This window comes from Lysobacter ciconiae (assembly GCF_015209725.1).
Taxonomy (GTDB): domain Bacteria; phylum Pseudomonadota; class Gammaproteobacteria; order Xanthomonadales; family Xanthomonadaceae; genus Novilysobacter; species Novilysobacter ciconiae.
On the sequence record NZ_CP063656.1, the window covers coordinates 171,723 to 398,603 of the forward strand.

Genomic DNA, 226,881 nt, shown 5'->3' on the forward strand with positions numbered 1-226,881 from the left:
GATTCCGAGGACAGCCGCTACGTGGGCCTGACCCTGCCGCGCTTCCTCGGCCGGCTGCCCTACAACCCCAAGGACGGCACCACGGTGGAGGGTTTCAACTATGTCGAGGATGTCGACGGCAACGACCACTCCAGGTACCTGTGGTGCAACACCGCCTATGCCTTCGGCGCGCGGCTGACCAAGGCGTTCGAGGACTTCGGCTGGTGCGCGGCGATCCGCGGCGTGGAAGGCGGCGGCCTGGTCGAGGACCTGCCGACCCACACCTTCCGCACCGACGATGGTGAGGTGGCCCTGAAATGTCCGACCGAGGTGGCGATCACCGACCGCCGCGAGAAGGAGCTCTCCGACCTGGGCTTCATTCCGCTGGTGCACTGCAAGAACACCGATTACGCCGCGTTCTTCGGGGCGCAGTCGGCGCAGAAGCCCAGGAAGTACAACACCGACGCGGCCAATGCGAACGCATCGCTGTCGTCGCAGCTGCAGTACATGTTTGCCGTTTCCCGCGTTGCCCATTACCTCAAGGCAATGATGCGCGAGAAGATCGGCAGTTTTGCCTCGGCCGGTAACGTCGAGGATTTCCTCAACCGGTGGGTTGCGCAGTACGTGTTGTTGGATGACAACGCGACGCAGGAAGCGAAAGCGCAATACCCGCTGCGAGAGGCTTCGGTGCAGGTGTCGGAAGTGCCCGGAAAGCCCGGTGTGTACCGGGCGGTGTCCTTCCTTCGCCCGCATTTCCAGCTCGACGAGCTGTCGGTGTCATTGCGCCTGGTCGCTGAGCTTCCCGCCAGCGCCAAGGGGTAACCGCCACTCGCGTGCTGAAAGGCGGTCGACATCGCGGGGCAGAGATCCCGCCAGGCCGGCCGCCGTTTTGGTTCCATCAAGTTGGCAGCAACTACTGCGCCGGGTTCGTCCCGGTGGCGACTCTCACGGAAGAACGGAACAAAAGGAAACCAGATCATGCAGCATGCATTCCTCAGCATTGACACCATCAAGGGCGAGTCCAAGGACTCCGAGCACAAGGACTGGATCGAGATCGAGTCCTTCAACCAGGACGTCCTGCAGCCGCGTTCGGCGACGGCGTCCAGCGCTGGCGGCACCACCGCGGCACGCGTGGAAATGTCCCCGATCGAGATCAACAAGCGTATCGACCTCGCATCGACGGCCCTGTTCCAGGCGTGCGCCAACGGCACCACGTTCCCCAAGGCCCGCATCGAGTTCATGCGCGCCGACAAGGACGGCAAGGCGATCAACTACTACACGATCGAACTGCTGAACGTCCTGGTGCACCGCGTCACCACCGGCATGGGCCATGACGGCATGCCGTCCGAGCAGGTCCAGCTGAGCTTCGGTGCGATCAAGTGGTCATACACCCAGCAGAAGCAGGGTGGCGGCGTCGGCGGCAAGGCCGTCGCGCAGTGGAGCAACACCGACAACACGCCCAGCTACCGGGTCTGACGGTCGTAAAGCCCTGATGGGTCGGTGCGATGGCGGCCAGCCGGTCGTCATCGCATTGTATTTCCGGGCTGCACTCCGCGTCCGGCCAGTGGCGCGTAGGCAGACAGGGAACCATGAAAGGATTCGAACCCAGCCTTCTGGAAAAGCTGTTTGACGATCAACCGCGCGTCACTGCTGCCAGCGGCATTTTCAAGTCGATCTCGCTGGACCAGTACAAGGAATCGGTCGCCCGGGACCTGGAAGGCCTGCTCAACAGCCGGGCCGCTTTTTCCGAGGACGATCTGAAGGATTTCCCCCATTGCCGCAACTCGCTGATGACCTACGGGTTGCGCGACTTTTCCACCATGAGCCTGGCCAACGGCCACGACCGTGCCGCGATATGCCGCTCCCTGGAGCAGGCGATCGCCCGCCACGAGCCGCGCCTGCACAACGTCCGTGCCACCCTGGAAGGCAACAGCCGCTCGGTGGGTGGCCTGCACTTCTCGATCCACGGTCTGCTGGACGTGCGCCCGGCACGCGAACCGATCAGTTTCGACGCGATGCTGCAGCCCAGCACGCTGCAGTACTCGGTCAGCAGGTTGCGCCGTGCAGCGGCCTGACCGGACGCACAGCTGATGGAAGACCTGCTGCCGTTCTACGAGCGTGAGCTGGGGTACCTGCGCCGCCACGGGCGCGAGTTCGCCGAACGCTATCCGAAGATCGCCGGGCGCCTGCTGCTGTCCGCCGACGGCAGCCAGGACCCGCACGTCGAGCGCCTGATCGAATCGTTCGCCCTGCTCAGTGCGCGCACCAACAAGAAGATCGAGGACGATTACCCGGAGTTCACCGAGGCGCTGCTGGAGGTCATGTACCCCCACTACCTGCGCCCGTTCCCGTCGTGCTCCATCGCCCGCTTCGACATGGGGCCCGCGCTCGCCCAGCTCAGTGCGCCGGTCCACATTCCGCGTGACACCTTGCTGCACTCGCGGGCCGTGCGGGGGGTCAACTGCCGCTTCCGCTCCACCTGCGACGTGGTGCTGGCACCGATCCGCCTGCGCGAAGCCCGTTACCGCGCGATCGCCGAGGTGCCGATGGCGACCAGCCTGCCGGCGGGCTGTGGAGGCCAGATATCGCTGTCCTTCGAGCTGCTCGGCGAGCACCAGCAACTGTCGGCACTGGGTCTGGACACGCTGCGGCTGTTCACCGAAGGCGAGGCCAGCTTCTGCGCTGCATTGCGTGACACCCTGGCTTTTGGCGTGCGCGCCGCCTATCTGGAAGCGGCCGGCAGCGGGCGCTGGAAAGTGCTGGCGAAATCACCGCTAAGCCAGGCCGGATTCGGCGCCGACGAATCGCTGATCGACTACCCCGACCGCTCGCACCCGGCATACCGGCTGTTGACCGAGCTGTTCGGATTCCCGGAGAAGTTCGGCTTCTTCGATCTGGACCTGAAGCCGCTGCACAGGGCCGCGGGCGCCACCTTCACGATCCACCTGGTGCTGGCGGCGCAGGCGGCGGATGCCACCGTGTCGCGCGTGCTGGAATCGCTCTCGGCCGACAACATCCTGCTGGGATGCACGCCGGTGGTGAACCTGTTCGCCCAGCACGGTGAGCCCCTCCGGGTAACCCATCGCAGCACCTCGTATCCGGTGGTGGCGGATGCGCGGCGCGCGTTTGCCTATGAAGTGGTGTCGATCGACTCGGTCAAGCGGATCCGTCAGACCGCCCAGGGCGAGAAGGTGACCGAGTTCCGCCCGTTCTATTCGTTGCAGCACGGCCAGTTGCCTGACGAGTCCGGCCATTACTGGTTCGCCCATCGTGACGAGCAGGTGGCACGCAGCAGCCCCGGGTTCGAGACCGAACTGTCGTTCGTCGACCTGGATTTCAATCCGGTCCAGCCGCAGACCGACGTGGTCAGCCTGGTGCTGACCTGCAGCAACCGTGACCTTCCCAGCTTTCTCGCCTATGGCGTGCAGGGCGGCGACCTGACCGTGGAGGGCGGCGGTCCCGCGCGCTCGATCGCGTTGCTGCGCAAGCCCACCCGACCGATGCGCTTCGAGCGGGGCCGCGGTGCGCAGTGGCGACTGGTCTCGCATCTCTCGCTCAACCATCTGTCGCTGAGCCAGGACGGCCTGCCGGCGTTGAAGGAGATGCTGCGGCTTTACGACATCGTGCGCACAAGCACCTCGGGACGGCAGATCGACGGCATTGTCTCCCTGGAGCACCGCAGCGCCAGTGCGTGGCTGCCCGGAAAGCACTTCGCCAGCGTGGTGCGCGGCATCGAGATCCGCCTTGGCATCGACGAGGCCGCCTTTGTCGGGCATGGCATTGCCGCCTTCGCCCGTGTGCTGGACCACTTCTTTGGGCTGTATGTGCACGCCAACAGCTTCACCCAACTGACCGTGCTGTCTGCCGACAACGGCGAGGAACTGATGCGATGCGAACCGCGAAGCGGCGAATCGATCCTGGGGTAGCCCAGCAGCTGCTCGCCGGACCGCAGCGCTTCGAGTTCTTTCAGGCCCTGCGGATCCTTGAGCGGCTGTTCATCAAGCAGGGCCAGCGGCCTGGCGAGGTGGTGTCGCGCAGCCTGCGTTTTCGCACATCAATGTCACTGGGGTTCCCGGCCAGCCAGATCGAATCGGCCCAGGCCTATGCGAGCGACGGAACCGCCCTGGACCGTGACGCCGCGGTCGAACACGCCATCACCATGGAGGAACTGGGCGAGGTCCATCTGACGCCGGCGTTCATGGGCATGCTGGGCAACCATGGCGTGCTGCCCCTGCACTACACCGAGGCACTCGCCGAGCGCGAAACCTACCAGCGCGACCGTACCGCCCGCGCCTTCCTGGACATTTTCGGCAACCGCGCGGTGGCCCTGCACTACGCCGCGTGGAAGAAGTACCGCCTGGGCCTGCAGTACGAAATGGACGGCGAGGAGCGCTTCCTGCCGCTGGTGCTGGCCCTGGCCGGTATGGGAACGAAGGGTCTGCGCGGGCGCATGCGCGGCGATGACAGCGACGTGTTCGATCATGCCGTCGCCCATTACGCCGGTGCGATCCGCCAGCGTCCGCTGTCGGCGGTGATGCTGCAGCGGATCCTCGCGGACTACTTCAAGGTGCCGCTGCGCGTGGAGCAGTTCGTCGGCGCCTGGTACCGCGTGCCCGAGGCGCAGCAGACGCGGCTGGGCGTGGGGAATGCGGCGCTGGGCAGCACGGCGCTCGCCGGCAACCGCGTCTGGCAGCGCGACCTGAAGATGCGCCTGTGGATCGGACCGCTGGACCGCGCGCAGTTTGACGGCTTCCTGCCCGGACGCAGTGCGGCCAAGGCACTGGCCAAGTGGCTCACCCTGCTGACCGGCAGCACCCTGGAATACGAGGTCCGGCTGAGCCTGAAACCGGCGCACCTGCGCGGCATCGCCCTGCCGGCCGGGGCAGGTTGCGAGCTGGGCTTCGACAGTTACCTGTGCTCACGCCCGCCGCCGGCGCCGCGCTCGGATACCCGCTACGGGATCCACACATTGCAATGACGACGGCGCGACAGCGCCGCCCTGGAGACGACACCGCATGGATCGCAACGCATGAATACCAACCTGAAAACCCTGATCGGCAAGCTCAACGACACCTGCCGCCAATCCGCCGAGCGCGCGGCCAACCTGTGCATGGCGCGCGGCAACTACGAGGTCGACCTGGAGCACCTGTTCCTCGCCTTGCTGGAGCATCCCCAGGGCGATGTCGCCCTGATCGCCCAGCGCAGCGGAATCGGCGTGGACAGCCTGCGCAAGGACCTGGAAGCGGAAGTCGGCCGCTTCAAGGCCGGCAACACGCGTACGCCGGTCTTTTCCCAGCACCTGCCCACGCTCTTCCAGCACGCCTGGCTGCTGGCCTCGCTGGACTCGCATACCACGCGCATCCGCGGTGGTCACCTGCTATTGGCCCTGCTGACCGAGCCGGGCCTGTCGCAGCTGGCGTACCGGGGTTCGGGCGAGTTCGTCCGGATCAAGCGCGACGAGCTCAAGCACAATTTTGCCAAGCTCACCGAAGGCTCGATCGAAGCCGGCGATGTCCGCTTTGTCGATGCGGGGGCGGAGCGCGACGGTGAGGACACCGCAGCCGATGCGGACCCCGGCCTGTCGCGCACACCCGCCCTGGACCAGTACACGACCAACCTGACCCGGCGCGCGCGCGACGGCCACTTGGACCCGGTGATTGGCCGCGATGCCGAGATCCGGCAGATGATCGACATCCTGCTGCGGCGGCGCCAGAACAATCCCATCCTTACCGGCGAGGCGGGGGTCGGCAAGACCGCGGTAGTGGAGGGGCTGGCGCTGCGGATCGCCGCGACGGACGTGCCGGACGTCTTGCAGGCCGTCGAACTGCACACCCTGGACATGGGCCTGTTGCAGGCCGGGGCGAGCGTCAAGGGCGAGTTCGAGAACCGGCTCAAGAACGTCATCGACGAGGTCAAGAAGAGTCCGCATCCGATCGTGCTGTTCATCGACGAGGCGCACACCATGATCGGTGCCGGCGGCCAGGCCGGTCAGAGCGACGCGGCCAACCTTCTCAAACCCGCGCTGGCACGTGGCGAGTTGCGCACCATCGCCGCGACCACCTGGTCGGAGTACAAGAAGTACTTCGAGAAGGATGCGGCGCTGGCCCGCCGCTTCCAGGTGGTCAAGATCGAGGAGCCGTCCGAGGTGCTGTGTGCCGCCATGCTGCGCGGCATGGTGCCGTTGATGGAGAAGCACTTCGGCATCCGCGTGATGGACGAGGCGATCACCGAGGCGGTGCGTCTGTCGCACCGCTACATCAGTGGCCGCCAGTTGCCCGACAAGGCGGTCAGCGTGCTGGATACCGCGTGCGCGAAGGTTGCGCTGGGCCTGAGCGCGACGCCGGCGATCATCGAGGACACCGTCAAGCATCTGGATCGGCTTGACGCGGAACTGGCTGCATTGCGCCGCGAAACCGTCGCCGGTGCACGCCACCAGGAGCGCTTGGCCGAGTTGACCGCGGAGCACTCCGCGGCCACCGAGGTACTGCAGCGCAGCCGCGAGCGCCTGCAGGTCGAAACCGCGCTGGCGCAGCAGATCCAGCAATTGCGCCAGGCACTGGAAGCCGACGCGCAGGCGGCGACAGGCGGCAAGTCGGCACTGGCGTCGGGTGGTGGCGATGATGGCCGTGACGCAGCCGGGGATGATGACGGTGACACCGCAGTCGCGGTCCGCCCCCAGGCGGCAAAAACCAGCAAGACCAAGGCGGCACATAACAATTCGTCCGCTGCCGTCAACCCGAGGCTTGCCGAGCTCGACCTGCTGCTGGCGGAGCTGCGCGCCCTACAGGGCGAGGCCCCGATGGTGCCGCTGCAGGTGGACGGCGGGGTGGTCGCCGAGATCGTCAGCGCCTGGACCGGAGTGCCGTTGGGGCGGATGGTGAAGGACGAGATCCGCACCGTGCGCGCTCTCGGGCCGTTGCTGGGCGAGCGGGTGATCGGCCAGGACCACGCCCTGGACGCAGTCGCCCAACGCGTGCGCACCGCGTCGGCCAAGCTGGAGGACCCCAACAAACCGCGCGGCGTCTTCATGTTCGTGGGCCCCTCCGGTGTCGGCAAGACCGAAACTGCGCTGGCGTTGGCGGACATCCTCTACGGCGGCGAACGCAAGCTGATCACGATCAACATGAGCGAGTACCAGGAGGCGCACAGCGTTTCGGGCCTGAAGGGCTCGCCCCCCGGCTATGTCGGCTACGGTGAGGGCGGCGTGCTGACCGAAGCGGTGCGCCGCAATCCCTATTCGGTGGTCCTGCTGGACGAGGTCGAGAAAGCGCACCCGGACGTGTTGGAGATGTTTTTCCAGGTCTTCGACAAGGGCCAGATGGAGGACGCGGAGGGGCGCGAGATCGACTTCCGCAACACCTTGATCATCCTTACCAGCAACATCGGCTCCAGCCAGATCATGCAGTCCTGCCTGAACGTTCCGGCCGGCGCGCTGCCCTCCTCGGATGACCTGGCCGACGCGCTGCGCCCGGTCCTGATGAAGACCTTCAAGCCGGCGTTCCTGGGGCGGATGAAGGTGGTGCCGTTCTTCCCGATCAGTGACGACGTGCTGGGCCGCATCATCGAACTCAAGCTGGGCCGCATCCGCGACCGCATCGCGGCCAACCACAAGGCGGTCTTCGAGTGGAACCAGGCGCTGGTGGAAGCGGTATTGCAGCGCTGTACCGAGGTCGACTCGGGCGCGCGCAACGTCGACAACATCCTCAACGGGACCCTGCTGCCGGAAATCGCCGAATCGGTATTGGCAAAGATGGCCGAAGGCGAGCAGATCGCCCGGATCAAGGTGTCCGCCGACAGGAAGGGCAGCTTCCGTTACCGGATGCAGTGAGCTTCGGTCGCAGCCGTCAGACCCAACCACGCGCCGCCAGCGACACCGGCGGCCCGTCGGCGATGACGAAGTGGTCCAGCAGGCGCAGGTCGACCAGCGCGAGCGCCTGTTTCAGGCGCGCCGTCACGGCACGATCGGCCGCACTGGGTTCGGGATTTCCGCTGGGATGGTTGTGGCCCACGATCACCGCGGCGGCGTTATGGGCCAGCGCGCGCCGGACGACCTCGCGCGGGTGTACTTCCGCCCCGTCGATGGTGCCGCGGAAGAGTTCCTCAAATGCCAGCGCGCGGTGGCGCGTGTCCAGGAACAGCACGGCGAATACTTCGTGCTCCAGTCCGCGCAGGCGCTGGGCGAAGTAGCGTCCGGCGGCCTGGGGATCGGTCAGGGCCGCACCGCGTTCCAGCTCGGCCGACAGGTGCCGGTGGCCCAGTTCCAGTGCTGCGGCGAGCAGGCAGGCCCGCGCCGGACCCAGGCCGGGCAGCTTGGCCAGTTGCGCCGGTGGACGCTCCAGCAGCGCGCGCAGCGGCCCGTGACCCTGCAGCAGTTCGCGCGCCGTGGTGACCGCGTCGCGGCCGCGCAGGCCGGAGCCCAGGAAGATTGCGAGGAGTTCGGCATCCGACAGCGCGCCCACACCGCGCGCCAGCAACTTCTCCCGCGGGCGTTCGTCGGCCGGCCAATCACGTATGTGCATCGTCTCGATCCCTGTGCTGGTCGCGCGTGCGCGCCTTGCGACGTCCTGTCGCAACCGTGAAGCATCACCCTGGAGATAGCGGGCGGAAAGAAAAACGAAGCGGGGACGGACCGGACTGCCCAGCCAGACGTCGCGATGGGCCGGGGAAGCCGCATCGCCACGCTCCGTCCCCGCTTCAGCCACGGGTCCAGAATGGCTGGGCGCAAGGCTTGGCGGCATCGGCCGACGGCGTGGCATCGGGTAAGCTGGCCATTGCCCAAACCGTAGGGGTTTTCCTCACGTGCCAGTGCTCCACGACCAGAAAATCCTGTTGTGCGTGTGCGGCGGGATCGCTGCCTATAAGGCCGCCGAACTGGTCCGTCGAATGATCCAGGCCGGCGCCCAGGTGCAGGTGGCGATGACGGCCAGCGCCGGGCATTTCGTCTCGGCGACGACTTTCCAGGCGCTGTCAGGAAGGCCGGTCCGCACCACCCTGTGGGACGACGCTGCCGAGGCCGCAATGGGGCACATCGAGCTGGCCCGCTGGCCCGACCGCATTCTGGTCGCACCGGCGAGTGCCAACACCATCGCCAAGCTCGCCCACGGTCTTGCGGACGACCTGGTCAGCACGCTGTGCCTGGCCACGGACGCGCCGCTGGCGGTGGCGCCGGCCATGAACCAGCAGATGTGGGCGCATCCGGCCACCCGGGCCAACATCGATGTGCTGCGCGGTCGCGGGGTCACGATCCTGGGCCCCGGCGTGGGCGATCAGGCCTGCGGTGAAACCGGTGCCGGACGCCTGCTGGAGCCTGACGAGATTGTCGCAGCACTCGCCCAGCGTGCGGCATGAGCAGCGCTCCGTTGGCCGGTCGGCACGTGGTTGTCAGCGCGGGGCCCACCTACGAGGACATTGACCCGGTGCGTTTTCTGGGCAATCGCAGCAGCGGCAAGATGGGCTTTGCGATCGCCGCGGCCGCGGCGGCGCGCGGGGCGCGGGTAAGCCTGATCGCCGGTCCGGTGGCGCTGGCGACTCCCGGCCCCGGCAGCGGCTCGCTGGCTCGGATCGACGTACGCTCGGCGGCGCAGATGCACGCGGCCGTGATCGGCGCGTTGCCGGCGGATGTCTACATCGGCGCCGCCGCCGTGGCCGATTACACACCGGCGCGGGTGGCCGCGGAGAAGATCAAGAAAGGTGCCGGCAGCGACGGCTTGGCGCTGCAGCTGGTGCGCACCCGCGACATCCTCGCCGAACTGGCGATCCATCCCCGCCGTCCGGGACTGGTGGTCGGCTTCGCCGCCGAGACCGGGGACGTGGAGCGCCACGCGCGCGGCAAACTGGCCGCCAAGCAGCTCGACCTGATCGCGGCCAACCGCGTCGGCGTGGCGGGGTCCGGATTCGAGAGCGACGACAACGCGCTGGTCGTCTACGGCCCCGATCTGGCGCTGCCGTGGGGGCCCGCATCCAAACAGGTACTTGCCGGCCAGTTGCTCGACCTGATCTGCCAGCGACTGCCCGCCGCCTCGACCGACAACACCCACTGAAATTCGCCCTGCCGTTGCAGACGTGCGACACGGGAATACCTATGCCACACACGCTTGAAATCAAAGTGCTCGACCCGCGCCTGGGTACGCAATGGCCGCTGCCGGCCTACGCCACCCAGGCCAGCGCCGGCATGGACCTGCGCGCGGCGATCGACGAGCCGCTGCAGCTGGCGGCGGGCGCCTCGGCGCTGGTTCCGTCCGGCGTGGCCATCCACATCGGCGATCCCGGATTGTGCGCGGTGATCCTCCCGCGCTCCGGGCTGGGCCACAAGCACGGCATCGTGCTGGGCAATGGCACCGGGCTGATCGATGCCGACTACCAGGGGCCGCTGATGATCAGCGTCTGGAACCGCAGCGCCGAGCCTTTTACGATGCAACCGGGGGATCGCATCGCCCAGCTGGTCCTGCTGCCGATCGCAAGGGCGCAGCTGCGGGTGGTGGATGCATTTGAAACCAGTGACCGCGGCGCTGGCGGCTTTGGCCATACCGGCGTGCGCTGAGCGCGCTGTCTGCAATCAACAGGGGAATACAACGCCATGCCCGATACCAAGACCAAGCGCGCTTTCGTGGCGCTGGAGCCGCTCAAGCCGCTGCTGCCGGCCCTGGTCGTTGCCTGCGCGCTGCTCGCGCTGTGGTTCGCGTGGAGCGGCTGGCAGCAGCAGCGCGACGGCAGTCGCCGCGCGGCGGTGGAGCAGTCTCGTGACCAGACGGTTCAGGCCATCGCCACGGCGCTGGCCTCCGAGCACACGCGCTTCGCCGATAAACTCGCTGATCCGGCTTTTGTCTCGGCAGTCGCGGATGACGACCACGCGCGCGCAGCCGAGCTGCTCGGCGCGGGTTGGCCCGGCGCCAGCCAGCCGGCGGTGCTGTCACCGCAACTGGACGAGGACTACGCCGCACTGCCCGACGGCAGCTACGGCCGGCTGGCGGCCCTGGAAGCCGCGTTGGTGGAAGGCAAGCCCGTGTCGTGGGTCGTGCGCGACGGTGACGCCTCGCGCCTGGCGCTGGCTGCGCCGGTGGGTGATGAGAAAGCGGTTCGCGCGGTGGCGCTGGTGCTGCTGCCCTTGCAGAGGCTGACGGGCCCGGTGGATGCCGCCGCGCTGCCCGGCGATGGCTATCTCGCGTTGCGCCAGGGCCGCCAGAACCTGGTCGAGCGGGGCGACACCAGCCTGGCCGGTGGCGCGGAAGCGCTTGCCGCAGCGGTGCCGGGCAGCAGCCTGCGGCTCGCGGCCGGGATCCCGTATCCGGCGTTTGCGCCGTTTGGCATGGGTGCGCTCGCCTGCTTCATCGCAGCAGGCGTGTTTGCGCTGCTGGCCCTGCTGGCCTGGCGTGGGCCCGGGTTGCTGGCACGCCGGCGCGACACCGCGCTGGACGAGATCGAGGAAGGGTCCACCCAGACGCTCGGCGAGTCGATGAGCGACGATTCGCTGGCCAGTCCCGCCGTTGCTGCCGCGCCCGTAGCGGCTGCGGCCGCCGCGGTCGCCCCGGTGATCCTGGACCGCGAAATCTTCCGCGCCTATGACATCCGCGGCATCGTCGGCAAGAGCCTCGATGTCGGCGTCGCCGAACGCATCGGCCACGCGATCGGCTCGGTCATGCACGAGGCCGGCCAGCGGGAGATCGTGGTCGGCCGCGATGGCCGGCTGTCCGGGCCGGACATGCTCGACGGGCTGATTGCCGGGCTGCGCAAGGCCGGTCGCGACGTCATCGATATCGGCCTGGCGCCGACCCCGCTGGTGTATTTCGGCGCCTTCCACCTGAAGACCGGGTCCTGCGTGTCGGTCACCGGCAGCCACAACCCGCCGGACTACAACGGCTTCAAGATCGTGATCGATGGCGAGACGCTCTCAGGGGAGGCCATCACCGGGCTGTACGCGCGGATCGCCGAAGGACGGCTGCACGTCGCTGACAGCGAAGGCGCGCTGGAGCAGCGCGATATCAACGATGACTACGTCCAGCGGGTGGCGACCGATATCCAGATCGACCGGCCGCTGAAGGTGGTCGTGGACGCCGGCAACGGCGTGGCCGGCGAGCTGGGCCCGGCGGTGCTGCAGGCGATTGGCGCGGAGGTCGTGCCGCTGTACTGCGAGATCGACGGCAATTTCCCCAACCACCACCCCGACCCGAGCGAGCCGCACAACCTGGCCGACCTGATCCAGATGGTCGACCGTCTGGACGCCGACCTGGGCATCGCCTTCGACGGCGACGGCGACCGCCTGGGCGTGGTCACCCGCGACGGCCACAACATCTTCCCCGACAGGCTGTTGATGCTGTTTGCCGCCGACGTGCTGGAGCGCAACCCCGGCGCGCAGATCATCTTCGACGTGAAGTGCACCGGCCGCCTGCCGGGCTACATCCTGCGCCACGGCGGCAGCCCGCTGATGTGGAAAACCGGGCACTCGCTGGTCAAGGCCAAGATGCGCGAGACCGGTGCGGAGCTGGCCGGTGAGATGAGCGGCCACTTCTTCTTCAAGGAGCGCTGGTACGGCTTCGACGACGGCATCTACTCCGCGGCGCGACTGCTGGAAATCCTCGCCGCCCAGCCCGGGCGCCCCAGCGATGTGCTCGACGCGCTCCCCGACGGTGTGTCGACGCCGGAGATCAAGGTCGACGCACCGGGCGGAGACCCGCACGCGTTCGTGGAGCGCTTCGTGGGCGAGGCGGACTTCGACGGCGCGCGCCTGTCGACCATCGATGGCCTGCGCGTGGATTGGCCGGACGGCTGGGGCCTGGTGCGCGCGTCCAACACCACGCCGGTGCTGGTGATGCGCTTTGACGCGGACAGCAACGAGGCGATGGCGCGCATCACCGGCACGTTCCGCGAGCAGCTGCTGGCGCTGGATCCGGACCTGCAGTTGCCGTTCTGAGGACGCCGGGCCGGCCTGAAGGTCGGCCTCTATCCAGCGGGGCGAGCTCTACCGGAGCGAGCGAGCCTCGGGTGACGGGCCGCAGCCCTCAGCTGCGGCTGGCTGCGCCGCTGGCGGCCTTCAGCTCGCGGTAGCGCTCCAACGCCGACGCCAGTTCCTGGTCGATCGTCTCGCGGGCCTGGACCTGGCGTTCCAGCAATTCCTGGTGGCGCCGCAGCGCGTCGTGCTGGACGTTGATCCGCTCGGCGAGCGTCTTGGCCACCGGCTTGGCTTCCAGTTCCGCCTCACTGGCGCGTTGCAGCAGGTTGAGCAGGCTGCGCCGGGCTCCCTTGATACCCAGCTGCGAGGTCTCGATGCTGGAGTCGATCAGCTCGATCCGGTTGGCGAAGTTGCGCTCCAGATCGGCCTCGCTGGCGAAGGACACGACCATCGCGCGCTCACGCCGGACGCGTTCCTCGTCGGACCACTGCGCGCGTTCGTGACGCTTGGCCTCGATCTCCGCCAGCGCCCGCTCCTCATCGGTCTTGGCGCGCTCGATGCGGGCGGTGGCGACGCCGGTCGGGCTGAACTCGGTGCGCGCGTTGTCCACCGCGTTGGCGGGCAGCGCATCGCTGCACACCCGCTCGCCGTGGTCGTCCCAGCAATAGATCTTCTTGCCGCTCGGGGCCTTCTTCTGTGCGGCTGCCGGGGACACGGCCAGGGCCAGCGCCACCGAGAGCAGCGCGCATGAAAACAGGGATGTGCGGGACGAAGCGGGCATGGCCTTTACCTTGGACGATCACAAGACCACGACGCAAGACCCGGGCCAAGCCCCAAACGCCGCTGCAAGGGCACGGCGCTCAGCGGCTTCCGTACGCCTCGCGGTAGGCGAGCAGGCGCGCGTGCTGGTCGACCAAGGCAGCCGATCCGGCCGCCATCGTCAGCAGATCGTCCAGGCTGGCGACCGCCACCACCGGAAGCGCGTGCTCAGTTGCGACAGTTTGTGCCGCCGAGCGTCGGCTGATGGACGGGTCGACGGCTTCCTGACGATCCAGCGCGATGACGATCCCGCTCACGATCCCACCGGCGTCGCCGATGATCTGCAACGCCTCGCGGATCGCGGTCCCGGCAGTGATCACATCGTCGACGATCAGCACCCGTCGACCTTCCAGCGGCGCGCCGATCAGGCTGCCGCCTTCGCCATGGGCCTTGGCCTCCTTGCGGTTGAAGGTCACCGGCAGGTCGTGGCCGCGGCGCGAGTACTCGCAGGCCAGCGCGGTGGCGAGCGGGATGCCCTTGTAGGCCGGGCCGAACAGGCCGTCGAATTCGCCCAGCGATCCGTCGGCGCGCGCCGAATCGATGGCGTCGGCATAGCAGCTCGCCAGTCCGGCCAGGGACGCGCCGGAATCGAAGCGGCCGGCATTGAAGAAGTACGGGCTGCTGCGCCCGGATTTCAGGGTGAACTCGCCAAAGCGCAGCGCATCGGCGCGCAGCGCAAGGTCCAGGAATCGTCGGCGGTGGTCCTGCATGGGGCATCCAGTCGATCAACCAGCGCCGATGATAACCAGCCACGCCGACCCCGTCGGGCGGCGCCCGGCCCGCGGCGGGCCTGCGCTATCCTTCCGCGTCGGGTCCAGTGCCCGCATTGCCGCCACTTCTGGTACTCCATGCGCATCATCAGCTTCAATGCCAATGGCATCCGCTCCGCCGCCCGCAAAGGATTCTTCGACTGGTTCCGCGACCAGGATGCCGACATCCTCTGCATGCAGGAAACCAAGGCGCAGGAGCACCAGCTGACCGGTCCGGATGGACTGGATCCGGCCTTCCTGCCGGCCGGCTACCACGCGTTCTTCCGCGACGCGAGCACCAGGAAAGGCTACAGCGGCGTGGCGATATACAGCCGCCGCGAGCCTGACGAGGTGCGCACCGCGCTGGGCTGGGACGCATTCGACGAGGAAGGGCGCTACATCGAGGCGCGCTTCGGCAATCTCAGCGTGGTCTCGTTCTATATCCCGTCGGGCTCATCGGGGGAGTTGCGCCAGGGCTACAAGTTCGAGGTCATGGACTGGCTCAAGCCCATCCTGGATGAATGGCTGGCCAGCGGCCGCGACTACGTGCTGTGTGGCGACTGGAACATCGTGCGCACCGCGATGGACATCCGCAACTGGACCTCCAACCAGAAGAACTCCGGCTGCACGCCGCCAGAGCGCGAATGGCTCAATGCCCTGTGCGGCGAGCCGGAAGGCCCCGCCGAGGCGTGGCAGGACGCATACCGGCACCTGCATCCCGACGGCCAGGACTACACCTGGTGGAGCAATCGCGGCGCGGCCTTCGCCAAGAACGTGGGCTGGCGGATCGACTACCAGCTGGTAACTCCGGGCCTCGCGTCGCGGCTGCGCAGCTGCGCGATCGCGCGTGAGCCGCGCTTCTCCGACCATGCACCGTTTACCGTGGACTTCGACATGGGCGAGCGCGGGTGAGTTCGCCGGCCAAGGCGCGCAAGCCGTCGGCGTGGAAGGCGTTTGCCGAGCCGTCGGCGTGGACGATGTTCTTCTTCGGCTTCGCCTCCGGGCTGCCGTTCCTGCTGGTGGCCGGAACGCTGGCTTACTGGTTGCGCGAGGACGGCCTGGAGCTCAAGGACATCACCATGATCGCCAGCGCGGGCATGGCGTACTCCTTCAAGTTCCTTTGGGCGCCGCTGGTGGACCGCTGGCGCCTGCCGCTGTTCGGCCGGCTCGGCCAGCGCCGCGGCTGGCTGCTGCTGGCCCAGTTGGTGGTCATGGGCGGGCTGTTCGCGATGGCGGGGGTGGGCACCGCCACGCTGCCTTTGTTCATCGCTCTGACCCTGAGCGTGGCGGTCGCCGGAGCGACGCTGGACATCGCCGTGGACGCGTACCGGATCGAGATCGCCCCGGTCGAGTCGCAGGGCGCGCTGGTGGCCACCTATTCGCTGGGCTACCGCATGGCCCTGATCGTGACCGGCGCGCTCGCGCTGGTGCTGGCCGACCACGCGGTGTGGCCCAACGTCTACCGGGTGATGGCCTGCGTGATGCTGGTGCCGATCATCGCCAACCTGATGGCCCGCGAACCCGAGGTCATCCGTATCCGCGCGCAGAACTGGGCGGCGGCGATGCGCGAGGGCGTGGTCGAGCCGTTTGCCGACTTCTTCCGCCGCTTTGGCGGCCGCGTGGGCCTGGGCGTGCTGGCCTTCATCCTGCTGTTCAAGATCTCTGACCAAGCGCTGGTGGGCGGGATCATCGGGCCGTTCTACCTCGACCAGGGCTTCACCAAGACCCAGATCGCCGCGGTGTCGAAGATCTACGGCATCTGGGTCGGCATCGGCGGCGCCTTCGTCGGCGGCCTGGCCGTGGCGCGCTGGGGCGTCAACTGGACGCTGCTGACGGCAATCGTGCTGGGCGCGGTCAGCAACCTGCTGTACCTGCTGCTGATCGGCGCCAACGGCGATGTCGGCATGCTGACCCTGGTGATCTCCGGTGAGAACCTGGCGCAGGGTTTCCTGGGCACCGCCTCGGTCGCCTACCTGTCGGCGCTGGTTAACCAGCGCTACACCGCCACCCAGTACGCCCTGTTTTCCTCGATGATCACCCTGCCCGGCAAAGTGCTGGGATTCTATTCCGGGCGCATCGTCGAGGCGGTAGGCTACGCGCCTTATTTCGTGCTGACCGCAGTGCTTGTCGTCCCGGCGGTGTTGCTGTTTTTGTGGCTGCGTCCCAGGGTGCGATTGGGTGACGAGGGCGGGGCTTCGCAGGTGGAGGAGGGGTCATGAGCGAGACGGTGCTGCTGGATCTGGAGCCGGTACTGCTGGAACGGGTGCGACGCTTCGCCGCGACGAAGGGCTGGAGCCAGCCGGCGGCGCTTGTCCATCTGATCGAGCACGGCCTGTTCGCCTGTGAGCCGGATGCGCCGGCGGGATTTGACGACACCGACGCCCACATCCTCCAGGAAGCCATCGCGGCGCTGGAGAAGGTTGAGGACGATCCCGGCTTTTCGCTGATCGGGCGCATCGCGACCGCCGACGACTGAGCGTGCTGCGCGCGCGCACGCGTCGCCTACGCCGGGTAGATCACGCCCAGCGTGCGCGGGCCGCGGGCGCCGGTGACGGCCGGCAGGTTGCCCGGCAGCCCGGCCAGCGTCTGCCGCGCCAGCCACGCGAAGCCCATCGCCTCGACATGGTCCGGGTCCAGTCCATGCACCGCGGTGGACTCGATGGCGACACCCGGCAGCCGGCATTCGAGGCGCCGCAGCAGGACCGGATTGTGCACGCCGCCGCCACAGACCAGCACCCGCGTCGTGTCCGGCTGCAGCGCCAGCAGCGCGTCGGCGATCGTGCTGGCGGTCAGTTCCAGCAGGGTTGCCTGCACGTTCTCGGGCCGCTCATCGCCGCGCAGCCGGGCCTGCAGCCACTTCAGCTGGAACTGCTCGCGCCCGGTGCTCTTGGGCGGTGCTTGGGCGAACCATGGCTCCTGCAGCAAGCGGGCCAGCAGGGCCTGATCGACCGTGCCCCGCGCGGCAAACGCGCCAGCGCGGTCGAACGGCTGGCCGAGGTGGCGCTGGCACCACGCATCCATCAAGGCGTTCGCCGGGCCGGTATCAAAGCCGCGCACGCCCGCGCCTGACACGCCGTCGCAGGACGCCGGCAGCAGCGTCAGGTTGGCGATCCCGCCCAGGTTGAGGACGGCGCGGTTCTCCGATTCGCTGCGAAGAATCGCCGCATGCAGCGCAGGCAGCAGCGGCGCGCCCTGGCCCCCGGCGGCGACATCGCGGCGGCGGAAATCGGCCACTGTCGCGATGCCCGTGCGCTCGGCGATCACGTTGCCATCGCCCAGCTGCATCGTGAAACGGTGGCGGCCGTCGAAGGCCGCCCCGGCGGGGCGGTGGCGGATGGTCTGCCCGTGGGAGCCGATCGCCCGGACCTGCGCGGCATCGACGCCGGCGGCGCGGATCAACTCCAGCGCGGCCTCGGCAAAACACTCGGCGATGTGCACGTCCAGCGTGCCGAGCTCGTCGATGGATTCGATCGGCGCGCCCTGGCCCAACTCGAGCAGTCGGGCCCGCGTGGGCGCGTCCCATGCGCAGGTGTGGCCGTGCACCAGGCGGCAACCGGCACCCGCATCGGCATCGGCATCGAAGCGGACCAGCGCCGCATCGATGCCGTCCGCACTGGTGCCCGACATCAGCCCGATGAACAGCCCGGCGCCGTCGCCGCGGGCGGCAGCGACGCGCAAAGCAGCGGGCCCGGTCGAACTGGAGTCCGCCGGGCCCGTCGTGGTGCCGGAGCTCATCGCGATCAGGCTTGCTGGTCGACGCCCGCGGCGGTATCCGCCTTCGCCGGCGCCTTGCTGGCGACCATCGCGTTGTTGCGCAGCAGGCCCTCGACTTCCTGGATACGTGCCAGGGCCGGCGCGGTTTCCGCGCGGAACGCCACCAGCGCTGCGCCCTTCAGCGGCTCGGCCGGCGGCATGGTCACGTTGAGCGGGTTGCGGTGCACCCCGTTGACGCGGAACTCGTAGTGCAGGTGCGGACCGGTGGCCAAGCCCGTGCTGCCGACATAGCCGATTACCGAGCCCTGCGGGACGCGCTGGCCGACCTTGTATTTGCCGAAGCGCGACATGTGCGCATACAGGGTGGTGTAGCCGCGGCCGTGGTCAAGGATCACGGTACGGCCGTAGCCGCCCTTCCAGCCGGAGAACTGCACCCGCGCGTCACCGGCGGCCATGATCGGCGTGCCGGAGCCGGCGCCGTAGTCAACGCCCTGGTGGGCGCGGGTCTTGCCCAGGATCGGATGCTTGCGGGCGCTGGTGAAGCCGGAGGTGACCCGGGCGTAGGGGATCGGCATGCGGATGAAGGATTTCTTCAGCGGGCGCCCATCGGCGGTGTAATAGCCGACCTTGCCGTCGTGCTCGAAGCGGAAGCCCGAGAACGTCTTGCCGCCGGTGGTGAAGGTGGCGGCGCGGATATCGCCGCTGCCGACCAGCTCGCCCTCGCGCCAGACCTGGTCGTAGACCACGCTGAAGCGGTCGCCTTTCTTGGCGCTGGTGAAGTCGATGTCGTAGTTGAAGATCTCGTCGGTCATCGTCGCGATCGCGTTCGCCGGCAGGCCCGCCTTGCGCGCGGCGACATACAGCGAGCTTTCGATCTCGCCGCTGCTGACGATGCTGCGCAGTTCGGTCGGCCGTTCGATAACCAGCTGCTCGATCGTATCGCCCTTGAGGCTGAGCTCGACGCGATGGGCCGGGTCCCGGTCATAGCGGAAGCGGCGCAGCGAACCATCGACCATGTCGAACGCCAGCTCCGCACCGGTGCCCAGCCGGGTCAGCGCGGGCTTGGCGCCCGGCTGCTCGAGAATGCTGTGCATCGTCGCCGCCGGAATACCCATCTGCTGGAATACCGCGCCCAGCGTCTGGCCGCTTTGCACCCGCACCACCTGCCAATCGTGTTCGGGGCGCGGTGCGGTAGGCTGCAGCGCGACCGGCGGCAGCGGCAGGGCCATCGACTGGCGCGCCAGCGGAGCGCTCCCGGCCTGGAGGTCGCCAAAGCCCGGCACAATGGCCGCCACCAGCGCGCCGATGGTGACAAACAGGCTGGCCTGAACCCACTGTCGGCGCGACCATCGACCGCTGAAACCATCGGAGGGGGGCGGGCCGTCACCGGTCGATGAAGCGCGGCTTCGCGCAGGCTTTTCAAACGGTTACGCCGGCTGGAGCCGGTGTCTCGGGGTGTCATCGGATGGGTCTCCCGCGCACTGGATGTGAAGGCAGCGTCGCGGCGTTACGATAAGCACGTGAGGTGTGTGCGTCAAACCCTTGAGGGCAATGGGAATTTCGGCAGTCTCTCCGACGCCGTGGATTTGCCCTTGTTCCCGGCCACCACCCGCCATCTCGCCCCCTGTTCGAGCCTATAAGAGCCCCTTTCGTGCCTGCCAACCTTCCAACCACCGATGTAGCGTCCGCCCTCGCCCTGATCGGCCGCGGCGCCGATGAGATCCTCAAAACCGACGAACTCGCCACCCGCCTGCAGAGCGGGCGTCCGCTGCGCATCAAGGCCGGATTCGACCCCACCGCGCCCGACCTGCACTTGGGCCACACGGTGCTGTTGAACAAGCTGCGCCAGTTCCAGGACCTCGGCCACCAGGTGATTTTCCTGATCGGCGACTTCACCGGCATGATCGGCGACCCCAGCGGCAAGAATGTCACCCGCAAGCCGCTGACCCGCGAGGACGTGCTCGCCAACGCCGAGACCTATGCCGACCAGGTGTTCAAGGTGCTCGATCGCGAGCGCACCGAGGTGCGCTTCAACTCCGAGTGGTTCGGCCAGATGAGCGCCGCGGACATGATCCGCCTGGCCGGCCAGCACACGGTGGCGCGGATGCTGGAGCGCGACGATTTTGCCAAGCGCTACGCCGCGCAGCAGTCCATCGCCATCCACGAGTTCCTGTATCCATTGGTGCAGGGCTACGACTCGGTGGCCCTGAAGGCCGATGTCGAGCTGGGCGGCACCGACCAGAAGTTCAACCTGCTGATGGGTCGCGGCCTGCAGGAGCAGCACGGCCAGCCACCGCAGATCGTCCTGACCATGCCGCTGCTGGAAGGCCTGGACGGCGTGCAGAAGATGAGCAAGTCGCTGGGCAACTACATCGGCATCAATGAGCCGGCCATCGACATCGTCACCAAGACGATGAAGATCGACGATGTGTTGATGTGGCGCTGGATCGAGCTGCTGAGCTTCGATATCAGCCTGGCGGAGATGGAGACGCTGAAGGGGGAGGTCGCCGAGGGCACGCTTAATCCGCGCGACCTCAAGTTGCGGCTCGCCCGCGAACTGGCCGCGCGCTTCCACGACGCCGCCGCCGCCGAGCTTGCCGTCGCCGGCTGGAACGCCGCCGTGCGTGGGCAGGGCGATACCGCCCAGCTCCCGTTGAACGATCTTGCCGTGCCTGCGGAGGGCTTGCGCATTGCCGCACTGCTGACCGCGGCAGGCCTGACGCCGAGCAACTCCGAAGCCAACCGCAAGCTCAAGGAGAAGGCAGTGCGCATTGACGGTGAGGTGGTAACCGACGCCCAGCAGGTCTTTGTGCCCGGTTTTGAAGGCGTCCTCGCCGTCGGCAAGCGCACCTTTTCCCGGGTCCGCCTGGTGGAAGGCTGACCAGCACAGTCGCTGCGACGATTTATCCTCCCACCCCTTCACAACCCCGTCGCAAGGGTGCATACTTTGCGGCCCGCCCCGGTCTGGACGACGCGGCAGGGTGAAGCGCCCGATTCAGGTTTGGTTGTTGACGAACGGGAAAAAGGCGCTAAGATGGTCGGCTCGCCACAGCGCATAGCGCCGAAGCGGGTGCAGCGGAAAACGGATGTGACGAAGTTGTTGACGTCCCCTTGATCCGCTGTATGATGTGCGGCTCCCTTGGCGGCTTCGGCAGCAAGGTTCGGAACGCGGCGTTGAGGCCGGTTCCACGATCTTTGACAGTGTGCGCAGGTGACTTGTGCGGGCGTCTGGCCGGTGGACGGTTGTCCATTAGCAGATGTTCGACACAGTCCAAATGAAACAGATGCAGGCATCGCAAGATGCGTGTGAATGAGTTATTTGGGTCTGGATAGACACTGCACTCAAAGCATAGGCACGGCCTTCGGGTCGCGTCGCAATACTTAAGTGAAGAGTTTGATCCTGGCTCAGAGTGAACGCTGGCGGCAGGCCTAACACATGCAAGTCGAACGGCAGCACAGTAAGAGCTTGCTCTTATGGGTGGCGAGTGGCGGACGGGTGAGGAATACGTCGGAATCTGCCTTTTTGTGGGGGATAACGTAGGGAAACTTACGCTAATACCGCATACGACCTACGGGTGAAAGCGGAGGACCTTCGGGCTTCGCGCAGAAAGATGAGCCGACGTCGGATTAGCTAGTTGGAGGGGTAATGGCCCACCAAGGCGACGATCCGTAGCTGGTCTGAGAGGATGATCAGCCACACTGGGACTGAGACACGGCCCAGACTCCTACGGGAGGCAGCAGTGGGGAATATTGGACAATGGGCGAAAGCCTGATCCAGCCATGCCGCGTGTGTGAAGAAGGCCTTCGGGTTGTAAAGCACTTTTGTACGGGAAGAAAAGCAACCGGTTAATACCCGGTTGTTCTGACGGTACCGTAAGAATAAGCACCGGCTAACTTCGTGCCAGCAGCCGCGGTAATACGAAGGGTGCAAGCGTTACTCGGAATTACTGGGCGTAAAGCGTGCGTAGGTGGTCTGTTAAGTCTGATGTGAAAGCCCTGGGCTCAACCTGGGAATGGCATTGGATACTGGCAGTCTAGAGTGTGGGAGAGGGTAGTGGAATTCCCGGTGTAGCAGTGAAATGCGTAGATATCGGGAGGAACATCCGTGGCGAAGGCGACTACCTGGACCAACACTGACACTGAGGCACGAAAGCGTGGGGAGCAAACAGGATTAGATACCCTGGTAGTCCACGCCCTAAACGATGCGAACTGGATGTTGGGGACAATTGAGTCTTCAGTATCGAAGCTAACGCGTTAAGTTCGCCGCCTGGGAAGTACGGTCGCAAGACTGAAACTCAAAGGAATTGACGGGGGCCCGCACAAGCGGTGGAGTATGTGGTTTAATTCGATGCAACGCGAAGAACCTTACCTGGCCTTGACATGCACGGAACTTTCCAGAGATGGATTGGTGCCTTCGGGAACCGTGACACAGGTGCTGCATGGCTGTCGTCAGCTCGTGTCGTGAGATGTTGGGTTAAGTCCCGCAACGAGCGCAACCCTTGTCCTTAGTTGCCAGCACGTAATGGTGGGAACTCTAAGGAGACCGCCGGTGACAAACCGGAGGAAGGTGGGGATGACGTCAAGTCATCATGGCCCTTACGGCCAGGGCTACACACGTACTACAATGGTGGGGACAGAGGGCTGCAAACTCGCGAGAGCTAGCCAATCCCAGAAACCCCATCTCAGTCCGGATTGGAGTCTGCAACTCGACTCCATGAAGTCGGAATCGCTAGTAATCGCAGATCAGAATTGCTGCGGTGAATACGTTCCCGGGCCTTGTACACACCGCCCGTCACACCATGGGAGTGGGTTGCTCCAGAAGTAGCTAGTCTAACCCTCGGGAGGACGGTTACCACGGAGTGATTCATGACTGGGGTGAAGTCGTAACAAGGTAGCCGTATCGGAAGGTGCGGCTGGATCACCTCCTTAGAGACATAAAGGCAACACCAAGCCTGTCAGGCGTCCGCACAAGTGACCTGCATTCAGAGTTCCGGTTGATCGCAAGATCAATGCGGGAGCGTCCGTTTTTGCGTTATGGCCTTGGCCGCGACGTGGATTAGCACGGGGCTTTAGCTCAGCTGGGAGAGCACCTGCTTTGCAAGCAGGGGGTCGTCGGTTCGATCCCGACAAGCTCCACCACGTTGATGTCCTGTAGCGCTCGACTTTTGGGTCTGTAGCTCAGGTGGTTAGAGCGCACCCCTGATAAGGGTGAGGCCGGTGGTTCGAGTCCTCCCAGACCCACCAAACCAACGCTTCCTGGACATTCTGAATGAGACTGCGCACACACACATAGATTTGAAGCGGATGGGCATTGTGGCCGATTCGCGTTCTTTGAAAATTGGGACGTAGCGAGCGTTTTGAGACGGAATGTCCATGACGTGTCGTAGAGGCTAAGGCGGGGGACTTGATCCCCTAATATTTGAAGTGAGACGTTGTGTTCGTGCAACGTATGATCCTGAGGCGACTTGGGGTTATATGGTCAAGCGAATAAGCGCACACGGTGGATGCCTTGGCGGTCAGAGGCGATGAAGGACGTGACAGCCTGCGAAAAGCACGGGGGAGCTGGCAATAAGCATTGATCCCGTGATGTCCGAATGGGGAAACCCACTGCGCAAGCAGTATTGCATGGTGAATACATAGCCATGCAAGGCGAACCCGGTGAACTGAAATATCTAAGTAACCGGAGGAAAAGAAATCAACCGAGATTCCCTGAGTAGTGACGAGCGAACGGGGAACAGCCCTTAAGTTGATTGAGTTTTAGCAGAACAACCTGGAAAGGTTGGCCATAGACGGTGACAGCCCGGTACGCGAAAAGGCTCTTTCAATGAAAACGAGTAGGGCGGGGCACGAGAAACCCTGTCTGAACATGGGGGGACCATCCTCCAAGGCTAAATACTACTGACCGACCGATAGTGAACCAGTACCGTGAGGGAAAGGCGAAAAGAACCCTGGTGAAGGGAGTGAAATAGACCCTGAAACCGTGTGCGTACAAGCAGTAGGAGCCCTTCGGGGTGACTGCGTACCTTTTGTATAATGGGTCAGCGACTTACAGTTCGTGGCAAGCTTAACCGTATAGGGGAGGCGAAGGGAAACCGAGTCTGAATAGGGCGCATAGTCGCGGGCTGTAGACCCGAAACCGGGTGATCTAGTCATGCCCAGGGTGAAGGTACCGTAACAGGTACTGGAGGCCCGAACCCACTCCCGTTGCAAAGGTAGGGGATGAGGTGTGATTAGGAGTGAAAAGCTAATCGAACCCGGAGATAGCTGGTTCTCCTCGAAAGCTATTTAGGTAGCGCCTCGGACGAATACTGCTGGGGGTAGAGCACTGTTATGGCTAGGGGGTCATTGCGACTTACCAACCCATGGCAAACTCCGAATACCAGCACGTACTATCCGGGAGACACACGGCGGGTGCTAACGTCCGTCGTGAAAAGGGAAACAACCCAGACCCACAGCTAAGGTCCCCAATCAGTGCTGAGTGGAAAACGATGTGGAAAGGCACAGACAGCCAGGAGGTTGGCTTAGAAGCAGCCATCCTTTAAAGAAAGCGTAATAGCTCACTGGTCGAGTCGGTCTGCGCGGAAGATTTAACGGGGCTAAGCATTGAACCGAAGCTTGGGGTGCATACTTTGTATGCGCGGTAGAGGAGCGTTCCGTAAGCCGTTGAAGGTGGATTGAGAAGTCTGCTGGAGGTATCGGAAGTGCGAATGCTGACATGAGTAACGATAATGCGGGTGAAAAACCCGCACGCCGAAAGCCCAAGGTTTCCTTGCGCAATGTTAATCAACGCAGGGTGAGTCGGCCCCTAAGGCGAGGCAGAAATGCGTAGTCGATGGGAAGCAGGTTAATATTCCTGCACCTCGCGTAAGTGCGATGGAGGGACGGAGAAGGTTAGGTATACCGGGCGTTGGTTGTCCCGGGGAAAGCAGGTAGGCGGATCCCTTAGGCAAATCCGGGGGGTCATTAACGCCGAGCAGCGAGACCAGTCCATTAGGACGAAGTTACCGATACCACGCTTCCAGGAAAAGCTCCTAAGCTTCAGCTTACGCAGACCGTACCGTAAACCGACACAGGTGGGCAGGATGAGAATTCTCAGGCGCTTGAGAGAACTCGGGTGAAGGAACTAGGCAACATGGCACCGTAACTTCGGGAGAAGGTGCACCCCTGATGGTGGCTCATGCGAGCTATAGCTGTCGGGGGTCGCAGTAACCAGGCCGCTGCGACTGTTTATCAAAAACACAGCACTCTGCAAACACGAAAGTGGACGTATAGGGTGTGACGCCTGCCCGGTGCTGGAAGGTTAATTGATGGGGTCAGCCGCAAGGCGAAGCTCTTGATCGAAGCCCCAGTAAACGGCGGCCGTAACTATAACGGTCCTAAGGTAGCGAAATTCCTTGTCGGGTAAGTTCCGACCTGCACGAATGGCGTAACGATGGCGGCGCTGTCTCCACCCGAGACTCAGTGAAATTGAAATCGCTGTGAAGATGCAGCGTTCCCGTGGCAAGACGGAAAGACCCCGTGAACCTTTACTATAGCTTTACACTGAACGTTGAGTTCGTCTGTGTAGGATAGGTGGGAGGCTGTGAAACCAGGACGCTAGTCTTGGTGGAGCCAACCTTGAAATACCACCCTGACGTGCTTGACGTTCTAACCTAGGTCCGTTATCCGGATCGGGGACCGTGTATGGTGGGTAGTTTGACTGGGGCGGTCTCCTCCCAAAGTGTAACGGAGGAGCTCGAAGGTACGCTCAGCGCGGTCGGACATCGCGCACTGTGTGCAAAGGCATAAGCGTGCTTGACTGCAAGATCGACGGATCAAGCAGGTAGGAAACTAGGACTTAGTGATCCGGTGGTTCTGTATGGAAGGGCCATCGCTCAACGGATAAAAGGTACTCCGGGGATAACAGGCTGATACCGCCCAAGAGTTCATATCGACGGCGGTGTTTGGCACCTCGATGTCGGCTCATCACATCCTGGGGCTGTAGTCGGTCCCAAGGGTATGGCTGTTCGCCATTTAAAGTGGTACGCGAGCTGGGTTCAGAACGTCGTGAGACAGTTCGGTCCCTATCTGCCATGGGCGTTGGAGATTTGAGAGGGGCTGCTCCTAGTACGAGAGGACCGGAGTGGACGAACCTCTGGTGTTCCGGTTGTCACGCCAGTGGCATTGCCGGGTAGCTATGTTCGGAAGCGATAACCGCTGAAAGCATCTAAGCGGGAAGCGCGCCTCAAGATGAGATCTCCCGGGAGCTTGACTCCCCTGAAGGAACCATCAAGACCAGGTGGTTGATAGGCAGGGTGTGTAAGTACAGCAATGTATTGAGCTAACCTGTACTAATGATCCGTGTGGCTTGACCATATAACCTCAAGTGGCCTTGGACTCGACGATACGTCGACGACATTCCAGACCAAAACACTCACTCGCTACGTCCCACCCTATGCAAGCTGGCGCACCCGTGCGCTGCTTCACCCCCTTGCCCAGTGACAATAGCTGTGTGGCACCACCCGATCCCATCCCGAACTCGGAAGTGAAACGCACACGCGCCGATGGTAGTGTGGCTTAAGCCATGCAAGAGTAGGTCATCGCTGGGCATTTACACCAAACGCCGGATCCCGCAAGGGTCCGGCGTTTTTCTTTGTGCGCCTAAACGAGGTTGCGCACCAAACGCGTACGGAACTCAGGCGGAACTCGGGCGGGACGCGCGCGCGGGGTTACGCCACCGCCAGTGCCGCCTGCACCAGCAGGGTGATCACGCACGCCAGGCCGACAAACCAGACGATGCTGCGCGGCGTCGCCCGGTCGGCAAGGTAGAACACGCCATGCAGCAGCCGGGCAAGGACGAACGCCAGTGCGAGCAAGGCGATCCTGCCGTGGTCGACGCCGGCCAGTTGGGCTAGCACCACTGCGGCAGCAAATGCGGGGAAGGCTTCGAAGGCGTTCAATTGAGCGGCGTTCGCGCGAGCCGTGCGGCGGCTTTTCTGACGGGCCAGCCAGGCGCGCGGATCATTGTTGTCGAAGCGCTCGCCTCCGGACAGTTTCGCAACCACCGTCCAGACGTAGGGAAGCAGCGCGGCGGCGAGCACGCACCAGTAAGCGGTTGCCAGGGTCATCAGGATCACCTCAGTCGTGGGGGAAGGGTTGTGGAGACAGCGCGGATTTTTTATTGACGATCACAAGCGAAGACGGCACCCGAAATGGTGCCGTCGATGCGGATCAAGGCAACCGTGGCGGACCACGGTGCCGATGAAGCGTCCGGTATTCGGCGCAGGGAGGGGCCACCGACGGGTCTACTGGGCTGAGGTTTTCATCAGCGAATCGCGCGCAGCCCGGAACGCGTTGCCTTCGTACCAGTTGGGCCATTGATCGTTGTCGGCCAGGTCGCGCCCAACGCCATACAGCGCCTCGAGATCCTGGACGACGCCATCGAGGTTCCAGTCCGGGTCGAACTCGTCGGCAGGCTGGTGGTAGCGGTTGCGGCCGTAATCCTCGGCCGCGGCCTTGCCTGCTGACACGCCACCATCGACCAGATCGTCTCCGCCGCTGGCATACAGGGCAGGCACGCCGGCCTTGGCGAAGTTGAAGTGATCGGAGCGGAAGTAGAAGCCGCTCTCCGGCGTCGCCTCGGCGTTCAATGTCCGGCCCTGGGCCTCGGCGTGCCGGGCCAGGATGTCCTCCAACTCGGAACTGCCCTTGCCGACCACCGTCATGTCGCGGGAGGGCCCTGCCACCGACATCGCGTCGATGTTGATCACCGCCACGGTCTTGTCCAGCGGAATGCTCGGATGGGCGACGTAGTACTTGGAGCCCAGCAGACCGGACTCTTCCAGCGTGACGGCCAGGAACAACACGGAGCGTTGCGGGGCCGGCGTCTGGGCGACAAACGCCTGGGCAACGCCCAGGATCCCGGCAACGCCGGTGGCGTTGTCGATCGCTCCGTTGTAGATGGTGTCCTCGGCCGGATCGGTATCGGCTTCGCGGTGATCACCCAGGTGGTCCCAGTGCGCCATGTAGACGATGGCCTCGTCGGGCCGGCTGCTGCCGGGGAGCAGCGCCATGACGTTCGTCGACGATTTCCTGGTCACCGTGCTGGTGAGGTCCACCGACATCGATGCGTCCAGTGGGATCGCCTGGAAACCCGTCTTGTTTGCCGCGGTGTAGAGCTCGTCCAGATGGTGGCCGGTGTCGGCCAACAGGCTGCGCGCGACATCCGCGGTGATCCAGCCCTGTGCCGGCAGGCGCGGCTCTGGGTCGTCCGCCGGTGCCAGGTCGAACTGCGCGCCCGACCACGAATTCTTGACCACGTCCCAGCCATAGGAGGCGCCATCGGTATCGTGGATGATCAGCGCTGCCGACGCACCCTGCCGCGCGGCCTCCTCGAACTTGTAGGTCCAGCGGCCGTAGTAGGTCATCCGTTTGCCTTCGAACAGCTGCGGATCGTCGGTGTGGAATCCGGGATCATTGATGAACATGACCACGGTCTTGCCCTTCACGTCGACGCCGGCGTAATCGTTCCAGCCCAGCTCCGGCGCGTTGACGCCGTAACCGACAAACACCATGTCGCTGTCGTTGATGTCCACCCGGGTCTGGCCGCTGCGCGTGCCGATCACCATGTCGCTGCCGAACGCCAGCTCGCGCGGTTTCCCGGCGACCTTCAGTTTCAGTTTCGTGGATTCGTCGGCGGTGGTCTCCACCATCGGCACTTCCTGGAAGTAGCTCTCGCCATTGCCGGGCTTCAGGCCCAACTCGCGGAACTGCGCTTCCAGCCAGGCGACGGTCTTCTCCTCGCCGGCGCTGCCGGGCGCGCGGCCGCCGAATTCATCCGATGACAACACCTTGACGCGCTCGGCGAAGTCGGCGGCCGAGATGGCGCCGGCATCGGACTGGGTGGCCGCTTGCTCCGCAGCGGCGGGAGTTGGCGTGTCTTCGACTTTGTTGCACGCCGCCAGGACCAGCGCGGCGGCGACCAGCGACATCGCTGGCAGGAGGGGGATACGGGACATGCGAGCTCCGGGGCGGTCGGGACACCCGATACTATCAGCCCGGTTCCGGTCGAAAATGGCGCGTCGATCAGGCCGGAGGTGGCCGCGCCGATCAGTCCTGCGGCGGTGCCTTGTCTCCGGACCAGGTCTTCGCGGTGGCGCCGGTCACCTTGCCGATGCGCGCGCTCTGGTGCACGTAGAGGTCCACGTCGCGCTCAAACACCATGTCGCCGTCCACCTGCGCGCCCGGCCCGACGACGACCCGCGGCAGCTTCTTGCCCAGGCTGAGCCACTGGAAGCCCGGCTTGTCGTAGTGGATCCCGCCGAGCACATGCGAGTTCGCACCCACCGTGAGGTCGCCGTTGACCATCTCGATGTCGCCCTCGACGCGCGTGCCGACCAGCCCGATCGCGCCGTTGACCGTGCTCAGGTCGCCGGCCACGTTGCTGCCGCGATCGATGAAGATCTGCCCGTTGACGGTGGAGACCTCCCCCGTGCGGACGTTGCGACCCGCGCGGACGGAGCCGTTGACTGTGGAAAGCTCGCCTGCGCGTACCGCGTCGGCGAGCTTGATGCTGCCGTTGACGGTCGACACGGCACCGGCCTGGGCATTGGTATCGATCGCGATGCTGCCGTTGACCGTGTCGACGTCGCCCACGCGCGCATCCGCCGCGACATCGACACTGCCGGTCACCTTGCTGATGTCGTCCTGTGCAGCGATCGCCGGAAGCGGCAAGCCACCACCGATGGCGATGCCGGCGGCGAGGGAGACGAGGATCATCAACTGGCGAGATTGCATGGCGGCTTTTCCGATGAGGTGTGTGGGTTCTGGCAAAAGATGGAGTTCCGCGGGCCCGCAAACGGCCCCGCAGGACGGCACTACTGCAAACCAACGCCAGCGCCGAGTCGGGTCGGCCATCGCGGCGCGGCCCCTTCGCTACAATCGCGTACTGCCCATCGTAACCGGATCGAACCCGTGCCCGTAACCGCCCCCGATGCACTCCGCCCCGTCGTCCTGCTGATCCTGGATGGCTGGGGCCACCGCGAGGAGCGCGAAGACAATGCGTTGGCCCAGGCGCACCTCCCCCACTGGCATGCGCTGCTGGCGAGCAGCCCGCACACGCTGATCCATACCGAGGGCCGGCATGTCGGCCTGCCGGACGGGCAGATGGGCAACTCGGAGGTCGGGCACATGAACCTGGGCGCCGGCCGGGTGGTGTACCAGGACCTGACCCGGATTGATGCGGCGATCGGGGAAGGCAGCTTTTTCCGCAACGCCGAGCTGCTGGCCGCCTGCACCGCGGCGCGCGACAATGCGGCGACGCTGCACCTGCTGGGCCTGCTCTCGCCGGGCGGCGTCCACAGCCACGAGGATCACCTGTTTGCCATGATCGACCTGGCCCGTCGCGAAGGTGTCGATCGGGTCGCGGTGCACGCCTTCCTCGACGGACGCGACATGCCGCCGCGCTCTGCCGCGCCGAGTCTCTCCCGGCTGCAAAGCGCCTGCGAGCACGCGGGCAACGCACGCATCGCCACGGTCTCGGGCCGCTACTACGCGATGGACCGGGATCGCCGCTGGGACCGCATGCGCAAGGCATGGGACGCAATCGTCGAAGGTCACGCGACCCAGCATGCCGACGACGCCGAAGCGGCGCTCGTCGCAGCCTACGCGCGCGGCGAGAACGACGAATTTGTCGAGCCGACCGTCATCGGCGCGCCGTCGCCGATCGTGGACGGCGATGCGGTGGTGTTCATGAACTTCCGCGCCGACCGCGCGCGCCAGCTCACGGCGGCATTCGTCGACCCCGATTTCGACGGCTTCCCGGCGCGCCGACCGGCGTTGTCGCGTTTCGTCTGCCTGACCGAGTACGACGCCAATTTGCCGGCGCAGGTGGCCTTCGGGGCGGAGGACCTGCACAACACGCTGGGCGAGGTGCTCGCCCACAACGGCCTGCGCCAGTTGCGGATCGCCGAGACCGAGAAGTACGCGCACGTCACCTTCTTCTTCAGCGGCGGCCGCGAGGCACCCTACGTGGGCGAAAGCCGCATCCTGATCCCCAGCCCGGACGTGGCCACCTACGACCTGCAGCCGGAGATGAGTTGCCCCGAGGTGACCCGCGAATTGGTTGCCGCGATTCGTTCCGGCGAGATCGACGTGGCCATCTGCAATATCGCCAACCCGGACATGGTCGGCCACAGCGGCAACCTGGAGGCGGCGATCAAGGCGGTGGAGGCGGTGGACGTGGCGATCGGTGCGATCGTGGCGGCGGTGCGCGAGGTCGGCGGGGCACTCTTGGTGACGGCCGATCACGGCAACGTGGAGATGATGCGCGACGCGGCCACCGGTCAGCCGCACACCTCGCACACCGTCGGGCCGGTTCCGCTGGTGTATGTCGGACCGCGACCCGCGGGGTTGCGCCCCGGCGGCTCCCTGCGCGACATCGCTCCGACCCTGCTCGACCTGCTGGGCCTGCCACGGCCGGCGGAGATGACCGGTCGCAGCCTGCTGACGGACGGGCGCGCGGACTGATGCGCAACGCGTGCGCCAGCGCCACCTTCGCACTGGCATTGGCGCTGCTGTGCCTGCTGCGGGCGCCGGCGCATGCGCAGGACCGCAACGATGCCGAGCGCAAGCTGCAATCGGCGAAGAAGGAGCTGAAGGCGGTCGCCAGCGAACGCCGGGAAGTCGAAGCCCGGCGGGGCGCCGCGACGCGCGAGCTGCGCCAGGCCGATGAGCGGGTCGCAGCCGCCAACCGGCGCCTGGTGGAAACCCGCCAAGCGCTGCAGGCCAGCAACCAGCGGATGGAGGAACTGCAGACCCGGCGTGCCGGCATGCAGGAGAAGCTGGCCGGCCGAAGGGACGAACTCGCCCGCCTGCTGCGGGCCGCGTACGCGCAGGGCGACGCCGCGCCGCTGAAGGTCCTGCTGGCCCAGGACCGCGTTGCCGATGCCAACCGGCTGCTCGCCTACCACCGCTATCTGCAGGCCGACCGTGCGGCGCGGATCAAGGAACTGGGCGATCAGATGGCCGGGCTGGATGAGGTGGAGCGCGAGATTGTCCAGCGGCGCGCCGAGCTGGATGCGCAGATCGCCCAGCAGGCGCAACAGGTCGCCGAGCTGGAAAAGGAACGCAAGGATCGGGGCACCCTGGTCGCGACCCTGGACAAGACCTACAAGGATCGCCAGAGCCGCGAAAAGGCTCTGGGCCGCGATGTGCAGGGATTGGAGCAGGTGCTCAAGCAACTGCGCGCCGCCGCCGCGCGCGCCGAGGCCCAGCGCAAGGCCGCCGCGGCGAAGGCCGAGCGCGAAGCCCGTGAAGCGCGCGAGCAGGCCAGACGCGCCGGCCAACCGGCACCTCCGCGAGCGCCCACGCGACCGGTCGCCGCCGCCAGCGGTCCCAGCGTGGGCGGCGCGGGATGGCCGCTGAGCGGCAGCCTCCTCGCCGGCTACGGCGGCAAGCTTCCCGACGGCCGCCCCAGCCAGGGCATGCTGATCGGCGCCAACGCCGGTACCTCGGTGCAGGCGGTAGCGGACGGCACCGTGGTGTATGCCGAATGGATGAGCGGCTTTGGCCTGATCCTCATCATCGATCACGGCAACGGTTACATGAGCCTGTACGCGCACAACGATGCGGTGCTCCGCGACGCCGGTGATGCGGTGCGTCGCGGCGACCCGGTGTCCACCGTGGGCACCTCGGGTGGCCACGGCCGGCCGGCGCTGTATTTCGAACTGCGCCGCAATGGCGATCCGGTAAACCCGGATGTCTGGCTGAAGCGCTGAGCACGGCCTGCCACGCTTTACGAAAAATTGGGGCGCCGCGGACTACCGTGGTGTCCATCGGCGCGCCGCACCGCCTGCGCCCAACTCTCTGCCCCTGGAGTTTGTTCATGTCCATGCGCCACCTGAGTCCGCTTGTCCTTGCCATTGCCGTGGCGCTGTTGCACCCCGCAGTCGCGGCGCCGGCCGGTGCGCCCCAGGATCCGGTCCCCGAGCAGGGTCCGCCGGCCGCGGAGCAGACCGTCACGGCGGACGCGCGCACCGACCAGAGCAGCGATTCCAAGGTGCCGCTGGAGGAGATCCGCCGATACGTGGCGGTCTACAAGGCCATCAAGGCCGCCTACGTCGAGCCGGTGGACGACCACGTGCTGATGCAGTCGGCCATCCGAGGCCTGTTGCTGGACCTGGATCCGCACAGCGCCTACCTGGAGGGCGACGCGGCGGAGAACTTCAACGAGCAGTCGCGTGGCAATTACGAGGGGATCGGTGTGGAGATCCAGCGCCAGCCCGACGGCACCCTGCGGGTGATCGCGCCGATCGACGATACGCCGGCCGCTCGCGCCGGCATCAAGTCCGGCGACCTGATCGTGGCCGTGGACGGCGCGCCGCTGACGCCCTCCGACGAGGCGGCCACGTCCCTGCGCGGTGAGGCCGGCACCACCCTGGAGCTGACCGTCATCCGCGACGGCGAGACCGAGCCGCTGACCATCAAGGTCCAGCGCCAGACGATCCGGATTGCCAGCGTGCGCACGCGAATGCTGGAGCCGGGATACGGCTACGTGCGTGTGAGCGCGTTCCAGGCCGACACGGCGGCCGAGTTCGAGCGCCAGCTCGGCGAACTCGCCCAGAAGGCCGGCGGCAAATTGCGCGGCCTGGTCCTGGACCTGCGCAGCAATCCCGGGGGGCTGCTCACCGCCGCGGTGCAGATCGCCGACTCCCTGCTCGAGCAGGGCACGATCGTCAGCACCCGCGGCCGGATCGCGATCAGCGATGCGGTGTTCGGCGCCACACCGGGCGATCGCCTGGCCGGCGCCCCCGTGGTGGTGCTGGTGGATGCGGGCTCGGCCAGCGCGTCGGAGGTACTGGCCGGTGCCCTGGCCGACAACGGCCGCGCGCTGGTCATGGGCAGCCGCACCTTCGGCAAGGGTTCGGTGCAGACCCTGCTGCCGCTGGACAATGGCGACTCGGTCAAGCTCACTACCGCCCGCTACTACACGCCCAGCGGCAAATCCATCCAGGCGCTGGGCATCGTGCCCGACATTGTGCTCAAGCCCGACGCGGACGCCGGCAATGGCGGCCGCAAGGGTTACACGGAGGCCAGCCTGCCGGGCCATCTGGGCATCGAGGGCGGTGGCGCCGATGACGCGATGCAGGGCGAGGTGCTGGAAGGCGACAGCTACATCGACCTGGCGCTGGCAGAACTGAAGAAACTTCCCGCTGGGTCGTTGCCGAAGCCGGCGGTGGAGAACACCAAGGGCGCGAGAGTCCCCGCTCAGTAACCGCGTCGGCGGCGCAGGCGGCGGGCAATCCCGGCCCGCGCAATCAGGGCGAACGCACCGCCGAAGGCAAACCCGGCCACGTGCGCGGACCATGCGACCGCGCCAAATGCCGGGCCGATGTAGGTAAACACCACCTGCAGCAGCGCCCACACGCCGATCAGCAGCGGGGCGGGCATCTTGACGAACTGCAGGAACAGGCCCAGCGGCACCACCACACCCAGGCGAGCGCCCGGAAACAGCGCCAGGTAGGCGCCGATCAGGGCCGACACCGCGCCGCTGGCACCGATGATCAGCCGGTCCGGCGTGGAGATCGCCAGCACCGCGGCCAGGTTGGCCACCGCCCCGCCCAGCAGGAACAGCAGCACGAACCGCCACGGTCCCATCGCCCGTTCGGCAGGCAGGCCGAAGATGAGCAGGAACACCAGGTTGCCCAGCAGATGGGCCCAGTCGGCGTGCAGGAACAGCGCGCTCACCAGCCGCAGCAGATTTCCGTCTGCCAACGAATCGCGCCACGCCATCGGCGTGGTCAGCCCGCCCGAAAGCGCTCCCCACTCCAGCAGCAGCGCGTGTTGCTCGCTCGCCGGCAGCAATGCGCCCCAGGTGAAGCACAGCCACAGCGCGGCGAACAGCAACGGTGTTGCCCATCGCAGTGGCGGCTTCTGGCGCGAGGGAATCGCAATGAACACGTCGGGCACCGGATCCGGGGAACACGATGATACGGGTCGCCGCGCGCAGCCTTGCCGGGCCAGGCCGGGCGGCCGCAGCATACCGTGACGTACGTCATTGTTAGCGCAACGTTAATTGCCGCGTTATAGTGCGGGCGGCGCCCTATGGCGGCAACCCCGGCGCGTGCCGGACACCGGCCCCCGCCGGTGCTCCAGGCAGGCGCGAAAACCCGTTCCGGAGAGAGAATTCCCATGCAGCATGCACACAGCATCACCCGCCTGACGGCACTGGTCATCGGCATCGCCGGAGCGCTGGCGATGGGGCACGCCCACGGCGCCGCCTTCCAGCTCAAGGAAAACAGCGCCAAGGGACTGGGCCGGGCGTTTGCCGGTTCCACCAGCGCCCCCGGCGATGCCTCGGTGGTCGCGACCAACCCGGCCGCGATGCGCCACCTGGACGGCCGCCAGATCCAGGCCGACCTGAGCGCGATCAGCTTCTCGGCGGATTTTGAAGGCAGCGGCCGCCACGTCGGCCCGACCGGCCCGGGCACCGGCATGCCGGTTTCCGGTGGCAACGGCGGCGACGCCGGCATGATCGCGCCCGTCCCGGCGGCGTATTTCCATATGCCGATGGGCGAGAGCGCGCACTTCGGTGTCTCGCTGACCGCGCCGTTCGGCTTCAAGACCGACTACGACCGCAACTGGGTCGGCCGCTACCAGGGCGTCACCACCGACCTGAAGGCCATCGACCTGGGACTGTCGGCGTCCTACGACGTCAACCCCTACCTCTCCTTCGGCGCCTCGGTGTTCGTTGAGCACCTGACCATCGAGTTGAGCAACGCGATCGACTTCGGCACCGCGATCTACGCCCAGGGCGGCGGCGCGGCCGGCTTCGCGCCCGGCAACGCCGATGGCTTCGTCACCATCGAAGGCGACAACAACGCGGTGGGTTACACCATCGGCGGCCTGTTCAGCCCGAGCGAGAACACCCACATCGGCCTGAGCTACCGGTCCAAGGTCAAGCACAAGATCACCGGTGGCGACGCGGACTTCACCGTGCCTGCCAACGCGGCCGCGTTCCTGTCGGTCTACGCCCCGGGCCAGTACGTCGACACCAAGGGCCGTGCCGAGCTGACCCTGCCGGCATCGGCGACGCTCAGCGTCACCCACAACGTCAACGACCGCTGGTCGGTGATGGGCGACGTGTCGCGCACCGCGTGGAAGACCTCGTTTGACTCGGTGACCCTGCAGTTCGATTCGGCCCAGGCCGACAACGTCCTGGCGTTCAAGTACGACGACACCACGTTTATCTCGCTGGGCACCGAGTACCGGATGAGCGACACCGTCACCCTGCGCGGCGGCGTTGCCTACGACGAGACCCCGACCAGCGACGCGCACCGCGACGTGCGCGTGCCGGACGTGACCCGCAAGTGGCTGTCGCTGGGCGTCGGCTGGACTCCGTCGGAGCGCATGGAGTTCAACGTCGGTTACACGCACCTTTTCACCAAGGATCCGACCATCAACAACGTATCGGCCACCGCCAGCACCCTGGTCGGCAGCTACGACGTCGGCGGCGACATCCTGGCGGCCTCGATCAACTACAAGTTCTGATCGATTCCATCTGCTGAAGAAAGCCCCGCTCCGGCGGGGTTTTTTTTCGCCAGGACGTGCAGGATCAAGGAAAGCGCCGTCGCGGGATACCAGATTCCGGTCGGTGTATCCGCATGCGGCGGTGGCGCATCGGCGGCTCTGAGGGTGGCGTCCAGTCCGCTGTCCTGGGCGTAGATCGGCGCGTCCACTGCCAAGGGACGAGCGCGCGGAAGCTCACGATGCAACGTCTGGTAGAGCACCATCGCATTGAGAAGCGTCAGATCGCGTCCCGGATGCATGCCTTCGGTGGCGAACCATTCCAGTTCCGGCTTCGTTGCGATGAGCTCGCGCAGCGTCTCGGATACTTCGGCATAACCCATTCCCGCCGCGTTGCTCGCCGCGGTCTCCGCCGCAACCAGCTGCTTTGAGACCTCGGGCTTTGGCTGGTAGCTGCCCAGCATGACGCCGCTGACGCCGTGTTTTCTGGCGATGCCCGCCAAAGTCATCGTTGCCTCACGCGATTCGACACAGGAGTCGGGGCCGAACGAGCACAGCAGGTCGCCGCCTCGTTCCTGGATCACCAGTGTGTCGTAGCGTCCAGTCTGCAATGCCTGCTCCACCTGGCCGTCTGCGACTCGCTGCGCCAACGTGGCGCCGCCCTCCACGATCATATCGCTCGACGCCGGGTGACCGTTCGCCGTGCTCAGTGCTGCGTACACAGCAGGGGTGTTGCCATAGTAGGTAAGGCTGTTACCGACGAACAGCACCTCGTGTACGCGGGGTTTGGGCTCCGCTGCGGGACATGCCGCGGCGGCGAGAAAGAGCGCCAGCACCAGCCGCAGGCCTGATCGAATAGTCAAATGCTCTTGCTCCTTGGGACGTTCGTGCCGATGCTTCGGCCCTCCAGGCGTCAGCATGCAGTTGCCGACGCGTTGCCGGCAAGCTGGCCGCGCGCTAGGCTGATCGTCAGATTTCATGGAAGAGAAAAGGAATATGCGGATACCAACGGCAGTGCTGGCCATCGCGATGATGTGCCTCGGTCCTGTGGCGGCGAAGGAAAAGCCGGCGCCTGTCTACGAACTGCAGGCGACTGGGACAATCGAGATTGGGCCCGATGGGCAGGTCGCCGACTACCATCTGGACAAGGGGCAGCCGGCGGCGATCGAAAACGCACTGGGCCGCAACATCGCCCAGTGGCGTTTCGAGCCCATCGTGATGGACGGCAAGCCGGTGATTGCTAAAACCCGGATGCGGCTTTCCCTTGAGGCGCTGCCGACGCCGGGGGAGGACTACCAGTTGCGCGTGAGCGGGGTGTCGTTTGGCGAGCCCACCCGCGACCGCCACCATGTGGCTCCCCCGCGATATCCGGAAGGGCTTGCGAGGGCCGGCATCGGAGCCAAGGCGGTACTGGTGTTGAAGCTGAACGCCGACGGCAGCGTGCAGCAGGCCCATGCCCAGCAGGTCAGCCTGAGCCAGAATTCCGGAACCGACTCGCAGGCGGACCGTTGGCGCGACGAGTTTGCAAAGGCGAGCATTGCCGCTGCCAGGAAGTGGAAGTTCGACATCAGCGAGACCGTTGCCGGGGCTCCCATCGGAACCACGATCAAGGTGCCCGTCGAGTACTTTTTGAACGGATCCACCGCGCGGACGACCGAACCTGGCGCCAACGAGTGGCGCCGTTACATTCCCGGACCGGTGATCCGCGCGCCCTGGCTCGATGCGGCGCCTATCGCCGACCACGATGGAGATCAGCTCAAGGATGGCGAGGTGCGATCGCTCGCGTCGCGATTCAAGCTGAGGGACGAGGTGGTCGGAAGTCTTCTCTAGTCGGGCGCCTGAAGTCACACCGGGAGGCACAAGTTCCGGAGCTGCGCATCCGATGCCATTTGCTCACAGAGTCCAATAAAAAACGCCCCGCAATGCGGGGCGTTTCTTATCCGCGACGCGCCTGGGTCAGCGCTTCATCGAGGAGAAGAACTCGTCGTTGGACTTGGAGCTCTTCATCTTGTCGAGCAGGAACTCCATCGCGCCGATCTCGTCCATGCCGTGCAGCAGCTTGCGCAGGATCCAGATCTTCTGCAGCAGCTCGGGCTCGATCAGGTAATCCTCGCGGCGGGTGCCGGAGCGGTTGATGTCGATCGCCGGGTACACGCGCTTCTCGGCGATGCGGCGGCTCAGGTGCACCTCGGAGTTGCCGGTGCCCTTGAATTCCTCGTAGATCACCTCGTCCATCTTGCTGCCGGTATCGACCAGCGCGGTGGCGATGATGGTCAGGCTGCCGCCTTCCTCGACGTTGCGGGCCGCGCCGAAGAACCGCTTGGGGCGGTGCAGCGCGTTGGCGTCGACGCCGCCGGACAGCACCTTGCCCGAGCTGGGCAGGACGTTGTTGTAGGCGCGGGCCAGACGGGTGATGGAGTCGAGCAGGATCACCACGTCCTTCTTGTGCTCGACCAGGCGCTTGGCCCGCTCGATCACCATCTCGGCGACCTGCACATGGCGCGCGGCCGGCTCGTCGAACGTGGAGCTGATCACCTCGCCGCGCACGGTGCGCTGCATCTCGGTGACTTCCTCGGGCCGCTCGTCGATCAGCAGCACGATCATGTGCACGTCCGGATGGTTGTGGCTGATCGCGGTGGCGATCTGCTGCATCATCATCGTCTTGCCGGCCTTGGGCGGGCTGACAATCAGGGCGCGCTGGCCCTTGCCCTGCGGGGCCATCAGGTCGAGGATCCGGCCGGTGATGTCCTCGGTGGAACCGTCGCCGCGCTCAAGGTGGAACTTGCGGCGCGGGAACAGCGCTGTCAGGTTCTCGAACAGGACCTTGTTCTTGGACGCTTCCAGCGGCTCGCCGTTGATCGTATCCACGATCGAGAGGGCGAAATAGCGCTCGCCGTCCTTCGGGAACCGGATCCGGCCCGACAGATGGTCGCCGGTGCGCAGGTTGAAGCGGCGGATCTGGCTGGGCGAGATGTAGGTATCGTCCGGGCCGGCCAGGTAGGAGGCTTCGGCGGCGCGCAGGAAACCGAATCCGTCGGGCAGGATCTCCAGCACGCCATCGGCGGCGACGCCCTCGCCATGGCGGGTGAGCACCTTGAGCACGGCGAAGATGACGTCCTGCTTGCGGGCGCGGGCGACACCTTCGGAGATGTTCAGCTGCTCGGCGATTTCCAGCAGCTTGTGCGCCGGCATGCGCTTGAGGTCGCCCAGCGAATAGGTGGGGAAGCCCTCTGGCACCTGCGGGTTGGAACGCGGAATGAACGGCTCGTTGCCGCCGTCGTCGCTGGGCAGGCCGTCGCGCGGGCCGCCCCGGCCACCGCCACCGCCACCACCGCCGCCGCCGCCGCCACGCTCGCGCTTGCTGCGGAACCGTTCGCGGCGGTTGTTGCTGCGGCCGCCGTCCTGGTCACGGTGCTGGCGGTCGCGGGGTGGACGCGGGTTGCCGTCGCCGCCGGGACCGCCGTTCTCCTGGCCCTTGCCGTGCTGGTCGCCGCTGTCCTGGCGGGCAGCATCGCCGCCGCCGGACGCGGGTGCCGCAGCGGGGGCCGCATCCCTGGGCTTGCTCGCCGGCGCGGTGTCGCCTCCAGCCGCTGCCGATTCCGGCTTCGCCGCAGGCTTGGGAGCCGGTTTGGGTGCCTGCGCGGCGGGCGCGGCGTCGGCCTTCGGTGCAGCCGGCGCGGACGCGGGAGCGGCCGGGGCGGGAGGTGCGGGCTTCGCGACCTCGGGCTTGGCGGCCGGCGTCATCGGCAGTTCGCTCTGCGGCGAATCGGCCTTGGCAGCCGTGGTTTTGCTCACGCGCGTCTTGCGCACGCGCTTTTCGGCGATGTCGCCGGCGTCGGGGGTGTTTTCGGACAAGCGGGTATTCCTCGCTAAGCGGCGAGCGCCCGCGAAAGGCGGGCGAAGCGTCAGGGACGTTGGATTCGGTAAACAGGTGCGGCGGGGAACCGACTTCAGCAGGCCATTATGGCTGGCACGCGGAGGTCGTTCAGGCACCGGGTCCTGCGAAACTAGCACTGCCACGGGCCCGGCTGCAAGCGTTGCAGGCAAATGCCGCGGCCCATCGGTTCAGTTGCGGGCGACCCCGGCCGGAGCCCGCCCGCGCCAAGGCGCTCAGAGCGCCTTGTCGATCATCTGCGCCAGCTGGCCCTTGCCGACTGCACCGATCTGGGTTTCCTGGATCTGGCCGTCCTTGAACAGCAGGAGCATCGGGATCGAGCGCACGTGGTACTTGAGCGCGGTGGCCTGGTTGTGGTCGACGTTGATCTTGGCGATCTTGACGCGGCCGGCGTAGGTCTCGGCCAGCTCGTCCAGGGCGGGCGCGATCATCTTGCACGGACCGCACCACTCGGCCCAGAAGTCGACCAGGACCGGCTCGGTGGATTGCAGCACGACGGATTCGAAGTCGGCGTCGCCGACCTGGATGGTTTTCTCGCTCACGGATGACTCCTGCGTGGGTGGGATGCCGGCGCGTTGGCGGCCGGGCTGGCGATGGCGCGTGATGGAAGCACGTCCGGCAAGCGTAGCGCGGCGTGCGCGACGCTGTTGTCAGCGTGCATGCGTTAAACTGGGGTGTTTGGCGGGCGCTATCAAGCCCGCACGCTGCGGTCAGGGATGAAACTGGCCGACCCCGGCAGTCTGCAAGCCAGCTGCCATCCACGCAAGCGCAGCTCCCTGCGCGCGATCTCCCGGACCCCTATGACCGACCGCCCGAGCGACAAGCCACTTACCGACATCACCTTTGACTCCTTTGACCTGCATCCGCGCCTGCTGGCCGGGCTGGAGCTGGCCGGATTCACCCGCTGCACCCCGATCCAGGCGATGAGCCTGCCCGTCGCGCTCAAGGGCGGCGACGTTGCCGGCCAGGCGCAGACCGGCACCGGCAAGACCCTGGCGTTCCTGGTGGCGACCATCAACCGCCTGCTGACCAAGCCGGCCCTGGCCGATCGCAAGCCCGGCGATCCGCGCGCGCTGATCCTCGCGCCGACCCGCGAGCTGGCGATCCAGATCCACAAAGATGCCGTCAAGCTGGGCCCCGAGGTCGGACTGACCTTCGCCCTGGTCTATGGCGGCGTGGATTACGACAAGCAGCGCGAACTGCTGCAGCAGGGCGTGGACGTGATCATCGCCACTCCGGGCCGGCTGATCGACTACGTCAAGCAGCACAAGGTGGTGAGCCTGCACGCGTGCGAGGTGTGCGTGCTGGACGAGGCCGACCGGATGTTCGACCTGGGCTTCATCAAGGACATCCGCTTCTTGCTGCGGCGGATGCCGGCCTGCACCGAGCGCCAGACCCTGCTGTTCTCGGCCACGCTCAGCCACCGCGTTCTGGAGCTGGCCTACGAGCACATGAACGAGCCGGAAAAGCTGGTGGTGGAGTCGGAATACATCACCGCCTCGCAGGTCCGCCAGCTGCTGTATTTTCCCGCCGACGAGGAGAAGATCCCGCTGCTGCTGGGCTTGCTGTCGCGCAGCGAAGGCGCGCGCACGATGGTGTTCGTCAACACCAAGGTGTGGGTCGAGCGCGTTGCGCGTGCGCTGGAGAAGGGCGGCTACCGGGTCGGCGTGCTCTCGGGCGACGTGCCGCAGAAGAAGCGCGAGTCGCTGCTGGCCAAGTTCCAGAAGGGCCAGCTCGAAGTCCTGGTCGCCACCGACGTGGCCGCGCGTGGCCTGCACATCGACGGCATCAAGTACGTCTACAACTACGACCTGCCCTTCGACGCCGAGGACTACGTCCACCGCATCGGCCGTACCGCACGGCTGGGCGAGGAGGGCGACGCGATCAGCTTCGCCTGCGAGCGCTACGCGATCGGCCTGCCGGATATCGAGGCCTACATCGAACAGAAGATCCCCAGCGCCCGCGTCGAGCCCGAGTTGCTGATACCGCTGCCGCGGCCGGTGCGGGAGAAGGTCGCCGGCGAAGAAGAGGAAAGCGTCGGCGCGATCTTCAAGGAAGCGCGCGAGGCGCGGGCGGCCGAGGAAGAGCGTCGTGGCGGCGGTCGCAGCCGCAGCGGCGAGGGCGGAGGGCGCGGAAGTGCCGGCCGTCGCGATCGGGGGCCGGCGACGCCGCGTCGTCCGCGCAGGGAGCATCCGCAGGACAGCGGTGCGGCGCCGTCTCCAGCCGCCGGCGACAACGCCGCGTCCGCCGCTTCCACCGTGCCGGCACAGGCCGCGACCGTCACCGCCGCTTCGAGCAGCGTGGCGGCAGCGCCGGGCATCGACGCGGGTGCCGGCACCGGCAGCGATCCGGCGCGCGCGCCGCGCAAGCGTCGCCGGCGTCGCGGCGGCCGCAAGACCGAGGGGCAGCCGGCCGAGGCTGGCCAGCAGGCGCAAGGATCGACCGGCCAGGCCAAGGCGCCGCAAGCCCCGTCGCAGCCGTCACACCCATCGCAGCCATCCGTCGCTGCTGCCACTGCCGCCCGGCCGGCTGGCTCGGCCCCGCCGGCACAGCCCAAGCCGGCAGTGCCCAACGGCGAGCGCAAGCTGCACCAGGTGCCGGCCAACAAGGCCGCACCGCGTCCCGCACCCGCGCCGGCCGTGCAGTCCAGGCCCGGACTGCTGGGTCGCATCGGCAAGCGCCTGAAATCGCTGGTCGGCGGCGACTCCTGAGCCGGAACTGATCACAGGCCTGCGCGCGGCGTTTGCACGCGCGTGCAGATCCGGGTGCGGACACCGCGCGGCGCTGGCCATCGCGCGGTGCGGCGTCGATACTTGCCAACGATGAACCGGATGGGGCCGCGATGAGCGTTTTGCGCTTCGACAATGTCAGCAAGCACTACGACGGCGGCCGCAAGGCGCTGGAGGACGTCAGCTTCGAGGTTGCCGCAGGCGAGATGCTGTTCCTCACCGGCCACTCCGGCGCCGGCAAAAGTACCCTGCTGAAACTGATCCATCTGGCCGAGCGGCCCACCCGCGGGACGGTGCTGTTCGGCGAGCGCAACCTGCAGCGCGTGCGCGGCAGCAAGGTCGCGCTGCATCGCCGCGGCGTCGGTGTCGTCTTCCAGGATCACCGGCTGCTCGCCGATCGCAGCGTGGCCGACAACGTCGCCCTGCCGCTGTTGCTGCAGGGCCTGCGCCGGCAGGAAATCGTCAAGCGCGTGCGCGCGGTGCTCGACCGCGTGAGCCTGGGCGCCCGGGCAGAGGCGCTGCCGTCGCAACTCTCCGCCGGAGAGCAGCAGCGCGTCGGCATCGCCCGCGCCATCGTCGGCGAGCCGCCCCTGCTGGTGGCCGACGAGCCGACCGGCAACCTGGATCCGACCCTGTCGGCGGAAATCATGACTTTGTTCGAGTCGCTGCCCGAGCGCGGCACCAGCGTGCTGGTCGCCAGTCACGACCTGGCCCTGGTCAAGCGGATGCGCAAGCGCGTGCTGGTGCTCAACCAGGGCCAGCTGGTGGACGACATCGATCCGGAGGACCTGGCCGAATGAGCACATCGATCGCCAGCCCGGTGCCGGTGCGCCGCAGCGGCCCGGGCGCCTGGTTTGACCATCACGTCTACAGCCTGCTGGCCAGCCTCGGCCGGATGGCGCGCAAGCCATGGTCGACCGCGTTGACCATCGGCGTGATGGCGCTGGCCCTCGCCCTGCCGCTGGGGCTGTGGTCGGCACTGTCCAACGTGGAGCGCTTCGCCGGCGATGTGCAGGAAGCGCGGCAGATCAGCGTTTTCCTCAAGACCGCTACCAGCGAGGTGGATGCCGGCGCGCTGGCCGAATCCCTGCGCTCGCGCGCCGACGTGGCGGCGGTGGACTGGCGCAGCCCCGATCAGGGCCTGACGGAGCTGCGCGGCGTGCCCGGCCTGGGCGAGACCATCGATGCACTGGACGCCAACCCGCTGCCGCACCTGCTGGTGATCACCCCGGCGCATGACGAAGTCGCGCTGGCCGCGGCGCTGGCGCAGATGCCACAAACCGACCTGGTCCAGCACGACGCCGCCTGGCGCGAGCGACTGGACGGCTGGCTGCGCTTTGGCGGGCGGCTGGCGTGGGTGCTGGCGGCCATGCTCGGGCTGGGCGCGCTGCTGGTGGTCGGCAACACCGTGCGACTGGACATCCAGCAGCGCACCAGCGAGATCGGCATCCTGCAACTGCTCGGCGCGACCGATGGGTTCATCCGCCGTCCATTCCTCTACCTGGGCCTGGGCTATGGCTTGCTGGCCGGCGTGTTTGCCCTGGCAATGCTCACCGCCGCCGACGCCGCCCTGCGCCCGCCGCTGGCGGAACTGGCGCGCAGCTACGGCAGCGACTTCGCCCTGCGCGGCTTCCCCGCCCTCGAGGCAGGCGGAGTGCTCGTCTGCGCCGCGATCCTGGGCTGGCTGGGGGCGTGGCTGGTGACCGGTCACTACCTGCGCCAGACCCGGCCGACCGACACATGAGCGTCCCAGGCGCCCCGGCCAATGTGGACAAGCTGCGGCACATGGCGGGAACCGCGCCGCGCGTGATGGTGGTCGACGGCTCGCGGGTCGTGCGCCGCCTGATCGGCGATGTCCTGAGCCGCGAGTTGCCCGATGTCCGCGTGGTGCCGTGCGCGGGTATCGCCGAGGCGACCCGGGCGCTGGCCGAAGGGCCGGTGGACCTGGTCACCACCTCGCTCGCGCTGCCCGACGGCGACGGCATCGACCTGGCGCGCGCGGTCCGCGACGCGGCCGGGCAGAGCTACGTTCCGGTGATCGTGGTGTCCGGCGACGCGCAGTCGCACCTGGAGTCGCGCCAGTTCACCGAGGACGTCACCGACTACTTCGACAAGTCCCTCGGCCACGCCGCGCTGGCGACTTTCATCCGCGGCTACGTGCAGCCCGAACCGGTGCCCGGCGCCCGCGTCCTCTACGTCGAGGACAGCCGCGTGGTCGCGTTGGCAACCAAGCGCATGCTCGAGCGCCAGCAGCTGCAGGTCACCCATTTCACCGGGGTCGAGGAGGCGCTGGAGTATCTGGAGGCGCATCGCGGCCAGGCCGATCCGGGCACCAACCTGGTGCTGACCGACGTCTACCTGAAAGGCGAGCTGGAGGGCAGCGACCTGCTTGACCGGATCCGCAACGACTTCGGCTACGGCAAGCGACGGCTGCCGGTGCTGGTGATGACCGGCGATGCAAACGCCGACAACCAGAGCGCGCTGCTACGCGCGGGTGCGAACGACCTGGTGCTCAAGCCCATCGAGGAGCGCCTGCTGATCACCAAGACCCTGTTCCAGCTGCGGTTGGCGAAACTGGCCTGAAGCTTCGGCTGTGGTTCAGCGAAATCACGATTGACTCATGCCGGCGATGCAAAGATTTCCGGCATGCAGAAAGCCAATTCCGCACAGCCAAGATTCGTCCACCGCGAACGCCTGACGACCCACCAAGCGCACCCGGACTGGGACATCCTCATCGGCGACGGCCCGGTGATTGCCACCGCGATCCATGACGGCCATGCGATGCGTCCCTCGCTGGAGCCGCACCTGGCCCTCGCCGCCGAGGACCGGCGTCGCGAAGAAGACCCGCTTACCGGCGTACTGACCTCGGTCGGCGATGTGCGCATCCGGGTGGACACCTCGCGCTTCCAGGTCGACCTCAACCGCCCGCGCGACAAGGCGGTGTCGAAGGATCCGGCCGATACGTGGGGCCTGCAGGTCTGGCACGCGCCTCTGCCCGAGCACGAGATGCAACGCTCGCTGGCCGGACACGACGATTTCTACGCGACCGTGACCGAGCTGATCGACCGCATGCTGGAGCGCTGGGATGCGCTGCTGCTGATCGACATCCACAGCTACAACCACCGCCGCGACGGCGCCGACGCGCCGCCCGCGCCGCAGGCCGGCAATCCCGACATCGAGCTGGGCGTGACCACCCTGGACCCCGACCGCTGGGGCCACGTGGCCGAACGCTTCGCCGACGTGCTGCGGCGGTACCTGATCGCCGGGCGTGAACCCGACGTGCGCGAGAACGTGCGCTTCCCCACCGGCGGGCATTTCCCCGAATGGGTGTATGCCACCTGGGGCGAACGGGTCTGCACCATCTCGCCGGAGTACAAGAAGCACTACATGGACGAGTGGACCGGCCTGGCCGACATCGCCGTGCTGGAGCAGTGCCGCCGCGGCCTGGCCAAGGCCGTCGCCGCGGTGCGGCCGGAGTTCCTGGCATGCCGGTGAGCGCAGCAGCCAGGCGACCCGAGCCGGTCCCGATGCGGCCGCTGCCGCCGATCGCCGCCCGGGTCGATGCCGCGCTGGCGCGCATGGACGGCGAGGTCGACTGGCTGCTGGCGCTGTCGCCGATCGGCAATGACGCGTTGTGGCAGGCCTTCCAGGACAGCGGCCGCACGCAGATACCCCCGCTGCAGTACATCGATCTGGAAACCGACCTCGCCGCCGCGCGCGCCCGGCTGCAGGCGCTGCCGGTGCACGAGATCGAGTCGCCGCTGCTGTCGGGCCTGCTCGCGGAGAAGCAACGCGAACTGGAGCGCCAGATCGAGCTGGTCCGGTTGCGCGGTACCGACGGCTTCATCAACGCCAGCCTGGACCTGTTCGGCGGCGTGGAACCGCGGCTGCTGAAGCTGGCCAACCAGATCCTCGAGGAGGTCGAGCTGGGCGAGGGCCTGCAGGCGGACGCCGGCATCGACGAGGTCATGGCGGCGGTCGAGGACGAGCTGGCCTGGTATGCCGGACAGTCGCCGGATTTTCACGCCGACGTGGTGGTCGATACCGACCTCAACTCGCTGATGATGGTGTCCCACGGCACGTTCTACATCGACGGCAACCTGCGCATCCCGCGCGCGCGGATCCAGCCGCTGATCCAGCACGAGATCGGCACCCATGTGGTGACCCGACACAACGGCCATCGCCAGCCGCTGAAGCAGCTGGAGGTCGGCCTGGCCCAGTACGACCCGCTGCAGGAAGGCCTGGGCGTGCTGGCCGAATACCTGGCCGGCTACCTGCCCGCCGAGCGCTTGCGGGTGCTCGCCGCGCGCGTGGTCGCCACCGACATGGCGATACGCGGCGAAGGCGTGCCGGCGATTTTCGACCTGCTCCACAACACCCACGGCATGCCGACAGACGACGCCTTCGACGTGGCCGTGCGCGCGCTGCGTGGCGGGGGCCTGACCAAGGACGCGGTGTACCTGGGCGGGCTTCGCGATCTGCTCGATTACCTGCACGACGGCGGCGCCTTCGAGCCCCTTTTCATCGGCAAGTTCGCCCTGTCGCACCGCGTGGTGCTGGACCAGCTGGTCGAGGCGGGATGGGCGTGCGCGCCGGACCTGCTGCCCCGTTACACCACGTGGCCGGACGCCGAAGCGCGCCTGGTGCGTTGCCGACAACTTCCCGTCCACCAGCTATTCCAGAAGGAACCCGCCGCATGACTCCCCCGCTCAACCAGATCAAGCTCGGCTTCGTGGTCAACGACGTGGCCACCGAGCAGAACAACTACACGACCATCCGCCTGGCTCGCACCGCGATCAACCGCGGCCACGAGGTCGCCCTGATCGGGCTGGGCAATTTCATCTACGACGCCAACGGCACCATCCGCGCGATCGCCCACGTGCCGCAGCACAAGCACTACGAAGACGACGACGCGCTGCTGGCCGACCTACAGGGTCCGGACGCGCAGACCGAGCGCATCTCGGTGGAGGAACTCGACGTCCTGCTGCTGCGCAGCGACCCGGCCGAGGAGCTCAGCGACCGCCCGTGGGCGCCAAACAGCGGCCTGCTGTTCGCCCAGCTGGTCACCCTGCGCCACGTGATCGTCCTCAACGACCCGGCCCATTTGACCGATGCGTCCAACAAGACCTATTTCCAGCACTTTCCCGAAGAGGTCCGCCCGGTCACCTGCATCACCTTGGACGCCGACGAGATCAAGGCCTTCATCGCCGCCCACGACGGCTACGGGGTGATCAAGCCGCTGCAGGGCTCCGGTGGCCAGAGCGTGTTCGTGGTGACCCCCGAGAGCGCCGGCAACCTCAACCAGATGATCGATGCGGTGACCCGCGACGGCTACGCGATCGTGCAGGAGTACCTGCCCAAGGCGGTCGACGGCGACCTGCGCCTGCTGACCCTCAACGGCCGGCCGCTGCAGGTTGACGGCCACTACGCCTGCTTCCGCCGCTTCAACGACAGCGGCGACGCGCGCAGCAACATCAGTGCCGGCGGCAAGATCGAGATGGCCGTGCCGGACGCCGATGCCCTGCGCCTGGCCGAGATCGTCGGCCCCAAGCTGATGCGCGACGGCATGTACCTGGCCGGCCTGGACATCGTCGGCGACAAGATGATGGAAGTGAACGTCGACACCCCCGGCGGCATCAACATGGCCGAGGAACTGACCGGCGCGGACTTCAGCGGCTTTATCATCGAGGATCTCGAACGCAAGGTCCGGCTGCGCGACCAGTACAAGCGCACCCTGACCAACACCGAACTGGCGATGATGTAACCCACCCAAGGCATGGCACACGACAATCCGATCCGGCTGGAGGCCTCGTGGCGCGAGCGCGTCGGCCATTACCTGTCACGCGAGGACATGCAGGCGCTGGCGGTCTTCCTGCGCGAGCGGCAGGGCGCGGGGGCACGAATCCGTCCGCCGGCGCGGGAGATGTTCGCCGCCTTTGAGGCCACGCCGTTCGACGACGTGCGCGTGGTTATCCTCGGCCAGGATCCGTACCACGGTCCCGGCCAAGCCCACGGCCTGAGCTTCTCGGTCCGTCCGGGCGTGGCGGTGCCGCCCTCGCTGCGCAACATCTACAAGGAGCTGGAGCGTGACCTCGGGGTGGCGCCGCCTTCGCACGGTTGCCTGTTGCCATGGGCGCACCGCGGTGTGCTGATGCTCAACGCGGTATTGAGCGTGGAGGAGTCAAGCGCCGGGGCGCATGTCGGCAGAGGCTGGGAAGGGTTCACCGATCACGTCGTGGCAACCCTGGACCGCGAGCGCGAGGGCCTGGTGTTCCTGCTCTGGGGCGCCTACGCGCAGAAGAAGGGTACGATCATCGATCGTCAGCGGCACAAGATCCTGCGCGCGCCGCATCCCTCGCCGCTGTCGGCCCATCGTGGATTCATCGGTTGCGGCCACTTCTCGGCGGCCAACCAGTACCTGGTCCGCCGCGGCGGGGCGCCGATCGACTGGTCGCTGCCGGCGATTGCTTCCGCGGCGGCATCAGGAGGTGCGGATTGAACGTACAACCGTGGTTTCGGCCCCGGGCGACCGTCCTGCCAGCAGGACGCTGCGAACTTAACGGCGGTTTAGTTGTCCTACCTTGCAACTGCTAAAATAGGCGCCATGACCCAGATGACCACTGCCAACGCACTTATTCCCAACAGCCTGCCGGTTCCCAGCGCGCTGGGATCGCTTGATGCCTATATCGGGGCGGTCTACCGCATCCCGGTGCTCAGCGTGGAAGACGAGCAGGCATTGGCACGCCGCTTCCTCGCCGAGGAAGACCTCAACGCCGCCCGCGAGCTGGTGCATTCTCACCTGCGCTTCGTGGTGCACGTGGCCCGCGGCTACAACGGTTACGGACTGCCGCTGGGCGACCTGATCCAGGAAGGCAACATCGGCCTGATGAAGGCGGTCAAGCGTTTCGACCCCGACCAGGGCGTGCGCCTGGTCAGCTTCGCCGTGCACTGGATCCGTGCCGAGATGCACGAGTTCATCCTCAAGAACTGGCGCATCGTCAAGGTCGCCACCACCAAGGCCCAGCGCAAGCTGTTCTTCAATCTGCGTCGCAGCAAGAAGCGCCTGGGCTGGATGAACGCCGAGGAGGTCCGCGTGGTCGCCAACGACCTGAACGTGTCCGAGCGCGAGGTGCTGGAGATGGAGTCGCGCCTGTCCGGTCGCGACATCGGCTTCGACGCGCCCGAGGGCGATGACGACGATCGCGCGCCGCCGTCGCCGGTCGCCTACCTGCGCACCCACGACGAGGACCCCTCGCAGATCTACGAGCGCGAGAGCGTGGAAGACCATCAGGTCGGCCTGCTGCACGAAGGTCTGGCCAAGCTGGACGAGCGCTCACGCGACATCGTGGCCCGCCGCTGGCTCGGCAACGAGAACAAGGTGACGCTGCAGGAGCTGGCCAACGAGTACGGCGTGTCCGCCGAGCGGATCCGCCAGATCGAGGCCAACGCGCTGAAGAAGATGCGGGTGCTGTTCGCGGCGTAAGGCCCGCCCAGCTGCCTGCGACACCGCCGCGGCCCGGGAAACCGGGCCGTTCGCGTTTTCGCATTTCGTGGCGGCGTCGCGGCGTGCGGCATGCGGCACGCGGCATGCCGCGTGGCAGCGCCGCCCTGGCGCTTGCCGTCAGTACAGATCCACCGGGTCCACATCCAATGACCAGCGCACCCTGCGCGCCTCCGCGCTGGCACGGATCACCGGCAACGCCTGCTGCAGGACCCGGTGCAGGCGAGCGCGGGCGGTGGCCGACAGCAGCAGCTGGCTGCGCTGGTAGCCCGCACGCCGCGGCATCGGCGCGGGCAAGGGGCCACTGAGCTCCAGTGCCGGTGCCGCCGCCGCGCGCAGGGTGCGGTCGGCATCCTCCAGCGCGCGGCGCACCAGCAACAGAAAGGCATCGGCGAGTTCGACCTGTTTGGCTTCGGCGCGGAACATCGCCAGGTGCGCGAACGGCGGAAACACCGCCGCCTCGCGCTGCTCCAGTTCGATTGACGCGAACGCGCCGTAGCCGCCGTTCAACAGGCTGTCCAGCAGCGGGTGCTCCGGGTGGTGGGTCTGCAGCACGACCTGGCCGGCGCGGTCGGCGCGGCCGGCCCGGCCGGCGACCTGGATCAACAGCTGGGCGAGCTTCTCCGGCGCGCGGAAGTCGGCACTGAACAGGCCCTCGTCGATCCCCACGACCGCGACCAGGGTCAGGTTGGGCAGGTCGTGGCCCTTGGCCAGCATCTGGGTGCCGACCAGGATGCCGCGGGTGTCACCGAAACGGGCCAGGTGCGTCTCCAGTGCGTCGCGCCGGCTCGTCGTGCCGCGGTCGATGCGCAGCACCGGGACGTCGGGGAAGCGCTCGCGCAGGAACTCCTCGATGCGTTCGGTGCCCGCGCCCTGAGACTGCAGGGCCAGCCCGCCGCAGTCCGGGCAGGCGTTGGGCGTGGGCCGGCGCGCGCCGCAGTGGTGGCATTGCAGGCGCCGACCGCCGGCGTGCACGGTCATCGCCGCGTCGCACTGGCGGCATTGCGCGCTCCAGCCGCAGTCGTGGCACAGCAGCACCGGCGCGTACCCGCGACGGTTCTTGAACACCAGCACCTGACCGTCGGCATCCAGCGCCGCGGCCACGGCGTCCAGCAGTTCCGGCGACAGGCCGGCCTGCAGCGGTCGCTTGCGCACGTCGAGCACGCGCACCGCCGGCGGTCGCGCGTTGCCGGCACGGCGCGTCAAACGCAGGTGCGCGTAGCGGCCGCCCACCGCGTTCTGCAGTGACTCCAGTGACGGCGTGGCGCTGCCCAGCAGGATCGGCACGTCCAGCGCCCGGGCGCGCACCAGGGCGAAATCGCGGGCGTGGTAGCGGATGCCGTCCAGCTGCTTGAAGCTGCCGTCGTGTTCCTCGTCGATCACGATCAGGCCGGCGTCGGGCAACGGCAGGAACACCGCCGAGCGCGTCCCGACCACGACGCGCGCCTCGCCGCGCAGGCACGCCGCCCAGGTCCGGGTGCGTTCGCCGTCCGACAGGCCGGAATGCAGCGCGTGCACGGGCACGCCCAAGCGGGCGCGGAAACGCCCGAGCAGCTGCGGCGTCAGGCCGATCTCCGGCACCAGCACGAGCGCCTGCTTGCCACGGGCCAGGCAGTCCCCGATCGCGTGCAGGTAGACCTCGGTCTTGCCGCTGCCGGTCACGCCATTGAGCAGGAAGGGCGCGAAATGGTGCCGCGCGGCGAGGACCGCGTCGACGGCGAGCTGCTGCTCTGCGTGAAGCTGGGGTCCCTGGCGGGGCGCGGGGGCGGCTTGCGATGGCGGCACCGCGATCCGCTCCGCCAGACCCCGCTGGGCGAGGGTTCGCGCCGCCGCGCGCCAGGCGCCGGCGCCCGTGGCGTCGTCCTGGTCTGCCTCGTCCGGACCCAGGTACGCTTCGTTGACCGCGCCGCCCTGCAGGCGTTCGGCCAGCAGGCGCGGCCGGCCAGGGCGCATGTCGGCAAGGCCGGCGTGCCCGGCAGCAGTCATCCGCCACGCCCAGTCGTGGGTATCGGGCAGGGGCTCGCCGCGGCGCAGCGGTCCCGGCAGTGCGGTGGCGAAGATCTCGCCGATCGGGGCGTGGGTGTAGCGGCCCAGCCATTGCAGCGAGTCGAACAGCTCGCCTGCAAACAGCGGCTGATCGTCGAGGATCTCCAGCGCGGGCTTCAGGCTGGCGGTATCCACGTCGGCGATCGCCGGAAGTTCGACCACCACGCCGACCAGCTCGCGTGAGCCGAACGGCACCCTGACCCGGCTTCCCACCTGGACGTGGCCACCGTCGTCGGCCGGCAGATAGTCGAACAGACGCGGCAGCGGCACGGGAACGGCAACGCGCAACAGGCGGTTTTCAGGACGGCGATCGGGCATCCCGCCAGTCTATCGGGCGGTCCCGGACGAGGTGCCGGAGAGAAGGAGGTCAAGTTGCAGGCCATTGCTGCCCGGATAATCACGAAGTGTGCGCAAGTGCCGGTTTTTGCAGGGGATTGACCGTTATCCACATCTCCTGTGGATAAGTCTGTGCATGGACGCTTGGCAAACCTGCGTGAGGCTGACCCTGCAAGCCCTCACCCTGGGTTGGCCAAAAAAACACCAAACAGGAAAAGTCGATACCGATCAACCACTTGCCCGTGAAACATTGCAATTACCCGGCAGCTTGTGGCAGCCGCGGGGCGCGGCGGGGGCGCGATTTCGCTGCTGTGCACAACCGATTCGGCCTCCAACCCGCGTCACGCTTTGTTCACGGGCGGTTTAGCGGATTGTCAAGCGTCCGGAGAGGGCCCCGTGATCGTTATCATGGCGCCATGCCCAGGCCTTTTCGATGACAGATCCGCGCGCCGTTCCCGGCACCCGTTCAGCCGCCGCGGTGACGCCGGGAGCGCGTGCTCCGGCGGCGCTGGCGGCGTTCCTGCGCGGTGTCGAGCGGCGCGGCGCCGTGCTGGCCGAAATGCAATGCGGCGACGCCGCCGCGGGCGATGCCGCGCTGGCCGAGGCGATGCACGAGTTCCGCCAGGAGGCGGGGGCATCCGTGATGGACGATTGGCCGCGCCAGTTCTGGTCGGTGCTGCTCGCCCAGCCAGCGCTGAAACAGCGCACGCCCGTCGCCATCGCGGTGGATGCCACCGATCGCCTGGGCGAACTGGGCAGCGGGCCGCGGGCGGCCTTGCTGTTGCGCCTGGCGGCCGGCCTGGACGAGGCGGGCGCGGCTGCGGTGCTGGGCGTGCGCACGCAGACCTATCGTCTGGCCTTGCAACGCGCACTGCCGCACCAGGCGGACGGGCGCGCGGATCCGCGCGCATGGCAGACGCTGCGCGAGCAGATCCATCGCCGGATCAAGACACTCCCCGAGGCCCGGCTGAAGCGGCTGGCGAGCGCGCGTGAGGCAGCATTGCAAGGGACCCGCATGACCGCATCGGTCGCCGCTCCGCGCGCGCCCGCGTCGGATCCTGCGCGTCACTCCGGGCCTCCGTGGCTGATGGCGTTGCTGTGGACCCTGCTTGCGCTGTGCGTCCTCGCCATGGCGGCCACGTTCCTGCCCCAATTCCGCGGTCAGGCCGGGGGCTGGCGGCTGAGCGACGCCAGCGGAAACCTCCCGGAGCAGCCGCCGGCCTCGCGCTACAGCGAGGAGGCCGCGGCGGTCATGCACCGCGATTTCGAGTTGTTGGCCGACCCGCAGGCCGTCGCGCTCGCCACCGACCTGCCCTTCCATGCGTGGCTGGCGGCGGCCCCGGACCAGATGCCGGCCGCGCCAGTGGCAAGTGCCACTGCGGATGCCGACAGTCTGGAAGTGATCGACTCGCCCGGCGGGGAGACGTCCGATGAACACGACTGACCTGCGGCGCTGGTGGGGCGCGTGCCTGCTGCTTCTCGCCTGCTCCGTGCAGGCGGGCAGGTCCGGCACGGACGAGATTTCGGCGCTGCTGCCCCGACTGCAGCCCGAGGCGCGTGCGGTGCTCGAGGCGCGGGCCGGGCAATGGTCGGCATGGAGTGCGAGCGAGCGCGACGGGTTCCAGCAGCGCATGCGCGCCTGGGACGCGCTGCCCCGGGCCGAGCGAGATGCGATCCGGGAGCGCTATCTGGCGTGGCAGGCCCTGACCGCGGAGGAGCGTGCCAGCGTCGTCGCCGCCGGCGCCCGCTACCAGCGTCTGGACGCGGCGGAACGCGCGACGCTGCGCGAAGCCTTCGATGCACTGGACGGCAGCGAGCGCCGCGGCTGGATGCTCGGACCGGTTCTCGGCCGGGACTACCCCGCGCTGCAGCCGTTGCTGGCCCAGGTGCCGCAGGAGGAGCATGCCGCGCTGCGGACGACCCTGCGCGCGATGACGGCCACGCAGCGGCGCGACCTGGCCGTGCTGGTACAGCGCAGCTCACCGCAGGAGCGCGACCGCCTGCGCAGCGAACTGGCCACCCTGCAACCGGCCGGCATCTCCGCGTGGTTGTGGGAGCGGCTCGACCGCTGAGGCTGCTCCCGGTGTCCTTTCCCTCCGAAGCGGTCCCGGTCGCGGCCCTGCCGTCCTCGCGCCTCCGTACCGAGGTCGGCCGCACCGGCCGGCTGGCCGCCCCGCTGGTGCTGGGTCACGTCTCGACCGGCCTGATTGGTTTTGTCGACAGCGTGATCGCCGGCCACCACGGCACCGCAACGCTCGCAGCGGTGTCGGTCGGCACGGCGCTGTTCTGGCTGCCGATGATGGTGCCGATGGGAACCCTGATGTCGCTGCCACCGGCGGTATCCCAACTGGACGGCAGCGGCCGCCGTGACCAGATCGGTGCGCTGTTCCGGCAGGCCCTGTGGCTGGCCCTGGGTCTGGGCCTGGCGCTGTTCGCCTTCCTCAGCGTGGTCGGCATGGCGCTTGAACCGATGGGGATTGCCCCGGGCATCCGCGACGGCGCGCGCAACTTCCTCCACGGGATCCGCTGGGGCGTGCCCGCACTGACGTTCTACCTGTGCATGCGCTACCTCTGCGACGGGCTGCACTGGACCCTGCCGACGATGCTGTTCGGCTTCGGCGGGCTCGTGCTGCTGGTGCCGCTGGGGTTCGCGCTGACCTATGGCGTGGGCGGCATTCCCGGCCGCGGCGCCGGCGGGCTGGGCGTCGCATCGGCGCTGATGATGTGGATGCAGGCGCTGGCGTTCCTGTTCTACCTGCGTCGCGCGCGCCGGTTCGCTGGATTGCGCCTGTTCGCCCGCTGGGATGCTCCGCAGTGGCCGCCGATCCGCGGCCTGCTGCAGACCGGCCTGCCGATCGGGGTCACGGTGGCCATGGAAGGCGGCCTGTTTATCACCACCGCGCTGCTGATCGGCCGGCTCGGCGAGGTGCCGGTAGCGGCGCACCAGATCGCGATCAACGTCGCCAGCCTCTGCTACATGATCCCGCTGGGCCTGGCCGAGGCGACCACCGTCCGGGTCGGACACGCCGTGGGCCGCGGCGATCCGACCGCCGTGCGCCGCGCGGCCTGGGCGGGATTCATCATCGTGCTAGGCACCCAGGCGCTGTCGGCGCTCGCCCTGTTGCTTGGCAACCACGTGGTGGTGGGTTTCTATACCGGCGATGCGCAGGTCGCGGCGCTGGCGGCCGCGCTGCTGCTGTACGCGGCGGCGTTCCAGTTCCCCGATGGCATCCAGGTCATCGCCGCCGGTGCGCTGCGCGGACTGCGCGACACCCGCGTGCCGATGCTGATCGCCGCGTTTGCGTACTGGGGCGTGGGCATGCCGCTGGGCGCGGTGCTGGGCCTGGGCGTGGGCGGCTTTACGCCGGCAATGGGCCCGCGCGGGATGTGGCTGGGCCTGATCGGCGGGCTGTGCGTGGCCTCGGTGCTGATGGGCTGGCGGTTCTGGCGCTCCAGCCGCGACCGCCATCTGCGCGCGCTGTTGCCGGGCGCAAACCGCCTCCCGGGGTGACCAATGGTGGATGTACAGGACCGCCCCAGCGGTTACCCTCGCAAAATCGTCATGGAGTGTCTGCAATGAACCAGGTCCAGCGCCGCGGCCCGATCGCGCGTTTCTTCATCGGCTTGTGGGACGCGATGAATTTCACCCGCCGGCTGATCTTCAACCTGGTGTTCTTCACCCTGTTGTTCATCATCCTGGCCGCGATCGGCAGCGGTGACCGCAGCGAGCCCCTGCTGGAGCGCACCACGCTGGTGATTGCGCCCGAAGGTCGGCTGGTGGAGCAGTTCAGTGCCGACCAGGCCACCCGCGCCTTGATGAAAGCGATGGGCGCCAAGGGCGGTGAAATCCAGCTGCGCGACGTGGTCCGCACCCTGGACAAGGCCGGCGAGGACAAGCGTATCGAGCGCGTCGTTCTGCAGCTGGACCGGCTGTCCGGTGGCGGCATGGCCTCGCGCCGCGAAATCGCCGCCGCGGTCGCCCGCGTGCGCGCCGGCGGCAAGCAGGTGGTCGCCTTCTCCGAAGGCATGGACCAGTCCAACTACCTGATCGCCGCCGAGGCTGACGAGATCTACCTCGACCCGATGGGCGGCCTGTTGCTGGAAGGGCTGGGGCGCTACCGCCAGTACTACCGCGAAGGGCTGCAGGACAAGCTCGGCGTGGACGTGCACCTGTTCAAGGTCGGCGAGTTCAAGTCGGCCGCCGAGCCGTACGTGCTCGACGCCGCGTCGCCGGAGTCCAAGGAAGCCGACCTGTACTGGATGAACGACCTCTGGCAGCGCTTCCTGGCCGACCTCGGGCGCGCGCGCAAGCAGGACCCGGCCGTGATCGCCGCCGACATCAACCTGCTGCCCGAAGGCATTGCCGCGGTGAACGGCGATCTGGCCGAGTACGCGCTGCAGCACAAGCTGGTCGACGGCCTGAAGACGCGCGAGCAGGTGCAGGACGAACTGGTCGAGCGCGGCGTGGCCGATGCCGATGCCGAGGGCGGGTTCCGCCGTGTCTCGATGGACGGCTACCTGAGCCATCTGGATGCCGCGCGCAAGCTTTCCCCGGACCGGCGGCCGAAGGTCGCCGTCGTGGTGGCGGCCGGTTCGATCACCGGGGGCGACCAGCCGCCGGGCACGATTGGTGGTGATTCAACCTCCGCCCTGCTGCGCCAGGCGCGCGACGACGATGAGGTGAAGTCGGTCGTGCTGCGGGTCAACTCGCCGGGTGGTGAGGTGTTCGCCTCCGAGCAGATCCGCCGCGAGGTCGTGGCCCTGCAGGCCGCCGGCAAGCCGGTGGTGGTCTCGATGGGCGACCTGGCCGCCTCGGGCGGTTACTGGATCAGCATGAACGCCGACCGTATCTACGCCGACGCCTCCACCATCAGCGGCTCGATCGGCATCTTCGGCATGATCCCGACCATCCCGCGCGCGCTGGACAAGATCGGCATCCACACCGACGGCGTGGGAACCACCCCGCTGGCCGGCGCGTTCGACATCAGCCGGCCGCTGGATCCGGAGGTCGGAAAGGTCATCCAGTCGGTCATCGACAAGGGCTACCGCGACTTCATCGGCAAGGTTGCCGACGCGCGCGGCAAGCCGGTCGACGGCGTCGACGAGATCGCCCGTGGCCGCGTCTGGAGCGGTGCCCAGGCCAAGGACCGCGGCCTGGTCGACGAGCTGGGTGATCTGAAGTCGGCGATCGTGGACGCGGCCAAGCGGGTCGAGCTGGACGAGGGCGACTACGCGGTCACCTACGTGGAGAAGACCGGCACCCCGTTTGAACAGTGGTTCGGCGGTTTCGCCGAAACCCGCCTGGCCGGCCTGCTGCTGCGCGATTCCGACCTTGCCCGGGGGCTGGTGGCGCGCGCGCTGCCGGCCACCCGGGCCGACCTGAAGCTGCTGGAAGACGCCATCACCCCGACCGCGGGCGTGCCGGTGAAGGCGCTGGCTTACTGCTTCTGCGCGCTGGATTAATCGATCCAGCGGTCACGACGGCCGTCGGCGGACCGATCGGGTCGTCGACGGCCTGACTGTGACGGGGTTTGAGCGCCGCAGCGCAGACCCGTCAGCCGCCAGCAGCCTCGATCGCCTGACGTTGTGCTTCGGCCGCCTTCAAAGTGGCGTCTTCCACCGCCTTGGCCTTGTCCAGCGGTTCATGCAGCGCGCGGCTGGCCGCGGTGTGGCCCGCGGCCCTGGGCTCCGGCGGCTGTTCCGGTTCTACCGGCGGCCGGTTGCACGCGGCGAGCAGCAACAGCATCGCGCAGCTTGAAAGCAGGATGGTCGGCTTGTCCGGCATCGTCGTGTCCTCCTGGGGCCCGGGGGTTATCCTAGCGCGCCGGGTCGAGCGTCGCCGCTGGCGGCCACAGGAGCACACATGGATCCCAAGCGTTGGCGCCTTGACGGCCAACTGGCCCTGGTCACCGGCGGCAGTGCCGGCATCGGCCGGGCGATCGCCCGCGAGTTGCTGGGTCTGGGCGCGGACGTGCTGCTCGCCGCGCGCGACGGCGGCGCCCTGGACGATGCCCGCAGCGAGTTGCTGGAGGACTTTCCGCAGCGCGACGTGCAGGTATTCGCCGGCGACGTGGGCATCGACGAGGATCGGCGTGAGCTGCTGGAGTGGGTCGAGCAGGAAGGCGATGGCGGCCTGCATATCCTTATCAACAACGCCGGCGCCAACCTCAGCCGCCTGGCCGCGGACTACGACGACGCGGAGTGGCGGGCGATCTTCGAGGTCAACGTGTTCGCCGCCTTCGAGCTCTCGCGCCACCTGCACCCGCTGCTGACCCGGCACGCCGCGTCCAGCATCGTCAACGTGGGCAGCGTGTCGGGACTGACCCACGTGCGCACCGGCGCGCCCTACGGCATGAGCAAGGCCGCGATGCACCAGATGACCCGCAACCTGGCGGTGGAGTGGGCCGAGGACGGCATCCGGGTCAACGCGGTCGCCCCCTGGTACATCCGCACCCGCCGCACCTCCAGCGCGCTGGCCGATGCGGACTACCTGGACGAGGTGCTCGATCGCACGCCGCTGGGCCGGATCGGCGAGCCCGAGGAGGTCGCCGCCGCCGTCGCCTTCCTGTGCCTGCCCGCGGCCAGTTACGTCACCGGCGAGTGCATCGCAGTGGACGGCGGGTTCCTGCGTTACGGGTTCTGAGCCGGGGCACGCGTGGTGGCGATTCAGCCGTCCAGCGGCAGGCTCAGCGTCTCCTTGACCTCCTCCATCACGATGTAGCTCTTGGAGTCGCGCACGTGCGGCATGGTCAGCAGGGTGCTGCCCAGCAGCTTGCGGTACGACGCCATCTCCGAGATGCGCGCCTTGATCAGGTAGTCGAAGTCGCCCGACACCAGGTGGCACTCCAGCACGTTGGGCAGGCGTAGCGCGGCGTTGCGGAACTCCTCGAACACGTCGCCGGACTTGTAGGCCAGGCTGATCTCCACGAACACCAGCAGGTCGGCGCCCACCAGGTGCGGGTCCAGTCGCGCGTGGTAGCCGGTGATGACGCCGTCGCGCTCCAGCCTGCGCACCCGCTCGGTGCAGGGGCTGGTCGACAGGCCGACCCGCTCGCCCAGCTCGGTGAAGGAAATCCGCCCGTCCTGTTGCAGCACGCGCAGGATCTTGCGGTCGATTTTATCCATGGATCGCGGATGGGCAGGCATGGGTTTCCTGTTTGATGCGTGAATGGCGGTGATTCTGCCTGCAGTTGCCTGAAATTACAGGCAACATGCCCGACGCTTCGTTCCTATACTCCCCGCCTGGGTTCCCGCCACCCTGGGCGGATGACGATCAAGTGGGCGGGCGGCTGACATGCGGGTACTGGTACTGGGCAGTGGCGTCATCGGCACATGCAGCGCGTGGTATCTGGCGCAGGCGGGTTTCGAGGTGACGGTGGTGGATCGGGAGCCGGCGCCGGCGCGGGAAGCCAGCTTCGCCAATGCCGGTCAGATCTCGCCGGGCTATGCCTCGCCCTGGGCCGCGCCGGGCATCCCGCTGAAGGCCCTCAAATGGCTGTTCTCACGCCACGCGCCGCTGGCGATCAAGCCCGGCCTGGACCCGCGCCAGTACTTGTGGATGCTGCAGATGCTGCGCAACTGCACCGCCAGTCGCTACGCGGTCAACAAGGCGCGCATGGTCCGCCTGTCGGAGTACAGCCGCGACTGCCTGGACGAGCTGCGCGCCAGTACCGGCATCGCCTACGAAGGTCGCCAGCTCGGCACGGTGCAGCTGTTCCGCACCCAGGCGCAACTGGACGATGCGGCCAAGGACATCGCGGTGCTGGCGGAGTACGGCGTGCCGTACGAGCTGCTCGACCACGCCGGCATCGTGCGCGTGGAGCCGGCGCTGGCGCCGGTGATGGACTCGCTGGTCGGCGCGCTGCGCCTGCCGCATGACGAGACCGGCGATTGTGAACTGTTCACCCGCCGGCTGGCGGCAATGGCGCGCGACGTCGGGGTCGAGTTCCGCTTCGGCGCGACGGTGGACCGGATCGAGGCCTCCGGCGGGACGGTGACGGGGGTCGGCATCGACGGCCGCATCGAGCGCGCCGATCGCTATGTCGTCGCGCTGGGCAGCTACTCGACCCCGCTGCTGGAGCCGCTGGGCATCAAGCTCCCGGTCTACCCCTTGAAGGGCTACTCGCTGACCCTGCCGATCACGGATCCGGCGATGGCACCGACCTCGACGGTGCTCGACGAGAGCTACAAGGTGGCGGTGACCCGCTTTGACGAGCGCATCCGCGTCGGCGGCATGGCGGAGCTGGCCGGGTTCGACCTGGGTCTCAACCCGCGCCGCCGGGAAACGCTGGAGAAGGTCGTCAACGACCTCTACCCGCAGGGCGGCGACCTGGCGCGGGCGGAATTCTGGACCGGCCTGCGCCCGGCGACGCCCGACGGTACCCCGGTGGTCGGTCCCAGCGCCCTGGACAACCTCTACCTCAACACCGGCCACGGCACGCTGGGCTGGACCATGGCCTGCGGGTCGGGGCGCTACCTGGCCGACCTGATCGCCGGCCAGGCACCGCGCATCAGCAGCGAAGGGCTCGACATCTCCCGCTACGGCCGCAGCCGGGTGGTCCGGCCCGGAGGCGCCGCCTGATGCGCCCGGCTCGCGCCTGCATCGACCTGGACGCGCTGCGCCACAATTACCGGCTCGCGCGCGAGCTGGGCGGCCACAAGGCGATCGCGGTGGTCAAGGCCGATGCCTACGGGCACGGCGCGGTGCGTTGCGCGCGCGCGCTGGAACCGGAGGCGGACGGCTTCGGCGTGGCCTGCATTGAGGAGGCGCTGGAGCTGCGCGAGGCCGGCATTCGCGCGCCGATCCTGTTGCTGGAGGGATTCTTCGAAGCCGATGAGCTCGCCCTCATCGACCGTCACGACCTGTGGTGCGTGGTCCAGGCGCAATGGCAGATCGATGCGATCGAGCGCGCACGCCTGGCGCGGCCACTGAACGTCTGGCTGAAGCTGGACACCGGAATGCACCGGCTGGGCCTCGCGCCGGATGAATACCGAGACTGCCTGCGCCGCCTGCAGGCCCTGCCGCAGGTGGCCGAGATCGTGACGATGACCCACTTCGCCCGCGCCGACGAGCTCGACAGCGCGCGTACGGCGGAGCAACTGGCGACCTTCCGGCGCGTCGTTGCCGGCCAGGGCCCGGGCGGCAGCGAACTGACCGCAAGCGTGGCCAACTCGCCGGCCCTGCTCGGCTGGCCGGCGACCCGCGCCCAGTTCGCCCGGCCCGGCCTGATGCTGTACGGCGCCTCGCCTTTCGCCAATCCGCACCCGGAAGCCGACCGGCTGCGACCGGTAATGACGCTGGAGTCGCAGATCATCGCCGTGCGCGACCTGCCGGCGGGGGAGCCCGTGGGTTACGGCGCGCGCTTCGTCACCGAACGCCCGACGCGGGTCGGCGTTGTCGCGATCGGCTATGCCGACGGCTATCCGCAGTTCGCGCCCAACGGCACCCCGGTGTGGATAGATGGCCGGCCCGGGCAGGTGATCGGCCGGGTGTCGATGGACATGTTGACCGTCGACCTGGACGGCCATCCGGGCGCCGGCATGGGCAGCCGGGTTGAGCTGTGGGGCAAGCACGTGCGTGCCAGCGACCTCACCGAGCGCGGCGCGACCAGCGCCTACCGGCTGTTGTGCGGCCTCAAGCGCGTGCCGCGCACCTACCTCGGCGAATAAGGGCCGCGGCCTCAGTCTGCGACGCGGCAGGTGCTGGCGTGGATGAGCGCCTCGATCCGCTTTAGCTCGATGCGGGTCGCCGCCGGATCCTCGGCGCGACCGAACAGCAGCCTGGCGCGGGTGTCATGCGCGTGCCGGTGCCATTGACTGCACAGGGCGGCGTCGGGAACCGGGGCGCAGGTGTCGGTCACGTACTCGCACGCCGACGCCTGGCCAACGCCGGCGCTGCCGTCCAGGCCGGACACGCGCAGTGGCGCGCAGCGACGGGTCGGGACCGGGTCATCGCTGAAGTACTCCTGGCGGTCCCAGGTCCGGCAGCTGAAGAGCGGCGGCGGTGGTTGGGCAGGCGTGGCATCGACAGGCTTGGCAGCGCCGCCGTCGCCAGCGGCGTCGGGCGCGCCGCTGGCGACGGTCGTCTCGCCCGCAGCGGCGGCGGTACCCGCAACCGGCGACGCGCCCTCGGAACCGCTCCCGGCTGGCGCCGGCATGGCCACCAGCGCGGGCAGGGCTGGCTCGGTCGACGTCGGGGCGGGGGTCGCTGATGGCGCCACCGGCATCGCAGCGATGGAGGCCGGCGCGGCGGTCTCCATTACCCGCCGCTGCTGCTGGCTGCCCTTGGGGCACGGGACGTCGTTCTGCACGCTGACCGCGCCGCTGGCATCCGTGCAGCGGTAGATCACCACCGCGTCCTGGGCCAGGGCGGGCGCCGCGGCAAGGTTAAGCACCGCGGCCAGAAGAAGACCGCGGATCACCGCCGGCACCCGCTGTCCAGGCGCTCATCGATGCGGCGCTTCTCGGCGTCGATCTGTCGACGCTCGCTTTGCAGCGCGCTGTTGTAGCGACGAGTCAGCAGGGTCCGGCGGTTGCGCAGGTCGGCACAGACCTCCGATTGCGCGATCTGCACGCAGGAGTCGCGGATCCATGTCCCCGGTCCCTGGATGACGCCGGCCGTGGGCAGGCGGTCCGGCACGCCGGGCTGGCTGCTGGACGGCACGGGGGTGGGCCGGCCGACACTGTCGAACTTGAAGCCGGGCCGGCCCGTGGCGACCGGGCCGCGGTCGGTTCCGTACCCGGTGCCGGCGGCCGGCCGCACCGGCGGTGCCGGGTGATGTCCGGGGTGGTGATCGTAGCCGGGACCGACGATCACCGGATAGCCGAGCGTCCACAGCGGCACCCAGCGCGGATTGCCGTCCGCCGAGTCGCTGGTGTACTCCTCGCCGTCCGGCGTGCTGCAGCGGTAGACCGGAGGCGGCGCGATCCGGACCAGCGCGGGGGCCGGCTCGGGCTCACGGATGACCAGCACCGTCGGCGGGGGCGCCGAGGCTGCGCCGGGAGGCGGTGCGGGCGGGTCCTGCGGGCGTTGCATTCCCCGTGTCTCCTGTTGCTCCCCACGGCGGCAGGGCGAGTCGCGCAGGCTCAGCCGGCCCTCGGCGTCGGTGCAGCGGTAGATCGTGACCTGGTCGCCGTCCGAATGGGCCGCTGCGGGAGCGGGCAGCGCGAAGCCGATCGCCAGTATGAACGTCGCCAGCAGTGGCATCAACGCGTCGCGCGGAAAGGGATTCATGGACGCATCTTGCCCGCACGCCGGCTGCGGCGGAAGCGGCCGGGCTCAGGCGCGCAGCACGGCACCCGTGCGGGCGTCCCGGATCGTGCTGGGCGTGGCGCGACCACCGGGCTCGCCGGCAAGCACCGCGTCGATCCGCGCCAGCAGCTCCGGGTCGAGCTGATCGATCGCGGTCACCGCCGGCTGGCCGGCGAGGTTGGCACTGGTTGAGACCAGCACGCCGCCCCACGCCGCACACAGGGCCACGACCGTCGGATGGGCGCTGACGCGGACCGCGACGCTGTCGTGATCGCCAGTGATCACCCGCGGGACGGCGGCGGTGGCGGGCACCACCCAGGTGTGCGGACCGGGCCAGCTGGCCCGCACCTCAACGCAGCGCTCCGCTGCCAAGCCGGACCAGTCGACCAGTCCGTCCAGCTGCGCCAGTGCGCCGGCAATCAGGATCAGACCCTTCTCCACCGGGCGTTGCTTGACCTCGAGCAGACGCCGTACCGCGGTCTGGTCGAAGGGATCGCAGCCCAGCCCCCACACCGCTTCGGTGGGGTAGGCAATGACACCTCCGCCGCGCAGGACGCGCACGGCGGATGGCAGGTCGCAGGTGGCAGCGGAGGAAGGGACGGGCATGGCGGCCAGCATAACGCTCCCGACGATATCGCCGGGAGCGCTTGAACCGCGGTCAATCGATGCTCAGCTGGTGCTGGCGGCTGGCTTGTCGGCGGGTTTCGCTGCGGCGGTCGTGGCCGATTTGGTGGCGGCTTTCTTGGCGACGGTTTTTTTCGCGGCCTTTTTTACCGTTTTCTTTGTCGCTTTCTTGACGGTTTTTTTCGCGGCCTTCTTCGCCGGGGCCTTGGCGGCCGCCTTCTTGGCCACCTTTTTCGCCGGCGCCTTCTTGGCGGCCTTCTTGCCAAAACCCTTGCGCATCGGCTTGCCGGTTTCCTCCATCAGCTGGATCACCTCCTCCAGCGTCAGCGAGGCCGGCTCGCGGTCCTTGGGGATCTTGCCGTTGAGCTTGCCGTCACTCAGGTACGGGCCGTAGCGGCCGTTGAGCACCTGGATCTCGCTGCCCTCGAACTCCTTGATGATCCGGTTGCGCGCGATCTCTTCCTTCTCCTCGATCAGGAACACCGCGCGCGCCAGGTCGACCTTGTACGGGTCGTCTTCCTTCTTCAGCGATGCGTAGACCGCGCCGCGCTTGGCGAACGGCCCGAAGCGGCCGATGCCGACGCTGACGTCCTCGCCCTTGTCCTGGCCCAGGTGGCGCGGCATCAGGAACAGCTCCAGCGCATCCTCCAGGCTGATGGTGTGCATGCTCTGGCCGGGCCGCAGCGAGGCGAACTTGGGTTTGTCCTCGGCGTCCTCGGCGGTGCTGCCGATGGCGGCGTAGGGCCCGTAGCGGCCCAGTCGCACACTGACCGGCTTCCCGGTCTTGGGATCGGTGCCCAGCTCCCGCGCGCCGGTGGCCTGGCTGCGGTCGACCGACTCCATCTTGTCGTCGACCATTTCCTTGAACGGGGTCCAGAAGCGTTCCATCAACGGAATCCAGTCCTCCTCGCCGCGCGACACCGCATCCAGCTCGTCCTCGAGCTTGGCGGTGAAGTCATAGTCCACGTACTGGCTGAAATGGCCGGAGAGGAAATTGCTGACCGCGCGGCCGACGTCGGTAGGCCGGAAGCGGCGGCTCTCCAGCTCGACATACTGGCGGAACAGCAGGGTCGCGATGATCGATGCATAGGTCGAGGGCCGGCCGATGCCGTATTCCTCCAGGGTCTTCACCAGCGAGGCTTCCGAGAAGCGCGGCGGCGGCTCGGTGAAGTGCTGGTTGGCATTGACCTGCTGCAGCGGGATGCGGTCGCCGGTCTTCATCGGCGGCAGCTTGCGGCCCTCGTCGTCGGCATCCTCGGCCTTGGTGTCCTTGCCCTCCTCATAGACGGCCAGGAAGCCCGGGTCGATCACGGTGGTGCCCGACACCCGGAAGCTGTGCTCGCCGCCCGCGGCCAGGTCGACCGAGACGGTGTTGAGCGTGGCCGGGACCATCTGGCTGGCGACGGCGCGTTTCCAGATCAGTTCGTACAGGCGGCGCGCGTCGTCTTCCAGGAAGCTGGCCATCTGCGCGGGCGTGCGCAGCGCGGAGGTCGGGCGCACCGCCTCATGGGCTTCCTGCGCGTTCTTGGCCTTGGATTTGTAGGTCACCGGCTGGTCGGGCACCGCGCCGATGCCGTAGTCGCGGGCGATCACGTCGCGGATCTCGGCGACCGCATCCTGCGACAGGGCGACCGAGTCGGTACGCATGTAGCTGATCAGGCCGACCGTGCCTTCCTCGCCACCCAGGGCGACGCCCTCGTAGAGCTTCTGCGCGACCTGCATGGTGCGCTTGGTGGTGAAGCCGAGCTTGCGCGCGGCTTCCTGCTGCAGGGTCGAGGTCGTGAAGGGAGCGGCCGGGCGGCGCTTGCGCTCCTTGCTGACCACGTCGGTGACCTGCAGCGCGCCACCGGCGGCGCCGACGATGCGCTGGCGGGCGGCCTCGGCGGTATCGCCGTCGGTGATCGTGAACTGCTCGAACTTCTTGCCGTCCAGCTTGATCAGCCGGGCGTTGAAGGCCTGCGAGGGGTGCAGGCAGTCGGCCACGATCGACCAGTACTCGCGCGCCTTGAACGCCTCGATCTCTTCCTCGCGCTCGACGATCATGCGCAGCGCCGGCGACTGCACCCGGCCGGCGGACAGGCCGCGCTGGACCTTGCGCCACAGCACCGGGGACAGATTGAAGCCGACCAGGTAATCCAGCGCGCGGCGCGCCTGCTGCGCATCGACCAGGTCGCTGGCGATGTCGCGCGGATTGGCCATCGCCTCGTTGATCGCCCGCGGGGTGATCTCGGTGAACACCACCCGCTTCAGCGGCTTGCCCTCCAGCAGGCCGCGCTCGCGCAGGATCTCGGCGATATGCCAGCTGATCGCCTCACCCTCGCGATCCGGATCGGTTGCCAGGAACACGGCCTCGGCCTTCCTGGCTTCCTTGGCGATGGCCTCGACGTGCTTCTGGTTCTTCTCGATCAGGTCGTAGCGCATCGCGAAGTTGGCCTCGGGATCGACCGCGCCTTCCTTCGGGATCAGGTCACGCACGTGACCGTAGGAGGCCAGGACCATGAAGTCCTTGCCGAGGTACTTGTTGATCGTCTTGGCCTTGGCGGGCGATTCGACGATGAGGAGGTTCTTGGCCATCGCGGCAGAGCCTGTAGTGGGGGCGGGTGCGCGCCGTGGAGGCTGCGCGGGAGTAAGCACAAGCAAGCAGACGCCCGCGGCGGGAGCACGGACGTCGAAATGACCTTGCCAGTGGAATCACGCCGCGGGCGCTGCTGTCAAGCCTTGTCCGCGGCAAACGGCCGGAGCAGGTCCGGTCGTGGCGCGCACAGTATTAATGGTCACGCCGCTCAATGCACGGGGTCGGGCTCTTCCTCGAACATCTGGGTTTCCATCCAGGCATACGCCGCCTCGCTTCCGGGCTGGTTGAACAGCACCATCAGGACCACCCATTTCAGGTCATCCAGGTCGATGTCGTGCTGGTCCAGCGCCATTGACCGGTCGATCACCAGCTCGCGCTGGCCCGCGTCGAGCACGCCGTGCTGCTCCAGGAACAGCAGGAAGCCGCGGCAGTCGGTGTCCAACCGGTCCAGCTCGGGCCCCGCGTAGACACGCGTGGGCCGATCGGCGCGCACGGGACTGGGCGCCGGCCGCTGTCGCGCCAGTGCATCCAGCCACTCAAAGGCCTTGTTGATCTCGGCAGCGCTGAAGCCTGCCTGGCCGAGTTCCTCGAACAACGGCCCGCTTTGCAGGTTTTCACGGTCGCGGACGAGGTCCGCATCTTCAGTGAAGTAGTGCTCGAACAGGTACAGCAGGACATCCAGAATGCTTTCTTTCATTTCCCCTCGGCCTGCGCCGCAGGCGGCGCGGTGGGTCAGGAGTTGCTTGGGACCGTCGAACCGTCACGCGACGGATCATCGATGGCGATGGAAGCGGCCGTGTTGCGCGACCACTCGACCCTCCAGCTCCAGCGGCAGCAGCATGGATGACAGGCGTGCAGGCGTCAATCCGGTGCGCTGAACGAGTTGATCCATATCGGTAGGGTCGTGACCGAGGGCCTGCCACAAAATGTGGTGGTCACCGTCGTTTTGGCTAGGTGGTGCGGGGTGGGCGGATTCGCGGCGGGAGGCCGGCGGCGGTGACGGGTCGGGCGGGAGTTGCGTGTCGCGCGAAGGGGCCGACTCCCCTGAACTGGGGGTGGCCAGGCGCTTGCGCAAGTGGCTGGCCTGCGCGCTGATGGCGGGGGCCAGCAGGTCGGCGACATCCGACGGGCTCTCGATCAGGCAGGCGCCGTCGCGGATCAGCCGATGACAGCCGCGCGCCAGCGGGTTGTGGATCGAGCCGGGCACGGCCATCACCTCGCGCCCGCACTCTGCCGACAGGCGCGCGGTGATCAACGCACCGGAGCGGTAGGCCGCCTCGATCACCAGCGTGCCCAGGCACAGGCCGGCGAGGATCCGGTTGCGGCTGGGGAAATGCTCGCGGCGCGCGCCGGTGCCCGGAAGGTGCTCGCTGACCACCGCGCCCCCCGTGGCGATGCGCGCATGCAGCGCGGTGTTCGCCCGCGGGTAGGGAACGTCCGGACCGGTGCCGAGCACGGCCACGGTGTCGCCACCGGCGGCCAGGGTCGACTCGTGGACGGCCGTATCGATGCCGGCGGCCAGCCCACTGGCGATCATCAGGCCCTGGCGGGCGAGTACCCGGGCGAACTCGCGGGCGTTGTCCGCGCCGCCCGGCGTCGGCGAGCGGCTGCCGACGATGGCAACGGCGGGCAGCCACAGCAGGGTGGGATCGCCGGCCACGAACAGGGCCAGGGGCGGGTTCTGCGCGTGCCGCAGCAATGGCGGGTAGTCCGGATCGTCCCAGCCGATCAGGTGGTGATCGGGCGCGGCCAGCCAGTCCAGCGCGCGCTCCACCGCGTCGCCGGGCGGCATCTGCAGCTGCGCCACCTGCCGGGCCTGCAGCCCGATCGCCCGCCACAGCGAGGGCCCGGCGGCCAGTGCGCTCTCCGGCGATGTCCGGGTCAGCAGGTTGCGGCGCGGCGCGGCCGGCCCGGTGCAGTCCAGCAGCCGGAGCAGGGCGTGGTTGCGCGCACCATCGTTGCGGTCGACCGGCGTAGAAGGGGCAGTAGCGGCATCGGAAGCAGCGAAATCGTCCATCCCGCGAGCATCGGACAGAAACGACGACGGCACCCTCGGGTGCCGTCGCTGATCACGGTAGGAAATTCCCTACCGCGCGGGTCGGTGCTGCCGGATCAATACGGCGCGTCGGGGTGCTTGAGCTCGTGCCCGACCTGGATCGGACGGATGCCCTCCATCACCAGTGCGTAGCTGACCTTGTCGAAGGTCCGGAACACCATCAGGTGGCCGGCGAACTCGTCCGGCAGGCGCACGCGATTGGCACGCCCGAAGCTGTCCTCGCTGCGATCCCAGCCGCTGCCGGTGCTCATGCGGTCGACCACCTCGCTGCCCACGCGCCAGCCGGAGAACACGGTGCCGTTGTCCACGCCGTCACGGGCGCCGACCGACAGGGCGACCACGTCGCGGGGCCCACCGGTGCGCAGCATGTCCGCCACCGCCAACACGCGCGCACGGCCGTAATCGAACTGCTGGCGCGGCGGGTGCGGGAAGAACTGCAGGTCATACGGCTGCGCCGCGACCGGGATCAGGCGATCGCCGATGCGCACTTCGCGGCCGCTGTCGTCCAGCACCATGGTGGTGGCTTCGATGCCGCCCACTTCGCCGCGGGTGACCGTGCCGGTCGCCTGCTGCATCAGCTCGTAGCCGAGGATTTCCGATCCGTGGTCGGGCACGACCACGTTGGTCCAGTGGCGCTCGAAATCAATCGTGCGCCGGCCGCGGTTGTCCAGGTCGGCGGCATCGAAGATGTCGCAGCACATGGTCCGGTCCAGGCGGGCGTAGCGCTGGGTCGGACGCACCACCGCATAGCGCTGGCCGGCGACGGCGCCCGGCAGGCCCTTGATGTAGACGACCTGGCCCTTGGCGCTGCGCAGGCGGTCCTCTTCCAGGCCGACCACGTGCGGCAGGCTGTCGATTTCGTCGACGACCCGCAGGTCCTTCAGGAACGGCTCGATCTGCGACAGCGGCACGCCGGTAACCGGAGCCAGCTGGCGCGGGCCGGGCTGGGCGGTGACGCGGTTCAGGTACGCCAGCGACAATACGTCGCCGGGATAGATGAGGTGCGGATTTTCCACCTGCGGATTGGCCTGCCAGATTTCCGGCCACAGCCAGGGTTTCTGGAGGAAGGTTCCGGCGATGTCCCACAAGGTGTCACCCTTCTTGACCACATAGGTGTCGGGGTGATCCCCGCGCAACCCGGCAGCCATGGCAAAGGTGGCAATTGTCAGCAACGCAGCGGTAGCGACCGTGCGGATCGGCTTCAACATAATAGGTATACCTGATTCCCCATGCAGGTGCGCCCGGGCGTCATAAAGCGACGCGGGCGGCTCACTATATCCCAGATGAATGGCGTCATTGCAAGCGAAAGCACCGCCACGGCCGCGTTATAATGACCCGGTATCTTGTGGATGTGATCCACGCCCCCATTTATAGAGCCATGGCCCAGTTACCGATCCTCGAATTTCCCGATCCGCGCCTGCGCACCGTCGCGACCGACGTCGATCCGTCGCAGATCGGTTCGCCGGCATTCCAGCGCCTGCTCGATGACATGTTCGAAACCATGTACGACGCACCCGGCATCGGTTTGGCGGCGAGCCAGGTGGACGTGCACCAGCGCTTCATGGTGATCGATGTGTCGGAGGAGAACGACACGCCGATGGTGTTCATCAACCCGCAGATCCTCGCCAGTGAAGGCGAAGAGGTGCACGAGGAGGGTTGCCTGTCGGTGCCCGGGATCTTTGCCGAGGTGACCCGCGCCGAGCGGATCACGGTCAAGGCGCTGGACCGCGAGGGCGAGTCCTTCGAACTGGACTGCGACGGCCTGCTGGCGGTCTGCGTCCAGCACGAGATGGACCATCTGCTGGGCAGGCTGTTCGTGGACTACCTGTCCCCGCTCAAGCGCGAGATGGTGCGCAAGAAGCTGGCCAAGGCGCGCCGCAACGCCGCCTGAGTCCCCGGCCGGCTGTCCAGGCCGGGGTCCGGGCATGCGCGGTCGCAGGCACCCCGGCTGTAAGATGGCCCGATGAGAATCGTCTTTGCCGGCACCCCGGATTTCGCCGTGCCCAGCCTGCGCGCAGCGGCCAACCGCAACGAAGTTGTCGCCGTCTACACCCAGCCCGACCGGCCTGCCGGCCGCGGCCGTGGGCTGGCGCCCTCCCCGGTGAAGCGGGTGGCGCAGGATTTGGGTATTCCGGTCTACCAGCCGGAGAACTTCCGCAGCGCCGCCGCGCGTGACGAACTGGCTGCATTGGCGCCGGATCTTCTGGTGGTCGTGGCCTACGGCCTGATCCTGCCGCAGTCCGTGCTGGATATCCCCGCCGAGGGCTGCTGGAACGTGCACGCCTCGCTGCTGCCGCGCTGGCGCGGTGCGGCGCCGATCCAGCGCGCCATCCAGGCGGCCGACACCCGCACCGGCGTGTGCCTGATGCGCATGGAGAAGGGCCTCGACACCGGTCCGGTGCTGCTGTCGCAGACCATCGACATCCGCGCCGATGAAACCGGCGGCCAGTTGCACGACCGGCTGGCGGAGCTGGGCGCACAGGTGTTGGCTGACGGCCTGGGCCTGCTGCGTGGCGGGTTGCGTCCGCAAGCGCAGCCGCAGCCCGATAGCGGCGTCACCTACGCGCACAAGCTCGACAAGGCCGAGGCCAAGCTCGACTGGAATCGCCCGGCAATCGAGCTGGCCAACAAGGTGCGCGCGTTCAATCCGTGGCCGATGGCGGAGGCGGTGATCGGCGGCGAGCGCCTGCGCCTGCACGCCGCGGTCGCCGTGCCGCGAGAGCACGACGCGGAGCCGGGCACCATCCTCGCCGCGGGTCGCGACGGCATCGACGTGGCGTGCGGCGAAGGCAGCCTGCGCGTGCGCGTGCTGCAGCGCGACGGCGGCAAGGCGATCACCGCGGCCGACTATCTCAACGGGCGCCGCGACCTGGTCATCGGCGGTTGATGCGTCCATGACCGTCACCCCGGGCAGCCAGCCGCGCATTGCCGCCACCCGCGTGCTGGACGCCGTCCTGCATCACGGACGCTCGCTGAAGGCCGAGCTGGCGGGCGCGCAGCAGGAACTGGAAGACCCGCGCGACCGCGCGCTGGTGGAGGCAATCTGCCTGGCCGTCCTGCGCCAGCCGGCGCGGTTTGACGCGGCGTTGGCGGCGTGGATGCCGCGGCCGCTGGCGCGTCGAGATCGCGAGCTGCGGGCGCTGCTGCTGGTCGGTTTCGCCCAGCTCGACCCGATGGGACTGCCGGCGCACGCGGCGGTCGCGGCGACGGTGGAGGCGGCGCGCGGCCTCGGCCGCGACCACCAGGCCGGGTTGGTCAACGCCCTGTTGCGCCGCGCCCTGCGCGAAAGCCTGCCTGCTTCGGAATCCCACGCGCACTGGCCGGCCTGGCTGCGCACGCGCATCGAGGCCGACTGGCCTACAGACGCCGCGGCGATCCTGGCCGCCAGCGAGCAGGCGCCGCCGATGTGGCTGCGGGTCAATCGCCAACAGGGCGCTCGCGATGCGTATCGCGACGAGCTGGCCGCAGCGGGAATCGAAGGCGCCGTGGTGGAAGGGCTGGACGATGCCCTGCGCCTCGACGCGCCAGTGCCCGTCGCCGGCTTGCCCGGCTTTGCCGAAGGCCGGGTGTCGGTGCAGGACGGCGCCGCGCAGCGCGTGATCGACGCGATGCCAGTGCGGGGCCGGATGCGGGTGCTGGACGCCTGCGCCGCGCCCGGTGGCAAGGCCGCCCATCTGCTGGAACGTGAACCGAGCATCGAACTGACTGCGCTGGACATCGACCGGCGCCGCCTGCGCCATGTCCAGGCGACGCTTGAGCGCCGCCTGAAGCTGGGCGCGGATGCCACGCTGCTGGCGGCCGACGCCACCGATCTGGCGGCGTGGTGGGACGGCGTACCCTTTGATGCCATCGTGCTCGACGCGCCGTGCTCGGCGACCGGCATCATCCGCCGCCAGCCCGACGTGCTGCTGCACCGGCGCGAGTCCGACATCGACCATCTGGTCGCGCTACAGGGCCGACTGCTGGACGCGTTGTGGCAAACCGTGGCGCCGGGTGGAGCTCTGGTCTACACGACCTGCTCGATCCTGCGCGACGAGAACGACCGCCAGATCGCCGCCTTCCTTGCCCGCACCACCGATGCGCGCGCCGAACCGCTGGACGAAAGCTTCGGCCGCTCGCCGGTCAGCGAAGCCCATGGCCGGCAACGCCTGCCCGGCGAGGACGGCATGGACGGGTTTTTCTACGCGCGCCTGCGCAAGGCGCCGGCTTTAATCGGCGGCGAGTAGCTCGCGGTACACCGCCTCGGTGCGGTCGACGAAGCGATCGATGCCGAATTCCTCCAGCGCATGGGCGCGCGCCGCCTCGCCCATGGCCGGCAAGGTGGCCCGCTGCTCGAGCAGCCTCTGGATTGCGGCGGCGATCCCCGCCACATCGCGCACCGGCGTGACCCAGCCATCCACGCCCGGGCGGATATTTTCCGGCAGGCCGGCGTAGTCACTCACCAGCACCGGCTTGCCCATCGCCATCATCTCCCGGCAGGCGAAGGAGATCGTCTCCACGTCCCAGGACAGCACAAAGCCGGCGTCGATCGCGGCGATCATCGGCCGGACATCGTCCAGCAGGCCGGCGAAATGCACCTGCCCACGCAGCCCCAGCGCGTCGACCCGCGCCATCGAGACGGCCGATGGCGGGCGACCGGCCAGCAGCACGCGCACCTGTTCGCGCTGTGCCGCCGGCAGCAGCGCGATGGCCTCCACCAGGTCCATCCAGCCCTTGTAGTCGGCGGTGCCGGCGTTGCTGCCCAGCACCAGCGCGGGTGAATCGGGAAAGCGTGCGTCGCGTTCCGCGCGCGCGCGGTCGGCCGGCCATGGCGAGTAGAAGTCGGTATCGATGCCGTTGTGCACGGTCGCCAGGCGGCAGCGGGCGTAGGCGGTGTCGGCAAGGGCGCGGCGGGTGTAGTCGCTGACCGCAATCAGCTGGTCGGTGCGGCGCGCGCGCCACCAGTGACCGAGGCCCTGCATCGGCTTGGAATTGTGCTTGGTCAGCACCAGGCGGGGTGGTCCGGGCAACCCGCGCATCGCGGCCAGTACCAGCCGATGGTCGGCCGAACCATTGACGTGGATGAGGTCGTATCCCTGCTCGCGCAGGTGCGCTGCCAGCGCCTTGCGGGCGCGGCGGATCGCCCCCAGGCGGCGCAGGCCGTTCGGGAAGGGCTGGGCCAGCGTGGCTACCCCGGGCAGTGCGCCGGCCTCGCGCAGCAGGCGGCTGCCGGGCGGGGCGGCGACGCAGACGAAGACCCCGTGGCGCGCCGCAAGTCCCTTGGCCAGCGACGCCAGGTAGGTCGTGTGACCGCCGCCGTCGCCGTCATGGAAGTTGGTCAGCAGGAGCTTCATTGGACCGGGGCGGGCACCGGTTTCTCGGCCTTGCGTCCGCCGAGGCGCGATCCGACGATGGCCAGCGCCTGCTCCGCCCGCCGCCACCACGGCGCGTCGCCGCGCAGCGCGATGGACGCGTAGCGTCGGGTCTCGGGCCAGGAAGGAGCGGGCTTGGTGCGGAACTCCAGCTTGGCCAGTTCGGGCGCCCACGCGCCGATCGCGGCGGTCCGCGCGTAGTGGTCGATCAGGACGCGGCAGTCCAGCCGGTTGCGGTAGGCATGGCCGGGACCGCGGTTGGCCCACCAGCCGTTGTTGCCGTGGATGCGGTAGTGCACCTCGGCGGTGGGCAGGTAGAGCTTGCGCGCACCCAGGACGCTGGCGCCGTAGACCAGGCAGTTGTCGGCCGAAAGTTTCCAGCGCTCGACGAAGCGCTCGGGCAGGTCGAGCGATCGCTGTGCCCAGGTCTTGCGCATCGACAGCGCGGACGTGGGCGCTCCGTACCAGCAGCCGGTGACCGCCGTGCTGATGGCGGTGTAGCCGAAGTCCACCGGCGCCGTGCCGTAGCCGATCACGCGGCTTTCCTGGTCGAACACCTGCATGTCGGAGATGACGAAGTCGGCCTCGCCCGACGCGTAGGCCTCGGCCAGCTTGTGCAGGTAGCCCGGGCTCCAGTGGTCATCGGAATCGAGGAAACAGACGATCTCGCCGCGGGCACGGCGCAGTCCGGCCAGGAAGGCCGAGAGCTGGCCGCCATTGTCCTGGCAGACCAGGCTTACCCGCGGATCCTCGCCGTAGCGCTCGCGCAGCAACTGCGCCGATCCGTCGCTGGAGCCGTCATCGACCACGATCACCTCGCAGGGAGGATGCGTCTGCGCCAATGCGCCATCCACGGCGGCGGTGACGTAGTCGCGGTAGTTGTAACTGGTGATGACGACGGAGAAGCGGGTCTGGGAGGGCATGCACTAAGCCCGGTGAGGCCGGGCACTTGTTCAGGGACGCCCTTTGTAGCAACTCCGGGCGATGCATTTCTGCAAAGGTTCTCGCCAGCGCCGGTAAACCGCGCCGGATTGCAGGGCGCCGACCCGGTCAATCCTGCGACCCGCGCCACGCCTGGAACATCAGCACGCCCCACAGGTGGGTGTGCCATTTGCGCTGGCCGGCGAGGAATTCGCGCCAGATTGCGCGGATCGGAGCGGGGTGGAAGTGTCCTTCCTCGCGCAGGCGGCGCTCGTCGAGCTGGGCCTCGGCCCAGTCGCGCAGCGGCCCGCGCAGCCAGTCACCAACCGGTGCGCCGAAGCCGGATTTGGGACGGTAGACCAGGTCATTGGGCAGGTAGCGCGTGAGCAGACGCTTGGGCAGGTGCTTGAGCTCGCCGTCGTGCCACTTCATCGACAGCGGCAGGGACCAGGCAAACTCGGCGACGCGCCAGTCCAGCAGCGGCGCGCGGGTTTCCAGCGCGACCGCCATGCTGGCGCGGTCAACCTTGGTCAGGATGTCCTCGGCCAGGTAGCAGGTGAAATCCAGTTGCATCAGCGCGTCCGCGCCGGTGCCGACGCCGGGCATCGCGGCGGGATCGTCGTAGGCGGTGAGCAGGCGGCGCGCGCCGATCACCACGTCCTCCGACCTCCGCCAGCGGGTTACCCGCTGCCGCGCCAGCCCCTGCAGGTCGCCGGCGGCGAGTTCGGCACGCAGTGCCGCCAGTCCGCCAAGACGCGCACGTTCGCCGGGATCGCCGGCTAGCCGGGCCAGCAGGCGACGCGGCAGGCGGGACAGGCGCTGCTCGTTGCGCAGCGCGCGCGCGTAACGGCCGTAGCCGAAGAACAGCTCATCGCCGCCGTCGCCGGACAGCGCTACCGTCACGTGCTCGCGCGCCAGCCGGCAGAGCAGCGCGGTCGGCACCTGCGAGGAGTCGGCGAAGGGCTCGTCGAAGATCGTTGGCAACTGCGGGACCAGCTCCAGCGCGGCGGCGCCGTCGACGTGGAGCGGCGTGTGGTCGGTGCCCAGATGTCGGGCGACGGCGGCTGCGTAGCGGCTCTCGTCGTGGACGGCGTTGTCGAAACCGATCGAGAAGCTGCGCACCGGCCGGCTGGACTGCGCCTGCATCAGCGCGGTGACCAGCGAGGAGTCGGTGCCGCCGGACAGGAACGCGCCCAGCGGGACGTCGGCCTCCATGCGCAGTGCGGTCGCGTCGCGCAGCAGCGCATCCAGCTCGGCCAGCGCCGCGGTCTCGTCGCCGGCGAAGCCGCGCTCGATCGCAGCGCGCTGGCGGTCGCGGCTGCTCCACCAGCTGATGGGTCCGTTGATCGGGTCGAAGCTTCTGTTGCCGGCGCGCATCGTGCCCGCATCGATGCGCAGCACGCGGCCGGCGGCGAGCTTGTGCACGCCGCGCAGGATCGCGTGCGGCGCGGGGATGTAGTCGAGCCGCAGCAGCAGGGCCAGCGCGTCCGGATCGACTTCGCCCGACAGCGCCGGATGCGCGCGCAGCGCCGCCAGTTCGCTGCCGAACACGAAGCTGCCGTCATCGGCCCAGCCGTAGTACAGCGGCTTCTTGCCGACCCGGTCGCGGGCCAGCCACAGCACTTTTTCGTGGCGGTCCCACGCGGCCAGCGCGAGCATGCCGTTGCCGCGCTCCAGCGCCGCCTGCACCCCCCACTGGGCGATGGCGGCGAGCAGCACCTCGGTATCGGAGTGGCCGCGGAAGCGCTGGCCCAGCGCGGCGAGCTCGGCGCGCAGCTCGCGGTGGTTGTAGATCTCGCCGTTGAAGGCGATTACCCAGCGGCTGTCGGCCGATACCATCGGCTGATGGCCTTCCGGGCTCAGGTCGACGATCGCCAGGCGGCGGTGCGAGAGCACCAGGCCGGAGGCGGGATCGCTCCAGACGCCGGCATCGTCCGGGCCGCGATGGGCGATGGCGGTGCCCATGCGGGTGCCCAGCGCCGCCAGTTCCTCGGCACTGTCACGCGGGGTGGGCGTCCAGGCGCCGGCGATGCCGCACATGGCGCGCCCTCAGCCTTCCGCGCGCGGCGGGTGGGTGGCGCGGGGCGTCAGGTCGTCAGCGACGGCGCGCGTCGCGGCAACGTCGGAGGCGGCCGCAGAGTTCGACGCAATGGAGGAAGCCGGCACACGTCCGTCGCCCTCTTCAACGGGATCCGCGACCGCCTGGCCGTTTTGCAGCAGCCACAACATGATGGTCTTCTGGCGGACATAGTTGGCACGCACGTAGGCGTAGACCAGCCCGTGCCAGCCGTCGAGGAACCCCGCGCGCAGGAGGTAGCCGCGCCAGAACCGCCACGCCGGCGACAGCACCAGCTTGGCCAGCGAGGCGCGCTTGCCGCGGGCGAATTCGTGCTCGGCCATCATCCGCGCGTAGCGCTGGGTCTTGGCCAGCTGCTGCTCCAGCGAGCGATAGGGGTAGTGGATCAGGTCGCCGGCGAGCGTCAGGACCGGGCCATCGACGCTGGCGGCCTCGTGGATCTCGCGCTTGCCCCGCCAGCCGCCACGCCGGCGATCGAACAGGCGCAGGATCCGGTCCGGGTAGGCGTTCCCGTGGCGCAGGAAGCGGCCGAAATAGTTGTCCAGGCGGGCGAAGCGGTAACCGGCCGCGCCGTCAAAGCCGCCGTCGCGCGCCGCCAGGATCGACCCGCGCAGGGCGTCGCCGACCCGCTCGTCCGCGTCCACGCACAGCACCCAATCGTGCCGCGCCTGCTCCACGGCGAAGGCCTTCTGGCTGCGGAACCCGGTGAACGGCCGCTGCAGCACGCGCGCGCCGAACGACCCGGCGATCCGCACCGTCGCGTCGGTCGACTGCGAGTCCACCACCACGATCTCGTCGCAGAACGCCAGCGATGCCAGGCAGTCGCCGATGCGGGCGGCCTCGTTGAACGTGATAATGCAGGCCGATATCGCTGGCATCGCGGATGCTGGACGGGTAGGTGACGGAGCCGGGGAAGCGTTGATGGCGGAATACCTGTTGTTCGCGACCGAGCGCTACGCGCTGCCCATCCTGCAGCCGCTGGCGCGCGCGCTGCAAGCCGGCGGCCATGGCGTGAGTGCGTGGCTGGTCGACGGCGCGGCGGGGGCCGAATTGCCGGCGCCGGTGCGCATGGTAGACGACGTCCGCGCCGCGGTGGCGCTGCGTCCGCGCGCGGTGTTCAGTGCGGCCAACTGGGTGCCGCCGTTTGTGGCCGGGGCGAAGGTGCAGCTGTTCCACGGCTTCAACGTGGAAAAACGCGATGCCGCGCGCGGCCACTTCCGGGTGCGCGGCCTGTTCGACCTGTATTGCACGCAGGGTCCGGCGACGACGGCGCCGTTCCGCGAGCTGGCCGCATCCGCTGGCCACTTCAAGGTGGTTGAGACCGGCTGGCCCAAGCTCGATCCGTTGTTCGGCGAACCCGACCCGCTGGCGCGGCAGCTGCGCCAGGCGGCCGGTGGACGGCCGGTGGTGATGTTCGCCTCCACCTTTACCGAGCGGCTGAGCGCGGCGCCGCACCTGCTGGCCGCGATCAGCGCCGAGATCGCGGGCGGCGAGCGCTACTGGATCCTGACCCTGCACCCCAAGTGCGCGCCGGACCTGTTCGAGCGCTACCGCTCCCTGGTCGGGCCGAACGCCTGTTTCGTGGATACCGAGCAGCTGGTCAGCGCCCAGCGGGCGGCCGACGTGCTGGTCGCCGACACCACCTCGGTGGTCAGCGAGTTCGTGGTCCAGCGCAAACCGGTGGTGACCTTCCGCAACCGCGCGCCCAAGCCGCACATGATCGACTTCGACGATCCCGCCGCGCTGCCGGCAATGCTCGCGCGCGCCTTCGACCCGGCCCTGGCGCCGCTGGCGGCGATCGCAGCGTACGCCGATGCGATCCATCCGTACCGCGACGGGCAGTCCTCGCAACGCGTCATCGCCGCCACCGAGGCGTTGCTGGCCGGTGAGCTGGGTCCGCTGGGGCGCAAGCCGCTGGGCGCGCTCACCCGCGGCCTGCAGATCCGCCGGCAGCTGGGTTACTGGGGACGCAGCGCGCGCTGATTGGTGCCCGGATACGGGCCGGAGCAGAGCGCGACCGTCCGCGGTCTACGCGGGCGCCCCGATCACCAGCGCAGCGGCCGCCGCGCGAGTTCCGACGACAACCGCCGGTACACCGCGTCGGCCGAGGCATGGGGCAGGTAGCGGATGCACAACTGGGGCGAGCGGGCGCCGGCGCCGGCCGTGTCCAGCCACAGCGTGGCGGTGTCGAAGTGCCGGTCCAGCGGCGAGCGGGTCAGGCGCAGCGCTTGTAACTTGTCGACCTCGGCGAAGCGCCAGTAGCGCTGCCACCAGCCCTCGCGGACCGCAACCAGCTCCTCGCCCAGTGTCCAGCCGGCGCGGCGCGCCTCGGCATGCGCCTGCACCGCCGCCCACGGCAGCCAGGCCAGTGCCAGCAGGCCCCACGCGCCAAAGCGGACGGACAGCGCTACGGTCACCAGCACGATCCACGGCAGCGTCGACAGCATCCGTCGCCACCAGCCACGCATCGGCACGGACTGCCAGTCCAGCGCGTGCCAGCGCGCCTGCGGCAGCAATTCCTCGATCAGCCGGTCGCAGTCCTCGCGCGGGGCGATTGGCGCCAGTTCGTGCAGGGTCCGGGCCTGGCCTTCCTGCTGGCTGGCGGCCGTGTCGACCTCCAGGGTGCGCTGCTTCAGCCACCGCTGCAGCAGGCCTTCGGTCAGCGTCCAGGCCTGGATCCGTCGCCGCGACGCACTGGTGCGCCACCGGGTCAGCAGTCCGCGCTCGACCGTCAGGCGGCGGCCGTCGCGACTGAGCACGAAACCGTAGTACTGCAGCACCGCGAGCAGCAGCGACAGCAGGCGCACGACCACCAGGGCCGCGGCCAGCAGAGCCAGCCCACCGGCCAGCCACTGCCACAGCGGCAGGTCATTGCTGCCGTACCAGGCCTCCCAGCTGCCGCCGAGGCGCTCGAACAGGTTCGACCAGAGCCGGCCGCCGGTCTGCGAGAACGCGGCCACGCCGGCGCCGACCAGGATCATGCCGCGGTTGGACACCACGCCCAGCCGCAGCAGGTCGATGGCGCCCATGCGCAGCAGGGGCTCGGGTGCGGTCGTCACTGCGGCGTGGGTGGCCCGGTCCGGGGCAACGCCATCGTCCGCTACCGGCATCGCCGGACCCGGCGCCCTCGTGGACGCAGGGCCCGCCCGTCCGCGCCGCCGCACCAACGTCTCCAGCTCCAGCGCGTCGGCCAGCGTCAACACGCGCATCGTCGCCTCCGGCTTGCTGCCGCCGGCCGATTCCAGGCGCACCTCGGCCACGCCGAACACGCGGTGCAGCAGCGATTGCTCAACGGCAACGTTGTGGATCCGCGAGAACGGGATCACCCGCAGGCTCCGCTCCAGCAGCCCGCTGCGCACCACCAGCGCATCCTCCGCGACCGCATAGCGGTAGGTGAAGTACTGCCAGAGCGAGCCGATCGCCAGCACGCCCACGCCGATCAGCGGCCACAGCCCGCCCTCGTCGCGGCGGCCAAAAAGAAACAGCGCGATCAGCGGGACGATGAACTGCTTGAGCTGCGCCACCAGCACGAACAGCCACGACATCGGATGCAGCCGGTGTTCGGGCTCGGCCGGTGCCGCGGCCTCAGTCGTCATGGTCGAGATCGATCTGCCGGCCGAGGCGATCGCGCAGGAATTCGGCGTCGTCCACGTCGATGTTGGGCACCACGACCGAACTGTTGCGGGTGCCCGCGGTGTGCACGACCAGCGTCGCCAGGCTCCGACGCCGCTGCAGCGGTCCGCGCTTGAGGTCCAGATGCTGGACGCGGGTGATCGGCACCCGCGTCTCGCGCAGCCACATGCGCCCGCGGCGCAGCGCCAGTCCCTCCGGGTCGAGCCGCCAGTAGGTGTGGCGAAACTGCTTGTGGCCGAGCAGCCAGCCCAGTCCGCCGCCAACCACCAGGCCGACCACGGCAAACGCGATGAACATCCGCAGCGCGTTGGCAGCGCTCGAATCCAGCAGCATCGTGCCCGGCACGGCCAAGGCTGCGCCCGCCACCGCGCCGGTCAGCGCCAGCCACGGCGTGGTGCCCAACAGGAACAGGGCACGCGCGCGCTGCGGCAGCGGCTGCCACGCAGGCTCATCGACAGCCGTCGTGGACGCGGTTTCGGGAAACGGTGGAACCATGCAGACAGTCCTTGGTGCGCGACGAACGCGGCGTGCTCAGTAGCACTGTGGCCGATAGGGGTTGTCCTCGCCGCTGCCGGGCGGGCGCAGCGAGTAACGCTTGTAGGTCCACTGGTACTGCGAGGGATCGCGCCGGGCGATGCGCTCGACCGCCGCGTTGAGGGCGGTCACCGCGACGGTCGGGTCCGGATCGGCCACCCCGTCAGGCGCTGCCTCGATGTGCACGGCAAACCCGGGTCCGGCCGGGTGGCTGTCGATGCGCTCGCAGTAGGCCATCAGCACGGTGGCGCCGCTGCGCGCGGCCAACCGGCCGAGCAGGCTCATGGTGAGCGCCTGGGTGCCGAAGAACTCACCGAACGCGCCATCGCCCTGCTTGGGCTGCTGGTCGGGCAGGATGCCGAGCACGCCGCCGGCGGCCAGACGCTTGAACAACTGGCGCACGCCTGCGGCCTCGGCGCGGATCTGGGTGACGCGCGGCGGCTGGCCGGTATCGCCGCTGTCATCGGCGCGCACCCGCTTGAGGAACTCCTCGCCGACCCGGGACTCTGGCGGCGCGTACAGGATCGCCAGCGGGGTACGCAGCGCCAGCCACTGGTTCAGCAGCTCCCAGTTGCCGTAGTGCGGGGCGGCGATGATCACCCCGCGGCCGGCGGCGATTGCCGCGTCCAGTAAAGCGGTGCCGTGCTCCTCGCGGATCAGGGCCATGTTTTCCGCATGCGGCCGGGTCCACAGCCGCAGTGTCTCCATCAGCTGGCGCGCGGTGGTGCGCAGCACTTCCTGCCGCAGCTCCTCGCGTTGCGCGGGATGCATGTCCGGGTAGGCGATCGCCAGGTTGCAGGCGGTGACCCGGCTCTCGCGGCTGGACGGCCGCAACACCACCTTGGCGAGCACGTCCGCGATCCCGTACAGGCCGCGCCATGGCAGGCGCGCCACCAGCGCGGCAAAGACATACAGGACGTGGGCGAGAAGGCGGCTCATCGCTGTCAGTGTAGCCGCCAGATGGCGCCGATTCCGCGCGCAGGCCGAGCATCGCGCGCGACCGTGGCGCCGCGCACGATGCTCGGCTACCGTGCGGCGATGCTTGCCCTTATCCAACGTGTCAGCCACGCCAGCGTGCGCGTCGACGATGAGCTTCTGGGCGGCATCGGTCCCGGCCTGCTGGCGCTGGTCGGCATCGAGCCGGCCGACGGCGAAGCGCAGGTCGAGCGCATGGCGCAGCGCCTGCTCGGCTACCGGGTCTTTGCCGATGCGCAGGGGCGGATGAACCTGGGTCTGGCCGACAGTGGCGGGCAGTTGCTGCTGGTCAGCCAGTTCACCCTGGTCGCCGACACCGCCAGCGGCATGCGTCCGGGCTTCAGCACGGCCGCGCCACCTGAACAGGCTGAACCGCTATTCAACCAATTGCTCGATTCCTGCAGGCGATTGCTGCCGGCAGGGGTGGAAACCGGGCGCTTTGGTGCCCATATGGTAGTGAGCCTGGCCAATGATGGTCCGGTCACCTTCCTTCTGCGGGCCTGAGGCCGCAGAGGCCGTACCGCCGGATGTGCCAAGCAGAATGGCGCAGCGGTGGTATAATACAAGGTTCCCCAGCCCCACATAATATGGTAGCGCAGCCGCATGGCAAACGAGAGTCCGGCTCCCAAGTCCGATATCAAAACGCTGATCAGTAAGGGCCTGGAGCAAGGCTACCTGACCTACGCGGAAGTCAACGATCACCTGCCGGCCGACATGGTCGAGGCGGAGCAGATCGAGGACGTCATCGCCCTGATCAATGGCATGGGCATCGAAGTGCACGAAGTCGCACCCGATGCCGACACCCTGTCGATCGGCGACACCAGCTCCAGCGGGCGCGAGGTCGATGAGACCACCGCCGAGGAAGCTGCTGCCGCCCTGACCGGCCTGGATGCCGAGGGTGGCCGCACGACCGACCCGGTGCGCATGTACATGCGCGAGATGGGCACGGTCGACCTGCTGACCCGCGAAGGCGAGATCGAGATCGCCAAGCGCATCGAGGACGGCCTCAACCAGGTCCAGGCCTCCATCGCGCTGTTCCCCAGCACCATCCAGCTGATCCTGGAAGACTACGAGCTGCACAAGGCCGGCAAGAAGCGCCTGGCCGAGCTGCTGGTCGGCTTCCTTGACCAGCTCGAGGACCCGACCGTGGCGCCGCCACCGGCCGAGGCGATGTCGGTCGTTCCCGAACCCGTCAAGGACGAGGACGAAGTCGACGAGGACGCGGAGGACGAGGACGACGCGGAAGTCGTCGACGAGGGGCCGACCGGTCCCGACCCGGCCGAGGTGACCGCCCGCTTCGAGCACCTCAGCGACCTCTACACGCAGTTCGAGAAGGCCTACGCCAAGCACGGCCCCAGCCACAAGTCGGTGGTCAAGCTGCGCGAGGAAATGGCCGAGGTGTTCGTCACCCTCAAGCTGCCGCTGCCGCTGACCGACGTGCTGGTGCAGAACATGCGCAGCACGCAGGCCGAGTTGCGCCGCCAGGAGCGCCGCATCCTCGAGCTGGCGACCCGCGTCGCGAAAATGCCGCGCAAGGATTTCATCCGCTCCTGGGACGGCAACCAGACCAACCTGGAGTGGGTCGATGACCTGCTCAAGCGCAAGCAGAAGTGGGCCTCCGGCCTGCGCGAGGTGAAGGACCAGATCATCGCCGAGCAGGAGGCAACCATCGCCACCGAGACCGCGATGCGGATCACCCTGGCCGACCTGCGCGAGATCAGCCGCACCATGGCCTACGGCGAGACCCGCGCGCGCAAGGCCAAGCGCGAGATGATCGAGGCCAACCTGCGCCTGGTGATCTCGATCGCCAAGAAATACACCAACCGCGGCCTGCAGTTCCTGGACCTGATCCAGGAAGGCAACATCGGCCTGATGAAGGCGGTCGACAAGTTCGAGCATCGCCGCGGCTTCAAGTTCTCGACCTACGCCACGTGGTGGATCCGCCAGGCGATCACCCGCTCGATCGCCGACCAGGCGCGCACCATCCGCATCCCGGTGCACATGATCGAGACGATCAACAAGCTCAACCGCATCTCGCGCCAGATGCTGCAGCAGTACGGCCGTGAAGCCACGCCCGAAGAGCTTGCCAAGGAAATGGAGATGCCCGAGGACAAGGTCCGCAAGGTGATGAAGATCGCCAAGGAACCGATCTCCATGGAAACCCCGATCGGCGACGACGAGGACTCCCACCTGGGCGATTTCATCGAGGACACCAACGTGGAGTCCCCGGTGGATGCGACGGTCAACATCAACCTGATGGAAACCGTGCGCGACGTGCTGGCCGGGCTGACCCCGCGCGAGGCCAAGGTGCTGCGCATGCGCTTCGGCATCGACATGAACACCGACCACACCCTTGAGGAAGTCGGCAAGCAGTTCGACGTCACCCGCGAGCGGATCCGCCAGATAGAGGCCAAGGCGCTGCGAAAGCTGCGTCACCCGAGCCGCTCGGAACAACTGCGCAGCTTCCTCGAGATCGAGTAAGCCGCACCCGGCAACCTCGCACGTACCAAAGCGCCACGGCGCACCGGAGCCCCGCCACGAGCGGGGCTTCGCCGTATCCGGCAGGCTATAATCGGCGGCCGCGACGCGGGCCTATAGCTCAATGGTTAGAGCAGAGGACTCATAATCCTTTGGTTCCAGGTTCGAGTCCTGGTGGGCCCACCATCGGCTGCTTTTCATCCCGGGGATCGGCGAGTAAATCTTCACAATGCATCCACGGCTTCCGGCGCAAGACTGGTTCCGGTTTCCCCCGCCGAAGGAGCACTGAAATGTCTCTGCCCAAACAACATCTGGTGATGGCGCGTACGCTCGTTGTGGCGATAATCGCCACCGTCGGACTTGCCGGCTGCGCGACCTATGCTGACGAGTTTGCAGGAATCAACTCCCGCCTCGATCAACTCGATACAAGGGTGCAGAGCGCGGCTCAGAGCGCCGAATCCGCCAATCAGTCCGCGCAGCAGGCCAATCAGCGACTGGATCAGATGGAATCCCGCGTCCAGCAATTGGAAACGGCGCCGCGCCGCGTGCCGCGCGGTTAATCCTGGTACCGGCCTATCCGTACCCGCAACCACGCCGTGAGGGGCGCGCTTTATGGCGCGCTGGTGCTGGCGCTGACATTGGCCAGCTTCGGTGCAGCCGGTGCCCAGCGTGTCGTCGCGCATCCGGCCGCCGTCGCCGACCAGCTTCCGCGAGGCCAGGACGCGTCCCGAGCCCTGATCGAGCTCGCGGGCTGGATCGTCGCCTCCCAGGACAGCCACGGCTATCCGTTTGCGGTCATGGACAAGGCCGCGGCGCAGATCTTCGTGTTCGGCGGCGACGGCCGACTCCGCGGCGCGGCACCCGGGCTCTTCGGCTCGGCGGTCGGCGATCACACGGCCCCCGCCATCGCCGGGCTCGCGCTGCGCGAGATTCCAGGCCGGGACCGCACGACGCCTGCAGGTCGCTTCGTGGGCGGTTTTGGTCCGTCCATCGATGCCGGGCGCGTGCTGTGGGTGGACTACGATTCGGCGGTCTCCATCCACCCGACGGCCACAGGCGTTCCCGCCGAGAGGCGCGTGGAACGGCTTGCGTCACCGTCGCCGGACGACAACCGCGTCACGCATGGCTGCATCAACGTGTCGCCCGACTTCTACGAGGGAATCATCCGGCCGACGTTTGAGGGCGGCGGGGTGTTCTACATCCTGCCGGATTCGCTGCCTATCGTGGAGGTCTTCCCGGAGTTCGCGCAGAGCGGCGCGAATTCGCAACGCAAGGCCCGTCCATGACCTGATCAAGCTCATGGCGCGCGTCGGCTACAGTGCGCACATCAGCCCAGCCGAAGCATCGTGATGCCGTCAGACAAAGCCACCACCTCCAGCCAGATCCTCGACCGGGTCGTCGCGCAGGCGCGCCGCGACGCCGAGCAGCGGGACAAGGGTTATCGCGAGCGGGCGTTGAAGATGTACCCGTGGATCTGCGGGCGCTGCGCGCGCGAATTCACCCGCGCCAACCTGCGCGAACTCACCGTGCACCATCGCAACCACGACCACGACTTCAATCCACCCGACGGCAGCAACTGGGAGCTGTTGTGCGTGTACTGCCACGACAATGAGCACTCGCGCCATGTCGACTACACCGGTGGCAGCGCGCTGGATGCCGAAGAACGGCCGGCCGCGGCGACGGGTAATCCGTTTGCCAATCTCAAGTCGCTGCTGAAAAAGGAATGAGCGTGGCGGAGGCGGTGGACTTGTCCGCCTCCTGCACCGATCGGTTGAATCACTCCGACGTGGCTGGCAAGGCGTAGGCGATGACCGCGTCGCCGGTTTTGGTGCCCAGCGAGCCGTGCCCGCCGGCGGCGACCACCACGTACTGGCGGCCATCCTCGCCCAGGTAACTCATCGGTGTGGCCTGGCCGCCGGCGGGGAGCCGGCTCTGCCACAACTGCGCGCCGGTGGAAACGTCGTAGGCGCGCATGTAGTAATCCAGCGTGCTGGAAAGGAAGGCGACTCCGCCGGCCGTCATGATCGGACCGCCCAGGTTGGGCACGCCCATGCGGAACGGCAGCGGCAAGGGCGAGCTGTCGCGCACGGTGCCGTTCCGGTGCTGCCAGATGCGCTTGCCCGTGGTCAGGTCGGACACCGCCACGAAGCCCCACGGTGGCGCCTGGCACGGCAGCCCGAGCCTCGACACAAACGGTGTCAGCGATATCGCGAACGGGGCACCGAAGTTTTCGTTGAGCGCGGGCAAGGCCTCGCTGCCCGGCGGGACTTTGCCGTCATTGACATACAGCTCGGTGGCGTTTTCGCGCGGTACCAAGCGCGAGACGAACGCCAGCCGGGTGGGCGTGGTGAAGGTGATCTGGCGCTCCGGGTCCACCGCCACGCCGCCCCAGTTGAACACCCCGAAGTTGCCCGGATACACCAGCGTGCCCTGGGTGGATGGCGGGGTGTAGCGGCCTTCGTAGCGCAGCTTGCGCAGGTCGATGCGGCAGGCCAGCTGGTCGAACAGCGTCGCGCCCCACATGTCGCGTCCGCGCAGCGGCGGAGGATCGTAGGACAGCGCGGACACCGGCTGGGTGGGCGCGGTGTGGTCGCCGGCGGCGGCGCCTTGCGGCACCGCCGTTTCGGTCACCGGCAGGATGGGCTCGCCGGTCCGCCGGTCGAGCACGAAGACCTCGCCCTGCTTGGTCGGCTGTACCAGGGCAGGAATGCGCTGGCCGCGGACGGTCAGGTCGATCAGGCTTGGCTGCGCAGGCACGTCGTAGTCCCACAGGTCGTGATGCACCGTCTGGAACACCCAGCGCTCGCGGCCGGTGGCCAGGTCGAGCGCCACCACCGCTGACGAGTAGCGCTCCACGTCCGCGCTGCGGTTGCCACCCCACTGGTCGGGTGGCTGGTTGCCCATGGGCACGTACACCATGCCCAGCGCTTCATCCACGCTGGACGGCGCCCAGCTGTTGGGCGAGTTGGGCGTGTAGAGCCCGTCCGCCGCGATCGGCGCGGTCTGCTCCGGGTTGGCCGAGTCCCAGTTCCAGACCAGCGCGCCGGTATGCACGTCGAACGCGCGGATGACCCCGGACGCTTCGGTGGTGGAGACATTGTCCAGCACCGTGCCGGCCACGATGACCAGCGACGCGGTCACCACCACCGGCGAGGTGGAGTAGTAAGAGCCCGGATTGACGTAGGGCATGTTGGCCCACAGGTCGATCTGCCCGTCGCCGCCACCGAAGTCGGCGCACACCTTGCCGTCGTCGGGGTTGATCGCGATCAGGCGGCCGTCGGCGGTCGGCATGAAGAGACGTGACGGGCATTCGGCCGTGATCGGCAGGTCGATCGCCGCGATGGGCGCGCCGGACGGGGTTTGCTGTGCTGCGGGCGTTGTGGCCGGAACCGTCGCTGTCGTGGCGTTGATGGTTCCCTCGCCGGCGATGCTTGCCGAGGCAGCCGCCGACGCGCTCGCGTCGTTGTGATACGACAGGCCGCGGCAGGTCAGATGCTGCAGTGCCAGCTCGCCCTGGATCTTCGGGTCCAGTCGCCACACCTCCTCGCCGGTGGTGGCGTCCAGCGCGATGATCGACTGGTGTGGCGTGCAGAGAAACAGCCGGTTGCCGATCTTCAACGGCGTGACTTCGAACGTGGTCTCCTCCGGATCGCCGGACAGGCCGCGCACGTCGCCGGTGTGGTACGTCCACGCCACCTCGAGCTGGCCGGCGTTGGCCGGAGTGATCTGCGTCAGCGGTGAGTAGCGTTGGCCGTAGCCGGTACGTCCGTACGCGTGCCATTCGCCCGGCGGCACGCCCGACGGATCCACCCCCGTGCTGCCTGCGGCCATCGGCACGGTGCCCTTGATTGCGTGCGGGTCGCTGAACCAGGAAGCGACCGAGAGGATCGCCACCAGCGCCATCGCGACCGTCAGCGCAAGGCTGCCGCGAGCGGAGATGGCCGGGTGACCAGCGGCATCATGCCGGGCGCCTGCCGCAGGTTCGCCGGCAGCGTGCAAGCCGCGCCGCAGCCAGGGCGTCAGCAGCCAGATGCCGATCACGAACAACACCCCGAGGCGCGCCGCGAGCGGCCACCAGTCCAGGCCGGCTTCCCACAAGGACCACGCCAGCGAAGCCGCCAGCACCGCCGCGTAGATCCAGAGTGCCCATCGGCGGCGGAGCACCAGCCCGACTCCCGATGCTGCCAGTCCCAGCGCGGCCAGGGCGTAGTACCAGGAACCACCCAGCGCGATGAGCTGCGCGCCGCCCACACCCATCAGCAGCGCCATGACGAGCAGCAGTGCGCCCGTCAGCGGAGGGGCAATGCTGCGTCGGCGGTGGGTCATGTGCAGGGTTCCCTGGCTGGATGCTTGATCTGGATAACGCGCGCGGCGTCGACGCGACGTGGAGGGTGGTGTGCGACCCGCTGCGACACGGGGACATTCACTCCTCCGTGATCCGCCGCTGCGCACCGTAATGACTCCAGCGCGGCTGGCGTAACTTCGCTACCCGCGCCTGACACGACTCTCAACGGAAGACCCCATGGATCTGAAAAGCGGCTACCCGTTCTGGGCGGTCAAGAACGGCCTGATGCATGCCTTTGAGCCGCTGCAAAGCGATACCCGTTGCGATGTCGCCATCATCGGCGGTGGCATCAGCGGCGCATTGATCGCCGATACGCTTTCCGCTGCCGGTCACGAAGTGGTGCTGGTCGAACAGCGCGACATTGGCTGGGGCAGCACGGCGGCGAGCACGGCCTTGCTGCAATACGAGATCGACACCCACCTGACCGAGCTCAGCACGACGCTGGGCGAGGACAACGCGGTGCTGGCCTACCGCGCGTGCGTCGACGCGATCGGCATGCTCGAGGAGGTCGCCAACGGTCTGGGCGACACGGGCTTTGAACGTTGCGAGAGCCTGTACTACGCCAGCCGGGCACGCGACACGGGGAAGCTGCGCGAGGAGTACGCGCTGCGCCGCCGGCACGGGTTCGATGTCCGTTGGCTGGAGTCGGGTGAGATCAAGGAACGCTTCGGCATCCCCGCGCCGGCGGCGATCCTCAACCGCCCGGCCGCCAGCGTGGATCCCTACCGGCTCACCTACGGCCTGCTCACCCGGCTGCAGAAGCGCGGCGTGGGCGTGCACGACCGGACCCGCGTGGCCAGCGTGGTCACGCGACCGCGATCGGTGGAGCTCGCGCTGGAGAACGGCGCACGCCTGATCGCGGGCCACGTGATCGTGGCGGCGGGCTACGAGGGCGAGAACTTCCTGCCCAGCAACGTCGCCAGCAACCGCAGCAGCTACGCATTCGTCACCGATTCGATCAGCCGCGATGAGCTGGGCGCGCTGTCCACGACGATGATGTGGGAAACCGCGCGACCCTACCTCTACCTGCGCACGACCTCGGACAACCGTCTGCTGGTGGGCGGGGAGGACGACCGCGTGGACATCCCGCGGCGCCGCGATGCGATGGTCGACCGCAAGGCGCGCTCACTGGCGAAGAAGGCGCAGAAGCTGTTTCCGCATCTCGACATCGCCCCGACGTTCTCATGGGCCGGGACGTTCGCCGAGACCAGCGACGGCCTGCCGTATTTCGGGCCGCATCCGGCGACCGGCCCGCGGATGCTGTTCGCCATGGCCTACGGCGGCAACGGCATCACCTACTCGATGCTGGGCGCGGGGCTGTTGCGGGCGATGGTGGAGGGCAAGCCGCACCGCCTGGCGCCGCTGTTCACCTTCGAGCGCTTGGACACCTGACCGATCGCGCCCGTCCAGGACACCGCCGTCGCGCCCGGCTCAGCTGTCCAGCAATGCCCTGATCGCCGCCAGTCCGGCCGCCGCGCGCTCCTGCTTGTGCGCCGCGTCGGCAATCGGATCGGCGCCGTCGCGCTGGATCTCGGCGATGGGCAGCTCGTCCAAGAAGCGGCTCGGCTTGAGGCGGATCGTGTCGCCCCACTTCTGCGCCTTCTTCGAGTACGACAGCCACAGCCGTTCCTTGGCCCGGGTGATGCCGACGTACAGCAGCCGGCGCTCCTCCTCGAGGCTGCCTTCATCCAGGGCGGCATCGTGCGGCAGCGTGCCGTCCTCGACGCCGACGATGAACACGTAGCGGAATTCCAGGCCCTTGGCGCCGTGCAGGCTCATCAGGCGCACCTGGTTGCCGGCCTCGCCCTTGTCGGCGTGCGAGAGCAGCGTCAGCTGCGCGGCCAGCTCGCCCGGGCCGGCCCCCTTGCCGCCGTCAAACCAGTCGGCGAGTTCCTCCAGGTTGGCCTTGCGGCGCTGGAAGGACGCCTCGTCCTTGCACTGGGCGCGGATCGCCAGCAGCAGGCCGGACTTCTCCGCCAGCACGCGCACCAGTTCGGACGGCGGCAGCTTGCGTGCGTCCTCGCGCAGGCCGCGGACGATGCCGACAAAGGTGTTCAGCGCATTGCCGGCACGCGGCGGCAGCTGCTGCAGCGCGCCGACCGACTCGGCGGCGCGCGACATCGGCATGCCGGCACGCTGGGCCAGTTCGGCCAGTCGCGCCAGCGTGGTCGCGCCGACCTCGCGCTTGGGTGAGGTCACCGCACGCAGGAACGCGGCATCGTCGTCGGGATTGGCGATCAGGCGCAGCCAGGACATCGCGTCCTTGACCTCGCCGCGCTCCAGGAAGGCGGTGCCGCCGGTCAGGTGGTAGGGCACGCCGACCTGCTGCAGCGCCTTCTCCAGCGCGCGCGACTGGAAATTGCCGCGGAACAGGATGCAGAAATCGCTCCACGGCGTCTGCCGGGCGGTGGCGGTGAACTGGATCTCGGCGGCGACCTTTTCCGCCTCATGCGCACTGTCGCGGCATTCCCAGATGCGGATGCGCTCGCCGTCGGCCTGCTCGCTCCACAGCGTCTTGAGGTGGGTGTGCGGGTTGTTGGCGATCAGCGCGTTGGCCGCGCGCAGCACGCGGTTGGAGCAGCGGTAGTTCTGCTCCAGCTTGATCACCCGCAGGCTCGGGTAATCGGTCTCCAGCGACAGCAGGTTGTCGGGATTGGCGCCGCGCCAGGCGTAGATGGACTGGTCGTCATCGCCCACCACGGTGAACAGCCCGCTCGGCCCGGCCAGCGACTTGAGCAGCCGGTACTGGGCGTCGTTGGTGTCCTGGCACTCGTCCACCAGCAGGTAGCCAATGCGCTCGCGCCAGGCCAGCGCGCACTCCTCGTCGGACTCCAGCAACTGCACCGGCAGGCGGATCAGGTCATCGAAGTCGACCGCATTGAACGTGGTCAGGCGCGCCTGGTAGAGCGCGTAGACGGTGGCCGCCTCCACTTCGCGCGCGCTGCGGGCTTCGGCCATCGCCTGCTCGGGCGACAGGCCGGCGTTCTTGGCGCGCGAGATCAGGTTGCGCATGCCGTCCAGCACGTCCGGCTTGGTGCCCACACCCAGCAGGTCCTTGATCTGCGCGCCGCTGTCGTCGCTGTCGAAGATCGAGAAGCCGCGGCGCAGGCCGAGCTTGGCGTGTTCGATCTGCAAAAAGCGCAGGCCCAGCGCGTGGAAGGTGGAGATCGTCAGGCCGTCGGCGCCGTCGCCGCGGATGCGCTTGGCGACGCGTTCGCGCATCTCCTTGGCCGACTTGTTAGTGAAGGTGATCGCCGCGATGCGCCGGGCCGGCATGCGGCCGGATGCGATCAGGTGGGCGATCTTCTCCACGATCACGCGGGTCTTGCCGCTGCCGGCACCGGCGAGCACCAGCAGGGGGCCTTCGACGTGTTCGACGGCGGCGCGTTGGGGAGGGTTGAGGCCGTGCATGGGGACTGCAGTCACGCGATGGAGCGGCCGGGCAGTTTACCCCGGCCCCGCCGACGACTACCTTTGTCGGCTTCTCTCACCGGCTGTCATGGCTCAAGGATCACGGATGCTCCCTCGGCTGCTGTTTCGCGCGCTGCTCGCGCCCTGTCTGTTTGCCCTTGCTTTCACCGCCGCCGCGGCGCCGCCGGCGGAGGATCCGCTGGACGATCCGGTGATGCTTTCAGCGGGCTTCCTGGCCGGCCACCCCGACCTGAACTACCGCATCGAGGGCCAGAAGGCGCTCGACCACGGCCGCCTGCAGGACGCGCTGGCGTACTTCCGTCGCGCCAGCCTCTACGCCGACAAGGCCTCGCAGGCGATGGTCGGCGAGATGCTCTGGCAGGGCCGCGGCACCGAGGTGGACCGGCCACTGGCCTACGCGTGGATGGACCTGGCCGCCGAGCGCGGCTACCGCGGTTTCCTCCGCTTCCGCGAGCAGTACTGGGAGCAGCTGGACCAGGCCGAGCGTGATCGCGCGGTGGCCGAAGGCCAGGCGGTCTACGCGCGCTACGGCGATGCAGTCGCCCAGCCGCGGATGGCGGCGGTGCTGCGCCGCGCGCGCAGCCAGGTCACCGGCAGCCGCACCGGCTTCGTCGGCTCGCTGAAAATCGTCACCACCGGTCCGGCCGGGGAGTCGATCAACATCGACGGCTCCCAATTCCACGACGAGCGCTACTGGGATCCGAAGCAGTACGCCGCGTGGCAGGACAGCATCTGGATGAATCCGCGCGTGGGCACGGTCAACGTGGGCGAAACCGAGGTGCTGCCCAGGCGGGAACCCGGGTCCTGATCGCCTAAAATGCCGGCATGGCGAAGCTCTATTTCTACTATTCGGCGATGAACGCCGGCAAGACCACCAACCTGCTGCAATCGGCGCACAACTACCGCGAGCGCGGGATGCGGGTGCTGATCCTGGCGCCGCAGCTGGACAGCCGCGCCGGCAGCGGCACGGTGGCCTCGCGTATCGGACTGAGCGCTGCGGCGACCACGTTCACTCCCGAGCAGGACCTGCAGTCGTTGGTCGCCACCGACATCGCCGCACACGGCGAGTTGCACTGCGTGCTGGTGGACGAGGCTCAGTTCCTGCACAAGCCGCAGGTCTGGCAGCTGAGCGAGGTGGTGGACGCGTTCGGTATCCCGGTGTTGTGCTACGGCCTGCGCACGGACTTCCGCGGCGAGCTGTTCGAGGGCAGCCAATACCTGCTGGCTTGGGCGGATGAGATCAGCGAGATCAAGACGATCTGCCACAGCGGCAGCAAGGCGACGATGACCGTGCGCGTGGATGCGCAGGGCCGCGCGGTGCGCGACGGACCCCAGGTCGAGATCGGCGGCAACGAGCGCTACCTGTCGGTATCGCGCGCCGAATACAAGAAGGTGGTCCGCGGCGAGGGGTCGATCGACCCGATGCAGCCGCCGCTGTCCCTGCCGCCGGCGAGCGACTGACACGGCTCAGCCGCGGGTCCGTGCAGAAGGGTGGTCAGCCGCTGCAGGGCGTCCACCTGCCCAACCGGTATACCGTCGCTCGCGTGGATCGCCCCGACGCGCTCGAAGATGGGTTCGGAGCGCTGGAGGCGGGCACGGGCGACCCGGCAGCGCGAGAGCTGCGCCCGGAACGCCGCGGTCGGCAGCGGCGATGACAGCGGATGCTGGGCGATGCGTGGCAGTCCCGGCCGCATCACCTGGATGCACCCGGCCGGATCGCCAAGCAGCTCCGCCACCCGGCCGCGCTGGATCAGCGAGTCCAGGCGCAGTTGTTCCGGAACAGGGTCCACGTCGGCCAGCAGGCGTGCCTGGCGGTCCAGCAGACGCCGCGCCTGCTCAGGCTCGCCCAACCCGATGTGCAGGCCGGCGACCACGCCGAGCACCTCGGCCAAGGCGACCGGCTGGTCGGCCAGCTCGCGCTCGCCGCGCGCCACGGCGGTCATCAGCAGGGTGCGCATGTCCATCGGTTGACCGTCGCGGGTATCCCCGGCGCTCTCCAGCACCCCGATCATGAACGCCTGGATGGCCTGCGCGCGCGCCGCTTCCGCGACGGCCTGGCGGGACTGGACCATGCCCATCAGCAACGCGACCGTGAGCAGCGCGGTGGTCAGCGTGCCGGTCGCCAGCGGCCAGCGGTGTCGGCCGACGAACTTGCCCATCCGGTAGCGCCAGCTCTGCGCCCGTGCGCGCACCGGCCGGCCGCTGGCGTAGCGCAACAGGTCCTGCGCCAGCGCCTCCACCGAGGGATAGCGCTGCTCCGGCGGTTTGGACAGCGCCTTGAGGACGATGTTGTCCAGATCCCCGGCCAGCAGCCGCGCGCGCCGGCGCAAGGCCAGCGGGTCGTGCGCCGGCTCCGGGACGGTCGCGCCGACGGGTTGCAGCAGCGCCTGCGACGGCCGCACCGGGTCGTGCATCAGGATGGATTCCTCCCATGCCGCGTCGCTGCCGCGCACGGGGCGGTAGGGCTTGGCATCGACCAGCAATTCGTACAGCACCACGCCCAGCGAATAGACGTCGGTCATGGTGGTGACCGGCTCGCCGAGGATCTGCTCGGGGGCGGCGTAGTGCAGGGTGAAGGCGCGCGCATCGGTTCGGGTGCGCTCCGGGCCGTTGTCGCTGTCGAGGAGTTTGGCGATGCCGAAATCGAGCAGGCGGACGTCGCCGCCGGGCGTCACCAGGATGTTGGAGGGCTTCAGGTCGCGGTGGACGATCAGGTTGGCGTGGGCGTGGCTGACCGCCGCGCAGACCTGCTCGAACATGTGCAGGCGCGTGGCCAGCGGGGTGTCGTGCTCGCGGCAGTAGTCGGTGATCGGTATGCCGTCGATGTATTCCAGCGCCAGGTAGGGCAGGCCTTCGCTGCTGATGCCGGCATCGAGCAGGCGGGCGATGTGCGGGTGGGCCAGCCGGGCGAGGATCTGCCGCTCGCGGCTGAAGCGCAGGCGCAGGTTGGTGTCCACCAGGCCCGGACGCAGCAGTTTCAGGCCCACGCGGCGCTGGTAGAGCCCGTCGGCGCGCGAGGCGAGCCAGACCTGCCCCATCCCGCCTTCGCCGAGGAGGTGCTCCAGCCGGTACGGCCCGACCTGGCGCCCGGGCATCACCAGCTGGCTGGGCTTGAGCGCCGGCTCGGCGAGGAAGCTCTCGTCCTCGTCCAGCGCGATCAGCGCCGCCAGCTCGTCGGCCAGTCCCGGGTCCTCGGCGCGCACCCTGTGCAGGCGGCGCTCGCGGGCGCCCGGGTCCAGCCCGAACAGCTCGTCGAGGAGGGGGGACATCCGTTGCCAGCGTGCTGGGTCCATGCGTCCTTCCGTGTTGTGCGTCGCGCCCCGGGCGAGTCAGCTGCTCAGGCTTGCGGCGCGTCGCGCAGCGATGCCAGCAGGAACACCCGTGCCTTCTGCCAGTCGCGCCGGATGCTGCGCTCGGAGCGGTCCATCACCGCGGAGATTTCCGGCTCCGAGAGTCCACCGAAATAGCGCAGCTCGACCAGCTGCGCCAGTTTCGGGTCGACCTGTCCCAGTCGGGTCAGGGCCACGTCCAGCGCGAGCATGTCGTCATCCAGGCGCAAGCCGCCTTCCAGGTCTTCGGGCAGGTCGGTTACCCGGTGCAGGTCGCCGCCGCGTTTCTGCGCCAGCCGTTGCCGGGCGTAGTCGACCACTACCGAGCGCATCGCCGTGGCCGCGTAGGCGAAGAAGTGCGCGCGATCGTCAAACTGGGCTTCGCGCTTGCCCCAGAGTTTCAGATAGGCCTCATGGACGAGCGCGGTGGCGTTGAGGGTCTGGCCGCGCTGCTCCGCCAACTGGCGCCGGGCCATGCCGTGCAGCTCGTGGTAGAGCGCGGAAAGCACCTCGTCGAGTGCCCCGCGACCGCCCCCACGGGCCGCTTGCAGAAGCTGGGTAATATCGCCGCTGTCAGCCATAGCACGTCCCTTCCTTGTGACGTTGAATATAGCGCGTTGTGACACATGTCACGGAAATAGTACAAGCAGCCGCGGCCGCGGCAGGTTCAGCGTTGGCAGTTGCTGCACCACACGCTGGTGCGCTGGCCGATCGACGCCTGTTTCAGTGCACGGCCACAGCTCGGGCATGGTGCGCCGCCCTGGCCATAGACCGACAGCTGCTGGACGAAATAGCCGGTGTTGCCGTCGGGACTGATGAAGTCGCGCAGCGTCGTGCCCCCCTGCGCGATGGCGGCCTCCAGGACGCGGCGGATTTCCCCGGCCAGCAGGCGGTAGCGCTCGCGCGAGATTCGCCCGGCGGCCCGCAACGGCGAGATCCCGGCCGCGAACAGGGCCTCGGCGGCGTAGATGTTGCCGACCCCGACCACCACCGCCTGGTCCATCAGGAAGGCCTTCACCGGGGCGCGGCGTCCGCGGCCCAGGGCGTACAGATAGTCGCCGGTGAACGCGTCCGACAGCGGCTCCGGCCCGAGCGACGCCAGCAGGGGATGGACGCTGCCGGGTGCCTGCCACAACACGCTGCCGAAACGGCGCGGGTCGTGCATCCGCAGCACGCGCTCGTTGTCCAGGAGCAGGTCGACGTGGTCGTGCGGGCGCGGCGGCGTGTGCGCCGGGATCACCCGAAGGCTGCCGGACATGCCCAGGTGCAGCAGCGCGCTGCCCACGGCCGTATCCAGCAGGAGGTACTTCGCCCGGCGACGCACCCCGAGGATCCGCTGGCGGGGCAGCAGCGTGCTGATTTCCGCTGCGATCGGCCACCGCAGGTCGGTCCGACGCAGGGTCGCGGCGATGACCGTGCGGCCGGTGAGGTGGGGGGCGAGGGCGGCGCGGGTGGTCTCGACTTCGGGCAGCTCGGGCATGCGCACAGTCTACGGCGCGCCGGACTTCGGAGCGCCCGGACCGTCGCTGCGCTGAACGGTTCACGGTGGCGCGGGGGCGCATCGCGGCGCCCGCGGATTCAGCTGAATGGTCCCGATGCACAGTTGTGCACTGGCGTGTCATCATCAATGGTTCCGGCGTGCAAACCTCGCTGGATTGATCCGGGCACGCGCCCGGCGCCCTTCCCCGGAGTCATGAAATGCCCGCTTCTTTGCTCGACTTCCTCGCCGGTGGCGTGCTGCAACCCAGTTGGGGTGCGCTCGCGGTCTACGTGCTGGTGGTCACCCAGTTGACGATCTTTGCCGTCACCCTGTACCTGCACCGCTCGATGACCCATCGCGGCGTTGAATTCCACCCGGCGATCAACCACTTCTTCCGTTTCTGGACCTGGCTGACCACGTCGATGATCACCCGCGAGTGGGTGGCGATCCACCGCAAGCACCACGCCACCTGCGAGACCGAGGAGGACCCGCACAGTCCGCTGACCAAGGGCATCGGCAACGTGTTCTGGCGCGGCGTGGAGCTTTACCGCGAGGCCCGCAGCGACCGCGCGTCGATCGAGAAGTACGGCAAGGGCTGCCCGGACGACTGGATCGAGCGCCATGTGTACACCCCGCATGCGACCCTCGGCCCGACCCTGCTGCTGTTCATCAACTTCGGCTTGTTCGGGTTTGCCGGCGTGGCGGTCTGGGCGATCCAGATGCTGTGGATCCCGTTCTGGGCCGCGGGCGTGGTCAACGGCATCGGCCACTGGTGGGGCTACCGCAACTTCGAGACCACCGACAAGGCGACCAACATCACGCCGTGGGCGTTCTGGATCGGCGGTGAGGAGCTGCACAACAACCACCATGCGTTCCCCAGCTCGGCCAAGTTCGCGCTGCGCAAGTTCGAGTTCGACATCGGCTGGACGGTGATCCAGGCGCTGCAGCGCGTTGGCCTGGCCAAAGTGCTGCGGGTCGCGCCGACGCTGGACGTGCGGCCCAACATCAGCATGCCGGACCGCGAAACACTCAAGGCCCTGCTGGCGATCCGCTTCCAGGCGATGACCGACTATTACCGCAAGGTCACCCTGCCGGCGTTGCGGGCCAATGACGAGAAACTGCCGCGCAAGCTGCGCAAGGGCCTGGCCGACGGCGGCCGCTGGCTGGACGACGAGAAGCGCGCCCGCCTGCAGGCCTGGCTGGCGGACCGTCCGCACATGGCGACGCTGGCCGAGTATCGCCAGCGCCTGCAGCAGGTGCTCGACGAGCGCTCCAACGACGCGCAGGCCACGCTGCAGAAGCTGCACGACTGGTGCGTGGAGGCCGAGGCCACCGGCAATCATGCGCTGCAGCAGTTCTCCGCGCGCCTGAAGGGCTACACCCTGGTACCGGCGCAGGCGTGACCGCCGCGGGCCGTCATCGGCTGCGCGCTTTGGCGGTCCCGTTGCTGGCGACGGGACTGGCCGCGATGGCGTGGCTATCGAGCCCGGCGTCCGCGCAGGCCAGGGTCGAGACCACCGGTGATTACCTGCAGCGCATGGACGTCGACGGCGATGGCCGGGTCTCGCTGGAGGAGTACCTGGCCTGGATGAGCTACGCGTTCGATGCCATGGATGCCAACGGCGATGGCGTGCTCGACCCGGCCGAGCAGCCGGGCGGGACGGGCAAGGCGATCACCCGCAGCGAGCACCTCGCGCGCCTGACCGCGCGTTTCCGCCGGCAGGACGCCAACCGCGACGGTTTCCTCAGCGCCAAGGAATTGGCCGCACCGCCGCAATAGGCGTCGCGACCCGACGCCCGCAGGCGTCTACTACCAAGGTCGTGTGTCCGCTCCGGCGGGTACCTCCTACATTTCGATGGCAACCACCCCGCTCAGGGGTGCGGCCATCACTTGGGAGGACGTGCGATGCAGGCGAACAACGTGATCGAACGGGTGCTCGCTCACCCCAAGTACGAGGAACTGACGCGCAGGCGCGGACGCACCAGCCTGTGGTTTTTCCTGCTGATGCTGGTGGTGTATGCCGGCTTCATCCTGACCTTGGCCTATTGGCCTGACGTGTTCGCCCGGCCGATCGGGCCCGGTTTCACGATGAGCGTGGGCGTGCTTACCGCGATCATCGTCGCGATCAGCGCGGTGGTGATGATTTCCGCCTTTGTGCACATCTCCAACAAGCACTACGACCCGCTGATCGACGCCATCGTGAGGGACGTGAAGTGAGGGCCGCCATCGCGCCGTGCGCCGCGGCCGTCGCGGTCCTGCTGCCGGTGCCCGCCTTCGCGGCAACCAAGGGGCAGGCCAACACCTCGGCGATCGTCATGTTCCTGGTGTTCATCGTCGCCACGATGTTCATTACCTGGTGGGCGGCCAAGCGCACCAAGACCACCTCGGATTTCTACACCGCCGGCGGCGGCATCACCGGCTTCCAGAACGGCCTGGCGATCGCGGGGGATTACCTGTCGGCGGCGTCGTTCCTGGGCATCGCCGGCATGGTCTACGTCAGTGGCTTTGACGGCATGATCTACGCGATCGGCTTCCTGTTCGGCTGGCCGGTGGTGATGTTCCTGATCGCCGAGCGGCTGCGCAACCTGGGTCGCTACAACTTCGCCGACGTGACCTCCTACCGGCTGTCGGAAACGCCGCTGCGCGTGCTGGCGGCGAGCGCGTCCTTGCTGGTGATCGCGCTGTACCTGATCGCGCAGATGGTCGGCGCCGGCAAACTCATCGTGCTGCTGTTCGGCATCCGCTACGAACTGGCGGTGTCCATCGTCGGCGTGCTGATGATCATGTACGTGGCGTTCGGCGGCATGACCGCGACCACCTGGGTGCAGATCATCAAGGCGGTGCTGATGCTGATCGGCGCCACGCTGATGGCGTTCCTGGTGCTGAAGGCCTTCAGCTTCAATCCCGACGCGATGCTGGCCGAGGCGGTGCGCATCCACCCCAACGGGCTCGCGATCATGGCCCCGGGCTCACAGGTCAGTGCCAACCCGCTCAACGCGCTCTCGCTGGGACTCGCGCTGGCCTTCGGCACCGCCGGGCTGCCGCACATCCTGATGCGCTTCTTCACCGTGCCCAACGCGAAGGAAGCGCGCCGCTCGGTGATCTACGCCAGCTCGTTCATCGGCTACTTCTACCTGCTGACCTTCATCATCGGTTTCGGCGGCATCGCCCTGTTGTACCAGCACCCGGAGTACTTCACCGCCAATCCCGACGGCAGCATCGACATCATCAACGGACTGGTCGGCGGTACCAACATGGTGGCGGTGCACCTGGCCAACGCAGTCGGTGGCAGCCTGTTGCTGGGCTTCCTGGCGGCGGTGACCTTCGCCACCATCGTGGCGGTGGTGGCCGGGCTGACCCTGGCCGGTGCGGCGGCGATCTCGCATGACCTGTACGCCAACGTGTTTGCCCGCGGCCGGGCGACGGAGAAGCAGCAGATGAAGATCTCGCGCATCTCCACGGTGACCCTGGGCGTGATCGCGATCCTGCTGGGCATTGTGTTCGAGAACCAGAACGTGGCCTTCATGGTCGGCCTGGCCTTCGCCATCGCGGCCAGTGCCAACTTCCCGGTGCTGGTGCTGTCGATCGCCTGGCGTGGGTGCACGACGATGGGTGCGACGATCGGCGGCTTCATCGGGCTGGTGGTGGCGACGGCGTGGGTGACCCTGAGCAAGACCGTGTGGGTGGACGTGTTCGGCTTCGCGGAGCCGATCGTGCCCTTCCCGAACCCCGGCATCCTGTCGATCCCGCTGGCGTTCATCGCGATCTGGCTGTTCTCGGTGCTGGACCGCAGCCCGCGCGCGGATCGCGAACGCGCCGCCTTCGATGCGCTGCGCGTGCGCAGCGAGACGGGCATCGGCGCCTCCTCGGCAAGCGACCACTGACGCGGGGGGCTACCCTCGGTCCACAGACACAGGAGCGATGACGCCATGTACAAGCACATAGTGATTGCGACCGACGGTTCGGAGCTGGCGGGCAAGGGACTGGAGCAGGGCCTGGAGCTGGCGGCGGCATTGGGCGCGCAGGTGACCATCGTCACCGCGTCCGAGCGCTGGACACCGGCGGACGCGGGGGTGGTGTGGGGCGGCTCGGCGAGCATGCTGCAGGAGTACCGGACCCACGTCACCAACCAGGCCAACGAGGTGCTGGCGGCCGCCGCGGCGCGCGCCGACCAGCTTGGTGTGCGCTATGAGTCGGTCTACGTCGCCGAGCGCTACCCGGCCGATGCGATCCTGGAAACCGCCGCCGGGATTGATGCGGACCTGATCGTCATGGCGAGCCATGGGCGCCGCGGTTTGAACCGGTTGCTGATCGGCAGCCAGACGAATGCGGTAATTGCCCACAGCAACATTCCGGTGCTGGTGGTGCGCTGAGGGTTTGCGGGAGGCGGGACCGTTGGACCGTGAGGGGCCCCGCCGCGGCCGGGAGGTCTTCGCTGCTCATGTCCCCCGGCCTCCGCCTGCCGGCGGAACCCTCCTCCCTTTACTTCGCTGCGAAGACCTCCCGACCACGACGGGCTCGGCGGGTGGGGACCTCCATCCGCTGAAAGTCGGGCTTTCACCACGGCCGCGGCGTACCCCGCAAGACGGGTGGGATTGCCGTTGAGGGCGAAATAAAGGAGGAGGCGACGGCCGAAGGCTGTCGCCGGGGGACATTCGCCCTCAACGGCAGGCCCACCCGTCCCCGGCATCGCCGCAGTCCGTCGCGACGTTCCGGCTCACTGAAACCGGACCCAGTCGCGTGGGTCCGGCCGCTCGTGCACTCCAGCAGCTCAGCCGCCAGGTTCAGAAGGTGTAGCGGGCCAGGGTGTGCAGGCGGACCAGCTCGCCGTCCGTACCGGACTCCAGCGTGCGCTCACCCCAGATCGCCTCGATGCCCAGATCGAGCTTGGGCACCGGCGACCAGATCAGGTTGGCGTGCGCCGAATGCACCCGCCGGGTGACCCCGAGGCCAGTCAGGTCGGTCCGGTTGTCCCACTGCGAGCGCGCGTAGTAGAGGTTGCCGCGAAGCTGCGGGCTGAAGGCATGGCGCAGACCTGCATACGCCGCCCAGCCGCCGAGCGCGTCGAGGTTGCCGCTGGCGTCGACCATCGCATCCTGTTGCACGGTGGCCAGGCCTATGTAACGCCCGAAACCTTCTCCGCCGGTGACCTGGTAACGCAAGTCGGTGCTGTCGCCGAGTTTGACCAGTCCGCTGACGCTGGCGGCGAAGCCGGTGCTGCTCTCGGCGCTGCCGGCGACGGGCTCGTGCTTGAGCTGCCGCGCCATGCCGGCCACGCTGAAGTGGCCCCAATCGCCCTTGCCGGTGTAGCGGGCGACCAGGTCGGGCACGCTGTTGTCGCCGCTGATCACGCGCGGACCGCCGCCAAAGGGCTGCACCGTCGTTTCGGGGTTTTCCAGCGACACGCTGAAGGGTCCGCTGGTGTAGCGGATCTGCGGCTGGCGCACGAACACCACCGCATCGGTGGGGCCGACGAAGTCGACCGAGTCGAGCAGGGCCGCGGTGTCCATGAAGTTGGACCAGGTCTGGCCGACCAGCAGCCGGTTCCAGGTCAGGTAGGCGTGGCGGATGGTGGCGCCATAGGTGTTGGTCGCCGCCGTGTTGCCCAGCGAGCCGCCGAAGAAATCCAGCTCGAAGCGCGCGCCCAGCTTGTCGCCCGAATCCAGCTCGGTGCTCGCGTCGAACCACAGGCGCGAGAATTTGACGTGGCTGTCGAGGTAGGCGTCGCCGCCATCGCCGCCGACCGGGATGGCGCCCGGCACGTAGAAATCGCGGCCGGCGGTGCTCTTGGCGATTTCGCCGTCGCTGGTGCTGGTCGACATCGCGTCGACGCGAATCATGCCGCCGACGGTGAAGCGGGTGCCGGGGTTGGCCTGCGGGGTGATCGTGGTGGTCTGGATGGGAGCGGTCTGGGCTGGCTTGGCCGGCAGCGCGGCGGCAACCGGTTGGCTTGCCGGCACCGGCATCGTGCCCTGCCTGGTGGTGTCGGCATCGGCGAGCGACTGCTGCGCCAGCATCTGCTCGACCAGCCGCTCCAGCTCGGCCACGCGGGCCTCCAGTGCCTGCTCGCGGTCGGTCTGCGCCAGCGCCACGCCGGGCGCGAGCAGCGCAACCAGCAGCGCGGCCGCCAGTGGCCGGCGACGCCATTGCGTCGATGCGCCGGTGGTGCCGGCGCGGTTGGATCGGGGCATGTTTCCCTCCACGGCTTCCGCCAGGTGACGGGTTGCCGACGGGCTGCCGGCCACCTGTTTTGGAGGGTATGCGTAAAACGTGCGCATTCACGCGTGCCTAGACCAAGGTCTAAACCGCGCCGTGACCGGATGCGGCACACTCGACAGGGACAAACCGCTCAGGAGGCCACGCCCATGAACATGCCCCGGGACATCTACCCAGTGCCGGCCGATTTCGCTGTCAACACGCGCGTCAATCGGGAGCAGTATCAGGCCCTGTACAAGCAGTCGCTGGACGATCCGGACGGGTTCTGGGCCGGCGTGGCCGAGCGCCTGGAGTGGATGAAGACGCCCACGAAGATCAAGAACACCAGCTTCGACCTGGCCGACTTCCGCATCCGCTGGTACGAGGACGGCGAGCTCAACGTCAGCGTGAACTGCCTGGACCGGCACCTGGAGAGCCGCGGTGACAAGACCGCGCTCATCTTCGAGCCCGACAGCCCCGACACGCCGGCCGAGCGCATCAGCTACCGCGAGTTGCACCGCCGCGTGTGCAAGCTGGCCAATGCATTGCGCGCGCTGGGCATCGGCAAGGGCGACCGGGTCACCATCTACCTGCCGATGATCCCCGAGGCGGCAATCGCCATGCTCGCGTGCGCGCGCATCGGCGCGGTACACATGGTGGTGTTTGGCGGTTTTGCGGCCAACTCGATCGCCGACCGGGTCTCCGACAGCGGCAGCAAGTTGATCATCACCGCCGACGAGGGCCTGCGCGGTGGCCGCAAGGTGAAGCTGAAGGTCAACGTCGATGCGGCGCTCAAGCTGCCCGGCACCAACACCGTGGAAACCGTGCTGGTGGTGCGCCACACCGGCGCTGCGGTCGACATGCAGATGCCGCGCGACCGCTGGTACGACGCCGTGGTCGACGGGCAGCCGGAGGCCTGCGAGCCGGAACGCATGAACGCGGAGGACCCGCTGTTCATCCTCTACACCTCCGGCAGCACCGGCAAGCCCAAGGGCGTGCTGCACACGACCGGCGGCTACCTGGTCTATGTCAGCTACACCCACGAGACCATCTTCGACCTGCGCGAGGACGACGTGTACTGGTGCACCGCCGACGTCGGCTGGGTCACCGGCCACAGCTACATCGTCTACGGCCCGCTGGCCAATGGCGCGACCTCGCTGATCTTCGAGGGCGTGCCCAACTACCCCGACATGTCGCGCTTCTGGCAGGTGGTCGACAAGCACGAGGTGACCACGTTCTACACCGCGCCGACCGCGATCCGCGCGCTGATGCGCGAAGGCGAGGGGCCGGTGAAGGCGACCTCGCGCAAGTCCCTGCGCCTGCTGGGCAGCGTCGGCGAGCCGATCAACCCAGAGGCCTGGCGCTGGTACCACGACGTGGTCGGCGAGGGCCGCTGCCCGATCGTCGACACCTGGTGGCAGACCGAGAACGGCGGCATCCTGATCTCGCCGCTGCCCGGCGCGACCGACCTCAAGCCCGGCTGCGCGACCAACCCGTTCTTCGGCGTCAAGCCCGCGATTGTCGACACCAACGGCAACTTCATCGAAGGCGAGGGCTCGGGCAACCTGGTGATCACCGACTCCTGGCCGAGCCAGTCGCGCAGCATCTACGGCGATCACCAGCGCTTCATCGACACCTATTTCAAGACCTACCCGGGCACCTACTTCACCGGTGACGGCTGCCGGCGCGATGCCGACGGCGACTACTGGATCACCGGCCGCGTGGACGACGTGATCAACGTCAGCGGCCACCGCATCGGTACCGCCGAGGTGGAGAGCGCGCTGGTCTCGCACGACAAGGTTGCCGAGGCCGCGGTGGTCGGCTTCCCGCATGACCTGAAGGGCCAGGGCATCTACGTCTATGTGACCCTGATCGCCGGCGAGGTCGCCAGCGATGAGCTGCGGGTCGAGCTGATCCGCCACGTGCGCGCCGAGATCGGTCCCATCGCCTCCATCGACCACCTGCAGTGGGCGCCCGGCCTGCCCAAGACCCGCTCTGGCAAGATCATGCGGCGGATCCTGCGCAAGATCGCCGAGAACGCGCCCGACCAGCTGGGCGACACCAGCACCCTGGCCGATCCTTCGGTGGTGGATTCGCTGGTCAAGGAGCGTTACATCCCCGAGTGACCGACGGCCATCCGCCTGCCGTCACGACATCCTTTCCCGGCCCGGCCTTTACGGACCGGGAAAGGCGGAGTCCGCCGATGCCCACCCTGCTGATCGCCGATGATCACCCGCTGTTCCGCGAGGCCCTGCGCGGGGTGGTCGCGCGGGTGATGCCGGGCGCGAGCCTGCACGAGGCGGACAGTGTCGACGCGCTCTACACGCTGGTCGATGCGGAGCCCGATGCCGACCTGCTGCTGCTGGATCTCAACATGCCCGGCGCGCAGGGCTTCAGCGCGTTGGTGCACCTGCGCTCGATCCATCCGCAGCTGCCGGTCGTGGTGGTCTCCGCGCGCGAGGAACCCGCGGTGATGCGCCGTGCGCTGGACCACGGGGCGGTCGGCTTCATCCCCAAGTCCGCCGATGCCGCGACCCTGGCCGAGGCGATCACCGCGGTGCTTGACGGCGATCGCTGGGCGCCGCCGGCCGCCTTCAATGCGCCGGCGGCCAACGCGGAGGAGCGCGACGCCGCCCGCCGCCTGCGCGATCTCACCCCTCAGCAGTTCCGGGTGCTGCAGATGATCGGCTCGGGCCTGCTCAACAAGCAGGTCGGCTACGAACTGGGCGTCTCGGAGGCGACCATCAAGGCGCACGTCACCGCGATCCTGCGCAAGCTGGGCGCCAACAACCGCACCCAGGCGGTATTGATCGCCGGTCGGCTGGCGCTGGACCCGGGCAGTATCGCGTTGCCGCCCGACGAGGATTAGCGGCCGCGCTTACGGATTGGCGAGGATGCGCGGCTGCGCCGCCAGGAACGCGCGCAAGGACGCCGGTTTGATCGGCTTGGTCAGTACCAGGCAGCGGTGCGTCCGGGCCGCATGCTTGAGCGCGTCGCTGCCGTCCCCGGTCAGCAGCGCGGCCGGCAGCCCGTCGCCCAGGCGCTCGCGCAGCAGGTCGATGATGCCCAGGCCGTCGAGGCGGTCGTGCAGGTGGTAGTCGACCAAGGCCACGTCCGGGGTGTCGGCAACGGGCAGCGCGTCGAGCAGCGCGATCGCCCCGTCCGCGGATGCGGCGGTCAGGGTGATGGCGTTCCAGCGGCTCAGCAGCGCGCGCATGCCGTCGAGGATCTCGCGGTCGTTGTCGATGCACAGCACTCGCAGCCCGGCCAGCGAGTCGGCGGCGTCCGCGATCCGCTCGGTGGGCGCATCACTGTCGGTCGTATGCGGCTGGCCCAGCGGCACGGTGATGGAGAACACGCTGCCGCCGCCGACCCGCGCGCGAACACGCAATGGATGATCCAGCGTGCGCGCGATGCGCTGGCAGATCGACAGGCCCAGGCCGAGGCCGCGCTCACCGCGGCCGGGATGATCGAAGCGGCGGAACTCGTCGAAGATCTGCTCCAGGTGGTGCGGCGAGATGCCCGGCCCGGTGTCCCAGACCTGCAGTTCCACCGCGCCGTCGCGCATGCGCGCGGCGATCAGCACGCCGCCGGTGCGGGTGTAGCGCAACGCGTTGGCTAAGAAATTCTGCAATGCCCGACGCAGCAGGCGGCGGTCGGTGTGGACCATCAGGGGAGCGGCGGGCGCGCGCACGCGCAGTTGCAGGCCACGGCTGGCGGCGACGGCCGAGTGCTGGTGGGAGAGCTCGCGCAACAGCTCGTTGACGTCGAAGTCCGCGATCTCCGGGCGCAGCACGCCGGCGTCCAGGCGCGAGATGTCCAGCAAGCCGTCCAGCAGGTCTTCCGCCGCGCGCAGCGAGACATCCACCCGCTCGGCCAGACGCGCCTGCTCGGCCGGCTCCTCGCTCTCGCGCAAGGCCGAGGTGAACAGCCGCGCGGCATTCAGCGGTTGCAGCAGGTCGTGGCTGACCGCGGCCAGGAACCGGGTCCGCGATTGCTGGGCGTCCTCAGCCTCACGCGTGCGCAGCTCGACGCGCTGCTCCAGGGTCTCGTTGGATTCGCGCAGCGCCTGCTCCACGCGTTTGTACTCGGTGATGTCGCTGTAGCTGGTCACGTAACCGCCGCCATCCAGCGGCCGTCCGTGCAGCTCGATCACCTGGCCACTGTCGCGCACGCGCTCAAATACGTGAGGCGCGCCCGCGTTGAGGTGGTCCAGCCGCCGTTGTACCTGCTCGTCCACGTCGCCCGGTCCCATCTCGCCGCGCTCGGCGTTCCAGCGCAGCAGGTCGGCGACCGGCCGACCGACATAGAGCATGCCGTCGGGGTAGTCGAACAGCTCCTGGTAGCGCCGGTTCCAGGCCACCAGCCGCATCCGCGCGTCGACCACGCTGACGCCCTGGCTGATGTTCTCCAGCGTCGTGGCGAGTATCTGGCGGTTGAAGCGCAGTTCCTGGTTGGCCTCGTCCAACAAGGCGACCACCTCGCCCAGCTCCATGCCCGAGCCGCGCAGGGCCGTGGTCAGGGTCAACCGCGCCGAGGCCGAGCCGATCGCCGCGGCGAGCAGGCGCTCGGTGAACTGGGCCAATGCGCGGTCGGCCGGGCGATCGCCCTTCCACGGTTGGCCCTGCTGGCGGGCGTAGTCCTCGAACGCGCGCCGGGCACGACGCTCGCCGACGATGCGTTCGGCCAGCGCCAGCAGGTCGCCGCCGCGCACGCTGCCGGCCCAGCCGCCGGGACTAAGCGGCGGCCGCTGCGCGTACGGATCCAGGAACGGCGCCGCCCGCAACTGCTCGTTCAGGCGCGGCCGGCTGCGCACCGACAGGTAGACGAACGCACTGACGTTGAACAGCAGCGACCAGAACACGCCGTGGGTCAGCGGGTCCCAGCCGACCAGGCCGAACAGCTGCTCGGGCTGCAGCCAGGTGATCCCGAACGGGCCCACATCCACCCATTGCGCATTGATCCAGCCGCCGTGGGCGAGGCTGGGCAACATAAGCGTGTAGATCCACAGCGCGCCGCCGGCGCCGATGCCGGCCAGCGCGCCCGCCCGGCTGGCCCCGCGCCAGTACAGGCCTCCGATCAGCGCCGGCGCGAACTGGGCGACCGCGGCAAAGGCGAGCAGGCCGTGTTGCGCCAGCCCACTGCCGCCGGAACCGCGCGCGTAGGCGTAGGCCATCAGCGCCAGGGCAAGGATCGTCGCCCGGCGCACCCACAGCACGCGCTGCTCGATGCCCGGCCCGGTCCGGCGCAGCGCCCCGGTGCGCAGCAAGGCCGGGACGATCAGGTCGTTGCTGACCATCGTCGCCAACGCCACGCTGGTGACGATCACCATCCCGGTCGCGGCCGAGAAGCCGCCGATGTAGACCACCAGCGCCAGCGCACTCTGGTCCAGCGCCAGCGGCAGGGCGAGCACGTAGGTGTCGGGGGAGATGCCGCTGCCACCCAGCACCGCCTGCCCGGCCAGCGTGATGGGCACCACCATCGCGCTGATGATCACCAGGTAGCCGCCGAAGAACCAGCGCGCCATGCGCAGGTCCCCGACGTTCTGGCACTCCACCACGGCGACGTGGAACTGCCGCGGCAGGCAGACCAGCGCGGTGAACGCGAGCAGCGTCTGGGCGACGAAGCCGACCGGCAGGCCGGGCCGGGTCACCTCATCGGCGGCCTGGACGATACGGTCGCCGAAACCGCCGATGCCGGGCAGGTGCATGAGCGCGAACACACCGATGGCTACGAAAGCGACCAGCTTGACCAGCGACTCCAGCGCGATCGCCAGCACCATGCCGCGGTGGTGCTCGGTGGCGTCGATCTGGCGGGTGCCGAACAGGATCGAGAACACCGCCAGCAACAGCGCGGTATACAGCGCCGGATCGGCCAGCAGGCTCGCGCTGGCCGGGACGCCGGCCAACACCTGGATGCTGTCGGCGACCGCCTTGAACTGCAGCGCCACATACGGAATCGCGGCGATCAGCGCCAGCAGCGAGACCATCGCCGCCAGTCCCGGCGCGCGGCCGTAACGTGAGGAGAGGAAGTCGGCGATCGAGGTGATCCGCTGCTCGTCGGAGATCAGCACCAGCCGTTCCAGCAGGCGCCAGCCGAACATCAGCAGCAGCAACGGCCCCAGGTAGATCGGCAGGAATCCCAGGCCGGTGCGCGCCGCCGTTCCGACCGCGCCGTAGAACGTCCACGACGAGCAGTACACCGCCAGCGCGAGGGCATAAACGGCCGGGCGCAGCCACGCCCGGGTCGGCGCGTGCTGCCTGCGGTCGCCGTAGTAGGCGACCAGGAACAGCATGCCCACGTAGGACACCGACACCAGTAACAGGATCCAGCCAGGAATCACCCGAGCGCGCCTCCAGACCGCCGAGCCAGGACCGTCAAACCACGGCCGTCGAACCAGGGCCGTCAAACCAGGGCCGTCGAACGCCGAGTGTAGGACGGCGCGCGGCGCTGCGCGCGAGGCTCGGTCATGCCGGGCAACGCCGTCAGTGGTCGGTATGCCAGGCGGTCATCGCCAGCTGCGCGTCCGGAAGCGGTAGATCGCGGAGCATCCAGTCCAGGTTGGCGCCGCGCATGCCGGTGCCGGCAAGCAGCGCGTTGCGCGCCACCGGATCGCAGCCGCGTGCATCCGGGCGCAGGTACGGGCCCAGTGCGTCCATCAGGCTGTGCAGCTCCAACTGGGCCTTGATGTCGCCGACCTCGTGGGCGCGCGCGTCGCTTGCGATAAGGCGTGACTGCGCCTCGTCGTTCTGGCCATTGGCGAACGCGACCACCACGCCGATCTGGTCGAGGCGGTGGAATTGCTGCCACGAGGCGCCGGGAAGGCGTTGGCGCGCAGCTGCCGACAACCGGGTCGCTTCACTGAAGTGCCCGCGGGCGACGGCAATTTCCCCCAGGCCGATCTCCGCATCGGCGATCAGCCATTCGTAGCCGGTGTCCTGCAGCGCCGCGAGGGTTTGGGTGTACAGCGTGTGCGCGGTGTCCAGGTCCTCGGCGCGTGCCAGCAGGTAGGCTGTCCAAAGCGCTGCGGCCCAGCGCTCCGGGGAGGGCGGCATCGCCTGGATGTCGCTGACCCGCTCCTGCAGCGCGGGTGCCGCGTTACCGGCATCGCCGGCCATCAGGTCGATCATCGCGCCTACGGTCAGCGCGTAGTTGCCCAGATACGCCTGCCGCGTGTCGGCGCATTGCGCGCGGCGCGCGCGGGCGTCCTGCAGGCGGCCCTGGGTCAGCAAGAGCTCGGCGCGCGCGCAGGCCAGGCGCGCCAGCGCATCGGCCGGCAGCGGCGGGTCGCCCTCGCGGGCGAGGCGGTCCACGGTCTGGTCGAGTGCCTGGCTGGCCGCCGGATAGTCGCCGCGGATGCCGTGTACGAAGCCTTCAAACTGGTCCAGCCAGGTCGCCGTGTCGCCGGTGAGCGGACCGGCGCGGATCTGCCGGATGCGCTCGGTGGCGCGCTCGAACCGGCCCAGCAGCAGGTCCTCGTTGAGCAGGTCGACCTGCAGCTCCTGCTGCGCGGAGACATCGCCCACGCTTTCGGCAATCGCCAGCGCGTCTTTCAGCCGGCGGCGGTACTCGCCCAGATTGCCGGCGCTGCGTTGCTGGAAGGCGACGCCCCGCAGCAGCTGGATCTCCAGATTGCGGTAGCCGCCGGCGCGTGCGTGCGCCAGCAGGGTATCCAGCTCCTTGGAGCGGCCCGCGGTGGGCAGCATCAGCTCGCCCGACACGCGGGCGTGCAGGGCGTCGATTTCCGCACCGACCGAGGCGAACAGGCGTGCGGCTTCGGCGAAGCCTTCCTGGCCGGCCTCGGGGCCGCGCTGGAACGCGTGGACGCGGGCCTGCAGCAGTGTGGCGGCCGCCAGCTCGCGCTCCCAACCCTTGCCGGCGTCGCGCGCCAGCTGGGCCGCCTGGGTGGCGTGCTCCAGCACCGCATCGCTGTCCAGGCGCACCCCTTCGATCTCCGCCAGGGTGAGGCGCCACTGGATCTGGACGCCCAGCGGTTGTCGTTGCCACTGCGTTCCGTCCAGCGCCAGCAGCGCGGCGTCCGGGTCGCCGCCGCGCATTTCATGCCACGCCTGCTCCAGCCGGAACGAGATCCGCTGCGGGTAGCGGGCGGCCAGTTCGGCGTACGCCACGGCCGTCTCGTTGGCGCGTTGCGGGTCCACCGACAGCGCCGCGGCAGCCAGCACGCTGGCGACGTCCGCGGAGACCGGCGTCAGCAGCCGTGCGGCATGGGCCACGTGCTCCATGGCCAATCGCGCCTGGCCCAGACGGTATTGCGCCATGGCCATTTGCAGATGCGCCAGGCCGAACTGCGGTGCCTGCTGCAGCACGGCCGCCAACCCGGCGGCGGCGCTGGCCATGTCGCGGGAACTGTAAGCCTGGTAGGCCGCGGCGTAGCTGCGCATCGCCGGCTCACCCATCTCCAGGCTGGGCCAGGGATCGTCACGCCGCGCCGGCACCAGTTCTTCCAGCACCTGACGCGACAGCGTATCGATGAGCCCGGGCATCTGTGCGGCACTGCCGCGCAACTCCAGCTGGCGGGTCCCGCCGGGAGCGTCGAAGCGCGCGCGGATAAAACGCTCCTCGGGCTGGTCGGCGGATTTTCCCGCGCTCAGCAGCACGACCTGCGGCGAGTTCTGAGTCGCATCCGCGGCCAGATGGGCCTCTGTCAGCAAGGTCACCTCAGGCAGCGCGTTCAATTTCCACTCCAGCCAGGCGTGCAGCACCGTCGCCGGCCAGCGGGCATCGCTGTCTTCGCCGTTGCCCACCTCCATCAGCGCGACGGCCACCGGCTGCAGCGGCGGCAGTTGCGTGGGTTGACCGCCCAGGCGGGCCAGGCCCAGCAGCGCGACCAGCAGCATCAGTCCGGCGGCGCTGGCAACGGCCAGCCAGCCCAGCTGGATACGGGGCCGGGGCCGCGCAGCGGGCACTCCACCGGTGGCGGCATGGCCGGGCCGCGCTCCGGATGCGAAGCCGGGTGCTTCGGCAGCAAGCGGAGTCGGTGCCGGCCCAACGGGAGCCTCCACGACCAAGGTGGTAGACGTGCTGGCGGGCACCGGCGGCGCGGGCAGGATGTCGGTCGCCAGGCTTTCAATGGGTATCGCCTGCACCGGCGCGGGCGGATCGAACACGTAGCCGCCTTTTGCGACCGTTCTTATCCACGGCTTGCGCGTCGAGCCCAGCGCCTTGCGCAGGGTCCATATCGCCTGCGACAGGTTGGCGTCCTCGACCACGACCCCGGACCACACCTGCTCCAGCAGCGCACTGCGCGAATGCAGCACATGCGGCTGCGACAGCAGGATCAAGAGCACGTCAAACACGCGCTGGGGAAGTTCGGCGGTCTGCTCGGGCGTGATGACGTGGCGATAGCGCAGGTCAAGCTGCAGGTCGGCGACCTGGAGCATTCCTGTATCGCTGGGCCAAGGCAGCCTGTCCGCCATGGTCATGGATTGCACCTGTCCCGGGATCTGCTTCCGTTCAATGCCAAGTAGAGCGCTGGCCGCTGCGCATCCGTATCCCCGCCCGGATGTCAGGAGCCAAGTTATACACAGCCGCCTGGGTCAGTTTCTGACGTTATTTGCGACTTGCTGCCCAATTTTTGCGTCCGTTGAGAACAAATTGAGATTTACACGCATGTCCAGCCGGGTCAAATGGCCTACATCTGTCGTGTGCTTTGCCGCATGGGGCGCCAGGACCGAAGGGCGCGACAGGGAGCCGGCGGCGAGCTACGAAGGCATCGCTGACATTGGAAGCCACTTCCGTCTCGACGCCGACCGGTCATGACCGCGATGCAATCCGGACACGACCAGATCCGTGGATTCTCCACAACTGCTTGCGCCACACCAACCGGGGTAACAATCTCATGTCCAGAACCACCGATAAGCGCCTGCGCCAAAGCCTCCTCGCAGCCGCCACCGCCGTTGCGCTTTCCTCCGCCGCGTTCGCCGCGCCGGCCGTTGCAGCCGATGCGGGGGTCGCCAACCTGGCCACCCTGCAGGACGGCCAGCCGACCGATCGCTTCATCGTCAAGTACCGCGAGGGAAGCGAACCGCAAGCCAACCTGGCCAAGGTCCAGTCCTCCCTGGACCGCGTGGCCAGGACCGCGCGCACGGGCAACGCGCTGGCACTCCACCAGGTGCGCCGCATCGCCACCGGCGCGGACGTGGTCCGCACCGACCGCAAGCTTGACCGTGTCGAAGCCGCCGCGCTGATGCGCCAGATCGCCGCCGATCCGAACGTCGAGTATGTGGAGGTCGACCAGCTGCTGCAGCCGGCCTTCACCCCCAACGACAGCCTCTATGCCAACAACCAGTGGCACTACTACGAAGCCGCCGGCGGCATCCGCGCCGACAAGGCCTGGGACGTCAGCACCGGCTCGGGCATCGTGGTCGCCGTGCTGGACACCGGCATCACCAACCACAGCGATCTGAATGGCAACGTGGTCGCCGGCTACGACATGATCTCCGACGCGGGCATCGCCGGCGACGGCGACGGCCGCGACAGCGATCCCAGCGATCCGGGCGACTACAGCGGCGGCTACAACTCCAGCTGGCACGGCACCCACGTCGCCGGCACCATCGCGGCGGTGACCAACAACAACAAGGGCGTGGCCGGCGTCGCCTACAACGCGAAGATCCAGCCGGTGCGCGTGCTCGGCCGGGGCGGCGGTTACACCTCCGATATCGCCGACGGCATCATCTGGGCCTCCGGCGGCAGCGTCAGCGGCGTGCCGGCCAACAGCAACCCGGCCGAAGTCATCAACATGAGCCTGGGCGGCAGCGGTTCGTGCAGCAGCACCACCCAGAGCGCGATCAACGGCGCGGTGTCGCGCGGCACCACCGTGGTGGTGGCGGCCGGCAACAGCAACGCCAACACATCCGGATTCAATCCGGCCAACTGCAACAACGTCATCGCGGTGGCGTCCACCACCCGGACCGGCGCGCGCTCCAGCTTCTCCAACTACGGCCCGTTGATCGACGTGGCGGCGCCGGGCAGCGACATCGCCTCCACCATCAACAACGGCACCAAGGCGCCCTCGACCGAGGGCTACGGGACGATGTCGGGCACCTCGATGGCCGCCCCGCACGTGGCCGGCGTCGTTGCATTGATGCAGTCCGCAGCCGCGGCCAACGGCGGGGTCAAGACCCCGGCGCAGATCGAGGCGGCGCTCAAGTCCACCCTGCGCCCGTTCCCGGTCAGCATCGACAAGGCGATCGGCAACGGCATCGTGGACGCCAAAGCCGCGGTCGACGCGATGGGCGGCGGCGGTGGCAATCCGCCCGATCCAGATCCGGTCGGCGGCACCTTGACCAAGGGCACGCCGGTAACGGGCCTGTCGGCGGCCACCGGGGCGACGGTGAACTACACCTTCCAGGTGCCGGCGGGCGCGACCAACCTGAGCTTCAAGATGTCTGGCGGCAGCGGTGATGCGGATATGTACATCAAGCGCGGCACGGCCCCGACCGACAGCTCCTACGACTGCCGTCCGTGGCTGAGTGGCAACACCGAGACCTGCACCTTCGCCAGCCCCACCGCCGGCACCTACCACGTCCGGCTCAAGGCCTACCAGGCGTTCAGCGGCGTCAGCCTGGTCGCCAACTACGACACCGGCAGCGGCGGCGGCAACGACAACCCGCAGACCTACAGCAACACCACCACGTACAACATCCCCAACCCGGGCACGATCGAGAGCCCGATCACCGTCAGCGGCCGCAGCGGCAACGGCCTGGCGGCGACCAAGGTCACCCTGGACATCCGCCACACCTACCGCGGTGACTTGCAGATCGACCTGGTGGCACCCGACAACTCCACCTACCGGATCAAGAACTCCAGCGGCAGCGACAGTGCCGACAACGTGATCGGCTACGCCAACGTCAACCTGACCAGCGAAGCCAAGAACGGCACCTGGAAGCTGCGCGTGCGTGACATGTGGTCCGGCGACAGCGGCTACATCAAGTCGTGGAGCATCGACTTCTGATCAGCACGTCTTGAACGCCTGAAAGCAAGAAACCCGCCGGAAGGCGGGTTTCTCTTTGCAGCGAACCGGCTGGAACTCACCGGTCGGAACCGCACCGGAAGGCTTACTTGATCTTGCCTTCCTTGTACATCACATGCTTGCGAACGACGGGATCGTACTTCTTCATCTCCATCTTGTTCGGCGTGTTCTTCTTGTTCTTGTCGGTCGTGTAGAAATGACCGGTATTGGCCGAAGAGATCATGCGGATTTTGTCGCGCTTGGAAGCCATGGTTCAGTCCTCCTCAGATCTTTTCGCCGCGTGCGCGGAGATCGGCCAGAACGGAATCGATCCCGTTCTTGTCGATGGTGCGCATCGCGTTGGCGGAAACACGCAGCTTGACCCAGCGGTTCTCACTGGCGACCCAGAAACGGCGCTCGTGAAGGTTGGGCATGAAGCGGCGACGGGTCTTGTTCATGGCATGCGAGACGTTGTTGCCAGTCGTCGTTCGCTTGCCGGTTACTTGGCATACACGGGACATACGCACCTCGAAAGGATGTTGATGCTTCCCTTGGCCAGGGAGGCGGCGGCCCCGCCGGATCCACGGATGTGGTCGGCATGCGATACGGGAAGAAGGCCGCCCGGAGGCGGACGCTGGAACCGGCAGACCGGAATCGCGCTTCCGGATGCTGCCTTGCAAGCCTCACGGGCTGGCCGGACACAGCGAGCCGGGCATTATGCGGCAATCAATGGTTGCCAGCAAGCTGCCGCCACCGGCGATCCCAGCTCTCCAAGTCGCGTTGACGCTATCGCCGCCCGGGAACCACGCCAACGGGCGATTTTTCCATCCCACCGCCGGAACCCTGAAAAAGCGCCTGCCGGGTGTCCCGCTCACCAAGCGAATATCGTGGAGCGACTGAGCGGGACACCCGGCAGGCGCCCTCGCGTAAGTACCCCGCCACAGCCAAATCCGTCGCTGGTCGGGCCTCCGCCGCCATCTTTGGGCACTCACCCATCGGCCAAACCCGCCATCGCCGGCCCGACCCTCTCAGCCCTTCGCGTCAGCCGCCGCCTTCGACTCCGCGATGAATGCCCGCACCTGGCTCTCCAGCACCGGCAGCGGCACCGAACCCAGCGCCAGCACCATGTCGTGAAACGCCTTGATGTCGAAATTCCCGCCCAACTCCCGCTCCGCCTCGCCGCGCAGACGCACGATCGCCAACTCGCCCAGCTTGTAGCTCAGCGCCTGGCCCGGCCAGGAAATGTACCGGTCCACCTCGGTGGTGACCTCGTGCTCGCTCAAGGCCGTGCGATCCCGCAGATAGGCCAACGCCTGGTCGCGCGTCCATCCCTGCGCATGCAGCCCGGTATCGATCACCAGCCGCGCGGCCCGCCACATCTCGTAGGTCAACCGGCCGAAGTGCTCGTAGGGCGTCTCGTAGATGCCCATTTCCTCGCCGAGCTTCTCCACGTACAGGCCCCAGCCCTCACCGAAGGCCGAGATGTAGGTCTTGCGGCGGAAGTCGGGCAGCGCGTCCTGCTCGGCCGCCAGCGCGCCCTGCATCGCGTGGCCGGGCGCGGCCTCGTGCAGGGTCAGCGCGGGCAGGTTGTACAACGCGCGCGAAGGCAGGTCGTAGGTGTTGACCCAGTAGGTGCCGTTGCCGCCGCGGCCGCTGGTCCAGTACGGCGCGATATCCTCGGGCACCGGAACGATGGTGAAGCGCCCGCGCGGCAGCGTGCCGATGAAGTTGCCGAGCTGCGCGTCGATGCGCTTGGCGATCCAGGCCGCCCGCCACAGAAGCTCCTCCGGGGTCCTGGCGTAGAACTGCTCGTCGGTGCGCAGGAACTGCAGGAACTCGGCAAAGCTGCCCTTGAAGCCGACCTGCTGGATGATCGCGTCCATCTCGCCCTGGATGCGTTCCACCTCGTCCAGGCCGATCCGGTGGATCTGCGCGGGAGTGAGGTCCAGGGTGGTGTATTCGCGGATCTGCTGGCGATAGAACGCATCGCCGCCGGGCATCTCCGACGCGCCCAGCGTGGTGCGCGCGCCGGGCACGTACTCGTCGTGGAAGAACGTCAGCAGGGTCCGGTAGGCGGGGATCACCTGCTGGCCGATGGCTTCCCGGGCCGCTGCGCGGAGCTTGGCCTGCTCCTCGGCCGGAATGGAAGCGGGCAGTTTGCGCAGCGGGTCGTAGAACGTCGACTTCTCCGGGTCGGTGAGATCGGCGACCGCGGCGATCGACACATCGCGCCCGTCCAGTACCGCCCGCGGCACGGTGAAGCCGCGCTCCAGACCGGCGCGCATGTTGGTGATCTGCTGGTCGAAGTGGCGCGGGACATCGGCCAGGCGCTGGATGTAGCGGCGGTAGTCGTCGGCCGTGTGCATCGGCCGTCGGGTCATGAAGCCCAGGTTGGACCAGAACGAGGAGTCCGAGTTGAACGGCATCTCGTAGCTGCGGAAGCGGACCTGGGCGGCGAGGTTCTCCACCTGCGGCCGGTAAATCGCCAGGTTGATCCGGTTCTCCGCCGACAGCGCGGACGGGTCGATCGTGTCCAGTTCGGCGAGCACGTCGTCCCAGTATGCCAAGCGAGCCGCCTGGCTCGCCGCGTCGACAGACGGCAGACGGCCGGGCGCGGACCCGCTGTCGCCATCCTCGTCGGAGCCACCGCCGGTCTGCTCCTGGCGCCAGGTCCACTCGCGCTCGTAGATGGTCTGGAAGCGCTTGTCGGCGGCCGACGTCACGGCAGCGGTACTGGCGGCAGCGGCGGTATCGGCCGTGGCGGCGACCGCGGGTGCGCCGGCCAGGGCAAGATGCGCGGCGAGCAGCGCGGGCAACAGGGTCAGGGAGAGTGGCTTCACGGCATCCACGGCAGAAAGATCGAACCCGATCTTCGCACCGTGGCGCCGGCGATCCCACCGGCCGAAAGTACCGGCCGCGCGCATCAGCGACTCAGGCGACGGCGGTTCCGGTCACGACTGCGGCGGGCGCAGCTTCTCCAGCACCCCGTCCAGCGAGTCCAGGTCGCTGTAGTGGATCACCAGCTTGCCCTTGCCGCCGCGCCCGTGGAGGACGTTGACGCGGGTGTTCAGCGACTCTGACAGCTCGCGCTCCAGGCTGACGATGTCGGCCTGCGGGCGGGCTTTCACCGGTCGCGCGCGTTTGCCGACCGGAACCCGGCCCAGCGCGAACTGCTGCGCGCGGTGTTCGACCTCGCGCACCGACCAGCCGTGCTCGGCGGCATCGCTCGCCAGCTTGCTGGCCAGGTCGGGCGCCAGGGTCAGCAGCGCGCGTGCATGGCCCATCTCCAGCCGGCGCGCCTCCACCAGCGCACGGATCGCCGGGGGCAGTTCCAGCAGGCGCAACAGGTTGGACACGGCCGCCCGGGAACGCCCGACCGCGCCCGCTGCCTGGGCGTGGGTGAGGTCGAACTCGTCGATCAGGCGCTGCAGCGCGGAGGCCTCTTCGAGCGGGTTGAGGTCTTCGCGCTGGATGTTCTCGATCAGCGCCATCGCGATGACGGTGCGGTCGTCCACGGACCGCACGACCACCGGGATCTCGGTCAGACCGGCGCGCTGGGAGGCACGCCAGCGGCGCTCGCCGGCGATGATTTCCCAAGTCTTGCCGCCGTGCTCGCGCGATTCACGCACGACAATGGGCTGGATAACGCCCTGCGCGCGGATCGACTCGGCCAGCTCGTCGAGCTTCTCGTCATCCCAGTGCTTGCGCGGCTGGTACTTGCCCGGGGCCAGCGAATCCACCGGCAGGTGGCGCAGGGTGTCGCTGCTGGTGGCCTCCAGCTCGGGGACATCCGCCTTGGGGCCCAGCAGCGCTTCCAGGCCGCGGCCCAGCCCACGCTTCTTGGCGGCCGCCCTGGTGGCCGGCGGGCTGGCGGTGTCACCCTTTGCAGCACTCATGTGGTCGTCTCCGGATTGGGGGGCTTGGCGGCGGTCTGCGCGCGGCTGGCGGCCTGATCGCGTTCGCGCTGGCGGCGCAGGACCTCGCCGGCCAGGCCCAGGTAGGCGATCCCGCCGCGGCTGTTGCGGTCGTAGCCGACGATACTCTGGCCGTGGCTGGGCGCCTCGGCCAGGCGAACGTTGCGCGGGACGATGGTACGGAACACGCGGTCGCCGAAGTGCTCGATCAGCTCGGCCGACACCGCGTTGGCCAGGTTGTTGCGCACATCGAACATGGTCCGCAGCACGCCCTCGATTTCCAGGCGCGGATTGAGGTTCGCGCGGATCGCCTCGATCGTGTCCATCAGCGCGCTGATGCCTTCCAGCGCGTAGTACTCGCACTGCATCGGCACGATCACCGAGTCCGCCGCGGTCAGCGCATTCAAGGTCAGCAGAGACAGCGCCGGCGGACAGTCGATGAGGATGAAGTCGTAGTTGGCCGCGACCGGCGCCAGCACCAGCTTGAGTTGCTGCTCGCGCGCCTCGGCCGACATCAGCCGCAGTTCGGCGGCGGTCAGGTCGATGTTGCCGGGCACCAGGTCGTAGTCTTCCTGGGTGCGCACGATCACGCCAGCGATGTCCTCCTCACCCAGCAGGACCTCGCAGATCGAACTGTCCAGCTCGCGCTTGTTGACGCCGCTGCCGGTGGTCGCGTTGCCCTGCGGGTCCAGGTCGACCAGCAGGATTTTTTTCGGCGTGCGGGCGAGCGCGGCGGCCAGGTTGACGGCCGTGGTGGTCTTCCCAACCCCGCCTTTCTGGTTGGCGACGGCGATGATGCGGGCGATGCGGCTCGTCCCCTGGGTCACGGTTGCGGATTTCCCGGTTGCGAAGGTTGCGGCGAAGGTGGCGGCCATGCGTGCTGCGATGGGTGCTGCGAAAAGACCGCGCGTGGCGCCGCCCGACAGACGATTATGCCCGCCATGGCCGGCGCCTGCCGAACCGCGCGGCTGTGACCGGCGTCGCGATTGTGGCGCTGGACGCCGGCGTTGGCAGCGTTGTCAGGATTGGACCGTGCCGACCTCCGCGCGTTACGGCGCAGTGCTTTGCGCAGGCCCGGCAAGTTGGATAACCAGCAGGTGCCGCTCCGCATCCAGCCCGGGCACCCGCAGCGCGTGGGCGTGCGCGAGCGTCCACTGATGCGGCAGCTCGGCGATTTCGGCGTCCGGGTAGACCCCCTTCATCGCCAGCAGCTGGCCGCCGGGTTTGAGCAGGTGTCCGCCCAGTTGCAGGATCAGCGGCAGCGTCGCCAGTGCGCGCGCGGTGATCGCATCAAACGCGCCGGGACGGTCGAACGCCTCGATCCGCGACTCCACCACCTCCACGTCGGCCAGGGCCAGCTTGCGCACCACTTCGCGCAGGAACCGGACCTTCTTGCCGTTGCTCTCCACCAGTGTCACCCGCAGGCCGGGCTTGGCGATGGCCAGTGGAATGCCCGGCAGCCCGGCGCCCGTGCCCAGGTCGGCGAGGATGCCGCCGGCGCGGGCGATCGCATCCACGTGCGGATGCATCGCCAGCGAATCGAGCAGGTGCTTGTCGACCATGTCCAGCGGCTCGCGCACCGCGGTCAGGTTGTAGGCGCGGTTCCAGCGCAGCAGCAGCTGCAGATACTCCAGCAGCGGCGCGGCGATGGCGCGGTCCAGGCCAAGGCTGGCCAGGCCGGCGTCGAGTCGTTCGCGGGCAGCGATGGGAATGGGGATCGTCATGGGCGGGGATTATGGCGGCTGCGGTGCGGCCGGGCACTCGCTTGGGGGGATCGCGGTACGCGCGCGCTCACTCCGGACGCCAGGCCATTGCGCCGACATAGCCCGGCTGCGGCAGCAGTTCGCGCACCGACCACTGCGCCGGATCGCCCAGCGCGTCGTCACAGCGAACCAGGCGGATACCCGTGTCGCTGGTCTCGAACTCGAATTTGTCTAGGCCAAACGCCAGTCCTCGGCCGTGCGCCTTGAGCACGGCTTCCTTGGCGCACCACAGTCGCAGGAAGGCCGGTTCCCGTTGTGCGGGCGGCAGGGCGGCAATCGCATCGGCTTCGGACGCGGTGAAGAAGCGCCGCGCCAGCTCCATCGCCCGCGGTCGTGGCCGGACCCATTCCAGATCAATGCCGAGGCGCACGTCGCGGCCCAGCGCGACCAGCAGACCTGCGCCGCTGTGGCTCCAGTTGCCGTCCCAGCGGGCGAAGCGGCCTCCCAAGTGCGGCCGGCCATGGTCGTCGCGCGGCAGCGACAGGTCCTCGGGCGGACAGCCCAGCCGCTCGCCCAGCCAGCGGCGTGCGACGGGCTCGGCGACCTCGCCGCGCGGCAACGGCAGCCAGGTCCAGCAGGGCGGATGGGGCTCGGGCACAGGCATGGCGATGTTGGTGGCAATGGCGTTGCTCAGCGTAAGCTAAGCATTGGGGAGCGGCAGTGCCGCAGTATTGGACTTATGTCAGCCGTCTTTGATAACACTGCCAGGAACGTCGCTGCCGGCGACCCATCGCCGCTTGCCCTTGGCGCGCCGGGAAGAGAGATCGTCTTCGATGCGCACGGTGCCGTGCCGCTGTCCCGGTTCCTTGACGAGGTGCGCGGTGTCGCGGCCGGTTTGCCGAGCGCCGCGTACGTGCTCAACCTGTGCGAGGACCGGTACCGCTTCCTGGTCGCGTTCTGTGCCGCCGCCATGCGGGGCCAGACGACACTGCTGCCGGCCTCGCGGGCCGAGGCCACCGTGGCCCAGGTGCGCGGCCAGTATCCGGACAGCTACTGCATCGTCGAGATGGACGCCGCCAAAGATCCCGGCGCCGGTTTCCACGAACTCCCGCAGGTACTGCCCGGGCGCGACGGGGAGATGCCGTTGATCGCCGCCGAGGCGCTGGTCGCCATCGGCTTCACCTCCGGTAGCACCGGCCAGCCCACTGCCACGCCCAAGCGCTGGCGGGCGTTCACGGCCGGAACCGGACAGAACCTCGCCGCGCTGACCGGACTTCTGGGGAGCGGAGCCGCGGACTTCACCACGCCGGTGGTGGCGACGGTGCCGTCCCAGCACATGTACGGCATGGAGATGTCCGTCCTGCTGCCGCTGCTGGGACCGGTGGCGGTGCACGTCAGCCGGCCCTTCTTTCCTGCCGACATCGCCATGGCCTGCAGCGATGCGGGCATGCCGCCGCTGCTGGTGACCAGCCCGGTGCACCTGCGCGCGCTGCTGCAGTCCGGCGTCGCGATGCCGCCGCTGGCCGGCATCGTCTGCTCCACCGCGCCGCTGCCGCCCGAACTGGCCGACGCGGCCGAGCGGCGCTACCACTGCCACGTGCGCGAGCTGTTCGGCTCGACCGAAACCTGCGTCATCGCCCGTCGCCGCACGGCGGTGGAATCTGCGTGGACGCCGTTGCCTGGCGTCTGCCTCGCCGCGCAACCCGACGGCACCCGGGTGAGGGCCGCCCATCTGGAGCACCCGGTGGTGCTGGCCGACGTCGTCGAACTTCAGCCTGACGGCCGGTTCGTCCTGCGCGGTCGCCACGCCGACCTGCTGGAGATTGCCGGCAAGCGCGCGTCGCTGGGTGACCTGACCCGGATCCTGCTGGATGTGCCTGGCGTCGATGACGGTGTCATCGTGCAGTTGGAGGGCGACCAGTCCGGTGTCCAGCGCATTGCCGCGGTCGTGGTGGCGCCCGGCATGGATGAGGCGGCGTTGATGCAGGGATTGCGCGGTCGCTGCGATCCGGTCTTCCTGCCGCGCCGGGTGCGATTCGTCGCCCAATTGCCGCGCAATGCCACCGGAAAGATTCCGCGCCAGAGCCTGGTGGACATTCTCTCGGGGTGAGGAAACCCCTACGTCGTCGTCACACCCGCCTGTACAGACTGCAAGCGCCCCCACTCAGGGGAGCACGTTTACAAACCTCTGATGGATCCAAGGAGAAACACGTATGGGCATTATTATCTGGTTGATTATGGGCGGCATCATTGGTTGGATTGCCAGCCTGATCATGAAGACCGACGGGCAGCAGGGCATCATCCTCAACGTCGTGGTCGGCATCATCGGTGCGTTTATCGGCGGCTGGCTGGCCGGTATGCTCGGCATCGCCGGTGGCAGCATCAATGATGCGGGCATCAGTATTCCGAGCATCCTGGTCTCGCTGGTCGGCGCGATCGTGTTGCTGGCGATCGTCAACCTGTTCCGCCGCGGTCGTCCGCGCTGAGCCCTGGTTGAAACAAGTTTGGCGCATTGATGCGCCGAGATCGGAATGGCCCGGCACTGCCGGGCCATTTTTTTGCGCGCAACCGCCGGGGTGGATCAGTACGCCGTCGGCGGTTGCAGTTGCACCCAGGCCGGCGTGTGGTCACTCGGCCGGTCCCACGTCCTTGGTTCGCGATCGATTCCGGCGGCGACGCATCGCGCCCTGAGCGCATCGGAGATCAGGGTGAGATCGATGCGCAGCCCCATGTCACGGCGGAACGCCGCCTGGCGGTAATCCCACCAGCTGAAGATGCCGCCGTCGTCATGATGCAGGCGGAATGCATCGTGCAGGCCCAGGTCGAGCAGGCGCTGCAATGCCGCGCGCTCGGCGGTGGAGGTCAGGATGTGCCGGTCGTTCCACACCTCGGGGTCGTGGACGTCGCGATCGTCGGGAGCGATGTTGAAATCGCCCATCACCACCAGGTCCGGATGCATCTGCAGCTCGGCGGCGATCCATGCATGCACCGCCTCCAGCCAGCGCAGCTTGTAGGCGTATTTGTCGGTGCCCACGTCCTGGCCGTTGACCACGTACAGATTGATGATGCGCACGCCGTCGACCGTCGCGGCGATCACGCGCTGCTGCTCGTCGACGAATCCGGGAATGCCGATCTGGACGTCGGTCGCCGGCGATCGGGACAGAATGGCGACGCCGTTATAGGTTTTCTGGCCACTGAAGACGCTGCGATAACCCAGTTCGGCGAGCGCCGTATCGGGGAAGCGCTCGTCCTCGAGCTTGGTTTCCTGCAGTCCGACCACGGCGGGCGCGAATGACTCCAGCCACTGTTGCAGGTGCGGGAGGCGGACATTCAGTGAATTGACGTTCCAGCTGGCGATTTTCATCCGGCCAGTCTAGCCGGGAGCCGGCGCCGACTCATCCATGCGCCTGGCGTTTCCGCTCAGTCCGAGCCCGAATCCACCGGATCGGCAACGTCGAGCATCTCTTCCATCCGCGCCAGCGTGTCATCGTCCTTGATCACCCGTTTCAGCCACACGTGCAGTGGCATCTCGCCCCAGCGCGCGGCCTTGTCGGCGAGGTAGGCAACCGGGCTGTGCGGCTCGGTGCGGCGGAAGAACTCGGCGACCCGGCGCAACTGCGCGATCGCCTCCTTGCGCGAGGCGACGGCCTCGTTGCCCAGCGCCGCCGCGCGCGGTGCGGGGGTTCCGGGCGCCGGCACGGTCGTGTCGATCTGGCCCGGCTCCGGATCATCGCCGCCCACCAGCACGCCGGCCTCGCGGGCGAAACGTTGCGTGGTGGTCTGCAGATGCTCGAGCTGGTCGCGCAGGGCGGTGAAGCTGGGCCCGTCATGGCCCAGGCACTCGTCGATCGCGCGCTCCAGTTCGGCGAGCGCGGTCAGGCAGTCCGGCGCGAGTTCGGCGAGGCGGACGTAGAACTCATGCGGCGTGTTGCGACGCGCGGATTCCAGGGTCTCCGGCGACGGCCGGTCGTCGTCATCGCTGCGCGGCAGGCGTGCGGATTCAAAGTCCGCCAGGCTGAAGCGGCCCTGCGGTGCGTGGGTCAGCGGCAGGTCGCGCAGCCATTGGCCGGAGTGGGTGATCAGCCAGCCCAGATTGCCGATGCGTTGCTCCAGGTCGTCGTCCTCGACCTGCGGGTGGACGTCATCCCAGTAGCGGTCGCACAGCCCGGCGACCAGCCGGTACCCGCGCGCGAGTCCGGCAAATCCGTGGTTGCGGGTCTGAGCCTCCGACCACCAGACCGCCAGGCGCAGGTCCTTGCTGCGCTCGCGCAACAACTTGGCGCACATGCGCTCCACCGCCGCCCAGTCGGCGACCTTCAGATCGGTGATCCACTCGCCCTGTTCCAGCGAGGGATCATCCGCCCGGCGGGCTTCCTGGATGGCGTCGTATTCCAGCGAGAACGAGAGGTCCTCGCCGACGGGATCCGCACCGGGGATGGGCGCGAGCAGCTCTTCCTGGTCGAACATATGCAATCCGTTGCGTAGCGGTGACGCGGTGATGGTACCCCGATCGCGTCCGTGCGCGCCGCGCCCGCACGGCGGCGCGCGCGGGTCGCTCAGCGTGCCGCGGGCGGGGCTTTCAGCGTGTCCTCGAACAGCTCCAGGATCCGCCGGTACTCGTCGTACCAGCTGTCGGCGTGGACGAAGCCGTGGCGCTCCAGCGGGTACGACGCCAGCTCCCACTTGTCCTTGCGCAGCTCGATCAGGCGTTGGGCGAGCATCACCGAGTCCTTGTAGAAGACGTTGTTGTCCATCATCCCGTGGGCGATCAACAGGTGGTCCTGGAGGCCGTCGGCAAACTCGATCGGGGACGACGCGAGATACGCCTCCGGATCCAGCTCAGGGGTGTTGAGGATGTTGGAGGTGTACTCGTGGTTGTACTGCGACCAGTCGGTGACCGGGCGCAGCGCGGCGCCGGCCTTGAACACGCCGGGCTTCTTGAACAGCGCCATAAAGGTCATGAAGCCCCCGTAGCTGCCGCCGTAGATGCCGGCGCGGTCGACATCGGCCTGCTTGTTGGCGCCCAGCCAGGCCAGGCCGTCCAGATAATCCTGCAGCTCCGGGGTGCCCATGCGGCGGTAGATGGCGGTCCGCCAGTCGCGGCCGTAGCCCTCCGAGCCGCGGTAGTCCAGATCCAGGACGACGTAGCCGCGCTGCACCAGCAGGTTGTGGAACATCTGCTCGCGGAAATAGACCGGGTAGCGGCCATGCACGTTCTGCAGGTAGCCGGCGCCATGGACGAACATCACCACCGGATACCTGCGGCCGGGCTCCATCGTCGCCGGGCCGTAATACTTGCCCCAGATCGGGCCGGCGCCGTCGCTGGACGGGATCTGCACCATCTCGGGCTGGATCCATTGGCGCGCCTTGAACTCCGGCGTGCGGGTGTCGGTCAGCGCAGTCGCCTTGCCGCCGCCGGCATCCACCACGGCAAGCTGCGGCGGCAGGTAGCTGGCCGAGTAGCGCACCAGCACTTTCCCACCGTCCGGCGAGAGGGCGAAGTTCTCCACGCCGTCCAGGGCGGTGATCTCGCGCACGTTCCCGCTGCGGTCAACCGCGCAGACCTCGTAGTCGCCCGGGCGCTGGCGGTTGCAGGTGAAATAGAACGTGGTGCCGTCCGCGCCCAGCACCGGCGAGGAGACTTCCCATCGACCGGAAGTCAGCGCGCGCGGCGCGGCGTTGCCGTCGGCCAGATACAGGTGCGAATAGCCGCTCTGCTCCGACAACAGCCAGAGTGCGCCGTCGGGGGTCCAGCCGAAATCGTTGAAGCCCCAGTTGATCCACGCATCGTCATGCAGGTGGTGGCGCACGCTCAGCGCGGCCGACTCGACCCGGCCGCGGGTCGGGGTGACCGTGGCGATCCAGCGGTCCTTGTTGTCCACCGCGCGCAGCAGCACCGCGGCGGTGCTGCCGTCATCGCGCCAGTGGATGGCCGGCCGCCGGCCGCCCTCCGACTCCACCCGCACATCGCGGTTGCCGTCCAGCGGCTCCAGCTTGGCCTTCGCACGCAGGTCCGCCAGTGGGTCCTTGCCGATGCCGGGCAGCGCGTTCAACGAGAGCTCCGAACGGGTCCCGCCGGCGACATCCACCAGCCACAGCCGCTGGCCCTGCGGCGCCTTGCGGCCGACGCGGGTGCGGGCTTCCTCGAACTCCTCGTAACCGGATTCGGTCACGTACTTGGGCATCTTGCCCGCCTGGCCGTTCTCGGCGTTCTTGGGCTCGGTGACCACCAGCAGCCAGCGCGCGTCGGGCGACAGCGCGGTATCGACGATGCGCAGGTCATCGCCCATATAGGTGGCGATGGGCGCGCGGGTCGGATCGGCGGCCTGCCAGGCGAGGTTCTGCTCGCGCGCAGCCTCGCGCTTGGCGCGGTCGTCGGCGAGCGTCTGGATCAGGCGCAACTGGCGATCGCGCAGGTCGTCGTCCTTGGGCTCGGCGGCGGGATCCTTCTCGGCCTTGAGTACTGCAGCCTGGCTGGTGCCCTGGCCGGCGCGCCACTGGTACCAGTCATTGCCGGCACGGAACACCAGGTTGCCGTCACGGCTCCACTGCGGGCGTGACTCGGCCTCCTCGCTGCGGGTGACCTGGGTCAGCGCACCGCTGCGCAGATCGCGCACGAAGATGTCGCCGTTGCGGACAAAGGCGGCGCGCGTCCGGCGGGCGTCGAACACCGGATCGGCGGCATCGAGCTGGGCGCGGCTGCTTTCGTCCACCAAGGTCGGGGTGCCACCGCTGATGGCGACTTGCCAGGTGTCGCGGATCAGTTCGCCGTCGCGCTTGAGGTTGTACTGCACGTTGCGTCCGTCCCACGCCCACCACGCCTGCTCGACCGGTGGACCGATCCAGTCGGGACCGGCCATCGCCTGCTCCAGGGTGATTGGCGTGGCGTTGCCGGCGACCGGTTGGGCGGTGGCGGCGGAGGTCAGGAAGCCGAGCGCAAGCGCCAGGGCAATAGAGGTAAGTCGCATGGGCGGGACCGACAGGAAGAGTGGGGAAAAGCCGACCCAGCGTAGCTGCGGTGCAGGCCGCTCGCACGGGTCTTCGGTCATGCCCGCAGCGCGTAAAGGCGGGCTCGCGCGCGCCTGTGTCTACGTTGCGGGGCGGGTTGTCGGTATGCTTGAACCATCGCCCGCCGTGGTGCGTTTTCAGCCCCCGCCCATGCACGCCTACGTCTATAAGAGCCTCCGCAAGGAAGGCGCCTACGTATTTCTCGCCACCCGCGACGACTTCGAGTGCCTGTCCGAATCCGTGCACAAGGCGCTGCAGCCGTTTGCCCTGGTGCTGGAAGTGACGCTGGACGGCGCGCGCCAATTGGCCCGTGGAAATGCGGATGAGGTGCGAAGTGATCTGGCGACGCGCGGCTTCCATGTGCAGATGCCGCCGCCGGTCAGCCAGGATCCGCTGACCTCGGACTGGGGCACCGATGCCTGAGCCCCGGTCTTTGCGTGCGTGGATCGTGCTGGCGGCGGTCGGGCTTGTCCTGATCGGTGTCGCCGGCTTGGGTGGTTGGCTGGCGGCCTTATGCGGCCTGCTCGCGCAACCGGTGCTGGCCCTGGCCGCGCGCCGGCAACGCAGTCCGGCCCCGCTGCTCCCCGCTCACATGCGGGTTGAGCTGTGGCCGCTGCTGGCACTCTGGGCGCTCGCGGTTGGCGGGGTCGGGTTGCTGGCGGCCTGGCCGCTGTCGGCACTGCTGTCCAGCGGCTCCCTGCCGGCGGCGCTCGCCCTGAGCGCGGTGTCCGGTGGCGCGCTGATCGTGCTGTGGCGGTTCTGGCCGGTCTGGCAGGGCCTGGAACGTGACGGCGGCGCACTGGGGGATCACCAGCGCGCGCTGGAGGGCCTGGAGCCGGGGGCGTGGCGCGGTCTCGGGATCGCGCTGGGCGTCGGCGCAGTCGTGGGCTTGATCATGGCATTGGCCTGGCCAGGCTGGCTTGCCAGTGGCCAGCGCTGGATCGTCGCGGTCGTGCTGGCGGTGGCCTCGGCGGCGTTGCACGGCTGGCTGCAGCGGGTTGCGCCCGCCAAGGCACTGCAATACCTGGACGACGTGGACGAGCCGTCGCTAAGCCACGAAGCCTCCGCACAAGTCAGCGGTGAGGACAATCGCCCGGCAGACGCCGTGGGCGGGCTGGAGCAGGCTGTCGCGAACGTACCGCTCGAGCCGACGCCAGTGCAGGGCGGTTCAGAGCCGGCAGAAGTCGCTCTCGCCAACGTGGCGCCGGTGAACGTCTCTGATCCGCAACTGGTGCCGCAGCTGTACGAGGCGGCGCGCAGCGGCCGGGTCGAGCGCGCGCTTGAACTGATTGCCCAGGGCGCCGATCCGCACGCACTGCCGCCCGCGGAGGACCGTGACCAGCGCAGTTTGGCGGTGCTGGCGGCCGTGTTGCCGGACCTGCGACTGCTGCGAGCGCTGATCGCCGCCGGTGTCGCGCTGAACCACATGCACGCCGGCCTGACGCCGCTGCTGGCGGCGACCCGTGACAGCTGGCACGGCCGACCCGATGCGGTCACCACCCTGCTGGCGAACGGGGCCGACCCGCGTGCCCGCGACGCGGAGGGCAACACGCCGTTGCACTTCGCCGCGCGCAGCTCCGACCCGGGCGTGGCGGCGCTCCTGCGGGATGCGGCGGCCGAGCTGGATGCGCTCAATGACGACGGCTTCTCGCCGCTCGGGGTCGCCTGCATTGCCGGCAACTGGCGGCTGGCACGCTTTCTTCTCGAGCGCGGTGCCAATCCGGATCCCGCCGGCGGCCAGCCCGCGCTGCTCGCGGCCGCCGGAGGCGAGGAAGACGATCCCGCCGGCGTGGAGCTGTTGCTCAAGCTCAAGGCGCGGGTGCATGCGGTAAACGCGGATGGCCGCACCGCTCTGCACGAGGGCGCTCGCGCCGGCCATGCCAGCATCGTCGCCGCGCTGATCAAGGCCGGCGCGGATCCTGCCGCAACCGACAGCCACGGCAGCAATGCCCTGCACGAAGCCGCGCGCGGTGGCCACGCCGCTGTGCTGGAACAATTGCTCGACGCGGCCGATCCCGCTGCCGCAATGGCCGCGGACAGGCAGGGCTGCAACGTGCTGATGATCGCCTGCATGGCCCCGCAGACCCCGCCGGAGCTGGTGCAGCGCTTGCTGGATCTGGGGATCGACCCGGCCGCTCGGGATCAAGACGGGCGCCGAGCGATCGATCGCGCGGCGGAGACCGGGCGCTGGTCGCTGGTGGCGGTGTTTGATCCTGCCTACGCCGTGCCGTCGCAAGTGGCGGGCGTCGATGATGCGGGCCCTGCCGACCGCGCGCCCATCACCCTGCTGCGCGAAGGCCTGGACGAGGGGCGCGAACACGCCCTGGACACGGTTGCCGCGCTGCTCGGCCCGCGCCAGCTGGGCGCGCTGTTCCACGATGGCGATGGCGCGTTGCCGCCGCGCCAGATCGAATGGTTGCTGGCGCGCGGCGCGGATCCGGAAGTCCGGGACGGCACCGGTACGACGCCGATGTTCAACCTGCTCGGCAGTGGACCGTCCGCGCAGGCCTCCCTGACCGTGATGCTGCAGCGCGGAGTGTCGCCTGCCGGTGCCGGCGGGCTCGCCCGATTCGTTGCCGCCTGCATGACCCGCGGCCAGCCGGAGGGATCGCTGGAGCACCTCGCGCTGGAACTGCTGGACCGCGGCGCGGATCCGTTTGCTCCGTCTCCCGGCGGCGACCCTGCGCTGGCACTGTCGGTCCGCCTGGGCTGGTCCCAGCTGTTCACCCGCCTGGTGCATTCGGGGGTCGGCCTGGACGACCGCGACAGCCGGGGCATGAGCGCACTCCATCTTGCCGCCGCACTCGGCCGTGAGGCGATGCTCAAAGAACTGGTCGCGCACGGGGCCGCGCCCGGCCTGCTTGCCGCCGACGGGCAAACGCCGCTGGGAGTCGCGCTGGCCTCCGGCCGTCGTGACCTGGCCGATTGGCTGGACTGGCGCGGCTGGCCCTTGCCGCGGCGCCCGTTGCTGGCGGCCGATCTGCCGTCCGCGGCGATGGTCGGCGACGCCGATGCGGTCCGTCGCCTGCTTGACCTCGGCCTGCCGGTGGACGCCGTCGACAGTCAGGGCTGCAGTGCGTTGCTGCGAGCGGCCGGCAGCGGCCATCGCGCCGTGGTCGACCTGCTGCTGACGCGCGGTGCCAGCGTTGGGCTCGCTGCCGGCTCAGGCGCCACGCCCTTGTCGGCCGCCGCGAGCATGCGCCACCTGGACATCGTCGATCGGCTGATCGAGGCCGGCGCCGACGTCGAGCAACGCCTGCCGGGCGGGCTGACCGTTTTGATGATCGCCTGCGCACTGGGCTTTCCCGAACTGGCAGCGCGCTTGCTGTCGGCCGGTGCGGACGCGGATGCTGTCGATGAGTCCGGACGGACCGGCCTGCACTGCGCGGCAATGTTCGGCTTCGGTACGCGCGATCGGATCCGGCTGGTCACCCTGCTGGACACGCTGATGCTGGCAAGCGACGAGAACGCGCTGGAAGCGAAGTCCGACAGCCCGTCACCGCTGCTGTTGTTGCTGGGCGCGGCTGCGGATCAAGGCGCGCAGGCTGATGAGCAGGTGTTGATCGCCGGACTGGAGCACCTGATGGACAACGGCGCCAGTCTGGAGTCCCAGGACGCGCGCGGATTCGGCCCGCTGCACCTGGCGGCGCTGCACGGACTGCTGGGCGTGGTGAAGTGGCTGCTGCGCGCCGGCGCGGATCCGGACCAGCGCGACTCCCTGAATCGCAGCCCGCGTGAGATCGCGGTGATGCGCGGGTTCGTGGATATCGCCGCGCAGTTCACCAGCGCCCATCCGGTGGCTGATGTATCAATGGCCCGGTTCCTGCGCGAGAAGCAATAAGTCGGGTACCCGCGTAATCGCGCGTGCTGCCGTGGGCTCAGCGGGTGTCGGGCGGTCGCCGGGACCCGGCGATGCCTCCGAGCACGCCCCCGCCCAGGTCCGCATCAAACAATTGCTCCAGCTCCTGGCGTGCCAGGGTCGACGCCTCCAGCACCGCGTCGGGATCGTCGTGGACGCGGTACTGCGCCTCCAGCAGCCGCTCGTCGTGGGCCAGAAAGCGCACCGCGTGGTCATGCGCCACGTCCGGCGGCACCCCGAGGGCGACCAGTACCTCCTCGCCCAGCTTGAGGCTGGAATGCAGCATCTCGCGCAGGCTGAACGCCCCCAGATCGCGCAGCTGCCAGGCGTGGCGACGGTCGCGGGCCCGCGCATACACCTTCGCCTGCGGGTACAGGCGGCGGATCACCCGCACCGTCTGCAGGCTGCCTTCCGGATCGTCGATGGCGATGACGAACACCTTGACGTGAGCCGCGCCGGCCGAGCGCAGCAACTCCGGCTTGGCCGGGTCGCCGTAAAACAGCGGATTGCCGAACCGGCGCATGAAGTCGACCTGGTCGGCACTGTGCTCGATGGCGATGAAGGGCACTTTCTGCGCGACCAGCATGCGCGCCACGATCTGGCCAAAGCGGCCGAACCCGGCAATCAACACCTGTGGGTGGCCGTCGGGGGCGGCGTCTCCTTGGGCGGCTCCGGCCGCGCCACCGGCCGGCCGCGCAGGATCCGCGCAACGGCGATCATCAGCACTGGCGTCAGCGCCATGGACACGCCCACCGCGGCCACCAGCCGATCGCGCATGACCGCCTCCAGCAGGCCCGCCTTGACCGCCTCGGCGAATACGACGAACGCAAATTCTCCACCGACCGCGAGCACGCTCGCCAACTGCAGCGCGTCGCGCCGCGACAGCTTGCCCGGCTTGATGCCGACCATCACCAGGATCGCGAACTTGACCACCATCAGGGCCAGTACCAACAGCTCGATCAACACCGGCTCCGCGACGACCAGCTTGAGGTCGACGCTCATGCCGACCGCCATGAAGAACAGCCCGAGCAGCAGACCCTTGAAGGGTTCGATCTGCGCTTCCAGCTCGTGACGGAACTCCGAGTCGGCCAGCAACACGCCGGCCAGGAACGCGCCCAGGCCGGCCGACAGACCCGCGCTCTGCATCAGCAGCGCCGATCCAAGCACCACGAGCAAGGCCGCGCCGGTAAACACCTCGGGCATCAGCGAGCGCGCCACGAAGCGGAACAGGTGGCGCAGCAGGAACCGCCCGCCCAGCACCAGTGCCGCCATGGCGAACGCGGCCTTGGCGATCGCGTCCCAGCCTAGCCCGCCTTCGGCGACCAGGTTGGCTTTCCCCAGCAGAGGAATCGCCGCCAGCAGAGGGATCGCCGTGAGATCCTGGAACAGCAGTATCGCGAACGCCAGCCGCCCGTGCTCGCTGCCCAGCGCCTTGCGCTCGGACAGCAGCTGCAAGCCGACCGCCGTGGAGGAGAGTGCCAGCCCCAGGCCGACCACCAGCGCGGTTTTCCAGCCAAACCCGGCGAAGGTGGCGAGCACGCCCATCACCACGCCGGTGATCAGCATCTGCGCCCCGCCGACCCCGAACACCGGACGGCGCATCACCTTCAGCCGTGACGGCGAGAGCTCCAGCCCGATCACGAACAACATCATCACCACGCCGATCTCGGACGCCGCCAGAACCGGCTCCGCATCGCGGATGACCCGCAGACCGAACGGCCCCAGCACAACGCCCGCAGCGAGGTACCCCAGCACCGCGCCCAGCCCGAACCGGCGGAACACCGGCACCGCGATCACCGCTGCCAGCAGGAACACCACCGCAAGTTCAAGACCGCCGCCGCTCATCGCGTACCTCTTCAGGGGAGCGGTTGATTATGCGGCAGGGGGTGGTAGGAGTGCTCGAGTGGAGAGGAGGGATGGCTGCCGCGACCGAGGATTACGTGCGCTGTACCGGTGAGAATTGCCGCTCATACCGCGGCGCCACAGGATGCGTGCTGGTTGTGGGGTCGTCAGCGAACCAGGACGTTCGGACATTCTTTAAAGGGTCAGCGTGCTAGTAGTCCGCTTGGTCCTGTGACCACAACCAGAACGTCGCTCCATAGTGACTTCCTTCGAAATCCGGAAAAATGTCGCCGTGTTTAAACCTCCGCCGCGAACTGACTTGAGCAGGGCTGTACCACCAACCGCTGCGCGGACACGGGTCTCCAGCAGGCACGCGATTGATGCGTGCGCTTTGACCGCTCAGCAGGTCAAGTAGACCATCCGTCACCGTCTCACCGGGCACACGCTCTATAAGCGTCCACTTGGTCGGTTCTCGGCCAACATTCTGCATCGTGCGTTCGTCATAACCGATGTTCGCCTTGTCGGCGGCTTGGCCTGCAATGAGGAACTGCGCGGCGCTGTCTGCAGCCGACGGCAGATAGATGCCAGTCTGGGGGACTGGCTCGCCTGTGCTCACCGTGGTTGCGTGATTGAGTCGATACTTCGGCCAATGAGCAAACGCTGGAAGCGGTCCGCGCGACAAAATGTCGTAGCCCTCAGTTAGCTCAGTTTTAGACCAATACGCTCCCGCAGTCGCACAGATGTTTCCAGCATATCGCTTAGCCACTGATAAAAACTCCGCGTAAATATCACCGCCGGGCGGATCCAGTTCTTCGAGCCAATCCGATGAAAACTCGAGTTGACCTCGAAAGTCATTCGCGACGCGGTGGGCGGTGTTTAGAGAGCTCATGTCGCCGTGACTCAGCGCAATGTACGATTCATACAAATCCTGCAGTGTGTCACGAAAATTGGGTAGCACACGCTGCCCCACACAATATCAGGTTGGTAGGGCTGTGGTCGGCCTCGATAATCTGGGGGTAGTTCGCGCATGAAACGGTGCAGGCATTCCTCTAGATGCTTCACCATCTCTTCCCACGCGTCACGCATCAACAAGAAGTACTCTTTCGAACTGTATCGTTCCAGCAGATAGATCTCTTGCGGAAATAGTGGAGTAGCCATGTTGGCTTACATCAGCTTCTTGGTTGGGACGTTGCGCTGATCTATATTGTTTCTCTGAATCGCTCGCGTTTCGTAGGCACCTTGCAGCCATAATCCACGGCAGCAGCAGGAGTGTCTATGAGCAGCAAGCGATATACAGAACAATTCAGGATCAAGGCAGTCAGGCAAATCACTGATCGCGGTCACTCGGCGCCCGAAGTAGCCAACCGGTTGGGGGTCTCCATCCACAGCCTCTATGGCTGGCGGAAGCGGTACGGCGCGGTCGGGCCAATCGCAGGCGAAAGATATGGAGAAGCGAATTTGCGCCAAAAGTCCAGGCGGGAAAATGTTCCGTATACGAGCGCGAGCAACGACAAGCACCATTTCGCAACTATTGCGGCTCGCGCGCTACTGAAATACTCGGGCTGACGATGAATGACGGCGCCCAGAACGACAAGTCCGCAAACGCAGGCAAAATCCCGGATCAGTTCGCGTAGCGCATCGAACGAAACTGCTTGCTTGCGGGGTTTATTCGTCATACCAGCGCCCGTGCGATATGTTTAGCGGTCCAACTGGTCTTGCGACCACAGCCAGAAGGTCGCGCCATACTGGCTGCCCTCGAATCCTGGAAAAACGTCGCCTTGTTTAAATTTCCGATGCGATCTTGCTTGGGCAGGGCTGTACCACCAGCCGCTGCGCGGACATGGGTCTCCAGCGGGCACGCGATTGACACGCGCGGTTTGGCCGCTCAGCAAGTCAAGCAAACCGTCCTTCACCGTTTCATCGGGCACGCGCTCTACCAGCGTCCAGTTGGTTGGCTCAGAGCTAATATTTTGCATGGTGTGTTCGTCGTAACCGACGCTTGCTTCGTCAGCGGCGTCACCCGCTATCAATAATTGCGCGCAACTGTCATCAATCAGCGGCAAGTAAACCCCAGTCTGCGGAACGGGATCACCTGTTCGTACAGTAACCAAGTGGTTAAGTTGATACTTTGGCCACGTCGATGGGCCATTGATGGGACCTCGGCTTGCTGGATCGTAGCGTACGGTCAAGGCACCTTTGATCCAGTAAGCGCCAGCTGTGCGCCAAATGTTCCCAGCATATCCTACTGCGATAAGTAGGAGCTCAGAGTGCTTGTCTCCCTGCTTCGGTTCCAGCTCATCAAACCACTCGGATGAAAACTCAAGTTGCCCCCGGAAGTCATTTGCAACTCGATGGGCGGTATTGAGAGAGTTCACGTGCCCATGGCTCAGAGAAATATAGGACTCGTACAAATCGTGCAGGGTGTCGCGGAAATTTGGTATTACACGTTGCCCCCAAACGATATCCGGCTGGTCGGGTAGCGCGCGACTTCGATAATCGGCCGGAAGTTTACTTGTGAACTGTTCAAGACAGTCGTCAGCATGTCTGACCATGGCCTCCCATGCGTCACGCATAAGCGCGAAATATTCGTTCGAGCTGTATCGCTCCAAAAGATAAACTTCTTGTGGAAATAGGGAGGTGGTCATAGTGAATTAAATCGCCTTCCTGGTAGGTGCGTTCTCTTGAATTATCTTATTGGTCAACTTGGGTAGGCCGAGAAACTGGTCACTTTCGCCGGTGAAGTCTGTATAGCCCCATCCGGTAGGCTTACGTCGGCCGAAATTCTCGGGAAGCAGATGTCCTGGATCCAAAACAATCTGCTTGCCACCTCCTTCGAGAACAAGCTCACTCCCGGTTTCAAGTCTCTGGCTTGCCGTGGCACCTTCCCAGACGCGCAATCCTTCGCCCTGAGGTACCTTGTAGATAACATACTCGCCGTTTCGGTTCCAGAAGCGCCAGACGGCGAATCGGCGTCGCCAGTCGTCTCGGCTGTTGAGGGCTTCGAACTCTGCCTTGCGCATCCAGCAAATACTGTTGTCGTTGGAAGTGGGATCGACTACCCGATAGATAATTTCGCCAGGCGGAATAGTTACTGCCTCGGCGCTGTGGAAGGTTTCGAACGCGCCTTGAGTTGGACGTTTGGCTCCGCGGGCGGAAATGTCGGGCCAGTACTTTTCGGTGGGAGCTGAATCAAGCGCTCTGTATTTTAGCTTCTTCGCTCTATCCACCCACTTCGGCTTGGCAGCCGCAAGTTCCATGCGCTCGTGCGCCAAAGTAGGGCGCATGTACTTGTGCGGGTTATGGGCGTTAACGCTGGCACGGTAAGCCATGTCCGACTCGATCTCAAGCCGTCGCGCAAGGCGGTTGAGCCAGTCGTCTACTGGTCCGAGCACCTTGCGAAGGGGCTTGTCCGCGGACTTGCGGATTGACTGCACCATTGCCATCAGTGCGTCCGCCTGCGCGCCCATGCTGTCGGTACCCCAACGCTTCACCATCTTCATCAGATCGCGCAGTGCGTTAATGATCGTGTCGAATGCGGTCAGGAGTTTGCCGACCGTCAAGCTGCCTGCAATTTCGCGCACCAGCTTCGCGAGATGTTTGTAGGGATTGCTCCAGCGTGCAGCCTTCAGGGCACGGCGCACGACGGGATTCTGCAGGTGTTGGTTGAGCTTCTGGATCCCGGCTTCGACAAATGGACGACTTGCGAGCCAGAAGCCTTTGTCAAGGGAAGCCTTCGAAACGCGAAGAACAGATTTGCGTCCGTAGGCAAACACAATCTTTAGACAGCCCTTTGCAAGTGATCCGAGTGTTGGGAAAAGACCGATCAGTGTCAGAACAAGTGCCACCCACGCCCAACTGTTGCTCGTATCGCCATGAATCTTCTTGCAGTTCGCCACCACGTCACGGACATCGCATATCTGATCCACGAACGGGATCATTGAAATTACGGTGCCCGTGACAACCTGCGCGGTACTCTGTTCCTCGTTGAAGTCGCCCTGGATGACCTCCCAGATCCACTCCGACGCTGCGGAGAGACTTTTCCTGCCGCTGTCGACCCACTCGCCCGGTGCTGATTTAAACCAGGCCAGCGCATTCTCGAGGTCATCCCATTCCATTGTGTGTCCTCAACCAAGTTTCGAGCGTGCAGCCGCTATCAATCGATCGACGGCGTCCCAGGGCTTGTCTTCCAACGGCTCGGGAAAGTCGTACTCCACGCGAATCGCTTTTTTCGGCACGTTGGAATGTTCGGCAAAGCCTTGGGCATCCAGCTTGCCCCCAATTACTTCGCCGCCTTCGAAGAAAATCCTGTAGGCCTGGCTGGCAAACGGCTCATAGTCCCAATCGCGGTGTTCGATCTCAATCCAGTTGCCGAGGTTCGCATGCACCGGGAGATATGGGATTTCCGGTTGAATGCTCATCGGCGTCGTCCACTCCTTCTTCGCCGCTTTGAACTCGATCGTCCCCGGCGCGCCCAGTTCGATGTCGTTGCCTTCCAGCTTCAAGTAGGCGCCGGCGGCAGTAACCAACACATGTTTGCTGGGGGATGCGATCTCCACATCTGCCTGGGTGCTGGCAATGGTGACGCTGGTCTTTGCGGCCGCCGTGGCGACGTTCTTGTGCGCGCGAGCACTCACATCTCCCTGCGCGGCGTGCAGCGCAATTCCCGTGCTGGTCTGCGGCTTGCCGTCGGGGGCAGGGGTGCCGTGGCTGTACAGGCTGATCCCGCCGGCGACCGCCACCACGGTCTCGCCCTGGCTCAGCCAATTAAGGTCGTTGCCGGCGGTCAGGGTGGTTTCGGTGCCCGATACCCAGATCTGGTCAGCTGGTGTGGTGGCGATGATGCCGTCGGGGCTGCTGGCGGACAGTAGCGGAGCGCTCCACCCCGGTGCTTCGCCGTCGCCGCCGCTCACGCCATCGCCTGCCGGGGTGCCGGTGAGGGTCCCGGTCAGGGTTTCCTGCACCTGCTGCAGGGCCTGCAGCGCCGGAACGGTCTCGGCCTCGTCAGGCAGATCGGCCAGTTGCGCCTTGGCCGTATCCGCCAGGCTCTGCACCAGTTCCGCTCCGCTGCTCAGCTGGCCGCGCAGGTCCTCGGCGGCCATCTGCTGGCGGCCGGGCTCGGTGCTCAACAGCAGCCCGGCGCCGGCGCGCAGGGCGCCACTGGCCTGGGTGGACAGCTCTACGCCGAAGCCGCGCTCGCGGCCGCGCACGTTGTCCTCCCCGCCCTTGAGGTGCCCGAGGGTCAGCGTGGTGGCATGCTGGGTGGTGGCGACCTGCGCGCGACCCTGGCCCGGCGTGTCGTCCAGGCGCAGCTGCTGGTAGCCGCCGCTGCCGGTCTGGCTCGCCCCCAGGGCCTGGCTCTTGAAGCCTGTGAACACGCCCGGATGTTCGTTGCCGTCGAACCACGCGGGGGCGTTGCCGGTCGCGCCCGCCTTGCCGCCGTTGACCTGGTTGTGCGGCGCGTCCGGCTGGCCCGCACCGTTGTAGAGACTGCCGACGATGACGGGGCGGTCGATGTCCCCCTCCATGAAGGCCACGACGACTTCCTGACCCTTGCGCGGCAGCATCACGCTGCCCCAGTTGTCGCCCGCCCACGGGGTGGCGACGCGCACCCACGTCCATGCGGGATCGGTGCCGGGCGCGTTGTCATCGCCGTCCGGGCGAGCCATGCCTGAGCTGGCGTTGCTGCCGCGCTGCCATGGGAACTGGATCTTGATGCGGTGGTCGCGGTCGGTCTGCAGCGGCGCCCCGTCGGTGACCACGATCGCGGTCTGGGTGCCGCGGACCGTGGGCTTTGGGTGCAGGCGCAGCCCATGGCCGTCAACAGTGCGCGGGCGGTAGGGCAGGTCGGCCGGGATTGCGGTGAGGGTGTTGCGGTAGAAATCGGTCGACGGCGCGGCCGCCATCGCATTGACGGGATCGGAGCCTGGCGACAGCGCCGTCGGCAGTGGCAACGCGCCGATGTCGGTCGGCCCCAAGGTCTGGTCGAGCACCTCGAACACCTCCGCGCCCAGGTTGTTGCGGGCGGCATGCTCGACACGCAGGCAGGTGTACGACTGGCCGTTGGTGTCGGGGTGCTGGCTCAACGAGAACCGGGTGCCCGGTGCCTGGCGGCGCCAGGTGCCGGTGGCTTGGATCATCCGGCCGGCGACATCGTGCGCTTCCATCTGCCGGTTCGCCCGCAGCGCGGCGTGGGCCTCGTCGGCCACGCCGTAGGGACCGCTGGTGTCGACGTCCTCGGTGGTGACGTTGCCGCCCGCCAGGACGCTTTGGCCCGAGGCCGGGCGCAGCGTGCGGCTGCGGTAATCCCAGCTCGCGCGGCTGATCGAGGCGGTCTGCCAGCGCCGGGTATTGGCCCACTGCTGGATGCTGTCCGCGCGCTCGGTGGCGTCGGCACGATGGAAGCGCACGCTCCCGGCGTCCGCAAACGCTTCGGGATGGTCGCCCATCACCAGCGTGTGGCTGCCCAGCGTCTCGCCAGCGGTATTGCCGGTGTGCTCAAACCAGTACGCGATGCCTTCCTCGGCGAGCAGGCGCTGGAGGAAGTGGAAATCGCTCTCGTGGTACTGGGTGGTCAGGCTGCGGGTGCGATAGAGCGACCGGTCGGAAAGCTCCCAGCGCCACGCCGGCACCAGCGCCCCGGCCTGTGCGTAATCGGCGAAGAGGTCCTCGGCGATTTCGAGCACGCTCATGTCATGGAAGACGTAGCTGTCCACCCGCTGGCGCAGGAACGCCAGCCAGGGCTCGATGACCAGCCGATAGCGGGCGATGCCGCCGTTGCTGCCGACCCGCTCGCAGGCGGTGACGTGACCGTGGAAGGGGCGGCGCTGAGAGGCGGATTCGGCGGTCAGCAGTTCCAGCAGGACGGGTTGGCCGAGCAGTTCATCCAGCGGAAGGTGCGCGTCCACCGACAGCGCGTCCAGCTGCAGCCGATAGCCACCGTCGTCGACCGACTCCACGCCCTGCAGGCTTTCGGCGACCAGCACGTCGGGACCCAGGCCCGTGTGAAGGTGCAGCAACCGGTCGAATTGTTTTGGCCCGGCGACCAGGGCGGTGAGCAAGGTGGTGCGAGCATCCATGGCGGTGGTCTCTCCCTGGCGGCCGTCCTGGCCTGCCCCGGTGCCGATCATAGCGCCTCGCGGCGGAAGGTTGCAGGGAGGGGAGCCGGAAGTCGCGAGGTCAGGCCGGGGGCCGTCGCAGGGTCCTGGTCACGGTGGCGCTGGCTGGCGGCGGATGCCATCGTGGCAACCCCGCGAAAGGCACCCTCTGATGAGTCCAACGGCACTCGTTCTGTTCCGCCGCGACCTCCGCCTGCAGGACAACCCGGCGTGGAGCGCGGCCTGCGCCGAGAATGCGCGCGTGCTTGCGGTCTACATCCATGCGCCCGAAGAAGAGGGGCAGTGGGCGCCGGGTGCAGCCAGTCGGTGGTGGCTGCACCACTCGTTGTCACGGCTGGATTCGCGCCTGCGCACCGCTGGCGGTCGCCTGCACGTCGCCCGCGGTGACACGCTGGAAGTCGTGCGCGAGCTGGCCGGGCAGACCGGCGCCACCGCAGTCCATTGGAACCGGCTGTACGAGCCGGCCAGCATTGCCCGCGATTCAACCCTCAAGGCTGCACTGCGCGAGCAGGGTCTGGAGGCCCAAAGCCACAGCGGCGCGTTGTGGTCCGAGCCGTGGCAGGTGGAGACCCAGCAGGGCGGCCCGTACAAGGTGTTTACGCCGTACTGGCGCAACCTGCGTCCGCGCCTGTCCGCCGCGCCACCCTTGCCGGCGCCGTCGATTGCCGGGTTTGCCCAGGCCAGCAACGGTTTGCCGTTGGAAGCGCTGGAGCTCCTGCCGCGCATCGACTGGGCCGGCGGCTTGGCCGACACCTGGCAACCCGGAGAGGCCGGCGCCGACGAAATGCTGGAAATCTTCGCCGACGACGCGGTGAACGATTACGTCCGGTTGCGGGACCTACCGGCCCGGCACGGCACTTCGCGGCTTTCGCCCCACCTGCATTTCGGCGAAATCTCGCCGCGCCAGATCCATCATGAGCTGGACCGCCGTGCCCGAGCCAGCAGCGCTCGCAGCCGTCCGGATATCGAGCCCTATCTGCGCCAGCTGGGCTGGCGAGATTTCGCCCATCATCTGCTTTTCCACTTTCCGCACACGCCGACCGAAAGCTTCAATCCGCGTTTCGCGCGCTTCCGCTGGGCCGATGCCGATCCGGTGCTGCTGGAGCGCTGGCAACGCGGCCGGACCGGGATTCCGCTGGTGGACGCCGGCATGCGCGAGCTGTGGCATACCGGCTGGATGCACAACCGCGTGCGCATGGTCGTCGCCAGCTTCCTGAGCAAGAACCTGCGCCAGCATTGGCATCACGGTGCCCGCTGGTTCTGGGACACGCTGGTCGATGCGGACCTGGCCAACAATACGCTGGGCTGGCAGTGGGTGGCCGGCACAGGCGCGGATGCGGCGCCCTATTTCCGCGTGTTCAATCCCGTGACCCAGTCGAAAAAATTCGACCCCGACGGCAGCTACCTGCGGCGATGGCTGCCGGAGCTCGCCGACGCTGCCGCGAGTGTGGTGCATGAGCCATGGAAGGATGCCGGCCTGCTGCGCCGCAGCGGCTACCCGGCGCCGATGGTCGATCTGACAGCGTCCCGGCAGAAGGCGCTGGACGCGTACGCGCGGCGCGGCTGAACGGAAGGGGCGCGCGCGGGCCTTCGTCAAGAAAGCCGCGCAAGATCGCCTTGCGATGCATGGCCTTGACCCGCATTACTGCAGTGTTCCTTGTTTCCAGGAGACCCGCATGAGCCAGTACCGCAAAGACCCCGACGCGATCCAGCGACTGACGCCCGAGCAGTTCCGCGTCACCCAGCAATCGGGTACCGAAGCGCCCGGCAGCGGCGAGTACCTCCACCAGAACGCGCCGGGCATCTATGTGGATGTCGTGTCCGGTGAGCCGCTGTTCGCGTCGGCGGACAAGTTCGACGCCGCGTGCGGCTGGCCGAGCTTCACCAAGCCGATCGAGCCTGCGCATGTCAGCGAGGTGCGCGACACCAGCCACGGCATGGTCCGGGTGGAGGTCCGCTCCACCCACGGCGACAGCCACCTGGGCCATGTTTTCCCCGACGGGCCGCCCGATCGCGGCGGGCTGCGGTATTGCATCAACTCGGCCTCGCTGCGCTTCATTCCGCGCGAGCAGATGCAGGCCCAGGGGTACGGCGACTATCTCGACCAGGTGGAGGGCGGGCGATGAGCACGGAACGCGCGGTCCTCGCCGGCGGCTGCTTCTGGGGCATGCAGGACCTGATCCGCCGTCAGGAAGGCGTGGTGTCCACGCGCGTGGGCTACACCGGCGGCGACGTGCCCAACGCCACCTATCGCAACCACGGCAACCACGCCGAGGCCATCGAGATCGTGTTCGATCCGGCGCGAACCAGCTACCGAAAACTGCTGGAGTTCTTCTTCCAGATCCACGACCCCTCGACCGTGGACCGGCAGGGCAATGACCGCGGCGCGTCCTACCGCTCGGCGATCTTCACCACCTCCGAAGAGCAGCGCCGCGTTGCGCTGGACACGATCGCCGATGTCGACGCCTCAGGCCTGTGGCCGGGCAAGGTTGTCACCCAAGTCGTGCCTGCCGGTGATTTCTGGGAGGCCGAGCCTGAGCATCAGGACTACCTGGAGCGTATTCCGCACGGATACACCTGCCATTTCATCCGCCCGGGCTGGACGCTGCCGCGCCGCGCGGTGGAGGACGGCGGCGACGGACAGCCCGTACAACAGGCTTGAAACCCGCGCCGACGGACCTACGTTTGCCTTGGGGCGGCCGTTCCGCCTCCGTGCAGACAAAAGGAGACAGTCATGAGCAAGATCGTGCGCACCAATCCACAATGGTCCGGCGATGGCAGCGGCCAGGACCCCTTGCGTCAACTGGTTGATCGAATCTTCGACGGTGCCTTCACATCAGGCACCTCCACCGACGAATCCTCGGTCGTAACCAGCCGCTGGACCCCCCGGGTGGACATCAAGGAAGAGCCGGACCGCTTCATCCTCTACGCCGACATTCCCGGCGTCGATCCGGCCGAGATTGACGTCCAGATGGACAAGGGCATGTTGACCATCAAGGGCGAGCGGCGCAGCGAGGAAGTCCGCGAAAGCGAGAACTTCTCGCGGGTCGAACGCCGCTACGGTGCATTCCACCGGCGTTTTGCGCTGCCCGACAGTGCGGATCCGGATGCGATTTCCGCCCACGGCGAGAACGGCGTGCTGGAGATCAGCATCCCCAAGCGTCCGGAGACCACGCCGCGGCGCATCCAAGTGGGGCAACGTAAAAACGGTGATGCCTGATCGGGTGGCCGGCGGCGGTGTTGATCAATGCCCTGTAGGCAAGCTGGGCTTCAAGATCCGCCTCCGGTCGCTCAAGAACAGTGAGAGGGACGAGCGGTCACAACCCCAGTGCCGCTCGTCCGCACGTTAGAGGCGTTGCCTCAGTTAGCCGCAGGAGGCGCACCCAGCGTGATCGTGTGGGTCAATCGGACCGGCAGACGCGCGGTATTTCCCGGCGCTGGCTCGTACGAGGCGGCCGAGAGGCCGGCCAGCGCCCATTGGCCGCTTGCACTCGCCGGGATGGTAGAAAGCACCCGGGAGTCGTGAATCTTCCCGTCGGAGCCGATGATGTAGGTGACCTCGACGGTATGCGCCATTTCGCGCATCTGGCCCGATCGCCCCTGCAGGGCGCTCAGGTCCAGTTTGGTACTCACCAACTCGGCGGTGGGCGTCCAATAGTTCTCGACTTCCCCGTCGCTGATTTGCAACGCCGTGGGGTCGGTGACCGGAGCGGTCGCGCAACCGGCAAGAGCGAGCGTCGCGCTTGCAAGGAGGATCAGTACTCGGTTCATCGAATCGCCTTCCCTGGGTCCTGTAGAGGGTCAGGACCTTATCAGAGGTGACCGGGTGCAGGGCAAACCTGCGCGCTGCGTTCCTCAGCGCTGACGCACACATCAAACCCCGCCAGTCCGCTGATCTGCCGGCTCCCGCCGCTGCTGACGGTGAAGCGCTGCACCGGTGCGGATATGCACGGGCCCCATCGCAGCATCGACCCGGCCCCGGACAGCGGCGCGCAGTTGCGCGGGTAGACCGTGTAATGGCAGGCGCCACTGACGCTGCGCAGGCACTCGAAGCGGGCCACGCCGGCTCGGGCTCGGCCTGGCTGTACAGCGTGTCGGCGCCGTCCACCGTGGTGGTGCGGGTGACGTAGCGGCTGCCGCCGATGTCCAGGCCGAAGAGCGACAGCACGAGGTAGATCAGGGCCAGGAGCTTCATGGTTCACCTCGCGCAAGCGTGAGTGGGTGGGCGGCGAGCCGGCGTGTCCTCGACGGACGGTGTGGGTTCGCCCGCAGTTACATGTGTCGGAACAGGGTCATGAAAGGCGCGCTGACCGCCAGGGTTTCCGGCCGCGTCTTCAGTCGCACGGTGCCGCGGCCGCTGTCGTCACGGACGACGCCGGCGATGGCGCGCAGGTTGACGATGGTGGAGCGGTGGATCTGCTTGAACGTGTCCGGGTCGAGCATCGTCAGCAGCTCCTTGATCGGAGTGCGCAGCAGCGCCTCGCCCTCGGCGGTCATCACCGTGGTGTACTTGTTGTCCGCGCGGAAATAGGCGACGTCCTCCACCAGGATCAGCCGGGTTTCGCGGCCGGCGCTGGCGGTGATCCAGGTCAACGGCGGCGGCGCATCGACCGCGCGGGCGACGGGCGCGAGCCGTTGCAACAGGGTGGCCAGGGTCGCCGCGTCGTTGTTGCCGCTGCGCGCCTGCAAGCGCTGCACCGTGGCCGACAAGCGTTCGGCGGTGATCGGCTTGAGCAGGTAGTCGACCGCGCCGCGCTCGAAGGCATCGATGGCGTACTGGTCGTAGGCGGTGACAAACACAATTTGCGTGCGCGGGCTGACTTCGGCCGCAGCCGTCGCGACTTCCAGGCCGGTCAGCCCGGGCATGCGGATGTCGAGGAAGGCGACGTCCGGGCGGTGTTCGGCCATCGCCTCCAGCGCGCTCGCGCCGTCCTCGCACTCGGCAAGGATGTGCAGCTCCGGCCAGGCCTGCGCCAGACGCTCGACCAGGGCCTGGCGCAGCAAGGCTTCGTCCTCGGCGATGATGCAGGTGGTGACGGGCTCAGTCATGGCGGTCCTCCTGGACGATCGTGGCGGGCACGGTGATCGTCGCGGCCACGCCGGCGGGGAAGTTGGCGACCACCGCCAGGGCGGCGTCGCTGCCGTACACCAGGCGCAGGCGTTCGCGCACGTTCTTCAGGCCGATGCCGGTGCCGCTGGTGCGGCTGTTGAAGCCCTCGCCGTCGTCGGCGACGGTGACGGCGACGACGCCATCGCTGCGCCGCGCGCGGATCCACACCGTGCCGCCGCCGGTGCGTGGCTCCAGGCCGTGCTTGATCGCGTTCTCGACCAGCGTCTGCAGCATCATTGGCGGCAGCGCGGTGGCGCGCAGGTTCTCCGGCAGGTCGACCTGCACCGACAGGCGCGGTCCCATGCGGATCTTGAGGATCTCCAGGTAGGCCAGAGCGCGTTCCAGTTCCTCGCCCAGTGTGGACAATTCGTTTTGCGTGCGTGGCAGCGAGTGGCGCAGGTACTGGATCAGGTGACCGAGCATCTCGTCGGCGCGCGCCGGGTCGCTGCGGGTCAGCAACTGCGCGCTGGCCAGGGTGTTGTAGAGGAAGTGCGGTTCGACCTGCGCGTGCAGCAGGCTCAACTTGGCGACGGTGAGTTCCTTCTCGGTGGCGGTCTGCGCCGCATCGGCGCGCTCGTTGCGGCGGCGGTCGGCAACTCGACGGGTGATCGCGCGGGTGATCGCTTCCGCGTTCTCGTAGTTGGTCGCGTCATCGAACAGGAACCAGTCGCTCCATGCCAGTGTCTCGGGCTCGCAGATCAGGGTGAGACTGCCGGTGTCACCGCCGGGGGTGACCGTGGCCAGGATCTGGTTGCGCGGCGCGCCGAACCACAGCATCGGGTTCCAGCGACCCAGCGGGCGATCCAGATAGGCCTCGGGTCGTCCGGCGGTGGCGCGTATCTGCAGGCTGTCGCGGGCACTCTCCACTTCAACGATGCGGGGCAGTTCGCGGATGGCGGCATCGACCAGATCGAACGCCTCGCCGGCCTCGAACGGAATCTCGACCTGACGGCGGTGACGGTTGCCCAGCGTGGTCCGGTCGATGCGGTCGGCGATCAGGCGCACCCGGCCGACGTGCGAGAGCGCGCCGATCACCACCAGTGCCATGACGATCATGCCGGCGACCGTGATTGGCCATTCCAGCCGTCCGATCAACGGCAGTTCCGACCACAGCCCCGCGAACAGCAGGATGGCCAGCAGCCACGCCAGAGCGATACGGATGACGAACAACAGGCCCTTGATCACGAAGAGGTTCCGACGGCTGGGGATTTCCGTGGAGCATAGTGACCCCGCCGGCGCAACGGAGTGCCGCTGCGACCAAGCCGAGATTGTCGCGACGGAACCGCGGGATCGGCGGATGAAGAGACCCTCGGCGCGCGCGTTTGCAGCGCAGGTGCGTCCTCTCAGCGCACGACCACCGTGGTCGCCTTGTTGGCGACGATGTAGTGCTGCAGGTCCTCGACCTCGCGCAGCTTGCCGATCGCACGCTGGGCGAACTTGCGGGTGGTGATGCGCACGTGGCAGTTCAGGAACGGCGCGTCCGGATCCTTGCCCTTGGAGGAGTACACCACGCGGCCGTCGCGGTCCCAGCCCAGCACCAGGCGCTGCTGCTGGTTGCTGGTCTGGTAGATCCAGCCCTTGTGGATATCGCTTTCCGCCATTGCCATGGTGTTGGTCCCGATCATCAAGGTCGCGTCGGCGAATGCGTCGCGTGCAGCGAACATGATGACAGCGCGCCCGTAGCGGTTCCAACATTGCGGGCGCCAACGCGAACAGTGGCATGCTCAACGGATCGCCGATTATTGCCTTCGGCCTGCGCTGATTCCGAGAGACCCCCATGACGACACGTGCCGCCCGCCTGGACGAGCAGCTGCAACGGATGCGTGCCGCCCACGCCGAGGATCCGATGCCGTCGTGGCCGGTACGCGCGGCGCGCCTGCGTACGCTGCGGACGATGCTGAGCGAGCAACGCGGGGCATTTGCCAGCGCGATCTCGGCCGACTTCGGCCAGCGCCCGGTGGAGGAGACCGACCTGCTGGAGCTGTTCCCCAGCCTGTCGGGGATCCGCCATGCGCTGCGCCACGGGCGGCGCTGGATGCGGCCGCGCAAGCGCCTGGCCGGGCTGGCGTTCCTGCCGGCACGGACCGAATTGTGCCCGCAGCCGCTGGGCGTGGTCGGCATCATCGTGCCGTGGAATTACCCGCTCTACCTCGCCATCGGGCCGCTGGTGGACGCGCTGATCGCGGGCAACCGCGTGATGCTGAAAATGAGCGAGTTCACGCCGCGCTTCTCCACCCTGCTGGCCGAGCAGGTCGCCCACTATTTCCAGCCCGACGAGGTCGCGATCATCACCGGCGGCGTCGAGGTCGCCGAGGCGTTTTCCGCGCTGCCTTTCGACCACCTGCTGTTTACCGGATCCACCGCGGTGGGTCACCACGTGATGCGCGCGGCGGCCGCCAACCTGACTCCGGTGACGCTGGAGCTGGGCGGCAAGTCGCCGGCGATCATCGGTCCGGGCGCACGCTTCGAGCAGGCGGTCGAGCGCACCGTCTTCGGCAAGATGGTGAATGCGGGGCAGACCTGCATCGCGCCGGACTACGTCCTGTTGCCGCGTGCGCGCGTCAACGAGTTCATCGGCGTGGCTTGCGCGGTGATGGCGCGCATGTATCCCGGGCTTGCGCGCGATGCCCAGTACGCCAGCATCATTTCCGACCGCCAGTACCAGCGCCTGACCGGATTGCGCGACGACGCGGTCGCGGCCGGCGCTCGCGAACACCCGCTGGACGACACCCCGGCCGATCCCGCGCGCCGGCTGCTGCCGCCGCTGCTGCTGACCGGCGTCACCGACGCGATGGAGGTGATGCGCGAGGAGATCTTCGGCCCCCTGCTGCCGCTGGTGCCCTACGACAGCTTCGAGGAGGCGATCGCTTACGTGGCCGCGCGGCCGCATCCGCTGGCGTTGTACGTGTTCGACGAGGACTCGCAGCGTGTCGATGCGCTGCTGGCGCGGACCCAGGCCGGCGGCGTCACGGTCAACGACACGCTGTTTCATATCGCCCAGCATGGCCTGCCGTTCGGCGGCGTCGGCCCGTCCGGCATGGGCAGCTACCACGGGGAAGCGGGGTTTCAGCGCTTCTCGCACATGAAATCGATCTTCCGCCAGTCGCGTTTCACCGCGGTGGGCCTGCTCAATCCGCCCTATGGCGCGCGCTTCCGCGGGATACTGGACCTGCTGCTCAAGCGCGGCTGAATAAGCGGAGGAGTCCTCGCGACCAGCACCGACGGCCCGCGCTGCTTGATTGTCGGCGCTGACGGCGCCATAGAAAGGGAAACCCCTTCACGGAGTCGTCCATGAACACCGTCCTCATCACCGGCGCCAATCGCGGCATCGGCCTGGCCTTGGCCCGCCAGTACAGCGCCCGCGGCGACAAGGTGATTGCCGCCTGCCGCCAGTCCAGCGATGCGCTCGAAAAGACCGGCGCGCAGGTGGAGGCGGGCGTGGATGTCACCGACGATGCCGCGCTGGCAGGCCTGGCCCAGCGCCTCGGCGACACCCGCCTGGATGTGCTCGTGCTCAACGCCGGCATCATGACCCGCGAGGCCTTTGGCGAGATCCAGACCGATGGTTGGGAGGACATGCGCCGCCAGTTCGAGGTCAATGCGATGGGCCCGCTGCGGGTCGCGCAGGCGCTTTCAGGCCACCTGGCCGAGGACGCGAAGATCGGCATCATCACCAGCCGGATGGGATCGATGGCTGACAACGGATCGGGCGGTCGCTACGGCTACCGTGCGTCCAAGGCGGCGGTCAACGCGATCGGCAAGTCGCTGGCCGTGGACATGGAGTCGCGCGGTGTCGCGGTGTTCCTGCTGCATCCGGGCTTCGTCGCCACCGACATGGTGGGTGGCAAGGGCGAGGTCAGCCCTGAGCACGCCGCCGCGCAACTGGTGGAGCGGCTCGACAGCCTGACGCTGGACCAGAGCGGCAGCTTCTGGCACGCCAACGGCAGCGAGCTGCCCTGGTAGTACCGCCGCACGGGTGCATCGGCGTTCGGGCGATTATTTGGTTTTGGGCGTGAAACGGAACGTGCCGCTGATCGGCCGTGTAGCGCCCTGATCATCGGCGAACACGCCATCGAAACTGCCATCCACGGCTCTCACCGTGGCGCTGTAGCGGCTCTCCTCCATGTCCACTGACTTGATGGTCAAGCTGCCCGACTGCGAGGTGTATTCGCCGGCCAGCCCGGTGTCCTTGCCCAGCGGAATGGTGACCGCCGCGGTGTCCGCGCCGTCCACCTCGCCGCCGAGCTGGTAGGTGCCCGGCTCGGCGGTACCGGCGGCGATCGCCACGGTGACCATGCCGAAACTGGCGAGCGCCTGCTCGCGCTGGGCCTGGGCATCGGCTTCCTTGCCGGCCGCCTTGGCCGCGTCGGCGTTGATCCAGCCCGTGGCCAGCCGGAAGCTCAGCGGGGCGTCCACGTAACCGGGCATCAGACCCGCGGATGCGGTGGCGTCCAGCTTCCAGTCCTCGCTGGCCAGGGTAAGCCCGTTGCTGTCCTTGGCGGCCTTGCTGCCCGGGCTGGCCGGGGACGTGTCGGCGTCGGCGCCGCAGCCGGCCAGGCCCAGGATGGCAATCGCCAGGACGGCGGGCGCGAGCAACCGAGCGAGCGGGTGGATCTGCAATTCAGTGGGCTGAGGCATGGGAGAACTCCTTGGGCGATCGATTGGGGGGCGGTGGCGGTTGGCGCTGGCGGTCGGTCGCGCCGCCGCCCGGGCAGACCTGATGACACGAGGGCTGAGGGCGGTTCCGGACATTGGCCTGTTGGACAGCGAGTAGATGAGCGCACGCGGCTTGCGTCCGCCGCGTGGGCACGCCGGATGAACAATCTGCGGACAGGCCCCGGCTAGTCGCTCCGGTCGGCGTTACCAGCTGTCCTCCAGCATGCGCGGCTGGCACGCCAGGTAGCCGCCGAACGCCAGCACCACCAGCGTCCCGGTCAGGAAGGCGAAGGGCCACAGCCATCCGCCGCTGACCTCGTTCAACACCCCGAACAGCAACGGCCCGGCGCAGCTCAGGGCATAGCCCAGGCCCTGGGTGAACCCCGACAGGGCGGTCGAACCGGCCGGCGTGCGGGTGCGCTGATTGATCAGGGTCAGCGCCAGCGGGAAGGTGCTCGGTCCCAAGCCGAGCAGCGCGACCCACAGCAGGGTCAGCGTCATTGGCGCCAGCAGCAGGCCGGTGAAGGCGGTCAGGTGGAGCACGCAGCACGCGAGCACCACCGGGAACGGATTGCGCATGCGCACCGCCAACACCGGCATGACGAAGCTGCTGAGCAGGCCCAGCGACGAGTACACGCCGACCATCGTCCCGCCCAGCAGCGCGCTGCCGCCGGCGTCGGTCAGGATGCGGGGCAGCCAGGTGAACATGGAATAGGTCACCAGCGAGGTCATGCCGAACATCAGCGCCATGCCCCAGGCGACCGGCGACCGCCAAACGCGACCCGACGGCGGCGGCGCGGCAAACTCGGGTGACTCATCGCCGGTGGCCACCGACCGGGCGTGGATCGCGGCCAGCGCGCGGGCCTGCGCGGAGCGGCCGTAGCGTTCCTGGTACAGCACGATCGCCCAGGGCAGCGCTGCCGCCACCGCGACCAGCGACCACGCGCCCAGCGATACCCGCCAGCCCACCGCGTTCGCTACCGGCACCGCGGCCAGCGCCGGCAGGATCGTGCCCAGTTGCAGCAGGGTGATGTACATAGCGCTGATGCCGCCCACGCGGTCGCCGAAGTAGCGCTTGACCAGCGGCGGCAGCACGACGTTGCCGATGCCCATGCCCGACAGCGCAATCGCCGAGGTCAGCAGCAATTGGGTGGTGCTATCGGCAAAGCCGCGCCCGAGCAGGCCGGCGGCGGCCAGCAGCATCGCCAGCAGCGCGGTGCGCTCCAGCCCCAGTCGATGCGCGATGGAGGGGGTGGCGACGCCGAACACCGCAAACGCCGCCGTCGGCACGATGCCGAACACCCCGGTCATGGTCGGGCCGAACTGGAACGTCCCGCCCAACTGGTCCAGCAGCGGCGTCAGCGAGGTGACCGCAGTGCGCAGGTTGAGCGCGGACAGGGCGATGGCGATCAGCACCAGGCCGCGTCCGCGCCATACCGGCAGAGGCGCGCCCGGGGCGACGGGGGCGGGGCGCGAGGCCGGATCGGGTGTAATAGGACGGGCCATCTGCGCCTGCATTGCTGCCGAGGCGGTCACGCCATCGCGAACGGCATTATATCGGCGCTCGCGGCGCCGAAGCGTGCTCTTTCAGCCGTGTGGTTGCCTGCCTGCGCTATCGCCAACCCGCGGTGGCTTCTATGCTCGACGACCGACGCGGCTTGCAGCAGGACGAGTCACAGGATGGAAACGGAGGTTCAAACGCCGGCCTCGGAGAGCCTGTTCGCTCCGCGCTACCGCGCGCTCACGGTGGGATCGGTCGCGCTCATCGTGTTGTATGCGTTCGAGGCGCTGGCAGTGGCCACCGCGATGCCGGTGGTCGCCCAGGCGCTCGAAGGCCTGCCGCTGTATGCCATGGCGTTTGGCAGCACGCTTGCCGCCGCGGTGGTGGGCATGGTCGCCAGTGGCCCCTGGGCGGATCGTCGCGGGCCGCGCACCCCGCTGCAGCACGGCATCGCCTGGTTCGCGGTCGGCCTGGTCGTGGCCGGGCTCGCCCCGACGATGTGGGTGCTGCTGCTTGGCCGGGTGGTGCAGGGCTTTGGCGGCGGGCTGATGTCGGTCGCGTTGTACGTCGTGGTCGGGCGGGCCTACCCGCCGGAACTGCGCGCGCGGATCTTTGCCGCGTTCGCCGCCGCCTGGGTGCTGCCGGCGATCGTCGGGCCGGCGCTCAGTGGCCTGATCGTGGAATTCCTTGGCTGGCGCTGGGTGTTCCTGCTGGTGCCGCTCCTGGCAGGCCTGGCCGCGGCGATGGTGCTGCCGCCCCTGCGCGGCATCGGCCCGCTACCCGGTCACGCGTCCGCTGGGCGCGCCGGCAACCGGCGGCGGCTCGGCCTAGCCGGCGGCGCGGCGGGCAGCGCGCTGTTGCTCAGCTACGCCGGTCAGCAGCGCGGCTGGGTGGCTCTGGGCCTGATGGCGACCGCTCTGGCGGGGCTGCTGGCGAGCATGTTGCGGTTGTTGCCGACCGGCACGCTGCGCGCGGCCCGCGGCCTGCCCACGGTGATTGCGCTGCGCGGCATCGCCTCGGCCGCTTTTTTCGGCACCGAGGTGTTCCTGCCCCTGCTGCTCACGCGAGAGCGCGGCCTCTCGCCGACCTTTGCCGGCATGGCGCTGACCGTCGGCGCGCTGGGCTGGTCGCTGGGATCGTGGAATCGCGGCCGCATGCATGCACCGGCTCCGGAGCGGGTGCTGCAGGCGGGCATGGCGCTGATGCTGGTCGGGGTACTCGGCGTGTCCGCGGCGGTGCTGCCCTGGGCGCCGCTCGCGGTGGGCGTCGTCGGCTGGATCGTCGCCGGGGTGGGGATGGGCACGGTGTACCCGAGCCTGTCGATCCTGACCCTGGAACTCTCGCCGCCCGAGCGCCAGGGCGCGAATGCCTCCGCGCTGCAGCTGTGCGATGCGCTGTTTACCGCAACCATGCTTGCCGTGGGCGGCTCGCTGTTCGCGCTGCTGCTGGAGCGCTCCACGCTGGCTGCCTACCTTGCGGGATTTGCCATTACCGTCAGCCTGGCCGTGCTCGGGCTGGCGCTGGCGCCGCGCGTGCTGCCCCTGCCGGCCCGCGGCCGGGACGACTAAAGATCCCTGCGTCCGGACCGATAGCGTAAGGAAGCCCGGCCATCTGTGTGGCCGTTGGAGTAGCCCGTGCGCCCGGTTGCAGCAAGCGATGTAGAGCTCGGTTCGCCACTGGCGTGGTCGGTGTACGACCGCGACCGCAAGCTGCTGTTCGTGGAAGGAATGGTTCTGGCGAGCCAGGAGCAGCTCGACGTCGTGCTGGAGCGCGGCATGGTGGTGCCGGACACCGATGCCAACGCGGGTGTGCTGATCGACGGCTATGAGCACCCCGCCGGCGACGGGACCGACCCCGATGCCGCCGACGCGGAACCCGACGACGCCCTCGCCGACGACGCGCCGCCGGAACCGCCGGTATTCCGCGAGATGCAGCTGCTCCGCCATGAACTCGCGCTCGTGCACCAGCACCTGCTGCTGGGCAGCGGTGAGGACCTGGGCGACCAGCTGCTCGCAATCGCCGAACGGCTGCGCGCCCTGGTGGCCCGGGATGCGGATGCGGCGCTGGCCGCGATGCAGTTGGAGGTCACCGACGATTGCCACGTTGCGCGCCAGCTGCACGCGGCCACCCTGTGCGAACTGCTGGTGCGCTCGCGTGACTGGGACGAGCAGGAAAGCCTGTCGGTGATAGCCGCGGCACTGAGTTACGACGTCGCCCTGGGGCCGGTCGCGGGTGCGATGAACAAGCAACAGTCGGGGTTGTCGGCGGAGCAGCAGGCGGTCGTCACCGGTCATCCGCAAGCCAGCGTCGAACTGCTGCAGCTTGCCGGGGTGGCCGATCCGGTCTGGCTGGTGGCGATCCTGCAGCACCACGAGCGCATCGACGGCAGTGGTTACCCCAATCGCCTGTCAGGCGACGCGATCAGTCGCGCGGCGCGAAAGCTGGCGATCGTCGACATCTACTCGGCGATGGTCCGGCCACGTGCCTATCGCGAAGCCGTGCACGCCCGGCATGCCCTGCGCAGCCTGTTCCTGGAGCGTGGCAAGGCGGTGGATGAGACCCTGGCCAGCCTGCTGGTGCGGGAGATCGGCGTATTCCCGCCAGGCACGCCGGTGCGGCTGGCCAACGGCGAGGTGGGGGTTGTCCTGCGGCGTGGGCGCGGCGCCTCGCATCCGGTGGTCGCGCGCTTGATCAACGCCAACGGCACCCTGGCCGCATTGGCGGCGCAGCGCGACACCGCGATGCAGGCGTACGCGATCACCGAAACCGTGCCGCCGCGCAAGTACGCCGCCCTGGTGGCCAGCGCCAGTGAGTTGTGGTGCAGCGACCGCGCCGTACTGCGCCCGTAGCGTCCACCGAGGTCAGCATGACGACTCCTGCACGAGGCCGCGTGGCACGATGCCCGGTACGCCTTCTGCCCGGAACACGACGATGACTGCCCACGACCCGGAATTCGATCCCGACGACAACTTCGCCAACAGCCTGGAGCCCGGCACCGGCGTGGACCTGGAGTCGGCGGACACCCGCGAGGCGCTGGTCTGGCAGCTGTTGCTGCTGATCAATCCGGGCGATGAGGAATCGGCGCTGCAGCAGTTCTCCGCCTATCGCGAGGCGCTGGAGGCCGCCGGCCCCGACGAGGTCGAACCGCTGTGGCTGCTGAAGGACCTGATCGACTGGAAGTCGGGGTTCTTCGTCGACGAGGATGACGCGGTCTCCTTTATCGACACCATCACCGAGCTGGCGGCGCGCTGGAACGTGGTGGTCGACTGGGGCGTGGAGGATGCCAGCGACGAGGACTTCCTCGCCGAGGCCGAGGTGCCTTCGCTCATGGCCGTCGCCGCCGACCGCCTGCGCGAGTACGGCTACAGCCTGTGGACCTGGAACACGGCCAGCGGACCGCACGGCGAGGAAGGCGTGCATGCCGGCTGGATCACCCTGTCCAGCGACGACGAGGCGATGCAGGAAGTCGCCCAGGCACTGGAGATCGAAGTGCGCCCGGCCAGCGACCCGTTCTGATTGCCCGATGCCGTAAGCGCTTGCCGCGCGGCGCGCCAGCCCGGCCACCCGACAGGGTTTACGGTTCGTCGCGGCGGTCGCCGTACCACATCTCCAGTTCGTCCCTGGAGTGCAACATGCGCCGGCCCCGCCACAGGAAACGCCCCAGCAAACGCAGCTGGTAACCCAGCGAATGCGTACGCAGCTTGCGTGCCGAGGTCATCACCACCTCGTGCACGATCACCAGCCGGCCGTGGCGTGCCAGCGCGCGGCCCATGGCCACGTCTTCGCCGGCGTAATAGCGCTCGTCAAAACCGCCGATCGCCTTGAACGCGGCGCGCGTGCAGAACAGGCTGCAGCCGGGTGTCACGCCCACCAGGCGGAACACGTGGATCATCAGCCACTGGCCGATGCGCTCGTGCAGCCGCGTGGGTCCGATCAGCTTCACGCCGGCGCCGCCACCGGACGCGCCCCCGCGCAGCGCCCGCAGAGCCGCTGCCAGATAGTCGGGATTGATCAGGGTGTCGGCGTCGATGAAGAACAGCCAGTCGCCGTTTGCGGCATGCCCGCCGCTGTTGCGCGACGCGGCGATCTGGCGGTGCTGCACCTGCACCACGCTCGCGCCGTGCTCGCCAGCAATGCCCGCGGTGGCGTCGGTGGAGGCGTCATCGACCACGATGATCTCGTAGTCGGCGCGCAACTCGCGCGCGCTGGCGTGGATCGCTTGCAGGCACGCGGCGATCAGGCGCTGCTCGTTGTGCGCGGGCACGATGAAGCTCAGCTGCGGATCGTCTGCCATCCGGCGATGGTGGCACGGGGCCGCGAGAGGGCTTGCGAAAGCCGCTTCCATCGCTGGCATGCCGGGCTGCCGGCGCCAAGGAAGGCCCGCAGAACGCGTTTCTGTTAAGGTTGAGGATTGGAATCGCGCGGTCCTCGCTGCATCTTCGCCCATCGTGGCGCTAACGGACCGTTTTTGCGGCGTTGCCCGTTCAGGTGTTGCTTCCCTGTCGCGGTCCCGCAGCGTGGCGTCGTAGTGGCACCGCCGGTGCACCCGTCCGACGCGGCCTGCCGTCCTTCCGCCTTGCATCCGCCGTCGTCACTTATCGGAGAAGTCCTTGGCTGTTCCCGCGTTCGAGTTCAACCAGCTGCAATCGTCCACTGTCTTGCTGCTGCTGCTGGCCTTCTACGGCGGGACCTTCCTGATCTCCACGCGCATCGGCCGACGCAAGGAAAACGTCGACGGCTACATGACCTCCAGCAGCCAGGTCGGCTTCGGCGTATCGGCCGCCAGCATGACCGCGACCTGGATCTGGGCGGCCTCGTTCTACGCCGCGGCGACATCCGGCTACAAGTACGGCATCTCCGGGCCGATCCATTACGGGCTGTGGGGCGCGCTGATGATCCTGTTCATCTACCCCTTCGGACGCCGCTTCCGCGCACTGGCACCCGAGGCGCACACGCTGGCGGAGATCATGCATGCGCGCCACGGCCGCTCCAGCCAGCTGATCCTGGCCGGTTCCAACATCGTCGGCAGCGTGATCAGCCTGATGGCGAACTTCACCGCCGCCGGCGCGCTGGTCGCGATGCTTTCGCCGCTGGATTTTGTCCACGGCGTGCTGATCGCCGGCATCGGCACCCTGTCCTACACGCTGTGGTCGGGCTTTCGCGCCTCGCTGCTGACCGATGTGGTCCAGGTCGGGGCGATGATGGGCTCGGCGGCCTTGATCATCCCGCTGGTGTTCTTCAGCGCCGGTGGCACGGAGATCTTCACCCAGGGCTGGGAGCGGATCAGCGCCGATCAGTCCACGTTCTTCTCCAAGCAGGCGTTCCTGGAGCAGGGCGCGCCGTACTTCGTCGCCGTGCTGGCCTACGCCATCGGCAACCAGACCATTGCCCAGCGCCTGTTCGCGGTGCGCGAGGACCTGATCAAGCCGACTTTCCTAGCCGCCACGGTCAGCTACGGCGCGACGGTGATCGGGCTGGGCATGATCGGGGTGTTCGCGCTGATGATCGGCATGAGCCCGGCCGACGGCGACCACAACAACCTGATCCCGCAGATGGCCTCGACCTACCTGTCGCCGTTCGTGGTCGGCATCTTCTTCATCATGGTGATCGGCTCGCTGTCTTCGACGGCGGACTCGGACTTGTCGGCGCTGTCCTCGATCATGATGACCGACATCTACGGCAAGAACCTGGCCCGCGGCAAGGTCCGCCCGGCCACGATGCTCTGGGTCGGGCGCATCACCATGATCGTGGCAACCACCGCCGGGCTGATCTTCGCCAGCTTCCGCATCGACATCCTCGACCTGCTGGTGTTCGTCGGCGCGCTGTGGGGCTCGATCGTGTTCCCGGTGATCGCCAGCGTGTACTGGAACAAGGTGACCAACCGCGCGTTCACGGTCGCCGTCGCGGTGTCGCTGGTGTTCTTCATCGTCGCGCGCTTCCAGCTGCTGCCGATCGAGGGTGCGCTGGCGATCCTGCTGGAGGTCTTTGCCGCGCTTGGCGCCGGCGTCGTGCTGGGGCTGATGGCGTTCGGCTTCTTCGGCAAGCGCACCGGGCTGACGGTCGGGGTGGTGGCCGCGCTTGGACTGGTGGTGCCGATGCTCGGTTTCCTGCGTGACTACCCGGTCCTGCTCGCTTCGCTCAACGCCTACGGTGTCAGCACGCTGGTCTGCTCGGCGCTGAGCATCGGCAACCACAAGCCCTTCGACTTCAACCTGATCGCCAAGCGCGTGACCGCCTTCCAGGACGACGAGCCTGGCACGGTGGCGGCCGCGTCCGTATCCGACCGCTGAGGAGACACGCATGCGTGACCTGCTGATGACGTTGTATGTGCTGGTATGGCCGGCGATCGTGCTGGTGATGATGGTGCTGATGGGCGTGGGGCTGTACCGCGACACCCGCGCGGCCAAGCGCAGTGGTGACGAACTGGTCTGACGCACGTCGCTGGCACTGCCGGCTGGTTACGATCGACGCTCACGATCAACGCTCACGATCGACGCCCACGATCGTGTCCTACGATCGACCCTCGTCGCCAACCGCCCGGAAGCCCGCGTGCCCCCGATCATCTCGATCCAGCAACTCACCAAGACCTACGCGTCGGGCTTCCAGGCGCTCAAGGGCATCGACCTGGAGATCCGCCGCGGCGAAATCTTCGCCCTGCTCGGCCCCAACGGTGCCGGCAAGACCACCCTGATCAGCATCGTCTGCGGCATCGTCAATGCCAGCAGCGGCAGCGTGATCGCCGACGGCCACGACATCGTGCGCGACTACCGCGCCGCGCGGGCCAAGATCGGGCTGGTGCCGCAGGAGCTGTCGACGGACGCGTTTGAAACCGTGTGGGCGACGGTGCGCTTCAGCCGTGGCCTGTTCGGCAAGCCGCCCGACCCGGCGCACCTGGAAAAGGTCCTGCGCGAGCTGTCGCTGTGGGACAAGCGCGACAGCAAGATCCTGGCCCTGTCGGGCGGCATGAAACGCCGCGTGCTGATCGCCAAGGCACTCGCGCACGAGCCCTCGATCCTGTTCCTGGACGAGCCCACCGCCGGGGTGGACGTCGAGCTGCGCCACGACATGTGGGAGATGGTCCGCGGCCTGCGCGAGCAAGGCGTCACCGTCATCCTGACCACGCACTACATCGAGGAAGCCGAGCAGATGGCCGACCGCATCGGGGTCATCAACCATGGCGAGCTGGTGCTGGTGGAGGACAAGCACGTGCTGATGCGCAAGCTTGGCAAGAAGCAGCTCACCCTCGTGCTGCAGCAGCCGCTGGCGGCGCTGCCGGCGGCGCTGGCCGGCCTGCCGCTGGAACTGGCCGAGGACGGCTCCGCGCTCATCTACACCTTCGACGCACAGGGCGAGGCGACCGGCATCGCGCCGCTGCTGCGGCAACTCAACGCGCTGGGGATCGACTTCAAGGACCTGCATTCCAGCCAGAGCTCGCTGGAGGACATCTTCGTCAGCCTGGTCCATTCCGGCAGCGGCCGCCGGCGCGAGGTGCGGCCATGAACCTGCACGCGATCCGCGCGATCTACCGCTTCGAGATGGCGCGCACCTTCCGTACCCTGGCCGAGAGCATCATCTCGCCGGTGCTGTCGACCTCGCTGTACTTCGTGGTCTTCGGCGCGGCGATCGGCTCGCGCATGGGCGACATCGACGGCGTGGGCTACGGGGCCTTCATCATTCCCGGGCTGATCATGCTGTCGCTGCTCAACGAGAGCATCTCCAACGCGTCCTTTGGCATCTACATGCCCAAATGGTCGGGCACGATCTACGAGCTGTTGTCGGCACCGGTGTCCGCGGTGGAGGTGGTGATCGGCTACGTGGGCGCGGCGACCACCAAGTCGGTCATCGTCGGCTTTCTGATCCTAGCCACCGCGCGGGTGTTCGTGCCGTACGAGATCGCGCACCCGGTGTGGATGCTGTGCTTCCTGCTGCTGACGGCGGTGAGCTTCAGCCTGTTCGGTTTCATCATCGGGCTGTGGGCGGACGACTTCCAGAAGCTGCAGGTGATCCCGCTGATGGTGATCACGCCGCTGACCTTCCTGGGCGGGGCGTTCTACTCGATCAGCATGCTGCCGCCGGTGTGGCAGAAGATCACCCTGTTCAACCCGGTGGTGTACCTGATCAGCGGCTTCCGCTGGAGCTTCTACGGCGTCTCGGACGTCAATATCGGCATCAGCGTGGCGGCGATCGGCACGTTCCTGGCGCTATGCCTGCTGTCGGTGTGGTGGATATTCCGCACCGGCTGGAAGCTGAAGGCATGATCGTGGCGACGATCCAGGCCAACCCGGTGCTGGGCGCCCTGTGCGGCGGGCTGATCGCCGCGGCGGCGACCGCGCTGGGGACATTGCCGGCCTGGTTCTCGCGCGGCATCGGCGAGCGATTCCAGGACGCGCTGCTGGGCTTCGGCGCCGGCGTGATGCTGGCCGCGAGCGCGTTCTCGCTGGTCCTGCCCGGACTGCAGGCGGCGGGCGAAAGCGGCCTGGGACCGTGGCGTTCCGGGTTGCTGGTCGGTGCCGCGATCCTGGCCGGCGCGCTGGCGATCATGCTGATGGAGCGCTGGGTGCCGCACGAGCACTTCATCAAGGGGCCGGAGGGCCCGTCGCCGGCGCGGATGAAGCGCGCCTGGCTGTTCGTGTTCGCGATCTGCCTGCACAACCTGCCCGAAGGGCTGGCGATCGGTGCCGCGTTCGCATCCGGCCACTCGCACGGCGTGCTGCTGACCACCGGGATCGCCATCCAGGACCTGCCCGAGGGGCTGGTGGTGGCGATCGCGCTGATGGCGGTCGGCTATGACCGGACGCGCGCCGTGCTGGTGGGCGCCGGCTCGGGGCTGATCGAACCGGTCGGCGCCGTGCTGGGTGCCAGCGTGCTGGTCGCAGCGCCGCTGCTGTTGCCGGTCGGCCTGGGCTTCGCCGCCGGGGCGATGCTGTTCGTGGTGAGCCACGAGATCATTCCCGAGTCGCACCGCCAGGGCCACGAGCAGCACGCGACCTCGGGGTTGATGGTCGGTTTCGTGCTGATGATGCTGCTGGACACCGCGCTGGGCTGAGCCCGGCGGCGGACGGGACGGCAAGGGCTAGGCGGCGGCAACCGCCAGCGCGCGCTGGATCTCCTCCAGGCGCCGGCCGCGGGTCTCGACGCCGTGGCGCGCGAGCACAAGACCGGAAACCGCCATTGCCAGGGCGATCGCCAGCGCCGACAGCGCGACATGCTCGAACAGCCCCAGCACGCCAAGGCCGGCGCCCAGGATGCCGCCGAACTTCGAGCTGGCCGCGATCATCCCCGCGCCGGTGCCGCGCACCGCGGCCGGGTAGATCTCAGCGGCATACGGAATCAGCATCGCAATCACGCCGCCGCTGCTGACCAGCAACGCGGCCGTGGCCAGCGTGGTCGCGGTCACCGAGCGCAGCCCGCCCAGATCGATCACCGCGAACGCCGCCAGCGCCAGCGCGGTCAGTGCGATGAACGCCACCAGCGACCGGATCGTGCTCCAGCGGTGGTACAGCCACACCACCAGGCCAATGCCCGGCAAGGCCAGCAGGGCCGATTGGGCGAGCAGCGCGCTGGCGGCGTCCGCGTCCACGCCGAGCCTGACCAGGTTGACCGGCAGCCACAGCACGAAGCCGAACGTCACCAGGCCCCAGCCGATCCCGCACATCGCCAGCCCCGCGCCGATGCGGGCGTGCGCGCCGCGCAGCAGCGTCCCCGCCTCAGCCGGGTGGCAGGTCGCCTCGACCGCGGCGATGGTCACTTCGGCAGCATCGCCCTTCGCCACAGGCACCGCGCCGGAAAACTGCGCGAGCACCGCACGCGCCTGCTGCGGCAGGCCGGCCGCGGAGAGGAAGCGCGGCGATTCGGGGATGAAGCGGTTGAGCAGGATGATCAGCGCGCCCGTCGGCAGGCCCAGCAGCCACAGCGCGCGCCAGCTGAACATCGGCTCCAGCCAGGTGGCCGCCGCGGCCGCGGCCAGGTAGCCGGCCGACGTGCCAATGCCGCCGAGCGCGACCAGCAGCCAGCCGCGGTGCGCGGTCGGAATGATTTCCGCCATCAGGGTGAAGGTGATCGGCAACAGGCCGCCGGCCGATGCGCCCATCAGGAAGCACATCGCCAGGTTCCAGCCAAACGCCGGCATCGCCCCGCAGATGGCCGTGCCCATGAACATCAACGCCGACAGCAGGATGGCCGCGCGGCGGCCGTACGCATCGGCCAGCCGGCCCCACACCAGCGAGCCCACCGTCGTGCCCATCAGCGCGACCAGCGCGAGCCAGCCGGCCGATCGCGTGCTGATGTTGTACTCGGCGGTCAGGCCCGGGATCACGAAGCCGGTGGTGGCCGGCTTCATCACGTCCACCGTCAGCGCGACCACCAGCACCGCCACGACTTTCCAGTGTTCGCGGTTGAGGCCGACCGAATCGGCGAGATGGAACTGCACCGCCTCGCCAGCGGGCAGCAGGTGGCGCATGCGCCCCAGCCGCGGCATCAGGCCATGGAAGGCCAGACCCAGGCCCAGCGGGATCAGCGCCATGCCGGTCAGCATCCAGCCGTCCATCGGCATGCCGACCATCTGCCAGCCGGTGTGCCGGCCCATCAGGAACATCGGCAGGTGCGAGAGCACTCCGGCCACCAGCAACGTGCCACCCGCCCAGAAGGCGAGCGGGTGGTGGAAGGACATTGCGCCGGGCTTCACCCGCAGGGCTCGTCGGATCGGTTCCGGCGCCTATTCGTCCCCGCTGCCGGCCGCGGTGTCCAGGAAGTAGGGCTCCACCGTGCCGCTGAACTTCATGGTCATGGCGTTGCCGCGTCGGTCACGCGACTTGCCCACCGGCAGGCGCACCCAGCCTTCGCTGACGCAGTACTCCTCCACGTTGGTCTTCTCCTCGCCGTTGAAGCGGATGCCGATGCCGCGCTCGAACATCGCCTCGTCGTGGTAGCGGCTGCGCGGGTCGGTGGCGAGGCGGTCGGGTGGGGTGTTGGGGTCGGTCATGGCGGCGCTCGTTTGTCTGGAGATGGTGTGGCGCACAGCAGGCGCCGGTGCACAGGATAATGGTCGCGAGGCCAGCACGGCATCATGTCGCCTTGTGCCAGCCCGCACGGGCCGCGAACGCGGCGGCGCTTCTGAACGGCGGGTCAGGGCCGGGTACGAACCTGTTGCAATCCCGGCGCGCTGGCAGTACGGTGCGCTTTGCTGTTTGCCAGGGTCACCGTGAATCGTGGCCCGATGCTGTAGATCCCAGATCCGCTACATCGTTGCACCTCGCTTACTCCTTGCAACCAGCATCTCGCCGCATTCGTGCGGTACTTCAAAAACACTGTTCCAAGGAGCAAGAAAATGTCAGACCGCGAAACCGGTACCGTCAAGTGGTTCAACGATGCCAAGGGCTTCGGCTTCATTTCCCGTGAGAATGGCGAGGACGTGTTCGTTCACTTCCGCGCGATCCAGGGTCAGGGCTTCAAGTCCCTGCAGGAAGGCCAGAAGGTCAGCTTCACCGTCACCCAGGGCCAGAAGGGCCTGCAGGCTGACGCGGTAGAAGCCGTCTAAGCACCGATCAACTGCAGTCGCCTCGGCGATCGCACGCGATAAAAGGGAAACCCGGCTTCGGCCGGGTTTCTTTTTGCCTGCGGTTTTTGCCTCGGGTTTCCCCCCGGGGCTTTGGCTGCCGGACTCAGTGCCCGGGAGCCGGTGCGGGTTGCGCCTCGGGATCCAGCCGGCGGACCAGCACGATGCGGTCCAGCCAGACGTCGGTATTGGCCACGCTCTCGGGCTGGTACATCGCCGGTTGCACCAGCCGCACTGTCGCGTTGGTGCCCTCGCTCCCGTTGGGGCCGAAGAACAGCTGCGCGGAAGGGCGGGCAACGACGATGCCCTCGATCTCCTCGCCGTCATCCATCAGCAGGCTGACGTGGGCGCCGCCGGGAAGCAGGTCGATGCGTTCCTGCAGCCGGGCAATGGCGGACGGCTCGGTGTGGATGCGCGGCGCGTTGCGGGACATGGCGGACTCCGTCTGGATCGGGCCTCGACGCTAACCCTGCGGGCGGCAATGCGCGGTGAAGCGGCCCGGCCGCATCCAACCGCCGGGTCGCGCACACCGGTGCTGCACGCCTGCATCACCCCGGCCTGCCGATACTTTCCCTCCCGTCTGCCACGCAGGAGTTGCCCATGGCCCGCCCGATCTGGACCGGCACGCTCTCGTTCGGTCTGCTCAACATCCCTGCCTCCCTGATGGCCGGCGAGCGGCGCACCGACATTTCCCTGCGCATGCTCGATGCACGCGACCAGACCCCGATCCGCTACGAGCGCGTCAACGCCGCCACCGGCGAGGAAGTCGCCTGGAAGGACATCGTCAAGGCGTTCGAGTACGACAAGGGCAGCTACGTCGTGCTGGAGCCGGAGGACATCCGTTCGGCCGCGCCGGAAAGCCACGACGCGATCGAGGTCGAGTCCTTCATCGAGGCCAGCCAGATCGACCCGCGCTACTTCGAGAAACCCTACGTGCTGGTGCCGGCGAAGAAGGCCGAGAAGGGCTACGTGCTGCTGCGCGAGGCGCTCACCGCGACCGGCCGCATCGGCATCGCGCGCGTGGTCATCCGCACCCGCGAGAGCCTGTGCGCCGTGATTCCACACGGTCAGGCGCTGCTGCTGCTGATGATGCGCTTCCCGCAGGAGCTGGTGGATATCGAGGAGTACCGCATCCCCGAGGGCAAGCCTGCCGATTACCGCATTACCGCCAAAGAGCAGCAGATTTCCGAGCAGTTGATCGAGGCGATGTCCGGCGACTGGAACCCGGAGGACTACCACGACGAATTCCGCCAGCGGCTGCACGACGTGATCGCCAAGCGCGTGAAGGACCACAAGGTGGTCGAGCACGCCGACGAGGAGCCGGCCGTCGGCGACCACGCGGCGACCAACGTGGTGGACTTCATGTCCTTGCTGCAAAAGAGCATCGAGCGCAAGCAGCGCACACCGGCGCAGGACAAGGCATCCGGCGACGCGCCGGCAAAGGCGTCGTCAGCGGGCAGGAAAAAGGCGTCGTCGAAGTCGGCTGGCAAGCCGGCGAAAAAGGACGCCGACGAGGACAAGCCGGTCGCCGCCAAGGCGAAGAAGGCGACCACCAGAAAGACCGCCGCCAAAAAAGCGCCGGCCAAGGCCCCGGCCCGCAGCGCCAAGGACAAGTCTGCCGAAACTGCCAAGAAGAGCCCCGCGAAGCGCCGCAACGTGGCCTGAGCAGCAGCGGCCCGCGCCGCGTTCACGCAGCGCATTGCCGGGATCGGGGAGGATCAGCCCGACTCCAGGCCCGGTCCACCCCATGACATCAGCGCCCTGTTCCACATCGCCTCGCGACGATGACGCTCGCGCCCCTGATTCAAGCGCGCAGATCCGTTGCGGGCTCATGCACCCCTGGCTGCGCGCCGGGCGGGTAGCTCCATGCTGAGGGGCGTACTGCTGTTCCTCGCCGGCGCACTGGTCGGCGCGAACATCGTCTACTTCGTGATGAGCCGTCGGCCGCCCGCGCCGGTAGAGGCACCCGTGGCCGCGCTGCCGGAGATCCGGCGCGAGCCGATCCCGGTGGAACCGCTGGCTGGGGATGAGCGCAACGACACCGCACTGAAGCCCGACCTGGTCGAAGTCGCACCGCGTCGGGCCCCGTCCGATGGAGTCGCTCCCGACGCGGAGCGGGGCCATGACGGCACCGGCGGCGAGCCGGCACGGCCCGGCAGTGCGGCCGCGCTGGCTGACGCGGCCAAACTGAAGCTGATCGTGCCGGTCCGCGGCGTGAGCGCGCGGCAGCTCAGCAACACCTACGAGGACGCGCGTGGCAGCGGCCGCGTCCACGAGGCGATCGACATCATGGCGCCGCGCGGCACGCCCGTGCTGGCGGTCGCAGACGGGACGGTGGAGAAGCTGTTCACCAGCGATCGCGGCGGGCTGACGATCTACCAGTTCGAGCCCAGCGGTCGCTACGCCTACTACTACGCCCACCTGGACCGCTACGCCGACAACCTCGAGGAAGGCCGGACGCTCAAGCAGGGCGAGGTCATCGGCTACGTGGGCAGTACCGGCAACGCCAGCGACGAGGCGCCGCACCTGCACTTCGGCATCTTCGCGCTGGACGAGGAGCGGCAGTGGTGGAACGGCACGGCGATCAATCCCTACCCGGTGTTGACCGGCCAGCCGCCGCAGTAGGGAGGGGCCGCTCGCGCGGGGTGTGACGCGCCGAAACCCGGCGTTGACCCACCCGGCTCAGGGGCATTCGAAACTGGCAATCTCATCAATGCGTGCCTGCGCCTGGCGCAGGCTGTGACCGGTGGCGCTGTCCTCCATCCAACGCGCAAGACGCGCACGTCCCGGGCCCCGAGACAATCTGTGGAACCAGATCGTCGCGATCACGCCAACCACGCCTGCGGCGACGCTGAGGTATTCCCACGGGTAGAACCACGCTGGGCGGGCCTGCCCTCCAAGTGCGGCGAGCAGGACCACCGCCGGCACCCACAGCACCCACCACGACAGACCGACCACCGCGCCGCTCAGTACATAGAAGCGACGCAGGCGGGCCAGCTGTTTCTGGATATGCAGTACGGGCGCGGCGTAGTCGATCTGGCCGATCAGGCCCAGGGTGATGCCGCCGCTGATCATCACCGCCACGCCATAGGCATGCAGGACGATGCCGGCAACAAGCGTCCCGGGCTGCGGCGGGTAGCCGTTCCAGCCCGTCACGCCGAGCGCGAGACAGGCCAGGCCAAACAGCATCTGCGCGACCTGGCCCCACTGCAGGGGACGCAGGTGCCTGCGCGCCTTCTCCAGCGAGCGCTCTGTGAGCATGCGCGTGCCCAGCGCATTCTGCTGCTGCAGCCGAGCATCCAGTGAGTGCCATGCCTGCCTGAGGTCATCGAGTTCCATAAGGTGTCTCCGAGGGTGGGGCGCGTGCGCCATTTACGCGATCTGCTCGCGGATCCGCTGTTTCAGGCGGCCGATCTTGGTCGCCACGTTGCCCGGGGTGATGCCGAGGATCTCGGCAATGTCGCGATGGCTGCGATCGTCCAGATACAACAGCATCAGCGCGCGGTTGAGTGGATCGAGTCGGCGGATCAGCGCATGCAGGGTGCGCAAGGCCAGGGTGTTTTCGGGAGAGGCCGCAGCCTGATCGGGAACCGCCGCGATCGCGTGATCATCCACATCCAGGTGGTGACGTCGACGCCGGCTGCTGCTGCGCAACTGCGAAATCGCGACGTTCAGCGCGATCCGGTACATCCACGTCGAGAACCGGCTCCGCTCGGGATCAAATTCCGGGAATGCGCGCCACAGTTGCAGGCTGATGTCCTGCACCAGGTCGCGCTGGTCGTCGGTGTCCCGGCAATAGCTGTAGGCGATCTTGAGCACGATGCCGCGGTGCTGTTCCAGCATGGCGGTGAACACGGCCTGCCGGGCGTGCGGGCCACCGGTGCCTGGAGTCATCGCGTAGGGTGCGCTCATCGTGTCCATGGAAAGTGATTCGCCCGAAGAGGCGAGATATCACACCGGCACCGCGAGTGGTTGCTTGCAGCCGCCGTTCCAGCCCGCTCGGCACGGTCGCGGTCCTCCGACTGGGGGCGCGGAGCACGGCTAGTCCAGCAGCGGTGCCAGTGCCGTCCAGACGTGGTCGCGCAACTGGGGCTGCACGGCGGCGGTGGGGTGCAGGTTGTCGTCCTGGTAGGCGTCGCGATCGGCGGCGATCGGCTGCAGCAGGAACGGCAGCAGGGCGACGTTGAATCGATCCGCCAACGTGCGGTAGTTCTGCTCGAACGCGCGGGTATAGATCGCGCCCAGATTGGGCGGCATCTGCATGCCGATCAGCAGCACCTTGGCACCCACGCCGTGCGCCGCGCCGATCATGAAGGCGAGATTGTCCGCGCTGCGCGCCGTGGGCAGGCCGCGCAGGCCGTCGTTGGCACCCAGGGCGATCACCACAACTTCGGGGCGTTCACGGACCACGGCGTCGATGATCCGGGAGCGACCGCCGGCGGTGGTTTCTCCGCTGATGCTGGCATTCACCACCCGCCACTGCGGCTTCTGCCTGGCGATCCGCTCCGCGGTCAGCGCGACCCAGCCCTGCTCGGCGGCCATCCCATAGCCGGCGGACAGCGAGTCGCCCATCACCAGCACGGTCCTGCTTGCAGGCGCGGCAACCGCTGGCGCGAACGCGCCCAAAACAACGGCAAACATCAACAGCAGCATCGCCCAGGCAGCGCCGGATTGAATGCGCCGGCCACCAGCCTCATATCGTGGCGTCATGGAAACCGCTGCCGCGGTTCTGCGTACTGTCACCATCGCTCTCCCATCCGATCAACCGTCGCCCAACCGCAACCGCGCGGCCGTGACCCAGGAGCCATCATGGCCGATCTCCCCCTGCCCGCCGATGAAACCGCGACGCCATTAGCTCCCGCTACCGCTGTTGATCGCCGTGATGCGGAAGCCCGTGCAGCGGCGCTCAGCGTGCGCGGTCTGGGCAAGCGCGTGCCCCTGCCGACCGGCGAGCTGACCATCCTGGATGGCATCACGTTCACGATCGATGCCGGCGACACCATTGCCATCGTCGGCGCCTCGGGCTCGGGCAAGAGCACCCTGCTGTCGCTGATGGCCGGCCTGGACACGCCCAGCAGCGGTGATGTCGAACTCGACGGCGAGTCGCTGTCCACGCTGGACGAGGACGGCCGGGCGAGGGTGCGCGGGGAGAAGGTGGGCTTCGTGTTCCAGAACTTCCAGTTGCTGCCCTCGCTGACCGCGCTGGAGAACGTGATGTTGCCGCTGGAGCTGCGCGGCGACCGCGACGCGGAGGGTCCGGCGCGCTCGATCCTGGAGCAGGTCGGCCTCGGCGAGCGTCTGGGCCACTACCCGCGCCAGCTGTCGGGCGGTGAGCAGCAACGCGTCGCCCTGGCGCGCGCGTTCGTGACCCGGCCGTCGCTGCTGTTCGCCGACGAGCCGACCGGCAACCTCGACAGCCGTACCGGGCAGGCGATCATCGAGTTGCTGTTCGAGCTCAACGCGCAGGCCGGCACGACGCTGGTGCTGGTGACCCACGACGACCACCTGGCCGACCGTTGCGGCCGGCGCCTGCGCCTGGACGGTGGACGACTGGTCGCGACCGGGCCGCAGGCGGCATGAGCACCGCCCGGGCTGCGCGGCCGCGCAGCGGCGCTCTGAAGGTCACCGCGCTGGCATGGCGCCAGCTGCGACGCGACCTCAAGGCTGGAGACATCCGCATCCTGCTGGCCGCGCTGGTGCTGGCGGTGCTGGCAGTGACGGCGGTCGGTTTTGTCACCGATCGGGCCGAGCGCGCGCTCGCCATCGAAGCCAACCGCCTGCTCGGCGGCGATGCGGTGGTGCGCGGCGATTCGCCGATCGCTTCGGGCATTGCCGACACGGCAACCGCGCTCGACCTGAAACAGACCACGACGGTCGAGCTCAACACGATGATCAGCGTCGGCGGCGGCGCGGATGCCCGCCTGCAGCTGGGCGACCTGCGCGCGCTGGGCAACGGATTCCCGCTGCGAGGCGTGTTCCGCATCGTCGGTGCGGACGGCGTGGAGCGTGATGCTGCCGCCATCCCCGCGCCCGGCACCGCCTGGCTGAGCCGCGCCGGTGCCAGCACGCTGGATGCGGACGTCGGCGACACGATCGTGGTCGGCGAGTCCCGCTTCACCCTGGCCGCGCTGGTCGCTTCCGAACCGGACGCCGCACTGGACTACTTCAACATCGCGCCGAAGGTATTCATCAACTTGGCGGACCTGCCGGCGACCGGGCTGGTGCAGGAAGGCAGCCGGATCGGTTACCGGCTGGTCGTTGCCGGGCAGGCCGGGGCGGTGGACCGGTTCGTCAATACGGTCAAGCCGGAGCTTGCCCGCGGCCAACGGCTGGAAACCGCGGGCGATGCGCGTCCGGAGATCCGCGCAGCGCTGGACCGCGCCGGACGCTTCCTCGGCCTTGCCGCGCTGGTCTCGGTGGTGATGGCGGCGGTCGCCGTCGCGATGGCGGCGCGGCAGCACAGCCAGCGTCATCTGTCGGGGACGGCGGTGATGCGGTGCCTGGGCGCCGGCCAGGCCACCTTGGTGGGCATCCATATCGGCGAGTTGCTGATGCTGGGACTGATGGCCAGCACGGTCGGCGTCGCCCTGGCGTTCGCCCTGCAATGGGGCATCGGCCTGTGGCTGGCGCCGATGCTGGGCATGACCATCCCGCCCGCGGGCTGGACGCCGGCGCTGCACGGCTTTGCCGTCGGACTGGTCGTGCTGATGGCGTTTGGTGCGCCGCCGGTGCTGGCGCTGCGCCGTGTACCCGCACTGCGCGTGCTGCGCCGCGATCTGGACCCGACCGAGCCCAGTGCATGGCTGGTGGCTGCCGCCGGCCTGGCCGGCCTGGCCGCGCTGCTGTGGTGGAAGGCGGGCTCGGCCACGCTGGGGATCGCCATGCTCGGCGGACTGGTCGCCACCGCGGTGGTACTCGGCGCGCTGGGCTGGGGGATGATCGTGTTGCTGCGTCGCCTGCGCCCGCGCCTGCGCGGCAGCCTGCGCTACGGGCTGGCCAACGTCAGCCGCCGCCCGGCGACCAGCATCGCCCAGATCGCATCGCTCGGCCTGGGCCTGATGGCGCTGCTGCTGTTGACCTTCGTGCGCACCGACCTGCTGGACCGCTGGCAGCTCCAGCTCGCCGCCGACGCGCCCAACCGGTTCATCATCAACGTCCAGGACGACCAGATCGATCCGGTGGCGAAGTTCATCGCCGACCAGGGCATCGCCGCTCCCACGTTGTACCCGATGATCCGCGCCCGCCTGGTGGCCCACAACGGCGCGCCGGTGGTCCGGGCGACCGACGCTGACACTGATGATGCGACGGCCGAACCGAGCGACGGTCCCGACCGGCGGCGCACGGAGCGCGAGTTCAACCTGTCCATGGCCGCGACGCTGGACGACGACAACCGCGTCGCTGCCGGCCGCTTCTGGGACGGCGTGCCGGCAACGCCGGAGATCTCGGTCGAGGCCGGGTATGCAAAATCGCTGCAGTGGAAGCTGGGCGATACCGCGTCGTTCGATATCGCCGGCCAGCCGTTCACCGCCACGATCACCAGCCTGCGCGAGGTCGACTGGACCAGCTTCCGGCCGAACTTCTTCGTGGTGGCCTCCCCGGGATCGCTGGACGGCTTCCCGGCCAGCCACATCACCGCGATCAGCGTTCCGCCGGAGCAGACGCGCTTCACCGCGCAACTCGTCGGCCGATTCCCCAACCTGACCGTGATCGACATCGACGCGGTGCTCTCGCAGGTCCGGGCGACGGCCGACCAGGTGTCGGTGGTGGTCGAGGTGGTGTTCTGGTTTTCGCTGGCCACCGGGGTGCTGGTGTTGCTGGCGGCGGTAAGCGCGAGCCAGGACGAGCGCCTGCTGGAAGGCGGGGTGATGCGGGTGCTGGGCGGCAGCCGGCGTCAATTGCGGCTGGCGCAGGCGTCGGAGTTCGCCGTCGTCGGCCTGTTGTCCGGGGTGGTCGCCGCAGTCGCCGCCTCCGTGCTGGCGGGCGTGGTGGCGGTGCGCGTGTTCGATCTTCCCTGGCAGCCCAACTGGTCGATGGCGCTTGCCGGCGCGGTGCTGGGCATGCTCGCCGCGTTGGTCGCCGGCATGTTCGCCACCCGCAAGGTGCTGGACGCGCCGCCATCGCAAACGCTGCGTGAGCTGCAGGGCTGAGTCAGCGCATCTTGCCGCCGGTTGTCATGGAGCCCGTTATTGCCTGACGGTCTCGTCGGCGGAAAACCGCCTGGCGTATGCACGCTCGGCGGTCACGCGCTCCACCTCAGCGTTGTCCATCCCGATCGCCGCGTAAATGGCGTAGGCCACCTCGCCGTCACGGCGGCCCGTCTCGAAAAGCCGGTAGCGCTGGGTGTCGCCCCCGGCATTTTCCGGGTACTGGGCGGGCGGCTGGCCGTCGAGGTCGACTTCGCTGCTGTCGATGGTGCCGCCGATGAAGAGTGCTCGCATGGTGGTTCGTCTCCGCTGCGGGGGTGGGGCCAGACTGTCGCGCTCGATGTTGGCTCGCGATGAAACCCGCGTTGTCAGGGCATGAACGACCCGGCACGCGGCAACTGCCACGCTAAACTGCGCGCATCTCCCTACCGATGCACACCGTTGGCCACTGACGACCCCGCGCTGGAAACCCTGATGCTGCCCTTTGAACGCGGCCTGCTGCCGTGGCCCGGGGAGGGCGGGGCGCTGTTCCTGCGTGCGCGCGATGGCTGGCCGCTGCACCAGCGCCCCTTGCCCGGCCTGGTGTGCGAACAGAGCTTCAAACCCGATGCCGATGCCCTCGTGCGGGCAGGCCTGGTCCTGGTCGCGCCCGACGATACGGCCCGTTATCCGATGGTGCTGGTGCTGCCGCCGCGCCAGCGCGAGGAATCGCGCGCGCTGTACGCCCGCGCTGTGGAGCGGGTGGCGCCGGGTGGCCGTGTGATCGCCTGCGTAAGCAACAACGAGGGCGCCCGTTCCGCCCAGGACGACCTGCGCAAGCTCACCGGCGCGGTCGCCGACCTGACCAAGAACAAGTGCCGCGTGTTCTGGACCGCGCCACTGCACGTCGATGACAGTGCGGCGTCGCTGGACACGGCGTTGCAGGCGCAATGGCTGCAATTGGATGCGCCGCGGCCGGTCGCCGGCGGCCGGTTCATCAGCCGTCCCGGCGTGTTCGCCTGGGACCGCATCGACCCGGCCTCGGCCCTGTTGGCGGCGCAGCTCCCCACAGACCTCGCCGGTGCGGCCGCCGATCTTGGCGCGGGTTTTGGCTACCTGTCCGCCGAGTTGCTGGCGCGCTGCCCGTCGATCACCGCGCTGGATCTCTACGAAGCGGAGGCACGGGCGCTGGCGCTGGCGCGAACCAATCTGGGCGCGGTCGCCACCACCGCCAGGCTCGACTACCACTGGCATGACGTCACCGCTGGCCTGCCGAAGCAGTACGACGTGATCATCAGCAATCCGCCGTTCCACACCCAGGGCAGCAGCTACCGCCCGGATATCGGTCGCCGGTTCATCGCCGTGGCCGCCGAAGCGCTCAAGCCCGGTGGCCGGCTGTGGATGGTCGCCAACCGCCACCTGCCCTACGAGGCCGTGCTGACCGACAGTTTCGGCAGCGTGCGAACGGTGGCCCAGCACGACGGCTTCAAGATCATCGAGGCGGTCAAGGCATCGGCGTCCCGCCCGGCGCCGGCGGAACTGCCGTTCGTGCGCACGAGGCCCGGGGGTCGCTCGCTTTGAAGCTGGTCAAGCTGATCGCCAACCTGGGGTATGGCAGTCGCAAACAGGTCGCGCTGATGTTCCGCGAGGGCCGCATCACCGACGCCGACGGCGAGGTGCTGTACGCGGACGACAAGGTTCCCCACGCCGCGATCCGCATCGACGACGAGGCGCTCGATCCACCCACCGGCATGGTCCTGATGTTGCACAAGCCGACCGGATACACGTGCTCGACCAGGGATCCGGGCCGGGTGATCTACGACCTGCTCCCCCCCCGTTTCCGCCTGCGCTCGCCGCTACTGTCACCCGTCGGGCGGTTGGATCGCGAGACCAGCGGGTTGCTGCTGATGACCGATGACGGCCAGTTGCTGCACCGGATCACCTCGCCCAAAACGGGGCTGGCGAAGGTTTATGAGGCCACCCTGGCCCAAGACCTGCGCGGCGACGAGGCGGCGGTGTTCGCCAGTGGCACCTTGATGCTGGAGTCGGAAACCACCCCGCTCGCTCCCGCGCTCATGGTCGTCGATGGCCCACGACGCGCCCGGCTGACCCTGACCGAGGGCCGCTACCACCAGGTCCGGCGAATGTTCGCCGCGGTCGGCAACCACGTCGACGCCCTGCATCGCAGCCAGGTTGGCGGTCTCGCTCTGGACGGTCTCCCCGAAGGCGAGTGGCGGCTGTTGGATGGCGTTGATCTCGACCGCCTGTTCCGTGCCGTGGACTGAGTTCGCGCTCCGTGTCGAACGTCCATGCCAGGACCGCTGGAGTGCTGGCGCCGTGCGCGCGCCATCCGCAGCTGACGCTTATTTGTCCAAGCTGCGATCGGAGCGGACCTTTAACCGCATGAAGACCCGGAAAACCAGCCAGTTGATCACCGCCAACGTGACGGCGAACCCCCAGGCACTCATGGCAGCAGCCGCGCCGATCGCGCCGACGATCCAGATGCTGGCCGCCGATGCCGTCCCGGACACCGTGTCGTCGTGTTTGAGGATCGCTCCGCCACCGACAAAGCCGATTCCGGTCATCAGCCCTTGCAGCAGCCGCGCCTTTGCCTCCGGTCCGGCGCCGTCGATGAAGTAGAGCCCGAGCAACATATAGGCGCATGCACCCACCGCGACCAGCGGGAAGGTCCGCACCCCGACCAGGTCGCTGTGCTGTTCCCGGTTCCATGCCACCGGGAAGGCGAGCAACAGCGATGCCACCAGCGCGGCATACGGCTGGAATTGATGCCACCCAAGGTCCATGCGCTGACGCCCGACACGAGAGTTTCCATCCTGGCTCCGGCGCAGTGAGTACAAGGTAGTGACGGCACGTCTCACGTTTCCCAGCGTCGCCGTGCCCTACCGTGGTCGTCGGTGCCCCGGCAGGAATCGTGATGAATATATCGGCTGACTGGTCTGAACTGCTCCGCGTGGTTGTTGTCGGCAGCTGCGCCTATCTGGCGCTGGTGGTCCTGCTGCGCGGATACGGCAAACGCACCCTCAGCAAGATCAACGCCTTCGACTTTGTCGTGACCATCGCCCTGGGGTCGATCCTGGCCACGATCCTGCTGAGCAAATCGGTGTCGCTGCTGGAAGGCGTCACCGCACTGGTCGTGCTCATGTCGTGGCAGTTTGCGTTCAGCTGGCTCGCCGCCCGCTCAAGACGGGTCAGGAAACTGCTCGCCAGCGAGCCGCGCCTGCTTGCCCATGATGGCGAGCTGCTTACTTCGGCGCTGCGGGCCGAGCGGATTGCCGCCGACGAGGTGATGCAGGCGCTTCGCAACCACGGCTTCCAGCAATTGAAGGAGGTCCGGTCGGTGATCCTGGAACCGGACGGAACGCTGAGCGTGATCGGCCGGGACACGCCGGCTGCCTGAGCTTTTCACCAGCGCAAGTTCGCCGTTCGCGTGGATGAAGCGTTGCCGATGACCCACCCGCGATCGCGCAGGGCACGGCGCATTCAGGCCCACGCGTGTGAGGCGCGCAGAAATGGTCGAAAATGCCGCTCATGAGCTCCCCCGAAAACCGCGACAGCGCGAGTCATCCAGCCATCGGGTCCGGGCAGTCCCGCTACGAGGCATCCGTCCGCCTGTCCGTTGCCCCGATGATGGACTGGACCGACTCGCACTGCCGGGTGTTCCATCGCCTGCTCGCGCCCAACGCACGCCTCTACTCGGAGATGGTCCACGCCAATGCGGTGATCCATGGCGACCGCGCGCGCTTGCTGGCGATGGATCCGGTCGAGCACCCGGTCGCGCTGCAACTGGGCGGAAGCGAGCCGGAGTTGCTGGCGCAGGCGGCGCGCATCGGCGCCGCTACCGGCTTCGACGAGATCAACCTCAACTGCGGCTGCCCGTCCGATCGGGTCCAGGCCGGCCGCTTCGGCGCCTGCCTGATGCGCGAGCCGGCGCTGGTCGCCGCCTCGGTCAAGGCGATGATCGGCAGCTGCGACATCCCGGTAACCGTCAAATGCCGCCTCGGCGTCGACGACGACCACGATTACGGCCGCTTCCGCGCCTTCATCGACGAGGTCGCCGAGGCGGGTTGCACGATGTTCGTCGTGCACGCGCGCAACGCCTGGCTCAAGGGCCTGTCGCCCAAGGAGAACCGCGAGGTGCCGCCGCTGCGCTACGACTGGGCATACCGGCTCAAGTCCGAGCGGCCGGAGCTGCAGGTGATCGTCAACGGCGGGATAAACGACGCCGATGAGGCCACCACGCACCTGGATCGTGTCGACGGCGCGATGCTCGGTCGGGCCGCCTACCACGACCCCTACCTGCTGCACCGGCTCGACGTGGCGTGGTTTGGCGGTGAGCTGCGCTCGCGCGCTGAGTTGTTGCGTGCCTACCGACCGTATGTGCAGGCGCAACTGGCGCGTGGCGTGTACCTCAAGCACATCGTCCGCCACGTGCTGGGACTGTTCGCCGGCCAGCACGGCGGACGCGCGTTCCGCCAGGTGCTCAGCGAGGGCGCGCACAAACCCGGCGCCGACTGGTCGCTGGTCGAACGCGCGTTGGCGGTTACCGAGTCCTTTGCCTACGATGCCGCGGCCTCCATTCCTTCTTCCGCCACGGGATACCGATGATCACGCGAGACACAGCCAGCTTCCTCCAAGCCGCCAGCGCCACCGCGCCGGACTTTGGCCCGCTGACCGCGCGCGCGGCCTTCATGGTCGCCCCCGACGGCTTCCGGCTGGCCGAGCAGTCCGCCGCCGACAACCGCTACATGGCGCAGGCCGACGGATTCAATGCCGCGCGCGCCTCGGCCCAGCACCGCGACCTGCAGCGCGCGATTTCCCAGGTGGTGCCGACGGTGTGTTTCGCCGGCGATCCGGAAACCCCGGACGCGCTGTTCCCCAACAACGTCTTCGGCACCGCGCGGGTGGACGGGCAGGCTCGCTACGTGATCGGCCGCATGCGCCATCCGGTGCGACAGCGGGAAGCGGGGCGCGCCGACATCCGCGGCTTCTTCGGTGACGTGCTGGGCTACGCACCCGTCGACCTCTCGGAGCAGCCGCACGCCTGCGAGTTGACCGGGGCGCTGGTGATCGATCGCGCCCGCGGGCTGGGATTCGCCGGCCTGTCGGAGCGCTGCGATGAGGAGGGTGCGCGGCTGATGCACGAGGCCTTCGGCCTGAGAGCCACGCTGATGTTTGACCTCGCGCCGGGCGAGTACCACACCAACGTCGTGCTGGCGGTGCTGGCCGGGCGCGCGGCGGTGATCTGCCCGCGCGGGTTTGCCGACCCTTCGGTACTGGACGCCTTCGACGCGCTGTACGGCCCGCACGCGATCCGGCTCGCGCCGGGCGAGCACGCGGCCTTCGCCGGCAACTGCATCGCCCTGTCCGAGGACCGCGTCTGGATGAGCGCGCACGCCGGCCGTTCGCTGCAACCGGCGACGCGCGACGCGTTCGTCGCTGCCGGTTTTACCGTTGCGACGGTGGAGCTGGACGCCATCGAGGCCGGCGGCGGCTCGCTGCGCTGCTGCATCGGAGAAGTGTTCTGAGTTGACGTCGCGCGCCTCGCGGGCCCAGTCTGAATGGCCCGTGGATGTAAAAAAAAAGTTCAGACCGGATTCACTGCCTCGTGTCGAGAATGAATCGCTGAAATACCGCAGCTCCCGCTCCGAAGCCGACGTGCTCCGTCCGTTGAACATGCCCAGCTCTTCCGTCCTCGCTGCCCTTTGCCTGATGCTTCTCGCGGCCACCGCCTCGGTGGCGGGCAGTGCCGTGGCGCAGACCCGGGACAAGGCACGCGAGCCGGATCGGGATCGGGTCGACCGGGACGAGGGGCGCGGCCGCGGCAACGACAGCCACCGCGCGCTGTCGGACGCGGTGCGCCGGGTCGAGCGCAGCACGGGCGGACAGGTCCTCAGCGCCGAGCGCGTGCCCTACGACGGACGCGATGTCAGCCGCATCAAGATCGTGGATTCCAGCGGCCGGGTAAGGGTTTACGTCGACGATCCGACCCGCGGCGGCAACGCGCCGTCGCCCCGTGGAACCCCGACGCCTGCGTCGCAACGGCCCCTGTCTACACGCCGCGCCGACAACTGAGGCATCATCTTGGTTGCCTGATCCGCCTGTTCAGGTGGACCGTCGACACACAAGTCCCAAGGAGTATCCATGCGAATCCTGCTGGTGGAAGACGAAGCGCCGTTGCGCGAGACCCTCGCGGCCCGCCTCAAGCGCGAAGGGTATGCCGTGGACGCCGCCCAGGATGGCGAGGAAGGCCTGTACATGGGCCGCGAAGTCCCGTTTGATCTCGGCATCATCGATCTGGGCCTGCCCAAGATGTCGGGCATGGAGCTGATCCAGGCCCTGCGCGACGAGGGCAAGAAATTTCCCATCCTGATCCTGACCGCGCGTTCCAGCTGGCAGGACAAGGTCGAAGGCCTGAAGCACGGCGCCGACGACTATCTGGTCAAACCCTTCCACGTCGAGGAATTGCTGGCGCGGATCAACGCGCTGGTCCGCCGCGCCGCCGGCTGGAGCAAGCCGACCCTGGAGTGCGGTCCGGTCACCCTGGACCTGGCCGCGCAGACCGTCAGCGTGGACGACGCCAACGTCGACCTCACCAGCTACGAGTACAAGGTGCTGGAATACCTGATGATGCACGCCGGTGAACTGGTCTCCAAGGCCGACCTCACCGAGCACATCTACCAGCAGGACTTTGACCGCGACTCCAATGTGCTGGAGGTCTTCATCGGCCGCCTGCGCAAGAAGCTGGATCCCGAAGGCACTTTGAAACCGATCGAGACGGTGCGTGGCCGTGGTTACCGCTTTGCCCTGCCGCGCAGCGGCGAGTAGTTCCGGCCGGGGCACGTTGCACGCATGAGCCGGGCCCAGCCCAGCTCCCTGCAGGCGCGCCAACTGCTGGCGGCGAGTCTCGGTCTGGTGGCGTTCCTGGCGCTGGCCGGCGTCGCCCTGGACCGCGCGTTCCTGGACACCGCCGAGAGCAATCTCTACCAGCGCATGCGCAGCTACGCGCTGGCCTATGCCGACAGCGATTTCGCCCGCGACGGCACCTTCATCCCGCCCTACATGCCGCCCGATCCGCGTTTCGACCGGCCCGGCAGCGGCCTGTACGCCGAGGTCGTGCTGCCCAAGGGCCTGGAATGGAACTCGTCCTCCTCGGTGGGCCCGCTGCTCCCCGAGGGGCGCCTGCTGGAAGCCCGCTCGGAGATCTTCGAGGGCCCGCTGGAGATCACCGAGATCAGCGGGGAGCCCGGGCAGGCGTACCGCTACGGCCGCGGCCTGATTTACGCCAGCGGTGATGATCCCGACGCCGAATTTCCGTACACGATCTACATCCTGGAGGACACCGCCGCGCTGAGCCGCCAGGTGGAGGTCTTCCGCCGTGCGTTGTGGCGCTACCTGGGCGGTGCGGGGCTGGTGCTGCTGCTGCTGCAGGGCCTGATCCTGCGCTGGAGCCTGCATCCGCTGCGGCGCGTGATCGAGGAGCTCAAGCAGGTCCAGCGCGGCGTCACCTCGCGCATGAGCGAGCGCCATCCGCGCGAGCTGGAGCCGCTGGCCGAAAGCATCAACGCGTTCATCGAAAGCGAGCGCGAGAACCTGGAGCAGCAGCGCAACACGCTGGCCGATCTGGCGCACAGCCTGAAGACGCCGCTGGCCGTGCTGCGCACGCGCCTGGACGACGACGCGCCCGAGACCGAGCTGCGCGAGGACGTCGCCACCCAGCTGCAGCGGATGAGCGACCTGGTCTCCTACCAGCTGGCGCGCGCCGCGTCGGGTGGCCATGCGCTGTTCTCCGCGCCGGTCGACGTGGAGCCGCACGCCGAGGCGCTGGTGCAAAGCCTGGAGAAGGTCTACGCCGCCAAGGGCGCGCTGTGTGAATTCGATCTGGCGCCCGGCGTGCAGTTCCATGGCGAGGTCGGCGACCTGCAGGAACTGCTCGGCAACCTGCTGGAGAACGCGTTCAAGTGGGCACGCTCGCGCGTGCTGTTGACGGTCAAGCCCGGCGAGGTCGCGCCCAATCGCAGGCCCGGCCTGCTGATCACGGTGGATGACGATGGACCGGGCATCGCGCCGGAGAAGGTCGCGCTGGTCCTGCAACGCGGCGTGCGCGGGGATGAGCGCGTGCAGGGACACGGCATCGGACTGGCGATCGTGCAGGACATCATCCGCGGCTACCGCGGCACGCTCGATGTGGGCAGCTCCGAGGAGCTCGGGGGCGCCCGGTTCGAGGTGCGCCTGCCGCCGCGGATCTGAGCGCGCTCAGCGGGCCGCGAACGGCGCGGGGCCGTACAGGCGGACCAGGTGCGCGGCCACCCGGGGCATGGCGTCCAGCAGGGTGTGCGGGTCGCTGAAGTGGTACTCGGTGGCGACCGCGAAGAATTCCTCCGGTGCCTCGGCGGCGTACGGATCGATCAGGCTGTCGCGCCCGGCCTCCAGGTCGGCCACCAGGGCGTCGTACGCACTCTGGAAATCACGCGCCCACTCGCGCTGCCACTCGCGCGGCAGGGGCGGAGTGCCGTCGAGCACGCCGTCCAGCGCGTCCAGCTTGTGGGCGATCTCGTGCGCCGCCACGCAGAACCCGGCGTGCGCATCGGCGCAATCGGCCATCACGTCCGCCCAGGACAAGATCACCGGGCCGGCCTCCCAGGCCTCGCCGATCAACTCGTCGTTCCCTTCGTGCAGCACGCCGGCCGCGTCGACGTGGCTGCGTTCGACCCGGAACGCCTCGGGATAGACGATCAGCTGCGACCAGCCGTGCAGGCCCTGCTCGCCGAATTCGAGCAGCGGAAGGCAGCACAGTGCAGCCAGTGTTGCGCGCTGGGGCTGGTCCAGCGCCAGCCCGGCCACCGGGGTGATCGTCTTGTCGTGCAGGAAGCGCGAGGCCAGCTCGCGCAGGCGCAGTTCGCGCTCATGATCCAGCGCGGCCACCCAGGGAAGCGTGGCGCGGACGTCCGTCCAGAGGCGGTCATCCATCGGCGCAGGCGGGCGCCACCGGCGGAACAAACGATCGATCAAGGCAGTCGCACGCGACAGGAAAAAAGCGCGCGCGCGGAACTCAGCGGCGCGGCGCGAAGCGTCCGCTGATCAGCGGAACATGCCGGGCAGGAAACTGTGCCAGCGGGTCGACTGCGAGCGGCTGACCGGGAGATCGCCGTGGAGGTCCGGGGTCAGCTTGCTCTCGCGTGCCGGCGCCGTGCGGTCACTCGCAGAGCTCGCGGTGGCTTCCGGCTCCGCGCTGTGTCCGGGCGGGCAATCCGCGCCATCGGGCACGCCCATGCTGCCTTCGCCGGCCATCGCCGCAGAGCTCATCAAGGCAATCAACACGATAAAGGGGATTCGGAGCATGGGCACCTCGGTGGGTCGGGCAGGTCCCGGCCAGTCAATGACTATAACGCGAATTGGCTTGACGGCGCTGCCACAACCCCCTATGGGCGGATTATGCTCCGTCCTGGCCGGACCGCGGGCGTCCGGTCGCGCCAGCCCGGCAGGCCAGTCGCGCATAATCGCTGCCATGGTTGCCCCGACCCCTCCTGCAGACACGCGCCACGCTGACATCCAACCCGGGCCCCCGGACGTGGTTGCCGATGAGGTCCGGGCGTTGCTGGTCCGCCTGCTCCGCGGCCCGGTCGCTCCCGACGCTTCGGGCGGTGACGTCGAAGAAATGCGCAGGCACAGCCACACCCTGCGCGAGGCGGGCGTGCCGGTCGGCGAGCAGGCTGACGGCAGGTACGCGCTGACGGAACCGTTCGAGCTGCTCGACAGCGATGCCATCCTGGAGCGTCTGCCAGCGCAGGTGCGGGCGCGGACCGCGTCGCTGGAGCTGGCGTGGGTACTCGATTCCACCAACAGCGAGCTGCAGCGACGTCCCCTCGCCGCGAACGGTGCCGCCAGCGTCCTGCTCGCCGAAGGCCAGAGCGGGGGTCGCGGTCGCCGCGGCAAGGACTGGAGCTCGCCGCTGGGCGCCCACGTGTACCTGTCGCTGGCTCGCACCTTTGGCGCTGGGTGGGCGCGGCTGGGCGGGCTCAGCCTGGCGGCCGGGGTGGCCACCGTCGAGGCGCTGCACGGGCTGGGTTACGACAGGGTGCGGCTGAAATGGCCCAACGACCTGGTGGTGCCGGCGGCGGACAGCAGCCTGCGCAAGCTGGGCGGGCTGCTGGTGGATGGCGGCGGCCATCAGGGCGGACCGGCACGGGCGGTGATCGGCGTCGGGGTGAACGTGCGGATGCCCAATCGCTTCGGCGACCGGATCGAGCAGCCCTGGTGCGACCTCGCCGGGCTGCCGGTGCCGACCCCCTCACGCAGCGCCATCGCGGCGGCGATCATCACCCATTGGGTGTCCGCGCTGGACAGCTTCGAAAGGTCGGGGCTGGGCCCGCTGCTGGCGCGCTATGCCGCCGTTGATGCGATCGCCGGCCAGCCCGTGCGCATCACCAGCGAGGCCGGCTGCGTCGACGGGATCGCCGTCGGCCTGGCAACTGACGGGTCCCTGCGGGTAAGGACGGAGCAGGGGTCCGAGCGCCACTTCCACGCCGGCGAGGTCAGCGTGCGCCGCATCGGTGGCATGACATGAGCCGACAGCGCTGGGTGATGGACCTGGGCAACACGCGGCTGAAGATCGCTCCGCTGGACCTCGACGGCCGCGTTGGTGAGGCGATTGCCCTCGAGCACCGCGGTGCCGATCTCGCCGCGCTGGCGGCGCGGCTGCCGCCGCGGATGGAAGTCGCCTATCTGGCCAGCGTCGCCGATGAAGGTCTGCGGGTCGCGCTGCTGGACCTGCTGGCGGCTCGCTGCCAACGCATTTCGCTGGCGCGAACGCAGCGACGATGGGGCGAGCTGCGCATCGCCTACGCCGATCCCGCGCGGCTGGGGGTCGACCGGTTTCTGGCGATGATCGCAGCACACGACCATGCCAGGGGCACCCACCCGGGCACGCCGGTGCTGGTGTGCGGGGTCGGCACCGCGCTGACCCTGGACCTGATCGACGCCGAGGCACGACACGTCGGCGGGCGCATCGCGCCTTCACCGACCCTGATGCGCCAGGCGCTCAACCAGCAGGTGGCACAGCTGCCGCCCAGCGGCGGCCGCTACGTGGACTTCGCCGTGGACACGCCTGATGCACTGGTTTCCGGATGTGTCGGGGCAGCGCTGGGGCTGATCGAGCGCAGCCTGGCCGATGCCCAGACGCGCCTGGGCGCCGCGCCAATCCTGTATCTGCACGGCGGTGGCGGCGAGGAGCTGCGGGCCTTGCTGCGGCAGGCGCGCTGGTCGCCGCGCCTGGTCCTGGACGGTCTCGCGCAATGGGCCGCGATCGAGAAACCCGCTTGAGTCCGACTGCCGCGCCCGGGCGGCTACAATCGCCGCCATGTTGATACGCGCCCTGGTCATCCTGCTGCTGGTGCTCAACCTGGGCGTTGCGCTGTGGGGCGCGCTGGCGACCGGGTCGACGCCGCCCGCCGCGCCGACCGACAGCCCGCCAGGCGTGGAGCGCCTGCAGCTGGTGACAGACGCCGCCGAGCCGGACGAACCAACGCAAGCCACGGCGCCGAGGATGTCGGTCATCCCCGCCCAGTGCGCCAGTTTCGGTCCCTACGACACGGCCGACATCGCATCCGCGCTGGGCAAGCGCATCCGGTTGGAGGGCCTGGCCGGCAGCGACCCAGGCGCGCAGGTGGTCCAGACCACGGTCCGCGCCGAACCCGGTCGCGCGCCGCGCAGCTGGCGGGTCCTGCTGCCGGCGATGTCCAGCGCCGCCGAGGCCGACGCCGTGGCCCAGCGGATCGTTGCGACCGGCTTCAAGGACTACTACGTCATCCGCGAGGGCGACGACGCGAACGCCATTGCGCTGGGTCTGTTCCGCAACGAGCAGGCCGCGCAGATGCGCGGCGAGACCCTGCGCAAGGCCGGGTTTGACGTCGTCGTCGAGCCGGTGGGAGCAGGCCCGGAAGAACATTGGCTCGTCATCGCCACCGACGCGCCGTTCGACGCCGAAGCCGCCCGCGCGCAACTGGCCGCCGCGCGCACCCAAGCAGTGAGTTGCGACGATCTGGCGCCGCGCGCGGCGACTGCGCACGCGGAACTGGGGGATACTCCCGCGGCGCGCTAGAATTGGCGTTTCGCCGGCTTAGCTCAGTTGGTAGAGCAACCGCCTTGTAAGCGGTAGGTCGTCAGTTCGACTCTGACAGCCGGCACCAAGGCATGGAGGTCCGCATGAAGCGCAGCTATCCCCCCGTATCCCTAATTGGCGCGCCCACCGACGTGGGCGCCGGTCACCAGGGCGGACGCCTGGGGCCGGAAGCGCTGCGGATCGCCGGTCTGGGCGAGGCCCTGCAGGCGCGCGGCGTGGACGTCGTGGATCGCGGCAACCTGGACGGGCCGCGCAATCCGTGGATCGGGCCGGTCGAGGGCTACCGCCACATCGACGAGGTCACCGAGTGGAACCGGCTGGCGATGGAGGCGGTGTATGCCGAGCTGGCTGCAGGCCGCATGCCGGTCCTGCTCGGCGGCGACCATTGCCTGGGCATCGGCTCCGTCACCGCCGTCGCGCGTCACTGCCGGGAGACCGGCAAGAAGCTGCGCCTGCTCTGGCTGGACGCGCACGCGGACTTCAACACCAGTGAGGTCACCCCGTCGGGCAATATCCACGGCATGCCCGTGGCCTGCCTGTGTGGCCTGGGGCCCCGCCAGTTGACCCATCTGGGCGGCAATGCACCGGCGATGGATCCCTCGGCCGTGCGCCAGGTCGGCATCCGCTCGGTGGATGAGGGCGAGAAGCGTCTGGTCAAGGAGTACGGACTGGACGTCTACGACATGCGCTACATCGACGAGGTCGGGATGAAGCAGGTCATGGAGGAGGCGTTGGCCGGAATGGACGATGACACCCACCTGCACGTCAGCTTCGACGTCGACTTCCTCGACCCCAGCGTGGCCCCGGGCGTTGGCACCACCGTGCCGGGCGGGCCGAACTACCGCGAGGCGCAACTGGTGATGGAGATGATCGCCGACAGCGGGCGCATGGCGTCACTGGACATCATGGAGCTCAATCCCATCCTCGACCGCGACAACATGACGGCGCTGGTGGCGGTGGATCTGGTGGAGAGCCTGTTCGGCAAGTCCACGCTGATGCGCGCCTGAACGGGACCCCGCGGTTTTTTCGACCAGCCGCCGCGGTCCACGCTGACTTCACATCCAGTCACGCGATGATGTCGCCAAGGTCGCATTCATGGCGACCGGATCCATACCACCGAGGTGTTCTGGCCATCGTGGTCCGACCCGGCAAAAAGGAGAAAGCGATGAAGCGTGTTATTGCCCTGATGATGGTGTCGATGTTTTCGCTGGGAATGCTGACTGCGTGCAACACCATGGCCGGAGCCGGCCAGGACGTGCAGAAGGCCGGTGAGAAGGTCGAGAAGAAGGCCGAGGACTGCAAGGACGGCCGCTGCTGACAGGCAGTCACCCGAGCCGCCATTGCGCGGATCGCAGGTAACAGGAACAACAAAAGACCGGGGCAACCCGGTTTTTTGTTTCCCACGTTTAAGCCCGAACCCAAGCAGTGTTCAGGTTGATGAAGTCAGCCGTGACGCAGCGATGACCTGCCGTGAACATGCACCGTGCGATCGTGGCTGCGTGGTTAACGAACCGCATTTCCCCACAGATAAACGAGGTTAGACACCATGAACAAGGACATCATTGCCGGCAAGTGGACCCAGGTGAAGGGCAAGGCGAAGGCCAAATGGGGCGACCTGACCGACGACGTGTTCGATGTTGCCGAGGGCAACTCGGAGTATCTGGCGGGCAAGCTGCAGGAGCAGTACGGCTGGACCCGCGAGCGCGCCGAGGAAGAAGTGTCGAACTTCGGTCGCACGCTCGACTGATACCGCAGCGGCGCTGACCCCGACGCATTGGCGTCGCCGGTCGCACTGCAGCGCATACATCGAGAGTCGCATTACGACGGGCCGGGAAACCGGCCCGTTTTCATGTGCGCACCCCGCCCCGACGCCTTACCCGCGTGTGCAATCGGATCGGCCGGGTACACTGGCCCGCCACCAGACCCCCCGTGCACCATGCAGCAGACCCGCGTCCTTACCGGCATCACCACCTCCGGCACTCCGCATCTAGGCAACTACGTCGGCGCGATCCGGCCCGCGGTTGCCAGCAGCCTGCGCGCGGACGTGGAGGCGTTCTATTTCCTCGCCGACTACCACGCCCTCATCAAGGTCCAGGACCCGGCGCGCGTGCAGCGATCCACCCTGGAAATCGCGGCGACGTGGCTGGCCTGCGGCCTGGCGCCGGAGCAGGTCTGGTTCTACCGCCAGTCCGATGTGCCCGAAATAGCGGAGCTGAACTGGCTGCTGACCTGCGTCGCCGGCAAGGGCGTGCTCAACCGCGCGCACGCCTACAAGGCTTCGGTCGACAAGAACCGAGAGGCCGGAGAGGACGATGACGCGGGCATTTCCGCCGGGCTGTTCATGTACCCGGTGCTGATGGCGGCCGACATCCTGCTGTTCAATGCGCACAAGGTGCCGGTGGGACGCGACCAGATCCAGCACATCGAGATGGCGCGCGATTTCGCCCAGCGCTTCAACCATCTATATGGCGGCGCGGGCAACGAGCACTTCGTGCTGCCCGAAGCAGTGATCGAGGAGCAGGTGGCCACCTTGCCGGGCTTGGACGGCCGCAAGATGAGCAAGAGCTACGACAACACCATCCCGCTGTTCTGCCCGCGTCCGGAGCTGAAGAAGCTGATCTATTCGATCGTCACCGACTCGCTGGCGCCCGGTCAGGCCAAGGACGCGGACGCCTCCAACGTCTTCCAGCTCTACCAGGCGTTTGCAGATGCAAGCGAAACCGCATCCATGCGGCAGGCGTTTGCCGACGGCATCGCGTGGGGCGAGGCGAAAGAGGCCCTGTTTGAGCGCATCGACGCGGAGATCGCGCCGCTGCGCGAGAAGTACGAGTCGCTGATGGCCCGGCCCGAAGAGATCGAGGCGATCCTGCGCGATGGCGCTGCGCGCCTGCGCGACACGCTGGCCGCACCGCGCCTGGCCGGACTGCGCGAGGCGGTTGGCCTGCGTCCGCTGTCGCAGGTTCCCGCGGGCGGTTTCTCGTCCACGGCAGAGCCCGGCAAACCGTCTCTGCCGGTGTTCAAGCAGTACCGCGAGGGCGACGGACGGTTCTACTTCAAGCTGATGACCGACGAGCGCGTGTTGCTGCAGAGCGGCGGTTTCGATTCGCCGCGCGATGCCGGCCAGCACATCGCGGTCCTGCGCCGCGACGGTTACGCGCCCGCCGATCCCGCGCTCACGCTGGGCGAAGGCGTTTTTGCCGACGAGGTGCACAGCGCTTTGGCCGCGCTGGCTGCGGAGGATGCGCGCAAGGCGGCGCAGAAGGCAGCGGACGCGCGCTAGATTCTGATGGGCAGATGACCGCGCCGGCCGCGCCGGCCCGGGGAAGTGGGACTCCAACCGTCACCGCACACAGTAGGAAGCCGGGTCGCCCCGGCTTCCTGCGTTACAGCGGTGCCAAAAGCCGGAGCCTTCGGTCAGTTGGGCAGCGCCAGGTCGTCCAGCAGCGCCTTCAGGAACCGCGCGGCCTCGCCACCGGTGGCGGCGCGATGGTCGAAGGTCAGCGAAATCGGCATCCGCCGGTGCACCTCGATGCCACCGATCACCGCGACCACGTCGTGGGAGAGCTTGCCGGCGCCGACAATCGCCACCGTCGGCGGCACCACCACCGGCGTGGCATAGCGGCCGGCGAACATGCCGAAGTTGGACAGGCTGATGGTGTAGCCCGACAGCTCGCTGGCCGGGATCGAACGGTCCTCGACCTGCGCGCGCAGGCGCTTGATCGCCGAACGGATGCCGTTGCCGTCGAGCACGTCCGCGTTGCGCAGGGCGGGCACGAACAGGCCATCGTCGGTGTCCACCGCAATGCCGATGTCGACATGCGGATGCAGCGTGCGCACCAGCTTGTCGCCGTCGAACCAGGCGTTGAGCGCGGGAACTTCCTTGCAGGCATTGCAGATGGCGCGGATAAGGCGCGCGGTGATGTCCTGCTTGCCGATCCAGCCATGCAGGTCGGCGTCATCGACCAGGGTCGTCGGCACGACCTGCGCGTGCGCCGCTGCCATCACGCGGGCCATGTTGCGACGCACGCCCTTGAGCTGTTCGGGCTGGCCGCTGGCGGCGACGCCCGGCGGCTGGGTGCGCATCGGCTTGCCGGCCTGCGACAGGGTGCTGCGCGCGGCAGCGGGGTTGGCGGCGGGTTGTGCAGCCGGCGCGGGGGCTGCGGCTGGCGACTGGCGGACCGGTGCGGCACCCACGGCCGCGCTGCCGTCAGCGGCGGCTTTCTTGACATCGGCCATGGTGACCACGCCGTCGGTGCCGGTGGCGGCCACGCGGCTCAGGTCGACCTTCAGCTTGCGGGCCATGGCGCGCACGGCCGGCATCGCCTTGACGCCACCGGCGGTGCTGGCCTGCTCGCTGCGCACCGCATCGGAGGACTGCATCGCGCCGACCACCGTGCCGCTGTCCGCGCGCGGCGCGCCTTCGGCAGGCGCCTCGCCGTCGGCACTGATCGCGCCGCCGTCGTCGGAGGCGACCACCTTGTCGTCGCGGCCCGGATCCTCGCTGCCCACGCCCTTGCCCGGCGCCGGAGGTCCGTGGCCGTGCCCGGTGTCCTGGCCTGCCGCCCGCTGGGGCAGCGAGGCATCGACCTCGAACTCGACCAGCATCGCGCCGGTATTGACGACGTCGCCGGCCTCACCGGCCAGCTTGAGGATCTTGCCCGACACCGGCGAGGGCAACTCGACCACCGCCTTGGCGGTCTCCATCGATACCAGCGTCTCGTCCAGGCGGATCGTGTCGCCCACCTTGACCGACCATTCCACGATGGTCGCGTCCGGCAGGCCCTCGCCCAGGTCGGGCAGGTAGAACGTGTTCTTGTTGCTCATGGCAGTCCTTCTATGTGCTTGGGCCTATCTGCGTGGGCGCCCGGAGCGCCCGGCATGGCATCGGTGGAATTCTGGCGCGTTGGCTCAGCTGGCCGCCATCGCGCGCCGGGCCGCCTCGACCACCCGCTCAACGCTGGGCAGGTACTTCATCTCCAGGCGGAACAGCGGGATGTGGGTGTCGTAGCCGGTGACGCGCTCGACCGGGGCGACCAGGTCGTACATCGACTCCTCGGCCAGACGCGCGGCGATCTCGGCACCGAAGCCTGCGGTCTTGGGCGCCTCGTGCACGATCACGCAGCGTCCGGTCCGCGACACCGACTCGGCGATCGTCGCGAAGTCCAGCGGTCGCAGGGTGGCGACGTCGATGACCTCGGCGCTGATGCCTTCGGCCTCCAGCTTCTCGGCGGCCTCCAGCGCTTCCTTCACCTGCGCGCCCCAGGTCACCAGGGTCACGTCGGTCCCGTCGCGCAGCACGTAGCAGACGTCCAGCGGCAGGGCCTCGCCGTCGTCGGGCACGACCTCCTTGTACTGGCGGTAGATGCGCTTGGGCTCGAAGAAGATCACCGGGTCGGGCTCGCGGATCGCCGCCAGCAGCATGCCGTAGGCGCGCTGCGGCGATGACGGCATGACCACGCGCAGGCCGGGCACGTTGGTGAAGATCGCCTCGTTGGCCTCGCTGTGGTGCTCCGGCGCACGGATGCCGCCGCCCCAGGGCACGCGCAGCACCATCGGGCAGGTCAGCCGGCCGCGGGTGCGGTAGCGCATGCGCGCGGCGTGGCAGACGATGAAGTCGACCATCGGGTACATGAAGCCGTCGAACTGGGCCTCGGCGATCGGCCGCATGCCCTGGCTGGCCATGCCCACGGTCAGGCCGGCGATGGTGGTCTCGTCCAGTGGCGTATCGATGACGCGGTCGGAACCGAACTTCGCGTGCAGGCCGGCGGTGGCGCGGAACACGCCGCCGTTGACGCCGACGTCCTCGCCCAGCACCACGACGCTGTCATCGGCGCGCAACTCGTAGGCCATCGCCTGGGTCAGCGCCTCGATCAGGGTAATTGCGGCGGGGGCATTGGTGGTGGTGCTCATGCCCGGCCCTCCCGGTCGATGGCTTGTTGGCGCTGTTCCAGCAGGTCCGGCGGTGGATCGGCGTAGAGGTAGTCGAACATCGCCTCGACCGGCTGCACCGGGGTTTCCAGATAGGCGTTGATCTCGATGTCGACCAGGCGGCCGCACTCCTCGATCCACTCCGCCTCCTGCTCCTCCGACCAAAGGCCCTGGTCGGTCAAGTAGGTGCGCAGGCGCAGCATCGGCTCGCGGGTCCAGCCGTCCTTCACCTCGGCCTCGTCGCGGTAGCGGCTGGCGTCATCGGCGGTGGTGTGGTCGTGCAGGCGGTAGGTCATGAACTCGATCACGCTGCCGCCTTCGCCGTTGCGCGCACGCTCGGTGGCCAGGCGCATCGCTTCCAGAACCGCGATCAGGTCGTTGCCGTCCACCTGCAGGCAGTGCAGGCCGCCGGCCAGGCCCTTCTGGGCGAGCGTCTCGGCACCGGTCTGCGCGTGGCGGGGCACCGAGATCGCCCAGCCGTTGTTGATCACGCACAACACCAGCGGCGAGGTGAACGCGCCGGCCGAGTTGAGCGCAGCGTAGAAATCGGTCTTCGACGAGCCGCCATCGCCGCAGCACGCCACGGCAATGCGAGGCTGCTTGCGCAATTTGAACGACAGCGCCGCGCCGGCCGCCATCAGGCACTGGGTCGAGATCGGCACGCACCAGGGGTAGTCGTGCGGCGCGTCGGCGAAGTCGTTGCCACGCTCGTCGCCGCCCCAGTAGAGCAGCACGTCGCGCGGTTTCACCCCGCGCATGAACTGCGCGCCGTACTCGCGGTAGCTGGGGGCGAACACGTCCTCGGGCCGCATCGAGGCGCCGATGCCGACGTGGGTCGCCTCATGGCCCAGGCTGGCGGCATACGTGCCCAGCTTGCCGGTGCGCTGCAGCTTGATCGCCTTGCTGTCGAAGGTCCGCACGAACAGCATCTGCTTGAACAGCGGCACCAGTGTCTTGGGATCGCGGAACGCCTCGGGCAGTTCGCCGACCGGCTTGCCGTCCTCGCCAAGGTATTGCATGTACTTGATTTCAAATGTCGCAGCAACCTTCATTGCTTGATTCCCAGGAGCCCACGAAAGTTGCCCATGATACCGGTCCGGCGTCGAAAGACCGTTGCGCGCTGCCGCAAAAGCCGTCGCGGCGGCGTTTTGATCGGTTAGGCTTGGGAGTTAGCTGAGGAGCGGCCATGACTTCGGACACCAACGAGCGCGCACTGGAAACCGGCATCCACACCGACCTGGCCGGACGGATGAGCTATGGCGGCTACCTGCGCCTGGACCGTCTCCTGGATGCGCAGCAGCCGGTGTCCGATCCGCCCGAGCACGACGAGATGCTGTTCATCGTCCAGCACCAGGTGTCCGAGCTGTGGCTGAAGCTGATCATCCACGAGCTGAAGGCGGCGATCGTGCATCTGCGCGCCGACGACCTGGGCGCCTGCCAGAAGGGATTCGCCCGCTGCAAGCAGGTGCTGCGCCAGTTGACCGAGATGTGGTCGGTGCTGGAAACGCTGACGCCGGCGGACTACATGAAATTCCGCGACACCCTCGGCCCGTCCTCGGGCTTCCAGTCGCTGCAGTACCGCGAGATGGAGTTCCTGCTGGGCAACAAGAACGCCGGCATGCTGCAGGTCTTCGCCCACGACCCGGCCGCCGAGGCCACGCTGCGTGCCGCACTGGAGGGCCCGAGCCTGTACGACGAGGCGCTGCGCTATCTGGCTCGCCACGGCCATGACGTGCCCGCCCACCTGCTGGAGCGGGACTGGACCCGCAGCCACGTCTCTGATCCCGCCTTGCTGCCGGTGCTGGAGCGGATCTACGAGGAGTCCGGCGAAAACTGGCAGGCCTACCATCTGTGTGAGGACCTGGTCGATCTGGAGAGTCAGTTCCAGCTGTGGCGTTTCCGCCACATGCGCACGGTGATGCGGATCATCGGCTTCAAGCGCGGCACCGGCGGCTCGTCCGGCGTGGACTTCCTGAAGAAGGCGCTGGACCTGACCTTCTTCCCGGAGCTGTTCGAGGTGCGGACCCGGATTGGCATGGGGTAACCCCCATTCAGCCATCAGCGCGGTTGACGCACCCGCGCGCCGTGGTTAAACCTAGTCGCTTCGTCCGGCGACCTGCCGGACCGATCCGCCCGTACTGACTGCCGCGCAGCGGTAGGGCATTTCCAGACAGGCGGCCGTCACGGCGTCGACCACTTCCCGGGGAGAAGCAACAGCAGTGGCCAGCCATCCAGGTTCCAACATCGAGGAAAAGACCTTCCTCGGCCATCCGCGCGGTCTGTTCGTCCTGTTCTTCGCCGAGATGTGGGAGCGCTTCTCCTACTACGGCATGCGCGCGATCCTGATCTTCTACCTGCTGCAGCACTGGCTGTTCGCCGAAGAGAAGGCCTACGTCATCTATGGCGCCTACACCGCGCTGGTGTACATCACGCCGGTGGTGGGCGGCTACATCGCCGATCGCTGGCTGGGGCAACGCAAGGCGGTCCAGTTCGGCGCGATCCTGCTGGTGATCGGCCATGGCCTGATGGCCTACGAAGGCCCCGGTCCGGCGTCGGGCATCAGCGCCGAGCAGATCCAGTCGTCGCTGCACATCGACATTTTCTGGCTGGCGCTGGCTTTCATCATCATGGGCGTGGGCTTCCTGAAGGCCAACATCTCGGTGCTGGTGGGGCAGCTGTACCGCCAGGGTGATGCGCGGCGCGATCCGGCGTTCACGATTTTCTACATGGGCATCAACCTGGGTGCCGCGCTGGGCTCGCTGCTGGTCAGCTACCTGGGCATGAGCCCGGACTGGGGCTGGAGCTGGGGCTTCGGCGCAGCCGGCGTCGGCATGCTGCTGGGACTGCTGGTGTTCGTGCTCGGCCGGCCGTACCTGAAAGGCAACGGCGAAGCGCCGGACGCCGCGATGCTCAAGCGCCGCAGCGTGGTTGGCCTGTCCAACGAGTGGGCGATCTACCTGGCGTCGCTGGGCGGCGTGGTGCTGGTGTGGTTCCTGGTCCAGTACCAGTCGGTGGTCGGTGGCCTGCTGGGTGCGACCGGCGCGGTGGTGGTCATCTGGCTGCTCTACAACGTCGTGGCCAAGCTGGACAAGATCGCGCGTGACCGCATCCTGGCGGCGATGTTCCTGATCGGCCTGCAGCCGCTGTTCTGGGCGCTGTTTGAACAGGCCGGTTCGTCGCTGAACGTGTTCACCGACCGCCATGTCGATCGCGTGCTGTTCGGCTGGACGGTGCCTGCGGGCATGTTCCAGTCGATCAACTCGATCTACATCATCACCCTGGCGCCGATCTTCGCCTGGCTGTGGACCTGGCTGGCGCGACGCGGCCTGGAGCCGTCCACGCCGGCCAAGTTCGGCCTCGGCCTGGTCCAGCTGGGCGGTGGTTTTCTGGTGCTGGTCGCCGGCGCCGCGGCGGTCGGGACGGACAACATGACCCCGGTGATCTTCATCTTCCTGATCTACCTGCTGCACACGATGGGTGAGCTGTGCCTGTCGCCGGTGGGCCTGTCGGCGATGACCAAGCTGGCGCCCGCGAGCATGCTGAGCCTGATGATGGGCACGTGGTTCCTGTCCAGCGCGGCGGGCAACTTCATCGCCGGCCTGATTGCCAGCGCGACCGGAGGCGCAGGCGAGGAGGACCTCACCGACGCCGCGCCGGTGCTGTCGGTGTACGCCACCATTGGCTGGGTCGCGATCGGCGTGGGCGTGGCGGTGATCGTGATCTCGCCGCTGGTCCGGCGCCTGATGCACGAAGGGATGGACAGCAACGGCGTGGACTACGCGCTGGCGGGCCAGAACGAAATCGGCGAGCCCGCAGCAGCGGGTACCCATCCCGAGCGCGAGCAGAAGTAAGGCGCCACGTGGAAGCAGCCCGGGCCGTCGGCAACGATGGCGGACCGGGCAGTCAGGACGGCGGCCTTCGGGTCGCCGTCCTGCGTTGGGGCGGTGCTACTTCGCGGCGCCGGACGCCCGGTCGGACGCCGGTTCCGGGTCTGCATCGGGCTCGGCCTCGGACTCAGCCTCAGCCTCGGCTTCGATGTCGAGGGCGTCGAGGCGGTCCAGCAGCGCGAACAGCCGGTCCAGCTGGGCCGGGCCGATGTCGCCGAACAGTCGCTGCTCGAACGCCAGCGCCATCGGCGCGACTTCGTCATACACCGCGTGCCCGGCCTCGCTCAGGCGCAGCACGGAGCGTCGGCGGTCGTCGGCGTGGGGACTTCGCTGCAGCCACTCGGCATCGATCAGGCGGGCGACCGCGCGGCTGACGGCGACCTTGTCCATCGCGGTGCGCCCGGTGACCTCGCTGGCGGACAGATCCGGGTAGCGGCCCAGCACCGCCATCACCCGCCATTCGGTCATCCCCAGCGAGAAGCGCTCGGCGTAGAGCCGCGCAATCGCGGCGCTGAGCCGGTTGGACAACACCGACAGGCGATAGGGGAGAAAGCGCTCCAGTTCGAGCTGCGCGGGTCCGGGACGCTCGCTGTTCATGCTGCATCGCACCTTGCATATGGTTTCATATGAAACTATAACGCTGTTATCCGGCGCAGGTGCAATCCCGCCCAGCCGCCCGTCCCCCAGGAGTCCCCATGAGCGCACAGCCCAACCTCGGCATGCAGGTCACCACGTTTGAAAACCCGCTGGGTATCGACGGCTTCGAGTTCGTCGAGTTCGCCGCGCCGCAGGGCCAGGGCGAGATGCTGCACGACTACTTCCGAAAGCTCGGCTTCACCGCCGTGATGCAGCACAAGACCCGGCCGATCACCCTGTACCGCCAGGGCGGCGTCAACCTGCTGGTGAATGACGATCCCGACAGCTTCGCCGCCGACTTCGCCAAGGCGCACGGCCCCAGCGCCACCGGGTTTGCGATCCGCTTCAAGCAGCCCGCCGACCACGTGTATGCGACGGTGCTGGGCAACGGCGGAGAGGCGATCACCGACAAGGCCGACAGCAAGGCGATCGATGCGCCGGTGATCAAGGGCATCGGTGATTGCATGCTGTACCTGGTCGATCAGTACGGCGCGAAGGGCAGCGCCTACACCGACTTCCTGCCGGTGCAGGGCGCGGACCAGAACCCGGTCGGGTTCGGCCTGACCTTCATCGACCACCTGACCCACAACCTGTACTTCGGCAACATGGCCAAGTGGTCGGAGTACTACGAGAAGCTGTTCAACTTCCGCGAGATCCGCTATTTCGACATCAAGGGCGCCAAGACCGGCCTGGTGTCGAAGGCGATGACCGCGCCGGACGGCATCGTGCGCATCCCGCTGAACGAGTCCAACGACCCCAAGAGCCAGATCAACGAGTACTTGGACGCGTACAAGGGCGAGGGCATCCAGCACATCGCCTGCTTCACCGATGACATCTACGGGACGGTGGAGAAGATGCGCGAGGCCGGCGTCGAGTTCCTTGACACGCCCGATGCCTACTTCGAGGTGATCGACCAGCGCATTCCCAACCACGGCGAGGACGTCCCGCGCCTGGCCCGCAACAAGATCCTGATCGACGCCGATCCGGAGACCAAGCAGCGCAAGCTGCTGCAGATCTTCACCACCAATGCGATCGGACCGATCTTCTTCGAGATCATCCAGCGCAAGGGCAACGAGGGCTTCGGCGAAGGCAACTTCCAGGCGCTGTTCGAGAGCATCGAGCGCGACCAGATGAAGCGCGGCGTGCTCTGATCGCGCGGCGGTAGCGGTTCCCCGTGGCCGGCGTTGCGCCGGTCGCGGTTCGGCATCTAAGGCGGCGCGGTGCGTCGTCGTCACATCGGGTGAGGAGCGGAGCGTGCACGGAAACGGATACATGAGCGGCTTCGGTAACGAGTTCGCCACGCAGGCACTGCCGGGCACGCTGCCGGAGGGGCGCAACTCGCCGCAGAAGGTCGCGCACGGGCTCTACGCCGAGCAGCTGACCGGCACGGCGTTCACCGCGCCTCGGCATGCCAACCGGCGCAGCTGGCTGTACCGGATCCGCCCGGCGGCGATGCACGGGGCCTTCTCGCCGTTCGAGCAGCCGCGCTTCCACAACGACTTCCAGTCCGGCCCGGTCACCCCCGACCAGCTGCGCTGGGACCCGCTGCCGATGCCCGAAGCGCCCACCGACTTCGTCGATGGCCTGTTCACCATGGCCGGCAACGGCTCGGCCGAGGGGCAGGCCGGCATCGGCATCCACCTGTACGCGGCGACCCGGTCGATGCAGGACCGCTTTTTCTACAACGCCGACGGCGAGCTGCTGATCGTTCCCCAGCTCGGTCGCCTGCGCATCGCCACCGAGCTGGGCGTGCTGGAGGTCGAGCCGCAGGAGATCGCGCTGATCCCGCGCGGCGTGCGTTTCCGGGTCGAGCTGCTCGACGGGACCGCCCGCGGCTACGTGTGCGAGAACTTCGGCGCGATGTTCCGGCTGCCCGATCTGGGCCCGATCGGCAGCAACGGCCTGGCCAACCCGCGCGACTTCCTGATCCCCGAGGCCGCATTCGAAGACATCGATGCGCCAAAGGACAAGGCGTTCGAGCTGGTTGGCAAGTTCCAGGGCCATCTGTGGCGCGCCGACATCGGCCATTCGCCGCTGGACGTGGTCGGCTGGCACGGCAACTACGCCCCATGCAAATACGACCTGCGCCGCTTCAACACGATCGGCACGATCAGCTACGACCACCCGGATCCGAGCATCTTCCTGGTGCTGCACTCGCCCAGCGACACGCCAGGCACCAGCAACATCGATTTCGCGATCTTCCCGCCGCGCTGGCTGGTGGCCCAGGACACGTTCCGGCCACCGTGGTTCCACCGCAACATTGCCAGCGAGTACATGGGCCTGATCCACGGCGCGTACGACGCCAAGGCCGAGGGTTTTGTCCCCGGCGGCAGTTCGCTGCACAACTCGATGACCGGGCACGGACCGGACGCGGCGACCTTCGACAAGGCGTCCAAAGCCGACCTGTCCAGGCCGGACGTCATCAGCGGGACGATGGCCTTCATGTTCGAGACGCGCGCGGTGATCCGGCCGACGACGCAGGCGCTGGCGGCCAGGCATCGGCAGCGCGATTACCAGGCGTGCTGGGCGGGTCTGGAAAAGCACTTCACCGGCTAGGCTGCCGAAAAGGGTGCGTGCCTGCGGTGTGATGCGGCAGGGACCTCTCGCTGCGTTCACATCGACGCGCTAGCCTCCCCGGCATTGCCGACGGGAGAATGGAATGCGTGTCTATCGATGGTCAAACGCCGTGTCACTGGCGCTCGTTCTTGCGCTGACGGGGTGCAACGCGCCTTCGCCCGGCGCTGCAGCCAGTGGCGTTGCCGGTGACAGCACCAGCACCGATGCAGCCGACCCCGGCGCGATCGACCAGCCCTACGAGGATGTGCCTCCGGCAACCGCGCCGCCGGGCAGCGCGATGCCCGGACAGGGCGCGGCGACGGACAGCCTGGCGCACTGGGACGGATTCGGCGAGGCCCAGTTCGGGATGGACGACGAGCAGGTGAAACTGGTCTGGCCCGGAGAGCTTGTCGGCACACCGGCGGACCACTCGCAGTGCTACCACCTCAGTCCGGCCGGCCAGAGCGATATTTCCCGCTTCGCGATGATGTTCGAGGACGGGACCTTCGTGCGCTACTCGGTGAGCGCCGACGACCTCGTCGCCCCGGGCGGCGGCAAGCGCGGCATGGACACCGCGCGGATCGACGCGCTGTATCCCGGTCGGGTGACCTCGTCGGGGCACAAATACGTCCCCGACGGCCACTATCTGCGCATCACTGAAGATGGCGGTCCGCACGTCCTGATCTTTGAGACCGATGGCGGCGGGAACGTCACCGAATGGCGGGTCGGCCTGCCGCCGCAGGTCGACTACGTCGAAGGCTGCAGCTGAAGCAGGCACCACGCCACGCTGCGCGCCGAAGGCTGGCGCCGGCGCGGCGTCATCCTCCAGCGCGACCCGGATCGCCTGACGCCCTGTCGGCCGCCGTCCACGCGCGCAGGCCGTTCACCGCGAGCGCAACAAACACCAGATACAGCGCGGCGGTGACGTTGAGCGACTTGATCACGTACATGCCCACGTAGACGACGTCCACAGCAATCCACAGCCACCACGCAGCGGCGTGGCGCCGCGCTTGCCACCACTGCGCGACCAGGCTGAGCGCCGCCAGCATCGCGTCCAGCCACGGCAGGGCGGCGTCGGTGAAGTGGTGCATCGCCGCGCCCAGGGCGATGCCGAAGGCGACGCCCAGGCCGAGGTCGCGGATGGCGTGCGGGCGGGCCAGCGACGCGATGATGATCCGACCATCGGGTTGCGCCTGGTGGTGCCAATGCCACCAGCCGTACAACAGGAAACCGGCGAACGCGATCTGCAGCAGCGCATCGGAGTACAGCCGGGCGCCGGCGAACACCAGCGCGTACAGCACGACCGAGATCACGCCCACCGGCCAGGCCAGCATCCGCCGCTGCGCCATCAGCCAGACGCCCAGGATGCTGAAGGCGACCGCCGACCACTCCAGCACGCTCGCGCTCATAGGGCGAAGGTCACCGACAGCCGCAGCTGGCGTGGGGCGCCGGGGAACAGGTAGTAATCACCCGAGCTGCTGCCGGTGTCACGCCAGTAGAAGCGATTGAAGACGTTGTCCACCGAGAGGTTCCAGCTGACGGCGCGGTCGGCCATCCGGTGCTGGAACCGCAGTCCGGCGTCGACGACGCTGTAGGCCGGTGCGCGCGTGCGGCCGTCGGCGGTGGCCACGTTGGCCGAGGCATAGCGCCAACCGCCAGCGACACTCAGGCCGGGAGCGAACGGCAACTGGTAATCGGCATGCACGCTGGCGCGCGTCTTTGGCACGTTGATCAGTTGATGGCCCTGGTAGGCCGCGGTGCCGGTGTCGTTCGCCCGTGCCTCCAGCACCGCGGCACTGGCGGACACCTGCAGACGTTCGCTGAGCTGCCCGTCGGCGGTCAGTTCCAGTCCGGTATGAACCTGCCGGCCCGCCTCGACAAACGTAAACCCCGCGTCGCTGCCGTCGGGCATGGCGTACTGGAACGGCCGGGTGATGCGGAACAGGGCAGCGCCGACGCTCAGCGCGTCCGAGGCCGCGAACTTGGCGCCCACTTCGACCTGGCGCGACAGCACCGACGGCAGGAAGGCCCCGTCATTGGAGGTCCAGAACGGGGCTTCTTCGCCGAGCGACAGTCCGGCCACGTAGCTGGCGTACGCGCTGGTGTGGGCGGTGGCATTCCAGATCAGTGCGGTCTGGGGCAGGAAGCGCGACAGCGTGTCGTTGCGCTCCGGCGCGCCGCGCTTGCTGTAGCTGCGCTCGTCCAAGCGCACGTAGCGGCCGCCGGCCAGCCACTGCCAATCATCGCCGAAGCTGATGCGGTCCAGCGCGAAGGCGGCTGTCTGCCGGCTGTCCAGGCGTCGCACCAGCGGACCGGGCATCAGCTCGGAGGGCAGGAACTGCGGGACCTGCGCGTCGTGGATGTTGCCCGTGCCGACGTAGGCGTTGACGTTGCGGTGCCTGTCCACGGTGCGATCGAACGCGTCGACCCCGACGGTCAGTTCATGGCCGATGGCGCCGGTGGCGAACCGGCCCCTGAGCTCGGCGCGCAGCTCGCGGTTGCGACGGGTGTCGTCCGGGCTGCGGTAATCGTAGATGTCGTAGTCGCCGTTGGGCGCAAACGCATTGCCGGGCACGCTGCCGTCGGCGCATTGCGGAGCGTAGTAACAGCCGTAGGCAAAGGCGACGCTGTCGTCGATCACCGTCCGGCTGTGGCTGGCGGCCACGCGTGACTGCCACTCCGGGCTGAGATCGTAGGTGTGCTGCACGGTGATGTTGGTGCTGTCGATCCCGACCGGCTGCTGCCACGCCTGGTAGCCGAGCATGTGGGTGCGGTCGACCCTGCCGGGCAGCGCCACCCCGCCCAGCAGCTGGTAGCCGGAGGCGGAGCGCTGCGTGCTGGTCTGGTAGTTGGCATCGACCTCCAGCTTGCTGCGCTCGCCGATCAGCCAGTCGGCGGCCAGCGAATAGAAGTTGCGCCGGCCATCGGCGTGCTCGATATAGGAGGCGCTGTCGTCCCAGGCCGCATTGACGCGCACGCCCAGCCGCGGCGTCAGCCAGTGGCCGACATCCACGGCGGCATAGCGCGACCCTTCCTCGTCCGTGCCAACGGTCAGCGTGCGGACCTGGGCGGGCCGTTTGCCGACGTAGTTGATGATGCCGCCGGGCGCCATGACGCCGGCCGCCAGTCCCGCCGCGCCCTTGAGGATCTCCACGCGCTGGATGTTTTCCAGGGCAAGGCGTTGCTCACCGGCGATGGCCAGGCCATTGAAGCGGTAGCCGGTGCCGGTATCCAGCGCAAACCCGCGGATCGCAACATTCTGGTAGTAGCCGACCGGGGCGTAGCTGTCGCCCATCGACGCGTCGTTGCGGGCCAGTTCGGACAGCGTGCGGACCTGGCGCCTGTCGAGCAGTTCACGGTCCAGCACCCGGGCCGACGCCGGGGTGTCCTTCCAGTCGCCAGCGCCAAAGCTGCTGGACTGGACCGCCTGCGGGGCCGATTTCTCCGCCACGACGCGTACCGTGGCGAGTTCGGTCGGGGAGGGATCGCTCGCGTCTTCCGCGGCATCCTGCGCGTACAGGGGGAACGCTGCGCACAGGGCGGCGCTCAACAGGGAGATGGGGTAGTAGCGGTTCATTCGATTCGTCATCAGCCAAGGGAGACGAAGCGAAGGCGCACAGGCCCACCGGGCCACGAAGGCGGTGTGCCTGCTGCTCAAAGCTCCCTACGCCGGTGCAAACCGGATCAGGTTCCAAGGGACTCTCTCAGCCTGTCGTCCAGGCACCCCCGCTTCAGCGCGTATTAGACCACAGCCGCCACCGGTTGGCCCGTCGCCGGTCAGGCGGCGGCGTGCACGGCATCGAGCAGGGCTCGCCCGTCGCGGCTGGCGAACCACTGTGCATGACCGAGCAGGAAACCGTGGTAGGCCGCGTCGGCGTTGGCGCTCGAGCCGGTGACGCCGTGGAAATATTCCACTTCCGACAACGCAAAATCGACGTGCACCAGCGGCAGCAGGTCAGCCAGCAGGTGCACCCGCGGCGCCGGCAGCGGCAGCACTTCGCGGTAGCCGTCGAGCAGGGCAAGCGCCGTCCCGGCGTGCACTGCCTGCGCCCCCTGCTCGAGCGACAGCCAGGCGATCGCGTTGCGCTCGATGGCGGTGGCGAGGTCGAACAATGCGCTGGTCGGGGAGGCCAGGCCGAAGTCGAACACGGTGTCCACCACCATCCGGCCGCCATCGTGGCGCCAGAGCAGGTTGGACGCGTGCCAGTCGTTGTGGGCCCACAGCCGTGGCTCGGCCTGCAGGCGTTCGGCCATGCCGGCGTGCCAGGGCAGCACGCTCTGGCGCAGGTCGCGATGCCAGGATTGGCGCTGCAGGTAGGCCGCCAGCGCCGGGCGCTCGGCGAGGTCGCGTTCGAGCATCGCGATCGGATCGGAGGAGCGGATCAGGTCGTCGCGGGCCACCAGCAGGTGGGTGCTGCGTTGCGGTGCGCGGTAACCGGCCGATGCCCGGTGCAGCACCGCCAGCATCCGGCCCGCGTCGCGTGCCTGGCCGAGGTCGACCAGGGGCGTCCATGAGGGCGCATCGCGGTACAGGTCGATCCCCTCGCCCACCGCGTGCAGTTCCCAGGTCCAGTCGCCCTGTTCGAGCGCACTGGCGCCATCGCGATCGTGCAACACGCGCACCACCGGCGCCCCGGCCCCGGCAAGGTGGGCGATGAAGCGGTGCTCCTCCATCAGGCATGCCGCGGTGCGCACGCTGCGGTGATGGCGCTTGAGGAAAACCGGCCCGGAGCCTGTCTGCACGATGGCCGCCGCCGACAACGGGCGCGGACTGTGCCACGACACGGGGGCGTCGCCTTCCAGTTGCGGGAAGCAACCGCGCAGCCACCCGATTTCGGCATCGCTGATGGCGGGCCAATCGGCCGGCACCTCATCGTTGTGGAAACCCTGGACGCGGTGCTCCAGCGGGCTCATCGGCGGCAGCTCGCGGCGCGCACGGTCGCTCAGTGGGTCTCGTCGGGCGCGCCGTCGGGGCGCGGCGGCACATGGGTGTCCTCGGCACTGCCCGGCAGTCGCGGGCGTTCATCCAGACGCAGTGACAGGCCCGCCTTGGCCAGCAGGTGCGCGCTGATCGGCGCGGTGAGCAGCAGGAAGGCGGTGATCAGCAACTCGCGCGGTTGCGGGTCGGTGCCGCTGAAGGCGTGATAGCCGACCGAGGCCACCAGCATGCAACCCACGCCGAGCGTGCTGGCCTTGGTCGGCCCATGCAGGCGTTTGAAGAACTCCGACAGCCGGATCAGGCTGAAGGCGCCGATCAGGGTGAAGAAGCTGCCCGTCGCCAGAAGGGCGATCAGCAGCACTTCGAAAACGATGTCGATCGTGGCGCTCATTCCACGATGTCCCGGCGCAGCACGTACTTGCACAGGACCACGGTGCTGACAAAGCCCAGCATCGCGATGATCAGCGCGGCCTCGAAATAGACCGGGGTCTGCAGGTGAATGCCGAACAGCACCAGCTGCGCGATGGCGGTCACGCTGAGCGTGTCCAGGGCAAGGATGCGGTCGGGCACCGTCGGCCCGCGCAGCAGGCGCCACAGCGCCATCAGCATCGCGATGCCGACGACGGCCATGGACCCGAGCACGGCGGCATCCAGCACGCTGGTACCCATGATGTGGATGTGGCTCATGGGAAAATCTCCATCAGCGGGACCTCGTAACGACGCTTGATCCCCGCGATCACCTCGTCCGCATCCTTCAGGTTCAGCACGTGGATGAGCAGGTACTTGCGGTCCTCCGACAGCGCCGCCGACACGGTGCCCGGGGTCAGGGTGATGAAACTGGTCAGGGCGGCGATGCCGTGGATGTTGGCGATGTCCAGCGGCAGCCAGATGAAGCCCGGGGTGATGTTGGACTCGCGCCCGAGCACCAGTCGCGCGACCTCGACGTTGCTCACGATCACGTCCCAGATCAGCACGCCGATCATCTTTGGCACCAGCCGCACGTTGCCGATGCGCGCGAACTCGCGGTCCAGCCGCGCCGCGAACAGCGGGATCACCACGCCCAGAACGATCGCGAACAGCCACTGCACCAGGCTCAGGTCGGCGACCATGATCATCCAGAACGCGATGACGGTGACGGTCAGCGGCAGCGAGGGCAGCACGCGGCGGAAATTCATGGCGCCCTCCGTTGCGGCGGGGTGGCTTTCAGCTTGCCGACGTAGTCGCCCGGGACCATCAGCTGGGCACCGGCATCCTGCGCATAGGCGATCATCGGCGCGGCGTAGAGGCTCATCGCAATACCGTAGCCGAGCAGCAGGATGATCGCGGCGGTTTCCAGCGGGCGTGACGCATGCCGCGACGGCCCGTGCACGGTCGCGCTGGCCGGATCGGTGACGTGCCCGGCGGCCAGTTCCTTGGCCGGGGTGCGCCAGAACACGCGGCTGCCGGCGCGGGTCAGGCCGACGATCACCATCAGGCTGCTGACCAGGATCACGGTCCAGACCCAGCCCACGTCGGCGTCGGGGACGGCCTGCAACAGCGCGAGCTTGCCGATGAAGCCCGACAGCGGCGGGATGCCGGCCACCGACATCGCCGCGATCAGGAACAGTCCGGCGACCAGTCCGCGCGCGGGCAGCGGCGCCAGCAGTTCGGTGAAGTCGCCGGCGTCGCCACGGGCGCGGCGGACGAAGTCGGCGATCATGAACAACGCCGCCGCCACGAACGTGCTGTGGGCGAGGTAGTACAGCCCGGCGCCGATGGTGTCGGGCTGGCGCAGGCCGAAGGCGATCAGCAGGGTCGCGGCCGACACCAGCACCAGGTAGGCCGCCAGCATCCGCAGGCGCGAGGCGGCCAGCACTCCCAGCGCGGCCATGGCCAGCGTCGCAACGGCTGCCGGCAGCAGCCAGTCCCAGCCGTAGCCGGCCAGCTCGCCGGCCGGCTCGCCCAACAGCAGTGAACCCACCCGCAGCACCGCGTAGATGCCGACCTTGGTCATCACCACGAACAGGGCCGCGACCGCGGCGGGCGCCCGGGTGTAGGTTTCCGGCAGCCACAGGTACAGCGGCAGCACGGCGGCCTTGCCGCAGAACACGGCCAGCAGGATGCCGACCGCGGCCTTCGCCAGGGACTGGTCGTGCGCCGGCAGGGCGGCGATGCGCACCGCCAGCTCGGCCATGTTGAGCGTACCCAGCAGGCCGTACAGCAGTCCCAGCCCGATCAGGAACAGGGTCGATGCGGCGACGTTGAAGGCGACGTAGTGCATGCCGGCGGCCATCCGCACGCCGCGCCCGCCGCTGAGCATCAGCCCGTAGGACGCGATCAGCAGGACCTCGAAGAACACGAAGAGGTTGAACACGTCGCCGGTCAAAAACGCACCGTTCAGGCCGACCAGCTGGAACTGGAACAGGGCATGGAAATGCGGCGCGCGCCGGTCCCAGCCCGAGCACGCGTGCAGCAGGCAGGCGACGGCCAGGAGCGCGGTCACCAGCACCATCAGCGCTGACAGCCGGTCCACCATCAGTACGATGCCCAGCCGCGCGGGCCAGTCGCCGAGCAGGTAGATGAGGATCTCGCCGTCTGCGGCACGCATCACCAGGGCCAGCGACGCGGCAAGGGTGGCCAGCATCGCCACCCAAGCCACCGAGCGCTGCACCGTGGTGCCGATGCGCCGGTGCTCGACGAACAGCGAGGCCGCCGCACCCAGCAGTGGCAGCAGGATCGGGAGGACTGCGAGGTGGTTCACGTGCGGTCCTTCTTCGCCAACGGCGGCGTGGCCACGCGTTCCTCGCGGCCGTCGACGTGGTCGGTGTCGTTGTCGGCGCGGCTGCGCATCGCCAGCACGATGGTCACCGCGGTCATCGCGAACGCGATCACGATGGCCGTCAGCACCAGGGCCTGCGGCAGCGGGTCGGTGTAGTTGGCCAGCGCCGCCGGCAAGCCCTCGCGCAGCACCGGCGGCTTGCCGACCACCGGCCGGCCTCCGGAGAAGATCAGCAGGTTGGTCGCGTAGGTAAGCAGGGTGAGGCCGAGGATCAGGTCGAAACTGCGCGAGCGCAGCATCAGGTAGACCGCCGCGGCGACCAGGATGCCGATGGCGCTGGCAATGGCGATTTCCATCACGCGACCTCCCCGGTCACAGCTGAACGGGCGGACGGGTCAATCGTGCCGCGACGGGCGACCATCTTCTTGGACGGCTTTATGGTGCCCATCATCGAGAGCATCAGCATCGTGCCGCCGAACACGACCAGATAGACGCCGACGTCGAACGCCGCCGCGCTCGCCAGGCCGATCGTGCCCAGCAACGGCAGCACCAGGTCGTGGTGGCCACTGGTCAGGAACGGCACCCCGAACAGCATCGAGGCCGCGCCGCTGACCACCGCGACCGTGAGGCCGGCGCCGATCAGGCGGATGTAGTCGAAACCAAAGCGCGACTCCACCGATTTCGCCCCTTGGATCACGTACTGGACCAGCAGCGGGACAGCCAGCGTCAGGCCGGCGATGAAGCCGCCGCCGGGCGCGTTGTGGCCGCGCAGGAACAGGAAGATCGAGACCACCAGGGTCAGCGGGAAGATGATCTGCGCGAGGTCGGCCGGCACCGGCAGCGGGATCGGCGGTCCGGGCATCTTCTTCTCCGGGGCGGTGCGCGCGCGGCGCAGCATGGCGTGCACCACCAGCGCGGCGATCGCGTAGACGGTGATCTCGCCGAACGTATCGAAGCCGCGGAAGTCCACCAGGATCACGTTGACCACATTGGCTCCGAACGCTTCGGGCAACGAGCGTGCAAGCAGTTCACTGGCAACCGTGTCCGCCGGCCGCGTCATCATCGTCCAGGCCAGGGCCGCGACGCCGCCACCGGCGGTGATCGCGATCGCCGCGTCACGCATTCGCCGCCCGTGCGACCGGCCCTTGGGCGAATCCTTCGGCAGATAGTTCAGGCCCAGCAGCATCAGCGCCAGGGTGACGATTTCGACCAGCAGCTGGGTCAAGGCCAGGTCGGGCGCGGACAGGGCGACGAAGGTCATGCTGATCGACAGTCCGACGCCACCCATCGCGATGAGTGCCAGGAGCCGCGTCCGGTGTAGCGCGACCGCGCCCACTGTGGAACCCACCATCACGATCCACAGCACCCAGGCCATCAGCGGCATGGACTGGGAGACACGCGCCTCCGCCGGCGATGGCTCGCCCCAACCGGCCACGAACGGCGCCGCGCCCACCGCGATCGCCACCAGCACCAGCGCCAGCATGCTGCGCTGCACGCTGTCGTTGGCCACCACGTGGGTCAGGCGCCGGGCAAGGCGGAACAGCGCTTCGACGTTGATCCGGAACAACCGCCGGCCCAGCGAGCGCTTGACGTTGGCATGCAGGTCGAGCAGCCGACGCAAGCCGAAATACAGGATCACACCGCCGACCACGCCGCCCAGGCTCATCGCCAGTGGCAGGTTGAAACCGTGCCACACCGCCAGGCTGTACTCGGGCACATTGGCGCCCAAAACGCCGTAGGCCGCCGCAGCCAGCATCGGCGCAACCGTCCACTGCGGCACGATGCCCACCGCGATGCAGGTGATGGCGAGGATCGCGACCGGCACCTGCATGAAGCGCGGCGGCTCACTGATCGGCAGCGACACCCCGCGCGGGCCCTCGCCGAAAAACGTCTCGTGGACGAAGCGCAGGCTGTAGGCCACGCCAAACACGGCGAACAGGAACGCGGACACGCCGATGCCAATCCGCGCCAGGTCATGGCCCTTGATCTCCAGCGCCTGGGCGAAAAACATCTCCTTGGACAGGAATCCGTTGAGCAGCGGGATGCCGGCCATGGCCAGCGAGGCGATGATCGCCAGTGCACTGGTCCACGGCAGGTAGCGGCGCAGATTGCCCAGCAGGCGCATGTCGCGGGTGCCGGTCTCGTGGTCGATGATGCCGGCGGCCATGAACAGCGACGCCTTGAAGGTCGCGTGGTTGAGGATGTGGAACAGCCCGGCGACCACCGCGAACGGCGTCGACAGCCCGAACAGCAGGGTGATCAGGCCCAAGTGGGAGATCGTCGAGTAGGCCAGCAGGCCCTTCAGGTCGTGCTGGAAGATCGCGTTCCAGGCGCCCAGCAACAGGGTGATCGCGCCGATGCCGCTGACCACGTAGAAGAAAAGGTCGGTGCCGGCCAGCACCGGATGCAGCCGCACCAGCAGGAACACGCCCGCCTTCACCATCGTCGCCGAATGCAGGTAGGCAGACACCGGCGTCGGCGCGGCCATCGCGTGCGGCAGCCAGAACTGGAACGGGAACTGCGCGCTCTTGGTGAACACGCCCAGCAGGACCAGTCCCAGCATCCACGGGTACAGCGCGTGGGCCCGGATCAGATCGCCTGCGGCCAGCACCACGTCCAGCTCGTAGCTGCCGACCATGTGGCCGATCATGATCACGCCCGCCAGCAGCGCCAGGCCGCCGCCGGCGGTGATCGTCAGCGCCATCCGGGCGCCCTCGCGCGCGTCCTGGCGCTGCGACCAGAAGCCGATCAGCAGGAACGAGCTGATCGAGGTCAGTTCCCAGAACACCGCCAGCAGCAGCAGGTTGCCGGCCAGCACCATGCCCAGCATCGAGCCCATGAACAGCAGCAGGAAGGCGAAGAAGCGCTGGGCCTTCTCCTGCCGGCCCAGGTAGTAGTGCGAATACATCACCACCAGGCCGCCGATGCCCAGCACCATCGAGGCGAACATCCACGCCAGACCGTCCAGACGCAACGAGAACGCCAGCCCCAGCTGGGGAATCCACGGCACGCTCCAGCGGATGACGCCCCCGGAGACCAGCTGCGGTGCGAGGACCAGCATCGCCGCCATGCCGGCCAGTGGAGCTACACCCGCCATCCAGGCCAGCAAGCGGCGATTTCCTTCAGCGGGAATCATCACCAGAGCGGCGAAAACGAACGGCAGGGCTAGCACTAATGGCAGCAATGGAAGTCCTGTGACATCGGGGGATGACGCGCCGGCCGCGATGGGGCTTTTGGCGGGGGTGCCCGATTCTAACCGAGCCATTGCGGCCGCACCCTTGCCGATTCACGGCAAACCCCGCCCGCGGGTGGGGAATCGCGTACGTCGCCTCGCTATGCTGTGCGGTCATTTGACCCGGACGACAACCATGCGCGACGCCCTGGTATTCGGCGGCAGCGGCCAGATCGGCGGTGCACTGCTCGCGCGCCTTGCGCCGGCCGAGTGGCGGGTGACTGCGGTGTCGCGTCAGGCCCGTCCAGAAAACCCGGACGAGCCCGGTAACGGCGTGCGCTGGCTCACCGGCGAGCTGGACGCGCCGCCTGCCCTGCCAGCGCGGGTCGACGCGATCTTCAGCTGCGGTCCGCTGGACGGGTTCGCGCGCTGGTACGCGGCTGCCGGGATTGATGCGGCGCGAGTGGTGGCGTTCGGCTCGACCAGCGTGGAGACCAAGGAGCGCTCCGACGACCCGTTCGAGCGCGACCTGGCGGCACGGCTGGCCACCGCGGAGCGCGTCCTTTTCGAACGTGCGAAAGAGCGCGGCGCCGCATTGACTATCCTGCGCCCGACACTCGTCTACGGCGTGGGCCGCGACGCCAACCTGACCCGGATTGCGGCGCTGGCGCGGCGCTGGGGGTGGTTTCCGCTGCCAGGCGGCGCGACCGGGTTACGCCAGCCGGTGCACGTGGCCGATCTGGCCGAAGCCGCGTTGGCATGCCTCGACCGCCCGGCAAGCCACGGGCGCGCCTACGCGGTGCCGGGCGGGGAGTCACTGAGCTATCGCGAGATGGTGGCGCGCGTGCTGGCCTGCCTGCAGCCGCCGGCACGCCTGCTGGAACTGCCGCGTCCGCTGTTTGCCTTGGCGCTGCACGCCGCGCGCATCAGCGGCCGGGCCAGCGGGCTCGGCGATGCCGCCATCGCACGCATGCAGCAGGATCTTGTCTTCGATCCCGGTCCCGCGCAGCGCGACTTCGACTACCGTCCGCGACCGTTCGAGCCGGTCGATGCGATGTTCCGCCGTCCCTAGATATCGCGCGCCAGCGGCATCGTGCGCGCCTTGCGCAGGGCCCGCAGCGCCACGCCCAATACACCGCCGAGCACCATCGCGCCGCCGATGAACAGCCGCGGCCCCGGGCGGTCGCCCCAGAACGCGATGCCCAGCCCGACCGCGATCACCGGCGTCAGCAGCAGCCACGGCGTGACCTGGGCGACCGGGTAGCGCTGCATCAACACGTAGTACAGGCCGTGGCCCAGCAGCGAGGACACCAGCGCGGCGTAGACCACGCAGGCCCAGGCCACCCAGCTGGCCGACGGCAGCGTCGCAAAGCCGCCCGGCTCGATCGCCGCGCTGATCGCCAGCAGCGGGAAGATCGCGATGATCGACGTCCAGCCCTGCATGCTGAAGGTGTCCAGCCCTTTCAGGCCCTTCATCAGCACCGTGCCGATGGCCAGGAACAGCGCGGCCGCGAGCATCAGCAGCACTGCCATCCAGTTGCCCAGCACCGAGGGATCCAGTCCCAGCACCAGCACGCCGGCGAAGCTCACCGCGATCGCCAGTCCGGTACGCCAGGCGAAGCGCTCGCCCAGCACGACCCACGCCAGGATCGCGGTCATCGGGATGTAGCTTTGCACCACGATCGCCGGCGAGGACAGGTCGCCGGACATCTTCAGGGCGACAAAGCTCAGGCCGAAATGGGCCACGCCGATGCACAGGCAAACGCTGATCAGCCGCGGCCACTGCCCCGGCGGCGGCCGTTTGGTCCAGAACACCAGAACGGCACCGAGCGCGGCAAAGCGCAGCGCGGTGAACAGGAAGGGCGGGATCTCCTGCAGCGCGATCGCCGAGGTGAGGAAGTTGCCGGCCCATGCGAAACAGATCAGCAGGACCAGGGAAATATCGCGCGGGGACATTCGGGCTCAACGAATTGCGCCCGCGGTGCGGGCAGGGGAGTGGTATTGCGGGGAAACCTACTGCGGAAAAACGTGCGCGATCGTGCCGGAAGCGACTGTGCCGGCAGGGCTCAGTAGCACAGGCCCATCCTGCGGTAGAGCTTGGACAGCACCCAGGCCGGGCCGATCAGCAGGTAGGTCAGGTCGGTGAGGAAGCTGGGCTTGCGACCCTCGATTTTGTGGCCGACGAACTGGCCGATCCAGGCGACCACGAACACTGCGATCGCGCTCCACAGCAGCGCGCGCATGCCATGGGTCTCAAAGATGTAGCCCGACAGCAAGGCCATCAGCAGGAACATCCCCAGCATGCCCAGTCCCAACCGGCGTGACTGGCGGTAATAGAACACCGTCGCGGCCACGATTGCCAGGCCGGCCCAGAAGCCCGGCCGGAACCAGGTGCCCGGCGCCGGGATGCACCACAGCAGCGCGACCACGCTCCAGGCAATCGCCGGCACGCAGACCACGTGGATCCACTGGTTGGTGCTGTTGCGATGATCGTCCGAGTAGCTGGCGAACCAGCGGTCGATCCTGCGCGTGCCTGCGTCCATGTCACCTGCTCCCTGCGATGGTTCCGCGCCGGCCATCAGTCGATGCGGATGCCGGCCAGCTTCTGCAGCGCATCCGCGTAGCGCGCGCGGGTGCGTTCGATCACTTCGGCCGGCAACACCGGTCCGGGCGGCATCTTGTTCCAGTCCAGCGTTTCCAGGTAGTCGCGCACGATCTGCTTGTCGTAGCTCGGCGGGCTGCTGCCGACCTGGTACTCGTCGGCGGGCCAGTAGCGCGAGGAGTCCGGCGTCAGCATCTCGTCCATGACATACAGGTGGCCGTCGACGTCGGTGCCGAACTCGAACTTGGTGTCGGCCAGCAGGATGCCGCGCTCGGCGGCAAAGTCGGCGGCGAAGCGGTACAGGCGCAGGGTCGCATCGCGCACCGCCTCGGCCAGCTCGGCGCCGCACAGGCGCACGGCGGTGTCGAAGTCGATGTTCTCGTCGTGCTCGCCGGCGTCGGCCTTGGTGGAGGGAGTAAAGATCGGCTTGGCCAGTTTTTCCGCCTGGCGCAGGCCGTCGGGCAATTCGATGCCGCTGATGCGACCGGTGCGCTGATAGTCCTTCCAGCCGCTGCCGATCACGTAACCGCGGGCGATGCACTCGATCGGCACCGGCTTCAGGCGCTTGGCGACCACCGAGCGGTCCGCGTACAGCGACGGGTCCACCCCGGCTGGCAGCACCGAGGCGACCTCAATGCCCGTCAGGTGGTTGCGCGCGATGTGCTCGGTCTTCTCGAACCAGAAATTGCTGATCTGGCAGAGCATCTCGCCCTTGCCCGGAATCGGGTCGGGCAGGACCACGTCGAACGCGCTCAGGCGGTCAGTGGCGACGATCAGCAGGTAGTCGCCCGGCGGAGTGTCGGCGGGCAGGGACGCGGACGGCAGGTCGAACACATCACGGACCTTGCCGCGGTGGCGCAATGGCAGGCCCGGCAGGTCGGATTCGGATAGCGAACGTCGCAGCATGGTCGTGGACAAATGGAGCCCCTCGGTGTCACGCACAGCATTGCAGAAACCTGCCGCGGAGCGCCGCTGGATTCGCGCGCCGGCGCGACAGGGCCGGCCAGTGTACGCCGGGTCGGGGCGGCGTGCAGGTACACTGGCGATCGATCCACGACTGTCCCCGGAGCGCGATGAAACGCTGGTACGGAAAACTGCTGGGCCTGTTTGCCGGTGCCGCCTTGCTGCGGTTCAACCCCCTGCTGGGCGGCCTGGTCGGCCTGCTGATCGGCCACGCGTTTGACACCGACTGGTTCCAGCTGCGCCGCGACAATCCCTATGCCGTGCTGGGCCTGACGCCGGAGGCCACCCAGGCCGAGGTCGAGCAGGCCTATCGCCGCTTGATCTCCCAATACCACCCTGATCGGATGCCCGGCGTCGCCGATGAGCTGCGCAAGCAGGCCGAGATCCGGGCCGGCGAGATCAACCGCGCCTACAAGCAGATCAAATCCAAGCGTCCGCGCGCCTGAGCCTTCCACGAGTCCCGCCATGCAGCCTACCGTCATCGCCCCGTCCATCCTCTCGGCCGATTTCGCCCGCCTCGGGGAGGAAGTCGACAACGTCCTCAAGGCCGGCGCCGACTGGGTCCATTTCGATGTGATGGACAACCATTACGTGCCCAACCTGACCATCGGGCCGATGGTCTGCCAGGCACTGCGCAAGCACGGCGTCACCGCACCGATCGATGTGCATCTGATGGTCGAGCCGGTGGACCGCCTTGTGCCCGACTTCGCCGAGGCCGGCGCCAGCCTGATCAGCTTCCATCCCGAAGCCAGCCGCCATGTCCACCGCACCATCCAGATCATCAAGTCGCACGGCTGCCAGGCGGGCGTGGTGCTCAATCCGGCGACCCCGCTGGACGTGCTGGACTGGGTGCTGGAGGACCTCGACATGGTGCTGCTGATGTCCGTCAATCCGGGCTTTGGCGGCCAGTCGTTCATCCCCGCGACGCTGGAGAAGCTGCGCGAGGCACGCCAGCGCATCGATGCGATCGGCAAGCCGATCCGCCTGGAAATCGACGGCGGGGTAAAGCCCGACAATATCGCCGAGATCGCCAAAGCCGGCGCCGATACTTTTGTCGCCGGCTCGGCGATATTCAACGCGCCCGATTACGCCGAAGTGATCGGGCGAATGAAGGCGGCGGTCGAAGGGATACGGGGCTGAGCCCGCGGACGATCCTCCTTGACTTGATTTACGGGGATATATCCCCGAGTATGGGTGACGCATACACAGGAGAAGTCCGTGAGCGTCCCCGCCAACCAGGTTTTGAATCTCCAGTCCGACCAGACCCGCAAGAACCTGGCGCGCACGGTGGCGGCGCTGTTCGAAAAATGGGGACTCTCGGCTGAGGAGCAGTTGATCCTGCTCGGCATGAGTCCGGAAAGCCGGAAGGTCCTGCCGCAGTACCGTCGTGGTGAAAGAGCGCTGCCTAACGCGCCCGACACGTTGGCCCGGGTCGGCTACCTGCTGGGCATCCACAAAGGCCTGCGCCTGCTTTTTCCGGAAAGCGAGGCCCTGCGGTTTGGCTGGGTGAAACTGCGCAACCGGGTGCTGGAAGGCCACACGCCGCTGGAAGTGATGTTGACCGACGGCCTGCTGGGTGTCGCGCGCATCGCGCGCTTCATCGATTTCCAGCGGGGCCAGTAGTGGAGGTTCTGGACACGCTGTCCCGCGTGGACGCGCAGCTGTTCCGGAACATCACTTCACTGCGACTCAGCGAAAATCTCTTCGATGATCTGGTGCCCGACCGGGCCGGCCAGGACGCGGCGATCGCGGCCGAGATGGCCGTGCGAAAGACCGCCCCGGGCGTGATCGAGCGCGGCCTGTATTACTCGCAGGCCATCGACTACCCCTTCGCCAGCGACCCGGTCGTAGGCTCGCGCTTTGGCGACGGCACGATCCGCGTCTGGTACGGCGCCTTCGATGACGCAACCGCGCGCGCGGAGACGTGCTGGCACGCGCTGCGCCAGGGCAACGACCTGATCGACCCGCCGGAAACCGTGTTCGTGCGCTACCGGGCGGTGTACACGGTGCGGGCGCGGGGGCTGTTCGCCGACCTTCGCGGCAAGGAGGTCGCCTTCCCCGAACTGGTGGGTGATGACTACGCGCCGACCCAGCCGATCGGCCGGTATGCCGCCAACCAGGGGCTGGCCGGGCTGGTCTATCCCTCGGCCCGTTGGCCCGAGGGCGAGTGCCTGGCCGCCTTCCGCGCCGTGCCGCTCTCCGACGCCGCGCTGGCGTACTACCTGACCTACCGGATCGACCTGGATACGCAGACGGTCGCAATCGAGCGGACGCCCGGTGTGGTCGACCAGCGCCTGCACATCAGCGAGCTGCGGCGCTCACGCTGATCAAGATCGCGAGGACACCAGCCGCCGATCGCTTCGCGCGTTACCCAGCGCTCGCGATGCGTTGATGATCGTCGCAAGGTCGACCACTTCCTGCAGCGCCGCGCCAAGGATCGCCGGCAGGAACCCGAACGCCGCGAACAACATCAGTCCGACGCTCAAGGCGATACCGAGCCAGATGCTCTGCAGCGCCACCTGCATGGTGCGCTGGGCGATCGCCATTGCCGTCGCGGTTTTCGACACGTCATCAACGGTGATGATCACATCGGCCGACTCGCTCGCCGCCGTCGCGCCCCGGGCGCCCATGGCGATGCCGACGTCGGCCACCGCAAGCACCGGCGCATCATTGACGCCGTCGCCGACCATGACCACCGGCCGCTCGGTGATCGCCTGGACGATCCGGACCTTGTCTTCCGGCAGCAGTTCGGCCTGGATGTTGCCGATCCCGAGATCGCGGCCCACATGGCGGGCCGTGGCGTCTGCGTCGCCGGTGAGCATCAGGACGCGCTCGACGCCCAGCGACAGCAGCCGATCGATGGTGGAGCGGGCATTTCCCCGGACCCGGTCGCTGAGCAGGATCGTGCCGGCGAAGCGGCCATCGACGGCGACGTAGACCGCCAGCTCGCCGCTGGCAATCGACGCCGCGCGCGCCTCGGGTGCGAAGGACGCGACGAACGCCAGCTTGCCGACCACGACTTCGCGCTGGTCGATGGTTGCGACGACGCCGTTGGTCGCCTCCTCGCGCGCCTCCGCGGCCTCGCGCGGGGTCAGGCCGCGCTCCTGCGCCGCTTCCACGATCGCCGTGGCCAGCACGTGCGAGGAGTACTGTTCGGCCGAGGCGACGAGGGTGAAAAGCTCGTCCTGCTCGAAGTCGGCGGCGGGCTGCACGGCGACCACGGTCGGGTCCCCGTAGGTGAGGGTGCCGGTCTTGTCGAAGGCGAACGTGCGGGCCCGCGACAGCTGCTCCAATGTCCCCCCGCCCTTGACGATGATGCCGTGCCGGGAGGCGCGGCTCATGCCGCCCATGAAGGCGACCGGGGCCGCGATCAGCAGCGGGCAGGGGGTCGCAACGACGAGCACCTCGGCAAATCGCACCGGGTCCCCGGACACCCACCAGGCGATCCCGGCAATCAGCAGCGATCCGAAGGTGAAGGGCACGGCGAAACGGTCCGCCAGCCGCACCAGCGGCGCCCGGCTCTCCGCGGCCTCCTCGACCAGCGCGACGATGCGCTGGTACTGGCTGTCGCTCGCCGCCGCGGTGGCCTCGATGACGACCGCAACCTCGCTGTTGAGCGAGCCGCTGAGCACGGCGGCCCCGCGGCTGCGCTCGACCGGAAGGCTCTCGCCGGTCAGCGACGACTCGTCGAAGCTGCCGCTCGCCGACAGCAGCACCCCATCCACCGGAACGACTTCCGACGGCCGCACCAGCAGGCGATCGCCAATGGCCACCTCCGATACCGGGACGTCCTCGACCTGGCCATCCTCGCCCAGCATGCGGTGGGCATCGCGGGGCGCACGATCCATCAGGGCGCCGAGCTCCCTGCGCGCGCGGCCGGCCGCGTATTCCTCCAGCGCCTCGCCGCCGGACAGCATCAGCACGATGACCAGACTGGCCCAGTATTCGCCGACCGACACCGTGGCAATGATCGCCATGATCGCCAGCACGTCGATGCCCATCCGCCCGGCCAGCAGGTTGCGCAGCATCCCTACGGCCTGCGACGCGGCGATGGCAAGCGCGAACGCGCTGATCAGCCAGCGGGCGACGTTGCGCTCGGCAAGGACGCCCTGCCCGAACAGCTCGATCGCACCGGCGATGATGCCGACCAGCAGAGTGAGGGCGACGATCGGATAGCGTCTGGTCAGGCTGGCGATTTTGTTCATGCTGCCGGTCGAGCTCCCAAGCCGCTCATTACGGCGTGTTCGGTTTCAGCCTTCGTATTGCTGCCCCAGCGCCAGCAATTCCGGCGTGCCGATCAGCTCGTTGAGCTGGTCGAAATCCAGCATGGCGTCCTTGAACGGCGCGGTGCTGTGATGGCTGTGCAAGCTGGCATAGTAGCCGCGAAGGGTATGCGCCACCGCGCGCGCGGTGCCGCCGGGGAAGATCACGATCCGGTAGCCGATCTCGCCAAGCACGTCCGAGCTCTGCACCGGGGTCTTGCCGCCCTCGACCATGTTGGCCAGCAGCGGTATGCGGTCGGCGAAGCGGGCGCAGACGATGTCCATCTGCTCGCGGCTGCGGACCGCCTCGATAAACAGCGCGTCCACGCCGCATTCTAGGTACGCCTCGGCACGGTCCAGCGCCGCCTCGAAGCCTTCCACGGCGACGGCGTCGGTGCGCGCCAGGATCAGGGTCTGGTCGCTGCTGCGCGCGTCCAGCGCCGCGTGCAACTTGCCGCACATCTCCCCGACCGGAACGACGCCCTTGCCGTCCAGGTGCCCGCAACGCTTGGGAAAGGTCTGGTCCTCCAACTGGATCATCGCGGCGCCGGCGCGTTCAAACGCGCGCACGGTGCGCTGGGTGTTGAGCGCATTGCCGAAGCCGGTGTCGGCATCGACGATGACCGGCGTACGGACCCGCTCGGTGATGCGCGCCAGGGTGTCCGCGACCTCGGTCGCAGTGGTCAGACCGATATCGGACCGGCCCAGCCGCGTGTAGGCGATGGAGGCGCCGGAAAGGTACAGCGCCTCGAACCCGGTCTGCTCCGCGATCAACGCGGTGAAGGCATCGTAGATGCCGGGCACGAGGATGGCGCTGGGTTGCTGCAGGCGTTGCTTGAGGGTTGTGTTCATGGGCACCGATGAAGGCTTGCGATTCGGGGCACGCCAAGTGTCGACACGCACAGGAGCGGCGCAAGATGTCCGGACATTTGGCGTGGCTGCCAAAGGATACATAGCTGCCGTCCGCTCCGCAGATACGGCCCACAAAAAACCCCGCAGATCCGCAGGGTTGGCTGGCATTCCGGGTCTTGGCCCGGACTCATCGTCGTGTGGTGGCTATGGGTGGACTCGAACCACCGACCCCAGCATTATGAGTGCTGTGCTCTAACCGGCTGAGCTACATAGCCGACGATCTTCCGCCGCAAGCGCGCAGCGAGCCGGGAATTTTGAGCGCGCCGCGGGCCATTGTCAAACCTGACTGGACCGGGCCCCGTCGCTTGTGGGATGGCGGGGGGCGTGGCAGAGTCAGAGTCAGTCCAATCCGGAGTCCGCCTCGTGATCGATCCGGACGGTTATCGACCCAATGTAGGCATCGTGCTGATGCATTCCGACGGACGCCTGTTCTGGGCGCGGCGGGTGCATCGTGATGGCTGGCAGTTCCCGCAGGGCGGGATGAACACCGACGAGACGCCGGTGGAAGCCATGTATCGCGAACTGCGCGAAGAGACCGGCCTGCAGCCCGATCACGTCGAAGTGCTGGGCGCCACGCCGGGTTGGCTGCGCTATCGCCTGCCGCAGCGCTCCATCCGTCGCAACGATCGCCTCGTGTGCATCGGCCAAAAGCAGGTGTGGTTCCTGCTCCGGCTGACGGGCAAGGAGTCCGACCTGCAGCTGGACGTCACCGAGAAGCCGGAGTTCGACCACTGGCGCTGGGTCGATTTCTGGTATCCGCTGGAGCATGTGGTGACGTTCAAACGCCACGTCTATGCCAGTGCACTGCAGCACCTGGCCCCGTTCGCGCGCCACGTCGCCGGTGATCAGGCGGTGCCGCCAGCCGGGCCGGTCCTGGCAGGGTGGTCGCGCCATCGCAGCAGGCCCCGTCCCACGCGACAGCACCCGGCGCAGGGCGGCAAGGGCGTCTGAAACGCGCTCCCGACTGAACCCGAACCGACAGTTGATTGACAATCATTCTCATCTGTAGTGTGATTGCGACCGTAGCCGATCCGGCTGCCAACCCGGTCCAGTCAACGTGTACGTCTGTATCTGCAACGGCATCACCGATCACGAAATCCGCCAGGCCGCCGAGGCGGGCTGCGACTCCATGGCCGAACTCACCATGCGCACGGGCGCCGGTTCGTGCTGCGGCAGTTGCGTGGACATGGCCAGTGAGTTGCTCGAAGAGACCCGCGCCGCGCGTGCGCTGCCACTGCCGGTGCTCCGACAAGCCGCCTGACGACCTTCGTCGCTGATCCTGCAGGTGACAATGGTTCGCGCTTGCAGCTGCACCCGATTCGCATTCCGTCGATCCATGGCATGACCGTTTAGAGTGGTGTGATCCCCACGCAAAAACGGAGCATTGCCATGAAGGGCGACGCCAAGGTCATCGAGTTCCTCAACAAGGCGCTCTACAACGAGCTGACCGCGATCAACCAGTACTTCCTGCACGCCAAGATGCTGAAGAACTGGGGCCTGAAGGAACTGGCCGACCACGAGTACGAGGAATCCATCGACGAGATGAAGCACGCCGACCAGCTGGCGGAGCGGATCCTGTTCCTCGATGGGCTGCCAAACTTCCAGGCGTTGGGCAAGCTGCGCATCGGTGAGAACCCGCGCGAGGTGTTCAACTGCGATCTGGCGCTCGAGATGGACGGACTGCCGTTGCTGCGCGACGCCATCGCTTACTGCGAAAGCGTCAGCGACTACGTCAGCCGCGAGCTGTTTGTCTCGATCCTGGAGTCCGAGGAAGAGCACGTCGACTGGATCGAAACCCAGCTCGGCCTGATGGACCGCCTGGGCGACCAGAACTACCTGCTGACCCGCACCCAGAAGTAACCCGGATTGAAGTAACCCTCAGCGCCGTGGGGTCGCGGCGGCGGATCGCCGGCGGCGGAAGATCATCCGCCAGACCCACCACAGCACCAACGCCAGCACGATGCTGGTCACCACGACCAGCCCGAAGGCCACCCACGGGTAGCTGAACACCAGCGCCAGCCCGCCCACGGTGGCGACATCCTCGGTGAGGCTGGCCGTCCAGTTGGTCACCGGCTCGGGCGAGGTATTGAGCACCGCCCGCGAGCCGGATTTGAGCGCGTGGCTGGCAAATGCCACGCCGGCGCCGGTGGCCAGTGCGCCCGCCCCGAGGCCGCCGTCGGGTGACATCGCCGCCGCGGCCAGGAACGCACCCGCGGGGATGCGCAGCACCGTGTGCAGCAGGTCCGACAGCGAATCGACCCCGGGGATCTTGTCGGTGAGGAATTCCGCTGCCGCCAGCACGCCCGAGATCCCCATCACCCAGGGCGATGCGGTGACTTCCAGGGCCTGGGGCAGGTCGAGCCAGCCGAAGAATCCGGCCAGCCCGATCCCGAACACCGTCATGTAGACGCGAACGCCGGCCAACCAGGCGAGAACTACGCCAATTGCGAACAGGTGCGCATCTGACATCGGGCAACCTCGCTAGAATCCGGGCCGGGTATGGGGAAAACAGAAACCACACGTTATGTGATCGTGCCGCATCGGCGCGGTCGCCGCACGATGTTGCTGTCGGCGCTGGTCGCCGGCTGGCTCGGATCGCTGCTGCTTGTCTGGGCGGCGACCAGCCTGCATGCGGCGCCGCAGCTGCCGGGGCTGAAGTCCGCCGCGGCCACCGCGCAAACCGAGCTGGCCGCGGCCAGGGCCAGCCTGCAGCAACTGAGCCAGCGTGCAGCGACGCTGGAGCGCTCCGACCAGATCAGCCGCGTCGCCAACCGGGAGCTGCAGGACGAACTGTCCCAGCGCGAGGAAGAGATTAGTGGCCTGCGCGCCAACCTGGCCTTCTACGAGCGCGTTGCCGGGCCGGCTGCCAAGCAGCGCAAGGGCCTGAACGTGCATTCGCTGGAGTTCAAGCCCGAACGCGCCGGCACCTGGCGCTATCAGGCGGTGCTGACCCAGAACCTGGCTCAGGGGGCCATCAGCAGCGGCAAGCTGCGCTTCGCCATTGAGGGTGTTCGCGACGGCAAGTTGGCCACTGTCGGCTGGACCGATCTGCACCAGAGCAGTTCTGCGCCACCCCAGGACTACGCGTTCCGCTACTTCCAGCAGCTCGAAGGCAGCGTCATGTTGCCTCCCGGGTTCACGCCGCAACGGGTGCGCGTCGCGCTCCGCGGCGGCAGCGCCAACGTCGACCAAGCGCTGGCATGGACCCAATCATCGCAAATTGGAGACACCTGACATGCTCAAGAAGAAGGCGAGTGTTCCCGCCAGCCAGATCGATACGCTCATCGGTGCCCAGGTGGTGATCCGGGGGGATTTCCACTTCAGCGGTGGCCTCTACGTGGAGGGCCGAGTCATCGGCAAGCTGATTGCCGACGACGGTGAGAAAGCGGTCCTCACCCTGGCCGACAACGGCGTCGTGGAAGGCGAGGTGCGCGCGCCGGTGATGGTGATCAACGGCACGGTCAACGGCAACGTGTACGCCACCGAGCGCATCGAGTTGGGGTCCAAGGCGCGCGTCGACGGCAACGTGCACTACAAGGTGGTGCAGATGGCAGCGGGTTCGGTGTTGACCGGTCGGCTGTTGCATGTGGATTCCGAGCACGCCTCCGCCGGTGTGGAAGAGATGGCCGAAGCTGAAGGGATGCCCCGCCTGGCGACCGTGAACGGCTGACGCTCAAGCAACACCGGGGTAGGCTGGCCGCACACGCCCAGCCGGGGCGGAGCGACCGATACCCCGCCATGAACCCATCCGGATCGCCTTCGGAACCGAGTCCCACCGAACCTGCCGATGCCTCGACTCCCGCCCCGGCGGATAGTCCGACGGGGTCACCCGAGGCCGCGCGAGAGCGGGATGGGCACGAGTCGAGCAGGCCCGACCCCACCGTGCACGACCCCACCGTGCACCACCCGGGGCCGGGGCACAGGCCGCCGTCTGCGGGCTGGCCTGCGCCACCGGCCGCCGTGCTCTGGGGTGTGTTGGCCGTCGCGATCCTGTTCGGGGGCTGGGGGCTGTGGCGCGCACTTGCGGGCGGCGGTGACGTGCATGCGCGTCTGAGCGCCAGCGAGCAGGCCAACGAGGAATTGCAGGCGCGCCTGGACGAGATGCAGCAGAACGTCGCCACCCTGACCCGCTCCGACCAGATCAGCCGCGACGCCAACCGCGACCTGCAGGGTGCACTGGCCGAGCGCGAGGAGGAAATCGCCGGCCTGCGCGCCGATGTGGCTTTCTACGAACGCCTGGTGGGTGCAACGTCGCAGCGGCGCGGCCTGACTGTGCACGCCTTGCGGATGGCACCCCAGAACGGCAACGCGTGGGAGTTCCAGACCACGCTGACGCAGAATCTCAACCGCGGCGCGGTCAGCAGCGGCCGGCTCAGCCTGGCCATCGAAGGCACCCTGGACGGCAAGCGCGAGGAACTGGTCTGGAGCGACCTGCGCCAGGGCGACGACGCCGACGGCGCTCCGTTCTCGTTCAAGTACTTCCAGCAGATCAAGGGCGACGTGTTCCTGCCCGACGGGTTTGCCCCGGTGCGGGTGACGGTCAAGCTGCAGCCGCGATCGGGCTCGCCGATCACCGAGTCCTTCAACTGGTCGGAGGTCACCGGCAACGGTCCGCAGGGCGGGGTGCCGTCGGCCGAAGCTGACTGACGCGCGCGCGGCGTCCGGCCGAGCTTGAATGCCTGCGGCCGACCCCCCATCCTGAGTGGATGGACAATCAGTTTATTCCGCTGCCCGGGCTCGACAGCGCCCCGGGCTACCAGTCGCTCGACAACGCCCTGCAGTTCACCGCCGCCGCCGCCGCGAAAGCCGCCGAGCTGGTGGCCGAGGAAGGCAACCCAGCGCTCAAGCTGCGCGTGTTCATCCAAGGCGGCGGTTGCTCGGGCTTCCAGTACGGCTTCGAGTTTGACGAAGAACAGGCCGACGACGACCTCGCGGTGAAAACCGATGCGGCAACGTTGCTGGTGGACCCGCTGAGCCTGCAATACCTGATGGGCGCGGTGGTTGATTACACCGAAAGCCTGCACGGCGCGCAGTTCGTGATCCGTAATCCGAACGCGAAGACCACCTGCGGCTGCGGTTCCTCGTTCGCCGCGTGACGGGTGACGGGGCGCCGTTCGCATTCGTTGAGGCCGGCGCTTTTGCCGGGATAGACGCCGCGTTCCGTCGCGGTGACAGCACGCTTTTGCCGCATGCCGACCAGCCCGAGTGCCACGGGGCGCTGGACCGTGCCGATCGCCTTCGTGGCGATCCGACCGCACTGGCCGCGCTGTGGGCGAATGCCCGGGTCTTGCTGCTGGACGATGACGGCCGCGCGCTTGCAGAAGCCGATGGCAGCCTGTTCGCACCGACCGGCGCACAGATCAGCCAAGGACCCGGCGGCACCGGTGCGGCGATTTTCCTCGGCGTCGATGGCAGCGGGTGCGGCTGGTTCAGCCTCGACGCGAAGCTGGTGGCCCTGCACGCGCCCCGGCGCATCGACCTGCGGACCGCGGCCGCCGAGTGGCCGGCGTTCGAGGCCGGCGTGTACGCGCAGGCACGCGCCCTGCAGCACTGGCGCGGCCGCTACCGCTACTGCAATGTCTGCGGCGGAGAGATCGGGTTCGAGCGCGGCGGCTGGCTCGGTCGCTGCCACCAGTGCGGTCAGGAGCATTACCCGCGCACCGACCCCGCAGTGATCGTCGCGGTAACCGACGGTGAGCGCCTGTTGCTGGGCCGGCAGCCGGGATGGGCGCCGCGGCGGTATTCGGTGCTGGCGGGATTCGTCGAGCCCGGCGAGACCCTCGAGCAGACCGTCGCCCGCGAAGTCATGGAGGAGTCGGGCGTGCGCGTGCGTGCGTGCCGCTACCTCGCCTCGCAGCCGTGGCCGTTTCCCGGTCAGTTGATGCTCGGCTTCATTGCGCTGGCACATCCTGATGAGCCGCAGGTCGATGACGAGCTGGAAGACGCGCGCTGGTTCAGCGTGGACGAGGTGCGTGCCGCCACGGCCGGTGATGTCGACGACGGCAGCAGCCTGCGCCTGTCAGCCACCATCTCGATTTCGCGCTGGTTGACCCACTGCTGGCTGCAGACGATGAACGCCAAGCGCACCGGCACGTCACGCTGAGTCTGGCCGGTCGCCGGCAGCGACTGCGGCGCGCGTCCGGCACCCGCAGTGCCGCTAGAATCGGAGAATGTGCGCAATCGAAGCGCCGCGTTATCGCGCGACCTGAACTGCGCGGCGTGAACCCGGAGGAAGCCAGCCAATGTCCATCACCCTGATCGCCACCATCGTGGCGCTCGTCCTGGGCCATCTGGCACCGTCGTTCGCGGCCACCGTCCGCAATTTCGGCTGGTACCGCGACCTGATCGCCTGGTGCAACGGGCGCTTTGGCGAGGACGGATTCTGGCGGGGTCGCTGGGGCGTCGTGCTGATCCTCCTGCCACCGGTGCTGGTCATCGGCGTGTTGCAGGCGTCGGTGGATGGCGGGCTGTGGGGGATTGCCGGGCTGTTGTTCGGTACCGCGGTGCTGTTCCTGTCCTGGGGGCCGTGTGATCTGGACCGCGATGTCGATGCGATCCTGGACGCTCCCGACCGCCCCAGCAGGCGCGAGCGCATCGCGCAGATGGTCGCCGAGGCGCAGACCCCCGGTGGCGGCTCCGGCCTGGTGGAAGCGGTGTTCCGCAACGCCCTGCGACGCTGGTTCGGGGTGCTGTTCTGGTTCCTGGTACTCGGCCCCGTGGGCGCGATCACCTATCGCCTGAGTGTGCTGGCCGCGGTCGGCCCCATCGCCGGCGAGGTGCCGTCCACCACCCGCGAGGGCGCGCGCATCTGGCTGGCGGTTCTGGAGTGGCCGGTGGCGCAGTTGATGACCCTGGCGCTGGCGCTGGTGGGGAACTTCGATAGCGTGCTGAGCGCGTGGCGCAACGCCGAGGGTGCGTCCTTGCGGCTCAGCAGCCGTTTCCTTGGCGCCGCGGCGCGCGCCAGCGTCAACAGCGAGCTGAGCGAGCAGGGCGATGTCTGGGTCTCGGATGAGGAAGACACCGAGAGCGGGATCGTTGCGCCTGCAGTCGGCATCGCGCCCCCCGACCTGCCCGAGCTGCGCGATGCCATGAGCCTGGTCTGGCGCAGCCTGCTGGCGTGGCTGGCGGTGCTGGCGCTGTTCGTGATTGCCGGCTTCGTCAGCTGATCCACGCCCGGTCCTGGCTGACCGATCCGCGCTCAGGCGTGATCCCCGCGCAGTTCGCGCACCTTCGCCTCCAGCATCCCGGCATCCACCTGCGCGCCGTCCATCGGCGCTGCGGCAACTACTTCGACCCGCGCGCGGAAGCCACGCGGGGCGCGCATCCGCCCCAGCCGTCCCGCTTCTGCGCGAGCGCTGCGCCGGCTCCACATGCTGGTCCACATGCCGCGCAGCGCCATCGGGATCACCGGCACGGGGCGGCGTTCCAGGACTTTCTCGACCCCCGACTTGAACGCGGCGATTTCCCCGTCCCGGGTCAGCGAGCCTTCCGGGAAGATGCAGACGATCTCACCCTCCGCCAGCGCCGCGTCGATATCGTCGAATGCGCGCTGCATCAGTTCCGGATTCTCGCGCGCGCCGGCAATCGGGATCGCCTTGGCGGTGCGGAAGAACCAGTGCATCACCGGCACGTTGAAGATCCGGTAATACATCACGAAGCGCACGGGCCGCGGGATGCAGGCGGCCAGGATCAGCGCGTCCATGTAGCTGACGTGGTTGCAGACCACCAGCGCTGCGCCCTCGTCGGGAATGCGGTCGATGCCACCGGGCCGCAGGCGGTACAACGTGCGCACCAGCATCCAGCTCAGGAAGCGCATCAGGAATTCCGGAACGATGGTGAAGATCCACAGCGCCACCGCCGCGTTGGCGATGGCCAGTGCCAGGAACACCTGCGGAATGTCCAGCTCGGGCATCGGCACGCGCACGCCAGCCACCTCGAAGGACGGCAGTTGCAGCGTGAGTCCGAGAACCGCGGCCAGCACGATGAAACCGGAGTTCTGGATGTTCAGCCCGGCGAACACGCGCGACATCTCGGACTTGGGCGTGCGGCTCTGGATCAGCGCGAACAGCGGCACCACGAAGAACCCGGTGAACAGGCCGATGCCGAGCAGGTCGATGGTGGTCCGCCAGCCGCCCGGCTGTTGCAAGAAGCCCATCACGTCGAGGCCGGTCATGCCCGCCGCGTCGGGCCGCGAGAGCGACAGATCGAGCAGGAACGCGGTCATGCCGAACGCGCCCAAGGGCACCAGCCCGATTTCCACCGTGCGCGCCGAGAGCTTCTCGCACAGCAAGGAGCCCACGCCGGTGCCAACCGAGAACATCGCCAGCGCGAAGATGTACAGCGTCGCCGAACCGCCCAGGTTGACCTCGGCGTAGGTGGGCAGCTGCGAGGTGAGCACGGTGCCGACGAACCAGAACCACGACACGCCGAGCACCGCGTTGCGCACCGCCAGTTGCTTCTTGGCCAGGCGCAACACGGCAAAGGATTCGGGAATAGGGTTCCAGTTGACCTTCAGCTCGGGCGCACCCGCGCTCGCCGGCGGAATGGCCCGGCTGACCAGATGCCCCGTGACGGCCAGCGCAATCACCAGCGCGCCGGCGACCCACGGTCCGTTGTCGCCGGCGGCGTTGAACACCATGCCGCCGATGATCATCCCGACCAGGATCGAGATCGAGGTGCCCATCTCGACCAGCCCGTTGCCGCCGGTCAGCTCGCGCGGGTGCAGCACGGTCGGCAGGATGGAGTACTTCACCGGGCCGAACAGGGTCGACTGCAGGCCGGTGCCGAACAGGGCAACCAGCAGAACTGTCAGGTTCTGGGTCATGAAGCCAACCGCGGCCAGCGACATGATGGCGATCTCCATCGCCGTGGTGATGCGGATCAGCCTGGACTTCTCGACCTTCTCCGCGATCTGGCCCGCGAGCGCGGAGAACAGGAAGTACGGCAGGATGAACAGCGCCGGCGCCAGGTTGGTGTAGAGCGTCTTGTCGGCGCTGCTCACCCCCAGCCAGAACAGCATGCCGATGATGGCCTGCCGGTAGACGTTGTCGTTGAACGCGCCCAGCGCCTGGGTCAGGAAAAACGGCAGGAAGCGGCGCTGGCGAAGCAGTGCGTATTGGCTGTGCGAGCTGCCCTGCGGCGGCTCGTGCGGCGGCGTTCCGTCTGCCATGGAATTCCCCGAAATAGTGCCGGCGAGCCTAGCAGACCGGTTGCGTGCAGCGGTGCGCGAGCGACTCATTCCCGCCCGCTGGTCCACTCCGATCGCGAGCTGATGTCAGTCGCGCGCGATCGCCCGCCAGCCGATGTCGTGGCGGTGGAACTCCCCCTCCCAATGAATCCGGTCAACGACCCGGTAC

The 226,881-nt window shown here is 68.1% G+C and carries 195 protein-coding genes, 5 tRNA genes, 3 rRNA genes, 8 pseudogenes and 1 riboswitch (2 of these 212 running past the window's edge); of the genes and pseudogenes, 120 read left to right on the forward strand and 91 right to left on the reverse strand.

Features of this window, described 5'->3' with window-relative positions; genetic code table 11:
* The 6 genes from tssC to tssH form a co-directional block, all read left to right on the forward strand.
* Positions 1-801: the 3' portion of a type VI secretion system contractile sheath large subunit gene (gene tssC / locus INQ41_RS00775; protein WP_193985391.1), read on the forward strand. 690 nt of this gene lie to the left of the window's left edge; only the last 801 of its 1,491 coding nucleotides appear in the window; the start codon falls outside the window, past its left edge; the stop codon is at positions 799-801.
* 156 nt (positions 802-957) lie between these two features.
* Entirely contained in the window at positions 958-1,455 is a 498-nt protein-coding gene (locus INQ41_RS00780; protein WP_193985393.1) for an Hcp family type VI secretion system effector, read from the forward strand.
* A 113-nt stretch (positions 1,456-1,568) separates the two neighbouring features.
* Entirely contained in the window at positions 1,569-2,054 is a 486-nt protein-coding gene (gene tssE / locus INQ41_RS00785; protein ID WP_193985395.1) for a type VI secretion system baseplate subunit TssE, read from the forward strand.
* 15 nt (positions 2,055-2,069) lie between these two features.
* The gene (gene tssF / locus INQ41_RS00790; RefSeq protein WP_193985397.1) at positions 2,070-3,905 is read left to right on the forward strand and encodes a type VI secretion system baseplate subunit TssF; all 1,836 of its coding nucleotides are present in this window, start codon (positions 2,070-2,072) and stop codon (positions 3,903-3,905) included.
* Complete coding sequence (gene tssG / locus INQ41_RS00795; protein ID WP_193985399.1) at positions 3,869-4,957, forward strand: type VI secretion system baseplate subunit TssG; 1,089 nt, start codon at positions 3,869-3,871, stop codon at positions 4,955-4,957. Before tssF ends, tssG begins: the two co-directional genes overlap by 37 nt.
* Positions 4,958-5,008: 51 nt before the next feature.
* On the forward strand, positions 5,009-7,807 hold the full coding sequence (gene tssH, locus INQ41_RS00800) for a type VI secretion system ATPase TssH (RefSeq protein WP_193985401.1): 2,799 nt from the start codon (positions 5,009-5,011) through the stop codon (positions 7,805-7,807).
* A gap of 16 nt (positions 7,808-7,823) precedes the next feature.
* Here tssH and radC read toward each other — a convergent pair whose 3' ends face one another.
* A complete protein-coding gene (radC, locus tag INQ41_RS00805) occupies positions 7,824-8,498 on the reverse strand; it encodes a RadC family protein (protein ID WP_193985403.1) in 675 nt (224 codons plus the stop codon).
* A gap of 304 nt (positions 8,499-8,802) precedes the next feature.
* On the opposite strand from radC, the pseudogene coaBC reads away from it, so the two are divergent.
* The 3 genes and pseudogenes from coaBC (at position 8,803) to INQ41_RS00820 (ending at position 12,886) form a co-directional block, all read left to right on the forward strand.
* Positions 8,803-10,019, forward strand: a pseudogene (gene coaBC, locus INQ41_RS00810) (bifunctional phosphopantothenoylcysteine decarboxylase/phosphopantothenate--cysteine ligase CoaBC).
* Between the two features lie 41 nt (positions 10,020-10,060).
* Positions 10,061-10,519, forward strand: coding sequence for a dUTP diphosphatase (gene dut, locus INQ41_RS00815; RefSeq protein WP_193985405.1), 459 nt, complete (start codon positions 10,061-10,063; stop codon positions 10,517-10,519).
* 36 nt (positions 10,520-10,555) lie between these two features.
* The gene (locus tag INQ41_RS00820; RefSeq protein WP_193985407.1) at positions 10,556-12,886 is read left to right on the forward strand and encodes a phosphomannomutase/phosphoglucomutase; all 2,331 of its coding nucleotides are present in this window, start codon (positions 10,556-10,558) and stop codon (positions 12,884-12,886) included.
* A gap of 88 nt (positions 12,887-12,974) precedes the next feature.
* Here INQ41_RS00820 and INQ41_RS00825 read toward each other — a convergent pair whose 3' ends face one another.
* Positions 12,975-13,646, reverse strand: coding sequence for a hypothetical protein (locus INQ41_RS00825; protein WP_193985409.1), 672 nt, complete (start codon positions 13,644-13,646; stop codon positions 12,975-12,977).
* A 79-nt stretch (positions 13,647-13,725) separates the two neighbouring features.
* Complete coding sequence (gene pyrE, locus INQ41_RS00830; RefSeq protein ID WP_193985411.1) at positions 13,726-14,394, reverse strand: orotate phosphoribosyltransferase; 669 nt, start codon at positions 14,392-14,394, stop codon at positions 13,726-13,728.
* Positions 14,395-14,532: 138 nt separating this feature from the next.
* On the opposite strand from pyrE, the gene INQ41_RS00835 reads away from it, so the two are divergent.
* From INQ41_RS00835 to INQ41_RS00845, 3 genes are read left to right on the forward strand one after another with little or no spacing between them, the layout of a single operon-like run.
* Entirely contained in the window at positions 14,533-15,345 is an 813-nt protein-coding gene (locus INQ41_RS00835; protein WP_193985412.1) for an exodeoxyribonuclease III, read from the forward strand.
* Positions 15,342-16,652, forward strand: coding sequence for an AmpG family muropeptide MFS transporter (locus tag INQ41_RS00840; protein WP_343224928.1), 1,311 nt, complete (start codon positions 15,342-15,344; stop codon positions 16,650-16,652). The genes INQ41_RS00835 and INQ41_RS00840 overlap by 4 nt, the downstream gene beginning before the upstream one ends.
* On the forward strand, positions 16,649-16,909 hold the full coding sequence (locus tag INQ41_RS00845; protein ID WP_193985414.1) for a hypothetical protein: 261 nt from the start codon (positions 16,649-16,651) through the stop codon (positions 16,907-16,909). Before INQ41_RS00840 ends, INQ41_RS00845 begins: the two co-directional genes overlap by 4 nt.
* A gap of 26 nt (positions 16,910-16,935) precedes the next feature.
* Here INQ41_RS00845 and INQ41_RS00850 read toward each other — a convergent pair whose 3' ends face one another.
* Together INQ41_RS00850 and INQ41_RS00855 are read right to left on the reverse strand one after the other, a co-directional pair.
* Positions 16,936-18,060: an anhydro-N-acetylmuramic acid kinase gene (locus INQ41_RS00850; RefSeq protein ID WP_248285380.1), complete on the reverse strand. Its 1,125-nt coding sequence runs from the start codon at positions 18,058-18,060 to the stop codon at positions 16,936-16,938.
* Positions 18,061-18,173: 113 nt separating this feature from the next.
* A pseudogene (locus tag INQ41_RS00855) lies at positions 18,174-19,609 on the reverse strand (peptidoglycan DD-metalloendopeptidase family protein).
* 189 nt (positions 19,610-19,798) lie between these two features.
* Here INQ41_RS00855 and tyrS point away from each other — a divergent pair.
* The 6 genes from tyrS (at position 19,799) to rrf (ending at position 26,735) form a co-directional block, all read left to right on the forward strand.
* Positions 19,799-21,028, forward strand: a complete 1,230-nt coding sequence (gene tyrS / locus INQ41_RS00860) for a tyrosine--tRNA ligase (protein WP_193985418.1) — start codon at positions 19,799-19,801, stop codon at positions 21,026-21,028.
* Positions 21,029-21,529: 501 nt separating this feature from the next.
* A 16S ribosomal RNA gene (locus INQ41_RS00865) occupies positions 21,530-23,076 on the forward strand.
* Between the two features lie 134 nt (positions 23,077-23,210).
* A tRNA-Ala gene (locus INQ41_RS00870) sits at positions 23,211-23,286 on the forward strand.
* 28 nt (positions 23,287-23,314) lie between these two features.
* Positions 23,315-23,391: transfer RNA gene (locus INQ41_RS00875), tRNA-Ile, on the forward strand.
* Between the two features lie 233 nt (positions 23,392-23,624).
* Positions 23,625-26,502, forward strand: a 23S ribosomal RNA gene (locus tag INQ41_RS00880).
* A 118-nt stretch (positions 26,503-26,620) separates the two neighbouring features.
* A 5S ribosomal RNA gene (gene rrf / locus INQ41_RS00885) occupies positions 26,621-26,735 on the forward strand.
* The 16S, 23S and 5S rRNA genes sit together here with 2 tRNA genes alongside, the layout of an rRNA operon.
* A gap of 120 nt (positions 26,736-26,855) precedes the next feature.
* Here the strand turns inward: rrf and INQ41_RS00890 are convergent.
* The 3 genes from INQ41_RS00890 to INQ41_RS00900 form a co-directional block, all read right to left on the reverse strand.
* Positions 26,856-27,254, reverse strand: coding sequence for an MAPEG family protein (locus INQ41_RS00890; RefSeq protein ID WP_228076648.1), 399 nt, complete (start codon positions 27,252-27,254; stop codon positions 26,856-26,858).
* Positions 27,255-27,431: 177 nt separating this feature from the next.
* Complete coding sequence (locus INQ41_RS00895) at positions 27,432-29,144, reverse strand: M28 family metallopeptidase (RefSeq protein ID WP_193985420.1); 1,713 nt, start codon at positions 29,142-29,144, stop codon at positions 27,432-27,434.
* Between the two features lie 91 nt (positions 29,145-29,235).
* Complete coding sequence (locus INQ41_RS00900) at positions 29,236-29,922, reverse strand: DUF4097 family beta strand repeat-containing protein (protein ID WP_193985422.1); 687 nt, start codon at positions 29,920-29,922, stop codon at positions 29,236-29,238.
* A 177-nt stretch (positions 29,923-30,099) separates the two neighbouring features.
* Between INQ41_RS00900 and gpmI the strand changes: the two genes are divergently transcribed.
* The 3 genes and pseudogenes from gpmI to INQ41_RS00915 all read left to right on the forward strand — a co-directional run.
* Positions 30,100-31,653: a 2,3-bisphosphoglycerate-independent phosphoglycerate mutase gene (gene gpmI, locus INQ41_RS00905; protein ID WP_228076649.1), complete on the forward strand. Its 1,554-nt coding sequence runs from the start codon at positions 30,100-30,102 to the stop codon at positions 31,651-31,653.
* The gene (locus INQ41_RS00910) at positions 31,653-32,903 is read left to right on the forward strand and encodes a murein hydrolase activator EnvC family protein (RefSeq protein ID WP_193985426.1); all 1,251 of its coding nucleotides are present in this window, start codon (positions 31,653-31,655) and stop codon (positions 32,901-32,903) included. The genes gpmI and INQ41_RS00910 overlap by 1 nt, the downstream gene beginning before the upstream one ends.
* A gap of 113 nt (positions 32,904-33,016) precedes the next feature.
* A pseudogene (locus tag INQ41_RS00915) lies at positions 33,017-34,396 on the forward strand (S41 family peptidase); the annotation flags it as partial.
* On the opposite strand, the gene INQ41_RS00920 reads toward INQ41_RS00915, so the two are convergent.
* Positions 34,393-35,085: a rhomboid family intramembrane serine protease gene (locus INQ41_RS00920; RefSeq protein WP_193985429.1), complete on the reverse strand. Its 693-nt coding sequence runs from the start codon at positions 35,083-35,085 to the stop codon at positions 34,393-34,395. The pseudogene INQ41_RS00915 and the gene INQ41_RS00920 sit on opposite strands and share 4 nt — an antisense overlap.
* A gap of 231 nt (positions 35,086-35,316) precedes the next feature.
* On the opposite strand from INQ41_RS00920, the gene INQ41_RS00925 reads away from it, so the two are divergent.
* Positions 35,317-36,675: an outer membrane protein transport protein gene (locus INQ41_RS00925; protein WP_193985430.1), complete on the forward strand. Its 1,359-nt coding sequence runs from the start codon at positions 35,317-35,319 to the stop codon at positions 36,673-36,675.
* On the opposite strand, the gene INQ41_RS00930 is transcribed toward INQ41_RS00925, so the two are convergent.
* Positions 36,663-37,514: a hypothetical protein gene (locus INQ41_RS00930; RefSeq protein WP_193985432.1), complete on the reverse strand. Its 852-nt coding sequence runs from the start codon at positions 37,512-37,514 to the stop codon at positions 36,663-36,665. The genes INQ41_RS00925 and INQ41_RS00930 overlap by 13 nt on opposite strands.
* Before the next feature lie 115 nt (positions 37,515-37,629).
* On the opposite strand from INQ41_RS00930, the gene INQ41_RS00935 reads away from it, so the two are divergent.
* The gene (locus tag INQ41_RS00935) at positions 37,630-38,481 is read left to right on the forward strand and encodes an energy transducer TonB (protein ID WP_228076650.1); all 852 of its coding nucleotides are present in this window, start codon (positions 37,630-37,632) and stop codon (positions 38,479-38,481) included.
* A gap of 126 nt (positions 38,482-38,607) precedes the next feature.
* Here the strand turns inward: INQ41_RS00935 and rho are convergent, their stop codons facing one another.
* Positions 38,608-40,395: a transcription termination factor Rho gene (rho, locus tag INQ41_RS00940; RefSeq protein WP_407074254.1), complete on the reverse strand. Its 1,788-nt coding sequence runs from the start codon at positions 40,393-40,395 to the stop codon at positions 38,608-38,610.
* A 366-nt stretch (positions 40,396-40,761) separates the two neighbouring features.
* The gene (trxA, locus tag INQ41_RS00945; protein WP_193985436.1) at positions 40,762-41,088 is read right to left on the reverse strand and encodes a thioredoxin; all 327 of its coding nucleotides are present in this window, start codon (positions 41,086-41,088) and stop codon (positions 40,762-40,764) included.
* Positions 41,089-41,346: 258 nt separating this feature from the next.
* Here trxA and rhlB point away from each other — a divergent pair, with 258 nt between their 5' ends.
* From rhlB to rpoH, 9 genes are all read left to right on the forward strand, one after another.
* Positions 41,347-43,257: an ATP-dependent RNA helicase RhlB gene (gene rhlB / locus INQ41_RS00950; protein ID WP_193985438.1), complete on the forward strand. Its 1,911-nt coding sequence runs from the start codon at positions 41,347-41,349 to the stop codon at positions 43,255-43,257.
* Positions 43,258-43,388: 131 nt separating this feature from the next.
* Positions 43,389-44,075 (forward strand): cell division ATP-binding protein FtsE, encoded by a 687-nt coding sequence (gene ftsE, locus INQ41_RS00955; protein WP_193985440.1) that lies wholly within the window; start codon positions 43,389-43,391, stop codon positions 44,073-44,075.
* A gap of 8 nt (positions 44,076-44,083) precedes the next feature.
* Positions 44,084-45,019: a permease-like cell division protein FtsX gene (gene ftsX, locus INQ41_RS00960; protein ID WP_407074255.1), complete on the forward strand. Its 936-nt coding sequence runs from the start codon at positions 44,084-44,086 to the stop codon at positions 45,017-45,019.
* 41 nt (positions 45,020-45,060) lie between these two features.
* Entirely contained in the window at positions 45,061-45,858 is a 798-nt protein-coding gene (locus tag INQ41_RS00965) for a response regulator (protein WP_407074256.1), read from the forward strand.
* A 63-nt stretch (positions 45,859-45,921) separates the two neighbouring features.
* The gene (locus INQ41_RS00970) at positions 45,922-46,770 is read left to right on the forward strand and encodes an N-formylglutamate amidohydrolase (RefSeq protein ID WP_193985445.1); all 849 of its coding nucleotides are present in this window, start codon (positions 45,922-45,924) and stop codon (positions 46,768-46,770) included.
* Positions 46,761-47,975 carry a tyrosine/phenylalanine carboxypeptidase domain-containing protein gene (locus tag INQ41_RS00975; RefSeq protein WP_193985447.1) on the forward strand — a complete coding sequence of 405 codons (1,215 nt, stop codon included), beginning with the start codon at positions 46,761-46,763 and terminating at the stop codon, positions 47,973-47,975. The genes INQ41_RS00970 and INQ41_RS00975 overlap by 10 nt, the downstream gene beginning before the upstream one ends.
* Positions 47,972-49,039, forward strand: coding sequence for an ATP-grasp domain-containing protein (locus tag INQ41_RS00980; RefSeq protein WP_228064400.1), 1,068 nt, complete (start codon positions 47,972-47,974; stop codon positions 49,037-49,039). The genes INQ41_RS00975 and INQ41_RS00980 overlap by 4 nt, the downstream gene beginning before the upstream one ends.
* Before the next feature lie 12 nt (positions 49,040-49,051).
* Positions 49,052-49,774 carry a uracil-DNA glycosylase gene (ung, locus tag INQ41_RS00985; RefSeq protein WP_193985449.1) on the forward strand — a complete coding sequence of 241 codons (723 nt, stop codon included), beginning with the start codon at positions 49,052-49,054 and terminating at the stop codon, positions 49,772-49,774.
* Positions 49,775-49,888: 114 nt separating this feature from the next.
* Complete coding sequence (gene rpoH, locus INQ41_RS00990) at positions 49,889-50,758, forward strand: RNA polymerase sigma factor RpoH (protein WP_407070790.1); 870 nt, start codon at positions 49,889-49,891, stop codon at positions 50,756-50,758.
* 138 nt (positions 50,759-50,896) lie between these two features.
* Here the strand turns inward: rpoH and INQ41_RS00995 are convergent, their stop codons facing one another.
* Positions 50,897-53,140 carry a primosomal protein N' gene (locus tag INQ41_RS00995; protein WP_193985453.1) on the reverse strand — a complete coding sequence of 748 codons (2,244 nt, stop codon included), beginning with the start codon at positions 53,138-53,140 and terminating at the stop codon, positions 50,897-50,899.
* 451 nt (positions 53,141-53,591) lie between these two features.
* Between INQ41_RS00995 and INQ41_RS01000 the strand changes: the two genes are divergently transcribed.
* The 4 genes from INQ41_RS01000 to sppA all read left to right on the forward strand — a co-directional run bounded on the left by INQ41_RS01000 (position 53,592) and on the right by sppA (position 58,621).
* Positions 53,592-54,602, forward strand: coding sequence for a hypothetical protein (locus INQ41_RS01000; RefSeq protein WP_193985455.1), 1,011 nt, complete (start codon positions 53,592-53,594; stop codon positions 54,600-54,602).
* A complete protein-coding gene (locus INQ41_RS01005; RefSeq protein WP_193985456.1) occupies positions 54,589-55,230 on the forward strand; it encodes a DUF3106 domain-containing protein in 642 nt (213 codons plus the stop codon). The genes INQ41_RS01000 and INQ41_RS01005 overlap by 14 nt, the downstream gene beginning before the upstream one ends.
* A gap of 47 nt (positions 55,231-55,277) precedes the next feature.
* Positions 55,278-56,669 carry an MATE family efflux transporter gene (locus tag INQ41_RS01010; protein ID WP_228076744.1) on the forward strand — a complete coding sequence of 464 codons (1,392 nt, stop codon included), beginning with the start codon at positions 55,278-55,280 and terminating at the stop codon, positions 56,667-56,669.
* Positions 56,670-56,734: 65 nt separating this feature from the next.
* Positions 56,735-58,621: a signal peptide peptidase SppA gene (gene sppA / locus INQ41_RS01015; protein WP_193985458.1), complete on the forward strand. Its 1,887-nt coding sequence runs from the start codon at positions 56,735-56,737 to the stop codon at positions 58,619-58,621.
* Between the two features lie 91 nt (positions 58,622-58,712).
* On the opposite strand, the gene INQ41_RS01020 is transcribed toward sppA, so the two are convergent.
* On the reverse strand, positions 58,713-58,943 hold the full coding sequence (locus tag INQ41_RS01020; protein WP_193985460.1) for a hypothetical protein: 231 nt from the start codon (positions 58,941-58,943) through the stop codon (positions 58,713-58,715).
* A 78-nt stretch (positions 58,944-59,021) separates the two neighbouring features.
* On the opposite strand from INQ41_RS01020, the gene INQ41_RS01025 reads away from it, so the two are divergent.
* Complete coding sequence (locus INQ41_RS01025) at positions 59,022-59,801, forward strand: SDR family oxidoreductase (protein ID WP_193985462.1); 780 nt, start codon at positions 59,022-59,024, stop codon at positions 59,799-59,801.
* A gap of 23 nt (positions 59,802-59,824) precedes the next feature.
* Here INQ41_RS01025 and INQ41_RS01030 read toward each other — a convergent pair whose 3' ends face one another.
* A complete protein-coding gene (locus tag INQ41_RS01030; RefSeq protein ID WP_193985464.1) occupies positions 59,825-60,304 on the reverse strand; it encodes a winged helix-turn-helix transcriptional regulator in 480 nt (159 codons plus the stop codon).
* A 148-nt stretch (positions 60,305-60,452) separates the two neighbouring features.
* On the opposite strand from INQ41_RS01030, the gene INQ41_RS01035 reads away from it, so the two are divergent.
* Both INQ41_RS01035 and alr read left to right on the forward strand, forming a co-directional pair.
* Positions 60,453-61,739: a D-amino acid dehydrogenase gene (locus INQ41_RS01035; RefSeq protein WP_193985466.1), complete on the forward strand. Its 1,287-nt coding sequence runs from the start codon at positions 60,453-60,455 to the stop codon at positions 61,737-61,739.
* The gene (alr, locus tag INQ41_RS01040) at positions 61,739-62,827 is read left to right on the forward strand and encodes an alanine racemase (protein ID WP_193985468.1); all 1,089 of its coding nucleotides are present in this window, start codon (positions 61,739-61,741) and stop codon (positions 62,825-62,827) included. Before INQ41_RS01035 ends, alr begins: the two co-directional genes overlap by 1 nt.
* 11 nt (positions 62,828-62,838) lie before the next feature.
* Here alr and INQ41_RS01045 read toward each other — a convergent pair whose 3' ends face one another.
* The 7 genes from INQ41_RS01045 to INQ41_RS01075 all read right to left on the reverse strand — a co-directional run bounded on the left by INQ41_RS01045 (position 62,839) and on the right by INQ41_RS01075 (position 70,872).
* Positions 62,839-63,579, reverse strand: coding sequence for a DUF4124 domain-containing protein (locus INQ41_RS01045; protein WP_193985470.1), 741 nt, complete (start codon positions 63,577-63,579; stop codon positions 62,839-62,841).
* Positions 63,576-64,391: a DUF4124 domain-containing protein gene (locus INQ41_RS01050; protein ID WP_228076651.1), complete on the reverse strand. Its 816-nt coding sequence runs from the start codon at positions 64,389-64,391 to the stop codon at positions 63,576-63,578. Before INQ41_RS01050 ends, INQ41_RS01045 begins: the two co-directional genes overlap by 4 nt.
* 45 nt (positions 64,392-64,436) lie before the next feature.
* On the reverse strand, positions 64,437-65,015 hold the full coding sequence (locus INQ41_RS01055) for an L-threonylcarbamoyladenylate synthase (protein WP_193985472.1): 579 nt from the start codon (positions 65,013-65,015) through the stop codon (positions 64,437-64,439).
* Positions 65,016-65,078: 63 nt separating this feature from the next.
* Entirely contained in the window at positions 65,079-67,607 is a 2,529-nt protein-coding gene (locus INQ41_RS01060; protein ID WP_193985474.1) for a DNA topoisomerase I, read from the reverse strand.
* Between the two features lie 209 nt (positions 67,608-67,816).
* Complete coding sequence (locus INQ41_RS01065; RefSeq protein WP_193985476.1) at positions 67,817-68,305, reverse strand: DUF494 family protein; 489 nt, start codon at positions 68,303-68,305, stop codon at positions 67,817-67,819.
* Between the two features lie 75 nt (positions 68,306-68,380).
* Positions 68,381-69,625, reverse strand: coding sequence for a DNA-processing protein DprA (gene dprA, locus INQ41_RS01070; RefSeq protein ID WP_193985478.1), 1,245 nt, complete (start codon positions 69,623-69,625; stop codon positions 68,381-68,383).
* Between the two features lie 95 nt (positions 69,626-69,720).
* Complete coding sequence (locus INQ41_RS01075) at positions 69,721-70,872, reverse strand: LysM peptidoglycan-binding domain-containing protein (RefSeq protein ID WP_193985480.1); 1,152 nt, start codon at positions 70,870-70,872, stop codon at positions 69,721-69,723.
* 170 nt (positions 70,873-71,042) lie between these two features.
* On the opposite strand from INQ41_RS01075, the gene def reads away from it, so the two are divergent.
* The 3 genes from def (at position 71,043) to rsmB (ending at position 73,890) form a co-directional block, all read left to right on the forward strand.
* The gene (def, locus tag INQ41_RS01080; RefSeq protein ID WP_193985481.1) at positions 71,043-71,555 is read left to right on the forward strand and encodes a peptide deformylase; all 513 of its coding nucleotides are present in this window, start codon (positions 71,043-71,045) and stop codon (positions 71,553-71,555) included.
* Positions 71,556-71,627: 72 nt separating this feature from the next.
* A complete protein-coding gene (gene fmt, locus INQ41_RS01085) occupies positions 71,628-72,551 on the forward strand; it encodes a methionyl-tRNA formyltransferase (protein WP_193985483.1) in 924 nt (307 codons plus the stop codon).
* 7 nt (positions 72,552-72,558) lie between these two features.
* On the forward strand, positions 72,559-73,890 hold the full coding sequence (gene rsmB, locus INQ41_RS01090; protein WP_193985485.1) for a 16S rRNA (cytosine(967)-C(5))-methyltransferase RsmB: 1,332 nt from the start codon (positions 72,559-72,561) through the stop codon (positions 73,888-73,890).
* On the opposite strand, the gene INQ41_RS01095 is transcribed toward rsmB, so the two are convergent.
* The 4 genes and pseudogenes from INQ41_RS01095 to INQ41_RS01110 all read right to left on the reverse strand — a co-directional run.
* Positions 73,873-74,997 carry a glycosyltransferase family 4 protein gene (locus tag INQ41_RS01095; protein WP_193985487.1) on the reverse strand — a complete coding sequence of 375 codons (1,125 nt, stop codon included), beginning with the start codon at positions 74,995-74,997 and terminating at the stop codon, positions 73,873-73,875. The two genes, rsmB and INQ41_RS01095, sit on opposite strands and share 18 nt — an antisense overlap.
* Entirely contained in the window at positions 74,994-75,938 is a 945-nt protein-coding gene (locus INQ41_RS01100; RefSeq protein ID WP_193985489.1) for a glycosyltransferase family 2 protein, read from the reverse strand. Before INQ41_RS01100 ends, INQ41_RS01095 begins: the two co-directional genes overlap by 4 nt.
* 127 nt (positions 75,939-76,065) lie before the next feature.
* Positions 76,066-77,976 (reverse strand): asparagine synthase (glutamine-hydrolyzing), encoded by a 1,911-nt coding sequence (gene asnB / locus INQ41_RS01105; RefSeq protein WP_193985491.1) that lies wholly within the window; start codon positions 77,974-77,976, stop codon positions 76,066-76,068.
* A gap of 90 nt (positions 77,977-78,066) precedes the next feature.
* Positions 78,067-78,891, reverse strand: a pseudogene (locus INQ41_RS01110) (glycosyltransferase family 2 protein); the annotation flags it as partial.
* A 43-nt stretch (positions 78,892-78,934) separates the two neighbouring features.
* On the opposite strand from INQ41_RS01110, the gene INQ41_RS01115 reads away from it, so the two are divergent.
* The gene (locus INQ41_RS01115; RefSeq protein WP_193985495.1) at positions 78,935-79,996 is read left to right on the forward strand and encodes a CDP-glycerol glycerophosphotransferase family protein; all 1,062 of its coding nucleotides are present in this window, start codon (positions 78,935-78,937) and stop codon (positions 79,994-79,996) included.
* 62 nt (positions 79,997-80,058) lie between these two features.
* Here INQ41_RS01115 and INQ41_RS01120 read toward each other — a convergent pair whose 3' ends face one another.
* Genes INQ41_RS01120 through INQ41_RS01130 form a run of 3 tightly spaced genes read right to left on the reverse strand, consistent with a single transcriptional unit; the run spans position 80,059 to position 83,119 of the window.
* The gene (locus INQ41_RS01120; RefSeq protein WP_193985497.1) at positions 80,059-81,609 is read right to left on the reverse strand and encodes a PH domain-containing protein; all 1,551 of its coding nucleotides are present in this window, start codon (positions 81,607-81,609) and stop codon (positions 80,059-80,061) included.
* A complete protein-coding gene (locus tag INQ41_RS01125; RefSeq protein ID WP_228076652.1) occupies positions 81,599-82,141 on the reverse strand; it encodes a PH domain-containing protein in 543 nt (180 codons plus the stop codon). Before INQ41_RS01125 ends, INQ41_RS01120 begins: the two co-directional genes overlap by 11 nt.
* A gap of 36 nt (positions 82,142-82,177) precedes the next feature.
* Complete coding sequence (locus INQ41_RS01130) at positions 82,178-83,119, reverse strand: lauroyl acyltransferase (protein ID WP_193985499.1); 942 nt, start codon at positions 83,117-83,119, stop codon at positions 82,178-82,180.
* 99 nt (positions 83,120-83,218) lie between these two features.
* Here INQ41_RS01130 and dtd point away from each other — a divergent pair, with 99 nt between their 5' ends.
* From dtd to INQ41_RS01160, 6 genes are all read left to right on the forward strand, one after another.
* Positions 83,219-83,659 (forward strand): D-aminoacyl-tRNA deacylase, encoded by a 441-nt coding sequence (dtd, locus tag INQ41_RS01135; protein WP_193987136.1) that lies wholly within the window; start codon positions 83,219-83,221, stop codon positions 83,657-83,659.
* A gap of 99 nt (positions 83,660-83,758) precedes the next feature.
* The gene (rpoD, locus tag INQ41_RS01140) at positions 83,759-85,636 is read left to right on the forward strand and encodes an RNA polymerase sigma factor RpoD (RefSeq protein ID WP_193985500.1); all 1,878 of its coding nucleotides are present in this window, start codon (positions 83,759-83,761) and stop codon (positions 85,634-85,636) included.
* A 107-nt stretch (positions 85,637-85,743) separates the two neighbouring features.
* Positions 85,744-85,819 (forward strand) — tRNA-Ile (locus INQ41_RS01145).
* Between the two features lie 104 nt (positions 85,820-85,923).
* Complete coding sequence (locus INQ41_RS01150) at positions 85,924-86,193, forward strand: hypothetical protein (RefSeq protein ID WP_193985502.1); 270 nt, start codon at positions 85,924-85,926, stop codon at positions 86,191-86,193.
* Positions 86,194-86,259: 66 nt separating this feature from the next.
* Positions 86,260-86,919, forward strand: coding sequence for a hypothetical protein (locus INQ41_RS01155; protein WP_407074257.1), 660 nt, complete (start codon positions 86,260-86,262; stop codon positions 86,917-86,919).
* 63 nt (positions 86,920-86,982) lie between these two features.
* Positions 86,983-87,360 carry a YajD family HNH nuclease gene (locus INQ41_RS01160; RefSeq protein WP_193985504.1) on the forward strand — a complete coding sequence of 126 codons (378 nt, stop codon included), beginning with the start codon at positions 86,983-86,985 and terminating at the stop codon, positions 87,358-87,360.
* 49 nt (positions 87,361-87,409) lie between these two features.
* On the opposite strand, the gene INQ41_RS01165 is transcribed toward INQ41_RS01160, so the two are convergent.
* Positions 87,410-89,959, reverse strand: coding sequence for a glucose/quinate/shikimate family membrane-bound PQQ-dependent dehydrogenase (locus INQ41_RS01165; protein ID WP_193985506.1), 2,550 nt, complete (start codon positions 89,957-89,959; stop codon positions 87,410-87,412).
* A 196-nt stretch (positions 89,960-90,155) separates the two neighbouring features.
* On the opposite strand from INQ41_RS01165, the gene INQ41_RS01170 reads away from it, so the two are divergent.
* Positions 90,156-91,370, forward strand: coding sequence for an NAD(P)/FAD-dependent oxidoreductase (locus INQ41_RS01170; RefSeq protein ID WP_193985508.1), 1,215 nt, complete (start codon positions 90,156-90,158; stop codon positions 91,368-91,370).
* Positions 91,371-91,409: 39 nt separating this feature from the next.
* On the opposite strand, the gene INQ41_RS01175 is transcribed toward INQ41_RS01170, so the two are convergent.
* Positions 91,410-93,389: a UvrD-helicase domain-containing protein gene (locus INQ41_RS01175; protein ID WP_193985510.1), complete on the reverse strand. Its 1,980-nt coding sequence runs from the start codon at positions 93,387-93,389 to the stop codon at positions 91,410-91,412.
* 106 nt (positions 93,390-93,495) lie between these two features.
* Between INQ41_RS01175 and INQ41_RS01180 the strand changes: the two genes are divergently transcribed.
* Both INQ41_RS01180 and INQ41_RS01185 read left to right on the forward strand, forming a co-directional pair.
* Entirely contained in the window at positions 93,496-94,218 is a 723-nt protein-coding gene (locus tag INQ41_RS01180; RefSeq protein ID WP_193985512.1) for a sel1 repeat family protein, read from the forward strand.
* A gap of 17 nt (positions 94,219-94,235) precedes the next feature.
* Positions 94,236-94,871, forward strand: a complete 636-nt coding sequence (locus tag INQ41_RS01185) for a thymidine kinase (RefSeq protein ID WP_193985514.1) — start codon at positions 94,236-94,238, stop codon at positions 94,869-94,871.
* Here the strand turns inward: INQ41_RS01185 and INQ41_RS01190 are convergent.
* The 3 genes from INQ41_RS01190 to mutM all read right to left on the reverse strand — a co-directional run bounded on the left by INQ41_RS01190 (position 94,769) and on the right by mutM (position 98,219).
* Complete coding sequence (locus tag INQ41_RS01190; RefSeq protein ID WP_193985516.1) at positions 94,769-96,679, reverse strand: serine/threonine-protein kinase; 1,911 nt, start codon at positions 96,677-96,679, stop codon at positions 94,769-94,771. The genes INQ41_RS01185 and INQ41_RS01190 overlap by 103 nt on opposite strands.
* Positions 96,680-96,747: 68 nt before the next feature.
* Positions 96,748-97,320 (reverse strand): ECF-type sigma factor, encoded by a 573-nt coding sequence (locus INQ41_RS01195; RefSeq protein ID WP_193985518.1) that lies wholly within the window; start codon positions 97,318-97,320, stop codon positions 96,748-96,750.
* Between the two features lie 86 nt (positions 97,321-97,406).
* Positions 97,407-98,219 (reverse strand): bifunctional DNA-formamidopyrimidine glycosylase/DNA-(apurinic or apyrimidinic site) lyase, encoded by an 813-nt coding sequence (gene mutM / locus INQ41_RS01200; protein WP_193985520.1) that lies wholly within the window; start codon positions 98,217-98,219, stop codon positions 97,407-97,409.
* Positions 98,220-98,437: 218 nt separating this feature from the next.
* Here mutM and INQ41_RS01205 point away from each other — a divergent pair, with 218 nt between their 5' ends.
* The 5 genes from INQ41_RS01205 to INQ41_RS01225 all read left to right on the forward strand — a co-directional run bounded on the left by INQ41_RS01205 (position 98,438) and on the right by INQ41_RS01225 (position 102,593).
* Positions 98,438-99,622, forward strand: a complete 1,185-nt coding sequence (locus tag INQ41_RS01205; RefSeq protein WP_193985521.1) for a DesA family fatty acid desaturase — start codon at positions 98,438-98,440, stop codon at positions 99,620-99,622.
* A gap of 65 nt (positions 99,623-99,687) precedes the next feature.
* On the forward strand, positions 99,688-99,999 hold the full coding sequence (locus INQ41_RS01210; RefSeq protein ID WP_193987138.1) for an EF-hand domain-containing protein: 312 nt from the start codon (positions 99,688-99,690) through the stop codon (positions 99,997-99,999).
* Between the two features lie 126 nt (positions 100,000-100,125).
* Positions 100,126-100,437 (forward strand): DUF485 domain-containing protein, encoded by a 312-nt coding sequence (locus INQ41_RS01215; RefSeq protein WP_193985523.1) that lies wholly within the window; start codon positions 100,126-100,128, stop codon positions 100,435-100,437.
* An 8-nt stretch (positions 100,438-100,445) separates the two neighbouring features.
* Positions 100,446-102,104: a cation acetate symporter gene (locus tag INQ41_RS01220; protein WP_193987139.1), complete on the forward strand. Its 1,659-nt coding sequence runs from the start codon at positions 100,446-100,448 to the stop codon at positions 102,102-102,104.
* Between the two features lie 45 nt (positions 102,105-102,149).
* Positions 102,150-102,593 carry a universal stress protein gene (locus tag INQ41_RS01225; protein WP_193985525.1) on the forward strand — a complete coding sequence of 148 codons (444 nt, stop codon included), beginning with the start codon at positions 102,150-102,152 and terminating at the stop codon, positions 102,591-102,593.
* Positions 102,594-103,004: 411 nt separating this feature from the next.
* Here the strand turns inward: INQ41_RS01225 and INQ41_RS01230 are convergent, their stop codons facing one another.
* Positions 103,005-104,411, reverse strand: a complete 1,407-nt coding sequence (locus tag INQ41_RS01230) for a DcaP family trimeric outer membrane transporter (RefSeq protein WP_193985527.1) — start codon at positions 104,409-104,411, stop codon at positions 103,005-103,007.
* A gap of 180 nt (positions 104,412-104,591) precedes the next feature.
* Here INQ41_RS01230 and acs point away from each other — a divergent pair, with 180 nt between their 5' ends.
* Together acs and INQ41_RS01240 are read left to right on the forward strand one after the other, a co-directional pair.
* Positions 104,592-106,541, forward strand: a complete 1,950-nt coding sequence (gene acs, locus INQ41_RS01235; protein ID WP_193987140.1) for an acetate--CoA ligase — start codon at positions 104,592-104,594, stop codon at positions 106,539-106,541.
* 77 nt (positions 106,542-106,618) lie between these two features.
* The gene (locus tag INQ41_RS01240; RefSeq protein WP_193985528.1) at positions 106,619-107,284 is read left to right on the forward strand and encodes a response regulator transcription factor; all 666 of its coding nucleotides are present in this window, start codon (positions 106,619-106,621) and stop codon (positions 107,282-107,284) included.
* A gap of 9 nt (positions 107,285-107,293) precedes the next feature.
* Here the strand turns inward: INQ41_RS01240 and INQ41_RS01245 are convergent, their stop codons facing one another.
* Together INQ41_RS01245 and INQ41_RS01250 are read right to left on the reverse strand one after the other, a co-directional pair.
* Complete coding sequence (locus INQ41_RS01245; RefSeq protein WP_193985530.1) at positions 107,294-110,758, reverse strand: hybrid sensor histidine kinase/response regulator; 3,465 nt, start codon at positions 110,756-110,758, stop codon at positions 107,294-107,296.
* 142 nt (positions 110,759-110,900) lie between these two features.
* Positions 110,901-113,816, reverse strand: a complete 2,916-nt coding sequence (locus tag INQ41_RS01250) for a winged helix-turn-helix domain-containing protein (protein WP_193985532.1) — start codon at positions 113,814-113,816, stop codon at positions 110,901-110,903.
* Between the two features lie 458 nt (positions 113,817-114,274).
* Between INQ41_RS01250 and INQ41_RS01255 the strand changes: the two are divergent.
* Together INQ41_RS01255 and INQ41_RS13180 are read left to right on the forward strand one after the other, a co-directional pair.
* Positions 114,275-116,014, forward strand: a pseudogene (locus tag INQ41_RS01255) (S8 family peptidase); the annotation flags it as partial.
* Between the two features lie 192 nt (positions 116,015-116,206).
* A pseudogene (locus tag INQ41_RS13180) lies at positions 116,207-116,389 on the forward strand (proprotein convertase P-domain-containing protein); the annotation flags it as partial.
* 103 nt (positions 116,390-116,492) lie between these two features.
* On the opposite strand, the gene rpmG reads toward INQ41_RS13180, so the two are convergent.
* From rpmG to INQ41_RS01290, 7 genes are all read right to left on the reverse strand, one after another.
* Positions 116,493-116,657, reverse strand: coding sequence for a 50S ribosomal protein L33 (gene rpmG / locus INQ41_RS01260; RefSeq protein WP_193985536.1), 165 nt, complete (start codon positions 116,655-116,657; stop codon positions 116,493-116,495).
* 13 nt (positions 116,658-116,670) lie between these two features.
* Entirely contained in the window at positions 116,671-116,907 is a 237-nt protein-coding gene (gene rpmB, locus INQ41_RS01265) for a 50S ribosomal protein L28 (protein ID WP_036191474.1), read from the reverse strand.
* A 507-nt stretch (positions 116,908-117,414) separates the two neighbouring features.
* On the reverse strand, positions 117,415-119,226 hold the full coding sequence (locus tag INQ41_RS01270) for a DUF885 domain-containing protein (RefSeq protein WP_407074241.1): 1,812 nt from the start codon (positions 119,224-119,226) through the stop codon (positions 117,415-117,417).
* A gap of 111 nt (positions 119,227-119,337) precedes the next feature.
* Positions 119,338-120,282 (reverse strand): ParB/RepB/Spo0J family partition protein, encoded by a 945-nt coding sequence (locus INQ41_RS01275; RefSeq protein ID WP_193985540.1) that lies wholly within the window; start codon positions 120,280-120,282, stop codon positions 119,338-119,340.
* Positions 120,279-121,106: a ParA family protein gene (locus tag INQ41_RS01280; RefSeq protein ID WP_193987141.1), complete on the reverse strand. Its 828-nt coding sequence runs from the start codon at positions 121,104-121,106 to the stop codon at positions 120,279-120,281. Before INQ41_RS01280 ends, INQ41_RS01275 begins: the two co-directional genes overlap by 4 nt.
* 243 nt (positions 121,107-121,349) lie before the next feature.
* Positions 121,350-122,024 carry a 16S rRNA (guanine(527)-N(7))-methyltransferase RsmG gene (gene rsmG, locus INQ41_RS01285; protein WP_193985541.1) on the reverse strand — a complete coding sequence of 225 codons (675 nt, stop codon included), beginning with the start codon at positions 122,022-122,024 and terminating at the stop codon, positions 121,350-121,352.
* A gap of 67 nt (positions 122,025-122,091) precedes the next feature.
* Entirely contained in the window at positions 122,092-122,667 is a 576-nt protein-coding gene (locus INQ41_RS01290) for a 4'-phosphopantetheinyl transferase family protein (protein WP_193985543.1), read from the reverse strand.
* A gap of 75 nt (positions 122,668-122,742) precedes the next feature.
* On the opposite strand from INQ41_RS01290, the gene INQ41_RS01295 reads away from it, so the two are divergent.
* Both INQ41_RS01295 and INQ41_RS01300 read left to right on the forward strand, forming a co-directional pair.
* Entirely contained in the window at positions 122,743-124,113 is a 1,371-nt protein-coding gene (locus INQ41_RS01295; protein WP_193985545.1) for an AMP-binding protein, read from the forward strand.
* Between the two features lie 103 nt (positions 124,114-124,216).
* A complete protein-coding gene (locus INQ41_RS01300) occupies positions 124,217-124,489 on the forward strand; it encodes a GlsB/YeaQ/YmgE family stress response membrane protein (protein WP_193985547.1) in 273 nt (90 codons plus the stop codon).
* Positions 124,490-124,584: 95 nt separating this feature from the next.
* Here the strand turns inward: INQ41_RS01300 and xth are convergent, their stop codons facing one another.
* From xth to INQ41_RS01315, 3 genes are all read right to left on the reverse strand, one after another.
* A complete protein-coding gene (xth, locus tag INQ41_RS01305) occupies positions 124,585-125,367 on the reverse strand; it encodes an exodeoxyribonuclease III (protein ID WP_193985549.1) in 783 nt (260 codons plus the stop codon).
* Between the two features lie 56 nt (positions 125,368-125,423).
* A complete protein-coding gene (gene tssA, locus INQ41_RS01310) occupies positions 125,424-126,470 on the reverse strand; it encodes a type VI secretion system protein TssA (protein ID WP_193985551.1) in 1,047 nt (348 codons plus the stop codon).
* A gap of 89 nt (positions 126,471-126,559) precedes the next feature.
* Entirely contained in the window at positions 126,560-128,971 is a 2,412-nt protein-coding gene (locus INQ41_RS01315; RefSeq protein WP_193985553.1) for a S9 family peptidase, read from the reverse strand.
* Between the two features lie 145 nt (positions 128,972-129,116).
* Between INQ41_RS01315 and INQ41_RS01320 the strand changes: the two genes are divergently transcribed.
* Positions 129,117-129,434, forward strand: a complete 318-nt coding sequence (locus tag INQ41_RS01320) for a YcgL domain-containing protein (protein WP_407074242.1) — start codon at positions 129,117-129,119, stop codon at positions 129,432-129,434.
* A complete protein-coding gene (locus INQ41_RS01325) occupies positions 129,427-132,852 on the forward strand; it encodes an ankyrin repeat domain-containing protein (RefSeq protein WP_193985555.1) in 3,426 nt (1,141 codons plus the stop codon). Before INQ41_RS01320 ends, INQ41_RS01325 begins: the two co-directional genes overlap by 8 nt.
* A 37-nt stretch (positions 132,853-132,889) precedes the next feature.
* Here the strand turns inward: INQ41_RS01325 and INQ41_RS01330 are convergent.
* Positions 132,890-134,715, reverse strand: a pseudogene (locus INQ41_RS01330) (monovalent cation:proton antiporter-2 (CPA2) family protein).
* 208 nt (positions 134,716-134,923) lie between these two features.
* A complete protein-coding gene (locus INQ41_RS01335) occupies positions 134,924-135,670 on the reverse strand; it encodes a hypothetical protein (RefSeq protein ID WP_228076653.1) in 747 nt (248 codons plus the stop codon).
* Positions 135,671-135,987: 317 nt separating this feature from the next.
* On the opposite strand from INQ41_RS01335, the pseudogene INQ41_RS13185 reads away from it, so the two are divergent.
* Positions 135,988-136,125 (forward strand): annotated as a pseudogene (locus INQ41_RS13185) (transposase); the annotation flags it as partial.
* A 284-nt stretch (positions 136,126-136,409) separates the two neighbouring features.
* Here the strand turns inward: INQ41_RS13185 and INQ41_RS01345 are convergent.
* The 3 genes from INQ41_RS01345 to INQ41_RS01355 are packed head-to-tail and all read right to left on the reverse strand — an operon-like array spanning position 136,410 to position 141,788.
* Entirely contained in the window at positions 136,410-137,357 is a 948-nt protein-coding gene (locus INQ41_RS01345; protein WP_193985559.1) for a hypothetical protein, read from the reverse strand.
* A gap of 6 nt (positions 137,358-137,363) precedes the next feature.
* Positions 137,364-138,827, reverse strand: coding sequence for a hypothetical protein (locus INQ41_RS01350; protein WP_193985560.1), 1,464 nt, complete (start codon positions 138,825-138,827; stop codon positions 137,364-137,366).
* Between the two features lie 9 nt (positions 138,828-138,836).
* Positions 138,837-141,788, reverse strand: a complete 2,952-nt coding sequence (locus tag INQ41_RS01355; RefSeq protein ID WP_193985562.1) for a type VI secretion system Vgr family protein — start codon at positions 141,786-141,788, stop codon at positions 138,837-138,839.
* 190 nt (positions 141,789-141,978) lie between these two features.
* Here INQ41_RS01355 and INQ41_RS01360 point away from each other — a divergent pair, with 190 nt between their 5' ends.
* The 4 genes from INQ41_RS01360 to INQ41_RS01375 all read left to right on the forward strand — a co-directional run bounded on the left by INQ41_RS01360 (position 141,979) and on the right by INQ41_RS01375 (position 145,047).
* Positions 141,979-143,394 carry a cryptochrome/photolyase family protein gene (locus INQ41_RS01360; protein WP_193985564.1) on the forward strand — a complete coding sequence of 472 codons (1,416 nt, stop codon included), beginning with the start codon at positions 141,979-141,981 and terminating at the stop codon, positions 143,392-143,394.
* 109 nt (positions 143,395-143,503) lie between these two features.
* Positions 143,504-143,953 carry a peptide-methionine (R)-S-oxide reductase MsrB gene (gene msrB, locus INQ41_RS01365; RefSeq protein ID WP_193985566.1) on the forward strand — a complete coding sequence of 150 codons (450 nt, stop codon included), beginning with the start codon at positions 143,504-143,506 and terminating at the stop codon, positions 143,951-143,953.
* Positions 143,950-144,489: a peptide-methionine (S)-S-oxide reductase MsrA gene (msrA, locus tag INQ41_RS01370; RefSeq protein ID WP_193985568.1), complete on the forward strand. Its 540-nt coding sequence runs from the start codon at positions 143,950-143,952 to the stop codon at positions 144,487-144,489. Before msrB ends, msrA begins: the two co-directional genes overlap by 4 nt.
* Positions 144,490-144,561: 72 nt before the next feature.
* The gene (locus INQ41_RS01375; protein WP_193985570.1) at positions 144,562-145,047 is read left to right on the forward strand and encodes an Hsp20/alpha crystallin family protein; all 486 of its coding nucleotides are present in this window, start codon (positions 144,562-144,564) and stop codon (positions 145,045-145,047) included.
* A 140-nt stretch (positions 145,048-145,187) separates the two neighbouring features.
* On the opposite strand, the gene INQ41_RS01380 is transcribed toward INQ41_RS01375, so the two are convergent.
* The 4 genes from INQ41_RS01380 to INQ41_RS13190 form a co-directional block, all read right to left on the reverse strand.
* Entirely contained in the window at positions 145,188-145,598 is a 411-nt protein-coding gene (locus tag INQ41_RS01380) for an energy transducer TonB (protein WP_193985572.1), read from the reverse strand.
* 501 nt (positions 145,599-146,099) lie between these two features.
* On the reverse strand, positions 146,100-146,876 hold the full coding sequence (locus INQ41_RS01385; protein ID WP_193985574.1) for a LytR/AlgR family response regulator transcription factor: 777 nt from the start codon (positions 146,874-146,876) through the stop codon (positions 146,100-146,102).
* Positions 146,869-148,122, reverse strand: a complete 1,254-nt coding sequence (locus tag INQ41_RS01390; protein ID WP_228076654.1) for a sensor histidine kinase — start codon at positions 148,120-148,122, stop codon at positions 146,869-146,871. Before INQ41_RS01390 ends, INQ41_RS01385 begins: the two co-directional genes overlap by 8 nt.
* A 158-nt stretch (positions 148,123-148,280) precedes the next feature.
* Positions 148,281-148,601 carry a hypothetical protein gene (locus INQ41_RS13190; RefSeq protein WP_228064406.1) on the reverse strand — a complete coding sequence of 107 codons (321 nt, stop codon included), beginning with the start codon at positions 148,599-148,601 and terminating at the stop codon, positions 148,281-148,283.
* A 113-nt stretch (positions 148,602-148,714) separates the two neighbouring features.
* Between INQ41_RS13190 and INQ41_RS01395 the strand changes: the two genes are divergently transcribed.
* Both INQ41_RS01395 and INQ41_RS01400 read left to right on the forward strand, forming a co-directional pair.
* Positions 148,715-150,127 (forward strand): coniferyl aldehyde dehydrogenase, encoded by a 1,413-nt coding sequence (locus INQ41_RS01395; protein WP_193985578.1) that lies wholly within the window; start codon positions 148,715-148,717, stop codon positions 150,125-150,127.
* 101 nt (positions 150,128-150,228) lie between these two features.
* Positions 150,229-150,900, forward strand: a complete 672-nt coding sequence (locus INQ41_RS01400) for an SDR family oxidoreductase (protein WP_193985580.1) — start codon at positions 150,229-150,231, stop codon at positions 150,898-150,900.
* A 33-nt stretch (positions 150,901-150,933) separates the two neighbouring features.
* Here INQ41_RS01400 and INQ41_RS01405 read toward each other — a convergent pair whose 3' ends face one another.
* Together INQ41_RS01405 and INQ41_RS01410 are read right to left on the reverse strand one after the other, a co-directional pair.
* Positions 150,934-151,575, reverse strand: coding sequence for a hypothetical protein (locus INQ41_RS01405; RefSeq protein WP_193985582.1), 642 nt, complete (start codon positions 151,573-151,575; stop codon positions 150,934-150,936).
* A gap of 222 nt (positions 151,576-151,797) precedes the next feature.
* Entirely contained in the window at positions 151,798-153,099 is a 1,302-nt protein-coding gene (locus INQ41_RS01410) for an MFS transporter (RefSeq protein ID WP_193985584.1), read from the reverse strand.
* A 174-nt stretch (positions 153,100-153,273) separates the two neighbouring features.
* Between INQ41_RS01410 and INQ41_RS01415 the strand changes: the two genes are divergently transcribed.
* From INQ41_RS01415 to INQ41_RS01425, 3 genes are all read left to right on the forward strand, one after another.
* Positions 153,274-154,662 carry an MFS transporter gene (locus INQ41_RS01415; protein ID WP_193985586.1) on the forward strand — a complete coding sequence of 463 codons (1,389 nt, stop codon included), beginning with the start codon at positions 153,274-153,276 and terminating at the stop codon, positions 154,660-154,662.
* 66 nt (positions 154,663-154,728) lie between these two features.
* Complete coding sequence (locus INQ41_RS01420; RefSeq protein ID WP_193985588.1) at positions 154,729-155,943, forward strand: HD-GYP domain-containing protein; 1,215 nt, start codon at positions 154,729-154,731, stop codon at positions 155,941-155,943.
* Positions 155,944-156,025: 82 nt separating this feature from the next.
* Complete coding sequence (locus INQ41_RS01425; protein WP_193985590.1) at positions 156,026-156,610, forward strand: DUF6630 family protein; 585 nt, start codon at positions 156,026-156,028, stop codon at positions 156,608-156,610.
* 58 nt (positions 156,611-156,668) lie between these two features.
* Here INQ41_RS01425 and INQ41_RS01430 read toward each other — a convergent pair whose 3' ends face one another.
* Positions 156,669-157,388: a glycosyltransferase gene (locus INQ41_RS01430; protein ID WP_193985592.1), complete on the reverse strand. Its 720-nt coding sequence runs from the start codon at positions 157,386-157,388 to the stop codon at positions 156,669-156,671.
* Between the two features lie 316 nt (positions 157,389-157,704).
* On the opposite strand from INQ41_RS01430, the gene INQ41_RS01435 reads away from it, so the two are divergent.
* The 5 genes from INQ41_RS01435 (at position 157,705) to INQ41_RS01450 (ending at position 162,140) form a co-directional block, all read left to right on the forward strand.
* The gene (locus INQ41_RS01435) at positions 157,705-159,384 is read left to right on the forward strand and encodes a sodium:solute symporter family protein (RefSeq protein ID WP_228076655.1); all 1,680 of its coding nucleotides are present in this window, start codon (positions 157,705-157,707) and stop codon (positions 159,382-159,384) included.
* 10 nt (positions 159,385-159,394) lie between these two features.
* Positions 159,395-159,526, forward strand: a complete 132-nt coding sequence (locus INQ41_RS13195; RefSeq protein ID WP_228076656.1) for a putative transporter small subunit — start codon at positions 159,395-159,397, stop codon at positions 159,524-159,526.
* Between the two features lie 117 nt (positions 159,527-159,643).
* Positions 159,644-160,594, forward strand: a complete 951-nt coding sequence (locus INQ41_RS01440; RefSeq protein ID WP_193985594.1) for an ABC transporter ATP-binding protein — start codon at positions 159,644-159,646, stop codon at positions 160,592-160,594.
* Positions 160,591-161,352, forward strand: a complete 762-nt coding sequence (locus INQ41_RS01445) for an ABC transporter permease (RefSeq protein ID WP_193985596.1) — start codon at positions 160,591-160,593, stop codon at positions 161,350-161,352. The genes INQ41_RS01440 and INQ41_RS01445 overlap by 4 nt, the downstream gene beginning before the upstream one ends.
* On the forward strand, positions 161,298-162,140 hold the full coding sequence (locus INQ41_RS01450; protein ID WP_193985598.1) for a ZIP family metal transporter: 843 nt from the start codon (positions 161,298-161,300) through the stop codon (positions 162,138-162,140). The genes INQ41_RS01445 and INQ41_RS01450 overlap by 55 nt, the downstream gene beginning before the upstream one ends.
* A 27-nt stretch (positions 162,141-162,167) precedes the next feature.
* Here the strand turns inward: INQ41_RS01450 and INQ41_RS01455 are convergent, their stop codons facing one another.
* The gene (locus INQ41_RS01455) at positions 162,168-163,763 is read right to left on the reverse strand and encodes an MFS transporter (RefSeq protein ID WP_228076657.1); all 1,596 of its coding nucleotides are present in this window, start codon (positions 163,761-163,763) and stop codon (positions 162,168-162,170) included.
* A 45-nt stretch (positions 163,764-163,808) separates the two neighbouring features.
* On the reverse strand, positions 163,809-164,075 hold the full coding sequence (locus INQ41_RS01460) for a DUF3297 family protein (RefSeq protein ID WP_193985609.1): 267 nt from the start codon (positions 164,073-164,075) through the stop codon (positions 163,809-163,811).
* Between the two features lie 345 nt (positions 164,076-164,420).
* On the opposite strand from INQ41_RS01460, the gene INQ41_RS01465 reads away from it, so the two are divergent.
* Complete coding sequence (locus tag INQ41_RS01465; RefSeq protein ID WP_043958777.1) at positions 164,421-164,630, forward strand: cold-shock protein; 210 nt, start codon at positions 164,421-164,423, stop codon at positions 164,628-164,630.
* A gap of 124 nt (positions 164,631-164,754) precedes the next feature.
* Here INQ41_RS01465 and INQ41_RS01470 read toward each other — a convergent pair whose 3' ends face one another.
* Complete coding sequence (locus INQ41_RS01470; protein WP_193985610.1) at positions 164,755-165,081, reverse strand: DUF3247 family protein; 327 nt, start codon at positions 165,079-165,081, stop codon at positions 164,755-164,757.
* Positions 165,082-165,248: 167 nt separating this feature from the next.
* On the opposite strand from INQ41_RS01470, the gene ku reads away from it, so the two are divergent.
* Together ku and INQ41_RS13365 are read left to right on the forward strand one after the other, a co-directional pair.
* Complete coding sequence (gene ku / locus INQ41_RS01475; RefSeq protein ID WP_193985618.1) at positions 165,249-166,313, forward strand: non-homologous end joining protein Ku; 1,065 nt, start codon at positions 165,249-165,251, stop codon at positions 166,311-166,313.
* A gap of 204 nt (positions 166,314-166,517) precedes the next feature.
* On the forward strand, positions 166,518-167,273 hold the full coding sequence (locus tag INQ41_RS13365) for a M23 family metallopeptidase (RefSeq protein ID WP_407074258.1): 756 nt from the start codon (positions 166,518-166,520) through the stop codon (positions 167,271-167,273).
* Between the two features lie 57 nt (positions 167,274-167,330).
* Here the strand turns inward: INQ41_RS13365 and INQ41_RS01485 are convergent, their stop codons facing one another.
* From INQ41_RS01485 to INQ41_RS01495, 3 genes are all read right to left on the reverse strand, one after another.
* Positions 167,331-167,987, reverse strand: a complete 657-nt coding sequence (locus INQ41_RS01485; protein WP_193985620.1) for a serine/threonine protein kinase — start codon at positions 167,985-167,987, stop codon at positions 167,331-167,333.
* Positions 167,988-168,020: 33 nt separating this feature from the next.
* The gene (locus tag INQ41_RS01490; RefSeq protein ID WP_228076658.1) at positions 168,021-168,560 is read right to left on the reverse strand and encodes an RNA polymerase sigma factor; all 540 of its coding nucleotides are present in this window, start codon (positions 168,558-168,560) and stop codon (positions 168,021-168,023) included.
* Between the two features lie 129 nt (positions 168,561-168,689).
* On the reverse strand, positions 168,690-169,358 hold the full coding sequence (locus INQ41_RS01495; protein ID WP_228076659.1) for an arylesterase: 669 nt from the start codon (positions 169,356-169,358) through the stop codon (positions 168,690-168,692).
* 99 nt (positions 169,359-169,457) lie between these two features.
* Between INQ41_RS01495 and INQ41_RS01500 the strand changes: the two genes are divergently transcribed.
* Positions 169,458-170,228 (forward strand): ABC transporter ATP-binding protein, encoded by a 771-nt coding sequence (locus INQ41_RS01500; RefSeq protein WP_193985623.1) that lies wholly within the window; start codon positions 169,458-169,460, stop codon positions 170,226-170,228.
* Positions 170,225-172,795 (forward strand): ABC transporter permease, encoded by a 2,571-nt coding sequence (locus INQ41_RS01505; protein ID WP_228076660.1) that lies wholly within the window; start codon positions 170,225-170,227, stop codon positions 172,793-172,795. The genes INQ41_RS01500 and INQ41_RS01505 overlap by 4 nt, the downstream gene beginning before the upstream one ends.
* A 36-nt stretch (positions 172,796-172,831) precedes the next feature.
* Here INQ41_RS01505 and INQ41_RS01510 read toward each other — a convergent pair whose 3' ends face one another.
* Positions 172,832-173,086, reverse strand: a complete 255-nt coding sequence (locus INQ41_RS01510; RefSeq protein ID WP_193985624.1) for a hypothetical protein — start codon at positions 173,084-173,086, stop codon at positions 172,832-172,834.
* A gap of 180 nt (positions 173,087-173,266) precedes the next feature.
* On the opposite strand from INQ41_RS01510, the gene INQ41_RS01515 reads away from it, so the two are divergent.
* Complete coding sequence (locus INQ41_RS01515) at positions 173,267-174,352, forward strand: class I SAM-dependent methyltransferase (protein WP_228076749.1); 1,086 nt, start codon at positions 173,267-173,269, stop codon at positions 174,350-174,352.
* Positions 174,349-175,056, forward strand: a complete 708-nt coding sequence (locus INQ41_RS01520) for a pseudouridine synthase (RefSeq protein ID WP_193985626.1) — start codon at positions 174,349-174,351, stop codon at positions 175,054-175,056. Before INQ41_RS01515 ends, INQ41_RS01520 begins: the two co-directional genes overlap by 4 nt.
* A gap of 78 nt (positions 175,057-175,134) precedes the next feature.
* On the opposite strand, the gene INQ41_RS01525 is transcribed toward INQ41_RS01520, so the two are convergent.
* Complete coding sequence (locus INQ41_RS01525; protein ID WP_193985627.1) at positions 175,135-175,575, reverse strand: MgtC/SapB family protein; 441 nt, start codon at positions 175,573-175,575, stop codon at positions 175,135-175,137.
* A 131-nt stretch (positions 175,576-175,706) separates the two neighbouring features.
* Here INQ41_RS01525 and INQ41_RS01530 point away from each other — a divergent pair, with 131 nt between their 5' ends.
* The 6 genes from INQ41_RS01530 to INQ41_RS01555 all read left to right on the forward strand — a co-directional run bounded on the left by INQ41_RS01530 (position 175,707) and on the right by INQ41_RS01555 (position 181,039).
* On the forward strand, positions 175,707-176,189 hold the full coding sequence (locus tag INQ41_RS01530; RefSeq protein WP_193985628.1) for a DUF421 domain-containing protein: 483 nt from the start codon (positions 175,707-175,709) through the stop codon (positions 176,187-176,189).
* A gap of 131 nt (positions 176,190-176,320) precedes the next feature.
* On the forward strand, positions 176,321-177,397 hold the full coding sequence (dusA, locus tag INQ41_RS01535) for a tRNA dihydrouridine(20/20a) synthase DusA (RefSeq protein ID WP_193985630.1): 1,077 nt from the start codon (positions 176,321-176,323) through the stop codon (positions 177,395-177,397).
* Positions 177,394-178,317, forward strand: coding sequence for an arginine deiminase-related protein (locus tag INQ41_RS01540; RefSeq protein WP_193985632.1), 924 nt, complete (start codon positions 177,394-177,396; stop codon positions 178,315-178,317). The genes dusA and INQ41_RS01540 overlap by 4 nt, the downstream gene beginning before the upstream one ends.
* A gap of 148 nt (positions 178,318-178,465) precedes the next feature.
* On the forward strand, positions 178,466-178,864 hold the full coding sequence (locus tag INQ41_RS01545) for a PepSY domain-containing protein (RefSeq protein WP_228076661.1): 399 nt from the start codon (positions 178,466-178,468) through the stop codon (positions 178,862-178,864).
* A 69-nt stretch (positions 178,865-178,933) separates the two neighbouring features.
* On the forward strand, positions 178,934-179,617 hold the full coding sequence (locus tag INQ41_RS01550) for a response regulator transcription factor (protein ID WP_043959170.1): 684 nt from the start codon (positions 178,934-178,936) through the stop codon (positions 179,615-179,617).
* 24 nt (positions 179,618-179,641) lie between these two features.
* Positions 179,642-181,039: an ATP-binding protein gene (locus INQ41_RS01555; protein WP_193985634.1), complete on the forward strand. Its 1,398-nt coding sequence runs from the start codon at positions 179,642-179,644 to the stop codon at positions 181,037-181,039.
* A gap of 6 nt (positions 181,040-181,045) precedes the next feature.
* On the opposite strand, the gene INQ41_RS01560 is transcribed toward INQ41_RS01555, so the two are convergent.
* Together INQ41_RS01560 and INQ41_RS01565 are read right to left on the reverse strand one after the other, a co-directional pair.
* A complete protein-coding gene (locus INQ41_RS01560) occupies positions 181,046-181,759 on the reverse strand; it encodes a M90 family metallopeptidase (protein WP_193985636.1) in 714 nt (237 codons plus the stop codon).
* 111 nt (positions 181,760-181,870) lie between these two features.
* Positions 181,871-182,131, reverse strand: a complete 261-nt coding sequence (locus tag INQ41_RS01565; protein WP_193985638.1) for a hypothetical protein — start codon at positions 182,129-182,131, stop codon at positions 181,871-181,873.
* Between the two features lie 166 nt (positions 182,132-182,297).
* Here INQ41_RS01565 and INQ41_RS01570 point away from each other — a divergent pair, with 166 nt between their 5' ends.
* The 8 genes from INQ41_RS01570 to INQ41_RS01605 all read left to right on the forward strand — a co-directional run bounded on the left by INQ41_RS01570 (position 182,298) and on the right by INQ41_RS01605 (position 188,190).
* Complete coding sequence (locus INQ41_RS01570; protein WP_193985640.1) at positions 182,298-183,356, forward strand: biotin--[acetyl-CoA-carboxylase] ligase; 1,059 nt, start codon at positions 182,298-182,300, stop codon at positions 183,354-183,356.
* Positions 183,353-184,111, forward strand: coding sequence for a type III pantothenate kinase (locus INQ41_RS01575; RefSeq protein WP_193985642.1), 759 nt, complete (start codon positions 183,353-183,355; stop codon positions 184,109-184,111). Before INQ41_RS01570 ends, INQ41_RS01575 begins: the two co-directional genes overlap by 4 nt.
* A gap of 37 nt (positions 184,112-184,148) precedes the next feature.
* On the forward strand, positions 184,149-184,889 hold the full coding sequence (locus tag INQ41_RS01580; protein WP_193985644.1) for an SPOR domain-containing protein: 741 nt from the start codon (positions 184,149-184,151) through the stop codon (positions 184,887-184,889).
* 12 nt (positions 184,890-184,901) lie between these two features.
* A tRNA-Thr gene (locus INQ41_RS01585) sits at positions 184,902-184,977 on the forward strand.
* Positions 184,978-184,993: 16 nt separating this feature from the next.
* On the forward strand, positions 184,994-185,917 hold the full coding sequence (rocF, locus tag INQ41_RS01590; RefSeq protein ID WP_193985646.1) for an arginase: 924 nt from the start codon (positions 184,994-184,996) through the stop codon (positions 185,915-185,917).
* Positions 185,918-186,075: 158 nt separating this feature from the next.
* Positions 186,076-186,228, forward strand: coding sequence for an entericidin A/B family lipoprotein (locus tag INQ41_RS01595; protein ID WP_043959166.1), 153 nt, complete (start codon positions 186,076-186,078; stop codon positions 186,226-186,228).
* 228 nt (positions 186,229-186,456) lie between these two features.
* Positions 186,457-186,657, forward strand: a complete 201-nt coding sequence (locus INQ41_RS01600; RefSeq protein ID WP_193985648.1) for a CsbD family protein — start codon at positions 186,457-186,459, stop codon at positions 186,655-186,657.
* Between the two features lie 189 nt (positions 186,658-186,846).
* Positions 186,847-188,190, forward strand: a complete 1,344-nt coding sequence (locus INQ41_RS01605; protein WP_193985650.1) for a tryptophan--tRNA ligase — start codon at positions 186,847-186,849, stop codon at positions 188,188-188,190.
* Positions 188,191-188,324: 134 nt separating this feature from the next.
* On the opposite strand, the gene INQ41_RS01610 is transcribed toward INQ41_RS01605, so the two are convergent.
* The 3 genes from INQ41_RS01610 to pdhA form a co-directional block, all read right to left on the reverse strand.
* Complete coding sequence (locus INQ41_RS01610) at positions 188,325-189,734, reverse strand: dihydrolipoamide acetyltransferase family protein (RefSeq protein WP_193985652.1); 1,410 nt, start codon at positions 189,732-189,734, stop codon at positions 188,325-188,327.
* An 84-nt stretch (positions 189,735-189,818) separates the two neighbouring features.
* Positions 189,819-190,820, reverse strand: a complete 1,002-nt coding sequence (locus INQ41_RS01615) for an alpha-ketoacid dehydrogenase subunit beta (protein ID WP_193985653.1) — start codon at positions 190,818-190,820, stop codon at positions 189,819-189,821.
* Positions 190,817-191,890: a pyruvate dehydrogenase (acetyl-transferring) E1 component subunit alpha gene (gene pdhA / locus INQ41_RS01620; protein ID WP_193985655.1), complete on the reverse strand. Its 1,074-nt coding sequence runs from the start codon at positions 191,888-191,890 to the stop codon at positions 190,817-190,819. The genes INQ41_RS01615 and pdhA overlap by 4 nt, the downstream gene beginning before the upstream one ends.
* Positions 191,891-192,024: 134 nt before the next feature.
* Between pdhA and INQ41_RS01625 the strand changes: the two genes are divergently transcribed.
* On the forward strand, positions 192,025-192,882 hold the full coding sequence (locus INQ41_RS01625) for a tryptophan 2,3-dioxygenase (RefSeq protein WP_193985657.1): 858 nt from the start codon (positions 192,025-192,027) through the stop codon (positions 192,880-192,882).
* A gap of 175 nt (positions 192,883-193,057) precedes the next feature.
* Positions 193,058-194,689, forward strand: a complete 1,632-nt coding sequence (locus INQ41_RS01630; protein WP_193985659.1) for a peptide MFS transporter — start codon at positions 193,058-193,060, stop codon at positions 194,687-194,689.
* Between the two features lie 96 nt (positions 194,690-194,785).
* Here the strand turns inward: INQ41_RS01630 and INQ41_RS01635 are convergent, their stop codons facing one another.
* On the reverse strand, positions 194,786-195,322 hold the full coding sequence (locus INQ41_RS01635; protein WP_193985660.1) for a MarR family winged helix-turn-helix transcriptional regulator: 537 nt from the start codon (positions 195,320-195,322) through the stop codon (positions 194,786-194,788).
* A 98-nt stretch (positions 195,323-195,420) separates the two neighbouring features.
* Between INQ41_RS01635 and hppD the strand changes: the two genes are divergently transcribed.
* The 3 genes from hppD to INQ41_RS01650 all read left to right on the forward strand — a co-directional run bounded on the left by hppD (position 195,421) and on the right by INQ41_RS01650 (position 198,686).
* The gene (hppD, locus tag INQ41_RS01640) at positions 195,421-196,512 is read left to right on the forward strand and encodes a 4-hydroxyphenylpyruvate dioxygenase (RefSeq protein WP_193985662.1); all 1,092 of its coding nucleotides are present in this window, start codon (positions 195,421-195,423) and stop codon (positions 196,510-196,512) included.
* 121 nt (positions 196,513-196,633) lie between these two features.
* The gene (gene hmgA, locus INQ41_RS01645) at positions 196,634-197,917 is read left to right on the forward strand and encodes a homogentisate 1,2-dioxygenase (protein ID WP_193985664.1); all 1,284 of its coding nucleotides are present in this window, start codon (positions 196,634-196,636) and stop codon (positions 197,915-197,917) included.
* Positions 197,918-198,020: 103 nt separating this feature from the next.
* On the forward strand, positions 198,021-198,686 hold the full coding sequence (locus INQ41_RS01650) for a lectin (RefSeq protein ID WP_228076662.1): 666 nt from the start codon (positions 198,021-198,023) through the stop codon (positions 198,684-198,686).
* Positions 198,687-198,735: 49 nt separating this feature from the next.
* Here INQ41_RS01650 and pnuC read toward each other — a convergent pair whose 3' ends face one another.
* The 9 genes from pnuC to INQ41_RS01695 all read right to left on the reverse strand — a co-directional run bounded on the left by pnuC (position 198,736) and on the right by INQ41_RS01695 (position 208,750).
* A complete protein-coding gene (gene pnuC, locus INQ41_RS01655) occupies positions 198,736-199,326 on the reverse strand; it encodes a nicotinamide riboside transporter PnuC (protein WP_193985666.1) in 591 nt (196 codons plus the stop codon).
* The gene (locus INQ41_RS01660) at positions 199,323-201,494 is read right to left on the reverse strand and encodes a TonB-dependent siderophore receptor (protein ID WP_193985668.1); all 2,172 of its coding nucleotides are present in this window, start codon (positions 201,492-201,494) and stop codon (positions 199,323-199,325) included. Before INQ41_RS01660 ends, pnuC begins: the two co-directional genes overlap by 4 nt.
* Positions 201,495-201,561: 67 nt before the next feature.
* Positions 201,562-201,655: riboswitch (TPP riboswitch) on the reverse strand.
* A gap of 39 nt (positions 201,656-201,694) precedes the next feature.
* Positions 201,695-202,831 (reverse strand): phosphotransferase enzyme family protein, encoded by a 1,137-nt coding sequence (locus tag INQ41_RS01665; RefSeq protein WP_193985669.1) that lies wholly within the window; start codon positions 202,829-202,831, stop codon positions 201,695-201,697.
* A gap of 29 nt (positions 202,832-202,860) precedes the next feature.
* Positions 202,861-203,247 (reverse strand): Na+/H+ antiporter subunit G, encoded by a 387-nt coding sequence (locus INQ41_RS01670; protein WP_407074243.1) that lies wholly within the window; start codon positions 203,245-203,247, stop codon positions 202,861-202,863.
* Positions 203,244-203,525: a K+/H+ antiporter subunit F gene (locus INQ41_RS01675; protein ID WP_193987150.1), complete on the reverse strand. Its 282-nt coding sequence runs from the start codon at positions 203,523-203,525 to the stop codon at positions 203,244-203,246. Before INQ41_RS01675 ends, INQ41_RS01670 begins: the two co-directional genes overlap by 4 nt.
* Positions 203,526-203,539: 14 nt before the next feature.
* On the reverse strand, positions 203,540-204,031 hold the full coding sequence (locus INQ41_RS01680) for a Na+/H+ antiporter subunit E (RefSeq protein ID WP_193985671.1): 492 nt from the start codon (positions 204,029-204,031) through the stop codon (positions 203,540-203,542).
* A complete protein-coding gene (locus INQ41_RS01685; protein ID WP_193985673.1) occupies positions 204,028-205,596 on the reverse strand; it encodes a monovalent cation/H+ antiporter subunit D in 1,569 nt (522 codons plus the stop codon). Before INQ41_RS01685 ends, INQ41_RS01680 begins: the two co-directional genes overlap by 4 nt.
* Complete coding sequence (locus INQ41_RS01690; protein WP_193985674.1) at positions 205,593-205,970, reverse strand: Na+/H+ antiporter subunit C; 378 nt, start codon at positions 205,968-205,970, stop codon at positions 205,593-205,595. The genes INQ41_RS01685 and INQ41_RS01690 overlap by 4 nt, the downstream gene beginning before the upstream one ends.
* Positions 205,970-208,750, reverse strand: a complete 2,781-nt coding sequence (locus INQ41_RS01695; RefSeq protein ID WP_248285352.1) for a monovalent cation/H+ antiporter subunit A — start codon at positions 208,748-208,750, stop codon at positions 205,970-205,972. The genes INQ41_RS01690 and INQ41_RS01695 overlap by 1 nt, the downstream gene beginning before the upstream one ends.
* Positions 208,751-208,982: 232 nt before the next feature.
* Between INQ41_RS01695 and INQ41_RS01700 the strand changes: the two genes are divergently transcribed.
* Positions 208,983-209,858: an NAD-dependent epimerase/dehydratase family protein gene (locus tag INQ41_RS01700; RefSeq protein WP_228076663.1), complete on the forward strand. Its 876-nt coding sequence runs from the start codon at positions 208,983-208,985 to the stop codon at positions 209,856-209,858.
* Here the strand turns inward: INQ41_RS01700 and INQ41_RS01705 are convergent.
* From INQ41_RS01705 to INQ41_RS01715, 3 genes are all read right to left on the reverse strand, one after another.
* Positions 209,855-210,742 carry a DMT family transporter gene (locus tag INQ41_RS01705; protein WP_193985679.1) on the reverse strand — a complete coding sequence of 296 codons (888 nt, stop codon included), beginning with the start codon at positions 210,740-210,742 and terminating at the stop codon, positions 209,855-209,857. The genes INQ41_RS01700 and INQ41_RS01705 overlap by 4 nt on opposite strands.
* A gap of 110 nt (positions 210,743-210,852) precedes the next feature.
* Positions 210,853-211,329 carry an Mpo1 family 2-hydroxy fatty acid dioxygenase gene (locus tag INQ41_RS01710; protein WP_193985681.1) on the reverse strand — a complete coding sequence of 159 codons (477 nt, stop codon included), beginning with the start codon at positions 211,327-211,329 and terminating at the stop codon, positions 210,853-210,855.
* Positions 211,330-211,364: 35 nt separating this feature from the next.
* Positions 211,365-212,306, reverse strand: coding sequence for a phosphoribosylaminoimidazolesuccinocarboxamide synthase (locus INQ41_RS01715; protein ID WP_193985683.1), 942 nt, complete (start codon positions 212,304-212,306; stop codon positions 211,365-211,367).
* 155 nt (positions 212,307-212,461) lie between these two features.
* Between INQ41_RS01715 and INQ41_RS01720 the strand changes: the two genes are divergently transcribed.
* From INQ41_RS01720 to INQ41_RS01735, 4 genes are all read left to right on the forward strand, one after another.
* Positions 212,462-212,797 carry a J domain-containing protein gene (locus INQ41_RS01720; RefSeq protein WP_193985691.1) on the forward strand — a complete coding sequence of 112 codons (336 nt, stop codon included), beginning with the start codon at positions 212,462-212,464 and terminating at the stop codon, positions 212,795-212,797.
* Positions 212,798-212,816: 19 nt separating this feature from the next.
* Positions 212,817-213,491: a ribulose-phosphate 3-epimerase gene (gene rpe, locus INQ41_RS01725; protein ID WP_193985693.1), complete on the forward strand. Its 675-nt coding sequence runs from the start codon at positions 212,817-212,819 to the stop codon at positions 213,489-213,491.
* A gap of 78 nt (positions 213,492-213,569) precedes the next feature.
* Positions 213,570-213,974, forward strand: a complete 405-nt coding sequence (locus INQ41_RS01730; RefSeq protein WP_193985694.1) for an antitoxin Xre/MbcA/ParS toxin-binding domain-containing protein — start codon at positions 213,570-213,572, stop codon at positions 213,972-213,974.
* Positions 213,974-214,678, forward strand: coding sequence for an RES family NAD+ phosphorylase (locus tag INQ41_RS01735; protein WP_193985696.1), 705 nt, complete (start codon positions 213,974-213,976; stop codon positions 214,676-214,678). Before INQ41_RS01730 ends, INQ41_RS01735 begins: the two co-directional genes overlap by 1 nt.
* Here INQ41_RS01735 and INQ41_RS01740 read toward each other — a convergent pair whose 3' ends face one another.
* The 3 genes from INQ41_RS01740 to INQ41_RS01750 all read right to left on the reverse strand — a co-directional run bounded on the left by INQ41_RS01740 (position 214,679) and on the right by INQ41_RS01750 (position 217,740).
* Positions 214,679-216,556, reverse strand: coding sequence for a heavy metal translocating P-type ATPase (locus tag INQ41_RS01740; protein WP_193985698.1), 1,878 nt, complete (start codon positions 216,554-216,556; stop codon positions 214,679-214,681).
* Between the two features lie 45 nt (positions 216,557-216,601).
* Positions 216,602-217,465, reverse strand: a complete 864-nt coding sequence (locus INQ41_RS01745; RefSeq protein WP_193985700.1) for an isocitrate lyase/PEP mutase family protein — start codon at positions 217,463-217,465, stop codon at positions 216,602-216,604.
* Positions 217,466-217,663: 198 nt separating this feature from the next.
* A tRNA-Met gene (locus INQ41_RS01750) sits at positions 217,664-217,740 on the reverse strand.
* A 148-nt stretch (positions 217,741-217,888) separates the two neighbouring features.
* Between INQ41_RS01750 and INQ41_RS01755 the strand changes: the two genes are divergently transcribed.
* The 3 genes from INQ41_RS01755 (at position 217,889) to bfr (ending at position 219,385) form a co-directional block, all read left to right on the forward strand.
* Positions 217,889-218,476, forward strand: coding sequence for an RNA pyrophosphohydrolase (locus tag INQ41_RS01755; protein ID WP_193985702.1), 588 nt, complete (start codon positions 217,889-217,891; stop codon positions 218,474-218,476).
* 106 nt (positions 218,477-218,582) lie between these two features.
* A complete protein-coding gene (locus tag INQ41_RS01760) occupies positions 218,583-218,786 on the forward strand; it encodes a bacterioferritin-associated ferredoxin (RefSeq protein ID WP_193985704.1) in 204 nt (67 codons plus the stop codon).
* Between the two features lie 128 nt (positions 218,787-218,914).
* Positions 218,915-219,385, forward strand: coding sequence for a bacterioferritin (gene bfr / locus INQ41_RS01765; RefSeq protein ID WP_193985706.1), 471 nt, complete (start codon positions 218,915-218,917; stop codon positions 219,383-219,385).
* Between the two features lie 18 nt (positions 219,386-219,403).
* Here bfr and INQ41_RS01770 read toward each other — a convergent pair whose 3' ends face one another.
* On the reverse strand, positions 219,404-219,994 hold the full coding sequence (locus tag INQ41_RS01770; protein WP_193985708.1) for a DUF4126 domain-containing protein: 591 nt from the start codon (positions 219,992-219,994) through the stop codon (positions 219,404-219,406).
* A gap of 63 nt (positions 219,995-220,057) precedes the next feature.
* Between INQ41_RS01770 and INQ41_RS01775 the strand changes: the two genes are divergently transcribed.
* From INQ41_RS01775 to INQ41_RS01800, 6 genes are all read left to right on the forward strand, one after another.
* Positions 220,058-220,759 carry a DUF6776 family protein gene (locus INQ41_RS01775; RefSeq protein WP_228076665.1) on the forward strand — a complete coding sequence of 234 codons (702 nt, stop codon included), beginning with the start codon at positions 220,058-220,060 and terminating at the stop codon, positions 220,757-220,759.
* 1 nt (position 220,760) lies between these two features.
* Positions 220,761-221,195, forward strand: coding sequence for a bactofilin family protein (locus INQ41_RS01780; RefSeq protein ID WP_193985713.1), 435 nt, complete (start codon positions 220,761-220,763; stop codon positions 221,193-221,195).
* Between the two features lie 212 nt (positions 221,196-221,407).
* Positions 221,408-222,172 carry a DUF6776 family protein gene (locus INQ41_RS01785; protein ID WP_228076666.1) on the forward strand — a complete coding sequence of 255 codons (765 nt, stop codon included), beginning with the start codon at positions 221,408-221,410 and terminating at the stop codon, positions 222,170-222,172.
* 59 nt (positions 222,173-222,231) lie between these two features.
* A complete protein-coding gene (gene erpA, locus INQ41_RS01790; RefSeq protein ID WP_193985715.1) occupies positions 222,232-222,621 on the forward strand; it encodes an iron-sulfur cluster insertion protein ErpA in 390 nt (129 codons plus the stop codon).
* Between the two features lie 86 nt (positions 222,622-222,707).
* On the forward strand, positions 222,708-223,628 hold the full coding sequence (nudC, locus tag INQ41_RS01795; RefSeq protein ID WP_193987152.1) for an NAD(+) diphosphatase: 921 nt from the start codon (positions 222,708-222,710) through the stop codon (positions 223,626-223,628).
* 139 nt (positions 223,629-223,767) lie between these two features.
* Positions 223,768-224,691 carry a hypothetical protein gene (locus INQ41_RS01800; protein WP_193985717.1) on the forward strand — a complete coding sequence of 308 codons (924 nt, stop codon included), beginning with the start codon at positions 223,768-223,770 and terminating at the stop codon, positions 224,689-224,691.
* A 32-nt stretch (positions 224,692-224,723) separates the two neighbouring features.
* On the opposite strand, the gene INQ41_RS01805 is transcribed toward INQ41_RS01800, so the two are convergent.
* Both INQ41_RS01805 and purD read right to left on the reverse strand, forming a co-directional pair.
* Positions 224,724-226,694 carry an MFS transporter gene (locus tag INQ41_RS01805; protein ID WP_193985719.1) on the reverse strand — a complete coding sequence of 657 codons (1,971 nt, stop codon included), beginning with the start codon at positions 226,692-226,694 and terminating at the stop codon, positions 224,724-224,726.
* A gap of 105 nt (positions 226,695-226,799) precedes the next feature.
* Positions 226,800-226,881, reverse strand: the 3' end of a protein-coding gene (gene purD / locus INQ41_RS01810) for a phosphoribosylamine--glycine ligase (protein ID WP_193985721.1). Its footprint extends 1,214 nt past the window's final position; 82 of the gene's 1,296 nt are visible here — the last part of the coding sequence; its start codon lies off the right edge, out of view — the gene reads right to left on this strand; it ends in the stop codon at positions 226,800-226,802.

Excerpts from the sequence above, each read along its gene's own strand:
- INQ41_RS00780 (WP_193985393.1), top strand. The coding sequence starts at position 958 with ATGCAGCATGCATTCCTCAGCATTGACACCATCAAGGGCGAGTCCAAG.
- tssE (WP_193985395.1), top strand. The coding sequence starts at position 1,569 with ATGAAAGGATTCGAACCCAGCCTTCTGGAAAAGCTGTTTGACGATCAA.
- tssF (WP_193985397.1), top strand. The coding sequence starts at position 2,070 with ATGGAAGACCTGCTGCCGTTCTACGAGCGTGAGCTGGGGTACCTGCGC.
- tssG (WP_193985399.1), top strand. The coding sequence starts at position 3,869 with ATGCGAACCGCGAAGCGGCGAATCGATCCTGGGGTAGCCCAGCAGCTG.
- tssH (WP_193985401.1), top strand. The coding sequence starts at position 5,009 with ATGAATACCAACCTGAAAACCCTGATCGGCAAGCTCAACGACACCTGC.
- radC (WP_193985403.1), bottom strand. The coding sequence starts at position 8,498 with ATGCACATACGTGATTGGCCGGCCGACGAACGCCCGCGGGAGAAGTTG.
- dut (WP_193985405.1), top strand. The coding sequence starts at position 10,061 with ATGCCACACACGCTTGAAATCAAAGTGCTCGACCCGCGCCTGGGTACG.
- INQ41_RS00820 (WP_193985407.1), top strand. The coding sequence starts at position 10,556 with ATGCCCGATACCAAGACCAAGCGCGCTTTCGTGGCGCTGGAGCCGCTC.
- INQ41_RS00825 (WP_193985409.1), bottom strand. The coding sequence starts at position 13,646 with ATGCCCGCTTCGTCCCGCACATCCCTGTTTTCATGCGCGCTGCTCTCG.
- pyrE (WP_193985411.1), bottom strand. The coding sequence starts at position 14,394 with ATGCAGGACCACCGCCGACGATTCCTGGACCTTGCGCTGCGCGCCGAT.
- INQ41_RS00835 (WP_193985412.1), top strand. The coding sequence starts at position 14,533 with ATGCGCATCATCAGCTTCAATGCCAATGGCATCCGCTCCGCCGCCCGC.
- INQ41_RS00845 (WP_193985414.1), top strand. The coding sequence starts at position 16,649 with ATGAGCGAGACGGTGCTGCTGGATCTGGAGCCGGTACTGCTGGAACGG.
- INQ41_RS00850 (WP_248285380.1), bottom strand. The coding sequence starts at position 18,060 with ATGTCGGGCACCAGTGCGGACGGCATCGATGCGGCGCTGGTCCGCTTC.
- INQ41_RS00890 (WP_228076648.1), bottom strand. The coding sequence starts at position 27,254 with ATGACCCTGGCAACCGCTTACTGGTGCGTGCTCGCCGCCGCGCTGCTT.
- INQ41_RS00895 (WP_193985420.1), bottom strand. The coding sequence starts at position 29,144 with ATGTCCCGTATCCCCCTCCTGCCAGCGATGTCGCTGGTCGCCGCCGCG.
- INQ41_RS00900 (WP_193985422.1), bottom strand. The coding sequence starts at position 29,922 with ATGCAATCTCGCCAGTTGATGATCCTCGTCTCCCTCGCCGCCGGCATC.
- INQ41_RS00910 (WP_193985426.1), top strand. The coding sequence starts at position 31,653 with ATGCGCAACGCGTGCGCCAGCGCCACCTTCGCACTGGCATTGGCGCTG.
- INQ41_RS00925 (WP_193985430.1), top strand. The coding sequence starts at position 35,317 with ATGCAGCATGCACACAGCATCACCCGCCTGACGGCACTGGTCATCGGC.
- INQ41_RS00935 (WP_228076650.1), top strand. The coding sequence starts at position 37,630 with ATGGAAGAGAAAAGGAATATGCGGATACCAACGGCAGTGCTGGCCATC.
- rho (WP_407074254.1), bottom strand. The coding sequence starts at position 40,395 with ATGACGCCGGCCGCCAAGCCCGAGGTCGCGAAGCCCGCACCTCCCGCC.
- rhlB (WP_193985438.1), top strand. The coding sequence starts at position 41,347 with ATGACCGACCGCCCGAGCGACAAGCCACTTACCGACATCACCTTTGAC.
- ftsE (WP_193985440.1), top strand. The coding sequence starts at position 43,389 with ATGAGCGTTTTGCGCTTCGACAATGTCAGCAAGCACTACGACGGCGGC.
- INQ41_RS00965 (WP_407074256.1), top strand. The coding sequence starts at position 45,061 with ATGGCGGGAACCGCGCCGCGCGTGATGGTGGTCGACGGCTCGCGGGTC.
- INQ41_RS00970 (WP_193985445.1), top strand. The coding sequence starts at position 45,922 with ATGCAGAAAGCCAATTCCGCACAGCCAAGATTCGTCCACCGCGAACGC.
- INQ41_RS00975 (WP_193985447.1), top strand. The coding sequence starts at position 46,761 with ATGCCGGTGAGCGCAGCAGCCAGGCGACCCGAGCCGGTCCCGATGCGG.
- INQ41_RS00980 (WP_228064400.1), top strand. The coding sequence starts at position 47,972 with ATGACTCCCCCGCTCAACCAGATCAAGCTCGGCTTCGTGGTCAACGAC.
- ung (WP_193985449.1), top strand. The coding sequence starts at position 49,052 with ATGGCACACGACAATCCGATCCGGCTGGAGGCCTCGTGGCGCGAGCGC.
- rpoH (WP_407070790.1), top strand. The coding sequence starts at position 49,889 with ATGACCACTGCCAACGCACTTATTCCCAACAGCCTGCCGGTTCCCAGC.
- INQ41_RS00995 (WP_193985453.1), bottom strand. The coding sequence starts at position 53,140 with ATGCCCGATCGCCGTCCTGAAAACCGCCTGTTGCGCGTTGCCGTTCCC.
- INQ41_RS01000 (WP_193985455.1), top strand. The coding sequence starts at position 53,592 with ATGACAGATCCGCGCGCCGTTCCCGGCACCCGTTCAGCCGCCGCGGTG.
- INQ41_RS01005 (WP_193985456.1), top strand. The coding sequence starts at position 54,589 with ATGAACACGACTGACCTGCGGCGCTGGTGGGGCGCGTGCCTGCTGCTT.
- sppA (WP_193985458.1), top strand. The coding sequence starts at position 56,735 with ATGAACCAGGTCCAGCGCCGCGGCCCGATCGCGCGTTTCTTCATCGGC.
- INQ41_RS01020 (WP_193985460.1), bottom strand. The coding sequence starts at position 58,943 with ATGCCGGACAAGCCGACCATCCTGCTTTCAAGCTGCGCGATGCTGTTG.
- INQ41_RS01025 (WP_193985462.1), top strand. The coding sequence starts at position 59,022 with ATGGATCCCAAGCGTTGGCGCCTTGACGGCCAACTGGCCCTGGTCACC.
- INQ41_RS01030 (WP_193985464.1), bottom strand. The coding sequence starts at position 60,304 with ATGCCTGCCCATCCGCGATCCATGGATAAAATCGACCGCAAGATCCTG.
- INQ41_RS01035 (WP_193985466.1), top strand. The coding sequence starts at position 60,453 with ATGCGGGTACTGGTACTGGGCAGTGGCGTCATCGGCACATGCAGCGCG.
- alr (WP_193985468.1), top strand. The coding sequence starts at position 61,739 with ATGCGCCCGGCTCGCGCCTGCATCGACCTGGACGCGCTGCGCCACAAT.
- INQ41_RS01050 (WP_228076651.1), bottom strand. The coding sequence starts at position 64,391 with ATGAATCCCTTTCCGCGCGACGCGTTGATGCCACTGCTGGCGACGTTC.
- INQ41_RS01055 (WP_193985472.1), bottom strand. The coding sequence starts at position 65,015 with ATGCCCGTCCCTTCCTCCGCTGCCACCTGCGACCTGCCATCCGCCGTG.
- INQ41_RS01060 (WP_193985474.1), bottom strand. The coding sequence starts at position 67,607 with ATGGCCAAGAACCTCCTCATCGTCGAATCGCCCGCCAAGGCCAAGACG.
- INQ41_RS01065 (WP_193985476.1), bottom strand. The coding sequence starts at position 68,305 with ATGAAAGAAAGCATTCTGGATGTCCTGCTGTACCTGTTCGAGCACTAC.
- dprA (WP_193985478.1), bottom strand. The coding sequence starts at position 69,625 with ATGGACGATTTCGCTGCTTCCGATGCCGCTACTGCCCCTTCTACGCCG.
- INQ41_RS01075 (WP_193985480.1), bottom strand. The coding sequence starts at position 70,872 with ATGTTGAAGCCGATCCGCACGGTCGCTACCGCTGCGTTGCTGACAATT.
- def (WP_193985481.1), top strand. The coding sequence starts at position 71,043 with ATGGCCCAGTTACCGATCCTCGAATTTCCCGATCCGCGCCTGCGCACC.
- fmt (WP_193985483.1), top strand. The coding sequence starts at position 71,628 with ATGAGAATCGTCTTTGCCGGCACCCCGGATTTCGCCGTGCCCAGCCTG.
- rsmB (WP_193985485.1), top strand. The coding sequence starts at position 72,559 with ATGACCGTCACCCCGGGCAGCCAGCCGCGCATTGCCGCCACCCGCGTG.
- INQ41_RS01095 (WP_193985487.1), bottom strand. The coding sequence starts at position 74,997 with ATGAAGCTCCTGCTGACCAACTTCCATGACGGCGACGGCGGCGGTCAC.
- INQ41_RS01100 (WP_193985489.1), bottom strand. The coding sequence starts at position 75,938 with ATGCCCTCCCAGACCCGCTTCTCCGTCGTCATCACCAGTTACAACTAC.
- asnB (WP_193985491.1), bottom strand. The coding sequence starts at position 77,976 with ATGTGCGGCATCGCCGGCGCCTGGACGCCCACCCCGCGTGACAGTGCC.
- INQ41_RS01115 (WP_193985495.1), top strand. The coding sequence starts at position 78,935 with ATGGCGGAATACCTGTTGTTCGCGACCGAGCGCTACGCGCTGCCCATC.
- INQ41_RS01120 (WP_193985497.1), bottom strand. The coding sequence starts at position 81,609 with ATGACGACTGAGGCCGCGGCACCGGCCGAGCCCGAACACCGGCTGCAT.
- INQ41_RS01125 (WP_228076652.1), bottom strand. The coding sequence starts at position 82,141 with ATGGTTCCACCGTTTCCCGAAACCGCGTCCACGACGGCTGTCGATGAG.
- INQ41_RS01130 (WP_193985499.1), bottom strand. The coding sequence starts at position 83,119 with ATGAGCCGCCTTCTCGCCCACGTCCTGTATGTCTTTGCCGCGCTGGTG.
- dtd (WP_193987136.1), top strand. The coding sequence starts at position 83,219 with ATGCTTGCCCTTATCCAACGTGTCAGCCACGCCAGCGTGCGCGTCGAC.
- rpoD (WP_193985500.1), top strand. The coding sequence starts at position 83,759 with ATGGCAAACGAGAGTCCGGCTCCCAAGTCCGATATCAAAACGCTGATC.
- INQ41_RS01150 (WP_193985502.1), top strand. The coding sequence starts at position 85,924 with ATGTCTCTGCCCAAACAACATCTGGTGATGGCGCGTACGCTCGTTGTG.
- INQ41_RS01160 (WP_193985504.1), top strand. The coding sequence starts at position 86,983 with ATGCCGTCAGACAAAGCCACCACCTCCAGCCAGATCCTCGACCGGGTC.
- INQ41_RS01165 (WP_193985506.1), bottom strand. The coding sequence starts at position 89,959 with ATGACCCACCGCCGACGCAGCATTGCCCCTCCGCTGACGGGCGCACTG.
- INQ41_RS01170 (WP_193985508.1), top strand. The coding sequence starts at position 90,156 with ATGGATCTGAAAAGCGGCTACCCGTTCTGGGCGGTCAAGAACGGCCTG.
- INQ41_RS01175 (WP_193985510.1), bottom strand. The coding sequence starts at position 93,389 with ATGCACGGCCTCAACCCTCCCCAACGCGCCGCCGTCGAACACGTCGAA.
- INQ41_RS01180 (WP_193985512.1), top strand. The coding sequence starts at position 93,496 with ATGCTCCCTCGGCTGCTGTTTCGCGCGCTGCTCGCGCCCTGTCTGTTT.
- INQ41_RS01185 (WP_193985514.1), top strand. The coding sequence starts at position 94,236 with ATGGCGAAGCTCTATTTCTACTATTCGGCGATGAACGCCGGCAAGACC.
- INQ41_RS01190 (WP_193985516.1), bottom strand. The coding sequence starts at position 96,679 with ATGTCCCCCCTCCTCGACGAGCTGTTCGGGCTGGACCCGGGCGCCCGC.
- INQ41_RS01195 (WP_193985518.1), bottom strand. The coding sequence starts at position 97,320 with ATGGCTGACAGCGGCGATATTACCCAGCTTCTGCAAGCGGCCCGTGGG.
- mutM (WP_193985520.1), bottom strand. The coding sequence starts at position 98,219 with ATGCCCGAGCTGCCCGAAGTCGAGACCACCCGCGCCGCCCTCGCCCCC.
- INQ41_RS01205 (WP_193985521.1), top strand. The coding sequence starts at position 98,438 with ATGCCCGCTTCTTTGCTCGACTTCCTCGCCGGTGGCGTGCTGCAACCC.
- INQ41_RS01210 (WP_193987138.1), top strand. The coding sequence starts at position 99,688 with ATGGCGTGGCTATCGAGCCCGGCGTCCGCGCAGGCCAGGGTCGAGACC.
- INQ41_RS01215 (WP_193985523.1), top strand. The coding sequence starts at position 100,126 with ATGCAGGCGAACAACGTGATCGAACGGGTGCTCGCTCACCCCAAGTAC.
- INQ41_RS01225 (WP_193985525.1), top strand. The coding sequence starts at position 102,150 with ATGTACAAGCACATAGTGATTGCGACCGACGGTTCGGAGCTGGCGGGC.
- INQ41_RS01230 (WP_193985527.1), bottom strand. The coding sequence starts at position 104,411 with ATGCCCCGATCCAACCGCGCCGGCACCACCGGCGCATCGACGCAATGG.
- acs (WP_193987140.1), top strand. The coding sequence starts at position 104,592 with ATGCCCCGGGACATCTACCCAGTGCCGGCCGATTTCGCTGTCAACACG.
- INQ41_RS01240 (WP_193985528.1), top strand. The coding sequence starts at position 106,619 with ATGCCCACCCTGCTGATCGCCGATGATCACCCGCTGTTCCGCGAGGCC.
- INQ41_RS01250 (WP_193985532.1), bottom strand. The coding sequence starts at position 113,816 with ATGCTCCAGGTCGCCGACCTGCAGCTTGACCTGCGCTATCGCCACGTC.
- rpmG (WP_193985536.1), bottom strand. The coding sequence starts at position 116,657 with ATGGCTTCCAAGCGCGACAAAATCCGCATGATCTCTTCGGCCAATACC.
- rpmB (WP_036191474.1), bottom strand. The coding sequence starts at position 116,907 with ATGTCCCGTGTATGCCAAGTAACCGGCAAGCGAACGACGACTGGCAAC.
- INQ41_RS01275 (WP_193985540.1), bottom strand. The coding sequence starts at position 120,282 with ATGAGTGCTGCAAAGGGTGACACCGCCAGCCCGCCGGCCACCAGGGCG.
- rsmG (WP_193985541.1), bottom strand. The coding sequence starts at position 122,024 with ATGACGATCCCCATTCCCATCGCTGCCCGCGAACGACTCGACGCCGGC.
- INQ41_RS01290 (WP_193985543.1), bottom strand. The coding sequence starts at position 122,667 with ATGCCTGTGCCCGAGCCCCATCCGCCCTGCTGGACCTGGCTGCCGTTG.
- INQ41_RS01295 (WP_193985545.1), top strand. The coding sequence starts at position 122,743 with ATGTCAGCCGTCTTTGATAACACTGCCAGGAACGTCGCTGCCGGCGAC.
- INQ41_RS01300 (WP_193985547.1), top strand. The coding sequence starts at position 124,217 with ATGGGCATTATTATCTGGTTGATTATGGGCGGCATCATTGGTTGGATT.
- xth (WP_193985549.1), bottom strand. The coding sequence starts at position 125,367 with ATGAAAATCGCCAGCTGGAACGTCAATTCACTGAATGTCCGCCTCCCG.
- tssA (WP_193985551.1), bottom strand. The coding sequence starts at position 126,470 with ATGTTCGACCAGGAAGAGCTGCTCGCGCCCATCCCCGGTGCGGATCCC.
- INQ41_RS01315 (WP_193985553.1), bottom strand. The coding sequence starts at position 128,971 with ATGCGACTTACCTCTATTGCCCTGGCGCTTGCGCTCGGCTTCCTGACC.
- INQ41_RS01320 (WP_407074242.1), top strand. The coding sequence starts at position 129,117 with ATGCTTGAACCATCGCCCGCCGTGGTGCGTTTTCAGCCCCCGCCCATG.
- INQ41_RS01325 (WP_193985555.1), top strand. The coding sequence starts at position 129,427 with ATGCCTGAGCCCCGGTCTTTGCGTGCGTGGATCGTGCTGGCGGCGGTC.
- INQ41_RS01345 (WP_193985559.1), bottom strand. The coding sequence starts at position 137,357 with ATGACCACCTCCCTATTTCCACAAGAAGTTTATCTTTTGGAGCGATAC.
- INQ41_RS01350 (WP_193985560.1), bottom strand. The coding sequence starts at position 138,827 with ATGGAATGGGATGACCTCGAGAATGCGCTGGCCTGGTTTAAATCAGCA.
- INQ41_RS01355 (WP_193985562.1), bottom strand. The coding sequence starts at position 141,788 with ATGGATGCTCGCACCACCTTGCTCACCGCCCTGGTCGCCGGGCCAAAA.
- INQ41_RS01360 (WP_193985564.1), top strand. The coding sequence starts at position 141,979 with ATGAGTCCAACGGCACTCGTTCTGTTCCGCCGCGACCTCCGCCTGCAG.
- msrB (WP_193985566.1), top strand. The coding sequence starts at position 143,504 with ATGAGCCAGTACCGCAAAGACCCCGACGCGATCCAGCGACTGACGCCC.
- msrA (WP_193985568.1), top strand. The coding sequence starts at position 143,950 with ATGAGCACGGAACGCGCGGTCCTCGCCGGCGGCTGCTTCTGGGGCATG.
- INQ41_RS01375 (WP_193985570.1), top strand. The coding sequence starts at position 144,562 with ATGAGCAAGATCGTGCGCACCAATCCACAATGGTCCGGCGATGGCAGC.
- INQ41_RS01380 (WP_193985572.1), bottom strand. The coding sequence starts at position 145,598 with ATGAACCGAGTACTGATCCTCCTTGCAAGCGCGACGCTCGCTCTTGCC.
- INQ41_RS01385 (WP_193985574.1), bottom strand. The coding sequence starts at position 146,876 with ATGACTGAGCCCGTCACCACCTGCATCATCGCCGAGGACGAAGCCTTG.
- INQ41_RS13190 (WP_228064406.1), bottom strand. The coding sequence starts at position 148,601 with ATGTTCGCTGCACGCGACGCATTCGCCGACGCGACCTTGATGATCGGG.
- INQ41_RS01395 (WP_193985578.1), top strand. The coding sequence starts at position 148,715 with ATGACGACACGTGCCGCCCGCCTGGACGAGCAGCTGCAACGGATGCGT.
- INQ41_RS01400 (WP_193985580.1), top strand. The coding sequence starts at position 150,229 with ATGAACACCGTCCTCATCACCGGCGCCAATCGCGGCATCGGCCTGGCC.
- INQ41_RS01405 (WP_193985582.1), bottom strand. The coding sequence starts at position 151,575 with ATGCCTCAGCCCACTGAATTGCAGATCCACCCGCTCGCTCGGTTGCTC.
- INQ41_RS01410 (WP_193985584.1), bottom strand. The coding sequence starts at position 153,099 with ATGGCCCGTCCTATTACACCCGATCCGGCCTCGCGCCCCGCCCCCGTC.
- INQ41_RS01415 (WP_193985586.1), top strand. The coding sequence starts at position 153,274 with ATGGAAACGGAGGTTCAAACGCCGGCCTCGGAGAGCCTGTTCGCTCCG.
- INQ41_RS01425 (WP_193985590.1), top strand. The coding sequence starts at position 156,026 with ATGACTGCCCACGACCCGGAATTCGATCCCGACGACAACTTCGCCAAC.
- INQ41_RS01430 (WP_193985592.1), bottom strand. The coding sequence starts at position 157,388 with ATGGCAGACGATCCGCAGCTGAGCTTCATCGTGCCCGCGCACAACGAG.
- INQ41_RS13195 (WP_228076656.1), top strand. The coding sequence starts at position 159,395 with ATGCGTGACCTGCTGATGACGTTGTATGTGCTGGTATGGCCGGCGATC.
- INQ41_RS01445 (WP_193985596.1), top strand. The coding sequence starts at position 160,591 with ATGAACCTGCACGCGATCCGCGCGATCTACCGCTTCGAGATGGCGCGC.
- INQ41_RS01450 (WP_193985598.1), top strand. The coding sequence starts at position 161,298 with ATGCCTGCTGTCGGTGTGGTGGATATTCCGCACCGGCTGGAAGCTGAA.
- INQ41_RS01455 (WP_228076657.1), bottom strand. The coding sequence starts at position 163,763 with ATGTCCTTCCACCACCCGCTCGCCTTCTGGGCGGGTGGCACGTTGCTG.
- INQ41_RS01460 (WP_193985609.1), bottom strand. The coding sequence starts at position 164,075 with ATGACCGACCCCAACACCCCACCCGACCGCCTCGCCACCGACCCGCGC.
- INQ41_RS01465 (WP_043958777.1), top strand. The coding sequence starts at position 164,421 with ATGTCAGACCGCGAAACCGGTACCGTCAAGTGGTTCAACGATGCCAAG.
- INQ41_RS01470 (WP_193985610.1), bottom strand. The coding sequence starts at position 165,081 with ATGTCCCGCAACGCGCCGCGCATCCACACCGAGCCGTCCGCCATTGCC.
- ku (WP_193985618.1), top strand. The coding sequence starts at position 165,249 with ATGGCCCGCCCGATCTGGACCGGCACGCTCTCGTTCGGTCTGCTCAAC.
- INQ41_RS01485 (WP_193985620.1), bottom strand. The coding sequence starts at position 167,987 with ATGGAACTCGATGACCTCAGGCAGGCATGGCACTCACTGGATGCTCGG.
- INQ41_RS01490 (WP_228076658.1), bottom strand. The coding sequence starts at position 168,560 with ATGAGCGCACCCTACGCGATGACTCCAGGCACCGGTGGCCCGCACGCC.
- INQ41_RS01495 (WP_228076659.1), bottom strand. The coding sequence starts at position 169,358 with ATGACGCCACGATATGAGGCTGGTGGCCGGCGCATTCAATCCGGCGCT.
- INQ41_RS01500 (WP_193985623.1), top strand. The coding sequence starts at position 169,458 with ATGGCCGATCTCCCCCTGCCCGCCGATGAAACCGCGACGCCATTAGCT.
- INQ41_RS01505 (WP_228076660.1), top strand. The coding sequence starts at position 170,225 with ATGAGCACCGCCCGGGCTGCGCGGCCGCGCAGCGGCGCTCTGAAGGTC.
- INQ41_RS01510 (WP_193985624.1), bottom strand. The coding sequence starts at position 173,086 with ATGCGAGCACTCTTCATCGGCGGCACCATCGACAGCAGCGAAGTCGAC.
- INQ41_RS01515 (WP_228076749.1), top strand. The coding sequence starts at position 173,267 with ATGCTGCCCTTTGAACGCGGCCTGCTGCCGTGGCCCGGGGAGGGCGGG.
- INQ41_RS01525 (WP_193985627.1), bottom strand. The coding sequence starts at position 175,575 with ATGGACCTTGGGTGGCATCAATTCCAGCCGTATGCCGCGCTGGTGGCA.
- INQ41_RS01530 (WP_193985628.1), top strand. The coding sequence starts at position 175,707 with ATGAATATATCGGCTGACTGGTCTGAACTGCTCCGCGTGGTTGTTGTC.
- dusA (WP_193985630.1), top strand. The coding sequence starts at position 176,321 with ATGAGCTCCCCCGAAAACCGCGACAGCGCGAGTCATCCAGCCATCGGG.
- INQ41_RS01540 (WP_193985632.1), top strand. The coding sequence starts at position 177,394 with ATGATCACGCGAGACACAGCCAGCTTCCTCCAAGCCGCCAGCGCCACC.
- INQ41_RS01545 (WP_228076661.1), top strand. The coding sequence starts at position 178,466 with ATGCCCAGCTCTTCCGTCCTCGCTGCCCTTTGCCTGATGCTTCTCGCG.
- INQ41_RS01550 (WP_043959170.1), top strand. The coding sequence starts at position 178,934 with ATGCGAATCCTGCTGGTGGAAGACGAAGCGCCGTTGCGCGAGACCCTC.
- INQ41_RS01555 (WP_193985634.1), top strand. The coding sequence starts at position 179,642 with ATGAGCCGGGCCCAGCCCAGCTCCCTGCAGGCGCGCCAACTGCTGGCG.
- INQ41_RS01560 (WP_193985636.1), bottom strand. The coding sequence starts at position 181,759 with ATGGATGACCGCCTCTGGACGGACGTCCGCGCCACGCTTCCCTGGGTG.
- INQ41_RS01565 (WP_193985638.1), bottom strand. The coding sequence starts at position 182,131 with ATGCTCCGAATCCCCTTTATCGTGTTGATTGCCTTGATGAGCTCTGCG.
- INQ41_RS01570 (WP_193985640.1), top strand. The coding sequence starts at position 182,298 with ATGGTTGCCCCGACCCCTCCTGCAGACACGCGCCACGCTGACATCCAA.
- INQ41_RS01575 (WP_193985642.1), top strand. The coding sequence starts at position 183,353 with ATGAGCCGACAGCGCTGGGTGATGGACCTGGGCAACACGCGGCTGAAG.
- INQ41_RS01580 (WP_193985644.1), top strand. The coding sequence starts at position 184,149 with ATGTTGATACGCGCCCTGGTCATCCTGCTGCTGGTGCTCAACCTGGGC.
- rocF (WP_193985646.1), top strand. The coding sequence starts at position 184,994 with ATGAAGCGCAGCTATCCCCCCGTATCCCTAATTGGCGCGCCCACCGAC.
- INQ41_RS01595 (WP_043959166.1), top strand. The coding sequence starts at position 186,076 with ATGAAGCGTGTTATTGCCCTGATGATGGTGTCGATGTTTTCGCTGGGA.
- INQ41_RS01600 (WP_193985648.1), top strand. The coding sequence starts at position 186,457 with ATGAACAAGGACATCATTGCCGGCAAGTGGACCCAGGTGAAGGGCAAG.
- INQ41_RS01605 (WP_193985650.1), top strand. The coding sequence starts at position 186,847 with ATGCAGCAGACCCGCGTCCTTACCGGCATCACCACCTCCGGCACTCCG.
- INQ41_RS01610 (WP_193985652.1), bottom strand. The coding sequence starts at position 189,734 with ATGAGCAACAAGAACACGTTCTACCTGCCCGACCTGGGCGAGGGCCTG.
- INQ41_RS01615 (WP_193985653.1), bottom strand. The coding sequence starts at position 190,820 with ATGAGCACCACCACCAATGCCCCCGCCGCAATTACCCTGATCGAGGCG.
- pdhA (WP_193985655.1), bottom strand. The coding sequence starts at position 191,890 with ATGAAGGTTGCTGCGACATTTGAAATCAAGTACATGCAATACCTTGGC.
- INQ41_RS01625 (WP_193985657.1), top strand. The coding sequence starts at position 192,025 with ATGACTTCGGACACCAACGAGCGCGCACTGGAAACCGGCATCCACACC.
- INQ41_RS01635 (WP_193985660.1), bottom strand. The coding sequence starts at position 195,322 with ATGAACAGCGAGCGTCCCGGACCCGCGCAGCTCGAACTGGAGCGCTTT.
- hppD (WP_193985662.1), top strand. The coding sequence starts at position 195,421 with ATGAGCGCACAGCCCAACCTCGGCATGCAGGTCACCACGTTTGAAAAC.
- hmgA (WP_193985664.1), top strand. The coding sequence starts at position 196,634 with ATGAGCGGCTTCGGTAACGAGTTCGCCACGCAGGCACTGCCGGGCACG.
- INQ41_RS01650 (WP_228076662.1), top strand. The coding sequence starts at position 198,021 with ATGCGTGTCTATCGATGGTCAAACGCCGTGTCACTGGCGCTCGTTCTT.
- pnuC (WP_193985666.1), bottom strand. The coding sequence starts at position 199,326 with ATGAGCGCGAGCGTGCTGGAGTGGTCGGCGGTCGCCTTCAGCATCCTG.
- INQ41_RS01660 (WP_193985668.1), bottom strand. The coding sequence starts at position 201,494 with ATGAACCGCTACTACCCCATCTCCCTGTTGAGCGCCGCCCTGTGCGCA.
- INQ41_RS01665 (WP_193985669.1), bottom strand. The coding sequence starts at position 202,831 with ATGAGCCCGCTGGAGCACCGCGTCCAGGGTTTCCACAACGATGAGGTG.
- INQ41_RS01670 (WP_407074243.1), bottom strand. The coding sequence starts at position 203,247 with ATGAGCGCCACGATCGACATCGTTTTCGAAGTGCTGCTGATCGCCCTT.
- INQ41_RS01675 (WP_193987150.1), bottom strand. The coding sequence starts at position 203,525 with ATGGGTACCAGCGTGCTGGATGCCGCCGTGCTCGGGTCCATGGCCGTC.
- INQ41_RS01680 (WP_193985671.1), bottom strand. The coding sequence starts at position 204,031 with ATGAATTTCCGCCGCGTGCTGCCCTCGCTGCCGCTGACCGTCACCGTC.
- INQ41_RS01690 (WP_193985674.1), bottom strand. The coding sequence starts at position 205,970 with ATGGAAATCGCCATTGCCAGCGCCATCGGCATCCTGGTCGCCGCGGCG.
- INQ41_RS01695 (WP_248285352.1), bottom strand. The coding sequence starts at position 208,750 with ATGATTCCCGCTGAAGGAAATCGCCGCTTGCTGGCCTGGATGGCGGGT.
- INQ41_RS01700 (WP_228076663.1), top strand. The coding sequence starts at position 208,983 with ATGCGCGACGCCCTGGTATTCGGCGGCAGCGGCCAGATCGGCGGTGCA.
- INQ41_RS01705 (WP_193985679.1), bottom strand. The coding sequence starts at position 210,742 with ATGTCCCCGCGCGATATTTCCCTGGTCCTGCTGATCTGTTTCGCATGG.
- INQ41_RS01710 (WP_193985681.1), bottom strand. The coding sequence starts at position 211,329 with ATGGACGCAGGCACGCGCAGGATCGACCGCTGGTTCGCCAGCTACTCG.
- INQ41_RS01720 (WP_193985691.1), top strand. The coding sequence starts at position 212,462 with ATGAAACGCTGGTACGGAAAACTGCTGGGCCTGTTTGCCGGTGCCGCC.
- rpe (WP_193985693.1), top strand. The coding sequence starts at position 212,817 with ATGCAGCCTACCGTCATCGCCCCGTCCATCCTCTCGGCCGATTTCGCC.
- INQ41_RS01740 (WP_193985698.1), bottom strand. The coding sequence starts at position 216,556 with ATGAACAAAATCGCCAGCCTGACCAGACGCTATCCGATCGTCGCCCTC.
- INQ41_RS01745 (WP_193985700.1), bottom strand. The coding sequence starts at position 217,465 with ATGAACACAACCCTCAAGCAACGCCTGCAGCAACCCAGCGCCATCCTC.
- bfr (WP_193985706.1), top strand. The coding sequence starts at position 218,915 with ATGAAGGGCGACGCCAAGGTCATCGAGTTCCTCAACAAGGCGCTCTAC.
- INQ41_RS01770 (WP_193985708.1), bottom strand. The coding sequence starts at position 219,994 with ATGTCAGATGCGCACCTGTTCGCAATTGGCGTAGTTCTCGCCTGGTTG.
- INQ41_RS01780 (WP_193985713.1), top strand. The coding sequence starts at position 220,761 with ATGCTCAAGAAGAAGGCGAGTGTTCCCGCCAGCCAGATCGATACGCTC.
- erpA (WP_193985715.1), top strand. The coding sequence starts at position 222,232 with ATGGACAATCAGTTTATTCCGCTGCCCGGGCTCGACAGCGCCCCGGGC.
- INQ41_RS01800 (WP_193985717.1), top strand. The coding sequence starts at position 223,768 with ATGTCCATCACCCTGATCGCCACCATCGTGGCGCTCGTCCTGGGCCAT.
- INQ41_RS01805 (WP_193985719.1), bottom strand. The coding sequence starts at position 226,694 with ATGGCAGACGGAACGCCGCCGCACGAGCCGCCGCAGGGCAGCTCGCAC.